The organism is Erwinia sp. QL-Z3, assembly GCF_004551645.1.
Taxonomy (GTDB): Bacteria; Pseudomonadota; Gammaproteobacteria; order Enterobacterales; family Enterobacteriaceae; genus Erwinia; species Erwinia billingiae.
Genome location: NZ_CP037950.1, coordinates 3,390,688 through 3,621,373, shown reverse-complemented (window position 1 = coordinate 3,621,373; position 230,686 = coordinate 3,390,688). Strand labels below are relative to the sequence as shown.

The 230,686-nt window shown below is 55.2% G+C and carries 208 protein-coding genes, 3 tRNA genes, 1 other RNA gene, 1 pseudogene and 1 other annotated feature (1 of these 214 cut by a window edge); of the genes and pseudogenes, 105 read left to right on the top strand and 108 right to left on the bottom strand.

Translation table 11 applies throughout. The features are described 5' to 3' along the window. Window positions 1-102: 102 nt before the first annotated feature. On the bottom strand, window positions 103-843 hold the full coding sequence (locus tag E2F51_RS17480) for an SDR family oxidoreductase (protein ID WP_134824068.1): 741 nt from the start codon (window positions 841-843) through the stop codon (window positions 103-105). Between the two features lie 100 nt (window positions 844-943). On the opposite strand from E2F51_RS17480, the gene E2F51_RS17475 reads away from it, so the two are divergent. Then, on the top strand, window positions 944-1,867 hold the full coding sequence (locus E2F51_RS17475; RefSeq protein WP_013202065.1) for an AraC family transcriptional regulator: 924 nt from the start codon (window positions 944-946) through the stop codon (window positions 1,865-1,867). A 55-nt stretch (window positions 1,868-1,922) separates the two neighbouring features. On the opposite strand, the gene E2F51_RS17470 is transcribed toward E2F51_RS17475, so the two are convergent. From E2F51_RS17470 to E2F51_RS17460, 3 genes are all read right to left on the bottom strand, one after another. Further along, window positions 1,923-2,405 (bottom strand): Rrf2 family transcriptional regulator, encoded by a 483-nt coding sequence (locus E2F51_RS17470; RefSeq protein WP_013202064.1) that lies wholly within the window; start codon window positions 2,403-2,405, stop codon window positions 1,923-1,925. Between the two features lie 212 nt (window positions 2,406-2,617). After that, complete coding sequence (locus E2F51_RS17465) at window positions 2,618-3,490, bottom strand: NAD(P)-dependent oxidoreductase (RefSeq protein ID WP_053143346.1); 873 nt, start codon at window positions 3,488-3,490, stop codon at window positions 2,618-2,620. Between the two features lie 151 nt (window positions 3,491-3,641). After that, window positions 3,642-4,499 carry a helix-turn-helix transcriptional regulator gene (locus tag E2F51_RS17460; RefSeq protein WP_134824067.1) on the bottom strand — a complete coding sequence of 286 codons (858 nt, stop codon included), beginning with the start codon at window positions 4,497-4,499 and terminating at the stop codon, window positions 3,642-3,644. A gap of 117 nt (window positions 4,500-4,616) precedes the next feature. On the opposite strand from E2F51_RS17460, the gene E2F51_RS17455 reads away from it, so the two are divergent. Together E2F51_RS17455 and E2F51_RS17450 are read left to right on the top strand one after the other, a co-directional pair. Then, window positions 4,617-6,035, top strand: a complete 1,419-nt coding sequence (locus tag E2F51_RS17455; RefSeq protein WP_134824066.1) for an MFS transporter — start codon at window positions 4,617-4,619, stop codon at window positions 6,033-6,035. Window positions 6,036-6,313: 278 nt separating this feature from the next. After that, on the top strand, window positions 6,314-7,501 hold the full coding sequence (locus tag E2F51_RS17450; protein WP_105759072.1) for a sugar transporter: 1,188 nt from the start codon (window positions 6,314-6,316) through the stop codon (window positions 7,499-7,501). 50 nt (window positions 7,502-7,551) lie between these two features. Here E2F51_RS17450 and rhaM read toward each other — a convergent pair whose 3' ends face one another. Genes rhaM through rhaB form a run of 4 tightly spaced genes read right to left on the bottom strand, consistent with a single transcriptional unit; the run spans window position 7,552 to window position 11,433 of the window. After that, window positions 7,552-7,866, bottom strand: coding sequence for an L-rhamnose mutarotase (rhaM, locus tag E2F51_RS17445; RefSeq protein WP_053143355.1), 315 nt, complete (start codon window positions 7,864-7,866; stop codon window positions 7,552-7,554). After that, window positions 7,856-8,698, bottom strand: coding sequence for a rhamnulose-1-phosphate aldolase (gene rhaD, locus E2F51_RS17440; RefSeq protein ID WP_134824065.1), 843 nt, complete (start codon window positions 8,696-8,698; stop codon window positions 7,856-7,858). Before rhaD ends, rhaM begins: the two co-directional genes overlap by 11 nt. Before the next feature lie 9 nt (window positions 8,699-8,707). Then, a complete protein-coding gene (locus E2F51_RS17435; protein WP_134824064.1) occupies window positions 8,708-9,964 on the bottom strand; it encodes an L-rhamnose isomerase in 1,257 nt (418 codons plus the stop codon). After that, a complete protein-coding gene (gene rhaB, locus E2F51_RS17430; RefSeq protein ID WP_134824063.1) occupies window positions 9,961-11,433 on the bottom strand; it encodes a rhamnulokinase in 1,473 nt (490 codons plus the stop codon). The genes E2F51_RS17435 and rhaB overlap by 4 nt, the downstream gene beginning before the upstream one ends. Window positions 11,434-11,732: 299 nt before the next feature. Between rhaB and rhaS the strand changes: the two genes are divergently transcribed. Together rhaS and rhaR are read left to right on the top strand one after the other, a co-directional pair. After that, window positions 11,733-12,560 (top strand): HTH-type transcriptional activator RhaS, encoded by an 828-nt coding sequence (gene rhaS / locus E2F51_RS17425; protein WP_134824062.1) that lies wholly within the window; start codon window positions 11,733-11,735, stop codon window positions 12,558-12,560. Between the two features lie 8 nt (window positions 12,561-12,568). Continuing rightward, on the top strand, window positions 12,569-13,438 hold the full coding sequence (rhaR, locus tag E2F51_RS17420) for an HTH-type transcriptional activator RhaR (RefSeq protein WP_134824061.1): 870 nt from the start codon (window positions 12,569-12,571) through the stop codon (window positions 13,436-13,438). 82 nt (window positions 13,439-13,520) lie between these two features. Here rhaR and rhaT read toward each other — a convergent pair whose 3' ends face one another. Then, complete coding sequence (rhaT, locus tag E2F51_RS17415) at window positions 13,521-14,555, bottom strand: L-rhamnose/proton symporter RhaT (protein ID WP_013202053.1); 1,035 nt, start codon at window positions 14,553-14,555, stop codon at window positions 13,521-13,523. A gap of 369 nt (window positions 14,556-14,924) precedes the next feature. Here rhaT and aldA point away from each other — a divergent pair, with 369 nt between their 5' ends. Together aldA and E2F51_RS17405 are read left to right on the top strand one after the other, a co-directional pair. Next, window positions 14,925-16,364, top strand: a complete 1,440-nt coding sequence (gene aldA / locus E2F51_RS17410; RefSeq protein ID WP_134824060.1) for an aldehyde dehydrogenase — start codon at window positions 14,925-14,927, stop codon at window positions 16,362-16,364. 583 nt (window positions 16,365-16,947) lie between these two features. Next, window positions 16,948-17,991 (top strand): acyltransferase, encoded by a 1,044-nt coding sequence (locus tag E2F51_RS17405; RefSeq protein ID WP_167738411.1) that lies wholly within the window; start codon window positions 16,948-16,950, stop codon window positions 17,989-17,991. A gap of 63 nt (window positions 17,992-18,054) precedes the next feature. On the opposite strand, the gene E2F51_RS17400 is transcribed toward E2F51_RS17405, so the two are convergent. Further along, window positions 18,055-19,341 (bottom strand): MFS transporter, encoded by a 1,287-nt coding sequence (locus E2F51_RS17400; RefSeq protein WP_134824058.1) that lies wholly within the window; start codon window positions 19,339-19,341, stop codon window positions 18,055-18,057. Continuing rightward, the gene (locus tag E2F51_RS17395; RefSeq protein ID WP_134824057.1) at window positions 19,338-20,765 is read right to left on the bottom strand and encodes a M20 family metallopeptidase; all 1,428 of its coding nucleotides are present in this window, start codon (window positions 20,763-20,765) and stop codon (window positions 19,338-19,340) included. The genes E2F51_RS17400 and E2F51_RS17395 overlap by 4 nt, the downstream gene beginning before the upstream one ends. A gap of 159 nt (window positions 20,766-20,924) precedes the next feature. Between E2F51_RS17395 and E2F51_RS17390 the strand changes: the two genes are divergently transcribed. Both E2F51_RS17390 and E2F51_RS17385 read left to right on the top strand, forming a co-directional pair. Then, window positions 20,925-21,848: a LysR family transcriptional regulator gene (locus E2F51_RS17390; protein ID WP_013202048.1), complete on the top strand. Its 924-nt coding sequence runs from the start codon at window positions 20,925-20,927 to the stop codon at window positions 21,846-21,848. Between the two features lie 498 nt (window positions 21,849-22,346). After that, window positions 22,347-23,180 carry a helix-turn-helix transcriptional regulator gene (locus E2F51_RS17385; RefSeq protein ID WP_013202047.1) on the top strand — a complete coding sequence of 278 codons (834 nt, stop codon included), beginning with the start codon at window positions 22,347-22,349 and terminating at the stop codon, window positions 23,178-23,180. A gap of 32 nt (window positions 23,181-23,212) precedes the next feature. Here the strand turns inward: E2F51_RS17385 and E2F51_RS17380 are convergent, their stop codons facing one another. After that, complete coding sequence (locus tag E2F51_RS17380) at window positions 23,213-24,805, bottom strand: ABC transporter substrate-binding protein (protein ID WP_013202046.1); 1,593 nt, start codon at window positions 24,803-24,805, stop codon at window positions 23,213-23,215. Window positions 24,806-25,087: 282 nt separating this feature from the next. Further along, on the bottom strand, window positions 25,088-25,516 hold the full coding sequence (locus tag E2F51_RS17375) for an OsmC family protein (RefSeq protein ID WP_013202045.1): 429 nt from the start codon (window positions 25,514-25,516) through the stop codon (window positions 25,088-25,090). Between the two features lie 195 nt (window positions 25,517-25,711). On the opposite strand from E2F51_RS17375, the gene pepT reads away from it, so the two are divergent. Then, window positions 25,712-26,944, top strand: coding sequence for a peptidase T (pepT, locus tag E2F51_RS17370; RefSeq protein WP_134824056.1), 1,233 nt, complete (start codon window positions 25,712-25,714; stop codon window positions 26,942-26,944). Between the two features lie 69 nt (window positions 26,945-27,013). Here the strand turns inward: pepT and E2F51_RS17365 are convergent, their stop codons facing one another. Together E2F51_RS17365 and E2F51_RS17360 are read right to left on the bottom strand one after the other, a co-directional pair. Then, entirely contained in the window at window positions 27,014-27,793 is a 780-nt protein-coding gene (locus E2F51_RS17365) for a transporter substrate-binding domain-containing protein (protein WP_013202043.1), read from the bottom strand. A 22-nt stretch (window positions 27,794-27,815) separates the two neighbouring features. Next, the gene (locus E2F51_RS17360) at window positions 27,816-28,985 is read right to left on the bottom strand and encodes a pyridoxal phosphate-dependent aminotransferase (protein ID WP_134824055.1); all 1,170 of its coding nucleotides are present in this window, start codon (window positions 28,983-28,985) and stop codon (window positions 27,816-27,818) included. Between the two features lie 118 nt (window positions 28,986-29,103). On the opposite strand from E2F51_RS17360, the gene E2F51_RS17355 reads away from it, so the two are divergent. Beyond that, window positions 29,104-29,952: a LysR substrate-binding domain-containing protein gene (locus E2F51_RS17355; RefSeq protein ID WP_013202041.1), complete on the top strand. Its 849-nt coding sequence runs from the start codon at window positions 29,104-29,106 to the stop codon at window positions 29,950-29,952. Window positions 29,953-29,970: 18 nt separating this feature from the next. On the opposite strand, the pseudogene E2F51_RS24235 reads toward E2F51_RS17355, so the two are convergent. Together E2F51_RS24235 and E2F51_RS17345 are read right to left on the bottom strand one after the other, a co-directional pair. Beyond that, a pseudogene (locus E2F51_RS24235) lies at window positions 29,971-31,641 on the bottom strand (methyl-accepting chemotaxis protein). A gap of 219 nt (window positions 31,642-31,860) precedes the next feature. After that, complete coding sequence (locus E2F51_RS17345) at window positions 31,861-33,393, bottom strand: carboxylesterase/lipase family protein (protein WP_134824904.1); 1,533 nt, start codon at window positions 33,391-33,393, stop codon at window positions 31,861-31,863. Window positions 33,394-33,583: 190 nt separating this feature from the next. Here E2F51_RS17345 and E2F51_RS17340 point away from each other — a divergent pair, with 190 nt between their 5' ends. Further along, window positions 33,584-34,018, top strand: a complete 435-nt coding sequence (locus E2F51_RS17340) for a DoxX family protein (protein WP_105759087.1) — start codon at window positions 33,584-33,586, stop codon at window positions 34,016-34,018. A 34-nt stretch (window positions 34,019-34,052) separates the two neighbouring features. Here the strand turns inward: E2F51_RS17340 and E2F51_RS17335 are convergent, their stop codons facing one another. Together E2F51_RS17335 and E2F51_RS17330 are read right to left on the bottom strand one after the other, a co-directional pair. Continuing rightward, the gene (locus E2F51_RS17335) at window positions 34,053-35,408 is read right to left on the bottom strand and encodes a VOC family protein (protein WP_134824054.1); all 1,356 of its coding nucleotides are present in this window, start codon (window positions 35,406-35,408) and stop codon (window positions 34,053-34,055) included. 97 nt (window positions 35,409-35,505) lie between these two features. Next, a complete protein-coding gene (locus tag E2F51_RS17330; protein ID WP_134824053.1) occupies window positions 35,506-36,825 on the bottom strand; it encodes an aromatic acid/H+ symport family MFS transporter in 1,320 nt (439 codons plus the stop codon). Between the two features lie 296 nt (window positions 36,826-37,121). On the opposite strand from E2F51_RS17330, the gene E2F51_RS17325 reads away from it, so the two are divergent. Continuing rightward, window positions 37,122-38,045: a LysR substrate-binding domain-containing protein gene (locus tag E2F51_RS17325; protein ID WP_041692291.1), complete on the top strand. Its 924-nt coding sequence runs from the start codon at window positions 37,122-37,124 to the stop codon at window positions 38,043-38,045. Window positions 38,046-38,057: 12 nt separating this feature from the next. Here E2F51_RS17325 and smrA read toward each other — a convergent pair whose 3' ends face one another. Together smrA and E2F51_RS17315 are read right to left on the bottom strand one after the other, a co-directional pair. Then, entirely contained in the window at window positions 38,058-38,630 is a 573-nt protein-coding gene (gene smrA, locus E2F51_RS17320; protein WP_134824052.1) for a DNA endonuclease SmrA, read from the bottom strand. Between the two features lie 88 nt (window positions 38,631-38,718). Next, window positions 38,719-39,672, bottom strand: a complete 954-nt coding sequence (locus E2F51_RS17315) for a sugar-binding transcriptional regulator (RefSeq protein WP_134824051.1) — start codon at window positions 39,670-39,672, stop codon at window positions 38,719-38,721. Between the two features lie 170 nt (window positions 39,673-39,842). On the opposite strand from E2F51_RS17315, the gene dalD reads away from it, so the two are divergent. The 4 genes from dalD (at window position 39,843) to E2F51_RS17295 (ending at window position 44,967) form a co-directional block, all read left to right on the top strand. Continuing rightward, window positions 39,843-41,237, top strand: a complete 1,395-nt coding sequence (dalD, locus tag E2F51_RS17310) for a D-arabinitol 4-dehydrogenase (protein ID WP_134824903.1) — start codon at window positions 39,843-39,845, stop codon at window positions 41,235-41,237. 10 nt (window positions 41,238-41,247) lie between these two features. Then, the gene (gene xylB / locus E2F51_RS17305) at window positions 41,248-42,717 is read left to right on the top strand and encodes a xylulokinase (RefSeq protein WP_134824050.1); all 1,470 of its coding nucleotides are present in this window, start codon (window positions 41,248-41,250) and stop codon (window positions 42,715-42,717) included. Window positions 42,718-42,770: 53 nt separating this feature from the next. Continuing rightward, window positions 42,771-44,063 (top strand): MFS transporter, encoded by a 1,293-nt coding sequence (locus E2F51_RS17300; protein ID WP_134824049.1) that lies wholly within the window; start codon window positions 42,771-42,773, stop codon window positions 44,061-44,063. 148 nt (window positions 44,064-44,211) lie between these two features. Further along, window positions 44,212-44,967: an FNR family transcription factor gene (locus E2F51_RS17295; RefSeq protein WP_013202029.1), complete on the top strand. Its 756-nt coding sequence runs from the start codon at window positions 44,212-44,214 to the stop codon at window positions 44,965-44,967. A 65-nt stretch (window positions 44,968-45,032) separates the two neighbouring features. On the opposite strand, the gene E2F51_RS17290 is transcribed toward E2F51_RS17295, so the two are convergent. Next, window positions 45,033-45,974 (bottom strand): glycosyltransferase, encoded by a 942-nt coding sequence (locus tag E2F51_RS17290; protein WP_167738410.1) that lies wholly within the window; start codon window positions 45,972-45,974, stop codon window positions 45,033-45,035. Window positions 45,975-46,641: 667 nt separating this feature from the next. Between E2F51_RS17290 and uspE the strand changes: the two genes are divergently transcribed. Beyond that, window positions 46,642-47,592 carry a universal stress protein UspE gene (uspE, locus tag E2F51_RS17285; protein ID WP_013202026.1) on the top strand — a complete coding sequence of 317 codons (951 nt, stop codon included), beginning with the start codon at window positions 46,642-46,644 and terminating at the stop codon, window positions 47,590-47,592. Window positions 47,593-47,670: 78 nt separating this feature from the next. On the opposite strand, the gene pntB is transcribed toward uspE, so the two are convergent. Beyond that, window positions 47,671-49,059 carry a Re/Si-specific NAD(P)(+) transhydrogenase subunit beta gene (pntB, locus tag E2F51_RS17280; RefSeq protein WP_013202025.1) on the bottom strand — a complete coding sequence of 463 codons (1,389 nt, stop codon included), beginning with the start codon at window positions 49,057-49,059 and terminating at the stop codon, window positions 47,671-47,673. Window positions 49,060-49,069: 10 nt separating this feature from the next. Further along, a complete protein-coding gene (pntA, locus tag E2F51_RS17275; RefSeq protein WP_134824048.1) occupies window positions 49,070-50,599 on the bottom strand; it encodes a Re/Si-specific NAD(P)(+) transhydrogenase subunit alpha in 1,530 nt (509 codons plus the stop codon). 518 nt (window positions 50,600-51,117) lie between these two features. On the opposite strand from pntA, the gene ydgH reads away from it, so the two are divergent. Further along, on the top strand, window positions 51,118-52,068 hold the full coding sequence (gene ydgH / locus E2F51_RS17270; protein WP_013202023.1) for a DUF1471 family protein YdgH: 951 nt from the start codon (window positions 51,118-51,120) through the stop codon (window positions 52,066-52,068). Between the two features lie 228 nt (window positions 52,069-52,296). Beyond that, window positions 52,297-53,688 (top strand): amino acid permease, encoded by a 1,392-nt coding sequence (locus E2F51_RS17265; RefSeq protein WP_013202022.1) that lies wholly within the window; start codon window positions 52,297-52,299, stop codon window positions 53,686-53,688. On the opposite strand, the gene E2F51_RS17260 is transcribed toward E2F51_RS17265, so the two are convergent. Then, entirely contained in the window at window positions 53,685-54,098 is a 414-nt protein-coding gene (locus tag E2F51_RS17260; protein ID WP_013202021.1) for a hypothetical protein, read from the bottom strand. The two genes, E2F51_RS17265 and E2F51_RS17260, sit on opposite strands and share 4 nt — an antisense overlap. Window positions 54,099-54,272: 174 nt before the next feature. On the opposite strand from E2F51_RS17260, the gene rstA reads away from it, so the two are divergent. The 5 genes from rstA (at window position 54,273) to E2F51_RS17235 (ending at window position 59,604) form a co-directional block, all read left to right on the top strand. Next, window positions 54,273-54,998 carry a two-component system response regulator RstA gene (gene rstA, locus E2F51_RS17255; RefSeq protein WP_134824047.1) on the top strand — a complete coding sequence of 242 codons (726 nt, stop codon included), beginning with the start codon at window positions 54,273-54,275 and terminating at the stop codon, window positions 54,996-54,998. Continuing rightward, on the top strand, window positions 54,995-56,296 hold the full coding sequence (rstB, locus tag E2F51_RS17250; protein WP_053143416.1) for a two-component system sensor histidine kinase RstB: 1,302 nt from the start codon (window positions 54,995-54,997) through the stop codon (window positions 56,294-56,296). Before rstA ends, rstB begins: the two co-directional genes overlap by 4 nt. Window positions 56,297-56,325: 29 nt before the next feature. Continuing rightward, window positions 56,326-57,816 (top strand): carboxypeptidase M32, encoded by a 1,491-nt coding sequence (locus E2F51_RS17245; protein WP_134824046.1) that lies wholly within the window; start codon window positions 56,326-56,328, stop codon window positions 57,814-57,816. Between the two features lie 161 nt (window positions 57,817-57,977). Then, on the top strand, window positions 57,978-58,502 hold the full coding sequence (gene asr, locus E2F51_RS17240; protein ID WP_134824045.1) for an acid resistance repetitive basic protein Asr: 525 nt from the start codon (window positions 57,978-57,980) through the stop codon (window positions 58,500-58,502). A gap of 286 nt (window positions 58,503-58,788) precedes the next feature. Beyond that, window positions 58,789-59,604, top strand: coding sequence for a serine protease (locus E2F51_RS17235; protein WP_053143422.1), 816 nt, complete (start codon window positions 58,789-58,791; stop codon window positions 59,602-59,604). Window positions 59,605-59,665: 61 nt separating this feature from the next. Here E2F51_RS17235 and E2F51_RS17230 read toward each other — a convergent pair whose 3' ends face one another. After that, window positions 59,666-59,998 carry a YnfA family protein gene (locus tag E2F51_RS17230; RefSeq protein WP_013202015.1) on the bottom strand — a complete coding sequence of 111 codons (333 nt, stop codon included), beginning with the start codon at window positions 59,996-59,998 and terminating at the stop codon, window positions 59,666-59,668. Between the two features lie 129 nt (window positions 59,999-60,127). On the opposite strand from E2F51_RS17230, the gene E2F51_RS17225 reads away from it, so the two are divergent. Together E2F51_RS17225 and E2F51_RS17220 are read left to right on the top strand one after the other, a co-directional pair. Continuing rightward, entirely contained in the window at window positions 60,128-60,478 is a 351-nt protein-coding gene (locus E2F51_RS17225) for a DUF1283 family protein (protein ID WP_013202014.1), read from the top strand. Window positions 60,479-60,528: 50 nt separating this feature from the next. Continuing rightward, window positions 60,529-60,825 (top strand): DUF1161 domain-containing protein, encoded by a 297-nt coding sequence (locus tag E2F51_RS17220; RefSeq protein ID WP_371732135.1) that lies wholly within the window; start codon window positions 60,529-60,531, stop codon window positions 60,823-60,825. Window positions 60,826-60,945: 120 nt separating this feature from the next. On the opposite strand, the gene E2F51_RS17215 is transcribed toward E2F51_RS17220, so the two are convergent. Continuing rightward, window positions 60,946-62,400, bottom strand: a complete 1,455-nt coding sequence (locus E2F51_RS17215; RefSeq protein WP_134824044.1) for an MDR family MFS transporter — start codon at window positions 62,398-62,400, stop codon at window positions 60,946-60,948. A gap of 335 nt (window positions 62,401-62,735) precedes the next feature. Here E2F51_RS17215 and osmY point away from each other — a divergent pair, with 335 nt between their 5' ends. Genes osmY through osmV form a run of 4 tightly spaced genes read left to right on the top strand, consistent with a single transcriptional unit; the run spans window position 62,736 to window position 66,196 of the window. After that, complete coding sequence (gene osmY / locus E2F51_RS17210; protein WP_013202011.1) at window positions 62,736-63,452, top strand: osmoprotectant ABC transporter permease OsmY; 717 nt, start codon at window positions 62,736-62,738, stop codon at window positions 63,450-63,452. A gap of 21 nt (window positions 63,453-63,473) precedes the next feature. Further along, window positions 63,474-64,400: a glycine betaine ABC transporter substrate-binding protein gene (locus tag E2F51_RS17205; protein ID WP_134824043.1), complete on the top strand. Its 927-nt coding sequence runs from the start codon at window positions 63,474-63,476 to the stop codon at window positions 64,398-64,400. A gap of 9 nt (window positions 64,401-64,409) precedes the next feature. Next, window positions 64,410-65,057 (top strand): osmoprotectant ABC transporter permease OsmW, encoded by a 648-nt coding sequence (osmW, locus tag E2F51_RS17200; protein WP_013202009.1) that lies wholly within the window; start codon window positions 64,410-64,412, stop codon window positions 65,055-65,057. Then, window positions 65,057-66,196 carry an osmoprotectant ABC transporter ATP-binding protein OsmV gene (osmV, locus tag E2F51_RS17195; RefSeq protein WP_013202008.1) on the top strand — a complete coding sequence of 380 codons (1,140 nt, stop codon included), beginning with the start codon at window positions 65,057-65,059 and terminating at the stop codon, window positions 66,194-66,196. The genes osmW and osmV overlap by 1 nt, the downstream gene beginning before the upstream one ends. A gap of 82 nt (window positions 66,197-66,278) precedes the next feature. Here the strand turns inward: osmV and bioD are convergent, their stop codons facing one another. The 3 genes from bioD to E2F51_RS17180 all read right to left on the bottom strand — a co-directional run bounded on the left by bioD (window position 66,279) and on the right by E2F51_RS17180 (window position 69,324). Continuing rightward, complete coding sequence (bioD, locus tag E2F51_RS17190; protein WP_134824042.1) at window positions 66,279-66,947, bottom strand: dethiobiotin synthase; 669 nt, start codon at window positions 66,945-66,947, stop codon at window positions 66,279-66,281. Window positions 66,948-67,077: 130 nt separating this feature from the next. Continuing rightward, the gene (locus E2F51_RS17185; RefSeq protein WP_134824041.1) at window positions 67,078-68,295 is read right to left on the bottom strand and encodes an ROK family transcriptional regulator; all 1,218 of its coding nucleotides are present in this window, start codon (window positions 68,293-68,295) and stop codon (window positions 67,078-67,080) included. 117 nt (window positions 68,296-68,412) lie between these two features. Continuing rightward, a complete protein-coding gene (locus E2F51_RS17180) occupies window positions 68,413-69,324 on the bottom strand; it encodes a LysR family transcriptional regulator (RefSeq protein ID WP_134824040.1) in 912 nt (303 codons plus the stop codon). A gap of 94 nt (window positions 69,325-69,418) precedes the next feature. On the opposite strand from E2F51_RS17180, the gene E2F51_RS17175 reads away from it, so the two are divergent. Continuing rightward, window positions 69,419-70,672, top strand: coding sequence for an MFS transporter (locus tag E2F51_RS17175; RefSeq protein WP_013202004.1), 1,254 nt, complete (start codon window positions 69,419-69,421; stop codon window positions 70,670-70,672). 36 nt (window positions 70,673-70,708) lie between these two features. On the opposite strand, the gene msrA is transcribed toward E2F51_RS17175, so the two are convergent. Next, a complete protein-coding gene (gene msrA, locus E2F51_RS17170; protein WP_013202003.1) occupies window positions 70,709-71,239 on the bottom strand; it encodes a peptide-methionine (S)-S-oxide reductase MsrA in 531 nt (176 codons plus the stop codon). Between the two features lie 30 nt (window positions 71,240-71,269). Continuing rightward, entirely contained in the window at window positions 71,270-71,911 is a 642-nt protein-coding gene (locus E2F51_RS17165) for a TetR/AcrR family transcriptional regulator (RefSeq protein WP_013202002.1), read from the bottom strand. 304 nt (window positions 71,912-72,215) lie between these two features. Between E2F51_RS17165 and E2F51_RS17160 the strand changes: the two genes are divergently transcribed. From E2F51_RS17160 to E2F51_RS17150, 3 genes are all read left to right on the top strand, one after another. Then, window positions 72,216-72,470, top strand: a complete 255-nt coding sequence (locus E2F51_RS17160) for a DUF1471 domain-containing protein (protein WP_134824039.1) — start codon at window positions 72,216-72,218, stop codon at window positions 72,468-72,470. A 54-nt stretch (window positions 72,471-72,524) separates the two neighbouring features. After that, on the top strand, window positions 72,525-72,782 hold the full coding sequence (locus E2F51_RS17155) for a YdgH/BhsA/McbA-like domain containing protein (RefSeq protein ID WP_013202000.1): 258 nt from the start codon (window positions 72,525-72,527) through the stop codon (window positions 72,780-72,782). A gap of 370 nt (window positions 72,783-73,152) precedes the next feature. Then, window positions 73,153-75,195, top strand: a complete 2,043-nt coding sequence (locus E2F51_RS17150) for a choline transporter (RefSeq protein ID WP_013201999.1) — start codon at window positions 73,153-73,155, stop codon at window positions 75,193-75,195. Between the two features lie 85 nt (window positions 75,196-75,280). Here the strand turns inward: E2F51_RS17150 and E2F51_RS17145 are convergent, their stop codons facing one another. Then, a complete protein-coding gene (locus E2F51_RS17145; RefSeq protein WP_134824038.1) occupies window positions 75,281-76,357 on the bottom strand; it encodes an AbrB family transcriptional regulator in 1,077 nt (358 codons plus the stop codon). A gap of 647 nt (window positions 76,358-77,004) precedes the next feature. Here E2F51_RS17145 and E2F51_RS17140 point away from each other — a divergent pair. Then, on the top strand, window positions 77,005-77,406 hold the full coding sequence (locus E2F51_RS17140; protein WP_013201997.1) for an H-NS family nucleoid-associated regulatory protein: 402 nt from the start codon (window positions 77,005-77,007) through the stop codon (window positions 77,404-77,406). 168 nt (window positions 77,407-77,574) lie between these two features. After that, the gene (tus, locus tag E2F51_RS17135; protein ID WP_134824037.1) at window positions 77,575-78,504 is read left to right on the top strand and encodes a DNA replication terminus site-binding protein; all 930 of its coding nucleotides are present in this window, start codon (window positions 77,575-77,577) and stop codon (window positions 78,502-78,504) included. 59 nt (window positions 78,505-78,563) lie between these two features. Here tus and fumC read toward each other — a convergent pair whose 3' ends face one another. Beyond that, a complete protein-coding gene (gene fumC / locus E2F51_RS17130) occupies window positions 78,564-79,961 on the bottom strand; it encodes a class II fumarate hydratase (protein ID WP_134824036.1) in 1,398 nt (465 codons plus the stop codon). Window positions 79,962-80,159: 198 nt separating this feature from the next. Between fumC and manA the strand changes: the two genes are divergently transcribed. Then, window positions 80,160-81,332 (top strand): mannose-6-phosphate isomerase, encoded by a 1,173-nt coding sequence (gene manA / locus E2F51_RS17125; protein ID WP_134824035.1) that lies wholly within the window; start codon window positions 80,160-80,162, stop codon window positions 81,330-81,332. A gap of 142 nt (window positions 81,333-81,474) precedes the next feature. Continuing rightward, window positions 81,475-82,977 (top strand): YdgA family protein, encoded by a 1,503-nt coding sequence (locus tag E2F51_RS17120; protein WP_134824034.1) that lies wholly within the window; start codon window positions 81,475-81,477, stop codon window positions 82,975-82,977. Window positions 82,978-83,020: 43 nt separating this feature from the next. Here E2F51_RS17120 and E2F51_RS17115 read toward each other — a convergent pair whose 3' ends face one another. Continuing rightward, a complete protein-coding gene (locus tag E2F51_RS17115) occupies window positions 83,021-84,052 on the bottom strand; it encodes a Mal regulon transcriptional regulator MalI (protein ID WP_134824033.1) in 1,032 nt (343 codons plus the stop codon). Window positions 84,053-84,249: 197 nt separating this feature from the next. Here E2F51_RS17115 and malX point away from each other — a divergent pair, with 197 nt between their 5' ends. From malX to add, 3 genes are all read left to right on the top strand, one after another. Then, window positions 84,250-85,836, top strand: a complete 1,587-nt coding sequence (malX, locus tag E2F51_RS17110) for a maltose/glucose-specific PTS transporter subunit IIBC (protein WP_053143444.1) — start codon at window positions 84,250-84,252, stop codon at window positions 85,834-85,836. Window positions 85,837-85,921: 85 nt separating this feature from the next. Then, window positions 85,922-87,094, top strand: a complete 1,173-nt coding sequence (locus E2F51_RS17105) for a MalY/PatB family protein (protein ID WP_134824032.1) — start codon at window positions 85,922-85,924, stop codon at window positions 87,092-87,094. Window positions 87,095-87,241: 147 nt separating this feature from the next. Beyond that, a complete protein-coding gene (gene add / locus E2F51_RS17100) occupies window positions 87,242-88,240 on the top strand; it encodes an adenosine deaminase (RefSeq protein ID WP_013201989.1) in 999 nt (332 codons plus the stop codon). A 126-nt stretch (window positions 88,241-88,366) separates the two neighbouring features. On the opposite strand, the gene E2F51_RS17095 is transcribed toward add, so the two are convergent. The 5 genes from E2F51_RS17095 to E2F51_RS17075 form a co-directional block, all read right to left on the bottom strand. Continuing rightward, window positions 88,367-89,407 (bottom strand): oxidoreductase, encoded by a 1,041-nt coding sequence (locus E2F51_RS17095; protein WP_134824031.1) that lies wholly within the window; start codon window positions 89,405-89,407, stop codon window positions 88,367-88,369. An 87-nt stretch (window positions 89,408-89,494) separates the two neighbouring features. Continuing rightward, entirely contained in the window at window positions 89,495-90,412 is a 918-nt protein-coding gene (gene araC, locus E2F51_RS17090) for an arabinose operon transcriptional regulator AraC (protein WP_013201987.1), read from the bottom strand. A gap of 12 nt (window positions 90,413-90,424) precedes the next feature. Continuing rightward, on the bottom strand, window positions 90,425-91,414 hold the full coding sequence (araH, locus tag E2F51_RS17085) for an L-arabinose ABC transporter permease AraH (RefSeq protein ID WP_013201986.1): 990 nt from the start codon (window positions 91,412-91,414) through the stop codon (window positions 90,425-90,427). Window positions 91,415-91,431: 17 nt separating this feature from the next. Then, window positions 91,432-92,955, bottom strand: coding sequence for an L-arabinose ABC transporter ATP-binding protein AraG (gene araG / locus E2F51_RS17080; RefSeq protein ID WP_134824030.1), 1,524 nt, complete (start codon window positions 92,953-92,955; stop codon window positions 91,432-91,434). Between the two features lie 69 nt (window positions 92,956-93,024). Continuing rightward, on the bottom strand, window positions 93,025-94,008 hold the full coding sequence (locus E2F51_RS17075) for an arabinose ABC transporter substrate-binding protein (protein WP_134824029.1): 984 nt from the start codon (window positions 94,006-94,008) through the stop codon (window positions 93,025-93,027). A gap of 364 nt (window positions 94,009-94,372) precedes the next feature. Between E2F51_RS17075 and E2F51_RS17070 the strand changes: the two genes are divergently transcribed. Then, window positions 94,373-96,055, top strand: coding sequence for a ribulokinase (locus E2F51_RS17070; RefSeq protein WP_134824028.1), 1,683 nt, complete (start codon window positions 94,373-94,375; stop codon window positions 96,053-96,055). A 12-nt stretch (window positions 96,056-96,067) separates the two neighbouring features. Then, window positions 96,068-97,576, top strand: a complete 1,509-nt coding sequence (gene araA, locus E2F51_RS17065; protein ID WP_134824027.1) for an L-arabinose isomerase — start codon at window positions 96,068-96,070, stop codon at window positions 97,574-97,576. A 69-nt stretch (window positions 97,577-97,645) separates the two neighbouring features. Here the strand turns inward: araA and E2F51_RS17060 are convergent, their stop codons facing one another. Both E2F51_RS17060 and E2F51_RS17055 read right to left on the bottom strand, forming a co-directional pair. Then, on the bottom strand, window positions 97,646-98,995 hold the full coding sequence (locus E2F51_RS17060; RefSeq protein WP_134824026.1) for an NCS2 family permease: 1,350 nt from the start codon (window positions 98,993-98,995) through the stop codon (window positions 97,646-97,648). Window positions 98,996-99,028: 33 nt separating this feature from the next. Continuing rightward, window positions 99,029-100,795 carry an adenine deaminase gene (locus E2F51_RS17055; protein ID WP_134824899.1) on the bottom strand — a complete coding sequence of 589 codons (1,767 nt, stop codon included), beginning with the start codon at window positions 100,793-100,795 and terminating at the stop codon, window positions 99,029-99,031. 158 nt (window positions 100,796-100,953) lie between these two features. On the opposite strand from E2F51_RS17055, the gene E2F51_RS17050 reads away from it, so the two are divergent. Beyond that, the gene (locus tag E2F51_RS17050; protein WP_209215566.1) at window positions 100,954-101,898 is read left to right on the top strand and encodes a LysR family transcriptional regulator; all 945 of its coding nucleotides are present in this window, start codon (window positions 100,954-100,956) and stop codon (window positions 101,896-101,898) included. Between the two features lie 48 nt (window positions 101,899-101,946). Here the strand turns inward: E2F51_RS17050 and yjfF are convergent, their stop codons facing one another. Genes yjfF through ytfQ form a run of 4 tightly spaced genes read right to left on the bottom strand, consistent with a single transcriptional unit; the run spans window position 101,947 to window position 106,475 of the window. Continuing rightward, window positions 101,947-102,933 carry a galactofuranose ABC transporter, permease protein YjfF gene (gene yjfF / locus E2F51_RS17045; RefSeq protein WP_134824024.1) on the bottom strand — a complete coding sequence of 329 codons (987 nt, stop codon included), beginning with the start codon at window positions 102,931-102,933 and terminating at the stop codon, window positions 101,947-101,949. Further along, window positions 102,926-103,945, bottom strand: coding sequence for a galactofuranose ABC transporter, ATP-binding protein YtfT (gene ytfT, locus E2F51_RS17040; protein ID WP_013201977.1), 1,020 nt, complete (start codon window positions 103,943-103,945; stop codon window positions 102,926-102,928). Before ytfT ends, yjfF begins: the two co-directional genes overlap by 8 nt. Beyond that, window positions 103,938-105,464, bottom strand: a complete 1,527-nt coding sequence (gene ytfR / locus E2F51_RS17035) for a galactofuranose ABC transporter, ATP-binding protein YtfR (protein WP_013201976.1) — start codon at window positions 105,462-105,464, stop codon at window positions 103,938-103,940. Before ytfR ends, ytfT begins: the two co-directional genes overlap by 8 nt. Window positions 105,465-105,518: 54 nt before the next feature. Beyond that, window positions 105,519-106,475: a galactofuranose ABC transporter, galactofuranose-binding protein YtfQ gene (ytfQ, locus tag E2F51_RS17030; RefSeq protein ID WP_013201975.1), complete on the bottom strand. Its 957-nt coding sequence runs from the start codon at window positions 106,473-106,475 to the stop codon at window positions 105,519-105,521. Window positions 106,476-106,972: 497 nt separating this feature from the next. Between ytfQ and ydgT the strand changes: the two genes are divergently transcribed. The 9 genes from ydgT (at window position 106,973) to nth (ending at window position 114,287) form a co-directional block, all read left to right on the top strand. Next, window positions 106,973-107,188, top strand: a complete 216-nt coding sequence (gene ydgT, locus E2F51_RS17025; RefSeq protein WP_013201973.1) for a transcription modulator YdgT — start codon at window positions 106,973-106,975, stop codon at window positions 107,186-107,188. A 110-nt stretch (window positions 107,189-107,298) separates the two neighbouring features. Then, on the top strand, window positions 107,299-107,739 hold the full coding sequence (locus E2F51_RS17020; RefSeq protein ID WP_013201972.1) for a DUF2569 domain-containing protein: 441 nt from the start codon (window positions 107,299-107,301) through the stop codon (window positions 107,737-107,739). A gap of 123 nt (window positions 107,740-107,862) precedes the next feature. Continuing rightward, the gene (gene rsxA, locus E2F51_RS17015) at window positions 107,863-108,444 is read left to right on the top strand and encodes an electron transport complex subunit RsxA (protein ID WP_013201971.1); all 582 of its coding nucleotides are present in this window, start codon (window positions 107,863-107,865) and stop codon (window positions 108,442-108,444) included. Beyond that, complete coding sequence (gene rsxB / locus E2F51_RS17010; protein ID WP_013201970.1) at window positions 108,444-109,019, top strand: electron transport complex subunit RsxB; 576 nt, start codon at window positions 108,444-108,446, stop codon at window positions 109,017-109,019. The genes rsxA and rsxB overlap by 1 nt, the downstream gene beginning before the upstream one ends. After that, window positions 109,012-111,270 (top strand): electron transport complex subunit RsxC, encoded by a 2,259-nt coding sequence (gene rsxC, locus E2F51_RS17005; RefSeq protein WP_134824023.1) that lies wholly within the window; start codon window positions 109,012-109,014, stop codon window positions 111,268-111,270. The genes rsxB and rsxC overlap by 8 nt, the downstream gene beginning before the upstream one ends. Then, a complete protein-coding gene (gene rsxD / locus E2F51_RS17000; protein ID WP_013201968.1) occupies window positions 111,271-112,332 on the top strand; it encodes an electron transport complex subunit RsxD in 1,062 nt (353 codons plus the stop codon). Continuing rightward, a complete protein-coding gene (gene rsxG, locus E2F51_RS16995) occupies window positions 112,332-112,961 on the top strand; it encodes an electron transport complex subunit RsxG (protein WP_105759119.1) in 630 nt (209 codons plus the stop codon). The genes rsxD and rsxG overlap by 1 nt, the downstream gene beginning before the upstream one ends. After that, window positions 112,954-113,655 carry an electron transport complex subunit E gene (locus E2F51_RS16990; protein WP_013201966.1) on the top strand — a complete coding sequence of 234 codons (702 nt, stop codon included), beginning with the start codon at window positions 112,954-112,956 and terminating at the stop codon, window positions 113,653-113,655. The genes rsxG and E2F51_RS16990 overlap by 8 nt, the downstream gene beginning before the upstream one ends. Then, complete coding sequence (gene nth / locus E2F51_RS16985) at window positions 113,652-114,287, top strand: endonuclease III (RefSeq protein ID WP_053143459.1); 636 nt, start codon at window positions 113,652-113,654, stop codon at window positions 114,285-114,287. Before E2F51_RS16990 ends, nth begins: the two co-directional genes overlap by 4 nt. 11 nt (window positions 114,288-114,298) lie before the next feature. On the opposite strand, the gene E2F51_RS16980 is transcribed toward nth, so the two are convergent. From E2F51_RS16980 to betI, 4 genes are all read right to left on the bottom strand, one after another. Next, a complete protein-coding gene (locus E2F51_RS16980; RefSeq protein WP_134824022.1) occupies window positions 114,299-115,672 on the bottom strand; it encodes an MFS transporter in 1,374 nt (457 codons plus the stop codon). Between the two features lie 143 nt (window positions 115,673-115,815). Further along, window positions 115,816-117,498 (bottom strand): choline dehydrogenase, encoded by a 1,683-nt coding sequence (gene betA, locus E2F51_RS16975; RefSeq protein ID WP_053143461.1) that lies wholly within the window; start codon window positions 117,496-117,498, stop codon window positions 115,816-115,818. Window positions 117,499-117,567: 69 nt separating this feature from the next. Continuing rightward, window positions 117,568-119,025 (bottom strand): betaine-aldehyde dehydrogenase, encoded by a 1,458-nt coding sequence (betB, locus tag E2F51_RS16970; protein WP_134824898.1) that lies wholly within the window; start codon window positions 119,023-119,025, stop codon window positions 117,568-117,570. A 27-nt stretch (window positions 119,026-119,052) separates the two neighbouring features. After that, window positions 119,053-119,649 carry a transcriptional regulator BetI gene (gene betI / locus E2F51_RS16965; RefSeq protein WP_013201961.1) on the bottom strand — a complete coding sequence of 199 codons (597 nt, stop codon included), beginning with the start codon at window positions 119,647-119,649 and terminating at the stop codon, window positions 119,053-119,055. 662 nt (window positions 119,650-120,311) lie between these two features. On the opposite strand from betI, the gene dtpA reads away from it, so the two are divergent. Then, window positions 120,312-121,808 carry a dipeptide/tripeptide permease DtpA gene (gene dtpA / locus E2F51_RS16960; protein WP_134824021.1) on the top strand — a complete coding sequence of 499 codons (1,497 nt, stop codon included), beginning with the start codon at window positions 120,312-120,314 and terminating at the stop codon, window positions 121,806-121,808. Window positions 121,809-121,862: 54 nt separating this feature from the next. Here the strand turns inward: dtpA and E2F51_RS16955 are convergent, their stop codons facing one another. After that, complete coding sequence (locus E2F51_RS16955; RefSeq protein WP_134824020.1) at window positions 121,863-122,753, bottom strand: pyridoxamine 5'-phosphate oxidase family protein; 891 nt, start codon at window positions 122,751-122,753, stop codon at window positions 121,863-121,865. Between the two features lie 2 nt (window positions 122,754-122,755). Next, window positions 122,756-123,373 (bottom strand): glutathione S-transferase, encoded by a 618-nt coding sequence (locus tag E2F51_RS16950; RefSeq protein ID WP_134824019.1) that lies wholly within the window; start codon window positions 123,371-123,373, stop codon window positions 122,756-122,758. Between the two features lie 96 nt (window positions 123,374-123,469). Between E2F51_RS16950 and E2F51_RS16945 the strand changes: the two genes are divergently transcribed. Both E2F51_RS16945 and gstA read left to right on the top strand, forming a co-directional pair. Further along, a complete protein-coding gene (locus tag E2F51_RS16945) occupies window positions 123,470-124,372 on the top strand; it encodes a LysR family transcriptional regulator (protein ID WP_134824018.1) in 903 nt (300 codons plus the stop codon). Window positions 124,373-124,486: 114 nt separating this feature from the next. Beyond that, complete coding sequence (gstA, locus tag E2F51_RS16940; RefSeq protein ID WP_013201956.1) at window positions 124,487-125,089, top strand: glutathione transferase GstA; 603 nt, start codon at window positions 124,487-124,489, stop codon at window positions 125,087-125,089. 53 nt (window positions 125,090-125,142) lie between these two features. On the opposite strand, the gene pdxY is transcribed toward gstA, so the two are convergent. From pdxY to anmK, 5 genes are all read right to left on the bottom strand, one after another. Beyond that, a complete protein-coding gene (gene pdxY / locus E2F51_RS16935; protein ID WP_134824017.1) occupies window positions 125,143-126,003 on the bottom strand; it encodes a pyridoxal kinase PdxY in 861 nt (286 codons plus the stop codon). Window positions 126,004-126,066: 63 nt separating this feature from the next. After that, a complete protein-coding gene (gene tyrS, locus E2F51_RS16930) occupies window positions 126,067-127,341 on the bottom strand; it encodes a tyrosine--tRNA ligase (protein WP_134824016.1) in 1,275 nt (424 codons plus the stop codon). A 136-nt stretch (window positions 127,342-127,477) separates the two neighbouring features. Then, window positions 127,478-128,134, bottom strand: coding sequence for a pyridoxamine 5'-phosphate oxidase (gene pdxH / locus E2F51_RS16925; RefSeq protein ID WP_013201953.1), 657 nt, complete (start codon window positions 128,132-128,134; stop codon window positions 127,478-127,480). Window positions 128,135-128,199: 65 nt separating this feature from the next. Then, the gene (locus E2F51_RS16920; protein WP_013201952.1) at window positions 128,200-128,511 is read right to left on the bottom strand and encodes an MliC family protein; all 312 of its coding nucleotides are present in this window, start codon (window positions 128,509-128,511) and stop codon (window positions 128,200-128,202) included. Window positions 128,512-128,532: 21 nt separating this feature from the next. After that, complete coding sequence (anmK, locus tag E2F51_RS16915; protein WP_134824015.1) at window positions 128,533-129,654, bottom strand: anhydro-N-acetylmuramic acid kinase; 1,122 nt, start codon at window positions 129,652-129,654, stop codon at window positions 128,533-128,535. 278 nt (window positions 129,655-129,932) lie between these two features. Here anmK and slyB point away from each other — a divergent pair, with 278 nt between their 5' ends. Then, window positions 129,933-130,400, top strand: a complete 468-nt coding sequence (gene slyB / locus E2F51_RS16910; protein WP_013201950.1) for an outer membrane lipoprotein SlyB — start codon at window positions 129,933-129,935, stop codon at window positions 130,398-130,400. 32 nt (window positions 130,401-130,432) lie between these two features. Here slyB and slyA read toward each other — a convergent pair whose 3' ends face one another. After that, window positions 130,433-130,870 (bottom strand): transcriptional regulator SlyA, encoded by a 438-nt coding sequence (gene slyA / locus E2F51_RS16905; protein WP_041692287.1) that lies wholly within the window; start codon window positions 130,868-130,870, stop codon window positions 130,433-130,435. 146 nt (window positions 130,871-131,016) lie between these two features. On the opposite strand from slyA, the gene E2F51_RS16900 reads away from it, so the two are divergent. From E2F51_RS16900 to E2F51_RS16890, 3 genes are read left to right on the top strand one after another with little or no spacing between them, the layout of a single operon-like run. Beyond that, window positions 131,017-131,253, top strand: a complete 237-nt coding sequence (locus tag E2F51_RS16900; RefSeq protein WP_013201948.1) for a DUF1656 domain-containing protein — start codon at window positions 131,017-131,019, stop codon at window positions 131,251-131,253. Between the two features lie 4 nt (window positions 131,254-131,257). Next, entirely contained in the window at window positions 131,258-132,115 is an 858-nt protein-coding gene (locus tag E2F51_RS16895) for an HlyD family secretion protein (protein WP_134824014.1), read from the top strand. Beyond that, window positions 132,112-134,130, top strand: a complete 2,019-nt coding sequence (locus tag E2F51_RS16890; RefSeq protein WP_134824013.1) for an FUSC family protein — start codon at window positions 132,112-132,114, stop codon at window positions 134,128-134,130. The genes E2F51_RS16895 and E2F51_RS16890 overlap by 4 nt, the downstream gene beginning before the upstream one ends. A 24-nt stretch (window positions 134,131-134,154) precedes the next feature. On the opposite strand, the gene E2F51_RS16885 is transcribed toward E2F51_RS16890, so the two are convergent. Next, window positions 134,155-134,394 (bottom strand): DUF1289 domain-containing protein, encoded by a 240-nt coding sequence (locus E2F51_RS16885; RefSeq protein ID WP_134824012.1) that lies wholly within the window; start codon window positions 134,392-134,394, stop codon window positions 134,155-134,157. Between the two features lie 175 nt (window positions 134,395-134,569). Between E2F51_RS16885 and E2F51_RS16880 the strand changes: the two genes are divergently transcribed. The 5 genes from E2F51_RS16880 to E2F51_RS16860 all read left to right on the top strand — a co-directional run bounded on the left by E2F51_RS16880 (window position 134,570) and on the right by E2F51_RS16860 (window position 138,537). After that, complete coding sequence (locus E2F51_RS16880) at window positions 134,570-135,163, top strand: TetR/AcrR family transcriptional regulator (protein ID WP_134824011.1); 594 nt, start codon at window positions 134,570-134,572, stop codon at window positions 135,161-135,163. A gap of 44 nt (window positions 135,164-135,207) precedes the next feature. Further along, on the top strand, window positions 135,208-136,311 hold the full coding sequence (locus E2F51_RS16875; RefSeq protein ID WP_134824010.1) for an alkene reductase: 1,104 nt from the start codon (window positions 135,208-135,210) through the stop codon (window positions 136,309-136,311). 171 nt (window positions 136,312-136,482) lie between these two features. Beyond that, entirely contained in the window at window positions 136,483-136,890 is a 408-nt protein-coding gene (gene gloA / locus E2F51_RS16870; RefSeq protein WP_013201941.1) for a lactoylglutathione lyase, read from the top strand. A gap of 105 nt (window positions 136,891-136,995) precedes the next feature. Further along, complete coding sequence (gene rnt, locus E2F51_RS16865) at window positions 136,996-137,643, top strand: ribonuclease T (protein ID WP_013201940.1); 648 nt, start codon at window positions 136,996-136,998, stop codon at window positions 137,641-137,643. 48 nt (window positions 137,644-137,691) lie between these two features. Next, window positions 137,692-138,537, top strand: a complete 846-nt coding sequence (locus E2F51_RS16860) for an NAD(P)-dependent oxidoreductase (protein WP_134824009.1) — start codon at window positions 137,692-137,694, stop codon at window positions 138,535-138,537. Between the two features lie 53 nt (window positions 138,538-138,590). Here E2F51_RS16860 and E2F51_RS16855 read toward each other — a convergent pair whose 3' ends face one another. Next, window positions 138,591-138,929, bottom strand: a complete 339-nt coding sequence (locus E2F51_RS16855; RefSeq protein WP_013201938.1) for a Grx4 family monothiol glutaredoxin — start codon at window positions 138,927-138,929, stop codon at window positions 138,591-138,593. 372 nt (window positions 138,930-139,301) lie between these two features. Here E2F51_RS16855 and E2F51_RS16850 point away from each other — a divergent pair, with 372 nt between their 5' ends. Continuing rightward, window positions 139,302-140,141, top strand: coding sequence for a C40 family peptidase (locus tag E2F51_RS16850; protein WP_134824008.1), 840 nt, complete (start codon window positions 139,302-139,304; stop codon window positions 140,139-140,141). Between the two features lie 43 nt (window positions 140,142-140,184). Here the strand turns inward: E2F51_RS16850 and E2F51_RS16845 are convergent, their stop codons facing one another. Further along, window positions 140,185-140,274: a YnhF family membrane protein gene (locus tag E2F51_RS16845; protein ID WP_041691995.1), complete on the bottom strand. Its 90-nt coding sequence runs from the start codon at window positions 140,272-140,274 to the stop codon at window positions 140,185-140,187. A 284-nt stretch (window positions 140,275-140,558) separates the two neighbouring features. Here E2F51_RS16845 and purR point away from each other — a divergent pair, with 284 nt between their 5' ends. After that, entirely contained in the window at window positions 140,559-141,584 is a 1,026-nt protein-coding gene (purR, locus tag E2F51_RS16840; RefSeq protein ID WP_134824007.1) for an HTH-type transcriptional repressor PurR, read from the top strand. Between the two features lie 48 nt (window positions 141,585-141,632). On the opposite strand, the gene punR is transcribed toward purR, so the two are convergent. Continuing rightward, complete coding sequence (gene punR / locus E2F51_RS16835) at window positions 141,633-142,544, bottom strand: DNA-binding transcriptional activator PunR (protein ID WP_134824006.1); 912 nt, start codon at window positions 142,542-142,544, stop codon at window positions 141,633-141,635. Between the two features lie 113 nt (window positions 142,545-142,657). Here punR and punC point away from each other — a divergent pair, with 113 nt between their 5' ends. Beyond that, on the top strand, window positions 142,658-143,848 hold the full coding sequence (gene punC, locus E2F51_RS16830) for a purine nucleoside transporter PunC (RefSeq protein WP_013201934.1): 1,191 nt from the start codon (window positions 142,658-142,660) through the stop codon (window positions 143,846-143,848). A gap of 301 nt (window positions 143,849-144,149) precedes the next feature. Continuing rightward, on the top strand, window positions 144,150-145,298 hold the full coding sequence (gene cfa / locus E2F51_RS16825) for a cyclopropane fatty acyl phospholipid synthase (RefSeq protein WP_134824897.1): 1,149 nt from the start codon (window positions 144,150-144,152) through the stop codon (window positions 145,296-145,298). 57 nt (window positions 145,299-145,355) lie between these two features. Here the strand turns inward: cfa and E2F51_RS16820 are convergent, their stop codons facing one another. After that, complete coding sequence (locus tag E2F51_RS16820; RefSeq protein ID WP_134824896.1) at window positions 145,356-146,006, bottom strand: riboflavin synthase subunit alpha; 651 nt, start codon at window positions 146,004-146,006, stop codon at window positions 145,356-145,358. A gap of 230 nt (window positions 146,007-146,236) precedes the next feature. On the opposite strand from E2F51_RS16820, the gene E2F51_RS16815 reads away from it, so the two are divergent. The 6 genes from E2F51_RS16815 to E2F51_RS16790 all read left to right on the top strand — a co-directional run bounded on the left by E2F51_RS16815 (window position 146,237) and on the right by E2F51_RS16790 (window position 150,337). Further along, window positions 146,237-147,610, top strand: a complete 1,374-nt coding sequence (locus E2F51_RS16815; RefSeq protein WP_134824005.1) for an MATE family efflux transporter — start codon at window positions 146,237-146,239, stop codon at window positions 147,608-147,610. Window positions 147,611-147,760: 150 nt separating this feature from the next. Continuing rightward, window positions 147,761-147,837 (top strand) — tRNA-Val (locus E2F51_RS16810). Between the two features lie 4 nt (window positions 147,838-147,841). Next, window positions 147,842-147,918 (top strand) — tRNA-Val (locus E2F51_RS16805). Between the two features lie 8 nt (window positions 147,919-147,926). Continuing rightward, window positions 147,927-148,003, top strand: a tRNA-Val gene (locus tag E2F51_RS16800). Between the two features lie 380 nt (window positions 148,004-148,383). Next, a complete protein-coding gene (gene pykF, locus E2F51_RS16795) occupies window positions 148,384-149,796 on the top strand; it encodes a pyruvate kinase PykF (RefSeq protein WP_053143479.1) in 1,413 nt (470 codons plus the stop codon). Between the two features lie 304 nt (window positions 149,797-150,100). Next, window positions 150,101-150,337 (top strand): major outer membrane lipoprotein, encoded by a 237-nt coding sequence (locus E2F51_RS16790; protein ID WP_013201929.1) that lies wholly within the window; start codon window positions 150,101-150,103, stop codon window positions 150,335-150,337. A 135-nt stretch (window positions 150,338-150,472) separates the two neighbouring features. Here E2F51_RS16790 and E2F51_RS16785 read toward each other — a convergent pair whose 3' ends face one another. The 7 genes from E2F51_RS16785 to sufA form a co-directional block, all read right to left on the bottom strand. Continuing rightward, window positions 150,473-151,507 carry a L,D-transpeptidase family protein gene (locus E2F51_RS16785; RefSeq protein WP_134824004.1) on the bottom strand — a complete coding sequence of 345 codons (1,035 nt, stop codon included), beginning with the start codon at window positions 151,505-151,507 and terminating at the stop codon, window positions 150,473-150,475. 71 nt (window positions 151,508-151,578) lie between these two features. Further along, complete coding sequence (sufE, locus tag E2F51_RS16780; RefSeq protein WP_105759138.1) at window positions 151,579-152,001, bottom strand: cysteine desulfuration protein SufE; 423 nt, start codon at window positions 151,999-152,001, stop codon at window positions 151,579-151,581. Between the two features lie 26 nt (window positions 152,002-152,027). Next, window positions 152,028-153,248 (bottom strand): cysteine desulfurase SufS, encoded by a 1,221-nt coding sequence (sufS, locus tag E2F51_RS16775; protein WP_013201926.1) that lies wholly within the window; start codon window positions 153,246-153,248, stop codon window positions 152,028-152,030. Then, on the bottom strand, window positions 153,245-154,525 hold the full coding sequence (gene sufD / locus E2F51_RS16770) for a Fe-S cluster assembly protein SufD (RefSeq protein WP_053143483.1): 1,281 nt from the start codon (window positions 154,523-154,525) through the stop codon (window positions 153,245-153,247). The genes sufS and sufD overlap by 4 nt, the downstream gene beginning before the upstream one ends. Further along, window positions 154,500-155,246 carry a Fe-S cluster assembly ATPase SufC gene (sufC, locus tag E2F51_RS16765; protein WP_013201924.1) on the bottom strand — a complete coding sequence of 249 codons (747 nt, stop codon included), beginning with the start codon at window positions 155,244-155,246 and terminating at the stop codon, window positions 154,500-154,502. The genes sufD and sufC overlap by 26 nt, the downstream gene beginning before the upstream one ends. Before the next feature lie 57 nt (window positions 155,247-155,303). Further along, window positions 155,304-156,797: a Fe-S cluster assembly protein SufB gene (gene sufB, locus E2F51_RS16760; RefSeq protein ID WP_013201923.1), complete on the bottom strand. Its 1,494-nt coding sequence runs from the start codon at window positions 156,795-156,797 to the stop codon at window positions 155,304-155,306. Between the two features lie 5 nt (window positions 156,798-156,802). Continuing rightward, window positions 156,803-157,177, bottom strand: coding sequence for a Fe-S cluster assembly scaffold SufA (gene sufA / locus E2F51_RS16755; protein WP_013201922.1), 375 nt, complete (start codon window positions 157,175-157,177; stop codon window positions 156,803-156,805). A 390-nt stretch (window positions 157,178-157,567) separates the two neighbouring features. On the opposite strand from sufA, the gene E2F51_RS16750 reads away from it, so the two are divergent. After that, on the top strand, window positions 157,568-157,972 hold the full coding sequence (locus E2F51_RS16750; protein WP_013201921.1) for a hypothetical protein: 405 nt from the start codon (window positions 157,568-157,570) through the stop codon (window positions 157,970-157,972). A gap of 36 nt (window positions 157,973-158,008) precedes the next feature. Here the strand turns inward: E2F51_RS16750 and E2F51_RS16745 are convergent, their stop codons facing one another. Together E2F51_RS16745 and E2F51_RS16740 are read right to left on the bottom strand one after the other, a co-directional pair. Continuing rightward, entirely contained in the window at window positions 158,009-158,440 is a 432-nt protein-coding gene (locus E2F51_RS16745; RefSeq protein WP_134824003.1) for a hotdog fold thioesterase, read from the bottom strand. After that, complete coding sequence (locus E2F51_RS16740) at window positions 158,440-161,493, bottom strand: FAD-binding and (Fe-S)-binding domain-containing protein (protein ID WP_134824002.1); 3,054 nt, start codon at window positions 161,491-161,493, stop codon at window positions 158,440-158,442. Before E2F51_RS16740 ends, E2F51_RS16745 begins: the two co-directional genes overlap by 1 nt. A gap of 223 nt (window positions 161,494-161,716) precedes the next feature. On the opposite strand from E2F51_RS16740, the gene ydiK reads away from it, so the two are divergent. Beyond that, window positions 161,717-162,838 (top strand): AI-2E family transporter YdiK, encoded by a 1,122-nt coding sequence (gene ydiK / locus E2F51_RS16735; RefSeq protein WP_041692286.1) that lies wholly within the window; start codon window positions 161,717-161,719, stop codon window positions 162,836-162,838. Window positions 162,839-163,095: 257 nt separating this feature from the next. Then, an RNA gene (gene rprA / locus E2F51_RS16730) (antisense sRNA RprA) lies at window positions 163,096-163,205 on the top strand. A 59-nt stretch (window positions 163,206-163,264) separates the two neighbouring features. On the opposite strand, the gene ppsA is transcribed toward rprA, so the two are convergent. Continuing rightward, window positions 163,265-165,646, bottom strand: coding sequence for a phosphoenolpyruvate synthase (gene ppsA, locus E2F51_RS16725; protein ID WP_013201917.1), 2,382 nt, complete (start codon window positions 165,644-165,646; stop codon window positions 163,265-163,267). 472 nt (window positions 165,647-166,118) lie between these two features. Here ppsA and E2F51_RS16720 point away from each other — a divergent pair, with 472 nt between their 5' ends. Both E2F51_RS16720 and E2F51_RS16715 read left to right on the top strand, forming a co-directional pair. After that, entirely contained in the window at window positions 166,119-166,952 is an 834-nt protein-coding gene (locus E2F51_RS16720) for a pyruvate, water dikinase regulatory protein (RefSeq protein ID WP_013201916.1), read from the top strand. A 131-nt stretch (window positions 166,953-167,083) separates the two neighbouring features. After that, the gene (locus E2F51_RS16715) at window positions 167,084-168,130 is read left to right on the top strand and encodes a 3-deoxy-7-phosphoheptulonate synthase (protein WP_013201915.1); all 1,047 of its coding nucleotides are present in this window, start codon (window positions 167,084-167,086) and stop codon (window positions 168,128-168,130) included. Between the two features lie 123 nt (window positions 168,131-168,253). Here E2F51_RS16715 and E2F51_RS16710 read toward each other — a convergent pair whose 3' ends face one another. From E2F51_RS16710 to E2F51_RS16635, 16 genes are all read right to left on the bottom strand, one after another. Beyond that, on the bottom strand, window positions 168,254-169,693 hold the full coding sequence (locus E2F51_RS16710) for a protein adenylyltransferase SelO (RefSeq protein WP_013201914.1): 1,440 nt from the start codon (window positions 169,691-169,693) through the stop codon (window positions 168,254-168,256). A 107-nt stretch (window positions 169,694-169,800) separates the two neighbouring features. Then, window positions 169,801-170,541 (bottom strand): EAL domain-containing protein, encoded by a 741-nt coding sequence (locus E2F51_RS16705; RefSeq protein ID WP_134824001.1) that lies wholly within the window; start codon window positions 170,539-170,541, stop codon window positions 169,801-169,803. 384 nt (window positions 170,542-170,925) lie between these two features. After that, a complete protein-coding gene (locus tag E2F51_RS16700) occupies window positions 170,926-171,384 on the bottom strand; it encodes an NlpC/P60 family protein (RefSeq protein WP_134824000.1) in 459 nt (152 codons plus the stop codon). A 72-nt stretch (window positions 171,385-171,456) separates the two neighbouring features. Then, window positions 171,457-172,188, bottom strand: coding sequence for a vitamin B12 ABC transporter ATP-binding protein BtuD (btuD, locus tag E2F51_RS16695; RefSeq protein WP_134823999.1), 732 nt, complete (start codon window positions 172,186-172,188; stop codon window positions 171,457-171,459). Further along, the gene (locus tag E2F51_RS16690) at window positions 172,189-172,734 is read right to left on the bottom strand and encodes a glutathione peroxidase (RefSeq protein WP_013201910.1); all 546 of its coding nucleotides are present in this window, start codon (window positions 172,732-172,734) and stop codon (window positions 172,189-172,191) included. It lies immediately after the preceding gene. 40 nt (window positions 172,735-172,774) lie between these two features. Further along, window positions 172,775-173,758 (bottom strand): vitamin B12 ABC transporter permease BtuC, encoded by a 984-nt coding sequence (gene btuC, locus E2F51_RS16685; protein WP_013201909.1) that lies wholly within the window; start codon window positions 173,756-173,758, stop codon window positions 172,775-172,777. A 53-nt stretch (window positions 173,759-173,811) separates the two neighbouring features. After that, on the bottom strand, window positions 173,812-174,111 hold the full coding sequence (gene ihfA, locus E2F51_RS16680; RefSeq protein WP_004157378.1) for an integration host factor subunit alpha: 300 nt from the start codon (window positions 174,109-174,111) through the stop codon (window positions 173,812-173,814). A gap of 4 nt (window positions 174,112-174,115) precedes the next feature. Further along, on the bottom strand, window positions 174,116-176,503 hold the full coding sequence (gene pheT, locus E2F51_RS16675) for a phenylalanine--tRNA ligase subunit beta (protein WP_134823998.1): 2,388 nt from the start codon (window positions 176,501-176,503) through the stop codon (window positions 174,116-174,118). Between the two features lie 15 nt (window positions 176,504-176,518). Continuing rightward, a complete protein-coding gene (pheS, locus tag E2F51_RS16670) occupies window positions 176,519-177,502 on the bottom strand; it encodes a phenylalanine--tRNA ligase subunit alpha (RefSeq protein WP_053143492.1) in 984 nt (327 codons plus the stop codon). Window positions 177,503-177,582: 80 nt separating this feature from the next. Then, window positions 177,583-177,706: a sequence feature (Phe leader region), on the bottom strand. After that, entirely contained in the window at window positions 177,657-177,701 is a 45-nt protein-coding gene (gene pheM, locus E2F51_RS23965; protein WP_001386830.1) for a pheST operon leader peptide PheM, read from the bottom strand. Its footprint overlaps the feature before it by 45 nt. A gap of 82 nt (window positions 177,707-177,788) precedes the next feature. Then, window positions 177,789-178,145 (bottom strand): 50S ribosomal protein L20, encoded by a 357-nt coding sequence (gene rplT, locus E2F51_RS16660; protein ID WP_013201905.1) that lies wholly within the window; start codon window positions 178,143-178,145, stop codon window positions 177,789-177,791. Window positions 178,146-178,185: 40 nt separating this feature from the next. Further along, window positions 178,186-178,383 carry a 50S ribosomal protein L35 gene (rpmI, locus tag E2F51_RS16655; RefSeq protein WP_004157374.1) on the bottom strand — a complete coding sequence of 66 codons (198 nt, stop codon included), beginning with the start codon at window positions 178,381-178,383 and terminating at the stop codon, window positions 178,186-178,188. A 91-nt stretch (window positions 178,384-178,474) separates the two neighbouring features. After that, window positions 178,475-179,026, bottom strand: a complete 552-nt coding sequence (infC, locus tag E2F51_RS16650; protein ID WP_071822113.1) for a translation initiation factor IF-3 — start codon at window positions 179,024-179,026, stop codon at window positions 178,475-178,477. 3 nt (window positions 179,027-179,029) lie between these two features. After that, the gene (thrS, locus tag E2F51_RS16645; RefSeq protein ID WP_013201903.1) at window positions 179,030-180,958 is read right to left on the bottom strand and encodes a threonine--tRNA ligase; all 1,929 of its coding nucleotides are present in this window, start codon (window positions 180,956-180,958) and stop codon (window positions 179,030-179,032) included. A 330-nt stretch (window positions 180,959-181,288) separates the two neighbouring features. Then, window positions 181,289-182,044: a YdiY family protein gene (locus tag E2F51_RS16640; protein ID WP_013201902.1), complete on the bottom strand. Its 756-nt coding sequence runs from the start codon at window positions 182,042-182,044 to the stop codon at window positions 181,289-181,291. Between the two features lie 376 nt (window positions 182,045-182,420). Next, window positions 182,421-183,554, bottom strand: a complete 1,134-nt coding sequence (locus E2F51_RS16635) for an ABC transporter substrate-binding protein (protein WP_371732190.1) — start codon at window positions 183,552-183,554, stop codon at window positions 182,421-182,423. Window positions 183,555-183,701: 147 nt separating this feature from the next. Between E2F51_RS16635 and ghoS the strand changes: the two genes are divergently transcribed. After that, window positions 183,702-183,995: a type V toxin-antitoxin system endoribonuclease antitoxin GhoS gene (gene ghoS / locus E2F51_RS16630; RefSeq protein WP_134823997.1), complete on the top strand. Its 294-nt coding sequence runs from the start codon at window positions 183,702-183,704 to the stop codon at window positions 183,993-183,995. A 107-nt stretch (window positions 183,996-184,102) separates the two neighbouring features. Continuing rightward, window positions 184,103-184,996, top strand: a complete 894-nt coding sequence (locus E2F51_RS16625; RefSeq protein WP_134823996.1) for a fructosamine kinase family protein — start codon at window positions 184,103-184,105, stop codon at window positions 184,994-184,996. Window positions 184,997-185,017: 21 nt separating this feature from the next. Here E2F51_RS16625 and E2F51_RS16620 read toward each other — a convergent pair whose 3' ends face one another. Then, the gene (locus E2F51_RS16620) at window positions 185,018-185,557 is read right to left on the bottom strand and encodes a YniB family protein (protein ID WP_053143495.1); all 540 of its coding nucleotides are present in this window, start codon (window positions 185,555-185,557) and stop codon (window positions 185,018-185,020) included. A 170-nt stretch (window positions 185,558-185,727) separates the two neighbouring features. Between E2F51_RS16620 and hxpB the strand changes: the two genes are divergently transcribed. The 5 genes from hxpB (at window position 185,728) to E2F51_RS16595 (ending at window position 191,759) form a co-directional block, all read left to right on the top strand. Continuing rightward, window positions 185,728-186,399, top strand: a complete 672-nt coding sequence (gene hxpB, locus E2F51_RS16615) for a hexitol phosphatase HxpB (RefSeq protein WP_134823995.1) — start codon at window positions 185,728-185,730, stop codon at window positions 186,397-186,399. Between the two features lie 194 nt (window positions 186,400-186,593). Continuing rightward, a complete protein-coding gene (locus E2F51_RS16610) occupies window positions 186,594-187,184 on the top strand; it encodes a metal-dependent hydrolase (protein WP_134823994.1) in 591 nt (196 codons plus the stop codon). 164 nt (window positions 187,185-187,348) lie between these two features. Further along, window positions 187,349-188,746: an L-cystine transporter gene (locus E2F51_RS16605; protein ID WP_053143498.1), complete on the top strand. Its 1,398-nt coding sequence runs from the start codon at window positions 187,349-187,351 to the stop codon at window positions 188,744-188,746. A gap of 160 nt (window positions 188,747-188,906) precedes the next feature. Further along, window positions 188,907-191,171 carry a catalase HPII gene (gene katE, locus E2F51_RS16600; protein WP_134823993.1) on the top strand — a complete coding sequence of 755 codons (2,265 nt, stop codon included), beginning with the start codon at window positions 188,907-188,909 and terminating at the stop codon, window positions 191,169-191,171. Between the two features lie 186 nt (window positions 191,172-191,357). Beyond that, window positions 191,358-191,759, top strand: a complete 402-nt coding sequence (locus E2F51_RS16595) for a DUF6515 family protein (RefSeq protein WP_013201893.1) — start codon at window positions 191,358-191,360, stop codon at window positions 191,757-191,759. 55 nt (window positions 191,760-191,814) lie between these two features. Here E2F51_RS16595 and osmE read toward each other — a convergent pair whose 3' ends face one another. Further along, window positions 191,815-192,150 carry an osmotically-inducible lipoprotein OsmE gene (gene osmE / locus E2F51_RS16590; protein WP_013201892.1) on the bottom strand — a complete coding sequence of 112 codons (336 nt, stop codon included), beginning with the start codon at window positions 192,148-192,150 and terminating at the stop codon, window positions 191,815-191,817. A 210-nt stretch (window positions 192,151-192,360) separates the two neighbouring features. Between osmE and E2F51_RS16585 the strand changes: the two genes are divergently transcribed. The 5 genes from E2F51_RS16585 (at window position 192,361) to cho (ending at window position 196,956) form a co-directional block, all read left to right on the top strand. Next, the gene (locus E2F51_RS16585) at window positions 192,361-192,945 is read left to right on the top strand and encodes a TetR/AcrR family transcriptional regulator (RefSeq protein ID WP_134824894.1); all 585 of its coding nucleotides are present in this window, start codon (window positions 192,361-192,363) and stop codon (window positions 192,943-192,945) included. Further along, window positions 192,942-194,135 (top strand): multidrug effflux MFS transporter, encoded by a 1,194-nt coding sequence (locus E2F51_RS16580; protein WP_013201890.1) that lies wholly within the window; start codon window positions 192,942-192,944, stop codon window positions 194,133-194,135. The genes E2F51_RS16585 and E2F51_RS16580 overlap by 4 nt, the downstream gene beginning before the upstream one ends. A gap of 121 nt (window positions 194,136-194,256) precedes the next feature. Continuing rightward, complete coding sequence (nadE, locus tag E2F51_RS16575) at window positions 194,257-195,084, top strand: ammonia-dependent NAD(+) synthetase (protein ID WP_013201889.1); 828 nt, start codon at window positions 194,257-194,259, stop codon at window positions 195,082-195,084. A 58-nt stretch (window positions 195,085-195,142) separates the two neighbouring features. Further along, complete coding sequence (gene yddG / locus E2F51_RS16570; RefSeq protein WP_013201888.1) at window positions 195,143-196,027, top strand: aromatic amino acid DMT transporter YddG; 885 nt, start codon at window positions 195,143-195,145, stop codon at window positions 196,025-196,027. 65 nt (window positions 196,028-196,092) lie between these two features. Then, window positions 196,093-196,956, top strand: a complete 864-nt coding sequence (cho, locus tag E2F51_RS16565) for an excinuclease Cho (protein WP_134823992.1) — start codon at window positions 196,093-196,095, stop codon at window positions 196,954-196,956. A 91-nt stretch (window positions 196,957-197,047) separates the two neighbouring features. Here cho and spy read toward each other — a convergent pair whose 3' ends face one another. The 6 genes from spy to E2F51_RS16535 all read right to left on the bottom strand — a co-directional run bounded on the left by spy (window position 197,048) and on the right by E2F51_RS16535 (window position 203,984). After that, window positions 197,048-197,542, bottom strand: a complete 495-nt coding sequence (gene spy, locus E2F51_RS16560) for an ATP-independent periplasmic protein-refolding chaperone Spy (RefSeq protein ID WP_053143505.1) — start codon at window positions 197,540-197,542, stop codon at window positions 197,048-197,050. A 315-nt stretch (window positions 197,543-197,857) separates the two neighbouring features. Next, a complete protein-coding gene (gene astE, locus E2F51_RS16555; RefSeq protein WP_134823991.1) occupies window positions 197,858-198,859 on the bottom strand; it encodes a succinylglutamate desuccinylase in 1,002 nt (333 codons plus the stop codon). Between the two features lie 85 nt (window positions 198,860-198,944). Then, window positions 198,945-200,273, bottom strand: coding sequence for an N-succinylarginine dihydrolase (gene astB, locus E2F51_RS16550; RefSeq protein WP_134823990.1), 1,329 nt, complete (start codon window positions 200,271-200,273; stop codon window positions 198,945-198,947). After that, on the bottom strand, window positions 200,270-201,739 hold the full coding sequence (gene astD, locus E2F51_RS16545) for a succinylglutamate-semialdehyde dehydrogenase (protein ID WP_134823989.1): 1,470 nt from the start codon (window positions 201,737-201,739) through the stop codon (window positions 200,270-200,272). The genes astB and astD overlap by 4 nt, the downstream gene beginning before the upstream one ends. Then, complete coding sequence (astA, locus tag E2F51_RS16540) at window positions 201,736-202,767, bottom strand: arginine N-succinyltransferase (RefSeq protein WP_013201882.1); 1,032 nt, start codon at window positions 202,765-202,767, stop codon at window positions 201,736-201,738. The genes astD and astA overlap by 4 nt, the downstream gene beginning before the upstream one ends. Continuing rightward, a complete protein-coding gene (locus E2F51_RS16535) occupies window positions 202,764-203,984 on the bottom strand; it encodes an aspartate aminotransferase family protein (protein WP_013201881.1) in 1,221 nt (406 codons plus the stop codon). The genes astA and E2F51_RS16535 overlap by 4 nt, the downstream gene beginning before the upstream one ends. A gap of 1,050 nt (window positions 203,985-205,034) precedes the next feature. On the opposite strand from E2F51_RS16535, the gene E2F51_RS16530 reads away from it, so the two are divergent. Continuing rightward, window positions 205,035-206,102, top strand: coding sequence for a porin OmpC (locus tag E2F51_RS16530; RefSeq protein WP_013201880.1), 1,068 nt, complete (start codon window positions 205,035-205,037; stop codon window positions 206,100-206,102). A gap of 100 nt (window positions 206,103-206,202) precedes the next feature. Here the strand turns inward: E2F51_RS16530 and E2F51_RS16525 are convergent, their stop codons facing one another. Further along, the gene (locus E2F51_RS16525) at window positions 206,203-207,108 is read right to left on the bottom strand and encodes a bestrophin family protein (protein WP_105759161.1); all 906 of its coding nucleotides are present in this window, start codon (window positions 207,106-207,108) and stop codon (window positions 206,203-206,205) included. A gap of 667 nt (window positions 207,109-207,775) precedes the next feature. On the opposite strand from E2F51_RS16525, the gene E2F51_RS16520 reads away from it, so the two are divergent. Beyond that, window positions 207,776-208,843 carry a porin gene (locus E2F51_RS16520; RefSeq protein ID WP_041691991.1) on the top strand — a complete coding sequence of 356 codons (1,068 nt, stop codon included), beginning with the start codon at window positions 207,776-207,778 and terminating at the stop codon, window positions 208,841-208,843. 70 nt (window positions 208,844-208,913) lie between these two features. Here E2F51_RS16520 and E2F51_RS16515 read toward each other — a convergent pair whose 3' ends face one another. Continuing rightward, window positions 208,914-210,344 (bottom strand): YchO/YchP family invasin, encoded by a 1,431-nt coding sequence (locus E2F51_RS16515; RefSeq protein WP_013201877.1) that lies wholly within the window; start codon window positions 210,342-210,344, stop codon window positions 208,914-208,916. Window positions 210,345-210,556: 212 nt separating this feature from the next. Here E2F51_RS16515 and E2F51_RS16510 point away from each other — a divergent pair, with 212 nt between their 5' ends. After that, window positions 210,557-211,105, top strand: a complete 549-nt coding sequence (locus tag E2F51_RS16510) for a YbhB/YbcL family Raf kinase inhibitor-like protein (RefSeq protein WP_013201876.1) — start codon at window positions 210,557-210,559, stop codon at window positions 211,103-211,105. 9 nt (window positions 211,106-211,114) lie between these two features. Here E2F51_RS16510 and E2F51_RS16505 read toward each other — a convergent pair whose 3' ends face one another. From E2F51_RS16505 to E2F51_RS16465, 9 genes are all read right to left on the bottom strand, one after another. Further along, the gene (locus tag E2F51_RS16505; protein ID WP_053143516.1) at window positions 211,115-211,912 is read right to left on the bottom strand and encodes a glucose 1-dehydrogenase; all 798 of its coding nucleotides are present in this window, start codon (window positions 211,910-211,912) and stop codon (window positions 211,115-211,117) included. Then, window positions 211,902-213,437 carry an FGGY family carbohydrate kinase gene (locus E2F51_RS16500; RefSeq protein WP_134823988.1) on the bottom strand — a complete coding sequence of 512 codons (1,536 nt, stop codon included), beginning with the start codon at window positions 213,435-213,437 and terminating at the stop codon, window positions 211,902-211,904. The genes E2F51_RS16505 and E2F51_RS16500 overlap by 11 nt, the downstream gene beginning before the upstream one ends. Beyond that, complete coding sequence (locus E2F51_RS16495) at window positions 213,430-214,497, bottom strand: ABC transporter permease (protein WP_013201873.1); 1,068 nt, start codon at window positions 214,495-214,497, stop codon at window positions 213,430-213,432. The genes E2F51_RS16500 and E2F51_RS16495 overlap by 8 nt, the downstream gene beginning before the upstream one ends. Before the next feature lie 30 nt (window positions 214,498-214,527). Further along, on the bottom strand, window positions 214,528-216,078 hold the full coding sequence (locus E2F51_RS16490) for a sugar ABC transporter ATP-binding protein (RefSeq protein ID WP_134823987.1): 1,551 nt from the start codon (window positions 216,076-216,078) through the stop codon (window positions 214,528-214,530). A gap of 3 nt (window positions 216,079-216,081) precedes the next feature. Further along, window positions 216,082-216,699, bottom strand: a complete 618-nt coding sequence (locus tag E2F51_RS16485) for a DUF2291 family protein (protein WP_013201871.1) — start codon at window positions 216,697-216,699, stop codon at window positions 216,082-216,084. A gap of 55 nt (window positions 216,700-216,754) precedes the next feature. Then, window positions 216,755-217,690, bottom strand: coding sequence for a D-ribose ABC transporter substrate-binding protein (locus E2F51_RS16480; protein ID WP_041691990.1), 936 nt, complete (start codon window positions 217,688-217,690; stop codon window positions 216,755-216,757). 78 nt (window positions 217,691-217,768) lie between these two features. After that, window positions 217,769-218,566: a GolD/DthD family dehydrogenase gene (locus E2F51_RS16475; RefSeq protein WP_013201869.1), complete on the bottom strand. Its 798-nt coding sequence runs from the start codon at window positions 218,564-218,566 to the stop codon at window positions 217,769-217,771. 10 nt (window positions 218,567-218,576) lie between these two features. Continuing rightward, on the bottom strand, window positions 218,577-219,494 hold the full coding sequence (locus tag E2F51_RS16470) for a transketolase family protein (protein WP_134823986.1): 918 nt from the start codon (window positions 219,492-219,494) through the stop codon (window positions 218,577-218,579). After that, window positions 219,494-220,300, bottom strand: a complete 807-nt coding sequence (locus E2F51_RS16465; RefSeq protein ID WP_134824892.1) for a transketolase — start codon at window positions 220,298-220,300, stop codon at window positions 219,494-219,496. The genes E2F51_RS16470 and E2F51_RS16465 overlap by 1 nt, the downstream gene beginning before the upstream one ends. 373 nt (window positions 220,301-220,673) lie before the next feature. Between E2F51_RS16465 and E2F51_RS16460 the strand changes: the two genes are divergently transcribed. The 9 genes from E2F51_RS16460 to E2F51_RS16420 all read left to right on the top strand — a co-directional run. Continuing rightward, entirely contained in the window at window positions 220,674-221,468 is a 795-nt protein-coding gene (locus E2F51_RS16460; RefSeq protein ID WP_041691989.1) for a DeoR/GlpR family DNA-binding transcription regulator, read from the top strand. A 762-nt stretch (window positions 221,469-222,230) separates the two neighbouring features. Next, window positions 222,231-222,743 carry an SH3 domain-containing protein gene (locus E2F51_RS16455; protein ID WP_013201865.1) on the top strand — a complete coding sequence of 171 codons (513 nt, stop codon included), beginning with the start codon at window positions 222,231-222,233 and terminating at the stop codon, window positions 222,741-222,743. 99 nt (window positions 222,744-222,842) lie between these two features. After that, entirely contained in the window at window positions 222,843-224,069 is a 1,227-nt protein-coding gene (gene icmH, locus E2F51_RS16450; protein WP_134823985.1) for a type IVB secretion system protein IcmH/DotU, read from the top strand. Then, on the top strand, window positions 224,069-226,192 hold the full coding sequence (gene tssM, locus E2F51_RS16445; protein WP_134823984.1) for a type VI secretion system membrane subunit TssM: 2,124 nt from the start codon (window positions 224,069-224,071) through the stop codon (window positions 226,190-226,192). The genes icmH and tssM overlap by 1 nt, the downstream gene beginning before the upstream one ends. Before the next feature lie 14 nt (window positions 226,193-226,206). After that, a complete protein-coding gene (gene tagF, locus E2F51_RS16440; protein WP_013201862.1) occupies window positions 226,207-226,905 on the top strand; it encodes a type VI secretion system-associated protein TagF in 699 nt (232 codons plus the stop codon). Window positions 226,906-226,943: 38 nt separating this feature from the next. After that, complete coding sequence (gene tagH, locus E2F51_RS16435) at window positions 226,944-228,110, top strand: type VI secretion system-associated FHA domain protein TagH (protein WP_013201861.1); 1,167 nt, start codon at window positions 226,944-226,946, stop codon at window positions 228,108-228,110. After that, entirely contained in the window at window positions 228,107-228,883 is a 777-nt protein-coding gene (locus E2F51_RS16430) for a PP2C family serine/threonine-protein phosphatase (RefSeq protein ID WP_134823983.1), read from the top strand. Before tagH ends, E2F51_RS16430 begins: the two co-directional genes overlap by 4 nt. A 14-nt stretch (window positions 228,884-228,897) precedes the next feature. After that, window positions 228,898-229,848 carry a hypothetical protein gene (locus E2F51_RS16425; protein ID WP_134823982.1) on the top strand — a complete coding sequence of 317 codons (951 nt, stop codon included), beginning with the start codon at window positions 228,898-228,900 and terminating at the stop codon, window positions 229,846-229,848. Window positions 229,849-229,863: 15 nt separating this feature from the next. Beyond that, window positions 229,864-230,686, top strand: partial view of a serine/threonine-protein kinase gene (locus E2F51_RS16420; protein ID WP_134823981.1) — the 5' portion only. 623 nt of this gene lie beyond the right edge of the window; only the first 823 of its 1,446 coding nucleotides appear in the window; it begins with the start codon at window positions 229,864-229,866; its stop codon lies off the right edge, out of view.

The following is a 230,686-nucleotide window of genomic DNA, read 5'->3' as shown; positions in this document are numbered from 1 at the left end:
GTCCGGGGTGGACGTTTGCCCCGGTTGATCCGAGACGCCAAGCGCCTCAACGCAAAAAGCCGGACAACATTACGCTGTCCGGCTTTTTTTATGCGCCTGGCATTACGCCTTTAACAGCGGAACCGCATCCTTTCCCGCCGCAATCCGCATCGGGCTGGATGGATCGTTCACCGCACGCCACACCGCTTCGGCCACATCCTGCGAGGTGGTGACGTCGTCGGATGGTGCGGTCAGCTGTTCAAAAACCTGTTGTGCAAAGCCTGCGTAGGCCGGCGGGAATTCACCCAGCCGCGAACGGGCGTTTTCTCCGAAGCGCGTTTCCGGCGACTTGCCTGGCAGCACCAGACTCAGACGAATATTGAAGGGAGCCAGTTCCAGCGCCAGTGATTCCGTAAAGGCATTCACCGCCGCCTTGCTGGCGGTGTAGACAGGCAGCATCGGCAGCGCTTTCAGCGTCACGCTGGAGGTCACATTCACGATCACCCCCGCCTGCTTTTCTCTGAACTGCGGCAGCACCGCCTGGATCATCGCCATGGTGCCAAAGGTGTTGGTTTCAAAAATCTCCCGCGCGGTATCCAGCGACAGGTTTTCAAAAATGCCAAACAGCCCGATGCCGGCATTATTCACCAGCACATCAATCGGTCCGGCGGCCGCAATGGCTTGCTGGATACTGTCCGTGTCGGTCACGTCCAGCGGCAGCACGGTAAGATTGTCGGAAGCGGGGAAAATTCCCTCTTTCGGCGTGCGTAAGGTGGCGATGACCTTCCAGTCCCGTTGCAAGAAATAGCGTGCGATATCAAGACCAAAGCCGGATGAACAGCCGGTAATCAGAATCGTTTTCATCAGAGTTTCCGTGGTGTTGTGAACAGAGCAGAAACAATAGGCGCATCGTTCCGGACTTGCTACACTCAAACGTCCAGATTTCATTAGCAGGAGTCCAGCCATGATCGATCCGCTTGCCGAAGTCGTTACCCTTTTACAACCGGGTACGCCGTTCTCAAAAGTGGTCAGTGCGGCGGGAACGTGGGGGATACGGCGTTCCGTCTCGGGTGACCCCTTCTACTGCGTGATTCTTAAGGGCGCGTGCTGGCTGACAATGGATGGCAAAGCGCCGCTGCTATTACAGCAGGACGACTTTGTGCTGATCCCCGCCGCTGAAGGCTTCATCATGACCAGCCAGCAACGCATCGCAGCTGACGATTTTTGCCTGCCGGTGGCGTTGCAGCCCGGTCACTTCCGCTTAGGCGCGCAGAATGGTCCGCCCGAGGTGCAGACGCTGGTCGGCCATTGCGTTTTTGGTTCGCCCGATGCCAGCCTGTTGGTTTCCCTGCTTCCCGAATTGGTGCATATCCGTGGCGAAAAAAGGCTGGCGACGCTGCTGCAACTGGTCGGCGATGAATGCCGCGCCCAGCGTCCGGCAAGGGAGGTGGTTCTGGCGCGGCTGCTGGAAGTGATGCTGATCGAAGCGTTGCGATCCACTTCCGAAGCCGCTGCCTCGCCGGGCCTGTTGCGGGGAATGGCCGATGAACGCCTGGCCAGCGCCATTACCAAAATGCATGAGCAGCCGACCTTTCCCTGGACGGTTGCGCAGCTGGCAAAGGAAGCCGCCCTGTCCCGTTCGACGTTTTTTGAACGTTTCCGTCAGGCGGTAGGCGTGGCGCCGATGGCTTATTTACTGGGATGGCGGATGGCGATGGCCAAAAATCTGCTGTTGCGTAAACAGGGAGGGATTGCCGACGTGGCGGAACGCGTGGGCTATAACTCGGCCAGCGCGTTTAGCGTCGCCTTCACCCGCCATGTCGGGATCCCACCGACGCGCTATTCCGGCGAAGAACCCACGCCGCCTGAGGAAGCGTCGGCCTGGTAACGGACATAAAAAAACCGGGCATCATCACGATGTCCGGTTTCTTTTTACGGGAGGGCTAGCTTTCAGCTTCTTCGCGGGCGCGTGTTGCCTCGCAGCTGCCTTCCGGATCACGCCTGTCGCGCTCAAAAATTTCTCTTAACGCATCTGCGACCGTGCGCTTAGCCAGCACGTCCAGCGAAGCCTGTTCAGCTTCTCGCGCCAGTTCCTTGAAGAACCAACAGGTGTTGGCACTGACCAGACAGCGGGCAGGCACTTCAGGGCGCCCTGCCAGTAACGGCTTGTCTTCCAGCACAGACGTATAGATATCACATAAGGTGATCTCGTCTGCCGGTCGGCCAAGACGAATGGTCCCGGCCCGGCCTAGTGTGGAAACAATAATGCCATCGCGAGTCAGCGGCACCATCATCTTGCGGACAAAACTGGGATTGGCCTCAAGGCCCATCGCCAGAATTTTGCTGGTGCTGCGTTTACCTTCCCGCTCCGCCTGGGCCACACAGAGCACCATTTGTAAGGCTGTAGGAAAACGAATATCAAGCATGTTCAGATCCTTGCTTTTAGCTGTGCATCACCGTTTTTGCGGCGGTCTTAAAAAGCATTAAAAATCAGTCAACTAGTAAAAACAATACCTGTTTAATATAACAAATACTGTTGCACTTTAGAAGGTTCTGCCTAAGCGATTACTGCTATTCCCCTTATCATTATGATATTTAGGGGATTATGACTGAGCCGATCGTCGACCGGCTCGCTTTTTTAGCCGGACTTCTCACTAAGATAGCGATAAACCACCGACAAATCTTTCTCTCCATAGCCCGCGTCCACTGCATCCTGCCAGACATCCGAGATCAGGTTGAGGCCAGGCAGCTCACTGTTTTTGGCCGCCGCTAACGCCAGGTTAACGTCTTTTAATGCCCATGTAAGATGCATTTGTGGGTCATAAGTTCCCTCTTTCATCATCTCCAGCTTACCTTTTACATAAGGTACCGCCAGCGGACCACCGTCCAGCACCGACCACAGGTCATCCGGCGTGAAGCCAAACTCTTTCGCCATCTGGGTACTTTCTGACAGGCCCTGCACCATCGAGATCAGCCAGGCATTCACCACCAGCTTCATTTTTGAAGCGGCACCCGCTTCGCCCAGCCATTTGGTGCCTTTTGAAATGGCGGCAAAAACCGGCTCAACCGCGGCAGCACGTTGACGATCGCCGCTGGCAAGCACCACAATTTGGGCATTTTCGGCCGGGGTTTTGGTGCCGGAAACCGGCGCGTCGAGGAACACCACATCAGGGCGCTGCTGCTGGAAGGTGGCAATCAGTTTTTCGGTTGAATCAACGCCAATGGTGCCCATTTGCACCACAATCGCGCCGTTTTTCAGCGAGCCTTGCGCCTGAGCCAGCACCGATTCCGTGGTTTGCGCATCGGCCAGCATGGCGATCACCACATCGGCCTGTTCTACCGCCTGTTCTGGGCTGTCCGCCAGCTTCAGTCCTGCGCCCTGCAGATCTTCGCCGCGGGCTTTGGTACGGTTCCAGCCAGAGGTGGTAAAGCCATTTTTCACTAAATTAGCGGCGAAGGCGTGGCCCATCGCGCCTAATCCCAATACTGCAACAGTGGGACGTTGAGTCATTACTGAATTCCTTATGCTGAGAAACGGGAGCGACATTGCTGCCGCCTTCACTGACCAGGGTAGCGCAATGCGCGGGGGATTGCTTAACCTGAGAGGGGAAAATTGCGCCCTGAATTGGTAAGAGGGTGTGAATTAGCGCGGCAATTATCCGCTAGCTTTCAGCGGTGATCTGGCTTAACGCCGCCGCGCTGTTTTCATCTTCCGGGATATAAACCAGCAGACGCTCACCGTTTCGTGGTGCGGAGAACCAGTTATTTTGCCGCAGAGTTAAGGCACCCACTTTAGGATGGAAGAAGCGTTTAACCTGATTTTCAATCGCGCGGATTTCATATCGTTCCCAGATATTGCGGAACTCGTCCGAACAGGCCAGCAGACGATCGACCATCGATTTCCAGTGCGGATCTTCAAGGTTATCGCCCATTTGCGCGCGGAATCTTGCCACCATATTCGGCATCACCGTTTCCCAGTCCAGCATGGAGTCCCGCCAGGCCTGACTGGTAAATGCCAGCAAAATGCAGTTTCGGTCTTCCGGAGGAATGGCCTGTAAATCCAGATTGACCAACTTCTGCCACGCCTGGTTGTAGCCAATAATATCAAAGCGCGCCGACTGAATAACGGCGGGTAACGGATGCAGCGCATCGAGGATGATTTGCCCATGCGCCGACACTTTCGCGCAGACCCGTGCCGCGGCCTGCACCGGATACTGATGACCGGCCAGCGAAAACAGATGTTGGGTTTCCGCTTCGTTACACTGTAACGCCGAAGCGATCGCCGTCAGCGTTTTATTGGAGGCTTTGATCTCCCTTCCCTGTTCCAGCCAGGTATACCAGGTAACCCCGACGTCGGCCATCTGCGCGACTTCTTCCCGCCGCAGGCCCGGCGTGCGGCGGTTTCGCATGCGCGGAAGCCCCAATCGGTTAGGATCCAGGCTTTCCCGACGGCGGCGCAAAAAGGCCCCCAATAACTGACGGTTATTATCCGCAGCAGGAATAACGGTAATCTCAGGCATGTCGGGCTCTCCAGGGCATACGGGTAGCATTTATACCATGATAATCAAAAACTGGTACCCGGTTCACAGATCGCTGATTCTATGCCTCATTCTGATTGCTGACAAGGTTTTTACCTGATGAACAACGCCTCCGATTCTCCAACGCTGGGCCGCAGCGGCCTGCTGGTCTTACTGGCGGGGCAACTGCTGCCGATGATCGATTTCTCCATCGTTAACGTGGCGCTGGATGCCATGTCCACCACCCTGCACGCTTCGCCGATCCAGCTGGAGCTGATCGTTGCGGTGTACGGCATTGCCTTTGCCGTTAGCCTGGCAATGGGCGGCCGAATGGGTGACAACTATGGCCGCCGCCGGGTGTTTACGCTGGGCGTGGTGGTGTTCGGCATCGCTTCGCTGCTGTGTGGCCTGGCGGATTCCGTCTGGCTGTTGCTGGTTGCCCGCGCGTTACAGGGCATTGGCGCGGCGATGGTGGTGCCGCAGATCCTCGCTACGCTGCACGTCTGTCTGCACGGACGCGCCCATGCCCGCGCAATTGGCCTGTACGGCGGCATCGGCGGGCTGGCCTTTATTATCGGGCAGGTACTGGGAGGATTCCTGATTGCCGCCAACCTTGGGGGCTATGGCTGGCGCAGCGTGTTCCTGATCAACATCCCGCTCTGTGTCCTGATCGTGCTGTTTGCCGCGAAAAGCATCCCTGAAACCAAAAAATCGCAGAAGGTTTCCATCGATTTGGCCGGCACGGTTCTCCTCGCCAGCGCCATTGGCTGCCTGCTGTTAGCGTTGGCGCTGGGGCCGTTGCTGCACTGGTCCTGGCCTTGCATCCTGCTGCTGGCCGCTTTCCCGGTCTTGCTGCACCGTTTATGGCGGGTGGAAGTGACGCTGGAACAGCAACAGGGGCATCCGCTGTTGCCACCCAGCCTGATGCGTCTGAACGGTGTGCGCTTCGGCCTGTCCATTGCGGTGCTGTTCTTCTCCTGCTGGAGCGGTTTTATGTTTGCCGTGGCGCTTACCCTGCAGTCCGGCCTGGGTATGACGCCTTTCCAGTCGGGGAACGCCTTTATTGCGTTGGGCGTGGCCTATTTTATTGGGTCGCTGTGCACCACCCGCATTGCTGAGAAGTTAAGCCGCATCGCCATGCTGCTGACCGGCTGTGGGATTCAAATGGCGGGATTGCTGGCATTGATGGCCACCTTTAAAACCGGCTGGCCTGACGTTGGCATTTATGCGCTGATCCCGGCAACCGCCTTAATTGGTTTTGGCCAGTCGTTTATCGTCAGCTGCTTCTATCGTATTGGCCTGTCTGATGTGCCGAAAGATCATGCCGGTGCGGGAAGTGCGATGCTGTCTACCGTGCAGCAGGCCGCGTTTGGCCTGGGACCGATGCTGTTAGGCACCGTTTACAGTCAGGTATTACAACAGCATGGCAGTTATCAGCAGGCGGTATTGCTGACGCTGGCCGCTGAATGGATTGTGATGCTGGTATTGGTGATCCGAGCGGTAGCGACACGCCGGAGTTTACTGGTCCAGCCTGGTTAAGGGCGGTAAGACGCTAAGCAGGTCCCCGGCTGAATCGGTCGGACAGGGTGTTTCCCGCCGACAGCCAGCCGTTTTTTTACCTCGGCTAAGGCATTATTAAGACACTTGAAGGCCGTTGCGGCCTTTTTATTGGCGAAGAGTCCGACAATTATACTGTTTTACAAAAAAGGGCACTTTTTCGGTGTCATCTGGCGGATAAATAAAACACAATACGCGCTTAATTTCTTAGATTCCGCCCGATGTGGAATTAACTTTCTATCAACAAGTCGTTAACTCCAATGCAATCTACTAATCCTGTTTCACGCAAAACAGCGTGGCTACGTGTCTTCATGTTAGCCATTGCCGCATTTATCTTTAATACCACCGAGTTTGCACCGGTCGGTCTGCTGTCTGACATTGCGGCCAGCTACAATATGAACACGGCACAGGTTGGGTTGATGCTGACCATTTATGCCTGGGTCGTTGCCCTGCTGTCACTGCCGATGATGTTGCTGACAAGAAATGTTGAGCGTCGCTTCCTGCTGATTGCCATTTTTACGCTGTTTATCGCCAGCCACGTGCTCTCGACCTTTGCCTGGAGTTTCAATATCCTGGTACTGTCGCGTATCGGCATTGCCCTGTCTCATGCCATTTTCTGGTCGATTACCGCGTCTCTGGCGATCCGCGTTGCGCCGGCGGGCAAAAAGACTCAGGCATTAAGTATGCTGGCAACCGGCACCGCGCTGGCGATGGTATTGGGCCTGCCGATTGGTCGCATGATTGGACAGTACCTCGGCTGGCGTATTACTTTCGGGGTGATTGGATTTGTCGCGCTGGTGACCATGCTGTGCCTGGCGAAATTATTGCCGAAGCTGCCAAGTGAGCACACTGGCTCACTGAAAAGCGTGCCGATGTTATTTAAGCGCCCTGCTCTGGTTTCGCTTTATTTACTGATTGCCGTCGTCGTGACCGCGCATTATACCGCCTACAGCTATATCGAGCCGTTTATTCAAAGTGTGGCGGCGATGGGTGCCAACTTTACTACCTTCCTGCTGTTGATATTTGGTGCAGCCGGAATTGTCGGTAGCATTCTGTTCAGTACCCTCGGCAATAAATTTCCGGCGGCATTTTTACTGGGTGCCATAGCGCTAATTACCCTTTGCATGCTGACGCTGTATGTTTCGGCCACCCATACGTTGGCGATTTCCACGCTGTGTATTTTCTGGGGCATGGGAATAATGATTATCGGGCTGGCGGTGCAGGTTCGCGTGCTGGCGCTGGCACCGGATGCAACTGACGTCGCCATGTCGTTACTCTCGGGGATTTATAATATCGGGATTGGCGGCGGCGCGTTGCTGGGTAATCAGGTTAGCCTGCATCTGGATATGCAGAATATTGGTTACGCTGGCGGTACGATTGGCCTGCTAGCGCTGGCCTGGTGTGCGTGGAGCATGCGGCGTTATCCGCAGTTACGCATTAATGGCTAAGCGGATTTAAGCTTAAAAAAAACCACCTTTTCAGGTGGTTTTATGTTTTCTCAGTCCAGATAAAACACCGACTTGAGCTCAGTACTTACCGGGCTGTTATCCGCGTTAGACGGCATCAGTTCACACATCGATTGCCACCAGCGCTGACATACGTCGGTTTCTGCCACCGCATTCCAGCGCGCTTCTGATTCTATCTCCACCACGCCAAACAGCAGGTTGCGCTGCGCATCAAGAAAGATGCTGTAATGATGCGCGCCATGCTCCTTGAGGGTTTGCGCCAGTTCAGGCCAGATCGGGTTGTGCCGCTGCTGATACTCCTGATGCTTATCCGGATGAACCTGCATCACGAACGCTTTACGCAACATGAGGATGACGCGCCTCCAGTGCAGCCGGCCACGGCTTAACGTTAAAGCGTTCGCCCAGCGCAATCAGCTCTGCGGTGGTGATACTCTGCTTCATACCGCCCATCGACAGCACTTTCACCACCACTTCTGACGATTTCTCCGCGGTATCAATCAGACCAAAGGTCTCGTCAAGCGTCGGTCCTGCGCCAAAGATGCCGTGGAATGGCCACATCACCAGGCTGTGGGAGGCCATCTGTTCAGCGGTTTTTTCGCCGATGCCGTCAGTGCCAGGCACCATCCACGGCACGATGCCCACGCCATCGGGGAAGACCACCAGACACTCGGTACTGCCTTCCCATAACAGGCGGGTGAAACGGGCAGAATCCAGCTCAACCACATAACTTAACGACATAAAGTGGGTGGCGTGACAGTGCATGATCACGCGGTCGGCACCGTTGGTAGCCTTGATGCGCACGCTGTGCGACTGGAAATGTGATGCCAGTTCAGACGTCGGAAGCCCGCCGTTGGTCAGCCCCCAATAAATGCTGTAGGCGCGGCCATCTTCGCTGACCCGAAGCAGCACCAGGCTGTCGGCAGGATCCAGCTGCACATTGCGGAAGAACTTGCCCGATCCGGTCACCAGGAACCAGCAGTTTGCCAGTCCCGGAGCCGGTTGCGTCAGCTCAACGGTACGTGGCTCGCGATCGAAGTCCTGCGCAAAAGGCCTGACTTCTTCGTCCAGTAAACGCAGGCTGACGTTACCGCCGTTGCGCTCATCCCATCCTTTCAGCCACATATCGCTGGTAGCTTTAACCATGTCCCGCACAAACCAGGCATTGAGAATATTTTGCATGTTAGATCCTTAACGTTTGCTGAGAACTTGTTGTTCATAGTGGCGAACATCGCCTAACCAACCGGCACCGGCCGGCACATCGTGACGCAGGCAGTAGGCTTCCCAAACGGCCTGCCACGGCAGAGATTTTTGCTCTTCATACAGCGCCATACGCGTGGTGTAGTCCCCTTCCAGTTCAAGCATTTTCAGGGTATCTACCGGCTCAAGCAGCGCACGCAGCAGCGCCTTTTTCGCGTTGCGGGTACCGATGACCCAGGCCGCAATACGGTTGATGGAGGCATCAAAGAAGTCCAGGCCGATATGCACTTTGTCGAATAGCTTCTGGCGGACGATTTCATTGGCTATGGCCTGAGTTTCATCATCCAGCGCCACCACATGGTCGCTATCCCAACGTACCGGGCGGCTCACATGCAGCAACAGACGCGGAACGTACAGCATGGCGGTGGAGATTTTGTCAGAGACCTGCTCGGTTGGATGGAAGTGACCGGCATCCAGGGTCAGCGCCGTCTGGCGGCTGCTGGCATAGCCAAGGCAGAATTCATTGGAGCCCACGGTGTAGCTTTCCGCACCGATGCCGAACAGCTTGCTTTCCACCGCATCGTAATGATGTGCAGGGTCGAGCTTCTCGCTGATAATCTCATCCAGCGAGTTCATCAGTCGTTCGCGCGGGCCAAAACGATCGATGGTTTGATCCTTCATGCCGTCCGGAACCCAGATATTCATAATTGACGGCGTTCCCAGCTGTTCGCCAAAGGAGGCGGAAATTTTCCGGCTGGCCTTGCAGTGTTCAATCCAGAACTGGCGGATTTCCGGATTAGGGTGCGCCAGAGTAAAACCATCCTCACTGAGCGGATGCGAGAAACAGGTGGGGTTAAAGTCCAGACCGAGCTTATTTTTCTTCGCCCATTCAACCCACTGGCTGAAATGCGCGGGCTTGATGTCGATACGATCGACCGGGCTTTCGGCATCCAGATAAATAGCGTGCAGATTCAGACGCTTCGGTCCTGGGATCAACGCCATCGCCTGATCGAGGTCGGCACGCAGTTCGTTAGCCGTGGTGGCTTTGCCCGGATAATTTCCGGTGGCCTGGATACCGCCCGTTAGCGCGCCCTGCGGATTTTCAAAACCTTTGACATCGTCGCCCTGCCAGCAGTGCATGGAAACGGGTAGCTTATCCAGCTGGGCCATCGCAGCGTTGACGTCAATGCCAATTTCAGCGAAACGCTGTTTCGCCAGCTCAAACGCCTGTTCGATTGCTCGGGTCATATACATAGCTCCTTTGCCTTGTGTGTCAGTGACTGGAAACGCGGCCAACTGCGGCGATAGACGTCACTGGCGTGAGGGGTAAACGTTTTAAGAGAGAAGTTTTGTTTGATCAGCTGGCGCAGATGCGTGACGTCCTGAATATCACCACTGGCAATCAGCTGGCTGCCGATGTTGCCGAGCGTGGAGGCTTCAACTGGCCCGGCGATCACCGGGATACCGCAGGCATCCGCGCAAAGTTGGTTGAGTAACGGGTTCTGACAGCCTCCGCCGACAATATGCAGCCAGCTAAAAGCATGGCCCCGCAACGCCTCAAGTTCATGAAGGACCTGGCGATAAAACAGCGCCAGGCTGTCGAAAATACAGCGGGCAAGTGCCGGTGCGTCCGTTGGCGCAGGCATACCCTGTTCAACGCAGGCATCCTGAATCTCCCGCACCATATTCGTTGGGTTGATAAAGCGATCGTCGTTGGGGTTGATCAGCGACCGGCAGGCTGGCTGGCGTTCTGCTTCATCGATCAACGCACATAAATCCTCGATAGCCAGTTCGCTGCAAACACGCTGAAGCAACCACAGGCCCATAATATTTTTCAGCACCCGATAGCGGCCTTCCGCGCCGCCTTCGTTGGTGATATTCAGTGCCAGCGCGGCGTCACCGGTAAAGGGTTCGAGGCTTTCAAAGCCCATCAGCGACCAGGTGCCGGAGCTCATCCACGCGGCATTGGTTCCGGCGACGGGCGCTGCCAGTACGGCGCTGGCGGTATCGTGGGTGGCGACGGCAATCACCGGCACCTGCTGGCCATCGGCGCTGGTCCAGTTACCCAGTGGCGTCCCCGGCTGCGAAGGCGTGCCAAACCAGCTGGCCTTTGCACCGGTCCACGCCAATAACGTCTCGTCCCACTCTCCGCTATCAATGTTCAACAGCTGGGTGGTGGTGGCGTTGGTGTATTCCCAGTTCAGCTGGCCAGTTAAACGATAATGAAGGTAGTCCGGGATCATCAGCGCATGCTTAACCCGATCCAGCCATTCAGGCTTGGAGGCGGTCAGCGCACGTAGCTGATACAGAGTGTTAAAAGGCAGGAACTGGATGCCGGTATGTTGATAGATCGCCTCGCGGGATAACGCCTGACAGGCTTGCTGCATCACGCCCTGCGTACGGCCATCGCGGTAGGCCACCGGCAAACCGACCCTTTCGCCATCCTGGTCCAGCAGAACGTAGTCCACGCCCCAGGTATCGATCCCGATGCTGTCCGGCACGATGCCCTGTTCGACCAACGTGTTCAGGGCGCGGGTGATAAAGGTTTCCAGCGCATCCACATCCCAGCACTGCTGCTCATCCACGGTGACCAGACGGTTAACACAACGGGCCACTTCTTCCAGCTGAAGCTCACCCGTTTGGGCATCAAAACGGGCCAGCATCACGCGTCCGCTGGAGGCACCCAGGTCGATGGCAACACAATTTCGCAAGGTCATAGCATTGGCTTCCTTTCTGTTCGATAGCCACAGTCTAAAAGCCTGACGATCTGACACCTTCCCGTAACTGCCAGCCGCTGTCGGCCGCTGGCAATCTGGCAAAGGTGAACGTGAATCAGCTCACAGTTTTGTTTTTCAACTGCTTAGGGTGTCGATGTGACACGCCGCGCAAATCTGTTATTCCCTTGCACCATTCTTAGAAATACAGCTCGTTTGCGGCTAATTGCTGTCGAAAATTCAAGGTCAGCGCCTCGCGTCGGGCAGTAGACTTGCCCGATGACTGCTAAAGAGGAAAGATCATGACCGTATTACACAGCGTGGATTTTTTCCCGAGCGGCGGACTGCCGATAGCCATAGAACCGCGTGCCCCTCAGGGTGCGTTTCCCGAGCACCATCACGATGATTTCCATGAGATTGTGATTGTCGAGCAAGGTGCGGGCATCCATATCTTTAATGGCGAGCCGCGTCCTTTATGCGGTGGCTGCGTCTGCTTTGTGCGCAATCACGATCGCCATCTGTACGAAAATACCGACAAGCTGATCCTCACCAATGTGCTCTACCGCGGGCCGGAAGCCTTCCGCTTTGTCACCGGCTTTCAGCATCTTCTGCCGCAGGAATGCGAAGGCAACTACCCGTCCCACTGGCGCATTGGTAATAAGGTGCTGGCACAGGCAAAAGCGCTGATTGATGATTTGGGCAAGTCGCCCGATGGCGCCGACTGGGAAAATCAGGCGGAACAGGAGATGCGCTTTATGCAGCTGCTGGTGCTGTTGCGCCGTGGGTGCAGCGAATTGCCAGGAGACGATCAGGATGGCCGGATGCGGGGATTGCTTAACTGGCTGGCCGAGCATTTCAGTGAAGAAATTGACTGGGAAGCGCTGGCAACCCGCTTCTCACTGTCGCTACGCACCCTGCATCGCCAGTTAAAACAACAAACTGGCAGCACACCGCAACGTTATCTGAATCAACTACGTCTGTTGCAGGCGCGTCATTTGCTACGGCACAGTGAAATGCGCATTACCGATATTGCTTATCAGTGTGGATTTGGTGACAGCAATCACTTTTCCACACTGTTTAAGCGCGAGTTTGGCACCTCTCCGCGTACCATCAGACAAAATGATCTGTGAGGTGAACCTTGACGCCAACCCTTCGCCTGGCGAAAGCCGACTATTTCCCTTCTGAGCTGATGCCTGTGGCGGTTGCTGACCGCGCGCCACAGCCCAGCTTCCCGCCTCATATCCATGAATTCAGCGAGTTAGTGATCGTCTGGCGGGGCAACGGCCTGCATGTGATGAATGACAAACCCTGGCTAATCACCTGCGGGGATTTGTTCTACCTGCGGCCCGATGACTGTCACAGCTTCCAGTCAGTTAACGATTTGGTGCTGGACAACATTATCTACTGCCCGGAACGCTTCACGCTGGGACTGGATTGGAAAAACTTCCTGCCGGAAAATGACGGTTCCGCCTGGCGGCTGACCACCCGGGGGATGGCGCTGGCCCGTGGAGTCATTCATCAGCTGATGCAGGAGAGCCGGAAAAGCGACCAGCTCTCCAGGCAGCTAACCGAAACCTTATTCCTGCAGCTGGTGTTGACGTTACAACGTCACCGATATGCCGCGGACAGCGCCTGGCAATTACCGGAAGGTGAGCAGTTAGACCTGTTGATGTCCGCCATTCAGGGACAGATTGCCACTAACTTTGACCTCAGCGCATTTTGCCAACAGCATCAGCTGTCAGAACGTGCATTGAAGCACTTATTCCGCCAGCAAACCGGGATGACGCCTTGCCATTACATTCGCCAGCTGCAGCTGTGCCGGGCGAAGGTGTTACTGCGCAGCAGCGACTGCCTGATCGGTGAAGTGGCCGCCCGATGCGGCTTTGATGACAGTAACTATTTTTCGGTAGTGTTTACCCGCGAAACGGGCTTAACGCCGAGCGCCTTCAGGCAACAGTTTGAACATGGCAATCAGCGTAAAACGCATTTTTCCCGACACGAAGGATAAAGGAAGGAAGGAAAGAACGGCCGGCACCACGTCCCTGTGGTGACGGTAACAACCTCGGGCATCCTGCCCACTCAGGCTTGCCTTAGGACATCATACCCATTCCGACGATATTCGCTGCGAGGATAATCACCGCGCAGCCACCGCAAAGTACGCTGACCGGACGACGCCCTACATTTTTCCACTCCTTTAATACCAGCCCGACCAGACCACCACACAGAACGTAGAAGCTCATATGCAGCATCCAGCTGATAAAGTCATATTCCGCAGGAATGCGGGCATGGCCCCAGGCATAGAAGAAGAACTGCAGATACCACATGGTGCCGCCCAGCACGGAGAGCAGCACGTTGCTGATCAGCATGGATTTGGCCACCGAGAAATCTTTTCTGACCGAAAGATCGGATTTTGTTGCCAGACGAATAAAGCAGAAGCCAAGATTGACCAGCGCACCGCCGCCCATAATCACCACATAGCTCGGCAATGCGGTATACAGCGGGTCGATACCCAGGGCCGCCGCCGCATCATGCATCGGCTTGGCGGCGTTCATCGCGAAGGACATGCCGGCGGAGAAGATGCCGCAGATCACCGCCAGCACCAGCCCCTTTTTCAGGTTGAACTCTTCGGCGGTGATGCCCATCGCCCGCTCTTTTAATAAGCCCGCGCGTGAAACGATGGCCACACCAATCAGCGCAACCAGGACGCCCAGCAGCGTTAGCCTGCCCCCTGCTGAGCTGAACAGTTCGACGAAGCGGCCCTGCAGTAACGGCGTCATCAGCGTGCCGACCACCAGAGTGATACCGATGGCAATACCAATCCCCATCGACATGCCCAGATAGCGCATGGTCAAACCGTAGTTGATATTCCCTACGCCCCACATGGCGCCAAAGAGAAAGACAGGCAACAGCTGAGAGAGAGAAAAGCTGCTGTAGTACCCCCAGAAGTTTGGCAGCAATACGGCACTGACCGCCCAGGGTAAAACGATCCACGATGCGATACCGCCAACTGACCACATGGTTTCCCATGACCAATGACGGACTTTTTTGAACGGAGCATAGAAGCAGGCGGCGCTGGCCGCGCCCACCAGATGCCACAGGATGCCTGAAAGGATTGCTTGATTCATTATTATTTCCTTCGTAGGAGGGTGAGGTGCCCGGTATCCGCAGTCTACGAAGGATCGAACCGCGGGCACCTTAGGCTGACTGCCCGCTGTGGCAGAAACCTGGCAAAATTCAGCGCCTCCTGCTGACCGCGATCACAAATCCTGTTTCTGATGCCCTTCCATGAAAATCCCCTTCCCACCTGATAATTCCCTCATTTTTAAGCGTAAATTGCTTTTTCACCGTCAGGCCCTGCGGTTCTTTTAGATTCTGCCACTCCTTACGACTGAATGGCAGTCAGGGAAAGGTCATCGCGCTTTTCCTGCGGCAGTATTTTATAACGCAACATTTCATTAACCTCACCATAAAATAGTGTTTACGGAGAATCTGCCATGACCGCACGCCAACATCGCCTTTATATCAATGGCCAGTTTGTAGAAAACCGCAGCGGACGCTGGATTGATGTGATTAACCCCGCGACGGAAGCATTGCTCTCTCAGGTGCCGGAAGGCAACCGTGAAGATGCCGACCGGGCGATAGATGCCGCAGAAGCGGCACAGCCCGCCTGGGAAGCCCTTCCTGCCGTGGAACGGGGCAACTGGCTGCGCAAAATTTCTGCCGGTATCCGTAGCCGGGAAGCAGAAATCACCGCCACCATTGTTGCCGAGGGCGGTAAAACCCAGCAACTGGCGCAAACGGAAGTGCTGTTTACAGCAGATTACCTCGACTATATGGCTGAGTGGGCCCGCCGTTATGAAGGCGAGATCGTACAAAGCGATCGGGTGAATGAAACCATCATGGTATTTAAAAAAGCGATTGGCGTTACCACCGGCATTTTGCCGTGGAACTTCCCCTTCTTCCTGATCGCGCGTAAAGCGGCCCCGGCCTTAATCACCGGTAACACCATCGTGATTAAGCCCAGCGAACTGACGCCGAATAACGCCATGCTGTTTGCCGACATTGTCGACCAGGTGGGTCTGCCTGCGGGCGTCTTTAACCTGGTAACCGGTTATGGTCCGGAAGTCGGCCAGGCGCTGGCCGCCAATCCCAAGGTCGGTATGGTCAGCCTGACGGGTAGCGTCAACGCTGGTATTGCCACTTTGCAGGCAGCGGCGCCGAATATCACTAAAGTTTCTCTTGAGTTGGGCGGAAAAGCGCCTGCAATAGTGATGAATGATGCAGACCTGGATTTGGCGGTAAAAGCCATTGTCAGCTCCAGAATGATCAATACCGGGCAGGTTTGTAACTGTGCTGAGCGGCTCTATGTGCAAAGGGAGGTTTATGACGAGGTTGTCGGGCGTCTGGCGACCGCTTTCGGCCAGGTGACCAGCGGCAATCCGGCAGAACGCAGCGACATCGATATGGGCCCGTTGATCTCCGCCGATGCCCTGACGCGGGTTGAACAAAAGGTCGCGCTGGCGGTTGAACAAGGCGCGACAATTGTCACCGGCGGGAAACGCAGTGGCCAGCGCGGCTATTTCTTCGAGCCGACGCTTTTGACCAACGTGTCTCAAAAAATGGAGATTATTCAGGAAGAAACTTTCGGCCCGGTGCTGCCGGTTATTCCCTTTAACACCCTTGAAGAGGCGATTGAAATGGCCAATGACAGCGAGTATGGCCTGACCTCCTCGATTTTCACCCGTGATTTGAACACCACAATGCAGGCACTCAAACAGCTGAAGTTTGGCGAGACCTATGTGAACCGCGAGAATTTTGAGGCGATGCAGGGGTTCCATGCCGGCTGGCGAAAATCAGGTATCGGCGGCGCCGACGGCCGCCACGGTCTGGAGGAGTACTTACAAACTCACGTGGCCTATCTGCAGTATCATTAATTCACATTGTGTTTCCAGTAATGAAGCAGCCGGCGGAGTTTTACCGGCTGCTTCCGGTCATATCAGGCCATGCCGCATTCATTCAGCCCCCTTATACCGGGCTCCAGGATTAGTCCCATAGTTAAGGGTCCTTAACTATTCATGATGACCGGTTGTGTTCCCCGGCATTTTGGCAGAAGTTGCTAATCATTTGTCGCCGTTAAATTCCCAGTATTAGCACTGTGTTGCCTGAATTCAGCACCTTGCTGACGGTTAAACAAAAAACAATTATTAGCGCCATTTATTACTTGCACACTTTATCCAAAATTAATTAAAGCAACAGGTACAGGAAATTCCTAAACTAATTAAAGTTGTATTTTACATATGGAAATAAATGATTAAATCAGGTTAATGTATCACCTCACACAGAGCGCGTTTGAGCTTATGTGTTGAAAGAAAGACACACACAGCAATCTCATTACAAAGAGGCCAATAAAGGCCCAATGATAAAATCCATCAATCTACAATTCTAAAAATGGATATGCTCCCTGCCCCTCACCGTTCTGCGGTGAGGGGTTTCCTACACAGCACCGGGGTCATTTACATGAAAAATAATTTACTCTCTATTACCTGGCTGCACGCCGCAGCCTGTTTATTGATCGTACTCTGCAATGCAGAAAGTTTTGCCGGTAAATTAAGTGACGTGAAATTTTCAGGTTTGGCAGGTTATGGTTCTTCAATCGGTCAGTTAGGCGTTTTCCTTTTTTTTATGAGCAGTGGCTATCTTATTTCAAGCCTGCACTGGAATGACTTTGGCGAAGGAAAGGTTATTCCGTTTATTAAAGGAAGACTGGTAAAAATATTGCCGGTTTATTATTTATTCACGCTGGTCACTATTGTATTTTGGGTGATACAACCCTCGTGGTTTCCATCTACAACCGTAGAACCTGTGGATAATATCCTGTCGCTGCTTTTTATTCCTTCGGTCTACATTAAAGAGCTCGGTTCGTTGACGCCGGTGCTCTCCTCAGGCTGGATATTCTGCTACGAGATGTTGTTTTATCTGATTTTTTCTACTGGCTTATTGCTGGCACGCCGTTCTGGACTGACCTTGATTTTCCTCAGCGTGATTGTGTTGGCCGCCGCCAGTTTACTGGTTCCGAGCGATAACCCCTGGTTCCAGTTCTATACCAATCCAGTAATGCTTTATTTTCTCAGCGGTGTTTTTTGTTTTGCCATACAGCCGAGATTAACGATACCCTGGTTTCACAGCGGATATTCGCTGCTGATGGTGGCCTTCCTGGTTATCGTTGGGACAACGCTTTCCCAGGGTTTCCTGCAACTGGTGGTTCTAACCCTGAGCTTCTTTATTCTGACATTTTTCAGTTTCCGCATCAGTAAATCGTCTTCTGCGGGTCGCGTATTAACGGCCGTCGGTCTGGCTTCCTATTCAATCTATGTCTGCCATCGCCTTTTAATGGGGGCGCTGGTGGAAATCCTTCAGTTGATTATTCCAGCGGGCAGCGGCCAGACTATTCTGTACCTCGCGATGGCGCTGTTATTGGTTGGCTCAGTCGGCTTCGGTTACCTGGTTTACTGGATGATTGAACGCCGTGCCTCAGTGATCCTGCAGGTAAAAGCGGGGTAACTATCCCTAAAAGTGCACCTCCAATTGTCCGTTGCCTGCGGACAATAGAGGTGCATTTCTTCGTTATGCCGTTATGCGTTTTAGCGACTGGGTTTTATACAACGCCCATCCGCTGAGCAATGCCAGTGCCATCAGATAATAGCTTGGCGCTAAACTTGTCCCGGTAGCGGTAATCAACAGGGTACAGATTAAGGGCGCAAAGCCACCAAACACCGTCACGGCGATGTTGTAGCTGATCGCCATCCCGCTGGCCCTGGTGGTCATCGGGAACAGATCGGCCATCATTGACGGCACCGTCGAGAAATAAACCGATTTCAGCAACGCCATCCATCCCACCAGCATCAGCAGCATTCCCGCCGTAGGACGGTTCACCACCAGCAGGAAGGCCGGGTAAATCGTCAGGATCAGCAAGATAAGCGATCCCCACATCAGCGGTGTGCGCCCTATTTTCTCCGCCCAAAGCCCCATCAATGGCGTGACCACCGTCAGAATAACCCCGGCTAACAGGGTGGCGCTGAACGCCGCCGTCCCTGAGAGGTGCAGGCTTTTGGTGGCATAGGTGGGGACATAATTCAGCATGTAGTTAATGCCGGTCGAGATCACCATCAGTCCGATGGCCAATAGCATCAGATTCTTCTGCTGCCCGGCCAGCAATTTCAGCGGAGAATGGGTTTTCTCCTGCGCGACAAAGCTGGCGGGTTCATGCACATGCCGACGAATATAGAGGCCGACCGGGCCAATCAACAATCCGAAAGCAAAAGGAATGCGCCATCCCCAGTCCTGGATTTGCGCTTCGCTTAGCCACTGGGTTAATCCCAGTCCGAACGCCGACGCCAGTAAGGTACTCGCGCCCTGGGTTGCGAACTGCCAGCTGGCGATAAATGCGCGGCGATGGGGAAAGTGTTCAACCAGGAAGGCGGTGGAACTGCCAAACTCGCCTCCTGCAGAGAACCCCTGAATCAGTCGCGCCAGCAGGATCATGATTGGCGCGATCAGGCCGATGGTGCCGTACGCCGGCATCAGCACAATGATCAGCCCACCGACCATCATCAGGGTGATCGACATCATCAGTGCCTTTTTGCGTCCGACGCGGTCAGCATAAGCGCCCAGTACGATCGCACCCAATGGCCGGATCAGGAAGGACACGCCAAAGCTGCCAAAGGTCAGCAATAAAGAAACGGCGGGATCCTGAGTGGGGAAAAACGCATGGGCGATATAGCTGGCGAAAAAGCCGTATACCGCGATATCAAACCATTCGAGAGCATTGCCCACGCAGGTGGCAAACAGGGTTTTATACAGGTTCGGCGTGGTGCTTAACGTGTCAGACTGCGGGTGAACGACGCTGCTCATACCGTCTTCTCCTGCTGCTGATACTGTTGATGGCTGGCCAGCAGATCCGCGCCCTTCTCGCCCAGCTCCCACAACAGCTGGGTCATCATTTGCAGCCCTTCGCGGGCAATGGATTTCAGCATATGTTCATCAACGGCATGCTGACCGCAGGAGGGATAGGAATGCGGCACCCATAACGTCGGCAAGCCGAGGATTTTAGCGAAGACATCATTTGGCAGCGAGCCGCCGAGGTTGGGTAACAGCGCCGGTTTTTTCCCGCTAATTGAGGACATCGCCTGAAGCGCCCAGTCCACCAGCGGATCGCGTGGGTCAAGCCGGGTTGCAGGCGATCCTCGCAGTACCTCCACCTCAACCTGGCTGAAGCCATGACTGTCGAGATGCTGACGCAGATGCTGAGCGATATTTTCCCAGTCGGTGCCGACCACAAAACGCAGCTGGCACACCGCCGTAGCTTTGCCGGGAATGGCATTCATTGGCCTTTCTGGATTACCGGTCAGGAGTGAGAGCACTTCGAAGGTATTCCAGCCGTATAAGCGTTCGGTTGGCGTCAACCCGGCTTCGCCCCAGTTAACCTCAATCTGCGGGCCATCGGTATTGTCCAGAACATCGATATCACTGAGGATTTCCCGCACGGCAGCGGAGATTGCCGGCGGTTTGAGCGCTGCAACCTGAAGCTGACCATGTTGATTGACCACGCAGGCCAGCGCGTTAGCCAGTTGAGTTCCCGGATTGGTCAGTAAACCGCCCCAGTTACCCGAATGATAATCGCGGTCGCGCGCATCGATACTGAGTCGGACGTTTACCGCGCCACGCGATCCGAGGAACAGCGTTGGGCGCTGCGCATTCAGCCGTGGACCATCAGAAGCAATAAAGATATCGGCCTTCAGCAGCTCTGGGTTTTCGGCACAGATTTGCGCCAGGCCAGGTGAGCTGATCTCTTCACCCATTTCAAACAGGAACGTGCAGTTAAAGCCCAGCTTGCCGCCGCGCGCGCGGAAGATTTGCTCAAGCGCCGCGATGTTTACCGTGTGCTGTCCTTTATTATCGGCACTGCCACGGCCGTACCAGCGGTCGCCCTCTTCGGTCAGCTGCCAGGGATCCAGCCCATCGCGCCAGTTTTCATCATCGCCAAATACCACATCGCCATGTCCGTAACACAGCAGCGTAGGTAAGGCTGCATCTTCGATTCTGCTGGCCACTAAAAAAGGGCGTGCGTGTGCGCTGGGATTTTCAAGCTGGGTCAGCGTAAACCCAAGCGCCTGCATCGCCGGGGCAATCTCTTCATCAAGGTAGCGCTGCAGTTCTTCATCACGATCGTTGCGCTGACTTTCAGTACGCAAGGCAACGCGCCTTGCCAGTACCTGTTTAAATTCGCCGCTATCAAAATACGCTGTGGCCTGCGCCACTGCCTGTTCACCCGTCATAGGTCCGCCCGTTGTGTTTGCTTGTTTGTTGTTATGTTCTGCATCCATCTAAGCTAAAATCGGGGTTTGCCACAATCATCAAAATATCAAACACGCGTTGCTTTTAAAGCAAGGCAAGATTGCACAGTTAAGCAGCATGCACCAGCAGAAGGCAAAGCCATGCACAGTTCTGAAATTCGCTATTTTCTGGCCGTCGCCAACTGCGGCTCATTGAGTGCCGCCAGCCAACAATTGTTTGTCGCGGTTTCGGCCATCAGTCGCCAGATCCAGAAGCTTGAAGCGGAAATCGGCGCCCCGCTGTTCGACAGACATGCGCGCGGCATGGTGCTGAACGATGCCGGGAAGATTTTTGAAAATCATGTGCGCCGGAGTCTGATGGATATGGAACATGCGATGGCGGAAATCAAAGGGCTGAAAGCGGTGAGAAGAACCGCGCTGCGTATTGCCTGCACTGACGGCATGGCGTTCAGCCTGCTGCCCGCGCTCTGTTCGCAGTTTCGTCATCTGAATCCGTCGGTCAGTTTTAATCTGACCGTGGGCAGCGCGCTGGAAGTGGCGGAGATCCTGCGCCGGGGAGAGTGCGATGTTGCTTTCCAGTTCAGCCTGCAGCCGGAAAGAGGTGTCGATGTCGTGGCCTCTTTCCCTGCGCCGGTATTGATCGTGATGCAACAGTCCCATCCGCTGGCGAAAAAGGCGTTTACCCTAAAGGATTTGCAGGCCTTCCCCGTGGCGTTACCCGATCAGGGCACCACCGTCCGCCAGCTGTTTGAGCTCTCCTGCCAGATGAGCGGTACTTTTATCGAGCCGGCGATCACCTGCAATAATTTCAGTACGCTCTATTTTTTCCTGCAGCAAAACCCGCAGGCAATCACCATTTGCAGCCAGTTTACCGTGCTTTATCAGGCCAAAGAGCACGGTCTGGCATTACGGTCTATCGGCATCGATCAGCTCACCCAGCGCACGCTTCAGGTCCAAACGGTCAACGGCCGCCAGCGATCCGCAGCGCTGAATCTGTTTCTCACCTTTGTCAGTGAGCAGTTGCAGCAGCAGAATGAATTTTTCCGTAGCGAGTATGGGTTCTGAGTGGGTATGCGGTTTTAAGTTTAAAGGCATTAAGGTCGAAGGATTTAGGTCAACACCGGCTCGGGGGTTTGGCGTCAGCATAGAGCCCGGTATCCCATAACATTAGTGTCGCTGGGTGGCCTGGTGGATACACAGGTCAAATACATTAGGGGAGCGGGTTTTGATTTGTGTGACCCCATTGAAACAGGCAACAATGAAGCCTTGGGGAAGGGAGAGAAGGTTGATAAGCAAAGCATCGGCGACAGGGATGTCGCCGCTGAGCCCCCAGGGATGGGTGCACGGCGACTTTACGTTCAACCTTCTCTCCCTGAACTTGCCACCAGAGCATCCATACGACTTGCTTTGTAACAGCGGCAAACTCAGCCAGCACTGAGGGAAAGGTTAACAACGACTTTGCGCCCTGACGAGGTCACCGAAGCATCCAGACGACTTGCTACAGCAATAAACAGAGCAACCAAACAACTTACCCCTGTAAGTCATTCTTGAGGAAGCCATAACGTGGACAGCAAATTACTGGGCAGTTACCTGAAAGATCGGCGGGCGAAGCTGAATCCGGCAGATTTCGGTATTTCTCCTATCCGCCGCCGCACGCCGGGATTGCGGCGGGAGGAAGTGGCCAACCGCGCCAACGTCAGCGCCACCTGGTATACCTGGCTGGAACAAGGCCGCGGCGGCTCGCCTTCGGCTGAAGTGCTCAACCGTATTGCTGAAGCGCTAGGACTGACGCCGGTGGAACGCGAACACCTGTTTTTCCTGGCGCAACAGCGCGCGCCGCAGGTGCATTATCAGGCCTGGGAGCCGATATCGCCGCAGCTTCAGCGGGTGCTGGATTCGCTGGAATACAGCCCGGCGATGGTGAAAACCCCGACCTGGGACATCATTGCCTGGAACGAAGCCGCGCGTGCGGTGCTGAAGGACTACAGCAAAATGGCGCCCGAACAGCGGAATATTCTGCGGATCCTGTTTGGCGATCCTCGCGTGAAAGAGCATATGGTGAATTGGCTGCAGGATGCCACGTTTGCCGTCGCGGCTTTCCGATCGGAAGTGATGCGCGCCGGTGCCATGGATTCCGTGCAGCCATTGATTGATGAGCTTTGCCAGAGCAGCAGCGAATTCAACACCATCTGGCAAAATTATGATGTTCAGCAGTACGGCGAGGGCATCAAACATACGCGCCTACCGTTAGTGGGCGAGTGCAATTTCGAATACTCTTCGTTTGCCGTTGATGGCCGCGCCGATCTGGGCCTGGTGATTTATACCCCTTCCCGGCCGATCGATCGGGAAAAAACTGCCACGCTGATCGCTCACTGGCGTCAACAGCAAAGGGGATAAACGACGGCCCCCGTCAACGAGGGCCACCGGCATTACTTCATATCAACCTGATAGAAGATATGTTTGCCAAACGGATCGATCTCATAGCCGGTCACCTCTTTGCGTACCGGTTCAAAGATGGTCGAATGGGCAATCATCACCGCAGGGGCCTGATCGTGCATGATTTGCTGCGCCTGGCGGTAAAGCTGGATGCGTTTATTATGATCCTGCTCGCTACGGGCTTCGGTGATCAGCGTGTCGAACGGCTTGTAACACCATTTCGAGGAGTTCGAGCCGCCGTTGGCCGAGGTGCAGCTGAACAACGGACCGAAGAAGTTATCCGGATCGCCGGTTGCGGTGGTCCAGCCCATCAGCGCGGCCTGATGATCGCCATCCTTCACCCGCTTCAGGTATTCACCCCATTCAAAGCTGACGATTTTGGCATTGACGCCCACTTTCGCCCAGTCGGCCTGGATCATCTCCGCCATGCGGCGCGCGTTCGGGTTATACGGACGCTGAACCGGCATTGCCCACAGCTCGATAGTGGTGCCCGGCTTGATGCCGGCTTCTTTTAACAGGGTTTTGGCTTTCTCAGGATCGTAGTCGTAATCCTTCAGATCCTGATCGGCACTCCACACGCCCGGCGGCAACAGATTCTTCGCTGCGGTGCCGGTTCCCTGGAAGACCGCCTGAATGATCGCCGGCTTATTGATGGCCATGGTCAGCGCCTGACGGACCTTAACGTTATCCATCGGCGGCTTTTGCGTGTTGAATGCAAGGAAACCGGTGTTCAGGCCGGGCTTCTGCATCAGCACCAAATCCTTATTCTCTTTCATGCGCGGTAAATCGGCGGGATTCGGGAACGGCATCACCTGACACTCGTTCTTCTCCAGCTTGGCTAAACGCACCGACGCATCCGGCGTGATGGCGAATACCAGCCGATCCAGCTTGGCTTTACCCTGCCAGTATTCCGGGAAGGACTTGAACAGGATGCGGGAATCTTTCTGATACTGCACCAGCTCAAAAGGTCCGGTCCCAATCGGCACCTGATCGACCTTCTCTGGCGTGCCCGCTTTTAACATCGCGTCAGCGTATTCAGCCGAGAGAATCGAGGCAAAGTACCAGCCGAGATCGGCGAGGAACGGCGCTTCTGCATGGGCCAGCGTAAAGCGCACGGTGTTGTCGTCAACTTTTTCAATATTCTGGATCAGCGAGCCAAACTCCAGGCTTTCAAAGTTGGCGTAGGTGCCGTTAGAGACATTGTGGTACGGGTTTTTGGGATCTTTCTGCCGCATAAACGAGAAAATCACGTCATCGGCGTTGAAGTCGCGGGTCGGTTTGAAGGCTTTATTGCTCTGGAACTTCACGCCTTTTCGCAGATGGAAGGTGTAGGTTTTGCCATCGGGGCTGATATCCCAGCTCTCTGCCAGACTTGGGATCAGTTCTGTGGTGCCCACTTTAAAATCCACCAGCCGGTTGTATACCGGCACGGCGCTGGCATCAACGCTGGTCCCTGAGGTGTATAACTGCGGGTTAAAGTTTTCCGGCGATCCTTCCGAACAGAACACCAGCGTTTTCGCCGCGGCCCCAGAAGCCACAACCAACGCCAACGCGGCGACTGCCGTCCTTAATACTGATTTTCTCATCTCCATCCTCACTTTAAAGTGCTTTTATTGTCTGTCCTGAACAGTTAACAATCTAATCGCTATCGCCAGAGGGAGCCAGTAAAAAGACGCATTTTTGACCATAAGATTGGGTTATATTTCAAATGATTGAAAATTATTTACGCGCGGGATCGGTAAAATATCCGCCTGAAAAGCGAGTGGCGTCTGACGAGATGTCACAGAGAAGTGAGGGTAGGACGGGGGGTAAAATGACTGTTCCCCACCGGATGGCAGGGAACACAGAGCGTCAAGAAGACTGAAGGATCAGTTCAGCTTGTACTCGAGGGTAATCTCAGCGTTTAACACCTGAGAGACCGGACAACCGGCTTTCGCCTGGTTGATAATTTCATCGAATTTGCTGCTATCAATGCCCGGCAGTTTGACCTGGCTTTGCAGGGCAATTTTGGTGATTTTAAAACCATCACCCGACTTATCCAGTGACACATCGGCTACGGTATCGATGCTTTCCGGGGTGAAGCCTGCATTGCCTAACATCAGCGACAGCGCCATTGAGAAACAAGCCGAATGGGCCGCGCCAATCAGTTCTTCCGGGTTGGTGCCTGGTTTGCCTTCAAAACGGGTATTAAAGCCATATGGCTGCTCTTTCAGCGCGCCGCTTTCGGTGCTGATCGTGCCTTTACCCTGCTTAATATCGCCTTCCCAGTGCGCCTGCCCTTTCTTATGAATGGTCATGACTGTCCTCCTGTTTGTTTATCATGAACATTCAGTATAGTGGCTTCTCAGCGCTTCGCCGGAAGAAGCCTTTCAACTGGCTATTTACTGACCAGCCCACCCCGTCATTTCTCCGCACCGGGCTTTGACCTTAGCCTGACTCTCTGATAGTTATAACAAATCCGCTTTACCCCCACACAGACACAGGAAGACAGGATGAATCAGCAACTGGCCAGCCAGCTCAGCACCCGTTTTTACCGTTACCTTGCCGTCACCAGCCAGAGTGATGCCTCGGCTAAGGTTCTGCCCAGCACGCCTGAACAACACAATATGGCGAAAATGCTGGCCGAAGAACTGCGTGAGCTGGGATTACAGGATGTGGTGATTGATGAATTCGCCACCGTCACCGCCGTTAAACCGGGTAACCGCCCTGCTGCACCCCGCATCGGCTTTATCACCCATATTGATACCGTCGACGTTGGCCTGTCTCCGCATATCCATCCGCAGACGTTGCGCTTTGAAGGCAAAGACCTGTGCCTGAATCAGCAAGAAGATATCTGGTTACGCACTGCGGAACACCCGGAAATCAATGCCTATCATGGCCAGGACGTGATCTTCAGTGACGGCACCAGCGTGCTGGGTGCGGATAATAAAGCGGCGGTCACCGTGGTGATGACACTGATGGAAAATCTGACTCACGACACGCCGCACGGCGATATCGTGGTGGCGTTTGTGCCTGATGAAGAAATCGGCCTGCGTGGGGCGAAAGCCCTCGATCTGAAATCGCGCTTCGATGTCGATTTTGCCTACACCATCGACTGCTGTGAGCTGGGTGAAGTGGTGTATGAAAACTTTAACGCGGCGGCGGCTGAAATCCGGCTGACCGGCGTGACCGCGCACCCAATGTCCGGCAAGGGCGTGCTGGTCAATCCGCTGCTGATGGCAATGGATTTTGTCGGTGAGTTCGACCGTTTCGAAACCCCTGAACATACCGAAGGCCGCGAAGGCTATGTCTGGTTTAATGATATGACCGCCAACGCCAACGAAGCGCGGCTGAAGGCCTCAATTCGTGACTTTGACCTGGCCTCATTTGAGCAGCGCAAACAGAAAGTTGCCGATGTGGCCGAGAAAATCCGCCAGCAGTACCCGACCGGTAGCGTGGAATTTACCATTACCGATACCTACAGCAATATCAGCAATGCGATCGGCGAAGATCGTCGCGCCATTGATTTGATCTTTGCCGCCCTGGAAGCACTGGATATCACCCCGAAAGTGACGCCTATGCGCGGCGGCACAGACGGCGCGGCGCTTTCCGCCAAAGGGCTGCTGACGCCAAACTTCTTTACCGGTGCGCATAACTTCCATTCGAAGTTTGAGTTCCTGCCGGTGCCCTCGTTTGTGAAGTCCTACCTGGTGGCAGAGCAGCTCTGCCTGCTGGCGGCGAAATAAAAACAAAAAAGGGGCGAATTTCTTCGCCCCTTTTCACTCTGCCTCTTAGCGTGACTTCACGCCCGCACGTTATTCTTTAACCGCAACATCAATGCCTGGGAAGAATTTCGCCGCCAGCTTGGTCACGGTGCCATCAGCCTGAACTTTGGTGATAGCCGCATCCAGTTCCTGCTTGCGTTTGGCATCGTCTTTACGCAGGCCAAAACCGATACCCACGCCGAGGATCTGCGTGTCTTCTACCGCGCCACCCGCAAAGGCAAAGCCTTTACCCTGCGGCTTTTCCAGGAAGCCAGACTGACCCGCTGCGGACATCACCAGCGTGCCATCAAGACGGCCAGCAACCATGTCGTTGTAAACCTGGTTCTGATCCTGATAAGAGGTGACCGTCACGCCCTGCGGTTCCCAATGCTTCTTGGCGAAGGTTTCCTGCACTGAGCCCTGCAACACGCCGATGTTTTTCCCTTTTAGAGAGTCAACGGTCGGTTGCAGGCCTGAGCCGCTTTTGCCAATCAGCTGGCTTGGAATACGGTAAATCGGTTTGGTGAAGCCAATGCTTTTCATGCGCGCTTCGGTGATGTTCATCGCCGAGTTAATGGCGTCGAATTTCTTCGCCGCCAGTGCCGGGATCAGAGCATCAAAGCTGCTTTCTACCCAGCTACATTTAAAATTGCCCGCCTGGCAAATCGCTTTGCCCAGCTCGATATCGAACCCTTCCAGCTCACCGGAGGCGTTGCGGCTTTCGAATGGCGGATACTGCGATTCCAGACCGTAACGCAGCGTTTCCTGCGCCAGTGCAGACATGGAAGACAGCAGGCCTACAGCCACAAACAGTGCATTCAGTTTCTTCATCAACTTCCCCTCAGGAGATTTATTAGCGAGGCTTCACCTGGCACAGCGCCTGAGCGCCCGCCTTCAGTGTGGCTTCGTCTTTTGCGAAAGAGAGACGGATCAATTTATTGTCAGTACCATCCGTGTAGAACGCCGAAAGTGGGATAGTTGCTACACCGTGATCAACAATCAAACGTTTTACCATTTCGCTGTCAGATTCGTCACTGAAATCTGCATAGCTGGCCAACATAAAGAACGAACCGGCCGACGGCAGCAGCGTAAATGGCGACGCTTTCATCAGTTCCGCCAGCATGTCGCGCTTACGCTGATAAAACTCCCCCAGTCCGAGATAGTTAGCCGGTTCGCGCAGGTAATCCGCAAACGCAACCTGCATCGGGGTGTCGGCGGAATACATCATAAACTGGTGAACCTTGACCATCTCTTCCATCAGCTCCGCCGGGGCCAGGCAATAGCCAACACGCCAGCCGGTGACGTGGAAGGTTTTGCCAAACGATGAAACGATCACGCTGCGTTGAGCCAGCTCCGGGTGCGTTGCCATGCCCTGATGTTGACGACCATCAAACAGGATATGTTCATAGACTTCATCGGACAGCACCACGATATTGGTGTTGCGGGTAATGGCCGCCAGCTGATCAAGATCGGTCCGCGACAGCACCTGAGCACTCGGATTGTGCGGGGTGTTGATGATAATCATCCGCGTGCGCGGCGTAATTGAGGCGCGCACTTCATCCCAGTCGATGGCGAAATCCGGCACCTGCAGCTTGAGTCCGACCGGCACGCCGCCCTGCAAGCGAACCACCGGCGCATAGCTGTCAAATGCCGGCTCGAAGAAGATCACTTCGTCGCCGCTGTGCACCAGACCACTGATTGCCGCATAAATCCCCTGGCTGGCGCTGCCGGTGATCAGCACTTCGCTGGCCGCGTCATACTGCTGGCCATACAGCGTCTGCACCTTGCTGGCTAACACCTCTTTCAGCGCTGCCAGCCCGGTCATCGGCGCATACTGGTTATGCCCCTGCTCCATGGCTTTGGTGACGCCGTTGATCAAGGCCTCGTCGCACGGGAAGTTGGGTGCGCCCTGGGACAGGTTAATGGCGTTGTGCTGGGCAGAAAGTTGACCGATCACGGCGAAAATGGTGGTGCCAACATCCGGTAATTTTGAACGCTGCTGTACAGAGGATTTGATGGTCATGCTGTCTCCGTTGGAGGTGGAATGCGCAATGTCTCTATTCAACGTGAGCACACTTGAGCCGACAAGCGAATTGTTGTCATAATAGCTATGACTTTTAAACATAGCTCAGAGGCAAACAATGTCACGGCGCACGCTCCCGCTCAATGCAATTCATGCCTTCATTGTCACTGCCAGGCACCTGAATCTGACCCGCGCTGCCGGGGAACTGTGCATCACCCAGGGCGCCGTTAGCCGCAAAATCGCTTCGCTTGAGAACTGGCTGGGGTTTGCGCTGTTTGATCGCCACGCCCGTGGCCTGACCCTCACCGCTCAGGGCGCCAGCCTGCTTCCCGCAATGAAAACCCCCTTCGAACAGATGATGCAGGCGGCCGAACAGGCCAGCAAAACCCATGGCGTGATCCGGCTGAAGGCACCGACCTGTGCCATGCGCTGGCTGGTGCCTAAACTGGTGGCGCTGGAGCAGGCGCAACCCGATCTCCACGTCTCGCTAACCAGCACCGTCGACCACAGCACCCAGCTGGATAATCATGACGTGGCGATCCTCTACGGCAGCCAGCCGGCCGGCAGTTGCCGGTTGTTTGATGAGGAGCTGACGCCGGTTATCGCCGCCAGCCTGCAGCCTGAAAAACCGATGGCAGTCAGCGATCTCTCAGGCTTCACCTTTTTGCATCCCACCGCCGACGGGCGTGACTGGCAGCTGTGGTTAAGCCAGCAGCCGTCAGCGGTGTTGCTGAAGCGCAACCAGCATTTCGATACCATGGATTTGGCGATCAGCGCGGCGATTCAGGGATTTGGCGTGACGGTGGCCGATGTGACCCTGATCGCAGCGGATCTGGCGATGAAGAGGCTGATCGCCCCGTTCAGTGAGACGGTGAAAACGGGCGCAGTCTACAGTCTGATCCAGCGCCCGCCGGAAGAAGCGCCACCGCAGCTGGCTGCATTGGTGGCGTGGTTATGCCAGCGGTGATCTCCGCGGGCACAACCCTTAGAACGATACCCACTCATCTGCCGAAGCCGCCGCCGGTTTAGCCGTCAGCGCGCGCGTCATACCGCCGGCGGGCTTAACATAGGCAGCCGGTGCGGGCGCTGCTGCGGCAGACACGGGCGACAGGCGGAATTTCGAGACCGACAGGGTCAGCTCTTCCGTCTGGCGTTCCAGCTGACTGGCCGCTGCCGACACCTGCTCCACCAGCGAGGCGTTCTGCTGGGTCACGCTGTCCATTTCGGTGATCGCCGTACCGACCTGCGAAATCCCTTTGCTCTGTTCTTCAGAAGCCGAGGCGATCTGCTTCATGATTTCAGTCACTTCGACCACGCCGCTGAGGATCGCGTCCATGGTGCTGCCGGCCTCACCGACCAACAGCGATCCTTTTTCCACGCGGGAAACCGAGTCAGCAATCAGCATTTCAATCTCTTTCGCTGCACCGGCGCTGCGCTGCGCCAGGTTACGCACTTCGCTGGCGACCACCGCAAAGCCACGGCCCTGCTCACCGGCCCGCGCGGCTTCAACTGCCGCGTTCAGCGCAAGAATATTGGTCTGGAAGGCGATGCTGTTGATCACGCTGGTGATCTCGGCAATCTTCTTCGAACTGCCCGCGATGCCCTGCATGGTGGTGACCACATCATTCACCAGCTTGCCGCCTTTGCTGGCGGTGACCGAGGCATTCTGCGCCAGGTCGCTGGCCTGACGGGCGTTGTCGGCGTTAAATTTCACCGTGGCCGTCAGCTGTTCCATACTCGCCGCCGTTTGTTCCAGCGCCGCAGCCTGCTCTTCAGTGCGTGAAGAGAGATCGTTGTTGCCGGAAGAGATTTCAGCCGCGCCGCGATAGATATTGTCCGTACCGCTGCGGATGGCGCTCACCGCTTCACGCAGGCTGTCCTGCATGGCGCGCAGCAGAGGCACCAGTTTTCCGACGCAGTTACGACCGATATCTTCCAGCGGATGGCTCAGATCGCCATCGGCAATCAGGCGGAAATGCTCACGCATGCCGTCGAGCGGACGCACCAGCATTTTGACCAGGTAGCGGTCAGTAAACAGCAAGATAAACAGGCCGACGATCACCGACAGCACAATGACAATTTTGGTGACATCGGTCAGATGGTCTACGGTAACGCGGGTGGTATCCAGCTTCTGACCCGCCGCCAGATTAAATTTGTCGACGGTGGCTCCGAACTCGCGGCTCAGGGCTGGCGTGACGCCGGTCGCCTGGCGACGAAACGCATCCATATTGCCCTGCTGCGCCAGCTGCATTTGTGGCAGCACGCCGTTATCCAGCAGCTTTTGCCAGCTGCCGATCACCGCAGCGGAATAGCCCGCATCCATCGGCCCCGGTGACTAGGCTTTAAAATCGGCCAGCAACGAAGACATGTTATCGAGCGCCTTTTGCACCGACGCCATATCCGCCGCAGCAGAGGCGCTGCCAGACTGGCGGGACTCCACGGCACGCGTCAGGCGGGTGATAAAGCGGAAATACTGATCGTTGCCTTTGCTCAGGGTGGTCATCTGATTGACCAGTTCACGATCGACCTCATTTCCGTGGCCCAGCGCATTGAGGGAATAGACGCTGTACATGCCGACGGCAGACCACATCAGGCAGAACAGCCCGAGGATCCAGAGCATCACGCTGCGGATGGTAAAGTTTTTTAACAGGTTCATAACTACTCCGTAACGGTATTAATGCGGATTACATCGCCTGAAAGATCGGGCGCTTATCCGCTATTATCGGCACGGAGTGAGAAAAACTGAGGGGATATCCGCTGGCGATTCAAAAACTTAGACTGACCTCCAATTCAGTTAAGTCCTTGCTGCCAAAGTCATTTAAGGCAAAAATCGCCAGAATATTCGATTTAGCGGGGAAATAATTATGTTACGCAACTAGTCGTTTAACCGCACCATCCCTTTCATCAACAGACGGAACAACTGGGTCCGTCGGCGCATAAAGCGCTTTTCCAGCTTCAGCACCGCCTGCCCCTTGACGCCAAAACGCATCACCTTGTCTTCCCACGGACGCCAGGCCGGCCAGTTGATCTCGCCCTCGATTTGATGCGAGAAGGCGCTGGCATCCCGGGCAAAACTCAGCCAGTAGTCGCTGACCTTTTTGGCGAATGCCCGATCGTTGTCGGTAAACGGTCTATCGCTTATCTCGTCACCGAAGGCGTCCAGCGTATCCAGCGTGTAGGGGATTTCGTTACCGTGCCAGGTGCCGTTCACATACAGATCGCGCGCGTTCTCAGAGACATAATCGAAATAGTACCGCCACGCCGGCATGCCGTTGCGGTGCTGCGCCAGTGCGGCGATATAGCCCATGGTGGTGAAGGTCATATCGCGGGCCACCTGTCGGCCCAGCTCACTGTCGTCATACACGCCGTCGTACATCATGCGGATCATTTTCAGCCGCAGCCCGATTCGCTGCGTCTGGCGTACTCCGGCAATCACTTTTGCCGGGTCAACGCCAAAGTAGCTGAGTACGCTGGCTTCATCGCTGTTACTGCCGATCATCAGCGGCAGTTTTAGCTGTTTCGCGGCGGTGAAGACGCTGAGCATCGGTTCCGGTAACACGCAGTCGCCGGCGATGGCCACCGGTCCGTTAGCCAGCGAGCTGTCCAGCTGCCAGAAGGCGTCAGCAGGTAATTCCCTCAGCTGCTCGGCCGTTGCCTGTTCCAGCCCGAAATGGCTGGCTAGCCTGACGCCGGTGTTGAGGGCTTTTTGGCGGGGAACATCCGGCAGCGTATAGGCGCTCTGGGCAATGCCTTTGTGGAAAAGCCCGGCGGCCAACGGCGAAGCAAACAGGGACAGGACGCTTCGCGCCCCGGAGGATTCGCCAAACAGGGTGACGTTGCTGCTGTCGCCACCAAAGCTGGCGATATTGCGCTGTACCCATTGCAGCGCGGCAATCTGATCGAGCAAGGCAAAGTTATTCACCACCTCACCCGCCGGATACTCTTTGTCTAACGCCGGGTGGGCAAAAAAGCCCATATGGCCCAGTCGATAGTTGATGGTGACGATCACCACCCCGCGCGAAGCCAGCGGCAATCCGTTATAAGGTGCCAGACCGCCCGCTCCCATGGCATAACCGCCGCCATGGATCCACACCATCACCGGCAGTGGACGAGCCGGTTCCAGATCGGGAGTCCAGACGTTGAGATACAAACAGTCTTCGCTAAAGTTACCCGGATCGCCTCCGCCTACCGCCAGACAATATTCCCGGTTCTGCCAGCTGGCATTTCCCCAGACGGTGGCATCGCGCTCACCTTGCCACGGTTTGACGGGTTTAGGCGGCTGCCAGCGTAACGCACCCACGGGTGGTGACGCATAGGGAACGCCCCTGAAGACAAAAACACCGTCTTCTAGACTTCCGCGAAGCCGTCCTTCCGCGGTACTGGTCCTTAACAAACGATCGTGTCTCATCATCTCATCCTGAAATAGCCTGCTAATCATTATTTGCAGCCGTGAGACGAAAGTCCAATCTTTGCGGCCATTTGCAGATTATGCTGAGCGGACAGCAAATCGATTGAAAGAGAGATTCAGAGGATTTGAGTTTCATCGCTGTTCATTTTTGATTATGTTTTCCTCTCCCCTTATCTGAAAGGATTTGACCATGTTTTCGGCCCTGAATAATGGATTTTCCCGCCTGACCGATCGTCCTGATTTCGGCAAGCTGGTGCTGCGCCTGACCTTTGGCATTTTGCTGCTGTTTCATGGCGAATTTAAGGTAATCCATGGCGTCGGTTGGATTGCCAATATGTTGAAACCGCATGGCATACCCGGCTTCGTGGCGTACGGCGCGTATATTGGGGAAATTGTTGCCCCGATTATGATTATTATCGGTCTGATGACCCGTCCGGCCGCATTTGTGATTGCGGTGAATCTGGTGGTGGCCACGCTGCTGGTCAAAACCGGCGCGATTTGGGACCGTACCAACGTAGGGGCCTGGGCGCTGGAAGGCGAGGCGCTTTACCTGTTTGGTGCGCTGGCGATTATGTTCCTCGGCGCGGGTAAATATGCGCTAATAAAAAATCCACGTTTACAGTAAAAAAACCGGGGCATGCGCTCATGCCCCGGTTTTTTTAGCGCATCTGCGTCACACCACATCTCGCCAGACTGGCTTTTTGCCGCCGGGCATAGAGTGCAATTTCATCCTGCACCGCCGCGCCTAACGCTTTTTCAAACTCCGCTTTGCTGCTGTGGCCCTGACTCCGTGCTTTGGTTTCGCTGCCTAAATTGGACTGGAAGATCCCGGCGGCACTGACCGGCAGGAAATCCTCATAGATCATTGGCGTGGCGCTGATTAGCCCCGCATCCAGTAAAGTCTCGATATTTTGCTGCGCGGCAATCTGCTCAGGATGCGCGCGGCCCTTTTCGCTCAGGCGGAAGGTAAACCAGGCCAGCTGTTGCACGCGTAAGGTTTTGGCATCATCCGGGAAGGCCTGGAAAATGTCGCCCAGCTTCTGCTGGTGAACGCGGTTGTCAGTGCCCGTTTCACTCTCCTGCAGCAGGCGATCGTACAGCTCGCGGCCTTTGGCAGTGAGCGCGATGCCCCGCTGTTCAATCTCGCCAAACCTGGCGGTGTGCGTGCCCTGATGCGCGTCGCGAAAACGCACCGCCTCATCCAGCGCTTTAAAGCTGGTCTGCCGCAGCAGGATCGGCACCTCGCGACGCGGCGGCCCTTCGATGATCGCTTTCGGCGTGATGCCCGCGTCTGGCATCAGCGCCTGCACGCGATCGATATCCAGCGTGCGCGGCGTCAGGTGGTTGATATGGCAGCCGGGGAAACAGACCACATCGGCGATCAGACGGTGCTGGTCGAGTAAGGCCTGATAGGTGCCCTGGTCAACGGTGGTTTGCTGATGCCAGCGGAAAGTTTCCAGCACTTGCGGAATAAACTCTTCCGCCTGCTGTGCGGTCAATCCACCCTGCTGCTGATGCAGGCTGACCAGTTCACGGCAGCGCGGCGTGAAGATATCGCGCGCGGCCAGAATTTCTGCCGCCTGCTGCTGCAGGGAAGGATCGTCGATCAGCTCTAAACGAAGTAACGAGGTAAACAGACGGAAAGGATTGGCATTCAGCGCGTCATCGTCCAGCGGACGAAACGCCGTGGAGTGAACCGGCACCCCGGCCTGAGAAAGGTCATAATAGCCGACCGGATACATGCCCATAATGGCAAACACCTGCCGCAACATAGCCAGTTCAGCCGCGGTGCCCACCCGAATTGCGCCGTGGCGTTCAACGCTTAACCGCGACAGCTCATTGTCCCGCTCAAGCTGCTGTTTCAGGGCCGGATTCTGCGCCAGCACCTCGGCATTAACCTGTGAGACCAGTTTCAGCAGCGTGCCATATTGCGGCACCTCCTGCTGATACATCGCCGACATCGCACTGGCAAACCCGGCGCGAAGGCTATCGGCAGACACCCATCTACTTTCCATTTTCTGACCCTTATTGCAGTGATGCAGTCAGATTACTGGAAAGCGCAGGAGCCGGAAAAAATTATTGGTAATTTGTGATCGGCTCCGGGATTGCGGGTTAGCGACGGTAGCCGTAACGGTATTTCGCCAGCAGCAGTAATGAGGTCAGCACCGCCGGGATCGCCAGGCTGCTAAACACTTCGGTGATGTTCCAGCCCATCGACAGCATTTGCGCGCCGGCAAACGCGCTGAGGATCGCGCCAATCCGCCCGACGCCATGCATCCAGCTGGAGCCGGTGGCGCGGGCGTGAGTGGGATAATAGCTGGCAGACAGCGCGTTCATTCCGGTATTCGCGCCATTCAGGCAAAAACCACTGCAGAAGGCCACCAGGCTGAGCACCAGCGTGTGGGCTGGCGCAAAGCCAATCGCCACCGTGGCGATGGCACCGGTAAAATAGATCGCTGCCAGCGCCAGGTTGGCATTGAAGCGGTCCATCATCCAGCCCGCAAACAGCGAACCCACGGTGCCGCCCGCCTGATACATCGCGGTGACCAGCGCCGCTTGCGTGACCGTCATGCCCATGTCTTTCACCAGCGAAGGCAACCAGCTGCCGATCAGATACACCAGGAACAGCCCCATAAAATAGGCGCCCCACAGCAGCGTGCTGCCCAGCAGGTAAGGACGGCTCAACACCAGCCGCGCCGCGCCGTGGCACTGCGGTTTTTCCGCCATGGCGAACTGACGCCCGTTCAGTGCCTGGTCCGGTGCCATTTTTGCGACGATCTGGCGGATGCGTTCAGCGGGCGCCTGTCTGGCGATCAGAAATCGCACCGATTCCGGCAATCCCTTCAGCAGGATCGGCACCATCAGTAACGGTAAAATTCCGCCCACCACCAGTACCGCATGCCAACCGAAGGTGGGGATCAACCACGACGCCGCAAATCCGCCGCCCGCCGCACCAAAGGTGAAGCCGCAGAACACCACGGTGATAATGAAGGCGCGTTTACGTTCAGGAGAGTATTCCGCCACCAGCGTGCCGACATTGGGCATTGCCGCGCCCATACCCAGCCCGGTGAGGAAGCGGAACAGCATCATTTGATCGACGTTGTGCGACAGCGCGGTCATCAGCGTCCATAAGCCGAAGAAGAACACGCTGCTGATGATCACCACCCGACGGCCAAACCGGTCGGCCAGCGGACCGGCCAGCATTGCCCCCAGCGCCAGGCCAATCAGTGCGGCACTGATCACCGCGCCAAGCTGATGAGTGCTGACGCCCCAGTCACTTTTCAGCGCCGGTGCAATAAATCCCATCAGGGCAATGTCCATGCCATCCATTGCCACCACGGCGAAGCACAGGGCAATAATCCTTTGCTGGTAACGGCTGATGCTGCCTTGATTAATTAAGGCACGCACATCAATCGCAGCGGTACTCTCCACGTTAGCGCTCCATGGGCCAGCAGCAGTCAGGGGCTGGCAATGTTTCCTGAAAAAAAGTGTCGGCTATGATAACGGATTGTCTGCGTGTTGACCTGTCTTATTAAGGAACAGCTGTTATGCCAGCGGTGAATAAAGGCCAGTTTGATAATGCACTTTGATAGTTGGCCAGTGAGAGGCGTTTAAAAGTGATGGAAAACTGTGCAAAAGCCGCAAATGTTAACTAAATTTTGCAATAAGGTTAACAAATCTCTCATATGCGCCTTGCCAGTTGGCTGGCCTGCTACTTACGCTGGGTTATGGACAAAAATTACCTGTTTAATCAGCGCATTCGCTTGCGCCATCTGCACACTTTTGTCGCCGTTGCTCAGCAAGGGACGCTCGGTCGCGCCGCCGAAACGCTGTCGCTGAGCCAGCCTGCGCTGTCCAAAACCCTTAACGAACTTGAGGAACTGGCTGGTGCACGGTTGTTCGATCGCGGCCGGCTGGGCGCGCAGTTAACCACCATGGGCGAGCAGTTCCTGACCCATGCGGTGAGGATCCTCGATGCGCTCAATCACGCCGGACAATCCTTCAGCCCGGCAGAGATTGATCAGCCGGCGGTGCTGCGCGTGGGCGTGTTGACCACCGTGGCGCTGGGGATGCTGCCGTCGATACTGGATCGCTTCCACCAGCTGCAACCTCAGGCGATTGTTCAGGTGGCTACCTTGCACAATAACGTGCTGATTGCCGGTTTGAGAGCCGGAGAATTTGATGTCGGCATCGGTCGCATGGCCGATCCGGAAATGATGACCGGGCTGACCTATGAACTGCTGTTTATGGAAAATTTACGGCTGGTGGTGCGGCCCGATCACCCGCTGCTGAGTGACAACGTCACGCTGTCCAAAGCCTTGTCCTGGCCGGTGGTGATTTCGCCGGAAGGCACGGCACCCCGGCGTCTGGCGGATGAGATGATCAAAGAACAGGGCTGCCGCTTACCATCCACGCTGGTGGAAACGTCGGCGACGTCCCTCGCCCGGCAGCTTGCCTTGCGTTACAACTACGTCTGGTTTGTGCCGTCGGGCGCGATCAAAGAGGATTTGCTGCATCAGTCGCTGGCCGCGTTGCCGATTGCGTCGCACGGGCCTGGTGAATCGGTGGGCATCATTACCTGTACCGGCGCGCCGTTAAGCCTTAGCGCAGAAGTGCTGCTGGCTACCGTGCGTAAATCCCACTCAGGGTAGCCAGCATAAGGCTTAACGACTGCGTTTGGCGTGGCGTTCGCGGTTTTCCAGCCGGGCCTGCTCGGTTTTCTTCAATCCCACATAACAGGCCCCGCTGCCGCCATGTTGCGGCAACGCGCAGCAGTAAGCCTGTACCAGATCGAACTGCTGCAACCAGCGATCCAGATAGCTGCGCACGATGTTGGCATGTGAACCATTTTCCCGCCCTTTACCGTGCACAATCAGCAGATTGCGGTAGTTCTCCTGCTCGGCCAGCAGCATAAAGCTGTAAAGCGTCTGTCGGCAAGTTTCCACCGGCTGCCGCAGCAGATTCAGCGTGGCGTTGGCGGGATATTTTCCGTGGCGCAGCTTATCCAGAACGCCCTGCTGAATACCTTCGGCCTTGAATTCTAACGGCGTTTCGCGCGGAATAATGGTGAGAAAACCGCTGGTCAGGGGATTATCCAGCTGCAGGTCTTCCAGGGTGTTGCGGGGTGATTTGGTTGAGGGGGATTTCAACCAGTGAACATTGGCGCAATCCTTTAGCGGCTTAACGTCTTCCAGTGCCATCGCATCTTTAAACAGATCCTGCTCGTCAAGATTCATCTTGCGGTCCCCCGGAGGTCAAAAAAACGGAGGTGGAGAATGGCTCCACCCAGCAAGTTTAGCAAAAGTCTCGCCTGAAGCTATCCCCTTAATCGCCCCGCGAAAGCGCGTAACGGGCGCTGGCCTCATCGGTGATCAGCCCGGTCACCCAGCGTCCCCGTAATGCGGCAGCGATCGCTTTATGCTTGTCCTCACCGCCCGCAAAGGCGATCACTTTACGTTGCGTCTGCGCGGTGAGTTCCACGCTCGTCAGCCGCCGATCTAACTCGCTTGGCACCCGCTGGCCATCCTCGCCGATAAAGTGCCCGAGCATTTCTGCCGCCACCTTCAGCGATTCCAGCGTGCTCACCTGACTGTCGGTGATAAAGCCGTCGGCATTCAGCGGGCAGCCTGCGGCAACCTGCCCGATGCCAACGAACATGATATCGGCACTGGCCGCTTTTTCGGTGACGGTGCGATAGATGCGGTGGTTACACCACAGATCGCGGTCTTCTACGCTGTCGGCATACAGCGGCGCAGGCAGAATAAAATAGCGGCCCTGGGTTTTCTCCGCCATCCACAACGGTACGTCATAGCGGGTACAGGAACCATCGCTGGCGATTGCGCCAATCAGCGACACGCAGCTGTGCTGCGGCCGGTCAAACTCGGGCAGTTCATCAATGGTTGCCCGCAAGGTGCGGCCCGAGCCGACGGCAATGGTCTGCGCGTCTTCCAGCTTCAGCGTTTGTGCCATCACTTCCGCGCCGGCAACCGCGATCATCTGCTGCAAGCCTTCGCCATCCACTCCCGCCGACGGTACCACCTGACAGACCTGCAGATCGAACCGGGTTTTCAACTGTTCGGACAGCGTCATGCAGTCAGCCACCGGATGGGTAATGCTGACGCTCACCAGGCCCTCCTCTACCGCCAGCGCCACCAGACGCTGGGCCACCTGCCGTGATACGCCGAGCTTATCGGCAATGTCGTGCTGGGTTTCGCCAGCGACGTAATACATCCAGGCGGCTCTGGCGGCCTGATCCAGTTTCTTATTGTGCTTACTCATTCCGTTGCTCCGCGATTTTTTTCCAGCTTACTCTGAATAATTGCCCGACAATCGGGCAAAAGCAAATTATGTGATCTATCCCGCAGACAGCCGAGTGCAGAATCCGCACGCTATAACGCATCAGGCAAAAGCCCCCTTTGAGAGCAAAAGCCCAAAATCAGGAGAGAATGATGACCACTGCCACCCCGTCGATTTGGCTGCACATTGGTGCAGGATCCTTTCACCGTGCCCATCAGGCCTGGTATCTGCATCGCCTGATGGCTCAGGGTGACTGCCGCTGGGAGATTGCGCTCAGCAATATTCGCGATGATGCGGTACCGCTGTTTAACACGCTGGCCGCGCAAAATGGCGAGTACACGTTGGAAACCGTCACCCCGGAAGGGGAACGTCAGTATGAGAAAATCACCTCAATTAAAACCCTTGTGCCCTGGGACGCAGAGCTAAAAGGGCTGATTAAGCAAGGTGCCGATCCGCGTACCAAACTGATTGCCTTTACCGTGACCGAGAGCGGTTATTTTCTGGATAACGATCACCAGTTAGACCCTGAGCATGCGGATATCAAAGCCGATCTGCGGGGAGAGGCACGGACGATTTATGGTGCCCTGACCCGCGTGCTGCTGGCCCGCATGGCCGCGCACGGTAATCCGCTGACGTTGCTTAACTGCGACAACCTGCGGCATAACGGCGAACGTTTCCGCCAGGGTTTCCTCACCTTTCTGAAACTGCGCAACGAGCCGGCTTTACTGGCCTGGGTTACGGAAAATACCACCTCGCCCAATACCATGGTCGACCGTATTACGCCGCGTCCGACCGCCGATATCGCGCCGCGCGTGCTGGACGCCACCGGTTTTGCCGATAACGCGCCGGTAATGGCGGAAGCCTTTATCCAGTGGGTGATTGAGGATAATTTTGCCGCCGGACGACCCGCGCTGGAAAACGTCGATGTGGAAATGGTCGACTCCGTGCTGCCATGGGAAGAAGCCAAAATCCGCATCCTGAACGCCAGCCACAGCTGCATTGCCTGGGCTGGGACGCTGGTCGGGCAGGACTTTATTCACCAGAGTACTCAGACCCAGGAAATTAAAGAGATGGCCTGGGAGTATGTCACTCAGGACGTGATCCCGTCGTTGTTGCCAAGCCCGTTAGATCTTGAGAACTACCGCGACGTGGTGCTGGCCCGCTTTGCGAATCCGTATATTCGCGACACTAACCAGCGCGTGGCCGCTGATGGTCTCTCGAAGATCCCCGGTTTTATTACCCCCACCCTGATGGAAACCTACCAACGGGGCGAAACGCCGCGCGCGACCTCGCTGCTCCCGGCGCTGTTCTTCCTGTTCCTGCAACGCTGGCATCAACAGGATCTGCCTTATGACTATCAGGACGGTGCTCTTGATGCCGCGGCACGCCATGAGATGTTCAGCCATAAGGATGCGCTGGCGCGCTATGCCGCCGATGCCACCCTGTTTGGGCCATTGTCACAGCGCGCAGAGTTTGCCGCGTTACTGGAGCGTTCGGTCGCCAGCCTGCAAAGCTGGGCCAGACATCCGCAGCCGGTAAGCGAATAAGGAGCCGGTTATGTACCTCGGAATTGATGCGGGAACGTCGGAAATCAAGGCGCTGGTGATCGATCGTCAAGGCGAGATTATCGCTACTTCAGGCGCGAAACTCACGGTGCAGCGCCCTCATCCACACTGGTCTGAACAGGATCCGGCTGAATGGTGGCAGGCGCTGCAACAGGCGGTCAGCAGCCTGCGTTCAAAAGTCGGCGAACGTTGGGCCAGCGTCCGTGCGATAGGACTCTCCGGCCAGATGCATGGCGCCGTGCTGCTTGACGGTGATAATCGGGTGCTGCGTCCGTGCATTTTATGGAACGACACCCGCAGTGCCGCAGAATGTCAGGCGCTGATGGCCGTAGCCACCGATTTGTCGGCGATTTCCGGCAATCTGGCGATGCCCGGTTTTACCGCGCCCAAGCTGTTATGGGTGGCGCGCCATGAACCGGCAATTTTCGCCCAGACGGCCAGCGTCCTGCTGCCAAAAGACTATCTGCGCTGGAAAATGAGCGGTGAGAAACTGAGTGATATGTCGGATGCGGCGGGCACCCTCTGGCTGGATGTGGCGAAAAGAGACTGGTCCGACAGCCTGCTGGCTGCCTGTGGCCTGACCCGCGATCATATGCCGCGTCTGGTTGAAGGCTCTGAACCTGCGGGAAAACTCAAACCGGAACTGGCCCGCCAGTGGGGATTGCGTGATGAGGTGATCATCGCCGGCGGCGGCGGTGACAATGCGGCCAGCGCGGTGGGCATTGGCGCCGTCAATGCGGGCGATGCGTTTATCTCTCTGGGCACATCCGGCGTGCTGTTCGCGGTTAACGATCGCTTCCGTCCTAATCCGGCGTCTGCGGTCCATGCATTTTGCCATGCGTTACCAGAGCGCTGGCACCAGATGAGCGTGATGCTGACGGCTGCCAGTGCGCTGCGCTGGCTGTGCGATCTGCTGGGAGCGTCAGAAACCACGCTGTTAGCGGAAGTGGCCACCTTAAGTGCCGCTGAACAGCGCAGCGCGCCGGTGTTTCTACCTTATTTATCGGGCGAACGCACGCCGCACAACGACCCGCAGGCGACAGGATCGTTTCATGGGCTGACGCACGCCACCCAGCGATCCTCACTGGCCTATGCCGTGCTGGAAGGCGTGACCTTTGGCATGGCTGACGGCCTGCAGGTGCTGGAGGAGGCGGGCACCCGCATCAACAGCTGTTCACTGATCGGCGGCGGCGCCCGCAGTCCGTGGTGGGCGCAACTGCTGGCTGACGCGCTGAATATCCCGATTGTTACCCATCAGGGCGGTGAAGCTGGCGGTGCGCTCGGCGCCGCGCGATTAGGCTGGCTGGCTGATGGCGGTGACGAAGCCGTGGTCTGCCGCAAGCCTGCCGAATTAACCCGCTATCTGCCTGAGGCTGGCCGCCATCAACGGCTGCAAAAGCGGCTGGCTTATTTCCGCTTGCTCTATCAACAACAGCGCGAGGCTCGCGCACTCGGTTTCTAAATCATCCCGGACGCCATGTCCGTCCGGGCCCTGCACGTCTTAGAGGAATCATCATGCAATCAGCAAAAAACTGGTTCGGCCTCCCCTTGTCTTTGATTTGGGGTTATATCGCCATTGCGGTGTTTATGAGTGGCGACGGCTTCGAAATGGCCTTCCTGTCAAAACACATCACCGACCTCGGGTTCAGCCCGGCAGAGTCCGCTCTGGTATTCACGATTTACGGTGCGGCGGCGGCGCTGGCGGCCTGGAGCTCGGGTGTGGTGGCAGAAATTATCACCCCGCAGCGCGCAATGCGCATTGGCTTCATCCTTTGGGTGGTGATGCATATCCTGTTTATGACCCTCGGACTGGGCATGCGTAACTATCCGCTGATGTTGCTGTTCTATGGCATCCGTGGGCTGGCGTATCCGCTGTTTATCTACTCGTTTGTGATGCTGGTGGTGCAAAACGTTCCTAAACATCAGCTTTCATCGGCGATGGGCTGGTTCTGGGCGATGTACTCGGTGGGCATTGGCTGTATTGGCAGCTATCTGCCGAGCTTCACTATTCCGTGGGTGGGCGAAACCGGCACGCTGTGGTTCGCAATTGCCTGGGTGGTGGTCGGCGGCGTCATGGCGATGGTGCTGCTGCGCAAAGTGGGTGGCGAAAGTGAAAAGGCCAATCTGACCACCCGGGAGAAGTTCACCGAGCTCTCCCGCGCGGTGACGATTCTGTTCACCAACCGCAATATCTTCCTCGCATGCCTGATCCGCATTATCAATACCCTGTCGCTGTTCGGTTTTGCGGTGATTATGCCGATGCTGTTTGTCGGCCGGTTGGGCTTTAGCATGTCGGAGTGGCTGCAGATTTGGGCGGTGTTCTTCTTTGTCACCATCTTCACCAATATTATGTGGGGCGTGCTGGGAGAATATATCGGCTGGATCCGCCAGGTTCGCTGGTTCGGTTGCCTGGGTTGCGCCCTGTCCAGCCTGGCGTTTTACTATCTGCCGGTCACCTTCGGCCACAATTACTGGGTGGCGATGATCCCGGCGGTAATGTTAGGGATTACGGTTGCCGCGTTTGTACCGATGACCGCGGTATTCCCGGTGCTGGAACCGAAACATAAAGGGGCGGCCATTTCGATTTATAACCTGTCTGCCGGGTTGAGTAACTTTTTGGCTCCGGCGATTGCCTCGCTGGTTTTACCCTTCTTTGATATCGTCGGGGTTGTCTGGACCTATACCGGTTTGTACCTGTTTGCGGGGATCTTGACGCTAATCATAAAAGTAGAACAACCTGCTCGCGTGAACGAAAAGAGTAAAACAAAGCACTATTCTGGCAGCATTACCGCAGTTGATAAGCCTTAGGTTTGATTAAAATCAACATATTCAACGGGATGCAAATTTAAACAGCATCCCTTCTTTTTATATGGCTAAAACTGCTCGGATCAGTTCCCTTCTGTGACTAAAAAATGTTAAAATTGACCCCAGTCAATAATCAATCGAGCGTATCTCTATGATCCCGGAAAAGCGTGTTATCAACAGACGTATTCAGTCTGGCGGTTGTGCTATTCACTGTCAGGATTGCAGCATCAGCCAGCTCTGTATTCCCTTCACGTTGAACGAGCATGAGCTCGATCAGCTGGATAATATTATCGAACGCAAAAAGCCGATTCAGAAAGGCCAGACGCTGTTCAAAGCTGGGGACGAGCTGAAATCGCTGTACGCTATTCGTTCCGGAACCATTAAGAGCTATACCATCACCGAACAGGGTGACGAACAGATTACCGGATTCCACCTTGCGGGTGACCTGGTGGGCTTCGATGCCATCAATGGTGGCCAGCATCCGAGTTTCTCCCAGGCGCTGGAAACGGCCATGGTGTGTGAAATTCCGTTTGAAACGCTGGATGACCTGTCAGGCAAAATGCCAAGCCTGCGTCAGCAGATGATGCGCCTGATGAGCGGTGAGATTAAAGGCGATCAGGAAATGATCCTGCTGCTCTCCAAGAAAAATGCCGAAGAGCGACTGGCGGCCTTTATCTACGGCCTGTCTCGCCGCTTTGCCGAACGCGGCTTCTCTCCACGCGAGTTTCGCCTGACCATGACCCGTGGCGACATTGGTAATTATCTCGGCTTAACCGTTGAAACCATCAGCCGTTTGCTGGGTCGCTTCCAGAAAAGCGGAATGCTGGCGGTAAAAGGCAAATACATCACCATTGAAGATCATGATGTGCTGTCGCAACTGGCCGGACAAAGCCGCGCCATCGCCTGATTTAACTACGCCGGGTTGGCCTGCTAACCCGGCGTTTTCTCCCCTTCCCGCCTTTTCAGTGCTGTTTATCTTAGCTTTAGCACCAGCTTTATATAAAAGAAGAAATCACTCGGACTGTTAATTCCCTTACCCAGTCTGGAAAGCGAAATATTCCCCTTAAAGTTGCGCTTAATTTTATCCTTATCCCGTACCCGGTTGCGGTACAGTCCAAGAAAATGTCGCGTCTCAACCAGGGCATGCCGCAATAAACAAAGCCTGACCGACTCATATCCTGGCTTACTGGAATAGTTGATTAATTTTTTAATCACATCGATATAGCTGGTTGCTCTGAGATCAAAATAATCCCCGCGATTGGTAATCGACTGAGCATTGTGCAGATAGGTATAGTCTTTCTCATCCGAAATATAAAAGTTGCCGTTATTGATGGCTAATTCTACCGTCCACAGAATGTCCTTGTGGCTTTTACCTTCATGGAAGGTCATTCGATGCCTTTTGACGTAGTCCGACCTGACCAGCTGTAGCCAAAGGTAATGGGGCCACTCATCGTTATCAACGCAGCTTTGCATCCAGCTGAATCCGCTAATCACTTTATTGCAGGATTGCTTCTGGTGGATCGCCACCTTATGTTCATGGCCGAAGCCATCGCGCCAGGCATTCATCACCAGTACATCAACGTGGTTCTCTTCCGCCAGCATTAAGCGGTTATAGATAAACCCTTCCCCGACACGATCATCCGCATCCAGGAACATCAACCATTTACCGCGGTGAGCGGCTAATCCGGCATTTCTTGCCGCGTAAACGCCCTTGTTCACCTGGTCTATCAATACCACCCGTGGATCAGCGTTGGCGGCGATAATGTCATGGGTGTTGTCGCTGGAACCGTCATTAATGACGATCAGTTCAAAATTAACCCGTGTTTCACGGCAAATTTCGTCTATCAAATCACCAATGCTATCCGCTGCATTAAACACCGGAATAATGATGCTCACATCAATATTATCCGTCATGGGTAAACCACTCTTATTTAACATTGTTGTCAGCCCCAGCATTCTGTTGGCATTGCCGGCTTCTCAGTTCAATCACTTCAGTATGTAAACACTCTTCACACAGCGCTTTATCCGTAGAGGTGACTCTGTCGAATAAATTCCTGTCCTTATCACATCGTTCACACTCTTTTTTCGCTAACACCACATTCAACCCCAAAACATCAATTTTAATCAGATTATTCATTCATGACTTATAATGACTGCCGTTACTAACCAGGCCGCATATTATTGTTCCGGTCATTCATTGGTTCACGCTTCGGTTATAAAGTTCAGGGTTAGAGATTCCTAAAGTGCGAAATGATGAAGTTAAAAGATTAATTTCAACGGCTTGATGGCAGGATGTTTTTAACACCAACGGCTTTGAATCACCCCTTTTTCTGATTTCTGAAAAATGACCGCGTCTTGCTTTGCACACGCCAGCTACCGCTGATAGCGTTGGGTTACCGGCGCCGGGTTGGCAACGCGGTTTTGCTAAGCCTTTTTTCTGCTGTTGTTAGCCGGCTGGCGAGGGGTGAATAGCCTGCTTATTATTTGTTATAATATTGATCCGCCTATAACTTTTTCCTTCTGCACGGGCCGCTATTGGGCTATCTTTAACCTATCACGATCAGTGTCTGGAGAACCCGTTATGACCAAGTATCAAAACATTCTCGTGGCGGTCGATCCGCAGCAGGACGATCAGCCTGCGCTACGCCGTGCCGTGTACCTGAACCAGCGCCTCGGTGGCCGGATCACGGCTTTCCTGCCGATTTATGATTTCTCATACGAAATGACCACCCTGTTGTCGCCTGATGAACGCACCACCATGCGGAAAGGCGTGGTCAGTCAGCGCACCGAATGGATCCGCGAACAGGCCCAGTCTTATCTGGATGCGGGCGTCCACATTGAGATCAAGGTGATCTGGCATAACCGCCCTTACGAGGCGATCATTCAGGAAGTGTTGAATGGACGTTATGACCTGGTGCTGAAGATGGCTCACCAGCACGATCGCCTGCAGGCCGTGGTCTTTACCCCTACCGACTGGCATCTGCTGCGTAAATGCCCGTGTCCGGTTTGGATGGTGAAGGATCAGCCGTGGCCTGAAGGTGGCCGCGCCGTGGTGGCCGTTAACCTTGCCAGTGAAGAACCGCATCATGACCCACTCAATACCAAGCTGGTGAAAGAGACGCTGGAACTGGCTGATTTAGTCAACCATACCGAAGTCCATCTGGTGGGTGCTTACCCGATTACCCCCATAAATATCGCCATTGAACTGCCGGACTTTGACCCGAGCGTTTATAACGATGCGATCCGCGGTCAGCATCTGCTGGCGATGAAAGCGCTGCGGCAAAAATTCAGCATTGATGAGAAGTTTACCCACGTCGATAAAGGCCTGCCGGAAGAGGTTATCCCGAATTTAGCGGAACATCTGGATGCGGGTGTGGTGGTATTAGGCACGATTGGCCGAACCGGGATATCTGCGGCGTTCCTCGGCAATACCGCGGAACAGGTTATTGATCATCTGCGCTGCGATTTGCTGGCGATTAAGCCCGACGGTTTTACCTCGCCGATTGAACTTGATGATGATGAAGACGATTAATATCAGTCTCTGAACAACAAAAAGGCCGGGAAATCCCGGCCTTTTTTTACACCTGAAGCCCCCGCTGACGGGGCATTTTTACAGGGCTTTCAGAATGGCATCGACGGTGGCTTTCGCATCACCGAACAGCATCTGCGTGTTTTCCTTAAAGAACAGTGGGTTCTGCACCCCCGCATAGCCGGTATTCATTGAACGCTTAAATACCACCACGTTTTGCGCTTTCCACACCTCTAACACCGGCATACCCGCGATTGGACTGCGTGGATCTTCCTGCGCAGCCGGGTTTACCGTGTCGTTGGCACCAATCACCAGCACGGTATCGGTGCTGCTGAAATCGTCGTTGATTTCATCCATTTCCAGCACGATGTCGTACGGAACACGCGCTTCAGCCAGCAGCACGTTCATGTGCCCAGGCAGACGACCCGCGACCGGATGGATACCAAAACGAACCTTGATGCCCCGGGCGCGCAGCTTTTCAGTAATTTCCGCAACCGGATATTGCGCCTGCGCGACCGCCATGCCGTAGCCTGGGGTAATGATCACCGAGGTGGAGTTTTTCAGCATGTCTGCCGTGCCTTGCGCATCAATCTCACGGTGTTCACCCACTTCATCGGTTTCACCGGTTGAGCTGCTGTCGGTGCCAAACCCACCAGCAATCACGCTGACAAACGAGCGGTTCATCGCCTTACACATAATGTACGAGAGGATCGCCCCGCTGGAGCCCACCAGCGCACCGGTGACGATCAGCAGATCGTTGCTGAGCATAAAGCCCGCTGCCGCCGCTGCCCAACCTGAATAGGAGTTGAGCATTGACACCACCACCGGCATATCCGCGCCGCCGATTGAGGCCACCAGATGCCAGCCGAAAGCCAGCGCAATCACCGTCATAATCAGCAGAGCAAACACCTGTACTCCGGTGCTGTCGGTGCGGACAAAGGCAATCAGCAGGCAGAGTGAAACCACCAGCGCCAGCAGATTCAGCTTATGACGATGCGGCAGCATCAACGGACGGGATGAAATTTTGCCGCGCAGTTTGCCAAAGGCCACCAGAGAACCGGTGAAGGTCACCGCACCAATAAAGATGCCGATAAACACTTCGGTCAGATGGATATTTTCCAGCACCAAATCAAGGCCCGGGCCATGATCGAGGTAGCTGTTAAAGCCCACTAACACTGCGGCCATACCGACAAAGCTGTGCAGCACGGCAACCAGCTCTGGCATTTCAGTCATTTCGACCTTCTTCGCCAGACGGATACCGATGGTGCCACCGATGACCATCGCTAACAGGACCCAGCCAACGTTGCCGCTGTCCGGGCCAAGCAAGGTCGCCAGCAGCGCAATCGCCATACCGCTGATACCGAACAGGTTGCCCTGTTTAGCCGTCTCATGTTTCGCCAGCCCAGCCAGGCTGCAGATAAAAAGAATTGCGGCAACAATGTATGCTGCAGTCACTAATCCTTCAGACATTGATTACCCCTTAGTTCTTACGAAACATTTTCAGCATGCGCTGAGTGACGGTGAAACCACCGAAAATATTAATACTGGCAATCAGCACCGCAACAAAGGACAGGAAGCTGACCCAACCGCCATGACCGATTTGCAGGACGGCACCGACCACGATGATGCCTGAAATGGCATTGGTCACCGACATCAGCGGCGTGTGCAGGGCATGGCTGACGTTCCAGACCACGTAATAGCCGACCACACAAGAGAGTGCAAAAACGGTAAAGTGCGACAGGAACGCCGCAGGTGCGACATTGGCGAACCAGCCAAACAGCACGATCGCCAGCGCGAACAGCACATATTTACGCAACGGAGAAACCGGCGCCTTCTCAACTTTCTCGACAGCTTTCGCCGCTGGAGCCGCTTTCGGGGCAGCAGACACCTGAATCGGCGGTGCTGGCCAGGTCACTTCACCTTCACGGATAACCGTGACGCCGCGGATCACCACATCCTCGAAATCTACGCTGATTTCGCCGTTTTTCTCTTTGCACAGCAGCTTCAGCAGGTTAACCAGATTAGTGCCGTACAGCTGTGAGGACTGCGTCGGTAAACGGCTTGGCAGATCGGTATAACCGATGATTTTCACGCCGTTTGCGGTGGTGGTCACTTGATCGGCGACGGTCAGTTCGCAGTTACCGCCGGTTTGCGCCGCTAAATCGACAATCACGCTGCCCGGCTTCATCGAAGCCACCATCTCAGCGGTGATCAGCTTCGGTGCCGGGCGCCCTGGGATCAGCGCGGTAGTGACAATAATGTCGACCTCTTCGGCTTGTGCCGCAAATAACGCCATCTCCGCCTTAATAAAGGCTTCTGACATCACTTTTGCGTAGCCGTCGCCACTGCCCGCTTCCTCTTCAAAGTCCAGCTCAAGGAACTCGGCGCCCATGCTCTGCACCTGCTCTTTCACTTCCGGGCGGGTATCAAAAGCACGGACAATCGCGCCAAGGCTGCCAGCGGCACCAATCGCTGCCAGACCCGCCACACCCGCACCGATCACCATCACTTTTGCCGGCGGTACTTTGCCTGCGGCGGTGATTTGACCGGTGAAGAAGCGGCCAAACTCATGGGCGGCCTCAACAATCGCGCGGTAGCCGGCGATGTTGGCCATCGAACTCAATGCATCCAGCGACTGAGCGCGTGAAATGCGCGGCACGGCGTCCATCGACATCACGGTCACGTTGCGCGCTGCCAGTTTCTCCAACAGTTCAGGATTCTGGGCTGGCCAGATAAAGCTCACCAGCGTGCTGCCCTCGCGGGTCAAGGCAATCTCGGCATCATCCGGTGCATTGACCTTAAGAATAATGTCTGACTGCCAGACGGTAGCGGTGTCGACCAGGGTGGCGCCGGCGGCCGCATAGGCAGCATCATCAAAACTGGCCAGCTTCCCGGCATCGTGCTCAATCGCCACGGTGAAGCCGAGTGCTAAAAGCTGCTCTACCGTTTTCGGTGTTGCAGCGACTCGCGCTTCGTTGGGCAACCGCTCTTTGGTTATTCCAATTAGCATAATAATCCCTTTCATCAGAGGTGAAATGATGGTTGGTCCTGCTGCAACGGCCCAAACGACCGGTGCAGGATCTGTTTCAAACTGTTTATAACCTACTGAAAATATGTGCTGCGATCCAGCCACGGCACGACACTTCGCGACTTTTCATATAAAAATTCAGAGGAAAGCGGCAAAGGCATCACTTTGATACTGTATTTACTCGACAAACACGCATAATCTGCTAGCAAAAAACATCCTGACGGGCCTGCCAGCGTGGGAAAAACATATTATTTAACAATGAATTAACGATATAAGTGATATCAATAACCAGCTTAGGTGGTAAGCGGACGGCTAAGCGCGCAATTTAACAATTATTTAATATCCTCACCGTGGGTGTGCTCAGCGCAGACAACCAATCGCTCAAAATGGCTGAGACAGCAGGCATTATTACATGCAATAATCGGCTGCTAATCTGTTACACATCAAGAGTCCAGCACGTTTTCGTACTCATTTTTTGCGTAAGGCGAAGGATTATTTTTATGAAGCTGAAGAACACCATTCTGGCGTCAGCCCTGTTGTCACTCACATCATTATCCGCTTTTGCGGCACAGGAACTGTCACCAGAAAAAGCGGCCGCGCTGAAACCCTTTGATCGTATTGCGATTTCTGGCCGTTTCAATGCGATTAACGACGCCAGCGCTGCCGTGTCAAAACGTGCCGATGAGTTGGGCGCCGCTTCTTACTACATTCAAAGTATTAATGATACCAACGGCAATGGCGGGAACTGGCGTGTTGTGGCAGACGTGTATCACAATGATGCGCCTGCAGCGGCACCTTCTAACGACCGCGTGATCAACGGCGTTCGTGAACTGAATAAAGCTGAAGCCTATAAATTAGAACCTTACGATACGGTTTCGATCAGTGGTTTCTACCGCAGTCAGCCTGACGTCAATGATGCCATCACTAAAGCGGCAAAAGAGAAAGGCGCTGCGTCCTTCTTTATTGTTCGTCAGATTGATGCCAACAGCGGCGGCAACCAGTACATCACCGCCTATGTCTATAAAGCCAATGCGCCAGAGCGTAAAGTTCAGTCTCCAGACCTGATCCCTGCTGATTCTCAAGCCGGTAAAGCGGCGCTGGCGGCGGGTGGTGCGGAAGCGGCGAAGGTACAAATCCCAGGCGTTGCGTCCTCGCAAACGCCAAGCGCGGATGTGGGACGTTTCTTCGAGACGCAATCCTCTACCGGTCAGCGCTACACGGTCAAAACACCGGACGGCAAGAGCGTGCAGGAAGTGAGCGCCATCACTGCGGCACAGATGCAGCCGTTCGACAGCGTGACCTTTACCGGCCACTTCGGTACCCCAACCGAAATTTCTGATGCTGTTGGTCAGGCGGCGATTAAGAAAGGCGCGAAGTACTATCACATCACGCGTCAATGGTCTAACCAGAGCGGCGGTAACCTGACGGTCTCTGCTGACCTGTTCAAGTAATCTCTTCAGAAGACGGCTCCCGGGCCGTCTTCTCTCTTTTGCATACTTCCTACCCTGATTGTGCATAACCAGTCACAAACCAGCCTGTTCGCATTGCATCTCCTGCCCTCACTCCGTAGAATCCCCGCCTTCTTCAGTTGATCCCTTCACGGCTCATGCTGTTTACACGCATGAAACGCGACGGATTATCACTGAACTGGTTTTTTATTCTGCTATCGGGATGCTTTTTTGGACAAAAAATTAGGTCTTACCGCGCTGACCGCGTTGGTTCTCAGCTCGATGCTTGGCGCGGGCGTATTCAGCCTGCCGCAAAATATGGCGGCAGTTGCCAGCCCGGCAGCGCTGTTGATCGGCTGGGCCATCACCGGCGCGGGCATTATTTTGCTGTCACTGGCGTTGCTGTTACTGACGCGCCTGAAGCCCGAACTGGATGGCGGCATTTTTACCTATGCCCGTGCCGGTTTTGGTGAGCTGGTCGGGTTTTGTTCCGCCTGGGGCTACTGGCTTTGTGCGGTGATTGCCAACGTTTCCTACCTGGTGATTGTCTTTTCCGCCCTCAGCTTCTTTACCGACTCGCCGGGACACGTGGTGTTCGGTGATGGTAACACCTGGCAGGCGGTACTCGGCGCTTCCGTGCTGCTGTGGATGGTGCACTGGCTGGTGCTCCGTGGCGTGCAAACCGCCGCCAGCATCAATCTGGTGGCCACGTTGGGTAAGCTGGTGCCGTTAGGGCTGTTTGTGGTGCTTGCCGCCGTGGCATTTAACTATGACCGCTTCCATTTTGACTTTACCGGCCTGGCGCTGCACACGCCGGTCTGGCAGCAGGTGAAAGACACCATGCTGATAACCCTGTGGGTGTTTATCGGCGTGGAAGGCGCGGTGGTGGTGTCTGCCCGCGCGCGTAATAAGAAGGATGTGGGCCGCGCGACCTTACTGGCGGTAATGGCGGCACTGATTGTTTATCTGCTGGTCACCCTGCTCTCTTTAGGCCTGGTGCCAAGAGCGGAACTGGCTGGCATGCGCAATCCATCGATGGCCGGATTAATGACCCGTCTGGTCGGATCCTGGGGAGATGTGATCATCGCCGTGGGCTTAATTGTGTCGGTGTGCGGTGCGTATCTCAGCTGGACGATTATGGCCGCCGAAGTGCCGCTGATGGCCGCAGAGCATGGCGCCTTCCCGCGATCGCTGGCAAAGCAGAACCGTCGCGGCGCGCCTTCCGCGTCGCTGTGGCTAACCAATATCAGTGTGCAGGTGTGCCTGGTGTTGATCTGGCTGACGGGGTCGGATTACAACACGCTGCTGACCATTGCCTCAGAAATGATCCTGGTGCCGTATTTCCTGGTGGGTGCGTATCTGTTTAAGGTGGCGCGTCAGCTAAACCGACCGGGCATCATGGCTATCGCCAGCGGCGCCAGTGCGTATGGCCTCTGGCTGCTGTATGCCTCAGGCCCACTGCATCTGCTGCTTTCGGTAGTGCTGTATGCGCCAGGCGTGCTGCTGTTCCTGTTTGCCCGCCGGGGTGGACGCGGCACAGCGCAGCTTAACGTGCTGGAAAAAGGGGCGATGGCATTGCTGGTGGTGGCGTCGGCACCTGCGATGTGGATGCTGGTTCGCTAGTGCGAAAAGGCCGGAAGGTTGACCGTTAAGCGGTCATCTTTCTGCTGCAGGGTCAGCGGCTTGACGTACTCCTGATGGACGAGGTCAAGCTGACGATCCGAAAGCGGATAAGGCAGAAGAATATCAAACTGCTCAATGTGTTGTTGTTCAGCGAGGGTAATCAATCGGGCGATGTTTATCTCATCGCTGACCTGGGTCGAAATGATTTGTAACGCCAGCGCTTTGAGTCTTTCAGAAGGGATTTCAGGCAGGTCGCGGGAGTTTCGGGTCACCACACCGAAAATCGGGATAACCCCATAGATCGCATCCATAAAGCTCCAACGCTTTTTGCAGGATGCGGCGAGAAAATCGATATAATTGAGGCAGATATAATCACTGCACCCGGCAGATGCCAGCTTATTATCAGACACTCTCGTTCTCCTTTCTCTCAAGATTATTCCCCTGAGCCGCCACGGCAACCCGGCGGATATAATGGCATAGTATAGGGTGCTTATACTATACATCTGACGTTATTTAGCAGCGGGTAATAGTAGTTAAGTTTAACAAAGGGTAATCTTGCCTTTCCATTTCAGAAAAACAGCCCTATGAACAAAATCGTGTTTGTCGAAGATGACCAGGATGTTGGCGAACTGATCGCCGCGTACCTGAGTCGCCATGATATTGAAGTGATTGTTGAAAGCCGTGGCGATCGGGCCGAAGCGACCATCGCGGCAGCCATGCCAGACCTGGTGATGCTGGATATTATGCTGCCTGGCAAAGACGGCATGACCTTGTGTCGGGACCTGCGTGCTGGCCAGGACTGGTCGGGGCCGATCGTGCTGCTGACGTCTCTCGACAGCGACATGAATCACATTCTCTCTCTCGAGATGGGGGCCAATGATTACATTCTGAAAACCACCCCACCCGCGGTATTGCTTGCGCGGTTACGCCTGCATTTGCGTCAGGCTGGCAGCAGCCAGAGTGATGATATCGCGCCCAAAGTTGCCGGTCAGAATGCATTGCGCTTCGGCACGCTGGCTATCGATCCGGTCAACCGCCAGGTTTCGCTGAATAATGACGTGGTCGCCCTTTCAACTGCGGACTTTGATCTGCTGTGGGAGCTGGCGACGCATGCCGGGTCGATCCTTAACCGCGATGCCCTGCTGAAAACGCTGCGTGGCGTCAGCTATGATGGCATGGATCGCAGCATTGACGTGGCGATCTCCCGCCTGCGTAAAAAGTTGCTGGACAGCGCCACCGAACCCTATCGCATCAAGACCATTCGTAATAAGGGCTACCTTTTTGCGCCACACGCTTGGGACGCTAAATGAAGAAGCTGTTTATTCAGTTTTACCTGCTGCTGTTCGTCTGCTTTCTGGTCATGGCGATGCTGGTCGGCCTGGTGTATAAATTCACCGCCGAGCGGGCCGGTCGTCAGTCGATGGACGACCTGATGAAAAGCTCGCTCTATCTGATGCGCAGCGAACTGCGTGAAATTCCGCCACGCGACTGGAATAAAACCATCGATAATCTGGAGCTGAATTTATCTTTCAAGCTGCATATAGAACCGATGAGCAGCTATCAGCTGGATCCTCCTACCCTGCGCCGCTTGCGCGCGGGTGAGATTGTGGCGCTGGACGATCAGTACACCTTCCTGCAGCATATTCCCCGCAGTCACTATGTGCTGGCGGTTGGGCCTATTCCCTATCTGTTCTTCCTGCATGAGATGCGCATTCTGGATATCGCGCTATTAGCCTTTATTGGCATCTCGCTGGCGCTGCCGGTGTTTATCTGGATGCGACCGCACTGGAAAGACATGCTCAGGCTGGAAACGGCCGCCCAGCGCTTTGGCCAGGGCCATCTGAACGAGCGCATCCATTTCGACAGCGCCTCCAGCCTGCTGCGCCTCGGGGTGGCGTTTAATCAGATGGCCGACAACATCAATACGCTGGTGGCCAGTAAAAAACAGCTGATTGACGGCATTGCCCATGAATTACGCACCCCGCTGGTTCGCCTGCGTTACCGGCTGGAAATGAGCGATAACCTCACCGATGCCGAAGCGGCGGCGCTGAACCGGGACATTGGTCAGCTTGAAGCGCTGATTGAAGAACTGCTGACCTACGCCCGGCTGGATCGCCCTAAGGTTGATCTGAATTTGCAGTCACTGGATTTAGCCGAATGGCTGCGGGAACGGCTGGATGATATCCGCTCGGTTCAGCCTGACTTCACTATCGAACTGGATATGCCGCAGCGTCAAAACCTGGGCGTGGCGGATACTCGCCTGATGGAGCGGGTGCTGGACAACCTGGTCAACAACGCGCTGCGTTATGCTGACCAGCGGCTGCGGGTCGGCCTGTGGTTTGACGGTGATACTGCCTGCCTGCAGGTCGAAGACGATGGTCCGGGCATTCCGCTGGAAGAGCGCGAGCGCGTGTTCGAGCCCTTCGTGCGTCTCGATCCCAGCCGTGACCGCGCGACTGGCGGCTGTGGCCTGGGCCTGGCGATTGTCCACTCCATTGCCCAGGCATTTGACGGCTATGTGCTGATCGATGCCAGCCCGCTCGGCGGCGCCAGCGTTCGCTTTTGCTGGCCAGTTAATTTACCCTTATCGTCACCTCGCGCTGCCTGACAGCGCCATAAATCATTCAAGGGAGCGCCATGTCATCTGCCTACGCTAATTTAACCCGGACCTTCACGCGCCTGTCGCGATTCGGCCACCTCTCCGCCATTGCTGGCTGGGATATGATGACCATGATGCCGCCAGGTGGCAGCAGCGCGCGCGGTGCTGCCCTGGCGGAACTGAGCGTGCTGCAGCACGAAATCCTGACCGCAAAAGAGGTTGGCCACTGGCTGGATGAAGCTGAACAGGCTTCACTGAATGATGTTGAGCGCGCCAACCTGTTCGAGATGCGCCGCGCATGGCAGCAGGCTGCCCTGCTTCCCGCCTCGCTGGTGGAAGCCAAATCGATTGCCGGTTCCCGTTGTGAGCACGCCTGGCGTCAGCAGCGTCCGGCTAACGACTGGCAAAGGTTTGCAGAGAACCTGAAGGAAGTGGTGAAGCTGAGCCGCGAGGAAGCCGAAATCCGCGCCCAGGCTAACGGTTGTTCGCGCTACGATGCGCTGCTGGATATTTACGAGCCGGGCATGACCAGTGCCAAACTGGATAAGACCTTTGGCGAGATCAAAGAGTGGCTGCCATCGTTACTGCAGCGCATTGTTGATAAGCAGGCTCAGGAAGTGGTGGATGTGCCGGTTGGCCCGTTTGCGGTCGAATCGCAGAAACAGCTGGGTCTGGCGGTGATGAAGCAGCTGGGCTTTGATTTCAATGCGGGCCGACTGGATGTCAGCGCGCATCCGTTCTGCGGCGGCGTTCCTGATGACGTGCGCATCACCACCCGCTATAACGAGAACGAATTTATCAGCGCGATGATGGGCGTGATCCACGAAACCGGTCATGCGCGCTACGAGCAGAACCTGCCAAAGCAGTGGGCAGGCCAGCCGGTTGCTCATGCCCGCTCCACCGCGATCCACGAATCGCAAAGCCTGTTCTTTGAAAAACAGCTCGGACGCAGCGCGGATTTCCTCAGCCTGCTGCTGCCCCAGGTTAAGCTGCTGATTGGCGATCGTCCGGAGCTGGAAGAAGGCAATTTTATCGCGCTGAATCAGCGGGTGAAGCCAGGCCTGATCCGCGTTGATGCCGATGAAGTCAGCTACCCGGCACACATCATTCTGCGTTATGAGATTGAACGTGCGTTAATCGAAGGCGAGATTGATGTCGACGATATCCCGGATCTCTGGCAGGAAAAAATGCAGTCACTGCTGGGTCTGGATACCACCGGCAACTACCGTGACGGCTGTATGCAGGATATTCACTGGACCGATGGTGCCTTTGGTTATTTCCCAACCTATACCCTGGGTGCCATGTACGCCGCTCAGCTGTTCCAGGGCGTGAAGAAAGCGCTGCCTGACGTTAATGAACTGCTGCGCGAAGGCAACCTGCAGCCGGTATTTGACTGGTTACAGCAAAATATCTGGCAGCACGGCAGCCGTTTCAGTACCAAACAGCTGATTGAGAACGCCACCGGGGAAGATCTTAACCCGCAATACTTCCGTCAACATCTGGAAAATCGTTATTTAAACGGCTTCTGATCCCCCTGCAAGGCAGGCTACACGCCTGCCTTCCTCACTTCGTACAATCCGTTACACGCCGATACCAATCACTCACTGAAAGCCTTTCCCCCTTCTCATATAGTTACTTCACCGGCCCCGCAGTGGGCTGACACATGAACTAAACTTTTGAGGGTTTTTCAATGAAAAAATTATTTGCTCTGGTTGTAGCCGCTGCAATGGGTATGTCTTCAGTTGCTTTCGCTGCTGAAACCACCGCCGCTCCAGCAACCACTTCTGCTGCAACGACTGCTGCTCCGGCTAAAGCGACTACCGCTAAGCATCACAAAAAACACAAAGCAACTGTGCAGAAAGCGCAGGCTGCCAAGAAAGTGCACCACAAGAAAACCGCTAAGAAGCCAGTAGCTCAGAAAGCGCAGGCTGCTAAGAAAGTGCACCACAAGAAAGCCGCTAAGCCAGTAGCTCAGAAAGCGCAGGCAGCGAAAAAAGTACATCACAAGAAAGCCACTAAGCCAGTTGCTCAGAAAGCGCAGGCTGCTAAAAAAGTGCACCACAAGAAAGCCGCTAAGCCAGTCGCTCAGAAAGCGCAGGCTGCTAAAAAAGTGCACCACAAGAAAGCCGCTAAGCCAGTAGCTCAGAAAGCTCAGGCAGCCAAAAAAGTACACCACAAGAAAGTTGCTAAGAAAGCCGCTGCTCCTAAAGCGTAATTCATGAAGCGGGAGCCAGACTCCCCCCTCAACAGCCTTTCAATCAAACACCCGGATTATTCCGGGTGTTTCTTTCCTGGAGTATCGGATGATGGTGCGTCGCTATTTATTCGAAATTATCCTGGGCTTTATGATCCTTTGTGGTGTTATCGCCGCCAGTTTTTACCTGTAACTTTCGTAGCGTGCTGATATTCCAAATTAAACTCCCTTTTTTTTGACTATACGACTATAGTTATTATCACGCCGTGGTTAACTCCCCCCACTAATTCTCCACTCAGAGAGAGACATGCGACTGACAGCTGTTTTTTTAATCGGATGTTTAGCCTTTTCGTTTTATGCCCACGCAGATGATGACGATGAAAGCCCAAGTGCCGCTGACGTCAAAACCCTGTTCTTTGGGAAAGACGATCGCAAACCTGTCGCTGATACCGCCAGCCAACCTTGGGAAGCCATCGGCCAACTGGAAACGGCAAGCGGCAATCTCTGTAGCGCTACCCTGATCTCTGCGCACCTGGTTCTGACCGCCGGCCATTGCCTGCTGGCCCCGCCGGGTAAAGTCGATAAAGCCATTGCTCTGCGCTTTATTTCCAATACCAAAGGTCGCTGGCGTTATGATATTCACGATATCGAAACCCGTGTCGATCCCGAACTCGGCCATAAATTAAAAGCAGACGGTGACGGCTGGATTGTCCCTTCTTCTGCGGCCCCTTATGATTACGGTCTGATTATTTTGCGCAATCCGCCTTCCGGTATTACGCCAATCCCGTTATTTGACGGCAGCCGCAGCGATTTAACCGATGCGTTAAAAACCCAGGATCGCAAAGTGACCCAGGCAGGCTATCCGCTGGATCATCTGGAAACGTTGTATTCTCATAGCGATTGTCTGGTGACCGGCTGGGCGCAAAAAGGCGTGCTTTCACACCAGTGTGATACCTTGCCTGGCGACAGCGGTTCCCCGCTATTACTGAAGGTGAATGATGCGTGGCAATTGATTGCGGTGCAAAGCTCAGCACCCGCGGCGAAAGACCGTTATCAGGCCGATAACCGGGCGATTGCCGTGACCGCTTTCCGCGATAACCTGGAAGCATTAGCTCAGGAATAAGTCAGACGGGCAAGTGAGGTTCTGATTCGCTCCTGAATCTACCCCGCTTGCCCTTACCCCGTTAACTCCTTCCCCATCCTGCAACAATGATCAGCATGCCGCTAAAGGCGATGATGGCACCCAGCCAGTCGTACTGGCTCAGCTTTACACCATCGACAAAACGCAACCACAGTAACGCGGTCACCACATAGACGCCGCCGTAAGCGGCATAAACGCGTCCGCTCGCCGCAGGATGCAGAGTTAACAGCCAGACAAAGGCGGCAAGACTGGCCGCTGCCGGCAGCAGCAGCAACACAGAACCGCCCTTTTTAAGCCACAGGTACGGCAGGAAACAGCCTATAATTTCTGCCAGCGCGGTGAGAAAAAACAGCAAGGTTGTCTTAAAAAACAGCATTCATTCACTCTCTGAAACCTAAACGAAGACGCGGCTGACTGGTGAGCCTTTTCAGCCTGATGATATACTATCTTAAGCATACGCTTGCCGACAGGCGTTGGGATCAACAGCAAAACCAAGGAAATGACGATGAAACAATGGCAAAAACATCTGAGCAAGGCTGCTCTGCCGCTGGTGCTTTTTGGCACTTTGTTCAGCATCCAGCACAGCGCACAGGCGCAAACTGACAGGTTGATTATTCAGGATGGCAATAATGCCCTGAGCAATGAGCAGGCTCGTCAGGAAAAAGAGCAATGGGATGAAACTCATCGTTTACGTAACAAAGTAAACTCGCGCGTTGAGAAGAATTTCGACAAGTACGATCGGGCTGCTGATACCCGTGATGCCTGCGATCAAAGTCTGAACGTGAATGCCTACTGGGAGCCGAATACTCAGCGCTGCCTGGATCGCCGCTCTGGTCGTCAGATCATTGCGCCCTGAGCTGCTATAGTTAGCACAGTATTGATAGCACACGCAAAAATAGGGATGACATGATGAAACACACTAAGTGGATGTTAGCCGCACTGATGGTTGTTGCACCTCTGGCCGCACAGGCTTCCTGTGAAACGGTAAAAGCGGATATTAATCAGAAGATTATCAATAATGGCGTAGCGGCGGGCGATTTCTCGCTGGATATCGTGCCAAACGATCAGGCAGACCAGGCCGGCGGCCAGGTTGTCGGTCACTGTGAAAACGATACGCAGAAAATTGTCTATAAGCGCAACGGCGCCGATATTGACGCGGTGCCAGCCAGCACCGGCACTTCACAGGATGCACCCGCTTCCTGACGCGTTGGGGGCGAAACGCTTCGCCCCCTTTAACTCTTTAACTCTTTAACTCTTTAACTCTTCAACTCTTCAACTCTTCAACTCTTCAACTCTTCAACAATTCTGCCATGCCCGTGCCACCTAATGCGGTTTTGTCGCCGGGATAAATCGCGCGATCACCAGACTCGCCATCGCAATGCCCACCGACACCGCAAAAACCCAATGCAACGACAAGGCAATCTCACTCACCATCTGGTGCAGCGTGCCATGATGCAACGCTTCACGCTGTGAATGCGACATGATTTGTTGTACCGGATCGTTGTAATCCGGCAGGCGGATCAGCAGGTTATAGTTAAGTACCGCGCCCAATACCGCCGTGCCCAGCGCTGAACCCAACATGCGGCTAAACATAATCGATGCGGTGCAGATGCCGCGAATATGAAACTCCGCAGTGTTTTGTACCGCAATCAGGAAGGTGGTGCTGGTCATCCCCATGCCGGTGCCGATCACAAAAGCTGATATCCCGGCGTGAAAGACCGAACTGTTGCTGTGTAGCGTCAGTAGCATCGCCGTGCCTACGATTAACAACACCGAACCCAACTGCGCGGTAAACCGGTATGAGGTTCGCTGCATCAATCTGCCACTGAGGGTGCTGGCGAGCGGCCAGCCGATCGACATCATCGCTAACGCACTGCCAGCCTGCAGCGGCGTGCCGCCGTTTACCCCCTGAATCCAGGTGGGCAGAAAGGCACTGATCCCCATCATCGCCGCGCCAATCACCAGATTTCCGGCATTGCCGGCGACCAGCGTGCGGCTGCGCCAGATAGCCATCGGGAACAACGGCTCATCAGCGCCCCGCTCATGCCTGACTAACGCATAGCCCGACAACAGAGCGATGACCAACAGCGCCACCGACCAGTAACCGAGGCTCTCGGCCTGTAACAACGCCGTTAACAGCGCTGTCACGGTGAGCATTAACCAGCCGCTGCCGGCCAGATTGAGCTTTTGCGTCTGTTCTTTGCTGGATTCAGGAAACCATTTGGCCAGCATCAGCATCGAGATAATGCCAATCGGCACGTTTACCCAAAATATCAGCGCCCAGTTAAAGTGCTGAACGATCCCCGCGCCGGTCAGCGGTCCGGTAATGGCCGCAATTCCCCATACGCTGGAAAGCCACCCTTGAATGCTGGCCCGCTCTTTAGGCGGGTAAACATCGGCGATGATGGTTGAGGTCAGCGGCATAATCGCCCCTGCGCCCAGCCCCTGAAATGCGCGGAACAGGATCAGCCACGCCATATTGCTGGCAAATCCACAGAGTATTGAGCCGATCAAAAACAGTGAAGTGCCAATAAAGAACACCCGTTTCCGGCCCCAGAGGTCCGCCAGACGTCCGTAGATTGGCACGCTCACTGCCTGAGTCAGCAGGTAGATAGAAAAAACCCAACCAAACAGCGAAAAGCCGCCGAGTTCGGCAATGATCGTTGGCATGGCGGTAGCAACAATAGTCACTTCAATGGCCGCCATAAACATCGCCAGCATGGCGGCGACCAGTATCCAGTGGCGATGCGTGACCTGGTGTTGTGCTGATTCAGACATAGGGTTCCCTTGATAAACTCCTTCTATTCTGGCCTGGTTTTAAGGACAGAGTTTCCGAAACGTGCTTTCTTATAAACGGCTATTTGTTACGGTGTCACCAATTTGACGATAAAATATTTTCATTGAACTCAAGCCAGTGCTGGTAAGGCTTCTGCATCAGTATGGTCGAAAACTATCCTACTGATTTTCGGCCTAAAACTTGGCACAGCCGTGACTAGCCTGCTATAGGTTTTAAGGCGCTTTCAAACCCTTTATCCAATAAAAGCGTTTAACGTCACATTTATAACCGTTTCCGGGGCACGCTTCATTCCGGAATATCAGGGAGAAAGGAATTCATGCAAAACCAAACGCTTCTCCGGCGTGCTGCACTGGCCGTTCTGTTTCTTGCCGTAGTCATTGGCTTGCTGGTATACGGCCTGGGCGTTGAAAGCATCAAAGCCCGCCAGGTAGACCTGGTGTACCTTGGCCAGCAGCATATGATGCTGGTGTTCTGGTCAATGCTGTTCGCCTTGCTGGTCGGCATCCCCAGTGGGATTATCCTCAGCCGCCCCGCCGCCCGAAAGTGGGCCGAGTATGTCATGCAGATCTTCAATGTGGGTAACACTTTACCGCCCCTCGCCGTTCTGGCGCTGGCGATGGTGGTGATTGGCATTGGCGATCGTCCGGCGATTATCGCCCTGTTCCTCGCGTCTTTGCTGCCCATTGTGCGAAATACCTATTCGGGCCTGTGTTCGGTGCCGGCCTCGCTGATTGAAGCGGCCAACGGCATTGGCATGACCAAAGGTCAGCGCCTGCGTAAGGTAGAATTGCCCAATGCCTGGCCGGTGATGCTGTCCGGCATCCGTGTGGCTACCGCAATTAACGTCGGAACCGCGCCGCTGGCGTTTCTGATTGGTGCCAGTAGCTATGGCGAGCTGATCTTCCCCGGCATCTACCTTAACGACTTCCCGACGCTGATCCTGGGTGCCGCTGCGACCGCGCTGTTTGCGCTGATCCTCGATATGTTGCTGGCAGGCCTTGGCCGTCTGGTCAGCCCGCATACGGCCGTTTAGAAGAATAATAAGGAGCAATACATGGCTAAGGCCTCTTCGTTAACCCGCTGGGTTCGTCATACCGCACTGGCGCTGAGCGCCACGCTGGCCATGAGTGCCACCGTGGCCGCCGCTGAACCGATTGTGATGGCGACGAAAAGCTTCACCGAGCAGCATATCCTTTCCGCGTTGACCACCCAGTATCTGCGCAAGAAAGGTTTCCAGATTGAAGCGAAAACCAATATCGCCACCACCATCGGCCGCAATGCGATGATCAATAAGCAGGTTGATATGACCTGGGAATATACCGGCACCTCGCTGATTATTTTCAACCATATCAACAAGGCGATGTCCTCGAAAGAGGCTTACGAGACGGTGAAAAATCTTGATGCCAAACTTGGCCTGGTATGGCTCAATCCGGCGCCAATGAACAACACCTACGCGTTTGCTATGCAGCGCAAACGTGCCGATGAAGAGCATATCGACACCATGTCACAGCTGGTGGCGAAGATTGAAGAGGTGCGCAAAAACGATCCCGACCATAACTGGATGTTAGGGCTGGATCTGGAATTTGCCGGCCGCTCTGATGGCATGAAACCTCTGCAGAAAGCCTACAACATGCCGCTGGATCGCCCGCAAATCCGCCAGATGGACCCAGGCCTGGTGTACAACGCCATTCGTGATGGTTTTGTCGATGCCGGACTGATCTATACCACCGATGGCCGCGTAAAAGGGTTCGAGCTGAAAGTGCTGAAGGATGATAAGAACTTCTTCCCAAGCTACGCGGTAACGCCGGTGGTCACCAAAGAGACGCTGGATTCCCATCCGGGACTGGCCGATGCGCTAAATACCCTGTCACCGTTTATCACCGATGAAGCCATCACCGAGATGAACAAGCGCGTTGATATCGATCATCAGTCGCCGCAGACGGTCGCGAGTGATTTCCTTAAATCGAAAGGCTTAATCTAAGGAGGCAGTATGGATACCATTCATTATATTATTGATAACTGGAGCTATTTAGCCTCACTGACCTTTCAGCATCTGTGGCTGGTCGGGCTGGCCGTCGGTATGGCGATCGTCATCGGCGTACCGCTCGGCATCGTCATTGTTCGCTATAAGTGGCTGGCAACGCCGGTGCTGGGCCTGGCGACTATCGTGCTGACCATCCCGTCTATCGCGCTGTTTGGCCTGATGATCCCGCTGTTTTCCATGATCGGTCAGGGAATTGGCGTGCTGCCTGCGGTCACCGCGGTATTCCTCTATTCCCTGCTGCCGATTGTGCGCAACACCCATACCGCGCTGGAAAACATCCCGCCGGGTTTGCGTGAAGCGGGACGCGGGATCGGCATGACCTTTTCGCAGCGTCTGCGTTGGGTGGAGATCCCAATGGCGCTGCCGGTCATTTTCGGCGGTATTCGTACCGCGGTGGTGATGAATGTAGGTGTCATGGCGATTGCCGCCGTGATTGGTGCGGGTGGTCTCGGCCTGCTGTTGCTTGATGGCATCAGCGGCAGTGACGTCCGTATGTTGATTGCAGGCGCGCTGATGATTTGTTTGCTGGCAATTATTCTCGACTGGCTGCTGCACCGCTTGCAGCTGGCGCTGACTCCGAAGGGGATTCGATAATGATAAAACTGGAAAATCTCACTAAAACGTTTAGCCAGAAAAATGGGTCCACCTTTAATGCCGTGGATAACGTCAGCCTGAACGTGCCGGAAGGCGAAATGTGTGTGCTGCTCGGCCCTTCTGGCTGCGGGAAGTCCACCACGCTGAAAATGATTAACCGTCTGATCCCGTCAACCAGCGGCAAAATCCTGATTAATGGCGAAGACACCAGCGGGCTGGATACGGTGACGCTGCGCCGCAACATCGGCTATGTGATCCAGCAGATTGGTCTGTTCCCTAACATGACCATCGAAGAGAACATTACCGTCGTGCCAAAAATGCTTGGCTGGGATAAAAAGCGCTGTCGTGAGCGCGCGACTGAGCTGATGAGCATGGTGGCGCTGGATCCGAAAACCTTCCTGCACCGCTATCCGCGTGAGATGTCCGGCGGACAGCAGCAGCGTATCGGCGTGATCCGTGCGCTGGCCGCAGATCCACCGGTACTGCTGATGGATGAGCCCTTCGGCGCGGTCGACCCGATCAACCGTGAAGTGATCCAGAATGAGTTTCTGGATATGCAGCGCCAGCTAAAGAAAACGGTGATGCTGGTCAGCCACGATATTGATGAGGCGTTGAAACTGGGTGACCGCATCGCGGTATTCGGTCAGGGGAAAATCGTGCAGTGCGCCAGCCCGGATGAGCTGCTGGCGAAGCCGGCTAACGACTTTGTTGGCTCTTTCGTTGGCCAGGACCGTACGCTGAAACGCCTGCTGCTGGTTCAGGCCGGCGACGTTACCGATCAGCAGCCCACCATCACCGTGAAGAAGAATACGCCGCTGTCTGAAGCGTTCGGCATGATGGATGACAACGACATGCGCTCCATTACCGTAGTGGATGATGACGGCAAGCCGCTGGGCTTTGTAAAACGTCGTGAGGCGCGCGGTGCCACCGGACAGTGCATTGAAATGCTGAACAAGTTTACCGTCACCGGTCGTGCGGAAGAGAACCTGCGTATCGTGCTGTCGAAACTGTATGAGCACAATCTGGTGTGGATGCCGATTGTCGATGAAGAAGGCCGATACAGCGGGGAGATTTCGCAGGATTATATTGCGGGCTATCTGAGTTCCGGTCGTACACGTCGCGCCTTGAACCTGTCCTGATCCGAGGTTAACTGACTTTCAGCAATAGGGACGCCGCTGAAAGTCAGTTAAGGGCCTTTTCCTGTCAGGCCGATGCAAACCGTCAAAACCTGACTGCGCTTAAATCGATGTATTTCGCCAAATCGCGCGTTTCAGCCCGTGGCAGATACGGCAGTTCCCCTAACAACGGTGCTTGAATGCTATTGCTCAACACCTTAATAATTTCAGCGTAATGCGCCAGCCCCGGATTGATGCGGTTCGCGACCCAGCCCAGCAGCGGCAAACCATCATTAATAATCGCTTCCGCCGTTAACAGCGCATGACTCAGGCAACCCAGCTTGATGCCGACCACCAACACCACCGGAATTTTCTCTTCCACCACCCATTCAGAAAGCGGCCGTAAATCAGTCATCAGGCTGCGCCAGCCGCCGGTACCTTCCACCACCACATAATCCGCCTGCTCAGTTAACGCACTGAGTCCGGTGCTTAATGTGGCGTAATCAACAAAGATGTCCTGACTGGTGCTCACCTCATCATCGAGCACGGTGAACGGATTGATCGCGGCATAAGGCAATTGCAGCGTGGAGGAAGATTGCAGGATCAGCGCATCTTTGTTCCTGAGCCCCTGCTCTGTTTGCTGGCTGCTTTTGGCGACAGGCTTATAGCCCACCGTGCTTTTATTGCCTTCAGCCAGCTTCTGCAGGAGCGCGCGGCTGATTACGGTCTTCCCAACTTCAGTATCCGTGCCCGTCACAAATATCCGCTTCAACATTGCTGCCCTCCATTAGTCATTACCGATCAAATTGATTAAAAAGAATTAACAATTAACAACCGGCATAGTAGGACAGTCTGCGGAAAGTCAGCTTGCGTTAGCGCAATATTTTATCGATAAGCGAGGAGAATCAGCCCTGCAGCAGTTTAACCAGCAGGGTGCCGTCATAAAGGGCATCTTTTACCAGCGCGGCACCTGGCATCGTTCCGACGTTAAGAAATTGTGTCGGCTCGAGGGCGATCTGCTGGCTGTAAGTCGGGAGAGACTGGCGATGGATGCAATCAGCTATCGCCGGGAAGAGAATGTCTCTGGCCTGATTGAGCGGAGAACCAATCAGTATTTTTTGTGGATTAAACAGGTTGACCATGATCGCCACAATGCGTCCCACGCTGTGACCGACACCGACGATCAGCTCGGTAGCCAATGGGTCGCCTTGTAAGGCTGCATCGCACAACGCTTCCAGCGTCAACGGTTGGTCATGCAGCGTGCTGTCAGCGGAGGTTTCGAGCCGCAGCGCCGCTTGTTCCAGCAGGTTCTCGCTGCTGGCAACGGTTTCCAGACAGCCGTGATTGCCGCAGTAGCACTGCTTGCCGTGAGGATCGACCTGGGTATGACCAATTTCAACCAGCGTGCTGCTGCCGTTATGTAACAGTCTGCCGCCGGTGATCACGCCGGCACCCACCTGATGGTCAATCACCACCTGGATGACGTTCTTCGCTTCCTGAGCGGCACCAAATAACGATTCCGCCAGCGTCCAGGCACAAACATCATGCTGAATATAGACCGGCAGACCGGTCCGCTTTTCCAGCTCGGGACCCAGCGGCATATCGGTGATGTGATAGAAAGGCATGCGATGAACTATGCCGCTGCGGGCATTGAGAATGCCGGGCAAGGTGATGGCGATCGCCGTCAGACGCTCGAGTTTCTGCTGATGACGGATAAAGAAGGCGTCCACTTCAGCTATAATGCGCCCGACTAACGGCTCGCTGTTTTCCACCGGCAACGGGCAGAGATCCTCGGTCACCAGCTGGCTGCTTAGATCGCGTAACGAGAGGGTAATATCACCGTTGCCAATACGAACTGAAAGGTAATGCCAGGCCTGAGTATCCAGAATTAATCCCACCGCGGGACGGCCGCGGCTGCCGGCTTCCTGAAACTCGGTTTCCTGAACCAGATGGGCTTCCAGCATCTCACGCACAATCTTGGTGATGCTGGCAGGCGCAAGCTGCGCCTTGCGGGCTAATTCTATACGCGAAATGGGACCAAACCGATCAATCAGCCGATAAACTGCCCCTGCATTTGTCTGTTTGATCTGGTCAATGTGGCCAGGCTGACCGTCCGCTATCACACCCCTGCTCCCACTTATTTTCGCGCTTCAAAATAAAGCTTTCGGTCATGGTGAAACACTTCGCGGATGGCGTCAAATATTTGATTCGGAATGTGATTTGCAGCACATAAAAGCCGTTCAGCCGGCTGATAATCCATCAGTTGGCGAGGGTAACAGCAGTTCTTTCATGTGTTTCATCAGCGCGGTGGTCTCCCGCCGCTTTGCCCAGACCAGCCACACTTCTGACCAGGCATCTGCTTCTTTTAGCGCCACCCAACTGACATCCTCAAGACGAATGCGGCTGAAGGAGGCCGGCAAAATTGAAATGCCTAATCCCGCTGAAACCAGTCCGAGAATGGTCATCGCCTCGCCCACTTCCTGGGCAATATTGGGCTGGATCTCGTAGCGTTGTAACAACGCCAGCGTTTCCGTGTACAGCGCCGTACCGACTTTGGGATCGAAGAAAACAAAAGGTTCCTGCGCCAACGCTTTGACAGAGATCGCCGGGCGCGAAGCTAAGCGGTGGGATTTAGGTAATACCGCAAATAACGGCTCGCGCAGCATCAGCTGATGGTCCAGGGTTTCAGGTAACGGCGTATTGCGCATCACCCCCAGATCCAGCCGTCCTTCGTTGATCGGCTCCAACTGCTGGCGGGTGTTGATTTCCTGCATCTGAATATGCACGCCGGGATAGCGCTGGCGAAAGGTAAACAGCGCATCAGAGACGGCGGTAATAAAAGGTGCGGACGAGGTAAAACCTATGCGCAGTTCCCCCTCATCTCCCCGGTGCAGCCTGGCGGCCTTATCCGCAGCCTGATCGACCTGCAGCAGGATTTGCCGGGCATCGAGCAAATACTGGCTGCCTGCGGCGGTAAGCTGCACGCTGCGGTTGGTGCGGGCAAACAGCCTGGCACCAATTTGCTGCTCAAGGATTTGGATCTGCTGGCTGAGCGGTGGCTGTGAGATATTCAGCCGCTGCGCCGCCCGGCCAAAATGCAACTCCTCTGCAACCGCAATAAAGTAGCGCAGGTGACGAAGCTCAATAGTCATATTTTAAACATCTCATTCGAGATTATTAATAGATTAGACATCATATTAATCCCTTATTACAGTAAACAGAATAATTTCATTTCAAGGATTTGCAGTGAATCGCTCATCACCTTCCGCGACGCTTCCTGACAGCCTGCAGCGGCCTTCTGAACCCCTCCCGCTCAGCAATGAGTACATCAATCGCGGCACACCGCAGTTTATGCGGGTCACGCTGGCGCTGTTTTCCGCCGGACTGGCGACCTTTGCCCTGCTTTATTGCGTGCAGCCCATAATGCCGGTGCTCTCGCAGGAATTCGGCGTCTCTCCGGCGGCCAGCAGCCTGTCACTTTCCGTTGCGACCGGCTTGCTGGCACTCGGGCTGTTGGTAACGGGGCCGCTGTCGGATGCGATTGGCCGTAAATCGGTGATGGTGACCGCGCTGTTGATGGCAGCAGTCTGCACCTTGCTTTCTGCCACCATGACCAGCTGGCACGGCATTTTGATTATGCGCGCGCTAATCGGGCTGTCATTAAGCGGCGTGGCGGCCGTTGGCATGACCTATCTCAGTGAAGAGGTGCATCCTGGGGTGATTGCCTTCTCAATGGGCCTTTATATCAGCGGCAATTCGATTGGCGGCATGAGCGGCAGGCTGCTGAGCGGCGTGATCACTGATTTCACTTCCTGGCGGGTGGCGGTGGCGGTAATTGGCTGCTTTGCGCTGGCTTCGGCGCTGATGTTCTGGAAAATTCTGCCACCCTCGCGCCATTTCCGGCCCGCCTCGCTCAAGCCGCGCAGTTTGCTGATTAACTTCCGGTTGCACTGGCGCGACAGCGGTCTGCCGTTGCTGTTTGCGGAAGGCTTCCTGCTCATGGGCGCGTTTGTGACGATGTTTAACTACATTGGCTATCGCCTGCTGGCGCCGCCTTATGGGCTCAGTCAGGCCATTGTGGGCCTGCTGTCCGTGGTGTATCTGACCGGATCCTGGAGTTCCCCTAAAGCGGGCGCGATGACCGCCAAATATGGCCGCCCGGCAGTACTGTTGTTTTCCATCGGGATGATGGTGGTGGGCATTCTGCTGACACTGTTCAGTTCGGTATGGCTGATTTTACCGGGAATGATGCTCTTTACCGCGGGGTTCTTTGCCGGCCATTCGGTTGCCAGCGGCTGGATTGGCCCACGCGCCAGACGTGCCAAAGGACAGGCAAGTTCGCTGTATCTGTTTAGCTACTATCTGGGTTCGAGCCTGGCGGGAACATTGGGAGGCGTTTTCTGGCATCAGTTTGGCTGGGTTGGCATTACCGCCTTTATCTGTACCTTACTGGTGCTGGCGTTGCTGGTGGGCGTTCGTCTTCGCAGCAAAGCGTTATAAAAGAACGGGCCTTGCGCCCGTTCTTTTGTTTGTCCGCTACTTGGTACGGTCAGCGTAACGTTTGTGCAGCTTCTGCAGTTTGGCTGGGATCACGGCCAGGCAATAACGGTTCTGTTGCCCTTCACCTTCCCAATAGTTCTGATGATACTCTTCCGCCGGATACCACTCGGCCGGACCTTCAATGGTGGTCACGATCGGGCTGGTCTGATCTTCCTGCGCACGCACAATTGCCGCTTTGGCTTCTTCTGCCTGCGCTTCATCAGCCGGGAAAATCGCTGAACGGTACTGCGTGCCGATATCATTGCCCTGGCGGTTCAGCTGGGTAGGATCATGGGTGGCAAAGCTGATATCCAGCAGGTCGCCATAGCTGACTTTCTCCGGATCGAAGCCAAGACGAATGGCTTCTGCATGGCCGGTGTTGCCATCGCAAACCTGACGGTAGGTTGGATTGCTGGTGTGGCCACCAATATAGCCACTCTCTACCGACACGACGCCAGTAATCTGTTTGAAGACCGCTTCTGTGCACCAGAAGCAGCCCCCGGCGATGGTTGCATATTCAATTGTCATGGTGACTCCTCTTTTACGATCGTGCCGGACTCAGTGACAGCCTGTCCGGCTTAATATCGGCCATTGCAGCATAAGCGTATCAATAATGCTATCCAGTTCTGCGCGGCTGGCGCCTTCGCGGGCGCGGACGGACATGCCCTGCAGTAAGCATCCCAGATAGGCAGAAAGCGCCGTGATGTCGGTCTTCGCGTCCAGCTCACCTGCGGCCTGACGCGCCAGCAGAAACTCATTCAGGTGATTCTCCTGACTGTTGTGGCGCGCGCGCAGCATATCAGCGACCTCGGATGAATCCGCTGAGAGTGCGGTAGAGGTACAGATAAAGAAGCAGCCGGCCGGTTTTTTGCCATCGGTAAAGCAGGCGGCGGTGGAACGAAAATACCCTTCCACGCCTTTCTCTACGCAGCTTTCAGGGCAAGCCAGAGCAGCCTGCCGCTGTTCGGCAAACTTCTCAATATAGCGATCCACTGCGGCGCGGAACATCCCTTCTTTATTGGTAAATTCGGCGTACAGCGTTGGCGCTTTCGCTCCGGTCGCTTCAACCAGATCGGAGAGTGAAGTGGCTTCATAGCCATGACGCCAGAACAGCTCAAGCGCAATGTCTAACGCCGCTTCCCGGTCGAAGGTTTTTGGCCGTCCCCGGCCCTTACGGGTGCAGATTTCCTGATCGGTCATAGATCCTCTCTTTGGCAACGCAATGAGGAATAAATTACCGATCATTATAAAAACAATCAAGCGGCCATGTCGAGCCTGTTCGTCACTTTCCTTGTTTACCAGGATGTTGTGGGGGAAATCCGCGTCGGGAAAAATTTTTTTGAAACTTTAAATCATTTTTTATCAAGCGCTTGCCAATTAAATTAACGGTCGTTAATAAAATGCAGTTGACGGATCGCCGTGGCAGGAATACCATTTAGTTATCGATCGTTAACTAATAACGACGCAGACATCAACTAAACCGAATTGAGAGAGAATAAAGACTATGAAAAACCTGAAAATGACCCTGGCTGCTATCGCACTGACTTCCGTTTCTTTCGCTGGTTTCGCTGCTGACATCGTCGGTCAGGAACCGGTTAATCAACAGCAGGTCGGCGTGGTTACCGCCACCGGCACTAACCTGTCTTCCCTGGAATCTCAGCTGTCGGCTAAAGCCGATGCAGCCGGTGCAAAATCGTTCCGTATTACCTCAACCACCGGTAATAACCGCATGCATGCTACTGCAGAGATTTATCAGTAATTGCACCGAATGAGCTTTTTGCACCATAACAAATTTTAAATTAAGGGTATCGTCATGAAAAACATCAAATTAGCTGTAGCTGCTGTGATTTTAGGTTCATTGTCTTTCGGTAGCATGGCTGCCGACCTGGTCAGCAGTGCCCCGGATAACCAGCAGAAAATCGGCGTGATCAGCGCAACGGGTAGCACCAACCTCGCCTCACTGGAGTCACAACTCTCGGAGAAGGCCCAACTGGCGGGCGCGAAATCTTTCCTCATCACTTCGACCTCTGGTCAGAACAACCTGCATGGCACAGCCATCATTTATAACTAATTGCTTTTCGCCCGCTCTGCCGCCAGCTCATCCCTGGCGGCATTCTTATTTCTACCGCTCCGAATATTCCTGTCAAAATCCCCGTTAAATAAAGCCACACTTTATGTGGAAATAAAGCCAACAGTTTCCATACTGAAATTATTTTTAATTGAATGCTCAATCAATAAAACCTATGATAGTGGCCTCTTTTGACAAATCTTCAACAAAAAAGGTGAGAAATTGACGAATTAATACAACCAAATCAGAAGGATAAATTCACAACCTGACTATTGCCCAGTGTAGTTAGCGGATATGCGGCGGAATTTCCCAGTATGCGCTAAGGCACGCTTTGCAAAGATCGGGGTCAATCTTGATTATTTTCGGAGATGGTATGCCGACGACTGAAATATCCAGGAAAGAACAAAAAGACCGCATCAATCCAGTGGTTTTCTTCACTTCAGCAGGACTGATTCTGCTTTTCTCCCTCACCACTATTTTCTTCACGGATTTATCGGATCGGTGGATTAACAGTGCCCTTGAATGGGTCTCCAATACCTTCGGCTGGTATTACCTGCTGGCAGCTACGGTCTATATCGTCTTTGTGGTGCTGATTGCCGCCTCGCGCTTTGGCTCAATCAAACTGGGGCCGGAGCAATCTAAGCCGGAGTTTAGCCTGACCAGTTGGGCAGCGATGCTGTTTGCGGCGGGTATCGGTATCGATCTAATGTTCTTCTCCGTGGCCGAGCCGGTGACGCAGTATATGATGCCGCCAGAAGGCCAGGGACAAACCATGGAAGCTGCGCGTCAGGCCATGGTCTGGACGCTGTTCCACTACGGACTGACCGGTTGGGCGATGTATGCACTGATGGGCATCGCGCTGGGCTACTTTAGCTACCGCTATGGTCTGCCGTTGACCATTCGTTCCGCCTTATACCCTATTTTCGGCAAGCGTATTAATGGCCCGATTGGCCACTCCGTGGATATCGCGGCGGTGATTGGTACCATCTTTGGTATTGCCACCACGCTGGGTATTGGTGTGGTGCAGCTGAACTACGGTCTGCACGTGCTGTTCCATGTGCCGGAAGGATTGACCGCGCAGGCGGCGCTGATTGCCTTATCGGTAATAATGGCGACGATTTCCGTTACCTCGGGCGTGAATAAAGGTATCCGCATTCTGTCGGAGCTGAACGTGCTGCTGGCGCTGTTCCTGATCATCTTTGTGCTGTTTGTCGGCGATACCAGCTTCTTACTAAATGCGCTGGTGCTGAACGTGGGTGATTACATCAGCCGCTTTATGGGCATGACGCTGAACAGCTTCGCCTTTGACCGCCCGACTGAATGGATGAATAACTGGACGCTGTTCTTCTGGGCGTGGTGGGTTGCCTGGTCGCCATTTGTGGGCCTGTTCCTGGCGCGCATCTCCCGTGGACGTACCATCCGTCAGTTTGTGGTCGGCACCCTGACTATTCCATTTATCTTCACGCTGTTATGGCTGTCGATCTTTGGTAACAGCGCCCTGCACGAAATCATCGGCGGCAACATGGCCTTTGCCCAGGAAACGCTGGCGCACCCGGAACGCGGATTCTACAGCCTGCTGGCGCAGTATCCTGCCTTCACCTTCAGTGCTTCGGTCGCCACCATTACCGGCCTGCTGTTCTATGTGACCTCTGCCGATTCGGGTTCACTGGTACTGGGTAACTTCACCTCAAAACTGAGTGATATCAACAATGATGCGCCGAACTGGCTGCGTATCTTCTGGTCACTGGCGATAGGCCTGCTGACCGTGGGTATGCTGATGGTGAATGGCGTGACCGCGTTGCAGAAAACCACCGTGATCATGGGTCTGCCGTTCAGCTTCGTGATTTTCTTTGTGATGGCCGGGTTGTATAAATCCCTGCGGGTGGAAGATCACCGTCGCGCGAGCAGCGTGGTGAATACCCAGCCTATGCCGGTATCGCGTGAAGATCGCCTGAACTGGAAACAGCGTATCTCCCGCGTGATGCATTATCCGGGCAGTACGCATACCCGCAAGATGCTCGACACCGTGTGTCTGCCAGCGATGCAGGAAGTTGCGCTTGAACTGGAACGTCGCGGTGCTCAGGTGCAGGTCAATGAACTGCCGCCGCTGGAAGATGAACGTCTGAACCATCTTGAAATGTCGGTAGCGCTGGGTGAAGAGCAGAGCTTCCTGTATCAGATCTGGCCACAGCAATACTCGGTTCCGGCCTTCACCTACCGTGCGCGTAGCGGTAAAACCGATTACTACCGACTGGAAACCTTCCTGCTGGAAGGCAGCCAGGGCAATGATTTGATGGATTACACCAAAGAGCAGATCATTAATGACATTCTCGATCAGTACGAACGTCATTTAACCTTCCTGCATATTCACCGTGAAGCACCAGGAAACGCCATGCCGTTCCCTGAAACGCAGTAAAGCACGGCGCAATAAAGCCGGGTTACCGCCCGTTAATGTCGAAATGCCTCTGACATGACTGCGCGGTATCCCGGCTTTTTGTTTTTCAGAGATGCCGATCCTGCTTACGCTGTCGGGAAGCCATCGAATTGGCGACCCACCTCGCCAGCGCCGGGCCGGTTAATAACACCACAATAAAGCGGCCGGTTTGCATCGACATCACGAAAGGCATATCCACGTGACTGGATGAGGCAATAATCGCGACTGAATCCGCCCCACCCGGACTGGTTGCCAGATAGGCGGTCAGCGGATCGATTCCCGCGAAATGCACCAGACAAAATGCGAACAAACCACAAATCGCCACCAGGCTTAATATAGACAGCAACAGTCGGGGAAGTGCTTTGGCGGCATACAGCAGAATGGCGCGATTAAATCGCAGACCAATGCTCCAGCCAATAATCGCATACGCCACCATCAATAACGCCGGCGGCAATTCAATGGTCAGCAGATTAAAATCCTGCAGAATCACCCCACCTGCTAAGGTCATTAACAACGGTCCCGCCGGAATGCGGAAAACTTTGCCGGCCAACACGCCGCCGAGGATCACCAAAACAGTGATGGCAAAATGTCCCCAGGCGACAGGCTGAATAATATCAAAGCTGGAAGGCGCGGCACCGGCAGGCACCTCCGGCGCCCAAATCCGCGCCACGATGGTTGCCGCAACCGCCACAATCACCACGCGAAGATATTGCATAAACGCCACTAGCCGTACGTCCGCACCATAACTTTCTGCCATCAGCGTCATGGCGGTAGCCGCACCAGGCGATGAACCCCAAATGGCCGTCGAACCGGGCAACACCTGAAAACGCGTCAGTAACCAGCCGAGCAACGAACTGGCGATAATGACCGAGAAAATACTGGCGATAAATAAGGGCCAGTTTTTGGCGATTTCGACAAATATTGAAGCGGGAATGGCGCGGGCAATCATGCTGCCCACAACGCCCTGTGCCAGATAAAACAGATTGCGATGGATGATTAACGGTTTGTCTCGCGCGGCAAAAACGATCGCCATTGCCATTGGCCCCAACAGCAGCGCCGCCGGCAGATTCAAACTTTCCAGGCCAACGACAGCCAGAGTGGAAAACAGAATCAACCAGAACCAACGCAGGGGAGGTATTTTCATCAACGACTCCATAAAGTGCCTGACAGATACGCATTCCATTTTATCAGCTCATTCTGCCCTGCCAGACTTTTTAACCGCGATATCGGTGATAAGTCTGACCCAGAGCTCAAAGCCACGCTATTATTCTCAAAAGGATTTAGTATGTTGTAACTAAAGTGAGCAGTTAACCTTGGTGGTTCTTTGACTGCGTGCCGGGTGGACGCGAATTTACGACGTATTGCCTGAGCGTTCGCCTTATCAACCGGACGATCGTCCCTGAATACTCACTGGCAGAGTGGTTATAACGGCTGTCCCCGAGGCCAGGTTAACTAAGCCAACCTGTGGAGGCCCACTCATATTAATGCTGGCGCTGTAAAGTATTTATTTGAATATAAGAAATCGACAAAAATAGCGCAATTATTGCTATCCGCCAGAATGGGAGTTGTTCAATTGCCCAACGTAATGCCCTGGCAGATGTTAAGATTTGTCTCAATATTGTAAATATAAGCTTGTCAGAATTGAGACCCCGGTAGTTAAACAGCGTAAAAATAGCGAAAATAAATAAACATTTTCATGATTAGGTGTTTTTTACCGTCAATTTTCTCTGTACACTGGTCCTCGATACATACACTGATTAATTTTAAACCACTCAACGCTACGGATTCCTTATGAGCGAAACTCTGAAAGTATTAAATAACATTCGAACCCTTCGTGCTCAGGCTCGTGAAGTTTCTTTAACTGAACTTGAAGAGATGCTGGAAAAACTCGAAGCGGTTGTTAATGAACGTCGTGATGCAGAAGCGGCTATCGCTTCTGAAGTTAAGGAAAAAGAAGAGAAGCTGGCTAAATACCGTCAGATGCTGTTGGACGACGGCATTGATTTAAGCGAACTGACTTCTGCAGAGACTTCTACCGGTAAATCTCGTGCCAAGCGTGCTCCACGTCCGGCCAAATACCAGTACACCGATGAAAACGGTGAAACTAAATCCTGGACTGGCCAGGGCCGTACTCCTGCGGTAATTAAGCAGGCGCTGGACCAGGGTAAAAAACTGGAAGATTTCCTGATTTAATCTTCCTGCCACGTCAGTTTTCGCTGGCGTGGCTACCTTCCCTTCCCTTTTTATCTCACGACTCTTTTCTTTGTCGCTTTATAATTCTCTCCCGTAACAGCCTGACCGATTGTTGATCCCTGAAGCGCGCGACAATAATGAGTATGTTGTAACTAAGAGTGACTTCTGATGAGCCGATATGATGCCGTAGATAACCTGCACCGCTGTGTGGAAGCGCTGCAGACCGCGTTGGCAGCCTTAACCCAGCAGCTTCCTCAACTGCGTCTGCTGATGGCACGGGTTTTTGAATTGCCGCCGGTGCATAAAGGCCAGGAGCATCAACCGCTGCTGGAAATTAACGTTACCCAGCACCTGGCACAATCAGCATTAAATCTGGCACTAAGTCATTATTCCCGCCTGTTTATCCAACATCAGTCTGAGTCATTAAGCACTAAAGCTGCGGTACGCTTGCCTGGCGCAATTTGCTTTGAAGCCAACCCGGAGCAATCGGCGCTTATCCGTCAGCAGGTTGAGGCGATTAATAGCCTGAAATACCGCCTTGAACAGATTATTACCGTTGAGTCTGGGGTAGAGGCTGAGGAACGCTTTGAATTTGTCCATACCCATCTCAGAGGATTAATAACGCTGAATGCCTACCGCGCTATTACCCTGCTGGAATCGCCCGATTCGCTGCGATTTGGCTGGGCAAATAAGCACATTATAAAAAATGTCAGCCGGGAAGAGATGCTGGAAAAGCTGAAAAAAAGCGTGGCGTCGGGACGGGCAATGGCACCCTGGACCCGTGAACAGTGGGCGGAAAAACTGGAGGAGGAGATGGCGATAATTAATTCTCTGCCAAAGGAAGCAAAGTTAAAGATTAAGCGCCCGGTAAAGGTGCAGCCGATTGCCCGCGTATGGAATAAACAACAGCAAAAGCAAACGCAGCTGGCCTGCCCTTCTCCTTTACTGGTGCTCTGCGAAGATGCGCACCAGCTGCCGAAGCTTGGCGAATTACGCAATTATGATGCGGCGAACGTGGCCCATAAATTTAAACCTCAGGCCACGCCGCTGTTTGCGGTGATCCCGAGGTTGCATTTATATAGTGATACAAACCTGTAACAGGTTACTGGCGGCAAAAAAAAGAGCGGAATAAATTCCGCTCCTTCATCAATCTGTCATTAAGACTTCATGCTGCCAACCATATCTTCCGGTCGAACCCAGGCATCAAACTCGTCTTCGGTAAGATAACCCAGTTTCAGCGCCGATCCTTTCAGGGTTAAGCCTTCTTTATGCGCTTTCTTGGCAATTTCTGCCGCTTTATCGTAGCCAATATGCGTATTTAATGCCGTCACCAGCATCAGTGACTCATTTAATAGCTGGCTGATACGATCGAGATTCGGCTCAATACCGACGGCGCAATGGTGATTGAAGCTGTCCATCCCGTCAGCCAGCATCCGCACCGATTGCAGGAAGTTATGGATGATCATCGGACGATAAACATTCAGTTCGAAGTTGCCGGATGCACCGCCCATATTGACCGCCACATCGTTACCCATCACCTGGCAACAGAGCATGGTCATCGCTTCACACTGGGTCGGATTGACTTTACCTGGCATGATTGAGCTGCCTGGCTCGTTTTCAGGAATGGCAATTTCGCCGATACCACAACGCGGACCCGACGATAACCAGCGCACGTCGTTAGCGATCTTCATCAATGATGCGGCCAGCCCTTTCAGTGAACCGTGGGCATGGACCAGCGCATCACAGGTTGCCAGAGCTTCGAATTTATTTGGCGAGGTGACAAAAGGCTGTTTGGTCAGTTCAGCCAGCTCTTTCGCCACGCGTACCGCATATTCCGGGTGCGTATTCAGCCCCGTCCCCACCGCCGTACCGCCTAACGCCAGTTCCGCGACATGCGGGATGCTCTGCTCAATATGCCTGAGGTTATGGTCCAGCATCGCCACCCAGCCGGAGATCTCCTGGCCGAGGGTTAATGGCGTGGCATCCTGCAGATGGGTTCGGCCAATTTTGACGATATCCTTAAAGGCGTCGGCTTTATCGTTCAGAGTTTTTTGCAGGATTTTAAGCTGAGGAAGCAAATGCTCCTGAATGGCCAGTACCGCCGCGACATGCATCGCGGTCGGGAAGACATCGTTGGAGCTCTGACTTTTATTCACATCGTCGTTTGGATGCACCAGGCGTTCCATGCCACGCACGCCACCAAGGATTTCACTGGCGCGATTGGCGAGCACTTCATTCATATTCATGTTGGTCTGGGTACCGGAACCGGTCTGCCAGATTGCCAGCGGGAATTCTGTACTGTGATGGTCCGCCAGCACTTCATCCGCGGCGGAGATAATGGCCGTGGCCCGCTCGTTGGGCAACAGGCTTAAATCACTGTTCACCTTTGCCGCAGCGCGCTTGGTCAGCGCCAGAGCGTGCACCAGTTCAACAGGCATTTTTTCGGTGGAGATACGAAAGTGTTCCAGTGAGCGTTGCGTTTGCGCGCCCCACAGTTTATCAGCAGGAACTTCGATGGGACCCATTGAATCTTTCTCAATGCGGTTGGCAGCCATGACTCTCTCCTTTTTGCACAATAATATGATTTTGAACCGTTACTTTGCCCTGAAGGGCCAAAAGCGCGGGCGATATTCTGGCATACAAGAATTTAACATTATGCGACTCATTCGACCTTCTTGCACTCCGCATTGTCTTTTTGACGTGGTTTTCTGCTTTAATACACGCAGTTATTATCCGATTATGTGTGAGTTAACATGCAAAAATTAATCAATTCGCTGCAAAATTATGCCTGGGGTAGCCCCACTGCCCTGACCGAACTGTATGGCATTCCTAACCCGGATAACCTGCCGATGGCGGAACTCTGGATGGGTGCGCATCCCAAAAGCCCTTCCTTTATAGACGTTGAGGGTCACAAGCAGTCATTACGTGCGGTAATTGATGCCGATAAAGAGGCGATCCTCAGCAAGGCCGTCGCTGCGCGCTTCGGTGAACTGCCGTTCTTATTTAAGGTGCTTTGCGCCGATCAGCCGTTGTCGATTCAGGTTCACCCAAGCAAAGCGGCAGCCGAAGTCGGCTTTGCCAAAGAGAATGCGGCTGGCATTCCTTTAGATGCGCCAAACCGTAACTACAAAGACGCCAACCATAAGCCCGAGCTGGTGTTTGCACTGACGCCGTTTAAGGCCATCAACGGTTTTCGTGAGCTTCACGAAATCATCTCCCTGCTGCAGCCGGTCGCGGGTGCACATCCGGCGATTGCCCATTTCCTGCAGAACCCGCAGATGAGTGGCCTTGAGGCGCTGTTTACCGCGCTGCTGTCGATGGAAGGTGAAGAGAAGAGCCTGGCGCTGGACGTGCTGAAGAGCGAAATCCCGCGTCAACAGGGCGAACCCTGGGCCACCATCTCGCTGATTGAAACCTTTTACCCTGATGACAGTGGGCTGTTCTCCCCGCTGCTGCTGAATGTGATTGAGCTGCAACCTGGCGAAGCGATGTTCCTGTTTGCCGAGACGCCACACGCCTATCTGCAAGGGGTGGCGCTGGAAGTGATGGCCAATTCGGATAACGTGTTGCGCGCGGGATTAACGCCGAAATATATCGATATTCCCGAACTGATGGCGAACCTGAAATTTGATGCCAAGCCGTATGCCAACCTGCTGACTCAGCCGGTGCAGCAAGGCGATACGCTTAATTTCCCGGTTCCGGTGGACGATTTTGCTTTCTCCCTCCACCAGCTCAGCGCCCAGCCAACCGTCGTTCAGCAGCAAAGCGCCGCGATACTGTTCTGCGTGGATGGCCAGGCGGTCATCAGCCATAACGACCAGCAGCTGACGCTCAAACCCGGCGAGTCCTGTTTTGTTCCGGCCACGCACGCCCCGGTGACGCTGGCAGGCAATGGTCGGGTGGCGCGCGTCTGTAACCTGCTGTAGGATTTACGGCTGACGTTAAGCGCCACAATTGCTATTATTAATCAAATTATTAAGCAAAACGCCTCAGGGCGTTTTTTCTTCGCCAGGCATTTGCCCACAGGATCGATTTGCCGGCGCCAGTGACTAAAAGGACGACTGACAGATGAAGAAGACAAAGATAGCGATTGGCGTAGTAGTCGCACTCGGCGTGATTTGGACCGGAGCCGCGTGGTTTACCGGCAAACAACTGGAATCGCACATGGATGAGCTGGTGCAAAATGCGAATGCCCAGATGAACAACATGGCGCCGGAAAACCGCCTCAAGCTGAGCTATCAGGATTTCCAGCGCGGTGTGTTCACCAGTACCGCCCGCTTTGTCCTGCAGTCTAACTCACAGACTGAAGACAACTCGCTGATCAAGCCAGGCCAGAGCATCGTGTTTAATGAAAAAATCGATCACGGTCCTTTCCCGTTCGCCCAGCTGAAAAAATTCAACCTGATCCCAAGCATGGCGTCGGTGCATACCCAGCTTGAGAACACCGATGCCGTGAAGAAGCTGTTTGAAATGACCAAAGGTCAGTCGATCGTTCAGGCTGATACCCGCGTCGGATACAGCGGCGCAACCGCGTCTGCCATCAACCTGCTGCCGGTGGATTATAACAATGCGCAAACCGGCGAGCGCTTTGCCTCTAACGGCGGTACGGTCAATATCGACGCCGATAACAAAGGCGATAAGGTCAATTTCAGTGGCGATCTGGACAGCCTGGTGCTGACCACCAAAAACCAGCTGGATATGCCGGTGATGTTTACCGCTAACGGCCTGAAACTGGATGCCAGCACCCATCTCAGCCCGGAAGGGATGCGCATTGGCGATCAGAGCATCAACCTGAAGAAACTGACCGCCGTGGTGGACGGCAAAGAAGCCTTTACCGCGGAAGGCCTGAACGGCAAATCGTCGTTTAACTCAGAGAAAAGCCTGATTTCCGGCAACATCGATTACGCACTGGATTCCCTGAAGCTGCAGAACCAGAACTTTGGCCAGGGTAAACTCGCCATCAAGCTGTCCCAGTTTGACGCTAACGGCATGAAAGCCTTCTCTGACAACTACAACAGTCAGGTCCAGGCGCTGATGAACGAACCGGGTATCAGCGATAATCCTGCGCTATACCAGCAGCGGATGAGCCAGATCTTCTCGGCAAACCTGCCGCTGCTGCTGAAAGGCGATCCGATTGTCAACATCGCGCCATTCAGCTGGAAGAACGATAAAGGTGAGAGCAGCTTTAACCTTGCCGTCCACTTCAAAGATCCGGCCGCCAACACCACCCCACCGCAGAACATCGGTCAGGCTGTTGACAGCGTGCTGAAAACCCTGGACGGTAAGCTGTCGATCAATATGCCTATGGCCACCGAAATGATGACCCACGTGGCGATGGCGGAAGGCTATAAGCAAGAAGATGCCGCCAAACTGGCCGATCAGCAGGTTAAAGGCGTGGCGGCAATGGGCCAGATGTTTAAGCTCACCACCCAGCAGGACAATAACATTGTCACCAGCCTGCAGTACGCGACCGGACAGGTCACCATGAACGGCGACAAAATGGCGCTGGATCAGTTCCTGGCTCGCTATATGTTGGGTGGCGGTGCGGCCCCGCAAGGGATGCCGCAGTAACCTGATTAGCAGTAATAAAGGGCGCGATTATCGCGCCCTTTTTTTATGCCGATCCGCGTTCAATCAGCACCGGCGGCAGGATCACGTTCTGCACCGCGCCTTCCGGGTCGGCCATACGCTGTAACAGCCGCTGTGCGGCGCTTCGCCCTATTTCACGTGCTGAACTGGTTATAAAGGTCAGCGGCGGATCGGTCAGCTCGGCCTCCGGCGAATCGCCAAATCCCACTAACGCCATCTGCTGTCCGTAATAGCTGTCCATGCCTCCTTTGCCAATGGTTCGGCCGGTGCGCTGCAGGCCGAAATAGCAGCCCAGCGCCACCGAGGCGTTATGGCAGAGAATGGCGGTGATGGTTGGATGATGATGGATCAAATTCTCGGTCACCTCGGCCACGTCCCGCTGATGGCGACCGCTTTCAATAATCCAGTCGCTGCGAAACGGCAGACCGTATTGCATCAGCGTGGAACAGTAGCCACCGATCCGTTCGGCCCGCGTCAGCGATGAACCGGATCCGCCCAGCCAGGCGATGCAGTGATGCCCGCGCTTGATCAGGTATTCCGTGGCAATTTTTGCCGCATGCATATTGTCGGGGCGGATAGAGTCGGTGTTCTCCAGGCTGCTGGCTCGCGAAGCACAGATAATGGCGATGCCCTGCTCCCGCGCTTTTTCCACCAGATGGGAGGCATTATCTGCGCCGCCACCCAATACGATGCCCTCCACGCCCTGCGCCACCAGCGTGTCGAAGCAGCGATCGAGTTTTTGCCCTTTCGGCCCGCTTTGGGTCAGAAACAGCACCTTGCCGTTTTTCTCCAGCCCTTCGCTCAACCCTGCGGTCATCTCGGCATAAAACGGCTGGCACAGGTCCCGCACGATCAAGCCGATGACGCCGCTGCCTCCGCCTCTGAGCATGGTGGCAGAACGATTGGGAACGAAGCCCAGCGCCTGAATGGCCAGATTAACCCGTTCAGAGGTGGCAGGCGAAATGCGTCCTTTGCCGGAAAGCACTAGCGAGACCGTGGTCACAGAGACGCCCGCTTCGGCGGCAACATCATTAATGGTGATTTTTTTCAGCGACATATTTTGTCCAGTCAGCCCTGGCTGACCTGTTCGTACAACATGATCGAAACAGCAGGGTAAAACGTTACACCTGCAGGCCGATAAATAAAACCTTCTTGGCCGGGAAGAGTGTGACATGTCGCGCATTAATGGGTGGTAAAACGTTTTATCATTTTTTACCTCAGCAGCGGCTGAGCATTTTTATGCCAGGAGAGACCATGTCGGCCACCAAACAAAAAATTACGCTTTGGGAGTTTTTCCAGAGCTTAGGCAAAACCTTTATGCTCCCCGTCGCGCTGCTCTCTTTCTGCGGCATTATGATGGGTATCGGCAGCTCGTTAAGCAGTCATGATGTCATTACCCTGATCCCGTTCCTCGGTAATTCGGTGCTGCAGCTGATCTTTATGTGGATGAGCAAAGTCGGCTCCTTCGCTTTTAGCTATCTGCCGGTGATGTTTGCCATCGCTATTCCGTTGGGAATGGCGCGCGAGAACAAGGGCGTTGCCGCCTTCTCCGGCTTTGTCGGCTTCGCGGTGATGAACCTGGCGGTAAATTTCTGGCTGAACGCTAAAGGCATCCTGCCATCCACCGATGCTGCGGTGCTGAAAGCCAATAACATTCAGAATATTATCGGCATTCAGTCCATCGATACCGGCATCCTCGGCGCGGTGATCGTCGGTATTATCGTGTTTTATCTGCATGAGCGCTTCAACACCATTCGCCTGCCGGATGCGCTGGCGTTCTTCGGCGGTACGCGCTTTGTGCCGATTATCACCACGCTGGTGATGGGCCTGGTCGGTCTGGTGATCCCGCTGATCTGGCCGTGGTTTGCCGCGGCAATTACCGGCCTGGGCTGGGTGATTAACGGTGCTGGCGAGTTCGGTCCGATGATCTTCGGCACCGGCGAGCGTCTGCTGCTGCCTTTCGGCCTGCAGCATATCCTGGTGGCGATTATCCGCTTCACCGATGCCGGTGGCACCATGGATGTCTGTGGTCACAGCGTCAGCGGGGCGTTAACCATCTTCCAGGCCCAGCTCTCCTGCCCAACCTCTGCTGGTTTCTCTGAAAGCGCCACGCGCTTCCTGTCACAGGGCAAAATGCCGGCCTTCCTCGGCGGCTTACCGGGTGCGGCACTGGCGATGTATCACTGTGCCCGTCCGGAAAATCGTCACAAGATTAAGGGCCTGCTGATTTCGGGTGTGGTGGCCTGCGTGGTGGGCGGCACCACCGAACCGATTGAGTTCCTGTTCCTGTTTGTGGCGCCGGTGCTGTACGTGATCCATGCGCTGTTAACCGGCCTGGGCTTCACGGTGATGGCCGTGCTGGGCGTGACCATCGGCAATACTGACGGCAACGTGATCGACTTTGTGGTGTTTGGGATCCTGCACGGTCTGTCGACCAAATGGTATTTCGTGCCGGTGGTTGCCGCCATCTGGTTTGTCGGTTACTACGTGATTTTCCGCTTCGCGATCGCCCGCTTTAATATCAAAACGCCGGGACGCGATCTGGACACCACCACCGTTGAGAAAAATATCTCGGCCACCGTCGGCAAATCGGGTTACAACACGCCAGCGATCCTTGCAGCGCTTGGCGGCATGGACAATATCGCCTCGCTGGATAACTGTCTGACTCGCCTGCGTCTGACCATCAACGATATGAGTCTGGTGGATGATGCGGCGCTGAAAGCTAACCGGGTGATTGGCGTGGTCCACCTTAACGAACACAGTTTGCAGGTGGTGATTGGGCCACAGGTGCAGTCGGTGAAAGATGAGATGGCCAGCATGATGGCGACGGTTCCGGGCTAATCGCACGCTGAACCTGAGCAACGCGGGGCTGAAGCCGATTTCAGCCCCGCTTTATTTTGCCGTCATTAACAGAGTTGAGGCTTTTATGTTTGATTTTGACCGGGTAATCGATCGCCACGGCAGCTGGTGTACCCAGTGGGATTTTGTGGCCGACCGCTTTGGCCGCGATGATTTACTGCCCTTCACCATTTCGGATATGGATTTCGCCACCGCGCCCTGCATTCTGTCGGCGCTGCAGCACCGTGTGGCGCATGGCGTGCTGGGTTACAGCCGCTGGCAGCATGAGGATTTCCTCTCCGCCATCGACCACTGGTATCAGCAGCGGTTTGCGCTGCGCGTCGATCGGCAACAAATTGTCTACGGGCCGTCGGTGATCTATATGGTGGCGCAGCTGATCCGCCACTGGTCCTCCGCGGGCGATGCGGTGCTGATCCACACGCCGGCCTACGATGCCTTTTATAAAGCGATTGAAGGCAACGATCGTCAGGTACTGCCGTTGCCGCTGGTTCGCAACGGTGCAGAGTGGCAGTGCGACATGGCGGCGCTTGAGAGCCTGCTGAGCCGCGACGAGTGCAAAATCATGCTGCTGTGCAGCCCGCATAATCCGACCGGCAAAGTGTGGCGTCGCGATGAGCTTCAGCAAATGGCCGATCTGTGCCAGCGCCATGGCGTGCAGGTGATCAGCGACGAAATCCATATGGATATGGTGATGGGCGATCAGCCGCATGTGCCGTGGATCGCCGTTGCGCGGGGACGCTGGGCGCTGTTCACCTCCGCCTCCAAAAGCTTTAACGTGCCGGCGCTGACCGGTGCCTATGGCTTTATCAGCGACGAGGCCGATCGCGAGGCCTGGTTCCACGCGCTAAAAAGTGCCAATGGCCTCTCTTCCCCGGCGGTGATGGCCGTTGCCGCACACATCGCCGCCTACCGCGAAGGGGCGGAATGGCTGGATGCCTTACGGGACTATCTGCGGGCTAATCTGCAGCAGGTTGCCCGCCGGCTGAATCAGGCGTTTCCACAGCTGAACTGGCAGCCGCCGCAGGCCACCTATCTGGCGTGGATTGACCTTAATCCACTGGGACTGGACGATAAGGCACTGCAAAAGGCGCTGATCGAACAGCAGAAAGTGGCGATCATGCCGGGCTACACCTACGGTCCGCACGGCAACGGTTATCTGCGGCTGAACGTCGGCTGCCCACGCAGCAAACTGGATGACGGCCTCGATCGGCTGATAGCAGCCATTGAGAGCCTGCTTTAGCCTGCCATCCCTGAATCTGCGGCCGACAGGCCAGCCTGAGCACAAATTATCGGCACTTGACGCGTCGTTTGCGCAATTCACTGGCGGTGTTGCGCAAAATGTTTTTATACTGCTATGCACTTATTAAAACTACATGAGTGCGCCGACATGATTGATACCCAGCTTCCCCTCACCGATATTCATCGCCACCTTGACGGCAATATTCGTGCACAAACCATTCTGGATTTAGGCCGCGAGTTTAACCTTACCCTGCCCGCCACTACCCTGGAACTGCTGCGTCCGCACGTTCAGGTCACCCAAACCGAGCCGGATCTGGTCAGCTTTTTAAACAAGCTGGACTGGGGCGTCAAGGTACTGGGTTCACTGGAGGCCTGCCGCCGTATTGCGCAGGAAAACGTGGAAGATGCCGCCCGTGCCGGGATCCATTATGCCGAGCTGCGTTTCTCGCCGGGCTATATGGCAATGACCCACAACCTGCCGGTGGCGGGCGTGGTGGAAGCGGTGATCGACGGCGTGCGCGCCGGTTGTCAGCAGCACAATATTGACGTGCGCCTGATTGGCATAATGAGCCGTACCTTCGGTGAAGAAGCCTGCCTGCGCGAGCTGGAAGGCCTGCTGGCTCACCGTGATGGCATTACCGCGCTGGATCTGGCCGGTGATGAGTTGGGCTTCCCGGGCAGCCAGTTCCTCAGCCACTTTAACCGCGCGCGCGATGCCGGTTTCCGCATCACCGTTCACGCCGGTGAAGCCGCTGGCCCGGAGAGCATCTGGCAGGCCATTCGTGAGCTGGGCGCCGAGCGTATTGGCCACGGCGTGAAGGCCGTTGACGATCCGGCGCTGATGGATTTCCTTGCGGCGCATAAGATTGGCGTGGAATCCTGCCTGACCTCGAATATTCAGACCAGCACCGTGGCTTCGCTGGCACAGCATCCGCTGGCGAAATTCCTCGATCACGGCATTCTGGCGACCATTAACACCGACGATCCGGCGGTTCAGGGCATCGAGTTGCCGTATGAGTATGAAGTCGCGGCGCCACAGGCGGGTCTGAGCCTGGCGCAAATCCGCACGGCGCAGGAAAACGGTCTGAAGATTGCGTTCCTGACCGACGCGGAGAAAGACGCGGTGCGCGCCCGCGTGGCGGCATAGAGACGAAGTAATATCAGGTCGACCTGACGGCGACCGCAACAAAAAGCCCCACGGATATCCCGCGGGGCTTTTTTATGGCCTGGACTATTCAGGCCGTTACTGCAGCGACTTTTTAGCGTAAAGCGTTTACTTCAAAGAGAGGGTCTGACGCTTCTCGGCCGACTGCAGGCCCAGTTCAATCAGTTCCATCACCTGAATCGCTTCTTCAGCGGTTACCGGGTTGCTGCCGTCACCGGTGATTGCATCGCGGATGCCCGCATAGTACGCCGGGTAGTTGCCTGGTATGGTCAGCAGCGTCTCTTCCGCCATCATCTCACCATTCACCAGCGTCAATACCCCATCACGCATATCGTAACCCCAGTCTTCCTGCGGTGGACGTGCGCCCGCTTTCAGACGGTCTTCCTGCGGATCCAGGCCGTATTTCACATAGCTGCCTTTGGTGCCATGAACCTGGTAACGCGGAGATTCCGCCGCCACCAGCATGCTGCCATGCAACACCACACGCCGCTGAGGATAGGTCAGCACGGCGTGGAAATAATCGGTGGTTTGCGCGCCCGGACGCAGCTCGGCGGTATCGACATTGATGGCGACCGGAGAGCCGAACAGCTGCAACGCCTGGTCCAGCAGATGCGGCCCCAGATCGTACCAGATGCCGCTGCCTGCGCCCTTCTGCTCGCGCCAGCGGTTACGCACTTCCAGACGGAAGCGGTCGAAATGCGATTCAAAGTAACGCACTTCACCCAGCGTGCCTTCGGCCAGCAGCGTTTTCAGCGTCAGGAAATCACTGTCCCAGCGGCGGTTGTGGAACACCGACAGCATCAGCCCTTTGGCTTTCGCCAGCGCGTCCAGCTCACGGGCCTGCGACAGCGTCACGGTGAAAGGTTTGTCCACCACCACATGTTTACCGGCGTTCAGCGCGGCTTTGGCCAGCGGGAAGTGGGTATCATTGGGGGTTGGGATGACGATCAGTTGCAGCCCAGGATCGTCAAATAACGTTTGTGGATCGGAGACTACCTGAGTGGATGGCCAGTCAGCGTGCACTTTGCTGGCATCACTGCTGGAGACGGCGGACAGTTCCATGCCCGACGTACCGGCGATCAGTGGCGCATGGAAGGTCTTGCTGGCAAAGCCGTAACCGACCAGCCCTACACGAATTTTGTCGCTCATTTGCATTCCTCTTGTCACTTACCCTGATGATTTAAGACTATCAGCAGGGTAAGGACAAGCGGGAATTACCTGAATTATCCGTTTCGCTTAACTATTGGCACTTCTGGGCAAATCCCAGCTTTCCTGCGCCACCAGCGCATCGTGTGCGTCCAGCGAACGGCGGCGGAAATCGCTCGGACTGACGCCAACGCGTTTGCGGAACACGCGTGAGAAATAGAGCTGATCGTCGTAGCCGACAATCCTGCCGATGGTAGCGATCGGCTCCTGGGTGGTTTGCAGCAGCAGCTTGGCGCGGATCACCCGCTGATCCTCGCGCCAGCGCAGCAGGTTGACCCCCATTTGCTCGCGGAACAGGTGCGCCAGCCGCGAGGGCGACAGGCAGACGTGGTTGGCCACTTCGTCAATTTTCAGCTCGCCGGCCAGGTTGCTGGTGACGAACTGGCAGGCCTCAATCACCCGCGGATCGCGAATTTGCTGATGGCTACGCGGATCCTCTTCCACCGCCCGCAGCAGCAGCCGCTCCAGCAGGTTCATCGCCAGCTCTTCGGCAAAGCGTCGCCCGGAGGTGTGCGTTTGTTCGATGTTGGCAAACAGGCGTTCAAACTCGCCGCGCAGACGTTCCGGCAGCCGCAGCCGGCCAACGCCCTTCTTCTCATCCTGCCACACCAGCCAGTCGCTCCAGTAGGCGCGTGGACGGAAGTAAATCCAGCGGTGGTGCCAGCAGTCGCTTTCTGGCGATCGGCCATAGTAATGCTGGGTTTTTGGCTGGAACAGCAGCAGATCGCCAGGTTCACAGTCAAAGGCATCCTCACCGTTAAACACCTGGCCCCGCCCTTTGGTGGTCAGGTTAATGATAAAGCCTTTCATGCCCAGCGGACGGTCGATAAAGAAGTCCAGACCATCCCCGGCGTTAATCGGCGTCAGTCCCGCCACCAGCCAGGCATTGAATTGATAGCCAGGTAACAGCGGGTTAGATTGCGCCACGGGCGCTAAGCGATGGTACATAACGCCTCCTGATCAGGCTGCTTTAGCTTTCTGTTTGTAACGGTCGAAAATCACCGCCGCTAACAGTATCAAACCGCGCACCACATACTGTGAGAAAGGCGAGATATTCAATAAATTCATCGCATTCTCCACCGTTCCGAGGATCAATACCCCGGCAACCACATAGGAAATTTTGCCAATTCCGCCTTTCAACGACACGCCACCCAACACGCAGGCGGAGATCACAATCAGCTCATAGCCCAGTGAGGTCATCGGCTGGCCGCTGGTCATACGCGAGGCCAGAATAATGCCCGCCGCAGCGGAGACCAAGCCGGACAGAATAAAGATGATAATGCGGGTGCGTACCACCGGAACCCCGGCCAGACGCGCCGCTTCTTCATTACCGCCAATCGCCAGCGTGTTGCGGCCAAAGGTGGTTTTATTCAGCAGGAAACCAAAGATAATCATGGTGCCGATGGTCAGCCAGACCGGTGCAGGCACGCCGAACCAGTTGGTGTAACCCAGCGCAAAGAAGCGCTCGTCTTCGATACCTACCGCCTGACCATTTGAGAAGATATAGGCCAGCCCGCGCACAATCTGCATCGTCGCCAGGGTGGTGATCAGCGCATTGATTTTCAGCTTAGCGATAACGAAACCGTTCACAAAGCCGCAAACCACGCCCAACAGCAGACCGGCGAAGATGCCAATCCACAGGCTTTCGGTCATATTGATCACCACCGCGGTGGTGACGCCGGCACAGGCGATAACCGACGCCACCGACAGGTCAAAATCGCCGGAGGCGAGGCAGAACAACATGCCGCAGGCCACCATGCCGGACATCGACATCGCCAGCCCCAGGCCTTTCATATTGATCAGTGATCCGAAGTTCGGCACGAAAATAGTGCAGCCGATAAACAGCACGGCAAACACCACCAGCATACCGAAGTGATCCCAGATGCGGCCCAGATTAATACGCTGGGTTTGTTTCGGTGGCGTCGCGGGTGACGTGGTGTGAGATGACATTTAAATACTCCTTCTTATCAGGCCACAGCTGCGGCGCGTTGAGTCGTTTTCGGCATGGCAAGACCAAGGGTCAGCGCTTCGGTGGCCTCGGTATGGCTCAGTTCACCGGCGATTTGACCCTCTCTCATCACCAGGATGCGATCGGCCAGCCCCATCACTTCAGGCAGGTCGCTGGAGGCAAACAGCACCGCAATGCCCTTTTCTGCCAGCGCATAGATCAGGTTATAAATTTCATTTTTCGCCCCAACGTCGATGCCGCGCGTCGGCTCATCCAGCAGGATCACTTTCATCTCTTCAGAGAGCCAGCGGCCAAGAATGGCTTTCTGCTGGTTACCGCCGGAGAGGTTCATGATCAGCTGGTCGGCTGACGGCGTTTTGATGTTGAGCGATTTAATGTGCGAGGCGGCATTTTTGCTTTCCCACTGGTTGTCGATCAGACAGCCGGCGGTCAGGTTGTTGCGCCTTGCGCTGATATTGATGTTGTCGCGCACCGAGTGAACCGGAATGATGCCGTCCGCCTTACGATCTTCCGGACAAAGCAGGATCCCGGCACGAATGGCGTGGGCCGGCTCCTTGATCACAATCACTTCGCCATCCAGACGCAGTTCGCCGCCGGTCAGTTTGGTGGCTCCAAACAGCCCTTTCATCAGCTCACTGCGACCGGCACCGACCAGGCCGAACAGACCGACGATTTCACCGGCATGCACTTTTAATGAGATCGGCTGACGTACGCCTTTGGCCTGCACGTTATCCAGCTGCAAGCGCACCGCGCCGGTTTCGCGGGGCGAATAGCCATAAATGTCGCCGATTTCGCGGCCGACCATCGCCTGCACCAGCTCGTCATGAGAGGTGTTGGGCACGTCGTCAAAGGTGCGCACATAGCGCCCGTCTTTAAACACGGTGATGGCATCGCTGAGGGCAAAGATCTCTTCCATACGGTGCGAGACGTAAAGCACTACGCGGCCCTGCTGGCGCAGCTGGCGGATTACCCGGAACAGGTGTTCAATTTCGCGGGCGGAAAGCGAGCTGGTTGGCTCATCAAAGGCGATCACCTTGGCGTTACGCGCCAGCGCCTTGGCGATTTCCACCATCTGCCACTGGCCGAGCGACAGAGATTTCAACGGGGTATCCGGGTCGATATCCATCCCCAGGTTTTTCAGCTGCTCTCCGGCCTCATAGCGCAGCAGTTTGCGGTTAACAAAGCCCGCCCGCTGCGGCAACTGACCAAGGTAGATGTTCTCTGCTACCGACATTTCCGGCACCAGATGCAGCTCCTGATAAATAATGGCTACCCCCGCATCCAGCGCGTCGGTGGTGTGGGTAAAGTTGACGGGCTGCCCCTTCAGACGGATTTCGCCGCTGGTTGGCTGGTAGCTGCCGCTAAGAATTTTCAACAGCGTGGACTTGCCCGCGCCGTTTTCGCCCATCAGGGCGTGGATCTGGCCCGCGCCACATTCAAAACTGATGTCCTGCAACGCCTTCACGCCTGGAAAGGTTTTTCCAATGCCGTGAAAGCTCAGATATGCGGGTTGCGTACTCATGTTATCTCCTGACCGGTTACCGACCTTCGCAGGGCAACGGCGCCATCCGCGCCGTTGCCTACGGTGTTGTTACATCAGGCCTTTTTTCGCCAGTTCTGTTTTGAAGTTGTCACGGGTGATCAGCACCACGTCGGTCACTTCCGTGAACTTCGGTGGTTCAGCGCCTTTGTTCACCCAGTTGTACAGCATCTCGATGCTCTTATAGCCATGCACGTCCGGGCTTGGCAGCAGCGAGCCGTAGAAGCCGGTCGCCTGGCCTTTTGACAGTTCGTTCACCGCATCGACACCGTTGATGCCGATACCAATCACGTCCGGTGCCTTGAAGCCCTGACCTTCCGTCGCACGCACGCCACCCAATACGGTGTTGTCGTTCATGCCCAGCACCAGCCAGTGTTTCACGCCGGGATGCTGTACCAGCAGGGAGTTACCGGCATCGAACGCGCCAGGGATATCGTTAGATTTGGTCGGTACTTTGTAGATCTGGTTAGCCGGGAAGCCTGCGGCCTTCAGGGCATCCATCGAGCCGCCGGTACGACGACGCGCGGTATCCAGCTCATCCGCGGTGATCGCCATCACGCCGGTATCCTTCGCATCCCAGCCGCGTTTTTTCATCTCTTTATACAGTTCCTGCCCCTGACGCTCGCCAATTTTGGTGGCGGCCATCATCACCAGCGGCACGGTGTCCATCGGTTTGCCTTTGGCGGTCACAAACTGGTCATCCACGGCAATGACTTTCAGATCGTAACTGCGGGCCTTGGCAACAATGGCAGAACCGAGTTTCGGATCGGGCGTGCAGATAACGAAGCCTTTGGCGCCGCTCGCCGCCAGGCTGTCGATGGCATTCAGGGTTTTTTCACCATCTGGCACGGCAATTTTAATCACTTCAAAGCCCATCTCTTTCCCGGCTTTGTCAGCAAATTTCCACTCGGTCTGGAACCAGGGTTCTTCAGGCTGTTTGACCAGGAAACCGAGTTTCATGGTCTCAGCCATAGCTGATTGTGACATAACGGCTGCAAGGCCAATGGCAGCAAGCGCGTAGGGTATTTTGTGCATGAGGCTCTCCGGCTCAGTTCCCGCTTTTCGGCGGTGTGATGTAAACGGTATCATTCGGAATGCTGCCCACTTAAGGGCTTAAAACAGCAAGTTTTTCGGTCAGGACAGCAGGACCTGTGCCGATGAGCGCTAGTTTTAACGGGAACTTACGTGATAAAGGGAGAGCGGTATCACACCTTGAGATTACAGTTATTCTGTCCATACATTTAGCTAAATTAACCTTCATGTAACCTTTGAGCTACATCACAGAATCCCGCACCATGACAGAAAAGTGCATATTTGCAGCGTCCTTAACCTAACGGCAAAGCGCGCCACTTCTTAGGGTAGTCAGACAGGTTTATACATACCGTCTGGAGAGAAGAACATGCAGTTGGGAGCCATAACAATAGGTCTGGATTTTGGCAGTGATTCGGTTCGTGCTCTGGCGGTGGATTGTGCCAGCGGACAGGAATTGCATTCACAGGTAGTGGCTTACTCTCGCTGGCAAGCCGGGCTTTATTGTCAAAGCCGCATCAACCAGTTCCGCCATCATCCTCAGGACTATATCGACGCCTTTGAACAGGCCATTCGTGACGTTGTCACTAAACTAACCCCCGGGCAGCGACAGACTGTGGTGGCCATCGGCGTGGATTCCACCGGTTCAACCCCTGCCCCCATCGATCGCCACGGTAACGTGCTGGCATTGCTGCCTGAGTTTGCCGAGAACCCCAACGCGATGTTCGTGTTGTGGAAAGATCACACCGCGATAAAAGAAGCCGAAGAGATTAATGCCCTGTGTCATGGCGGAAAGTTCGAGGACTATTCGCGCTTTATCGGCGGTATTTACTCTTCCGAATGGTTCTGGGCGAAGATCCTGCACGTCAGCCGTGAAGATCGCGCGGTGCGCGAAGCGGCGGTCTCCTGGATTGAACTGTGTGACTGGGTGCCGGCCTTACTGAGCGGCACCACGGCACCGCAGGATATCCGTCGCGGGCGCTGTGCGGCGGGACATAAATCCTTATGGCACCCGGAATGGCAGGGCCTGCCGACCCGCGAGTTCCTTGACGCGTTGGACCCGATGCTCACTGAACAGCTGGATACCCCGCTGTTTAACGAAACCTGGACCGCCGATCTGCCGGTTGGCCAGATCACCGCTGAATGGGCGGAACGCCTGGGCCTGCCCGACACCGTGACCCTGTCTGGCGGCGCTTTTGACTGCCATATGGGCGCCGTCGGCGCGGGCGCACGTCCCTATACGCTGGTGAAAGTGATTGGCACCTCTACCTGCGACATTCTGATTGCCGACCCGCAGCGCGTGGGCGATCGCGCCATTAAAGGTATTTGTGGTCAGGTGGACGGCAGCGTGGTGCCGGAGATGATCGGTCTGGAAGCCGGCCAGTCTGCCTTTGGCGATATGTATGCCTGGTTCAGCCGTCTGCTGAGCTGGCCGCTGGATCAGGCGGCACAAAACAGCCCTGAGCTGGCTCCCAGCCTGGCCGCCATCCGTAAGAACCTGCTCAACGATTTGACCAAAGCCTGGGCTGACGATCCGCAGCTGGAGCATCTGCCGGTGGTGCTGGACTGGTTTAACGGTCGCCGTACGCCGTTTGCGAATCAGCGTCTGCAGGGGGTGATCACCGACCTGAATCTGGGCACCGACGCCCCTGCGCTGTTTGGTGGATTTATTGCCGCCACCGCTTTTGGCGCGCGCGCCATTATGGAGTGTTTCGAGCAGCAGGATATCCCGGTCGAAAGCATTCTGACCCTCGGCGGCATTGCCCGTAAATCGCCGGCAATTATGCAGGTGTGTTGCGATGTGATGAACCGCCCGCTGGATATCGTCGCCTCTGACGAGTGCTGCGCGCTGGGCGCGGCGATTTTTGCCGCCGTCGCCGCCGGTGTCTACCCGGACGTCCCGTCCGCGCAACAAAAAATGGCCAGTCCGATTGCCACCACCTTGCAGCCCGACGCCAGCCGCGTCGATCGCTATCAACAGCTTTATCAACGTTACCTTCAGTGGTGTGAAGTGGCCGAACCGCAGTTTGCCGCTCAACCGTCCAAAATTTAAGGAGAATGAAAAATGACTCAGCCTAATGCGCTTAACGTCTGGTTTGTGATTGGTACTCAGCATCTTTACGGCGCGGAAACCTTGCGTCAGGTGGAACAGCATGGTCAGCAGGTCGTGGACGGGCTTAATCGTGACGGTCGTCTGCCGTTTAACCTGGTACTGAAGCCGCTGGTAAAAAGCCCGGACGAAGCGCTGGCGCTGTGCCGTCAGGCCAATCATGCGGAAGACTGTCTGGGCATCGTGACCTGGCTGCATACCTTCTCGCCGGCCAAAATGTGGATTGGCGGCTTGAGCATTCTCAACAAGCCGCTGCTGCAATTCCATACCCAGTTCAATGCCGAGATCCCGTGGGACAGCATGGATATGGACTTTATGAACCTGAACCAGACCGCGCACGGCGGCCGAGAGTTCGGCTTTATCGGCGCACGTATGCGTCTGCAGCACAGCGTGATCACCGGCCACTGGCAGGATAGGGTCGCGCAGGAGCGCCTGGGCCAGTGGATGCGTGCGGCGGCGGCGAAGCAGGCCAGCCAGAATCTGAAAGTGGCGCGTTTCGGCGACAACATGCGTGAAGTGGCGGTAACCGAAGGCGACAAAGTGGCGGCGCAGATCCAGTTCGGCTATTCGGTCAACGGCTGGGGCGTCGGCGATCTGGTTGAAGTGATTAACGGCGTCAGCGACGGCGACGTCAACGCGCTGGTTGATGAGTACGAAAGCCTGTACGACTTCACCGCTGCGGCCGCCATCAACGGTGAGAAGCGCCAGAACGTGCTGGACGCGGCGAAAATCGAGCTGGGCATTAAGGGCTTCCTGCAACATGAAGGCTGCATGGCGTTCACCACCAACTTCCAGACGCTGCATGGCATGACCCAGTTGCCGGGCCTGGCGGTGCAACGTCTGATGCAGCAAGGCTATGGTTTCGCTGGTGAAGGCGACTGGAAAACCGCCGCGCTGCTGCACGTGTTTAAGGTGATGGCCACCGGCTTGCCGGGCGGCACCTCGTTTATGGAGGATTACACCTATCACTTCTCACCCGGCAATGAGCTGGTGTTGGGTTCCCATATGCTGGAAGTCTGTCCGTCGATCGCCAAAGAGAGCCGCCCGTTAATTGACGTGCAGTATCTGGGCATCGGCGGTAAGGCCGATCCGGCGCGGATGATCTTCTCCACCCCTGCGGGCCGCGCGGTGAACGCCAGCGTGATCGATATGGGCGATCGTTTCCGCCTGCTGGTCAACGTGGTGGATGCCATTGAACAGCCTAAACCGCTGCCTAAGCTGCCGGTCGCGCGGGCGTTGTGGCATGCACAGCCGTCACTGGCCACCGCGTCCGAAGCCTGGATCCTTGGCGGCGGCGCGCACCATACGGTGTTCAGCCAGGCGCTGACGGTTGACGATATGCGACAGTATGGCGAGATGCATGGCATTGAAGTGCTGGTGATTGACGATGAAACCACCCTGCACGGCTTTAAGGATGCGCTGCGCTGGAACGAGGCCTATTACCGCCTGAATCAGCGCTACTAAGTCAGTAACGGCCTGAATTCCTAAGGCCTTAAACGAAAAGCCCTTCTGGTTGCAGAAGGGCTTTTTTTATTAATGGTGAACCAGGGTGGTGAAGTAATAAACCAGCGGGATGGCGAGGATCACCAGCCCCAGCGGCACCTCGCGGATCTTACCGGCCACCAGTTTAATCAGGATATAAAACAGCAGCCCACCGGCGATGCCGGTACCGAAACTGTTGGAAATCAGCGTAATCATCACCATCATCAACACCGGCAAGGCTTCGGTGAAATCCGCTAAATCCACCTTGCGCAGGTTGCTGAACATGTTCAGGCCAATCAGCATCAGTGCAGGCGCGGTCGCCTCTTTCGGGATCATCAGCGCCACGGGCGTAAAGAACAGCATCAGCAAAAACATCACCGCGGCAGCCAGCGCGGTCAGCCCGGTTTTGCCGCCCGCGTCAGCCGCGGCCGAGGACTCAATCAGCGCGGTGGCCGCAGGAATGCCCACAATCGGCCCCAGTGCCGCCGCAATCGAGTCGACGATAAACGGCCGGTTGATCTGCGGCATATTGCCGTGCTCATCCAGCAGCCCCGCTTCGCCGCCGACCGCCAGCGTGGTGCCCATGGTGGAGAAGAACTCCGAGGCGAAAAAGATAAACAGGAAAGGCAGGAAGGCGATATTCAGCGCGCCCCACAGATCGACCTGGCCAAACAGCGGCGCAAGCGAATGCGGCAGCGACATGCCGTGTTCCGGCAGATGGGTAACGCCCAGCGGGATACCGGCGGCAGTGGCCAGCAAAATCGCCCACAGTATCGCGCCCGGCACTTTGCGTGCCTGCAATCCCACCGCCACCAGCAGGCCCAGCAGCGCAATTAACGCGCCGGGCGCGGTAAAATCGCCCAGCGCCAGCGCATGCGTCTTAGAATTGGCCAGCACCAGTCCGGCGTTACGAAAGCCCAGCAGCGCCACAAAAATCCCGATTGAGGCGGTCAGCCCCAGCTTGATCGACTGCGGCACCGAGCGGGTCACCACCTCACGCAGCCCGAACACCGTCATCACAAAAAACACAATCCCTGACCAGCAGGCAATCCCCAGCGCGATGGGCCAGCTGATGCCATCGCCTGCCAGGGTAATGCCAACCAGCACCGATCCGCCGATGCCCGGCCCGACCATAAACGGCAGATTGGCGTAAAACGCCATCAGCAGCGAGCCCAGCACAAACACCAGGATCACCCCGGTGGTGGCCGCGCCCTTATCCATGCCGCCCGCCGCCAGCAGGCTGGGGATCACCACCAGCAGATAGGCTGCGGCAAGAAAACCGGTGATACCCGCCAGGCACTCGGTTTTGCTTTTGGTCTGGCGCTGACGCAGCTGGAAACGGCGCTGTAGCCAGTTGTCTCCGGCGACGGCGACGCTATTTTTTACCTCACTTTCGGCCATGCTTCACTTCCCCTGAATGTTGTTATTGTTGTGTTAAAGCGCGTCCGGCCAGATGGCCAGCACCGGATCGACAATTTCGCGCGTTGCGCCGTCGGTCAGGCCGAGATCCGTTAAGTGCGGCCCGGCGTTACAGGCCAGACAGGTGCCTTCTATCGCCTTAAACACGCGATACGGCGGCTCCCAGTCGGCAACCTGTCCGCTCAGCTCGCGCAGATTTTTAAACTGCTCCGCCAGCGTTTCTGCCGGCAGCTCAGACAGCATGCCGGCAATCGGCATCGCCACCTTTGCCAGCAGCTTGCCGTGCTGGCTGAGCGCCATCCCGCCACCGCAGGCGATCAGCTGATTGGCGGCCAGCGCCATATCCCGCGGATCCCGGCCTATCACCACCAGATTGTGCGAGTCATGTGAATACGAGGTGGCAATCGCCCCGCGCAATTCGCCCCAACCTTCCAGCAGGGCCATCTGTGGCGTGGCCGCATGGCGTCCGTGACGGTGCTTGACCCAAATCAGGCTGAAGCCGTCCGGCAGTTTCACCGCGCCATCACGCACCGCCACCGTCACTTCACTCCACTGGGTGAACCGCGCGCCCTTGATGTTCCGCAGGCGGGCCGTGCCCTGTTGCAGACCTGGCACCCGCAACTGGAAGTCCGCTTCTGTCAGCGCATCGATGCGCAGCGTATCGCGCGGCGGGCTGACATCGCTTGCCGCAGCCGGCGTAAACAGCAGTTTTCCCTCGCGGGCAACGCAGTCACCACCGACGTAGACGCAGGCCGGATTAAGGTTTTCCAGTGAATCAAAGGCAATAATATCGGCGGTGCGACCGGCAGCGATCAGCCCCAAATCCGCCCGTTGCAGCCGGTTTGCCGCGTTCAGCGTCGCCATTCTCAGCACGTCTTCCGTACGCATGCCCGCGGCCACCAGCAGTTTCACCAGTGCTATCATCCCGCCTTTCTCCAGCAGATGGTCCGGCGGCACGTCGTCGGTGCAAAGGGTAATTTGTGAAGAGAGATGCGGTAAGGCCAGCAGCGCCTGGGCAATGTCGGGCAGCAGATAAGGATGGGAGCCGCGAATTTGCAGGGTTAATCCGGCGCGCAGCTTTTCCAGCGCGTCTTCTGCCGAGGTCAGTTCATGGTCGGAGGTGACGCCCGCGGCAAGGTAGGCCTGCAACTGCTCATCCTTCAGACCGCGCGCATGGCCCTCGATCAGCTTGCCGCTTTTCAGGCCCGCATCAAGGATCGCCATCATCTTTTCGCTGCCGTTCAGCACGCCAGCCATATCCATCACTTCCGCCACGCCCGCCACTTCGGGCCAGCTGAGCATGGTTTGCATCTCCTCACCGCCAACGTCTGCGGCGGACATTTCCAGTCCCGGCGTCGACGGCACGCTGGACGGCGCGGCGCAAATCACCCGCAGCGGCAGATTGCGGCTGGACCGCACGGCATACTGCACGCCGGCCACGCCCAGCACGTTTGCCAGCTCATGCGGATCCCAGAACACCGTGGTGGTGCCCTGCGCTACCACGATCTCCGCGTATTTTTCCGCAGGAAGATGCGAGCTTTCGATATGCACATGGGTGTCAATCAGGCCGGGAGAGAGAAAATGGCCGGACAGGTCATCGGTGTGGGTAGCCTGGGTAAATTTGCCGCGAGGATGCACGCTGGCAATCATGCCGCCGATCAGGCCGACATCGGCGTCACGGATCTCGCCGGTGACCATATCGACGATCGCCGCGTTAATCAGCAGGCGGTCGAAGGGCATTTTTCCCAAAGCGGCCTGGATGGCCCGCTGACGCAGGGGCATGGGCGCGGTTGTCTCGTTCAAGTCGGTGTCCACAGTGGCGGAAGGTTGAGGCTAATGTAGGCAGCGGACGAGGCTTTGCCCAGATGAATTATTTTATCCGTTTATAAGATGCGGTTATGCTGAGCAATCGTTTTCCCTGTTTCGTAAATTGGCAGCCCATTATGTCTGAACCCTGGCGTCGGCTTCCGGCGTTATCCCTGAAGCAAATTCAGTACTTTGTCGCGCTGGCGCAGCTGCGCAGCTTTACTGAAACCGCCAGCCGCCTGGCCATCAGTCAGCCGGCGTTAAGCAGCGCATTACGCCAGATTGAGTCGGTGCTCGGCGGCAAGTTATTGAAGCGCACCGCGCAGGGCGTGAGCCTGACCGAACAGGGAGAGGCGGTGCTGCCCTATGCCGAGCGGCTGTTGAATACCGCGCACAGCGCGTTTGATGATATGCAGCAAATTATGCAACAGGGCGGCGATGGCACCTTACGCATTGGCCTGGTGCCGTCGGTCAGCACGCTGCTTTTTCCGGTGGTCCCGCAACTCTTGTCGGCGCACTTTCCGGCGATGCGGGTGGAGTTCCACGATCTGACCAACGACGCTTTACTGCTGGCGGTAGAAAACGGCTCGGTCGACTTTGGCATTGGCGCCACGGACAGCACGGTGCCTGACACCATCGCCGTGTATCCGCTGCTTGAGGATCCTTTTGTCGCGGTGATCCGCCGTGACGATCCGCTGGCTGAAGGCCATAACATTCCGTGGCGACAGCTGGCCAAACGGGAACTCGCGCTGTTTTCTAAAGGGAACGTCAGCAGACTGGTCACCTCAATGATTGAGAGTCACCGGTTGCAGTTGCGGGTGGGGTATCGGGTCGATTTTCAGGAAACGCTGTATGGACTGGTGCGGTCACGTCTGGCGCTGGCCATCCTGCCCGAGCTGTACACCGCGACCTTAAACGATAACGAACTGAGGGTGATCCATTTACAGCAGCCGACGCTGAGCCGCACCGTTGCCATGATGCGCAAGCCTGCCCCGCTGCGATCGCCCAAAATTGAGCACTGTTTCCAGTTTTTGCTGCACTCCTTCCATCGGCAGATCGCCGGGCAAGCGCCAATCTGAATTTACCGGCCATGGGTGACCTGCTGAGGCCACCCAGTTCCGGGGGGCTTATCCTGCCAGACGCTTCACCGGCGCATTCTGCTGGCGGTCCCACATCACGGTCAGCAGCCGCTGCAGCGCGATAAAGGCGAACAGCAGGATGCCGATGGCAATCTTGGTCCACCAGGAACTTAATGTGCCGTCAAAGTTAATCCAGGTCTGGATCAGCCCCTGGATCAGCACGCCAAACAGCGTGCCCAACACCGTGCCAACCCCGCCTGACAGCAGCGTACCGCCGATCACCACCGACGCGATGGCATCCAGCTCGACGCCCATCCCCGCCAGCGCATAGCCGGATGAGGTGTAGATCGAGAACACGATGCCGGCCAGGGTTGCCAGCGCAGATGACAGCATATAGATACGGATGGTGGTGCTGCGGGTGGAAATCCCCATCAGCTGGGCGGAAGTGACGTTGCCGCCGATGGCATACACCTGATTGCCAAAGCGGCTGCGGTGCGCCAGCACAATACCGAACACCACCACCACCAGCATGATCACCGCCAGCAGGCTGAGCCGCCCGCCGCCTGGAATTTTCCAGGCCAGGCTGGACAGCGTGCTATACAGCGGATGATCGATCGGCAGTGAGCTTTCGGAGACCAGGAAGCTGCTGCCGCGCAGGAAGAACATCCCGGCGAGGGTAATGATAAACGCCGGGATTTTCAGCGCGTCGATCAGCCAGCCCATAAAGGCGCCAAACGCCGAACCCATCACCATCACCAGCGCAAACGCCAGCCAGGGATCAAGATGGAAATCACCGATGGCGCGGGCAAGGAACACGCCGGTAAAGGCGATCACCGCGCCGACGGACAGATCGATGCCGCCGGAGAGGATCACAAAGGTCATGCCGACCGCAATAATGCCGAGGAAGGCGTTATCGGTCAGAATATTGGCGATCACCCGCGTGGAGGCAAAGCCGGGAAACTGACTGAGGCAGAACAGATACCCGGCAACAAATACCAGCAGGGTAATCATCAGGGGGAGATGACGTTTAAGCACCTTTGCGTCCTCGCTTGAACAGTTGAATAAACCGTGGCGACTGAATCAACAGCACCGCCATCACCACCACCGCTTTCACGACCTGATTCAGTTCAGGCGGGAAGCCTGACAACAGGATCCCGGTGTTCATTGCCTGGATAATCAGCGCGCCAATCAGTGACAGCAGCAGGTTGTATCGCCCGCCCATCAACGACGCGCCGCCGATGACCACCGCGAGGATGGCATCCAGCTCCAGCCACAGCCCGGCGTTATTGGCGTCGGCGCCGCGAATATCGGCGGCCACAATCAGCCCGGCCACCGCCGCGCATAAGCCGCTGATCACATAGGTGGTCATTACGATCAGCCAGCCATTCACCCCGGCATTGCGTGCGGCGCGCAGGTTGATGCCCACCGCTTCGATAAACATCCCCAGCGCCGTTTTACGGGTCAGCAGCCAGACGAGCAGCGCCATCACCAGGGTGATCCACACCGGCACCGGCAGGGTAAACAGCGTGCCGCTGCCCAGCCGCGCCAGCGAATCACTGTCGAAGGTGACGATTTGCCCCTGGGTGATCAGCTGCGCAATGCCGCGCCCCGCCACCATCAGGATCAGCGTGGCGACAAACGGCTGGATCTTCAGCAGGGCCACCAGCACCCCATTCCATAAACCGCAGAGAATGCCGGTGCCCAGCGTGGCCAGTACGATCACCGGCAGGCTGTGTCCGGAGACGGTCAGCGTCGCCGCAGTGGCACCGGCAATCGCCATCACCGCGCCCACCGACAGGTCGATGCCGCCGGTGGCGATCACCAGCGTCATGCCGATCGCCAGAATGGCCACCGGCGCCGCACGGTTAAGGATATCGATCGGGCTGCCAAACAGACGGCCGTCCTGAATATGAATGGCAAAGAAATTATTGGCCACCAGGCTGTCGATAATCAGCACCAGCACCAGCGCCGCGATTTGCGGCATCCCTGCGGGCAGTTTGCGTTTGAACATGCGCGTTTTCCCCGGCACCAGATGTGACTCAAGCATGTTGGGTTCCCCCAGCGGCGATAGCATTAACAATGGCGGCGACGGAGAGTTGCTCAAGCGGAATTTCCGCCACCTGCTGACGATCGCGGAGGATCACCACCCGATCCGCATAGCCCACCAGTTCTTCAAGTTCAGAGGAGATCACCAGCAGCGCCAGCCCATCCGCACACAAGGATTCAATCAGGCGAATAATTTCGGCATGCGCGCCGACGTCGATCCCGCGCGTAGGCTCATCGAGGATCAGGAACTGCGGTTTTGTCACCAGCCAGCGGGAGAGCAGGACTTTTTGCTGATTTCCCCCCGACAGCAGCTCGACCGGCTGATCGGCATTCGGCGTGCGGATGCCCATCGCTTTAATAAAGCGGTCGGCGATCTGCTGCTGCTCACGGCGCTTAATGGGACGCAGCCAGCCGCGCTGGGCCTGCAACGCGAGGATGATGTTTTCCCGCACCGATGCCGCGCCGACGATGCCGTCGGTTTTACGATCTTCCGGGCAGAAGCCCATGCCGAGGTGCGAGGCCTGCGCCGGCGTGCGGATAGTGCGCTTTTTGCCTTTAATCCAGGCCGTGCCGCTGTCGGCGCGGCGGATGCCAAAGAGCAGTTCAGCGGTTTCTGTCCTGCCGGACCCCAGTAATCCGGCCAGACCCACCGCTTCGCCCGGACGGACGCTCAGGCTGAAGGGTTCAATGGTCCCTTTCTTGCCGTAATCCTTAAATTCCACCACCGGCTGATTGCTTTTCAGGGTGCTGCCGGCGCGTTGCAGTGCGGTTTCCAGCAGTTCACGTCCCAGCATCAGCTTAATCAGTTCAATTTGCGGCAACGCCCGGGTATCACGTGTAGCAACGAACTGGCCGTTACGCAGCACCGTGATGCGGTCGCTGACTTTGTAAACCTGGTCGAGAAAGTGGGTGACGAAAATCAGCCCCATGCCTTTAGCTTTCAGCTGATTCATCAGCGTGAACAGCATCTCCACTTCACTGGCATCGAGACTGGCGGTCGGTTCATCGAGGATCAGCACTTTGGCCGACAGATCCACCGCGCGGCAGATGGCAATAATCTGCTGCATCGCCACCGAGTACTGCCCCAATGGCCGGGTGACATCCAGTTCGAAACCGTAGCTGTGCAGTAACGCCTCGGCCTTACGCACCAGCGTTTTGCGGTCGATCAGACCAAAGCGGCGCGGTTCACGGCCGATATACAGATTGTCCGCCACCGACATATTCGGCAGCAGGTTAACTTCCTGATACACGGTACCAATGCCGATGCTCTGCGCTTCAGCGGTGTTTTGCGGATTGATTGCCTGACCGTCCAGCGTCACGCTGCCACTGTCGCGTTTATAGACGCCGGTCAGCACTTTGATAATGGTGGATTTACCGGCACCGTTTTCCCCCAGCAGCGCCATAATTTCGCCCGGGCGGACATCAAAAGAGACATTATCCAGCGCTTTAACGCCAGGAAAGGCTTTGCTGACGCCACTGATGGTGAGCAGTGGCGTCATTGAGGTGTTCTGGGAGTTCATACGACTTCGCCTCAACCATGAAAAAAGCCGCCTGAGGAGCAGGCGGCGCGGTGGTTAGTAACCCATGCCTTTTTTCTTGTCTAACTGAGACTGCGCATCGGCAGGCAGATAAAGCTTCGATTCGGTTTTGATGATTTTTGGCGGCATGGTGCCGTCTTTCTTGAATTTCTCCAGCGCATCGAACGCCGGACCAGCCATATTTGGCGTCAGCTCGACGTTGGCATTCGCTTCGCCAGCCTGCATGGCTTTATAGATGTCCGGCACGCCGTCGATTGAACCGGTCAGGATATCTTTGCCTGGCTTGAGACCGGCTTCTTTGATGGCCTGAATGGCACCGATAGCCATGTCATCATTGTGGGCATACACCATGCAGATATTTTTGCCGTTGTTCTCAGCTTTAATAAAGCTTTCCATGACTTCCTTACCTTTGCTGCGGGTAAAGTCACCGGACTGAGAACGAATAATCTTGATGCCAGGCGCGCTGGAGATCGCTTCAGCAAAGCCTTTTTTACGGTCGATGGCGACGCTGGCGCCAACGGTGCCTTGCAGCTCAACCACGTTACACGGCTTACCATTCTGCTGTTTGACCAGCCAGTCGCCAATCAGCTTACCTTCGTAAACGTTATCCGCGGTGACCACCGCCATATACAGCGACTTGTCTTTTACCACGATGGCGCGATCTAACAGGAACACCGGGATCTTAGCGTCTTTCGCTTCTTCAAGCACCGGCTCCCAACCTGTCTGCACCACCGGCGCGATAAAGATCGCATCCACGCCCTGCGCGATAAACGAACGCACGGCCTTGATTTGGTTCTCCTGCTTCTGCTGACCATCAGCAATTTTCAGGGTGATCCCGCGCTTCTGGGCCTCGCTTTTCGCCACGCTGGTTTCCGCTGCACGCCAGCCTGATTCGGAGCCAACCTGCGAGAAACCGACCGTCATGGATTCAGCCAGTGCGGCGCCGGAGAGGCTTGCACTGATGAGGGTGGTTAAAAGTAAACGCTTCCACATGATCATTTTTCCTCTGATGGGATTTGGTTGTGTAGGGTCAAACGCCACTAAATCCTGGACTATCCTGAAGCAAACATTTACGACAACGCTCACAAAACACAACAATTAAAAGAGGTTACGCGATTTGACCGCTGGCAACGGCAGGCGGCCGATATGGATAAAACGCGCGGAGGGTTTTCATGACATGTTAAATAACTGTAATAAACATAAGCGCTTAACAATTGCCTCAATGGAAGCGATTACAACACCGCGTCAGGTTCTGTCACGCGCTGCGGCGGATTTAGCGGCGAAGGTAATTAACAGTTTTGTGACTCACACCACATCTGCATAAGACCAGCAGCAGAAAAGCTGATGGCAGAATGACCGAATGGGATTAAAAATGCGCAAAATTCCTGGGCTATAGTCTGAATTTACAGTCAGTTACTCGTTTGTCCTCTGGACAGAAACCCTGCCAGCCATATACTTGGGCCTCCTGATCCCTATCCCTAACGGCCATCATGACAGTCGAAGATTATCTGTTGAAGTTTCGTAAAGTGAGCTCGCTTGAAACGCTGGAAAAGCTGTTCGATCATCTGAATTATTCTCTTACCGATGATAATGAGATTTCGAATATGTATCGCGCTGCCGATCACCGCCGCGCAGAGCTGACCTCTGGCGGTCGTCTGTTTGATTTGGGTTGCGTGCCAAAATCGGTCTGGCGCTATGTGGTCTAAATTTTCCGTTCAATAATGAACTGGCCTTCCGTATACTCTTTGGTCCTCAAGGTGCGTGACTGGTTTGGATCACAAACGGTCGTTATTACCCGATTTAAAAGGATTAAAGAGTGGCTACAGCTTCACCCCCACGCATTGCCGGACTGCTTCTGGTGCCGCTCGCCTGGTTAATTATGACCATGCTGACCAGTGCCGTTGTGGTGGCCATGTATTTGAGCGCGTTATTAACGCCAGAACTGCGCAGCGCCCTGTTTAATAACACCCATGCTTTTACGCTGCAGTGGAGTATTTCACTGTTGACCTCTCTGGTGGTCTGGGCGTACAGCATTTGGGTGACATGGATTTTTTGCAAACGCTCACGTCGGCTGCCCCGTCATTACATTATCTGGCTGCTGATCACCGTGCTGCTGGCGATCAAGACCTTCGCGTTTTCGCCGGTCAGCGATGCAGCGGCGATCAGAACCTTACTGATTGCGCTGCTGGCCGCAGCGGTACTGGTGCCGTACTTCAAACGCTCCCAGCGGGTGAAAACCACCTTTATTGAGCCGTGAAGCTGAAAAAACCAGCAAAAATTTAATCCTCCGTGCGTTTAGGGAATATCCTTACTGCTGGTATGTTGTCGTAAAGCCGCCAATGTTCGATAATAGGCGGCTTTCTTTTTATCAGGCCAAAACATGACCGAATACCTGCTTCTTTTTGTTGGCACAGTGCTGGTGAACAACTTCGTTCTGGTGAAGTTTCTCGGCCTCTGTCCCTTTATGGGCGTTTCCAAAAAACTGGAGACGGCGATTGGCATGGGACTCGCCACCACATTCGTTATCACCCTGGCCTCGATCTGCGCCTGGCTGGTAAACCACTTTATTCTGCTGCCGCTGGATCTCGTTTACCTGCGCACGATGGCCTATATCCTGGTGATCGCGGTGGTGGTGCAGTTCACCGAGATGGTGGTGCGCAAAACCAGCCCGGATCTCTATCGTCTGCTGGGGATTTTCCTGCCGCTGATCACCACCAACTGTGCGGTGCTGGGCGTGCCGTTGCTGAGCGTTAACCTCAATCACACCTTCCTGCAGGCCGCACTGTTTGGCTTTAGCGGCGCGCTGGGCTTCTCGCTGGTGATGGTGCTGTTTGCCGGCATCCGCGAACGTCTGGTGCTGGCTGAAGTCCCTGCCCCATTCAAAGGCTCCTCGATAGCGCTGGTGACGGCGGGTCTGATGGCGTTGGCCTTTATGGGCTTCACCGGGCTGGTAAAATTCTGATGACTGCGGTGTGGATTGCTATTGCTGTGTTGAGCGTGTTGGGCCTCGTGTTTGGTGGCCTGTTGGGCTACGCCTCACGCCGTTTTGAAGTGGAAGAAGATCCGATTGTTGAGCAGATCGATGCGATTTTGCCGCAGAGCCAGTGCGGCCAGTGCGGCTATCCTGGCTGCCGTCCATACGCCGATGCGGTGGGCAACAACGGTGAGATGATCAACAAGTGTGCGCCAGGCGGCGAGCAGACCATGCTGAAGCTGGCGGCGCTGTTAAACGTTGAGCCGCAACCGCTCGGTGACGAAGCGGTGCTGGAGCCAGAGCGCAAGGTCGCCTGGATCGACGAAGAGAACTGCATCGGCTGTACCAAATGCATTCAGGCTTGCCCGGTTGACGCCATCGTTGGCGCGACCCGCGCGATGCACACCGTGCTGAGCGACGTCTGCACCGGCTGCGACCTCTGCGTGGCCCCTTGCCCAACTGACTGTATTGAGATGCGTCCGGTTGCGCCAACCACCGCCAGCTGGAAGTGGGATTTAAACACTATCCCGATCAAAGTTATTCCTGTGGAACGTCATGCGTAATCTTTTCAAATTCTTAAAGAAAGAGCCAATCTGGGATTTCGAAGGGGGCATTCATCCTCCTGAAATGAAAACCCAGTCTAACGGCACGCCGTTACGCCAGCTTCCTTTGCCCGCGCGCTTTATCATTCCGATCAAGCAGCATATCGGCCATGAAGGTGAACTGCTGGTGAGCCCAGGCGATAACGTGCTGCGCGGACAGCCGCTGACCTTTGGTCGTGGCCGGATGTTGCCGGTGCATGCGCCCAGCTCCGGCACCATCGAAGCGATTGGGCCGCATATCACCGCGCATCCCTCCGCGCTGGCTGAAATGTGCATTTATCTGACGCCTGACGGTGAAGACCGCTGGTGCGAACTTCAGCCGGTGGCGGATTACCGTCAGGCCGATCGCAGTGAGATTGTGAACCTGATCCACCAGGCGGGCGTGGCCGGTCTCGGCGGTGCAGGCTTCCCTACTGCCACCAAGCTTAAAGGCGGTTTGCGCGGGGTCAGCACGCTGATCATTAACGCGGCCGAGTGCGAACCCTACATTACCGCTGACGATCGTCTGATGCAGGACTGCGCGGACGAAGTGATCGAAGGCAGCCGCATTCTCGCCTGGGTGCTGCAATCTGACCGGGTGTTGATTGGTATCGAAGATAACAAGCCTGAGGCCATCGCCGCGCTGAAAAAAGCGCTGGGTGAAGCCAAAGATATCCAGATCCGCGTGGTGCCGACCAAATACCCGTCGGGCGGCGCCAAGCAGCTGACCAAGATTCTGACCGGGCTGGAAGTGCCGCACGGCGGCCGCTCAACCGATATTGGCGTGCTGATGCAAAACGTCGGTACCGCCTTTGCGGTTAAACGGGCGATCGTCAACGGCGAACCGCTGACCGAGCGCGTGGTGACGCTGACCGGCGAATCGGTCGGCAAACCGGGCAACGTCTGGGGTCGTCTTGGCACCCCGATCAGCCATCTGCTGCACAATGCCGACTTTAGTCCCGCGTCCGGCCAGATGGTGGTGATGGGTGGCCCGTTGATGGGCTTTACGCTGCCCACGCTCGATGTGCCGGTGGTGAAGATCACCAACTGCATTCTGGCGCCGGCGGCCAACGAAATGGGCGACAACGAAGAAGAGCAATCCTGTATTCGTTGCAGCGCCTGTGCCGATGCCTGCCCGGCCGCCCTGCTCCCTCAGCAGCTGTACTGGTACAGCCGCGGTAAGGATCACGATAAAGCGCGCGAGCACAATATCGCCGACTGTATTGAATGCGGCGCCTGTGCCTACGTCTGCCCAAGCAATATTCCGCTGGTGCAGTATTACCGTCAGGAAAAAGCCGAGATCCGCGCCATCGACCTTGAAGCCGAGCGGAATGCGCAGGCCAAGGCCCGGTTTGAAGCGCGTCAGGAACGCCTTGAGCGTGAAAAGCTGGCCCGTGAAGCGCGCCATCAGCAGGCTAAACGCCCGGTCACCCGCAGCGATGCCGACAACGTTGAAGCAGCGTTAGCCCGCGTGAAGGCGAAAAAAGAGGCTGAGGCGCAGCAGCTGGCAGACGCTGACAATCCGGTTCAGACCGCCCAACGCAATGCACGCCATGCTCAGGCACTGGCGCATGGCGCAGAACGCCAGTCAGAAACCGAACCGGCGACCCGTCAGGTGGGCGATCCGCGTAAAGCGGCGGTTGAAGCCGCCATTGCGCGCGCGAAAGCCAAAAAAGCCGCGCAGGTTGACCCGGCGTCAGCCGATGCCGAACCGGCGGTCGATCCGCGTAAAGCCGCAGTAGAAGCCGCCGTGGCGCGGGCGAAAGCCCGAAAAGCCGCGCTGGCCGCTGATAAAGAAGCCGATGCTGAGCCGGTGGCGCAAGCCGCTGCGCCGGAGCCGACTGAAGAACCGCTCGACCCGCGTAAAGCGGCGGTTGCGGCCGCTATTGCCCGTGCTAAAGCCCGAAAAGCCGCGCTGGCCGCTGATAAAGAAGCCGATGCTGAGCCGGTGGCGCAAGCTGCTGCGCCAGAACAGACTGAAGCACCGGTCGACCCGCGTAAAGCGGCGGTTGCGGCCGCTATTGCCCGTGCTAAAGCCAAAAAAGCCGCGCAGGCGGCTGAAGCTGAGCCAGTAAAACAGGCTGATGTTGCGCCAGAACAGACTGCCGCTCATGACGACACGCATTCCGCAGGGCCGTCTGAACCTTCAGACGATCCCCGCAAAGCGGCAGTGGCGGCGGCCATCGCACGTGTAAAAGCGCGCAAGGCGCAGCAATCGACGCAAGAGGATTAAATGGCTTTTCGTATCGCAAGTTCGCCCTACACCCACAACCGCCGCAGCACCAGCACCATCATGCTGCTGGTGTTGCTGGCTGCCTTACCGGGCATTGCCGCCCAGCTGTATTTTTTTGGCTGGGGTAACCTGATTCAGGTGCTGATTGCCGCCGTCGCCGGGGTCGCTGCGGAAGCGGCGATCCTGAAAATGCGTAAACTGCCGCTGTCTAAAACCCTCGGCGATAATTCCGCCCTGCTGACCGCGCTGCTGTTGGGGATCAGTATTCCCCCACTTGCACCCTGGTGGCTGATCGTAATTGGGACGGTGTTTGCGGTGGTGATCGCCAAACAGCTGTATGGCGGATTGGGCCAGAACCCGTTCAACCCGGCGATGGTCGGTTATGTGGTGTTGCTGATTTCCTTCCCGGTGCAGATGACCAGCTGGTTGCCGCCGGATACTTTGCAGTCGATCACGCCGGGCTTTATGGACACCCTGAGCATGATCTTCCAGGGTCATACGCTGGCTGGCCATACCATGCAGCAGTTGCAGATTGGCGTGGATGGCATCAGTCAGGCCACGCCGCTGGATACTTTTAAAACCGGTCTGCGTGCCGGGCACAGCGCTGAACAGTTACGGGCACAGCCGATTTACAGCGGCGTGATTGCCGGTCTGGGCTGGCAGTGGGTCAACGTCGGCTATCTGGTCGGCGGCCTGTTCCTGCTGTTTACCAACAGCATTCGCTGGCACATCCCGGTCAGCATCCTGCTCTCGCTGGCGCTGTTTTCCTTCGTGGGCTGGTTCTTCTCGCCGGACAGCCTGGTGTCGCCAATGGTGCATCTGTTCTCCGGTGCCACCATGCTGGGCGCGTTCTTTATTGCCACCGATCCGGTCACCGCATCAACCACCAATAAAGGCCGCCTGGTGTATGGCGTGTTGATTGGCTTACTGGTGTGGCTGATCCGCAGCTTTGGCGGCTATCCGGATGGCGTGGCCTTTGCGGTGTTGCTGGCAAATATTACCGTGCCGTTAATTGATTACTACACGCAGCCGCGCGTTTACGGCCACCGGAAGGAAAAATAATGCTGGATGCGATTCGTAAAAACGGCGTCACGCTGGCGGTTTTCGCTGCCGTGACCACCGGCGTGACGGCGATAATTAATAATGTCACCAAGCCAACCATCGATCATCAGACCGAACTCCAGCAAAAAATCCTGCTGGATCAGGTGGTTCCGACCGATCTGTACAATAACCACATTCAGCAGGAATGTTACATTGTCACCGATCCGGCGCTGGGCGCGGGCCCTCAGCACGTCTACCTGGCGCGTAAAGATGACAAGCCGGTGGCCGCTGCGGTTGAGACTACGGCACCGGACGGCTATTCTGGAGCCATTAAGATGATTGTTGGCGCCGACTTTAACGGTAAAGTACTGGGCGTGCGCGTGGTTGAACACCATGAAACGCCGGGCCTTGGCGATAAAATTGAGCTGCGCATTTCGAACTGGATCAACAGTTTTAACGGCGTGCAGCTGAAAGGCAAAGACGACGCCCAGTTTGCGGTGAAGAAAGATGGCGGCACCTTCGACCAGTTCACCGGGGCGACCATTACCCCACGCGCGGTGGTCAACGCCTCTAAACGCACCACGCTATATATTGAAACATTGCCAGGTAAGCTCGCTTCCCTGTCACCTTGTGGAGAGTCCAATGAGTGAAGCAAAAACGCTGATTGTCGGCGGCCTGTGGAAGAATAACTCCGCGCTGGTTCAGCTGCTGGGGCTGTGTCCCCTGCTGGCAGTCACCTCGACCGCCACCAACGCCCTTGGCCTCGGCCTGGCAACGACCCTGGTGCTGACCTGCACCAACTCGGCGATCTCGGCTTCACGTCGTTGGGTGCCTGCTGATATCCGCATTCCCATCTACGTGATGATCATTGCGGCGGTGGTGAGCTGCGTACAGATGCTGATCAATGCCTATGCCTACGGCCTGTATCAGTCGTTAGGGATCTTTATTCCGCTGATCGTCACCAACTGCATCGTGGTGGGACGCGCCGAGGCGGTTGCTTCGAAAAGCAGCGTTGCGCTTTCGGCGCTCGACGGCTGTTTCATCGGACTTGGCGCCACCAGCGTGATGGTGGTGTTGGGTTCACTGCGCGAGATCATCGGTAACGGCACCATTTTCAATGGCGCAGACCAGCTGTTAGGCCCGTGGGCGAAAGTGCTGCGCATTCAGGTATTCCATTTTGATTCGCCAATGCTGCTGGCAATGCTGCCACCGGGCGCGTTTATTGGTCTCGGTATGCTGCTGGCAGCCAAATACGTTATCGACAACAAGCTGAAGGCGCGTGCCGCGCTGAAAGCCGCTCAGGAAGCCCAAAGCCTGCCTGAAGGGAAAGCGAGCGCGCTGTGAATAAGGACAAACGTCAGCAAATTTTGAGCCGGTTGCGGGACAACGACCCGCATCCCACCACGGAACTGGTATTTACCTCTCCTTTTGAGCTGTTGATTGCGGTACTGCTTTCGGCGCAGGCGACCGATGTCAGCGTAAATAAAGCCACCGCCAAACTCTATCCGGTGGCCAATACGCCGGAAGCGATGCTGGCGTTAGGGGTGGAGGGCGTGAAGGCGTACATCAAGACTATCGGGCTGTTTAACACTAAAGCCGAGAACGTGATCAAAACCTGCCGCATCCTGCACGAGCAGCATCAGGGCGTGGTGCCGGAAGATCGTGCCGCGCTGGAAGCGCTGCCCGGAGTGGGTCGCAAAACCGCCAACGTGGTGCTGAATACCGCTTTTGGCTGGCCGACCATCGCTGTCGATACCCATATTTTCCGCGTCTGCAATCGCACCAACTTTGCCCCCGGCAAGAACGTTGAGCTGGTGGAAGATAAGCTGCTGAAAGTGGTGCCGAAAGAGTTCAAGGTCGACTGCCATCACTGGTTTATTCTGCATGGCCGCTACACCTGCGTGGCGCGTAAGCCGCGCTGCGGCTCCTGTCTGATTGAAGATCTCTGCGAGTTTGGCGAGAAAACCGAGGTCTGACCGGCCCCGGTTTATCGTGCCAGCACCTTCTCTCCCGCATTCTTTTCCAGCCGCCAGACATCCACCAGCGACATCACCACCAGTACGGCAATCGCCGCAAAGGCGATATGGATATCCTGCTGGCTGGGTGAGGTTTGCCCGGCAAGCTGCATGGAAAATCGCAGGATCATCGCCGAAATGGCAATGCCAAAGCTCATGCTGAACTGGAACAGGATGCTGAAGATCACCGAGGCTTCACTGAGTTTTTCACGCGGCACATCGGCAAATCCCATGCTGTTATAACAGCTGAACTGCAACGACCGCGACAGTCCGCCAATAAACAGGATGGCGGCAATCAACAAATATCCCTGCGCCGGCGTGATAAACAGGCAGCTCAGAATCGAGAAGACGCTGAGCATCCCGTTAAGAAACAGGATCCGTTTAAAACCAAATCTGAACATCAGCCAGGTGGTCGCGGGTTTCATCGCCAGATTCCCGGCAAATACCCACAGCACCATTGACCCTGCCTGCGCAGCACTCCAGCCAAAACTCAGCTGGAACAGCAGCGGTAACAGGAAAGGAATGGCATTAATCGACGCACGGAAGAAGGATCCTCCCACCACCGCACTTCTGAAGGTCGGAATTCGTAGCATCGACAGTGAGAGCAACGGCGTTGCATGTTGCAGGCTGTGACGCCACGCCAGCAGGCTGCACACCACGCCCAGCGCCAGCAGCAGAATGCCCAGCGACATCGACAGGCCGCCCATGCATTCAATGGCAATGATAATCAGGGTGCAGGTCGAGGAGATCAGCAGGAACCCCTTAACATCAAACGGCTTTTTCTCTTCAGCTTTAAACTGCGGCATCAGGTACAGGGTGACAATAATTGCCACTATTCCCAACGGAATATTCAGCCAAAAAATCCACGGCCAGTGGCCGTAGCTGACGATCATTCCGCCGAGCAACGGCCCAATAACGGGCGCAATCAGACCCGGCCAGGTGATAAAGGCGATGGTTTTGACCATGTCCTTCTTTTCCGTCACCCGCAGCACCACCATTCGTCCGACCGGCACCATCAGCGCACCCCCGATACCCTGCAGGATCCTGCTAAGGGTAAACAGCATCAGGTCCTGACTCAGGCCGCAGAGAATCGAGGCAAAGGTAAAAATCAGGATAGCGGCGGTAAAGATGGTTCGTGCACCAAAACGGTCCCCCAGCCAGCCGCTGATGGGAATAAAGATCGCCACCGCCAGCAGATAGGCGCTGATGCCGATGTTCAGTGACACCGGACTGACGCTGAACTCTTTCGCCATTTGCGGGATGGCGGTGGTGATCACCGTGGCGTCGAGGTTTTCCATAAAAAAGGTCACTGCAACAAGCAGCGCTAAGGCGGTGGCTTTGGTCATGTTAAGCGTCGGTCCATGGACTAAAAGTTTACTATAGGAAAAATTGATCGCGGGCGGGTTAAAAAAAGGGCGGAATTTTCATTCCGCCCTCTTCGCTATCGGCTTCACGTAACAGGAGTTGTCCCTGCTCCGACAGTCAGTGATTATTTAATGCCTTCTTCAGCCGCCACTTCGGCCTGTTCACGCTGCAGCTTGTAATACTCCGCGGTGGACAGCGCCAGCGGCGTTTTGCCACGGATCAGATCCGCCATTTTCTCGGCAATCATTACCGTTGGCGCATTGAGGTTACCGGTGGTGATTTGCGGCATGATCGACGCATCGACCACTCGCAGGTTTTGCATACCGTGTACGCGGCCCTGGGCATCGACCACGGCCATCTCATCGTTACCCATCGCGCAGCTGCCGCAGGGGTGATAGGCGGTCTCAGCATGCTCGCGGATAAAGGTATCGATATCTTCATCGCTCTGCACATGTGCACCCGGCTGGATCTCTTCGCCACAATATTCGGCAAGCGCCTGCTGTTGCATGATTTCACGCGTCAAACGCACCGCATTGCGGAATTCTTCCCAGTCACGATCTTCAGACATATAGTTGAAGAAGATCGACGGCGCGGCATACGGATGCTTCGAGGTCAGCTTGACGCGGCCACGGCTCATCGAACGCATTGGGCCCACGTGTGCCTGGAAACCGTGCTCTTTTACCGGGCTGCTGCCGTTATAGTTGATGGCAACGGGCAGGAAGTGGTATTGCAGATCCGGCCAGTCTGGCTTGTCATCACTGCGAATAAAGCCGCCGGCTTCAAACTGATTGCTGGCGCCAATGCCGGTGCCGTTAAACAGCCATTCGGCACCGATAGCCGGCTGGTTCCACCACTGTAACGACGGATACAGGCTGACCGGTTTTTTGCAGCGGAACTGCATATACACTTCCAGGTGATCCTGTAAGTTGCGACCGACGCCCGGCAACGCATGCACCACGTCAATGTCCAGCTCGCGCAGCCACTCTTCAGGGCCGACACCGGAACGCTGCAGGATCTGTGGCGAGGCAATCGCACCGGCACACAGCAGCACTTCACGCGTGGCGTGCGCCTGCTCTTCTTTGCCGTTGCGTAACCAGCTGACGCCCGTGGCGGTTTTGCCGCTGAACAGAATGCGGTCCGTCTGCGCATGGGTGACGATGGTCAGGTTTGAACGCTGCTTGGCCACGTCCAGATAGCCTCTGGCGGTGCTGGAACGGCGGCCCTGAGCGGTCACGGTGCGATCCATCGGGCCGAAGCCATCCTGGCGGTAACCGTTAAGGTCATCCGTTTCGTGGTGACCGGCCTGAGTGGCCGCATCAATAAAGGCGCGGAACAACGGATTATTGCCGGCTTTTGGCGTGGTGACGCTCAGGTAACCTTCGCCACCGTGATAGTCGTTCTCGCCGATGTCGCGTTTCTCTGCCTTGCGGAAATACGGCAGGCAGTTCAGATACGACCAGTTTTCCAGCCCTTTCTTGCTGGCCCAGTTGTCGTAATCCATCGCGTTGCCGCGGATGTAGCACATGCCGTTGATCAGGGAAGAGCCACCCAGACCTTTACCACGGCCACACTCCATGCGGCGGTTGTTCATCTTCGGCTCAGGATCGGTTTCAAACGCCCAGTTATAACGTTTACCCTGCAGCGGGTAAGCCAAAGCGGCTGGCATTTGGGTACGGAAGTCCCAGCGGTGATCTTTCCCGCCCGCTTCCAGTAAAAGTACCGATACGTCAGCATCCTCAGTCAGTCGCGTGGCCAGTACGTTACCTGCTGAACCAGCGCCAATAATAATATAATCAAATTTCTGCATTAAGCCTCCAGATAGCCGCGACAGTACTGCCGCGGCAAAAAAATCAGACTGCGAAAAAAAGCGCGCGCATCAGAACGCGGAAGGATACTCGCCCATCTCAATCAGGATGGATTTGGTGCGGGTATAGTGGTGCAGCGTTTCCAGTCCGTTTTCACGGCCGACGCCAGACTGCTTATAGCCACCGACAGGCATAGGTGCCGGTGATTCGCCCCAGGTATTCACCCAGCAAATCCCCGCTTCCATCTGATGGATCACGCGATGTGCGCGGTTCAGCGAGGTGGTGAAAATACCCGCTGCCAGACCGTATTCGGTGTTGTTAGCGCGGTCGATCACTTCCTGCTCGTCATCAAATACCAGCACGCTCATCACCGGACCAAAGATCTCTTCCTGCACGATGCGCATATCATCGGTGCAGTCGGTGAAGACCGTGGCTTCCACGTAGCACCCTTTGGCGAACGCGCCGTCAGTCATACGTGAACCGCCTGCCAATACGCGCGCGCCCTCTTTTTTACCGATATCGAGGTAAGAGACGACCTTCTGGCAGTGCCCTTCGCTGACCAGCGGTCCAAAGTTGACCTCGGGATCCAGCGGGTCACCGGCTTTGATGCCGGCCATTTTTTCCTGCAGGCGTTTTTCAAAGGCCGGCAGCAGCGAACGGTGAACAAAGACGCGGGTGCCGTTGGTGCACACCTGACCGCTGCTGTAGAAGTTGGCCATCATCGCGCCGTCGACGGCACGCTCAAGCTCGGCATCTTCAAACACGATCAGGGGTGATTTGCCACCGAGTTCCATGGTGACGGATTTCAGGTTCGCCAGTGCCGCATCCGCCATGACGCGTTTACCGGTTTTCACTTCCCCGGTGAAGGAGACTTTGGCAATTTTTTGATGCTGGCTGAGACCCTGGCCGACCGGGCCTGCGCCCTGAACCACGTTAAACACGCCATCCGGCAGACCGGCTTCGGTGAAGATTTTGGCCAGTTCCAGCACGCTTAACGGCGTGACTTCGCTGGGCTTGAAGATCATCGCGTTGCCGGTGGCCAGCGCCGGGGCACTTTTCCAGAGGGCAATCTGAATCGGGTAGTTCCACGCGCCAATACCGGCACAGACGCCCAGCGGCTCGCGGCGGGTATAAACCAGCGCGCTGTCGCGCAGAGGAATGGATTCGCCCTCTACTGCAACCGCCAGACCGGCGTAGTATTCCAGCACGTCAGCACCGGTGACGATATCGACCGCCGCCGTTTCGCTGATGGGCTTACCGGTATCGGCAGTTTCCAGCTCGGCCAGCTGTTGATTGCGTTCACGCAGCAGCGCAACCGCTTTCAGCAGCACACGGCTACGCTCAACCGGTGTGTAGCCACGCCAGATACGCTGGCCGGCTTCTGCCGAGGCCACGGCACGGTCAATATCCTGCTGGCTGGCAGAGGTGATCTCAGCCAGCACTTCGCCATTGGCGGGATTGATGGTGGTGAATGTTTCGCCATGACCGGGTTCTTCACGGCCATTAATATAAAGTCCACGGCGTTGCATATCTGCCATGCATCCTCCTTTGGGGGGTTAGTGTGCTGCGGCGTTTAGCCACAACGCGAGATTTTGATAACAGAGCTCACGGGCATTTTCTACGCCGTTTGCCATCGGCTGTGGCGCTAAGGTCATACGCAACCACAAGCCGTCAATCAGTGCCGCCAGGCTGGCACCCGCATCGCGGGCCTGCTGCGCCGGGAGAACCCGGGCAAACTGCGCGGTCAGGTTCGAATAAAGGCGACGATCGTTAATCCGCTGCAACCGCTGCAAATCCGGCTGATGCAGGCTGTTGGTCCAGAAGGCCAGCCAGGTTTTCAGCACCGGCCCGGCAATCTGCGAGACGTCAAAGTTGCCATCAATAATGGCGCGGATCTGCGACGCCGGCTGGTCATCCGCCTGTTTCCGATGATGATCGACCGCCAGGTATAAGTCGGAAAGGATCTGACGCATACAGGCATCCAGCAAACCATTCTTGTCGCCAAAATAGTGGCTGACAATCCCGGTCGAGACGCCGGCCTCTTTGGCAATCAAGGCCAGACTGGCATCGGCCAGTCCCACCCTGTCGATTACCGTCAGCGTTGCGCGGATCAGTTGCGCCTGACGTATGGCTTTCATTCCCACTTTTGGCATCGTGCTTCATCGGTTTTAGCTATTGAATGACAGGGATTATAGACTTTTTATATTGAACGTTCAATCAATAAAAAATCACAGGGCTTAAAACGCGCGTGGGTAAAATGTTATAAAAATCACATTGCGGTGAAAAATCACTGCGAGAGCAAAAAAAATGTGTGATTTCAGCTGTAAAGCCGCTCGGGAAGGTTCAGGCTTATTTTTCAAGAATTAATATGTGATTTTAAAGTGATCTAAATCACATTCAGGCGTTCCGCCTGCGCTAAAATTGCGCTTTTCGATGCTTTCGGGTCTGTAAGACTGATTAAAACCGCCCGAATGGTCATTAATATTGCCGGGATAATCTCTGGCGACAGATTGCTCTATCTTTATGCGCTAAGTTGGTTACTCCACCAGTTGGATAAACTTAGGTCTTATTTAAGCCACTTATATCGCCGTTGGATAATTTATCAGTGTAATCATCCGCCACGCTGCTTTTAACTTATCTTTAACACTTCCGGGCGGTGCGCGGGCGACATATGAAAAAACACTTGCCTGATGTGGCCCGATGAGCGAAATTAATCGCCGCTTTTCCACTCTTATAATCATGCGGCGAATGCCCACCTTGAATGACGACGACTTATTTTCTATGTCGAATCAGGATACGAACTCCAGAGGTACCAGTGTCAACTGCAAACAAACATCCCGAGGCAAGCAGCCTCAATGCGTTCAAGCAACCTAAATCGTTCTACCTGATCTTCTCAGTCGAACTGTGGGAACGCTTCGGTTATTACGGCCTGCAAGGCATCATGGCCGTCTACCTGGTGAAACAGCTGGGCATGTCAGAAGCCGACTCGATCACCCTGTTCTCCTCGTTCAGTGCGCTGGTTTACGGTCTGGTTGCCGTCGGCGGCTGGCTGGGCGATAAGGTCCTGGGCACCAAACGCGTTATCGTTTTGGGTACGCTGGTTCTGGCTCTGGGTTACGCGCTGGTCGCCTGGTCAGGTCATGACGTCGGCCTGGTGTATATCGGCATGGCCACCATTGCCGTCGGTAACGGCCTGTTTAAAGCAAACCCGTCCGCCCTGCTTTCAACCTGCTATGACAAAGACGATCCCCGTCTGGATGGCGCCTTCACCATGTATTACATGGCGATCAACATCGGCTCCTTCTTCTCTATGCTCGCCACCCCGTGGCTGGCGGCGAAATTTGGCTGGAGCGTGGCGTTCTCACTGTCGTTTGTTGGCATGCTGCTGACGCTGGTCAACTTTATGATGTTCCGCAAGTGGGTGAAGAATTACGGCTCCAAGCCGGACTTCCAGCCACTGCACATCGGTAAACTGCTGGCAACACTGGTCGGTGTCGCGGCTTTGGTGGTGCTGGCAACCTGGCTGCTGCATAACCAGGGCATCGCGCGCCTGGTGCTGGCCGTCATTGCTGCCGGTATCGTGTTGATTTTTGCCAAAGAAGCCTTCGCCATGAAAGGGCCGGCCCGTCGTAAGATGATCGTCGCTTTCATCCTGATGGTTCAGGCGGTGGTGTTCTTCGTTCTGTATATGCAGATGCCAACCTCGCTGAACTTCTTTGCCATCCGCAACGTTGAGCACAGCATTCTCGGTATCGCGTTTGAGCCTGAGCAGTTCCAGGCCCTGAACCCGTTCTGGATCATGATTTTCAGCCCGATTCTGGCCGCCATCTATAACAAGATGGGCGATCGGATGCCGATGCCGCACAAGTTTGCGCTGGGGATGATCCTCTGCTCCGCCGCCTTCCTGGTGCTGCCATTGGGCGCGAAATTCGCTAACCAGATGGGCATCGTTTCCGTGAACTGGCTGATCCTCAGCTACGCGCTGCAAAGCGTCGGCGAGCTGATGATTTCCGGCCTGGGCCTGGCGATGGTGGCGCAACTGGTGCCGCAGCGTCTGATGGGCTTTATTATGGGTTCATGGTTCCTGACCACTGCCGGTGCTGCGATGATTGCCGGTAAGGTGGCGAATCTGATGGCGGTGCCGGAAAACATCACCGATCCGCTGCAGTCGCTGCACGTTTACGGCGATGTGTTCTTGCAGATTGGGGTGGCAACCGGTGTGATTGCCATTCTGATGATGCTGACCGCGCCTAAGCTAAACCGCATGACCCAGGACGACCAACAGTCCGAGCTGAAAGAAGCCAAAATCTAATCCAACGTGGTTAAGCGAATAAGGGCGACGTGATGTCGCCCTTTTTTATGCCCGTTATCCGGCGGCCAGCGAAGAGTCAGCAAACTCCACCTGCAGTCCGGCAGCAGGAAACAGCTGACGCAGTCGGGTGACGTTTTCAATCTCAACCTGCCAGTAACGTTCGGTCAGCCCCTGCGCAGGCGACTGCCACTCAATCTCGGCCCGTCCCTGAATATGCAGCGCAGCGCCCTGATGAAAGTCCAGCAGCAACAGTGCGCATCGCGGTTCAACCAGCAAATTGCCCAGCGTGTTCATATAGCGGTTACCACTGTAGTCCGGGATGCGTAATTTACCCTGCTGCACGGTGATAAAGCCTGGCAGGCCTCCCCGGTGCGAAATGTCCACACCGCCCACGCCATTCTCGCGCTGGGCATAGCTGGCAACAAAAAAGGTGTCGGTGGCGGCAATCAGATAGCGGGCATCGGCATCCAACGCCTGCAAAGGTTCAACCTCCACGCGCGGTATGCGCCCTTCGCTGCCGCTCGTGATCTCCCGCCGCTGGATGTACTTCGGACAGTTACCGAAACTCTCCAGTACGCGAATAGTGACCTGCCGATCGTCAACCGTCTCCACCACGCCATTCACCCGGTTGCGCCTTCTGTTTGAGAAGTCGATCCCCAGCCCGCCAACGGGCATTCCAGGCTTCAGCAGCGGTAACAGTGGCGCGTCGCTAATCGCTTCCCGGGCTATCTCCAGCCGCGACGCATCATTGCTATCAACAAAACCGGTCGAACCCTGCAATCGCATCGCGACGGGAAAGCCCGTTTCATCCAGCGCCGACAAATAAAAGGCATTCAGACCGGCGTAAAATTGCCGGTGCTGATTGGGCATGCTCGGATAGACGGCTGCCCGCACAGCACCATACCCCGCCTTCTGCTGCGCCAGTCTTTCACCCGGGTGGAACATGATTAACCTGCCTCAGGGATCGGCAGCGGAGGCAGCCCTACAAATCCAGGGATTGCCTCGACCTGCTGTATCCAGCGTTGAATGGCCGGGAACGGCGTCAGGGCGATGCCCCCTTCCGGCGCACAGGCAACGTAGGCGTAACAGGCCACATCGGCCAGCGTCGCCTGCTCACCCACCAGCCAACGCCTGTCGCTGAGGTGTTGCGCCATCTGTGGCAGGAATTTCGCCGCGACGCTCTTTGCCGAGTCATAGTTTTCCGGCGTGGAAAACTGTTTGATCAGCCTGGCCGACGCCACGCCATAGCGGATCTCGCCCGCGGCCTTCGCCAGCCACTGGTGGACCTCCACTTCCTGTTTGAGATCCTTTGGCAACCACTGGCTGTCTGGCGCATAGCGCTTCACCAGCCAAATCAAAATGGCGTTGCTGTCGACAATCGCCGTGCCGTCATCGATCAGCACCGGTACCTGCCCGAGGGGATTTACCGCCAGGAATTCGGCCGTTTTACGTTGCTCTGCGCCGGCCTCACGTTCTTCAAACGGCAAGTTCAGTAGCGTGAGCAGTAACTTAACGCGGTGGCCGTGGCCGGAAAGCGGTGTGGTGTACAACGTTAAAGCGGTCATGAGCGTCTCCTTTAGGGTTTAGATAAGCTTACTCTTGCGATAAACGAGGGAAAACCTGCAATATGGCAATTCATAATTTCATTTAGCGGAATAATCATGGACAAACTGGATGAGCTTGAGGTGTTTGTTGCCGTGGTTCAGCAGAGCAGCCTTGCGGGCGCGGCGCGAAAGCTGCGTCGTTCTCCGCCGGCCATTACCCGCGCGCTGGCTTCACTGGAGAGCCGCTTTGACGCCAGCCTGATTGAGCGAACCACCCGACACCTTTCGCCGACGCCCGCGGGCCTGGTGCTGTTTGAGCGCGCCAAAACCCTGCTTAACGACTATACGCTGGCGATCCAGGATGCCGCGCGCACCCAGCTAACCGGGCTGTTACGCGTGACGGCACCCGTACAGTTTGGCAGAAAGCACATTGCGCCGCTGGTGATGCAGTTTCTCGACAGCTATCCCGATATTCAGATTGAGCTTCTGCTGAACGACAGCTATCAGGACCTGATTGAACAGGGGCTGGATATGGCAGTCCGCATTGGGCAACTGCGCGACTCCTCGCTGGTGGCCGTTGAGGTGGGTAGCGTGCAGCGCATTGTGTTAGCCAGCCCGGCCTATCTGGCAACAGCAGGCACGCCGACATCGCCCGGCGATTTGGTTAATCACCTGCTGATTGCGGGCACCTCGATCAGTTCCAGCCGAGAGTGGCGGTTTGGCCCACCGGAAAATCAGGAGCGGGTACGCATCCAGCCGGCAATGATGGTGAATGAAGTGGAAACGCAGCTGATTGCAGCGCGTGCAGGCAAAGGGATCACCCGTCTGCTCTCCTATCAGGCGTTCGAAGAACTGCAACAGGGGCTGCTTTGTGAGGTGTTAGCCGATTACCGGCCGCCTGGCCTGCCGGTTCAGCTGGTTACGCAGAATTTGAAGTATATGCCTGCCCGCGTGCGGGCGTTCTGGGATATGGCGCGTGAAACGCTTCCCGCGTTGCCCTGTTTTCATCCGTCAGTCTGAGGTCGGCGTAATATCAGCCAGATAGTTTGCAGAAGTGCGCCGCCGGGCGCTGACTTTTTCACCAGTCAGCATTAAGCTTGGAAGATCTTTCGCCACTGAGCTAAAGGAGCACCGATGAAACTGTATTATAAGGCTGGCGCCTGTTCGCTTTCTCCGCATATCGTCCTGCAGGAAACAGGCCTCGATTTTACGCTGGTCGCCGTCGATTTGCAGAGCAAGAAAACCGAGCAGCAGGAAGACTATCTGCTGACCAATCCGAAGGGCCAGGTCCCGGCGCTGTTGCTGGATGACGGCACCGTGCTGACCGAAGGCGTTGCCATCGTTCAGTACCTCGCCGACCTGAAACCCGACCGCCATCTTCTGGCCCCCACCGGTCACCTGACGCGTTATCAGACCGTCGAATGGCTGAACTTTATTGCCACCGAGCTGCATAAAACCATTAGCCCGCTGTTTGGATCGGCGACTCCCGAAGCATACAAAACCCAGCTGCGCGAGAAACTGCACGGCAAGTTTAGCTGGGTGAATCAGCAACTGGAAGGTAAACAGTGGTTGATGGGGCTGAAGTTCAGCGTGGCGGATGCCTATCTGTTTACCATGGTACGTTGGGCAAAAGCCCTCAAGCTGGATCTGGCGGGTTTTGAGGAGCTGGAAAGCTGGTTTACGCGGGTAGCAGAACGTCCGGCGGTAGAAGCGGCGCTGAAGGCCGAAGGGATGTGATCGGACATTCAGCAGACATTCCCCTCAGCGATGGCGGCTGAGGGGGAAAACCATCAGAGCTTCATCGCACCAAAATGCTGTTGAGGATTGGCAATGGCATCCTGGGCTGCAACCAGCTGCAGCTCATACTCGCCCATCTCATGGGTTTTCAGCATCACTTCATATACCGCTGCGGTGATATGCTCCAGCGCCTCGCGCAGCGATTTGCCCTGCAGGATATCCACCAGCAGCAGGCCGCTGGTCAAATCACCCACGCCAACCGGCTGACGCACGCCAAAATCGACCAGCGGACGGCTGATATGCCAGGCTTCATCCGCAGTAACCAGCAGCATCTCAAAGCGATCGCTGCGCTGTCCGGCCCTGGCCAGATGCTTAATCAGCACCAGTTTCGGTCCCTGAGCAATCAGTTCGCGCGCCGTGGCGATCGCTTCCTCAACGTTGTTTACCGCGTGGCCACTGAGGATTTCGAGCTCGATCAGGTTCGGTGCGATGATATCGCTGGCGGGCATCGCCACTTTGGTATGAAACTCGGCCACGCCAGGTGCCACGATGCAGCCTTTTTCCGGGTGTCCCATCACCGGATCGCAGAAATACAACGCATCCGGATTTGCCGCTTTCACCAGACGGACGATCTCCATAATCTGCTCGCCCTGCTCTTCGGAACCCAGATAGCCGCTCAACACCGCATCGCAGGTCTTCAGCCGATCGATCTCGGCAATCCCTTTCACAATCTCCGTCAGATGCGTGGCCGGCATGACCATGCCGGCCCATTTGCCGTATTGCGTGTGGTTAGAGAACTGCACGGTGTTCAGCGGCCAAACGTTTGCGCCCATACGACGCATAGGGAATTCGGAAGCACTGTTTCCGGCATGACCAAAAACGGTATGGGATTGGATAGAAAGTATGTTTTTCATAGCGAAACCTGAACCCTGCCAAAAATAAAGGCCGGACAAGCCGGCCTGATAGAGGTTGTTTTATTACTTCCAGACGATCAGACAGTAGTTTTTCTTGCCGCGACGCAGCAGCGTAAAGCGGTCAAACAGGCGGTCGGTCTCGGCAAAGGTATATTCAGCGCTCAACTGCGGCTCGCCGTTGATGCTGACCGCTTTGGATTCGATCAGCTTACGCGCCTGACCGCGTGACGGGGCCAAATCGCCATCGACCATCGCCTGCTGGAGATCCTGACCGCGATCCAGCGCCACAAACGGTATGCCGTCCTGCGCCAGCTGTTCAAAGTCGGCTTCGGTCATTTCGCTCAGCGAGCCAGAGAACAGGCTTTTGGTAATACGTTCTGCCGCGGCCAGACCTTCCTCGCCGTGAACCAGACGGGTGACCCGCTCCGCCAGCACATACTGCGCGCGTGGGGCTTTACCGCTGTTTTTGTCTTCTTCTTCCAGCGCGTTGATCTCTTCTAGGCTCATGAAGGTGAAGAACTTCAGGAAGCGATAGACGTCGGCGTCAGCGGTGTTGATCCAGAATTGGTAGAACTTGTACGGGCTGGTTTTGCTGGCATCCAGCCACACCGCGCCGCCTTCGGTTTTACCGAATTTGGTGCCGTCCGACTTTGTGATCAGCGGAACCGTCAGGCCAAAGACCTGATTCTGATGCAGGCGACGGGTCAAATCGATACCGGAGGTGATATTGCCCCACTGGTCCGAGCCGCCAATCTGCAGCGCGACGCCGTGACGCTCGTTCAGGCAGGCAAAGTCATACCCCTGCAACAGGTTGTAAGAGAATTCGGTGAACGAGATGCCCTGATCGTCACGGTTCAGACGCTGCTTAACCGCTTCTTTATTGATCATCTGGTTAACGGAGAAGTGCTTGCCGATATCACGCAGGAAGGTCAGCACGTTCATGTTGCCGAACCAGTCGTAGTTATTGGCCGCAATCGCGCTGTTATCGCCACAGTCAAAGTCGAGGAACGGTGCAACCTGGTGACGAATTTTCTCGACCCACTCGCCGACCGTTTCGCTGGTGTTGAGCTTACGCTCATCCGCCTTGAAGCTCGGATCACCGATCAGGCCGGTTGCGCCGCCCACCAGCGCCACCGGACGGTGACCGGCATCCTGGAAGCGTTTCAGGCAGAGTAACGGCACCAAATGGCCCAAATGCAAGCTGTCGGCAGTAGGATCGAAGCCGCAATACAGCGCGATTGGCCCTTGCGCCAGTCGTTCTGCTAACGCGTCTTCATCCGTTACCTGGGCTATCAGCCCGCGCTCTTGCAATTGTTTGATCAGGTTACTGCTGGCCATCTGTGACTCCATGTAGAAAAGTCTGCACCTTAGCTGGTACACAGCTTTCCGCTGACTCGCGGAAGAAAAAATAAGGCATATAGAATAAAGCGCTGACGCACTCTGTGCCAGCGCTTAACGGGATTATTTCGCGGAATTACGGGGCGAGTCGGTCGATTTTCCAGCCGTCAGCATCACGCTGGTAGAAAAAACGGTCATGGAGGCGATGTTCACCGCCCTGCCAGAACTCCATCGAGTCAATTTTGATGCGGTATCCGCCCCAAAAGCTCGGCAAGGGGACTTCGCCCTGCTGGAACTTTTGCTTCAGCTCGAGGAATTTGCCTTCCAGCACGCCACGGGCAGAAATGCGGCTGGACTGTTTTGACACCCAGGCACCAATCTGGCTTTCACGCGGACGGCTGTGGAAGTATTTCAACACCTCAATCATCGACAGCTTTTCCACCGTGCCGAGCACCATCACCTGCCGCTCCAGCATGTGCCAGGGAAACAGCAGGCTGATGCGCGGATTGGCTTCCAGATGATGCGCTTTCCGGCTGCCGAGGTTGGTGTAGAACACCATGCCGCGCGGGTCGAAATGCTTTAAAAGCACGATGCGCTGATAAGGCTGGCCGTGCTCGTCAACGGTAGCCACGCTCATCGCCGTCGGATCCGGCAGCTGGGCGTCCACCGCCTGGCCCAGCCAGTGTTCAAACAGCGCCAGCGGATCGGCAGGCAGATCGTTACGGCGCAGGCCGCCACGGGTATATTCACGGCGCAGATGGGCAATCTGCTGCAGGTTATCACTCTCGTTCATCGCTCAGGCTTCTGCTGACAGGGGGATGGCACATTGTGCGCCCGATCCCAATGGGTTTCAACGGCTTAACTGGCGTCCAGGCGACAGTCATTGATGATGATTTTATCGTTACGCTCGATAAATGCGCCGTCACCTTTCGACCAGAAAACATATTTCCCGTCACTGTAGCGCGTGCCGGAAGCGGCCTCCTGCTGTTTTAAGGTCAGCGGATTGCCGTCAAGGATAAGGTTAACCTCCTGGCGGGCATTATCAAGGCTAACCGTTAACGGTAAGGTGCCGCAGGTGTAATGCAGGGTTTTCAGTTGTTCCGGCTCAGCGTGGAAATAGCTGCAGCCTGACAACAACGCCGCGGTGGTGACTAACAAAATGCGTTTCATTTTCTCTCCGGTGGACAGTGTTTAGCGGTAATGGCTTGGATTAGCCGGATAGATCGCCCCAAGCACCGAGGCTTCTCTGGCACCCGTAACGGACGGTAAATTGCCGGGCAGACCTGAAAGCGTGCGATAGGCCAGCCAGGCAAACGCCAGTGCTTCCATATCATCGCCGCTGATCCCGGCTTCATCGGTGGTGCCCACTTCGGTTCCCGGCAGCAAAGATCCCAGTCGGGACATCAGCAACAGGTTGCGGCTGCCGCCGCCGCAGACCAACAATCGTTCACAGCCGCCACTCAGCATCACCTGTTCGGCAATGGTGGTGGCCGTCAGTTCCACCAGCGTGGCCTGAACATCCTGCGGTTGCAGACCCGGGAACAGTGAGAGCTGTTGTTCTACCCAGCTCATATTGAAATACTCACGGCCGGTGGATTTCGGGGCCGGCAACGCAAACCACGGATCGGCCAGCATCTGTTGCAACAGCGGCATCACCACGCTGCCCTGACCACCCCATTCACCGTCTTTATCGTAGCTTTTTTGCTGATGGCGCCAGATCCACGCATCAAGCAGCATATTGCCCGGGCCGGTATCGTAGCCGCCGATGGGCTTGCCGGGGATCAGCAGAGACAGATTGGCGATACCGCCAATGTTCAGCACCATCCGACGCTCTTCGGGATGCATCAGGATCGCCTGGTGGAAGGCGGGAACCAGCGGTGCGCCCTGTCCGCCTAAGGCCATATCGCGACGGCGGAAGTCGCCCACCACGGTGATCCCGGTGGCGGCAACAATCTGGTTATTATCGCCAATTTGCAGCGTGTTTGGCGCCTCGCCCTGCGGTTCGTGCCAGACGGTCTGTCCATGGCAACCAATGGCGGTGATGTCCTCACGCTCTAACCCTTCACGCTGGATGAGGGTTTGAACCGCTTCGGCAAATACCCTGCCCAACTGCGTATCGATCTGGCCAAGCTGTGACAGGGTTAACGACTGCCCCTGGCAGATGGATAAAATTGCCTGGCGCAAGGCGGCAGGCAGCGGATGACAATAGCTGGCCTGCTGCGCCACCATCCGCTCATCTATCGCCGCCAGCACCACGTCAATGCCATCCAGGCTGGTTCCGGACATAACGCCGATATAACGTCCTGATCTCATGGTTTCGCCTTACCTGCTTTAGGTGTAAAAAGGATCCTGCTTATAGCCTCGCAAAATTAACCAGGCAATTCTATGATTAACTAGCCATTTTTGGAGCCTGTAGCGTTTTCTGGCGTGGTTGAGTCAATTTTGCAGCTGATTGAGTCAGGGTTTATTCGTGCTGCGGTACACTTACCTCAGCAGTTTTTTTCCCCGAATCTTCGGCTCGTAACATATAATTACCCTATTGATCGCTGCACAGCTGACGGCAGCTAATGGATAACTAAGGAGTTTTAACGATGATAAAGCGCTTATTAATCGTGGCACTGACCGGCGTGACTTTGGCAGGATGCACCAATACTGACACGCTTTCTGGCGATGTTTACAGCGCCTCAGAAGCCAAGCAGGTGCAGAACGTTACATACGGTACGCTGGTTTCCGTACGTCCGGTACAAATCCAGGGCGGTGATGACAGTAATGTGATCGGCGCAATCGGCGGTGCCGTGCTCGGTGGCTTCCTCGGTAATACGCTGGGTGGCGGTACGGGTCGCAGTCTGGCGACTGCCGCAGGTGCTGTTGCCGGTGGCGTTGCGGGTCAGGGCGTGCAGGGCGCGGTCAATAAATCGCAGGGTGTGGAGCTGGAAATCCGTAAGGATGATGGCAACACCATCATGGTGGTTCAGAAACAAGCGGCCAGCCGTTATGCTGTTGGTCAGCGTGTGACCATGGCGTCAAATGGTAGCCAGGTCACCGTTTCACCACGCTAAGTGAAAAAAAAAACCGGCAATTGCCGGTTTTTTTATTCATCCCGATTTTGCAGTTCGAGAATGTTCTTTTCCAGACGGGCAATCAACGTCACCATCTTGTCTATCTCGCTTTGTGAGATGCCAGACAAAATATCATCACGGGTCGCATCAATCACATGCTCAACCTGAGTGATAACCGGCGCTGCTTCCACCGTCAGTTTGATACGCTTCGCACGACGGTCGCTTGCGCAGGTTGTGCGGGTAATCAGCCCCTTCTCTTCCAGCTGATCCAGCGTGCGGACCAGCGAAGGTTGCTCGATGCCAATCGCTTTGGCCAGTTGGATCTGAGACTGATCCGGTGGCAACTGGTGTATGTTGTGCAGCGTTACCCAGTGTGTCTGTGTCAGTTCCAGTGGTTTAAGGCGTTGGTCAATCAATGACCGCCAGATACGCACCAATCGCGAGAGGTCTGATCCTAAAGGGGTATCCAATTTCATCTCCTTATAATTAGCTTGCTAGCTATTAAGCCTCATTTTAGACTATTCTGCGAGTTTACAGGACAAAATACAAATTCATCCGTCATGAAACGTATTGATTACCCGGCGCCGTTAACGGCCAGGCAAGAAGGATTTCTTCCGTGGATAACGCACATTTTTCATCTCCATCACCGCTAACCGATTTAGTGTTCGGTGCTTCGGTCTATTTTCCACCGCTGTTTAAGGCCGTGCTGCTGGGCTTTTTCATCTGGCTGCTGCTCCATCCGCTGCTGCGAGGCTGGATCTATTCAGGCGAAATCTGGCATCCCACGCTGTTAGACCTCTCCCTTTTTATTCTCTGCGTCAGCGCTTCGCTGTGGCTGCTTATCTCCTGGTGATCGCATGAAATTCAGCACCTTAAAATATTTTTCCACGGTTATTTTCTTTGCTGCTGCCCTGCTCGCCGGCTGGTGGCTGTGGAACTACTATATGCAGTCGCCCTGGACACGAGACGGTAAAGTCCGCGCCGAACTGGTGAACATTACGCCGCAGGTGTCTGGCCGCATTGAGCAACTGCTGGTGAAAGATAACCAGTTCGTTACCAAAGGCACCAAACTCTTAGTGCTGGATGATGAACCCTTTCGCATTGCCGTGTTAAATGCTCAATCTCAATTAGCAAAGGCGCAATCTGACTTAGTCAAAGCGCAGCATGAGGCCCGTCGTCGCCAGAGTCTGCCGCGCAATGTCATTTCCGCCGAAGACCTGGATGCCGCCAACCTCACGGCTAAAGGAATGGATGCCGCAGCCAAAGCCGCTCAGGCAGAGCTGGATCAGGCCAACTGGAACCTGTCACAGACCCAGATTACCGCGCCGACAGATGGCTGGATCAGCAATCTGGTGATCCGCCCGGGCAATTATGCCACCAGCGGTACGCCGGTCTTCGCGCTGGTCGACAGCCACTCGTTCTATGTCATGGGCTACTTCGAAGAAACCAAGCTGCGTCATATTCGTCCGGGCTACAAAGCCTCTATCCGGCTGTATAGCGACGATCGCGAACTGCAGGGCGAAGTCGAAAGTATTGGTCGCGCAATCTATGACCAGAGCGTGGAGACAGACAGCGGCCTGGTGCCCGATATCAAACCTAACGTTCCCTGGGTGCGCCTCGCGCAGCGCGTGCCGGTGCGTATCCTCCTGACTGACGTTCCGAAAGATCTGCCGCTGGTCGCTGGCACCACCTGCACCGTTTCTGTTCAGCCATGAACCTGAGCTGGCTGGAATGGCAGAATCTGCCGTGGATAAAAGCCACCGGCGGTCAGTGGCGCTACGCCTTACGTAACGCCATCGCCATGTGTCTGGCGCTGAGCATAGCTTATGGTCTGCAGCTCGATGAACCCTACTGGGCAATGACCTCCGCCGCGGTGGTCAGCTTTCCTACCGTCGGTGGCGTGATCAGTAAAAGCCTTGGGCGTATTGCCGGCAGCCTGCTGGGTGCCAGCGCCGCGTTACTGATTGCCGGTCACACCTTGAATGAGCCCTGGCTGTTTGCGCTGGCGATGTCCGCCTGGCTGGCGCTTTGTACCTGGATTGCCAACCATTATCAAAATAACGTCGCCTATGCCTTCTCGCTGGCGGGCTACACCGCCGCCATCATTGCCTTCACTACGGTGAATATCACCGACATCAACGATCTGTGGGATATCACCCAGGCCAGGGTGTGCGAGGTGATCTCCGGCATTTTGTGCGGCGGGCTGATGATGATGGTGCTGCCCAGCACCTCAGACGGCGATGCGCTGATTAAGTCATTGAACGAAATGCACACCAGGCTGCTGGAACATGCCGGATTACTGCTGCAAAAGGAAACCACGGACAATGTGCGCAGTGCCCACGAAAGTGTGATCAGCCAAATCCTGACCATGAATTTGCTGCGCATTCAGGCGTTCTGGAGCCATTACCGCTTCCGGCGACAGAACAACGTGCTTAATTACGTGCTGCACCAGCAGCTGCGCATGACCAGCGTGATCTCCAGCCTGCGGCGCATGCTGTTGAACTGGCCCGATCCGCCAGACGTGCTGTTTACCGCAATGCATGAATTACTTAACGAGCTGGCAAAAAGTGACTGCAGTAAATACCGCCTCGCGCAGATCCTTAGCGCGGCGGCGCCAGGCGATAAAGGCGATTACCGCCATCAGGCTTTCTGGCACCGCTTGCGCTACTTCTGCTGGATGTACCTGAATATCAGCCGCTGGCTGCGATTATTTGAACGGGCAGATGCCGACACCAGCCTGTCGCCGCCTGCTGTCCCTGCCCTTGCCCGCAATACCGACAGCGCTGAAGCCAGCTGGAGTGCACTGAGAACCTTCGTGGTCATCATGATCGGGTGCGCGTTTACCCTCACAACGCAGTGGGATTCCGGGGATGCCGCCATCACCTTAGCGGCGATCAGCTGTGTGCTTTACTCGTCGGTGCCTTCGCCGACCAACAGCGTTTCCTTACTGTTAAAAACGTTGATGCTGTTGTCCGTGTTCAGCTTTATCATCAAATTTGGTCTGATGGTGCAGGTCAGCGTGCTGTGGCAGTTTTTGATATTCCTGTTCCCGTTGCTGATCACGCTGCAGCTGTTTAAGTTGCAGCAAAAGAAACGGGCCAGCCTGTGGGCACAGCTGATTGTATTTGGCGGCTCTTTCCTCGCCGTCACTAATCCGCCTACCTACGACTATCAGTCTTTCCTGAATGACAATATCGCCAAGGTGTGCGGCGTGATGCTGGCCTGGCTGGCGTTCCAGATCCTGCGTCCCAGTTCTGATAAGCGCCGCAGCCGCCGGCATATCCGCGCACTGCGTCGGGAATTTCTTGACCAGCTTAGCCGCCGTCCCCACCTCAGTCAGAGCAGTTTCGAATCGTTGATTTATCACCGCATCAATCAGCTGAACAGCAGCCGGGACGATCAGGCCAGGCTATGGCTGTTACGCTGGGGTGTGGTGTTGCTCAACTGTTCGCATATCGTCTGGCAACTGCGGGAATGGGATTCCGATTCCCCGACATTGCTGACCATGCGCGATGCCACCCTGCGCGATCTCCATCAAATTATCAGCGAGCGTGGCGTTCATCACGGTTCATTGACTGAAACGCTGGATGAATTGCAGGCGATGGTGACGTCGTTAGCGGCGGAAGGCGGAGCGCGGGAAACGGAGCTGGCGGGGATTATCTGGCGGTTGTTCTGTTCGCTATCGCAACTTCAGCAGGCGCTGCCAGAAGGCGCGCGCGCGCCTGCGTAAGACATCGGCTTGGTGAGTCCCGACCTAAAACAGCGTCGGCTGCTCGGGTTCTTCCGGCAGTTCCACTTTCCCGGCCCGTTGCAGGCGCAGGAAACGCTGGCGGCAGAGGCGAATAACCTCCCGCTTTTGCGCATCGGTAAACTTCATCCAGTTGAATCGCTCGTCACGACTGCGCAGGCAACCGCGACAATATCCGCGCTGGTCTGACTGGCAAATCCCCCGACATGGACTTGGCACCGGGAAAAACTCAAGTTGTTCTGCCACTGCCCCTCCTGATGGATGCAATGCCTCTATTGAAGATCGGTTATCGGTTGTCTGCAAGTCTGAGCGCCGTTTTTTTATCCACTACCCACACACCCTGGTGCTGAGATGAGCAGTTTGTGCCGGGCGGAACCCGGCCGATTTGTAACAGACCGATCGGTCTGTTACTCTGTGCGCCATGAAAACGATTCGATCCGACACCCGAGAACATATCCTGCTTACCGGAGAACAGTTGTGCGTTCAGCGCGGCTTCAATGGCATGGGATTGATCGAGCTGTTGAAAGTGGCGGAAGTGCCAAAAGGATCGTTTTATCACTACTTCCCCTCAAAAGAGGCGTTTGGAGTAGCGATGCTTGAACGTTATTTTGCCGTTTATCATCAACGTCTTCAGGCGTTTCTGGATGATCATCAGGGCAATCAACGCCAACGCATCCTCGACTATTATCAGCAATCGTTGAATACTTTCTGTCAGGAAAGTGCCTTCGCAGGTTGCTTATCAGTAAAGCTGTCAGCCGAAGTGTGCGATCTGTCAGAATCCATGCGCATCGCGCTGAATGCTGGTTCAAAGGCGCTGATTGCCACGCTAACGCAGGCAGTTGAACGTGCAGTGCAACAAGGTACACTGCTGCCAGTGAACGCCTCTGAAGCCTGCGCACAGAATCTTTATATGCTGTGGCTGGGTGCCAGTCTGCAAAGTAAAATCTCCCGTGACAGTTCGCCGCTGGTGAATGCGTGGCAGGAGATGACGCGGATGCTGCCAGAACCACATTAAAAAAAAACACCATGACTAGTCGACCGGTCTACCAGGAGTAAGTAATGGAATTGAAGAAGCTGTTTACCCCGTTAAAATTGGGTGCGATCACCGTTCCGAACCGCGTATTTATGGCGCCACTGACTCGCCTGCGTAGCATTGAACCGGGTGATGTCCCAACGCCGTTAATGGGCGAATACTATCGCCAACGCGCCAGTTCCGGACTGATCATCTCTGAAGCAACCCAAATTTCTGCCCAGGCCAAAGGCTATGCCGGTGCGCCTGGTCTGCACTCTTCCGAACAGATTGCTGCCTGGAAAGCGATTAACGCCGGGATCCACCAGGATGGCGGTCACAGCGCAGTACAGCTGTGGCACACCGGCCGTATTTCGCATACCAGCGTGCAGCCAGAAGGCAAAGCGCCGATCTCCTCTTCGGCTATCAATGCAGAAACCCGTACCTCGTTGCGTGATGAGCAAGGTCAGGCTATCCGTGAAGCGACGTCCACACCGCGTGCACTTGAGCTGGATGAGATTGCGGGCGTCGTCGCTGATTTCCGCAAGGCGGTGGAGAATGCCCGTGAAGCGGATTTCGATCTGGTTGAACTGCACTCTGCACACGGTTACTTAATCCACCAGTTCCTGTCCCCGGCCTCCAACCAGCGTAACGATATCTATGGCGGCAGCGTTGAGAACCGCACCCGCTTTGCGCTGGAAGTGGTTGATGCCGCGATCGCAGGCTGGAGCGCGGATCGTATTGGTATCCGTATTTCTCCGCTGGGCCCATTCAACGGCCTGGATAACGGTGAAGATCAGGAAGCTGCAGCGCTGTATTACATCGCTGAACTGGCTAAACGTAACCTGGCCTATCTGCATATCTCCGAGCCCGACTGGGCCGGTGGCAAGCCGTACAGCGAAGCCTTCCGTAAAGCGATTCGCGCGGTGTATCCCGGCGTCATTGTTGGTGCAGGTGCCTACACGGCGGATAAAGCCGAAGACCTGATCGAAAAAGGGCTGATTGATGCCGCTGCCTTTGGCCGCGTGTACATCGCTAACCCGGATCTGGTTGAGCGTCTGCGTGAAAATGCCCCGCTGAACGATCCTCGCCCTGAGCTGTTCTACGGCGGTGGCGCGGAAGGTTATACCGACTACCCAACCCTCGCGGGCTGATACCCGATTACGTGATAAACAGGCTGCGCTGAGCGCGGCCTTTTCTTTTATCACCGCAAGTTGATGAATTTCCCGGCAGACAGAGCCTTCTGATTACCCTGCGGGCAAATCGTCGCTATACTTATTTTTTCCCCGTTATCGGATGATGACGTTTTACACCAAGAGGATGTTATGCGCTTACTTCACACCATGCTTCGCGTTGGCGATCTGCAGCGTTCCGTTGATTTTTATACCAAAGTGCTGGGTATGCGCCTACTGCGTACCAGTGAAAACACCGAATATAAATACACTCTGGCGTTTGTGGGTTACACCGATGAGAGCGAAGGCGCTGTTATCGAACTGACTTACAACTGGGGCGTAGACAGCTACAACCTGGGCGACGCTTACGGCCACGTCGCGCTGGGCGTTGATGATGTTGCAGCGACCTGCGATCGCATTCGCAATGATGGCGGTAACGTAACCCGTGAAGCTGGCCCGGTTAAAGGCGGCACCACCATCATCGCCTTTGTAGAAGATCCGGACGGCTACAAAATTGAACTGATTGAGAACAAGCACGCTGGCCACGGCCTGGGTGATTAATGTTCCGGGGTGCCATAATGGCACCCTTCTTCCCCCTTCCCCTGCTGCATCTCGTGGTGAAATTTGCCATAATGCGCGCTGCATTTTTTCGCCAATGAGATCCTGATGTCTGAATCGAACGAACTGAACGCCCTCAGCAGCCGTTTTCGCGGTTTTTATCCGGTAGTAATTGATGTGGAAACCGCCGGTTTTGATGCGAAGACCAACGCATTACTGGAAATAGCCGCCGTCACCCTGAAAATGGATGAGAATGGCTGGCTGGAGAAGGACGAAACGCTCCATTTCCACGTTGAGCCGTTTGAAGGTTCCATTCTGCAACCTGAAGCATTGGCTTTTAACGGTATCGATCCGTCGAATCCGCTGCGCGGTGCGGTGAGTGAATATGATGCCCTGCATGCCATTTTTAAACTGGTGCGCAAAGGGATTAAGGATCACGGCTGCAATCGCGCCATTATGGTGGCCCACAATGCCACCTTCGACCTTAATTTCACCAATGCCGCTGCTGACCGTGCAGGGTTAAAGCGCAACCCGTTCCACCCCTTCGTGACCTTCGATACGGCGGCACTGAGCGGACTGGTGCTGGGTCAAACCGTGTTGGCCAAAGCCTGCGCCGCTGCGGGAATGGCCTTTGACAGCAGCCAGGCACACTCCGCGCTGTACGATACCGTGCAGACTGCCGACCTGTTCTGTGAACTGGTAAACCGCTGGAAACGCCTCGGTGGCTGGCCGCTGCCGATCGCAGAAGAAAGCTAGCCTGCTAACTTTCAGCCATACTCTGCTGACCTAATGTGGAGATGCTGAATGAAAACAATTGCTGTCGTTGCGCCCGGTGCCATGGGATCTGCCATTGCCGGGCTGCTCACCCACCATCATCTTGAAGTGCTGACCTTAATCGAAGGTCGTTCCCAGGCAACAGCTGAACGCGCTAAACAGGCTGGGATGACGCCGGTCAGTGCGGAAGAATTGATGCGCGCCGATGTCATCCTCTCTATCGTCCCTCCCGCCTCAGCGGTGACGCTGGCGGAGTTTCTGGCTCCTCTGCTGAGTGCTGCCCAGACCAAACCCCTTTATGTCGACTGCAATGCCATCGGTGAAGATACCCTGAAACGGGTTGCCGCAACGATTGCGCCTACCGGCGCGGGGTTTGTCGATGGCGCGATTATCGGTCTGCCGCCGGCGTCCCCTGAAGATGAAAGTCCGCAATTTTGGTTTGCGGGCGATCGGGCTGACTCTCTGGCGGAACTGGAGAGGTTCGGATTGCGGGTCAAAATCATGCAGGCGCAGACTGGCGCGGCGTCGGCGTTAAAAATGTCCTACGCCGGGATCAATAAAGGCATCACCTTGCTGTCTGCGCTGATGCTGATTAACGCCAGTCGGGTGGGCGCTGCCGGAGCACTGCTTGAGGAAATGGAGGCGAGCCAGCCGGCACTGCTGGCGCGTTTGCGCAAGGCTATTCCGGATATGTACAGCAAGGCCTGGCGCTGGGCGCCAGAAATGGAAGAGATTGCGACGTTAAATGGCCGCGAATTGCCCGGCGAGCCGCTTTTTCACGCCCTTGCCACCTTCTGCCGTCAGATGGCTGAGGATCAGCAACAAGGCGGAGATTTCACCGATCTGCTTAACGCTTTTCTGCAGCAGCAAAAATAAGCATAAAAAAAGGCAGGCGCTGATCACGCCTGCCTTTTCTGCTTCTGACGGGCTTATTCAGCGGCGTCAGAAGGGTATTTTTGCGCGGTATCTTTAATCAGCTGCTGCAGTTCACCCTGCTGGTACATCTGAATAATGATGTCGCAACCGCCGACCAGTTCACCGTCAATCCACAGTTGTGGGAAGGTTGGCCAGTTGGCGTATTTAGGCAGCTCAGCACGAATTTCTGGGTTCAGCAGAATATCGACGTAGGCAAAACGCTCGCCACAGGCTGAAAGTGCCTGAACGGCCTGGGCAGAGAAGCCACAGCTTGGCAGTTTTGGTGAGCCTTTCATGTACAGCAGAATCGGGTTTTCTGCTATCTGGCGCTCAATTTTTTCAATAGTACTCATAAATGGCTTCCTTAATCGGATACTTCGTGTCTATTTATTGTAGCGACTCTGCGGGCCCGATGAAAACGACATTTTTTAACAGTTGGGCACGCCCTCAGAGCCGCCAGCGTGCAGGCGATAGCGTTAAAATAACATTTTCCTATTGCTTTCGCTGGATTAATGCATGAGAAAAGCACAGGTTTTGCGCAGATAAACAGCTGATTTGGCTAATTTTTACAGTTTTTACTTGCTCTGTATCATTGAAACAAAAAAGACCTTACCTTTTGTTAATGAGTTAGATTAGAATTGCAAAATGACGCTGCTGAAAGGCAGAACTCCCTGTTTCTGGCAAGCTGTGGCCTCTGGTCGTAGCACAAACTGTTAATGGTAACGATGCGTTTACTTATCACGCTCTTCATGCTGGCCTTTGCCCAGCTGTTTTTCAATATGGCGCACGCATCGCCACATGCCCCTATTAATGCAAATCATCATAAGGCAGATAGCGGCACGCCTGCCCGAGAGGATGAGCGACGTAAACGCCGACCGGTTAAAGCCAACAGCACCAAAAAAGTTAAAGAATCCACCAGCAAAAAATCTCGCTTAACCTCAGTACAGAAGTTGAAGCTTAAAAAGAAACCTTCGCTGCAAACCGCCTCTGTTCAGACTGCCCCGTCGCACTCCAGCAAATACAAAAAGAAAACCACCTTAAACGCCGGAAAAAAACGCTATGGCCGCCATCGTGGCAAGGTTGTCGATACTGCTGAAGAGCTGACGTCAGACTCTGTTTCTGCGCCATTAAAGTTAAGCAAAGCTCACCGCGCCCGCTATCAAAAAGCCCGTGAAACCGCGATGACAAAACTGATGGGCCAGCTGGGTAAACCTTACCAATGGGGCGGAACGTCGCCTAAAACCGGCTTCGATTGCAGCGGCCTGGTGTGGTATGCCTACAAAGATTTAGTGAAGTTTAAAATCCCGCGCACGGCGAATGAGATGTATCACCTGCATGATGCGGCTTCGATAAAACGTGATGAGCTGGAGAAAGGCGATTTAGTCTTCTTCCGCATTAACGGGCGCGAGACGGCAGATCATGTTGGCGTGTATTTAGGTGGTGGGAAGTTTATTCAGTCGCCACGTACTGGCAAGGATATTCAGGTCAGCGCTCTGGCAGATGATTACTGGCAGCGCCACTATATTGGTGCCCGCCGGATGATGACGCCAAAAACCATTCGATAGCGGAAATACTCAGAGCCGATCGTCAGACCGGCCCTGTTTGCACTTAATGCATGATCGCGGTGAAGCTAAACGCCATAATCATCAACAGTGCGCAAACCGTGGTCAGTAACGAGAACTTCAGATCGGTATCCATTTTTAATCCTAAATAGCCCTACAGTTTATGATGCCATCAATTTTCCCATACTTGACGGTAAAAATCTCGTTTTCTCTGCCAAGCCTTGTTAGAATTCTTTTTTTGTTGCGCAACGGCCCGCACCTTAAGGTGTTTAGCGGTCTTTAATCAGCGCTTTTTCCTTCCTGACGACTCCGGACAGCAACTAAAAAACGACTTCAGACGTCAGGTTTTCGATCTCACCAGGCAAACGATTAACAACAGGCTTATCAAACAGTTAAGATAGGCGCAGGAGTAGTTATTTCATGGCAACAATCAAAGATGTGGCAAAGCAGGCCGGGGTGTCCACCACCACCGTCTCCCACGTCATCAACAAGACCCGTTTCGTTGCAGAAGAAACGCGGGAAGCCGTGTGGGCCGCCATTAAGGCGCTCCACTATTCACCCAGCGCGGTTGCCCGTAGTCTGAAGGTGAATCACACCAAAACCATCGGGCTGCTGGCTACTTCGAGCGAGGCGCCCTATTTCGCCGAAATTATTGAAGCCATTGAAAACCGCTGTTTTGCCAAAGGCTACACGCTGATCCTCGGTAACGCCCACAATGATCTTGCCAAGCAGCAGGCCTATCTGTCGATGATGGCGCAGAAACGCGTGGATGGCCTGCTGGTGATGTGTTCCGAATACCCGGACGAGCTGATCACCATGCTGGAAGATAACCGCAATATTCCGATGGTGGTGATGGACTGGGGCAAATCGCGCGGTGACTTTACCGATACGGTAGAAGACAACGCCTTTGAAGGCGGTTATCTGGCTGGCCGTTATCTGATCGACCGTGGGCATCGAGATATTGGTGTCATCCCGGGTCAGATGGAGCGCAACACCGGCGGTGGCCGTCTTTCCGGATTTATGAAAGCATTGTCTGAAGCGGGGATTACCTTGCGTGACGAGTGGCTGGTTCAGGGCAATTTCGAACCTGAATCAGGTCACCAGGCGATGCAGCAAATCCTCTCGCAGAAGCAGCGTCCAACGGCGGTGTTCTGCGGTGGCGATGTGATGGCGATGGGCGCAATTTGTGCGGCTGATGAGATGGGTCTGCGCGTTCCGCAGGATATATCGGTGATCGGGTACGATAACGTGCGCAACGCCCGCTACTTCACTCCGGCGCTGACCACGGTTCACCAGCCAAAAGAACAGCTGGGCGAAACCGCCTTCGATATGCTGTTAGATCGTATCACTAGCAAGCGTGAAGAACCGCAGACGATTGAAGTACATCCTACGTTGATCGAACGCCGTTCGGTTGCCGATGGTCCCTTCCTGGATTACCGCCGCTAGTCCCGCTCAGTGCTGAGGGCGAATTCTCCCTCAGCACACCCAATTGGCTCAGGGCTCTTCCTTCAGCCATTCACTGTTCAGCGTGTCACTGTCACCCAGATAATCCAGCAACCAGCTCAGCGCCGGTGAAGCCTGCTGCTCAGACCAGCTCACGCAGCACGGACTGTCCGGAAATCCGCCTTCCAGCGTCAATTCATGCAAAGCGCCTTTTTGCAGCAGCGGTTGCGCCAGATGGCCCGGTACCATCCCCACGCATAAGCCCGCCAGCAGGCAGTCAAATGCGCTTTCCCAGTCTGGCACCACCAGCCGCCGCTGATTATCCAGCGTCCATGTGGTGCGTTTCGGCAAGGCTCTTGAGGTATCTTCCAGCACCAGTGAAGGCCATTCGCCAATGGCCTCTTCACTGGTTTCTGCGTGCTGACGTGCCAGCGGATGATCCGCGGCAACCACACAGCGCCAGTTGAGCGCGCCCATATTGCGGAAGGCGAAGCGGCCACCTACCGGGATAGCCTGTGTCGCGCCGATGGCCACATCCACCCGCCCGTCGGCCAACGCATCCCAGACGCCGTTAAAAACTTCTGCTGACAGATGCAGTTCCATATCCTGAAAGTGCCGATAAAAGTCGACCACCAGCTGTCGGGTGCGCTGAGATTTAACGATGCGATCGACGGCGATATTAATTTGCCCTCGCCAGCCGTTAGCGACCTGCTGGCACTGCCGTCGGGTGGCGAGCATTTTTTTGATGACACTGCGGCCCTCCTGGATAAATACTCGTCCCGCATCGGTCAGCACCACATCACGGTGGCGACGCTCAAACAACGGCACGGCAAGCCATTCTTCCAGCTGCCGCACGGTATAACTGATGGCTGAGGGTACGCGATGGAGCTCTGCGGCGGCAGCGGTAAAACTGCCGCTGCGGGCAACTGCATCAACCACTTCAAGGGAATGTTCTGACCACATAATCTGCCTGCAATATTTTTGAACGCAACCTGCAAATATTACCGTTTCACAAGCTGTATGGCACGCGATTACACTCTGCGGCGTTTCGTTCATCACAAATAAAGAGCAAAAGAATGCCTTCGAAAGGATTTATTGTTTACCTGGCGCTGTTAAGCGTGGCAGGTTTCCTCGCTACCGATATGTACCTGCCTGCCTTTGGTGCCATGCAACAAGACCTGCAAACCGATGCCGGGATCATCAGCGCCAGCCTCAGCCTGTTCCTGGCGGGTTTTGCCATCGCCCAGCTGTTTTGGGGTCCGTTGTCGGATCGTATTGGCCGTAAGCCTGTGCTGTTGATGGGTCTGAGTCTGTTCGCCGTCAGTTGTGGCGCGATGTGGTGGGTAGATTCTGCTGCGGCCCTGCTGGCGTTGCGCTTTGTGCAAGCGGTGGGGATTTGTGCTGCTGCAGTCAGCTGGCAGGCACTGGTCGTCGACCGCTATTCCGCCAGCCAGGCAAATCGCGTATTCGCCTCCATCATGCCGTTAGTGGCACTCTCGCCTGCGCTCGCGCCGTTACTGGGCGCCTGGTTACTCAACCATTTCAGCTGGCGCGCCATTTTTGTCGCGCTGTTGCTGGTCGCAGTGGTGCTGCTGATTTCCACCTTGTTCCTCGCCCCAACGGTGAAGAAGCCGGTGGTGGATGGCGTGAAGAAAATGGGCTTTTTCAGCCTGTTAAAATCGCCGGTTTACAGTGGTAACGTGCTGATTTATGCCGCCTGTTCAGCCAGCTTCTTCGCCTGGCTGACCGGTTCGCCCTTCATTCTCGGCGATCTTGGCATGTCTCCCGGTGACATTGGGCTGAGCTACGTGCCTCAGACGCTGGCCTTTTTGATTGGCGGATTCGGCTGCCGAACGTTGCTGAAACACACTGAAGGCCGCTCCCTGCTGCCCTGGTTACTGGCAATCTATTCACTCAGCATTGTGGCTTTTTTTATCGCCGCGCAGATTGAAGATCCGTCTATGGTGGCGTTATTGCTGCCGTTCTGCGGTATGGCGTTAGCAAACGGTGCGATTTATCCGATTGTCGTGTCGAATGCCCTCTTACCTTTCCCGCAATCGAGTGGTAAAGCCGCTGCCCTGCAGAACACGCTGCAACTGGGTTTGTGCTGCATCGCCAGTCTGATTGTTTCCACATTTATCAGCACTTCGCTGTTCACCACCTCGCTGGTGATGATCTCGACTGTTGTTCTGGCAGGAATCGGCTATATTTTACAACGGGCGAAGGCGGAAAAGCTCGCTCTGGCGGACGCGCACAGCGGTCGCTAACAGCTTGATTGTAATTGGTTAGCACCCTAACAATAAACAATTGAATATTGCCTGGCGTGAGCATATACTCATTTCAGGCAACACAAAATAACAAGTTCGTCGCAATTTTTTGAGTCCTGACAGGGTGGTCAAGGTGTTATCCCGCGCGGCATTCGTTGCGCAACTCTGCAGGCACTATTCTTAACAATCCTCTGTAACGCCGGATATCAGGCGTACGGTTTATCCGTGCGTGTTCTCAAATCCTGTAGAAATTGTCTATTCTATTTCTCAGGTTTCAATCACACAGGGTGATGGAGAAGCTATGAGTTCATCGTGTATAGAAGAAGTGAGCCTGGTCGAGGATCATTGGTATCGAATCGTCCAGGAAATGCTACGCAATGCGGATATTGAGGTCAACGGCACACGCCCCTGGGATATCCAGATTAAAAATCCGGAGTTCTTCAAGCGCGTGATGCAAGAGGGCTCACTGGGATTGGGCGAAAGTTATATGGATGGCTGGTGGGAATGCGAAAATCTGGATATGTTTTTCCATCGCGTTCTGGTCGCCAAACTCGATCAACAACTCCCCCACCACTTTAAAGATACGCTCAGAATAGCTGCCGCCAGATTAACCAATCTGCAATCACGAAAACGCGCCTGGATTGTCGGTAAAGAGCATTACGATCTGGGTAACGATCTGTTCTCACTGATGCTTGATGATCATATGCAATATTCCTGTGGCTACTGGAAAGAAGCGCAAACGCTGGAAGAAGCACAGAATGCTAAATTAAAAATGATCTGCGATAAACTGCAATTAGCACCAGGCATGTCACTGCTGGATATTGGCTGTGGTTGGGGCGGACTGGCTGAATATGCCGCCAGAAATTACAGTGTCAGCGTATTTGGCGTCACTATCTCTGCTGAACAGCAGAAAATGGCTCAAGAGCGATGTGAAGGGCTGGATGTCACTATTCTGTTGCAAGATTACCGCGATTTAAACCAGCAGTTTGACCGCATATCTTCCGTAGGCATGTTTGAACATGTTGGACCTAAAAACTACGCCACCTATTTTGACGTGGTAAACCGCAATCTGAAACCTGACGGTATTTTCCTGCTTCACACCATCGGTGCCAATAAGACCAATGAACATGTTGATCCCTGGATCAATAAGTACATTTTCCCTAATGGCTGTCTGCCTTCAGTACGCCACATCTCTGAAGCGCACGAGCCGCATTTCGTCATGGAAGACTGGCACAACTTTGGTCAGGACTATGACACCACTCTGATGGCATGGCACGAGCGGTTCCTCGCAGCCTGGCCCCAGCTGGCAGAAAAATACGGTGAGCGTTTTAAACGGATGTTCGTCTATTACCTGAATGCCTGTGCCGGCGCTTTCCGCGCCCGCGATATTCAACTGTGGCAGGTGGTCTTTACCCATGGGGTTGAGGGCGGTTTACGCGTCCCGCATTAAGATCGCGCAAAAAAAAGGCTGACAGGATGAATTGTCAGCCTTTTTTTATTTTAAAGGTTACTCATTAAGCTCTGAGGCTGCCGCAGCAAGCAGAGCCGCTTCGCGTTGAGCCAGTACCCGTTCAACGGTTTCGACAATCGCCTGGGTATGAGGATCGATTTCAATATTCACCCGATCGCCCAGACGTTTCTCGCCCAGCGTGGTTCTCGCCAGCGTTTCAGGAATAAGGTGGACGCAGAATTTAGTTTTGCTCACTTCACCCACCGTCAAACTGATCCCATCAATGCCAATAAAGCCTTTATGGAGGATATATTTCATCTGCTGAGCGTCCTGCGGCTTGAACCAGATTTCGCGATTATTCTCAGAGGTAATTATTTTGCTGATTTCTGCGGTGGTCATAATGTGCCCGGACATCAAATGACCGCCAATTTCATCGCTGAATTTTGCCGCACGTTCAACGTTAATCGTATCGCCGACGTTAAGGTCGCCAAGATTAGTAATACGCAGTGTCTCTTTAACCAAATCAAAACTGACGCGATCGCCCTGCACTTCAGTTACCGTCAGGCAGCAGCCATTGTGAGAAACAGATGCGCCCAATTCCAGACCCGGCAACAATTCAGCCGGTAAGCGGACGATATGCGTACGGAAATTAGGTTTCTCTTCAATTGCCAGCACCTCTGCGGTGCCCTGCACAATACCGGTAAACATAGTCATGGCCTCAATAATTGAATTCTTGTACTAGTTTGCCCTGGCTAAGTGAGAAAACCAAATGCAACCGGATGATTTAGCGTGACATGAAGAGCTATTCTTAACGCGAATCATTGGCTATTTCCTCTGCGATCATTACACTGTGCGGCCTGCCCTGCTGATAATTCGCTAAAATAACGTTTTTTGCCTTCGCAGAGCCCCTTCCTCCCGCTAATTCAATAGGTGTATAAGTGCAGAAGTACCTGACAGAGGCGCGTCAATTATTAGCGCTGGCAATCCCGGTGATCCTTGCGCAAGTTGCGCAAACCGCTATGGGTTTTGTTGATACCATTATGGCCGGCGCAGTGAGCGCCACGGATATGGCCGCCGTCGCCGTGGGCACGTCTATCTGGTTGCCTACCATTCTCTTCGGCCATGGTCTGTTACTGTCACTTACGCCTGTTGTTGCTCAATTCAACGGCTCTGGCCGACGCGATCGCGTGGCTTATCAGGTTCGTCAGGCTTACTGGCTGGCCGGCGTGGTGTCTATTGTGATCATGGTGGTGCTGTATAACGCCGGATTTGTTATCCGTTCGATGAAGAATATCGACCCGAAAATGGCCGAGATTGCTGTCGGCTATCTGCATGCGCTGCTCTGGGGTGCGCCGGGCTATCTGTTCTTCCAGGTCATGCGCAATCAGTGCGAAGGGTTGTCTAAAACCAAACCTGGCATGGTGATGGGCTTTATTGGTCTGCTGGTGAATATCCCGGTTAACTATATTTTCATTTATGGTCATTTCGGCATGCCGGCGCTCGGCGGCGTGGGCTGTGGCGTGGCAACGGCTTCGGTCTACTGGGTGATGTTTATCGCCATGAAGTACTGGGTCAGCCGCGCACGATCGATGCGTGATATCCGCCTGACCGATCGCTTCACCCGTCCCGATCATGCGGTTCTCTGGCGCCTGTTCAAGCTCGGCCTGCCGGTGGCACTGGCGCTGTTCTTTGAAGTGACGCTGTTTGCCGTGGTTGCCCTGCTGGTTTCCCCCATGGGCATCGTCAAAGTGGCGGGCCATCAGATCGCACTGAACTTCAGTTCGTTGATGTTCGTGCTGCCGCTTTCGCTGGGTGTGGCGACCACCATCCGGGTTGGATTCCGCCTGGGTCAGGGCTCAACTGAAGCGGCCCGGGTTTCTGCCTGGACTGCGCAGGCGGTTGGCGTGTCGCTGGCCTTGATAACCGCGCTGTTCACCGTCACCTTCCGTGAACATATCGCCCTTCTTTATACCGATAACCCGGAAGTGATCACCCTTGCCGCTCATCTGATGCTGCTGGCGGCGATTTATCAGTTCTCTGATTCTATCCAGGTGATCGGTAGCGGTATTTTGCGCGGCTATAAGGACACCCGGTCGATCTTCTTCATCACCTTCATGGCCTACTGGATACTCGGCTTACCGTGCGGATATGTTCTGGCGATGACCGACTGGGTAGTGCCAGGCATGGGGCCAGCCGGTTTCTGGATCGGTTTTATTATCGGCCTGACCTCTGCGGCAGTGATGATGGTGTGGCGGATGAGGCGTCTGCAACAACAACCGGCAGCGGTGATTCTGGCGCGCGCAGCACATTAATTTTTCGGCGATTTTCTGCCGATGATGTTCAAAATTGCTGCGCTTCGCACAGTTGCGCAGCAGTCGCGAAGAAAAAAGCAGATTTCCGCTTGCCAGCCGTTGAGGCTGTCGTTAATATTCGTCCCCGCTGTTACCAAGACAGCAATCAGTGCGTTCTTAGCTCAGTTGGTTAGAGCACCACCTTGACATGGTGGGGGTCGGAGGTTCGAGTCCTCTAGAACGCACCACAGTGCGTCCGTAGCTCAGTTGGTTAGAGCACTACCTTGACATGGTAGGGGTCGGTGGTTCGAGTCCACTCGGACGCACCATTCGTTTCGCGTTCTTAGCTCAGTTGGTTAGAGCACTACCTTGACATGGTAGGGGTCGGAGGTTCGAGTCCTCTAGAACGCACCATCTCGCCTTACTCTGCGTTAAATCCTAAAAACCCCCGTCTCTTTTTTTGCGCAACAAGCTGATCTATCGCAACCTTTGCCACACTCCCTGCTGCTTTTTAATTGGTTTTCGCCAACTTAACTACTATAATGTGCAACGTTGTTTCACTTGAATGGTTTCAGCGTATGGTTGACCCTATAGCAAAAACGATAGCATGTTGCGCAACGCACTCTTGCGCGCGCGCTGAAACCGCGTCTCAACTTCCCCTGCACGCTTTACCACAGTCACCTATTCTTATTTTGTATCGCAGTTCGCCTTTCAGGCACGAATTCTTAGCCGGCGCTTTCCAGCTCCCGGGATCTCGCTTTTCTCATCCATCACAACTTAATAGATAACTCGTCATGAAAAAGACTAAGATCGTTTGTACTATCGGTCCAAAAACCGAATCCGAAGAAATGTTGACCAACCTGCTTGATGCAGGCATGAACGTAATGCGCCTTAACTTCTCCCACGGCGATTACGAAGAACACGGTAAACGTATCTCAAATCTGCGTGCCGTGATGAGTAAGACCGGACATCAGGCGGCTATCCTTTTGGATACCAAAGGCCCTGAAATCCGCACCATGAAACTGGAAGGCGGCAACGATGCCTCGTTGAAAGCCGGCCAGACCTTTACCTTCACCACTGACCAGTCAGTGATTGGTAATGATTCTCGCGTCGCAGTGACTTATGCAGGCTTCACCGCCGATCTGAAAATCGGTAACACCGTGCTGGTGGATGACGGTCTGATCGGAATGGAAGTGACTGAAGTCACCGAAAACACCGTGGTCTGTAAAGTGCTGAACAACGGCGACCTGGGCGAAAACAAAGGCGTTAACCTGCCGGGCGTTTCTATCCAGCTGCCTGCACTGGCTGAAAAAGACAAACGCGACCTGATCTTTGGTTGCGAGCAAGGCGTGGACTTCGTGGCCGCGTCCTTTATCCGTAAGCGTTCAGACGTGCTGGAAATTCGTGAGCACCTGAAGGCGCACGGCGGCGAGCACATTCAGATCATCTCTAAAATCGAAAACCAGGAAGGCCTGAATAACTTCGACGAGATCCTCGAAGCGTCTGACGGCATCATGGTTGCTCGTGGTGATTTGGGCGTTGAAATCCCGGTTGAAGAAGTGATCTTCGCGCAGAAGATGATGATCAAGAAATGTAACCGCGCTCGCAAAGTGGTGATCACCGCGACGCAGATGCTGGATTCAATGATCAAAAACCCACGCCCTACCCGTGCGGAAGCTGGCGACGTGGCGAACGCCATCCTGGATGGGACTGACGCCGTCATGCTGTCTGGTGAAAGTGCCAAGGGTAAGTACCCGCTGGAATCAGTGACCATTATGGCCACTATCTGCGAGCGTACTGACCGCGTGATGAAGAGCCGTATCGACTCTCAGCATGACAACCGCAAAATGCGCATTACCGAAGCGGTATGCCGTGGCGCCGTTGAAACTGCCCAGAACCTGGAAGCGCCAATCATCGTGGTTGCGACCGAAGGCGGTAAATCAGCCAAGTCAGTGCGTAAGTACTTCCCGAACGCCACTATCCTTGCGTTGACCACTAACGAGCAGACGGCTCGTCAGTTGCTGTTGAGCAAAGGTATCATCACTTCTGTGGTGAAAGAGATCGCCTCTACTGACGATTTCTACCGTTTAGGTAAAGAAGCCGCGCTCGCTAGCGGCTACGGTGTGAAGGGTGATGTGGTAGTCATGGTTTCTGGTGCGTTAGTACCAAGCGGAACTACCAATACTGCCTCTGTGCACGTGCTGTAATAGAAGATTACGCCTTGTAGATAAAAAGCGCCCCGAGAGGCGCTTTTTTTACAACTTGTGTTAAGGCCTTTCATAAAACTTCCATTTGAAATTAACCGTTCGAATAGAAAAATCTTAAGATGTGTCCGATTAAAGTAGCCTGTTTTAGCTAATTTTTTTGCATAAAACTGGAAAGACGGTGCATCTTTGAGCGAACGATCAAATTTAAGCACGTTCTCATCAAAAATTTATTCTCATTAGAAAATACTTTGTGTAATACTTGTAACGCTACATGGAGATTAACTCAATCTAGAGGGTATAAATAATGAATCGTACTAAACTGGTACTGGGCGCGGTAATCCTGGGTTCAACTTTGCTGGCTGGCTGTTCAAGCAACGCTAAAATCGATCAGCTGTCTACCGACGTGCAGACTCTGAACGCTAAAGTTGACCAGCTGAGCAACGACGTGAACGCAATGCGTTCTGACGTTCAGGCTGCTAAAGACGACGCAGCTCGCGCTAACCAGCGTCTGGACAACCAGGCTCACTCTTACCGTAAGTAAGAGTTCTGGTTTGAAAATGGCGCACATTGTGCGCCATTTTTTTTGGCTTTTTTTCAGCTTCCCTGCTGACCTCTTCTTCACTTCCCTTCCTGATATCCTGCTATAACCGACAAGGGTATGCTAAACGCGCCACAATCAATTCTGCGGGGTTTCGCCCTCAGCCTGACTCACGGTTGCCGGTTCCGCTTTCGCGCGCTCAGAATCGCTCTGCTGCATAATGGCAGGCATCGGCGTATCTGAGGTCACCGCTTCACCCTGACTCACCAGCACCGGCATGCCTGAACGGCGCGCTAAAACCTCTTTAATCACCTCAGCGTCGCTGTGCTCGCTTTTAACGAACTTCTTGCCCGTGGCATTAAGTGGCAGCGGCATGGTCTGCGGATCGTCCTTATCGCTGTGTGAGAGCGGCTGATGGACCTCCAGATAGCGTTTGCCATCCGGTTCAACGGCATACTTCACCGGTTGGTTGATAATCTGCACCCTGGTGCCTTTCGGCACGCTGTTGAATAGCGCCTCGATATCATCCGGTCTGAGACGAATACAACCTGAACTGACGCGCATGCCGATACCAAAATCCGCGTTGGTACCATGGATCAGGTAGTGCCCCTGTCCGTAAGCCAGGCGCATCGCATACAGCCCCATTGGGTTGTCCGGACCCGCAGGCACCGTCACCGGCAAGGTTTTGCCTTCAGCGGCGTAGCGTTTACGGATATTGGGAGTGGGCGTCCAGGTAGGATTTGGGATTTTCTGGCTAACACTGGTGACCATCGGTGGCGTGTTCGCGCCCAGCTGGCCGATGCCGATTGGATAAACCACCACTTTGTTTTCCCCTTTCGGGTAGTAATAAAGCCGCAGTTCCGCCACGTTCACCACGATCCCTTCCCGCTTAGTATCCGGAAGCAGCATTTGCGTAGGAATGGTCAACTGACTGCCCGCTTTGGGTAACCAGGGATCGGTGCCGGGATTCGCTTCTAACATCCCCAACAAGCCAATTTTGTATTTGGCGGCAACGACTTCCAACGGGCGACCGTCATTGGGTACGGTATAGGTGGAATTTTCGCCGATTAAGCGGCTGTTATCTGCGGGCAAAGGATAGTCGGTGGCGCGGGCATACTGCGTTGAGGTAAGGAGTGTCAGGAGCAATGCGGCAAGAGGAGACAAAGGTTTCATGCGAATTTCTCGGTTAGGATGAAGAAACTTCCCGCGTGCGAAGCGGGAAGTCTGTCGAGAAGTGTAGCAAGTTAGCCCTGGCTGAGAACCTGAGCTTTTTGGCGAATAGCGCGGATCATCGCTTCCAGCCCCTGAGAACGGGAAGGCGTAAGGTGCTGAGCTAACGCCAGCTGTTCGAAAAAGGGACGCACATCAAAGGCCAGAATTTCTGCGGGTGTCATCTGCTGATACAGAATAAAGACCACCGCAATCAACCCCTTAACGATCGCTGCATCGCTGTCACCATGTAACTGAACACGGCCGCTGTCATCGGTGCTCATCAGGATCCACACCTGACTCTGACAGCCAGAAATGGTGTTTTCCGGCTGATGCAATGATTCAGATAATTCTGGCAACATCGCGCCTAATTCAATGACGTACAGATACTTCTCTTCCCAGTTCGCACAGCGGGTAAAGTTGCGAACCAATTTTTCTTTCTCTGGCAAGGTTGCCATTCGTTCCTCCGAAAGCCGCCGGGCAATCAGCCCAACAGACGGTGTATACGTGTCAGTCCTGCCGCCAGGCGGTCGGCTTCTTCTTCGCTGTTATACAGCACGAAAGAAGCACGACACATCGCCGGCACGCCGTAATGGGTCATCAGCGGCATGGCGCAGTGGTGGCCAGTGCGGATAGCAATACCGTACTGATCGAGGAAGCTACCGACATCGTAGGCATGATGCTGTCCCAGATTGAAGGCGATGACGCCTGCACGCTGCTGCGGACCGTAAATCACCAAATCGGGAACCGAAGCCAGCTTGTCGAGGGCATAACGCATCAGCGACTGCTCACGCTCCTGGATAACGTCCAGACCCAGATCGGTTACCCATTTTAACGCAGCGCCCAGGCCGATAATGCCACCGGTGTTCGGTGAACCGGCTTCAAAACGCCATGGTGCCGCGTTATAGGTGGTCCCTTCAGTCAGGCTGACGTTGGCAATCATCGATCCGCCGCCTTCCCAGGGTGGCATCTGATCCAGCATGGCTTTACGCCCATACAGGATGCCGATGCCGGACGGTCCATAAATTTTATGCCCGGAGAAGGCATAAAAATCACAGCCGAGATCCTGCACATCGATGGTCTCATGCATTATCGCCTGAGCACCATCGACCAGCGTCGCCACGCCTGCGGCTTTCGCCTGCGCGATAATCTCTTTCACCGGGTTTACCGTGCCAAGCACGTTAGACACCTGAGTCAGAGCCAGCATGCGCGTGCGGCTGTCGATCAGACCTGGCAGCGCCGAGAGATCCAGCTCACCGGTGTCGGTCAGCGGGATAAAACGGATTTCAGCACCGGTACGCTGGGCCACCATCTGCCACGGAACGATATTGGCATGGTGTTCCATCGCGGTGATGATGATGTTGTCACCCGCCTGTAACTGACTTCCGCCCCAGCTGCTGGCAACCAGATTGATTGCCTCAGTGGTGCCTTTAACAAAGACAATCTCTTCTGGCGAAGCAGCATTAAGGAAACGTGCCGCCTGAATGCGGACGTTTTCCATTTCGGTGGTCGCTTCTGCACTCAGGGTATGAATACCCCGGTGCACAGCGGCATAGCCATGTTGATAAAAATGGCTTTCAGCATCGATCACTGCTTGCGGCTTCTGGGCGCTTGCGGCGCTGTCGAGATAGGCCAGAGGCTGGCCATTCACTTCTCGCGACAGAACCGGAAATTCAGCCCGGACGCGTGCCAGGTCAAAACTCATTGAAGGCCTCCAGGGAAACGCTGAGCAATACGTTGCATCACCGCTTCTTTCAGCACCTCATCCGTAATGGCTTCAGTCAGTTCGGCGGCAAAGGCGTAGATAATCATGCGCTGGGCAGACTCTTCGTTAATCCCGCGGGCACGAAGGTAGAACATCTGCTCATCGTCAATACGACCAATGGTTGCACCATGGCTACACTTCACGTCATCCGCGTAGATTTCCAGCTGAGGCTTGGTATCCACTTCGGCCAGGCGGCCCAGCAACAGGTTGTTGTTGGTCATCTGTCCGTCGGTTTTCAGCGCATGCTTCGCCACTTTAATCATGCCGTTAAACACCGCACGGGCTTTATCACGCACGATGGTTTTGTGCAGCTGACGGCTCTGGCAATGACCTTTGTTATGCTCAAGGTAAGTGCGGCTGTCGCAAACTTCTTTGTCTACTGGCAACATCAGGCTGTTGATACCCAAATCGGTACCCTCACCGTTCAGCTGAACGCTGGTGTTGTGGCGAGTCAGGCCCGCGCCCAGCAGGAAGCTGTGGCTTTTCACATTCGCGTCACGCTCAATCACCAGATCGTTGTGCGAGAAGTGATAGCTGCTGTTATGTTCAAACGCCAGTTTGTAATGCTTCAGCTGGGCGTTGTTCGCAACGTTAGCGGTGAAGCGTGCGCCGGTGAAATGACTGGCTTCGTTCAGGCTGACGTAGTGCTCAATAATGGTCGCTTCCGCGCCTTCATCTAACTGCAGATGATGACGGTAATGCGAGGTGCTCATTTCTGCCTGCGCGCTGCTGCTGATGTGCAGCATATACAGCGCACGTGCGGCCGATTTGCCACGGGCAAGGTGAATTGACGTCACCTCTTCCGCCAGGCTTTCGGTCAAATGCAGGAACACTTCCGCTTGCACAGGTGCGCTTAATTCGCGACGTTGCGCTGAATCCGTCACCTGAACGTTAAACAGATCGAATTCGCTGTCGCTTAAGGCGGCATTGAAGCGGCCATCAACGAAGACCATTTTGATCGCGTCAATATCCAGCGCCAGGGCTTTAACCTGCTCTGCCGTCACGTCAGCCGCTGTTGGTGCCGCAAACTGATGGTCGAACAAGCCTTCCAGCGGGGTGTATTTCCAGTTTTCCTGCTTGCGCGTAGGCAGGCCTAAACGCAGCACCTGCTGCCAGTGCTGCTGCGCCTGCAGGGAACGGTTAGCGCTCTGCGTTTCAAACATGTGATGCCACTGCTGGAGGGCATTGTCACTATTCCTGGTCGGTAAGCCAGCCATAGCCTTGCTCCTCGAGTTGTTTCACCAGCGAGAAGTCACCAGACTTCACAATCTTGCCCTGATACAGCACGTGGACGAAGTCAGGCTTGATGTAATCCAGGATACGCTGATAGTGAGTGACGATGATGAAGGCACGCTTGCCATCACGCAGCGTGTTCACGCCGTTGGCAACGGTTTTCAGGGCATCGATATCCAGACCGGAGTCGGTTTCATCCAGAATGCACAGCTCAGGTTCCAGAGCCGCCATCTGCAGAATGTCGTTACGTTTTTTCTCACCGCCGGAGAAGCCGACGTTTACTGAACGGGTCAGCAAATCTTCAGGCATTTTCAGCAGCTGAATTTTGTCTTCGATGAAGTCCTGGAAATCAAAACGGTCCAGCGCATCCTGATCGCGGTATTTGCGCACTGAGTTGACGGCCGTCTGCAGGAAGAACTGGTTGCTGACGCCTGGGATCTCAACCGGGTACTGGAAAGCCATAAAGATGCCTTCGCCAGCGCGATCTTCAGGGGAGAGTTCCAGCAGGTCTTTGCCTTTAAAGCTGACCGAACCACCGGTGATTTCGTACTCTTCGCGGCCCGCCAGCGTGGCAGACAGCGTACTTTTACCTGAACCGTTTGGGCCCATGATCGCGTGAACTTCACCCGCTTTCACCTCGAGGTCCAGCCCGCGCAGGATCTCTTTATCTTCAATGCTAACCTGTAAATCTTTAATACTTAACATAGTGTTTCCCTGGCAGTGCTGTCCGGCACTGCGCTGAATGACCGTTAGCGCGGGGGCTTAGCCCACGCTGTGTTCAAGGCTGATCGCCAGCAGTTTCTGCGCTTCCACCGCGAATTCCAGCGGCAGTTCGGAGAAGACGTCTTTACAGAAGCCGTTCACAATCATCGAAATTGCGTCATCTTCACTGATGCCACGCTGCAGGCAGTAGAACATCTGATCTTCACCAATTCTTGACGTCGTCGCCTCATGCTCCAGCTGTGCCGTGTTGTTACGCACTTCCACATACGGGAAGGTATGCGCGCCACAGTCAGCACCAATCAGCATCGAGTCACACTGGGTGAAGTTACGGGCATTGGTTGCCGTCGGCATGATTTTCACCAGACCACGGTAGGTGTTCTGACTTTTGCCCGCTGAGATACCTTTAGAGATGATGGTCGACTTGGTGTTCTTGCCGATGTGGATCATCTTGGTGCCGGTATCCGCCTGCTGATGACCGCTGGTCAGCGCCACAGAGAAGAATTCACCGACCGAGTTGTCACCACGCAGGATCACACTTGGGTATTTCCAGGTGATCGCCGAGCCGGTTTCAGACTGCGTCCAGGACATCTTGCTGTTCTCACCTTCACACAGTGCGCGCTTGGTAACGAAGTTCAGGATACCGCCTTCAGACTCGCCGCCGGAGAACCAGTTCTGCACGGTGGAGTACTTCACTTCAGCATCTTTATGAATGATGACTTCAACAACGGCCGCGTGCAGCTGATAGGTGTCGCGAACCGGCGCGGAACAGCCTTCGATGTAGCTGACGTAGCTGCCTTCATCGGCGATCAGGATGGTGCGCTCGAACTGACCGGTTTTCGCCGCGTTGATGCGGAAATAGGTCGACAGCTCCATCGGGCAACGGACGCCTTTCGGGATGTACACAAAAGTACCGTCAGAAGCCACCGCAGAGTTCAGCGCAGCAAAGAAGTTGTCGTTAGCAGGAACCACGGTGCCCAGATACTGTTTAACCAATTCCGGGTGATCGTGGATCGCTTCGCCGAAGGAACAGAAGATAATCCCCTGCTCTGCCAGCTTGCCACGATAGGTTGTGGAAACCGATACCGAGTCAAAAATCGCATCAACAGCCACTTCCTGACCTTCACGAACCGGGACGCCAAGCTGCTTAAAGGCGTTCTCCACTTCTTCAGTCAGGTAGTTAGCAGGCGTCGCACCGGAAGTCTGCTGGGCACCAGGCTCGGAAGCACAGCTGTCATCACAGTTGCCGCACGATGGCGCGGAGTAGTAGCTGTAATCCTGGTAATCCAGCGATTTGTAGTTCGCCTTCAGCCAGTGCGGCTCTTCCATTTCCAACCAGGCAGCAAACGCCTTCAGGCGGAATTCAAGCATCCACTCTGGCTCGTTACGCTTGGCAGAAATCGCGCGCACAACGTCTTCGTTGATGCCGTTTTCAAATTCTTCGGTTTGCAGCTGAGTGAAGAAACCTTCTTTGTACTTCTGATGGTTTCCTTCCCAGACCTGCACATCATCCGATGTATCAGTGTTTCGGGACATAAGTTTTACTCAACGCCAAAGCTCTCACCACAGCCACAGGCGTGTTGAGCTTTAGGATTATTAAATTTGAAAATCTGGTTCAGACCTTCACGAACGAAATCTACTTCGGTACCGTCGATGAAAGGCATAGCCTGCAGAGGCACATACAGATGCGCGCCCTGATGGGTAAAGACCAAATCGTCGTCGGCAGGCTCTTTCACCATATCCATGGTGTAGCCAAAACCGGCGCAGCCAGACGTTTTCACGCCGAGCTTTAAGCCCTTCACTTGCGCATCATCGGCTGCCAGCACAATGATCTGTTTTGCGGCGCTGTCAGTGATGGTCAGTCCCTTCCAGACGTAGTCGTCGGGAGAAAAAGAAGCCGTAGTTGCTGATGGCATAACATTACCTCGTGAGTCGATAGCCGTTAAGGCTAATGCCCCTATGTTAGTGATAATGAATATCGCTTCAACCTCTTGTTTTGCAGGGATTAAGGCCAAATGGGGTTTTTTAGCCCTCTTTATTCAGTTTAGACCCTGTAAGGAGGATTGCGATCTGCGTCACGCGTCGATTTAACGTAATGGTAACACATTGAAAACAAGTCAGTAAATCCAGGCGCGTTTACGCTAAACGGGAATAATACTCATTTTAACTCTTTCAGCGTCGCCAATTATCGTTATGACCAATTTATCTGAGAGGCCGCATTTATCGATAAAAATTTCTTACGGTGACGTTGAATTATACACCAGTTACTCTATGATAATGATTATCATTAACGAGTGAGCCCTAAAATGAATCTGTCGATAAGTGCCTGGCTGCAACACAAGATTGACGAATACAAATATTCCGTTCGTGATATCACCGTCGATTACTACATGGCACAAGCCAAAGTAGACCGTCCGGAATGCACCCTCGAACAACTGCGCAAATTCAATGATACCTGCCTGGATATGGCCGAACTTTGCCAGCTTAACGGCGACGACCACAGCTACCTGCATGCCATGGGAAAACTTCACCATCGCCTGGTTCAGGAGTTGGGAAACGCCGAACGTGACAGGTTGTTCCGTATGCAAGCCTGGCAGCTAGCCCGACACTCGCTTACCCGCTTGTGCCATCAACTGGCAATGAGCGGCGAATGGGATAAAGCCACCAAACTGCAAAGCGAATTCGTTAAGCACGCATCCTGGATACTGTGAGGCGTCCGGGCGCGATTTTAAAGGCCCAGAAGTATATCACTCTTTTGCGCTGGCTGATATCACCGTGGTAGTGAGCCTGGAGCTGCAGCACAGGCGCTGCTGCGGGTCATAAACCTCAATCTGCCAGACCTGGTGACGACTGCCCAGGTGCAGTGCGCGGCAGACTCCCCTCACCTCTCCTTCGCGCACTGAGCGCAGATGATTGGCGTTAATTTCCAGTCCAACGATACGATCATCGCCTTCGGTACAGAGATAGCCCGCCATCGAACCCAGAGTCTCTGCCAACACGGCGGACGCGCCGCCGTGTAACAGGCCAAAAGGCTGACGCGTGCGGGCATCCACCGGCATTGTTGCCGTCAACGTCTGCTCATCCACCACGGTGAAGACGATGCCCAGATGCGCCACCAGCGTGCCCTGGCTGCGCTGGTTAAGCTGCTCCAGCGTGAATTCACGCTTCCAGATTGTCATCAGATTAACTCCAGTAACGCCTGTAAGGGATGACGCATGCCGTTGCCTTCCACACGCTTCACCTGACTGCGGCAGGAGTAGCCGGTGGCCAGACAGCGTTGGCGAGGCAGTTTTTGCAGCGCCTGATGCCACGAGAGCTCGTAAATGCCCAGCGAGTTTTCCAGGTTTTTGCTTTCGTGACCGTAGGTTCCCGCCATGCCACAGCAGCCGACGCTGATGTTTTCCAGCTTCGCGCCGAAACGGGCAAAAATCCCTTCCCATTGTTTGGTCGATGCAGGCAATGCCGTCACTTCGGTACAGTGGCCAAAAAGATACCAGGCCTCCTGATTGCCAGGCTTGACGTCCTGAGGCGGAAGCGCCTGTTGCAGCCACTCATGCACCAGCTGCACGTGGAAGTCACCACGCCGATCTTTCAGGATCTCTTTGTACTCATCGCGATAGCACAACACCAGCGCCGGATCGACACCGACCAGCGGCAGCTCCAGTTTTGCCACGCGATTGAGGAAATCGGCGGTTTTCCTGGCGGTTCGCGCAAAGCTCTGCAGGAAACCTTTCACATGCTGCGCTTTTCCGTTCGGTGAGAAAGGCAGCACCACCGGTTTGTAACCCAGCTTGCTGATAAGCTTGACGAAGTCTGTTACCAGCTGCGCTTCGTAATAGCTGGTAAACGGATCTTGTACCACCAGCACATGGCGCTCGCGATCCGCCGGACTCATCGCTTCCAGCGATTCCAACGTGGTGCTGATGGCGGGCTGACCCGCGAGCTGCTTTTTCAGGTTCGGCGAGGAGAGCAAAGGCAGATCGACCATGCCCACATGCCGTTTACTCATCTCCCGCACCAGCGGCTGGCGCAGGAAGAAGTTAAAGAATTTCGGCGCCTTGGCCATCAGCGGCGCGTAGCTCTCCACGGTGCCAACCAGATAATCACTGGCCGGACGCAGATAGCGTGTGTGATAGAGCTGCAGGAAGCGTGAGCGGAAGCCCGGCACATCAATTTTGATGGGGCACTGCGTGGAACAGGCCTTACAGGCCAGGCAGCCGGACATGGCTTCTTTAACCTCATGGGAGAAGTCATATTCGCCACGGCGCGCGTACCAACTGTTGCGGGTGCGCTCAATCATTCCCCGCAGGGTAACTTTGGCTTCCGGCAGACGCTTTTCCAGCTCCAGCGGATCAACGCCCTGCTCCGCCAGCAGCCGCAGCCATTCACGGGTTAAGGTTGCGCGACCTTTGGGAGAATGAATGCGGTTGCCGGTGATTTTCATCGATGGGCACATAGGGCTGCGCACATCAAAGTTAAAGCAAAGTCCGTTGCCGTTACACTCCATGGCACCGCGCCAGTCGCTACGGACAGCGATCGGGATTTGACGATCGTAAGTGCCGCGCTTGGTGGCATCCACTCTCATCATTGGCTCGTCGACGCCTATTGGCGCACAGATTTTACCCGGATTGAGCCGGTTAGCCGGATCGAACACCGCCTTGATGTGGCGAAGATCGTTAAACAGCTCTTCGCCAAAGAATTCCGGGCTGTACTGTGCGCGAAAGCCCTTGCCGTGTTCTCCCCACAGCAGCCCGCCATAGCGAGCCGTCAGCTCGACCACTTCATCAGAGATTTGCTTCATCAGCATCTCTTGTTGAGGGTCACACATGTCCAGCGCTGGACGCACATGCAGCACACCCGCATCCACGTGGCCAAACATGCCGTAACTCAGGTTATGGCCGTCCAGCAGCGCACGGAACTCCACGATGTAGTCAGCCAGATGCTGCGGCGGAACACAGGTATCTTCCACAAACGGGATCGGCTTGGCGCGGCCTTTGGCATTGCCCAGCAGGCCGACCGCTTTTTTACGCATCGCGTAGATGCGCTCAATGCCGTCGAGATCGTCGCACAGCTGATAGCCAATCACGCCCGCCTGGCGATTGCTGATCAAGCCATCCAGTCGCTGACAAAGTGGCTCAAGCTGGCTGTCGATCAATGCCTTATCGTCACCGGCAAACTCGACAATATTCAGGCCGAGCATCTCCTGGTCGGGCACATCGGTAATCAACTCGCTAACCGAATGCCAGACGATATCTTCACGCGCCAGATTCAACACTTTTGAATCGACGGTTTCGACCGACAACGCTTTGGCTTCAACCATAAAAGGTGCACTGCGCAGTGCCGAGTCAAACGAGTCGTACTTGATATTCACCAGACGGCGAACTTTCGGGATCGGCGTGATATCCAGCCGCGCTTCGGTAATAAAGGCCAGCGTGCCTTCGGCGCCACACAGGATCCGCGTCAGGTCGACATGCTGAAGATCGTCGCTGACCACATGACGTAAATCGTAGCCGGTCAGAAAACGGTTCAGTTTCGGGAATTTATCAATGATGTTCTGGTGACGATCGCGGCAGCGTTCGAGAATGGTGCGGTAAATGCGGCCTTCATTACTCTGTTCTTTCGCCAACGTTTCAGCAAGCGCAACGGGAATACTGCGGGTGTCGAGAATATCGCCGCCCAGTAACACCGCTCTCAGGCCAGTCACGTGATCTGAGGTTTTGCCGTACACCAGCGATCCCTGCCCCGACGCATCGGTGTTGATCATCCCACCTAAGGTGGCGCGGTTGCTGGTTGAGAGTTCAGGTGAGAAAAAATAGCCAAAAGGTTTCAGGTAAGCATTGAGCTGATCTTTAATGACGCCAGCTTCAACCTTTACCCAGCCCTGTTCAACATTGATTTCAAGGATGCGGTTCATATGGCGGGACATGTCTACCACGATCCCCTGATTCAGGGATTGCCCGTTAGTGCCGGTTCCGCCGCCCCTGGGAGTAAACACCAGGCTGTGGAAGCGTTCTTCACCCGCCAGACGGGCGATAAGCGCCACATCGGCCGTGGAACGGGGGAAGAGAACCGCATCAGGAAGGAGCTGATAGATGCTGTTGTCGGTGGACATGGTAAGACGGTCGGCATAGCTGGTGGCGGTATCGCCGTTAAAACCCTGCTGCTCTAACGCCTGCAAAAAATTCAGCACCAGTTGAACGAGGCCTGGCGCCTGGGAAATCTGTGGGATCATTATCGGGTGACCAGAATGTTGGGTAAACGATTGCTATTGCTGACTCTGTTTTTATCACATTTTTTTATGACCTGTCGCGATCTCAACAATATAGCTGAAAAGAATCGCGTGCCGTTTCTGTCGAAAATGCGTTTAATGCATCATGCTAAGGGATGTTCGGGGAGACAAGGGGTCTTCCGGGAGTATCCCGTCTGTTTTTCTCGCTGAGGTTACCGTGTCAACCATAAAGAACGTGCAAAAAAAAGGCTGGGATTTGCCGCAAATCGTCTTCTCGCTGATGTTTATCATTTTGATGATTGTGGCCTGTTTTTGGGTGGTTCAGCCCTTCGTGCTGGGCTTTGCCTGGGCCAGTATGGTGGTGATTGCCACCTGGCCATTGATGATCAAACTGCAGGGCCTGCTGTGGGGCCGACGCTCGCTGGCGGTGATTGCCATGACGCTGCTGCTGATCCTGCTGTTTGTGCTGCCGGTATCGGTGCTGGTCAACAGCCTGATTGACAGCAGCGGGCCGGTGATCGCCTGGGCCTCTGCCGGGCACATTCAACTCCCCGACATGCACTGGATGAACAGCATTCCGCTGGTGGGCAGAAAGCTGTTTTCCGCGTATCACAACCTGGTGCAGGGCGGCGGCAGCGCGATGATGACCAAAGTGCAGCCTTATATCGGCCGCACCAGTGGCTTCCTGTTTGCGCAGGCCGGGCATTTCGGCCGCTTTATGATGCACCTCGGTCTGATGCTGCTGTTCAGCGTGTTGCTTTATGCCCGGGGTGAACAGGTGGGTCATGGCATCCGTCATTTCGCCTTCCGCCTGGCCTCGCGCCGTGGCGATGCGGCGGTATTGCTGGCCGGTCAGGCGATCCGCGCCGTGGCGCTGGGCGTAGTGGTCACCGCGCTGGTCCAGGGCTTGCTGGGCGGTATTGGTCTGGCGATATCAGGCATTCCTTATGCTACCGTGCTGACGGTAGTGATGATCCTCTCCTGCCTGGTTCAGCTGGGTCCGCTGGTGGTGTTAATCCCGGCGATTGTCTGGCTGTACTGGACAGGTGATACCACCTGGGGAACGGTGCTGCTGATCTGGAGTTGTGTGGTTGGCACGCTGGATAACGTGCTGCGACCAATGCTCATCCGCATGGGCGCGGATTTACCGATGATCCTGATCCTTTCAGGCGTGATTGGCGGACTGATTGCCTTTGGCATGATTGGCCTGTTTATCGGTCCGGTGGTGTTGGCCGTTTCTTATCGTCTGGTGTCGGTCTGGGTGCATGAAGCGCCGGCGCCGGAAGATGACCCGCTTGAAGTGGTTGAAGAACTGGCAGAGATCGAACACGAACACAGCGCAAAATAATCCTTCCTCTGCGGCCAGCTTGCCTGGCCGCTTTCGTAATTAAAAAAATGTGCGTCACGTCTTAATTCACTTTGATTAGGGTTTTTTACCAGAAAAGCGCATTTTTCACCCTTTTAGCTGATAACACCTGGTAATTGATTACCAGATATACAGTTTCCCAAACGATGTCACCCGGGATCTGTCACAAAAGGTTATGGGTTTTAAACTAATAAGAGGATTCTTAATGACTCCCCCTGCCCGGCTGAATAGTATGAATGACATGTTTATGATCAAACCGCTGATTTCTAAACAACCTTTTTCCCCTGAGTAAACTAAAGAATTGCTGTGTGTAGTCTTTGCCCATCCCATGTGATGGGCTTTTTTTTGCCTGTAGAAAAGCAAAAAGGCCAGATAAACTGGCCTTCGGGGTTATTACAGCGAAATCTGCTACTTTTTCGGTATTTCCGCCAGGCTTAACCAGGTCTGAACCACCGTATCTGGGTTAAGAGATAAACTGTCGATTCCCTCATCCATTAGCCACGCTGCAAAGTCTTCATGATCGGATGGACCTTGTCCGCAGATACCCACGTATTTCCCTTCTTTTTTCGCCGCGCGGATGGCCATTGAAAGCAAGGCTTTAACCGCTTCATCACGCTCGTCAAACAGTGCGGACACCACGCCGGAGTCTCTGTCCAGTCCCAGCGTCAGCTGAGTCATATCATTCGAGCCAATAGAGAAGCCGTCGAAGTATTGCAGGAACTGTTCAGCCAGCAGCGCATTGGACGGGATCTCGCACATCATGATTAGCTTGAGTCCATTCTCGCCGCGTTTCAGGCCCTGACGCTCTAACTCCTCAACAACGGCTTTAGCCTGCGCGACGGTACGAACGAACGGCACCATGATTTCAACGTTGGTCAGTCCCATATCGTTACGCACGCGTTTTACGGCTGCGCACTCCAGCGCGAAGCAGTCACGGAAGCTGTCTGCAACGTAGCGACCTGCACCACGGAAGCCGAGCATCGGGTTTTCCTCTTCCGGCTCGTAGCGCTCGCCGCCCACCAGGTTTGCGTATTCGTTGGTTTTAAAATCGGACAACCGTACGATGACGCGCTTCGGTGAGAAGGCGGCGCCCAGGGTGGAGATCCCTTCGGTCAGACGCGCAATATAGAACTCAACCGGATCGTCGAAGCCTTTCATCATCGAGCGGATTTGCTTCTGCAGTTCCGGCGTTTGCTGGTCAAACTCCAGCAGCGCTTTAGGGTGCACACCAATCATGCGGTTGATGATGAATTCCAGACGAGCGAGGCCCACGCCTTCATTTGGCAGGCAGGCAAAGTCGAAGGCACGATCGGGATTGCCGACGTTCATCATGATTTTCAGCGGCAGCTTCGGCAGTTCATCAACCTGTGAACTCTTCACTTCAAAGTCCAGCAGATCGTTATAGACGTAGCCGGTATCCCCTTCAGAACAGGAAACCGTGACCTTGTGGCCATCCTTAAGAATATCCGTCGCGTTGCCGCAACCGACCACCGCAGGAATACCCAGCTCACGGGCGATGATCGCCGCGTGGCAGGTACGTCCGCCACGGTTAGTGACAATCGCCGAGGCTTTTTTCATGATCGGTTCCCAATCCGGGTCGGTCATGTCGGTAACCAGCACGTCACCTTTCTCAATGCGGTTCATTTCGCTGATGTCGTGAATGACTTTGACTTCACCGGCACCGATGCGATGGCCGATTGCACGTCCTTCCACCACCACCGTACCTTTGCCCTGCAGCGTATAGCGCTCCATCACCTGGCCGTTGGAACGGACGGTTTCCGGACGTGCCTGCACGATAAACAGTTTGCCGGTGTGGCCATCCTTCGCCCACTCAATGTCCATCGGACGCTGATAGTGCTTCTCGATCAGCATTGCCTGGGTGGCTAAGGCTTCAATCTCTTCGCTGGTCAGGCTGAAGCGATCGCGCTCTTCTTCAGGCACATCTTCAATCCGCACCTGCTCACCGTGCTCTTGAGAGTCGGCATAAACCATGCGGATTTTTTTGGACCCCATGTTACGACGGACAATCGCCGGCCGACCGGCAGCCAGCGTCGGTTTGTGCACATAGAATTCGTCGGGGTTAACCGCGCCCTGCACCACCATTTCACCGAGGCCATAAGCCGCAGTGATAAATACCACCTGGTCGAAACCGGATTCGGTATCAATGGTGAACATCACGCCTGCAGAACCCAGATCTGAACGCACCATACGCTGAACACCGGCAGACAGCGCCACGCCACGATGGTCGTAGCCCTGATGCACGCGGTAAGAGATGGCGCGGTCGTTAAACAGGGAAGCATAAACATGCTTAATGGCAATCAGCACGGCATCGAAGCCCTGCACGTTAAGGAAGGTTTCCTGTTGGCCGGCGAAGGAGGCGTCCGGCATATCTTCTGCCGTGGCGGAAGAACGTACCGCGAACGAGGCTTCCGCATCATCGGAGGAGAGCTGCTCGTAGGCTTCACGCACGGCCTGTTCCAGCGCGGGCTGGAAAGGTGTTTCGACAATCCACTGGCGGATTTGCTTACCCGCTTTTCCCAGTTCATCAATATCATCAATATCGGTCTTATCCAGCAGATCGTAGATACGCTGATTGACGCCGCTTTGATCGAGGAACTGATTGAATGCATCTGAGGTCGTCGCAAAGCCGTTCGGTACTGAAACGCCGAGCGAGGACAAATTAGTAATCATTTCACCCAGGGAAGCATTTTTGCCACCCACCCGATCAACATCGTTCATGCCAAGCTGGTTATACCAGAGCACAAGCGGCAGTTCGCCTTTATTGGACATTGAAACAATCCTTTTAAGATTAATGAATAATATGAGGACAGAGTAGTGCGTTTTGAGCCTGGCACATTCCGGTGTTGGAAAGAAACTGTTGAATCGATCAAGCGGATTAAAAATGTCATTTTAAGAAAACTCCGCGCTGTTTTGCGGCGTTGCGCAACGGAGGGAATAAGATAAGTCTTTATCTTTCAGGCGCCTGCTCACAGTTTTCTCTTTATCAGAGTAAACGGGTTGCGCAACAAAACTTGATGAAGAATTAGAATGCTTTTTTAACTAAGGGCTATTTTTATGAATAATAAAAGGGAACGTCATTTCATAAATTGGCTTTTTTTCGCCTTAATCTCAGTTTATAAAAATAAAAAGTTCATATCATTAACTTATGGAGCGTTTATTTTATTTTGCAGGCAACATCACTATTTGCTTTCACAGGCTGGATTAATTTAGTCTGAAATGATGCACAGCGAACGGAGATAAAATGGACGTGAACAGCGAGAGAAGTGTTTTTTATATTTCAGATGGCACAGCGATTACGGCTGAAGTGCTTGGACATGCGGTGCTGTCCCAGTTTCCGGTTGGGATCAACAGCGTAACCCTGCCGTTTGTGGAGAATGTGCAGCGCGCGCAGGCGGTCAAGGCACAGATCAATGCCTTATACCTGAAAAGCGGCGTACGTCCTCTGGTGTTTATTTCTATCGTGACGCCGGAGGTCCGGGAAATCATTCTGCAGAGCGACGGTTTCTGTCAGGACATCGTCCAGTCACTGGTGGCGCCTTTGCAGCAGGAGTTGGGCATTGCGCCCGCGCCGGTCGCCAACCGTACCCACGGCCTGACGGCCAATAACCTGGGCAAATACGATGCCCGTATTGCCGCGATAGATTATACCCTGGCGCATGATGACGGGATTTCCCTGCGTGGGCTGGAAGATGCTCAGGTAATTTTACTGGGCGTTTCGCGCTGCGGTAAGACCCCAACCAGCCTTTACCTGGCGATGCAGTTTGGTATCCGCGCCGCCAACTATCCTTTTATCGCCGATGATATGGATAACCTGAAGTTGCCCCCTGCGTTGAAGCCTTTTCAGAATAAGTGTTTTGGGCTGACCATCGATCCGGAGCGTCTGGCCGCCATCCGTCAGGAACGGGCGGAAAACACCCATTACGCCTCGATGCGTCAGTGTCGCCTTGAAGTCGGCGAAGTTGAAGCGCTGTTCCGCACCACCCAAATTCGTTACCTCAACAGCACCAATTACTCGGTCGAAGAGATCGCCACCAAGATCCTCGACATCATGGGACTGACCCGCCGGATGTATTAATTAGTGATATTTATCGCGTTACGCCCGATTAGCGGGCGTTTGCGGTTGAAATCATCGCTGGTTGGTTTATTGTGATCGCCATCACTTCCCGGTACTCCTGCCGCTGCGAAGAAAAAAATTTAGAGATGGTTATGAACAAAACAGATGAACTGCGGACCGCGCGCATCGAGAGCCTGATTACGCCTGATGAACTGGCAAAACGGCACCCGATCACCCCGGCCATCGCAGCCAACGTCACCGACTCCCGTAAGCGTATTGCCCGTATTCTCTCCGGCGAAGATCCTCGTCTGCTGGTGGTGATTGGTCCGTGTTCCCTGCACGATCCCGAAGCGGCGGTCGATTACGCCCGCAGGCTGTGTGTACTGCGTGAGAAGCACCAGTCGCGCCTTGAAATCGTTATGCGCACCTATTTTGAGAAACCGCGTACCGTTGTCGGCTGGAAAGGATTGATTTCTGACCCGGATCTGGATGGCAGTTTCCGCGTGAATCACGGTCTGGAGATTGCCCGCAAACTGCTGCTGGACATCAATGCGTTAGGCATGCCGACCGCCACCGAGTTCCTCGATATGGTGGTTGGGCAGTTTATCGCTGACCTGATCAGCTGGGGTGCCATTGGGGCCCGCACCACTGAGAGCCAGATCCACCGCGAAATGGCGTCAGCTCTCTCCTGCCCGGTCGGGTTTAAAAATGGTACCGATGGCAATATTCAGATTGCCGTAGATGCGATCCGCGCCGCAAGAGCCAGCCATATGTTCCTGTCGCCGGACAAGCATGGTCAGATGACCATCTACCAGACCAGCGGCAATCCTTCCGGCCATGTCATTATGCGTGGCGGTAAACAGCCGAACTATCATGCGGAAGATATTGCAGCGGCCGCAGCCAGCCTGCGTGAGTTCAAACTGCCGGAGCAGCTGGTGATCGACTTTAGCCATGGCAACTGCCTGAAGCAGCATCGCCTGCAAAAAGAGGTGTCAACGTCGGTCGCACAGCAGATCCGTGAGGGCTCGCGGGCCATTGCCGGCGTGATGATTGAAAGCTTCCTGCAGGAGGGTACGCAGAAGGTTGAGTCCGGCAAACCGCTGGTGTACGGCCAGTCGATTACCGACCCGTGCCTGAACTGGGAAGACAGCGAAGCCGTGCTGGCGCATCTGGCTGCGGCGGTGGATGCTCGCTTCTGAGGGTAAAGCGTTAACTTCAGTGATGGGATGCAGCAACCCCGCTGCATCCCCTTTGCTCACCTGCGATCCCCACCTGCCAGTCGACATCGAAGATCACGGTAGGCCACGCAATCGCCACTAAAATCAGCTCGAACAGCTTACTTCAAGCTTTTTGCCCCAGTCTGGCGGGCGCTGCATCAAATCGGCAAATTCTGGCGCATCGGCATAAGGCTGGCTCAGCGCCTGGTGCAATCTGCTCAGCACGCTGATGTCATCCTTTTCGGCCTGCTCGATCGCCTGCTGTGCCAGGTAATTACGTAACACGATGGCGGGATTGGCCTGCTTCATCTGCTGCTGGCGATCTTCATCGCTACGCTCTTCTTCCAGCACACGCTGTCGCCAGATGTTGTACCAGCTGTCAAACGCCTCACGATCGATAAACTCGTCACGCAGCGGTGAAGTGGAACCCTGCTGTACCGAATCAGACAGCTGACGGAAGGTCCAGGTGTAGTCGCTACCCTCTTTGGTCATCAACGCCAGTAACCCGGTCAGGATATCGTTGTCATGCTTGCCCTGCGTGGTGAATCCAAGTTTGGCGCGCATCTGCTGGCCCCAGCAACGCATCAGCTCGGGCTCGTATTCTGCCAGCGCCTGCTTCAGCTGCTCGGTGGTCATCAGGCCCGACAGCGCATGAGCCAGGCGATTCAGGTTCCACAAGCCCACCACCGGCTGATTTTCAAAGCTATAACGCCCCTGGTAATCTGAATGATTACAGATAAAGTCAGGCTTGTAGTCATCAAGGAATCCGTAAGGACCGTAATCCAGCGTCAGGCCGAGAATCGACATATTGTCGGTATTCATCACGCCGTGAGCGAAGCCCACGCTTTGCCAGTGAGCAATCAGGCGCGCGGTTCTGCGGACGACGTCAGTAAACCACAACCGATAGCGATCCTCTTCGTCCTGCCACTGTGGCCAGTGATGGCGGATGGCATAATCGGCGAGTTCGCGGACTTTTTCCGGCTGCTGATTATAAAAGAAGTGTTCGAAGTGACCAAAACGCAAATGGCTTTCCGCCACGCGCAGCAACATCGCCCCGCGCTCCGTGGTTTCACGGTAAACGGGCTCATCGCTGGTCACCACAGTTAACGCGCGGGAAGTGGGGACGCCAAGATGATACATCGCTTCAGAAGCCAGGAACTCGCGCAGAGAGGAACGCAAAACGGCCCGGCCATCTCCCATACGGGAATAAGGCGTTAAGCCCGCCCCTTTCAGGTGCCAGTCCATTTTACGGCCATCCTCCAGCCGTTGCTCACCCAGCAAAATCCCTCTTCCGTCGCCTAACTGACCGGCCCAGACGCCAAACTGATGGCCACTGTATACCTGCGCCAAAGGCTGCATGCCCGGCAGCAGAGACTCGCCGCTCCAGATACCAATTTTATCCGCAGCAAACCAGCTGTCATCAAGCCCCAGCTCAGCGGCAAGCCCGGCACTGTGATAAAGCAGACGTGGATTTTTTAACGGCGTGGGCGTGAGCGCGGTGTAAAACCCCTCAAGCTCCTGATGCCAGGTGTTAGTAAACTGCATGAGATCCCCTTGCGATATGCCCGTGCGGTCGCGACCGGACCGCAGGCAAACTATCGGTTAGTGTAAACCGCCTCGCAGCAGCTTAACACGGATACAGAAAGGGGTTATTAATGCGGCAGGCCCTGCAACTCTTTAGGAGGATGAATCAATGACGAGAGGGCGTCTTCGCCAACGGGCGAAAATAGTGCGCTTTGTATTCCGTCAAACTGGAAATGGCTGATCTTTTCCAGACCGGATAAATCATCAATTCCCTGAACGATTATCTGATGGCAGTGCGGTTTGATATGATCCAACACTGTACTTATAAATGGTTTAAAAGAGAGCTTGTTGATATTGTGTTTAATAAAGCCTTTGTCGAGTTTGATGCGGTAGAACAGATCGTCATACACCGCTTTCGACGGCGCTTTACCGGATCCGTAATTTTCCAGACTTAAGTCAAATCGCTCACTTAAAGCCATTAATTCCGGATGGTCTTTACCCAGTTTTAAATTCGGGAAGCTTTCATTAATTTCAAGCTCAAGCCATTCCAGCGCATCCAACTTTTTCGCCAGAAAATCACTATCAAGGATCGCCTGTGAGGTGATGTCATCAATTTTCAGCGTCACCTTCACACCCTGCTGGCGAAAGAAGTCGTGATGTTTTTCAATGCTGGCTATCTGGCTTTGCAACAGAAGAATACGTTGTTCGCTGTCCATTTGCGGCAGCAACATTTCTTGCGGCATGACGACATTGGCTGTGGTATGGGAAAAATGCGTCAGCAATTCGACAGCGATTAAAAGGCCGTCAAAGCTGTAAACTGGGTAGAATGCTGTGTAACTTTTATAATCCGCTTCCAGATGGATTTTCATTTTATTCAGCCATGATGAAGTGCCAATTCGTGCACCCTGCTTCACCGCTAATGGCAATTAACAGTGCCAATATTAAGTGAGATTGTCGCATAAAAAGCAAAATAGACAGGGTGAGGCCCGTTGCGAAACAGTAAACTATCACACAATTGATAAGAAAGATGCTGAGCAGTTTATCGGTTCACTGGTGTTTAAGCACCAACTTGTCATTAACTTCAACATCTCTTTACTAAAATTTGACGTAATGCTGACATAAAAAGAGACTTAAGGGAAATTGAATTATTTTATCCCGGGTGGGCAATGCGTTATTTAATATCATCCCATAAATCAAATGACGAATAAATGAGCTTTATCTGTAATTGCTTAGCACGCTAAATATAAGGCGGATCAAATTCGTCTTGCCTGCCAGAACACTTTTTTCCAGTAAACGTTATTTAAAGAAGAACGAATCACACCCTGGCTGGTTGAAGCATGAATAAATTGATCGTCGGTATCGTAGATCCCTACATGCAGACCATTTTCGCCACTGCCCGTTTTAAAAAAGACCAGATCGCCTGGCAGCAATTCATCTTTGCTAATGCGGGTGCCGATATCGGTTTGTGCCACCGTCGTGCGGGGAAGTTGCAGATCGAAACGATCGCGGAAGGTCAGATAGACAAAGCCCGAGCAGTCAACGCCACCCCTTCCCATGCCGCCATAGCGATAGGGCGTGCCGTGCCACTGGCTAAGCTGCTCATTCAGTTGGGCAATCACCGTAATTGAATCGGACAAACGCCCATTGGGTGGCGGTGCATGGCGACTACAGCCCGCAAGAATAACGACGATCAGCAACAGCCAGTAGCGCATAACGGAGATCCTTCTGAGATGACGACTTACTCTACCTGCAAACGGGGTTTTCAGACAACAATGTCCGGCTAATCAGAGGAATGTGGTGAGGATTTGGTGATTTTCCACACTCAGTCGCCGGAACGGCACGTCAAAGACCTTGCTCAGCCCTTCGGGTTGCAGAACCTCATCAACGGTGCCCTGCTGAACCAGCGCCCCCTGTTTCATCAACCAGACGCGGTGAGCGTGGTGCAAACTGTGGTTGATATCGTGCCCGCTCATGATAACCGTCAGCCCCTGCGCCACGCAGCTGGCCAGATAACCATCAAACGCGGCCTGCTGAGCCAGGTCCAGCCCGGTCAGCGGCTCATCAAGCAGCAGGAGTTTGCCGTCGGGCTGAGACATCTGAAATAACACCGCGGCCAGGCGAACGCGCTGCCATTCCCCTCCCGACAGTTGGCTCAGCGGTCTGGCCAGTTTATCCACCAGCTGGAAGGTCTGGCAGAGCGCCATCAGTGCCGCCTCATCGGTTACCGCATTGTGCAGCGTGAGGTAGTGCCAGACCGGCATTCTGCCAGCGGGCACCTGCTGTTGTGCCAGATACGCCCGCGTTCGTGCCAGCGCACTGTGACGCCAGGCTTGCAAAGGCTGCCCCGATAGCAAAATGGTCCCTTCTCCGGGCAGCATACCGGCCAGACAGGCCAACAGAGAGCTTTTACCGGCGCCATTCGGCCCCAGCAGATGGATAAGCTCTCCGGCGTTCACCTCAGCGTTAAATGGCGCAAGGCGCTGCTTAATGGCAACACCCTCACACTGCAACAGCATTTATTTTGCCAAAGCCTGTTTAATCGCACTCTCAATCAGCGGATCGGCGGGTTCCATATCCGGCGAGAAGCGCTGGATCACCGTGCCGTCGCGACCGATCAGGAACTTCTCGAAATTCCACAGGATGTCGCCAGGCTCTTTCGGCGCACGGCCTTTGCTGGACATGCGCTCGAGGAAACCACTGTTATCGGGTGCGCTGGCCGTAGGCTGCGCCGCCACCAGCTGTTGATACAGTGGATGACGATCCGGGCCATTGACCTCGATTTTGCTAAACATCGGGAAGGTCACGCCATAGGTGGTGCTACAGAAGGTTTTGATCTCTTCTGCGCTGCCAGGTTCCTGACCGAGGAATGCATTGCACGGGAAGCCCAGCACCGAAAAGCCTTTCTCCTGCCAGTTTTTCTGTAAGGCTTCTAACTGCTCGTACTGAGGGGTCAGCCCGCATTTGGATGCCACGTTCACCACTAACAGTACGTCGCCCTGCCAGTTCGCCAGAGAAGTCTGTTCGCCATCCAGCGTTTCCAGTTTTGTGTCGAAAATAGTCATCGAGTGTTCCTGTTCAGTAGAGAGTGAAAAAAGGAGGCCGCTATGGCCGGTTGCGTAACAGTAACCAGATAAAGACCGGAGCGCCGAGCGTTGCCGTCACCACCCCAATCGGTAATTCTGCCGAAGACATGGCGACTCTGGCCAGCACATCAGCGGCCAGTAATATCGCCCCACCAGCCAGCGCACAGGCAGGCAACAGCATACGATGATCGTTGATGCCATTGAGGCGCAGGATGTGCGGGATAACCAGCCCAATGAAGCCAATCGCGCCCGCCAGCGCCACGCTGACACCGGTGAGCCAGCCGATGCTCAACACCAGCAGATTGCGCCACATCAGTAAAGGCAGGCCTAACTGCCTGGCAGAAATTTCGCCCAGCGCAATCAGGTTCATCACCCGCCACAATGAGCAGAGCCAGATCAGCACCGGCAGCAACGCCAGCATTAACCAGCGATAACGCCAGTCTACGCCACTGAAACCGCCCATCATCCAGTACATCAACTGCCGTAAATCGAGATCGGTACTGAAATAGACTGCCCAGGTCATCACCGCACTGCAGATGATCCCCAGCGCCACGCCCGCCAGTAGCAGGCGGCTATTAGAAAGATGCTGACGAGAAAACCTGAGTAAGATAAGCGTGACCACCAGTGCGCCGAAGATGGCACACAGGCTGATTTGCCAGAGCCCGGCAGCACCGGCAAAAATACACAGCACCAGCCCAACCCCTGCCCCGTTAGAAACGCCTAACAGACCGGGTTCGGCCAGCGGATTTTCAAACAGCGCCTGCATCACCGCGCCCGCAACGGCGAGCGAGGCGCCCACCAGCAATACCGCCACCGTTCTTGGCAGACGCAGTTGCCAGACATACAGCGAATTATCCGGCATAAACCAGTCGACAGGCATCAACCAGCGATCGCCGGCTGACAAACTCAGCATTATCATCAGCAGGCTAAAGACCAACAAACCTGCCAGCCAGCGCCGCTGGTGCTGCCGGGCGCTTTTCATGTGTTCAGAAAGCAGCGTCATGGTTCACTTCATATGAAAAAGGCCGCATAAGCGGCCTTTTTGACTAGCAGAAATCAGTCTTCTTTCGGTGTTGCGTTCTCGACCCGGCTTTTCAGCTTCTGACCAGGACGGAAGGTAACCACACGACGCGCCGTGATTGGAATATCTTCACCAGTCTTGGGGTTTCGTCCCGGACGTTGGTTTTTGTCGCGAAGGTCGAAGTTGCCAAATCCTGACAGTTTCACCTGTTCACCGTTTTCCAAAGCACGACGTACTTCTTCAAAAAACAGTTCAACCAGCTCTTTGGCATCCCGTTTGCTAAGCCCCAGCTTCTCAAACAGGTATTCAGACATCTCAGCTTTTGTAAGCGCCATAGGTTCAATCCCTCAAGGATGCTTGGAATCGCTCTTTCAGTGCCTCTACGCATTTTGCAACGGTAGCGGCAATCTCATCTTCTTCGAGTGTCCGGGCGGTATCTTGCAAAATCAGGCTGATAGCGAGGCTCTTAAAACCTTCATTTACGCCCTTACCGCGGTACACGTCAAACAAGTTTACGCCAACTACCTGATTTACGCCAACTTTCTTACACTCTGTGATGATATCTGCTGCAGGGACGTTTTCAGCCACTACAACGGCGATGTCGCGACGGTTTGCCGGGAAACGGGAAATGCCGCTCGCATCAGGCAGGACGCGGTCTGACACCTTGTCCCACTCCAGTTCAAACACCACAGTACGGCCGTTAAGATCCAGTTTCCGTTCAAGTTCTGGATGCACCACACCGATAAATCCGATGCGATCGCCGCGTAAATAAATTGCTGCGCTCTGTCCCGGGTGCAAAGCAGGATTTGCTTCAGCGCGGAACTGAATCTCAGACAATTTACCGGTAAGTTCGAGGACGGACTCCAAATCACCTTTCAAATCATAGAAGTCAACTGCCTGACGCGCCAGATCCCAATGCTCTTCATTACGCGTACCGCTGATCACACCGGCCAGCATAACATCCTGACGAATGCCAAGGTTTGCCTGAGTATCAGGCACAAAGCGTAGGCCGCTTTCAAACAGACGCACACGGCTTTGCTGACGATTCTGGTTATACACCACCGCAGATAGCAGGCCCGTCCACAGCGAAAGACGCATCGCCGACATTTCAACCGAGATTGGGCTTGGCAGCACCAGATTCTCTTCGCCCGGGTGCAGCAACGCCTGGATCTTAGGATCGACGAAGCTGTAAGTGATCGCTTCCTGATACCCTTTATCGACCAGCATCGATTTCACGCGCTTGAGCGACAGATTCGCTTCGCGGTGCTTAGTCATAATCAGGCCGGCCTGCACCGGCACGTCTGGAATGTTGTTATAGCCATACACGCGAGCCACTTCTTCGACCAGGTCTTCTTCGATTTCCATATCGAAACGCCAGCCCGGCGCGACCGCCTGCCAGAAACCCTCACCTTCGGTCACTTCACAGCCCAGACGACGCAGAATGTCGCTGACTTGATCATCAGATACAACGTGGCCAATCAGACGGTCCAGCTTTTCACGGCGCAGCGTGATGGTGGCACGCTTTGGCAACGTCTCTTCATTGGTGACATCGATAACCGGGCCAGCTTCGCCGCCGCAGATGTCCAGCAACAGACGCGTTGCGCGCTCCATCGCCTTGAACTGCAGTTGCGGATCAACGCCACGCTCATAACGGTGTGAGGCGTCAGTATGCAAACCGTAGCTACGCGCACGTCCGGTGATGGAGAGCGGGTTGAAGAACGCGCACTCGAACAGCACATTGCGGGTCTCTTCGTTCACACCTGAGTGTTCACCACCGAAGATGCCACCCATGGCCAACGCTTTCTGATGATCGGCAATCACCAGCGTGTCCGCTTTGAGTTTGGTCTCGGTACCGTCCAGCAGAGTCAGCAGTTCACTCTCTTCTGCCAACCGCACCACGATACCGCCTTCGAGACGATCGAGGTCGAAAGCATGCATCGGCTGGCCCAGTTCAAGCAGCACAAAGTTAGTGATGTCGACAACCGGATCGATAGAGCGGATGCCACAACGACGCAGCTTCTCTTTCATCCCCAGCGGCGTTGCCGCCTTAACGTTAATGCCTTTCACCACCCGGCCCAGGTAACGCGGGCAGGCTTCTTTCGCGTCAACACGGATTGGGAAGGTATCCTGGACTGTTGCTACCACCGGTGAGATGTCTGGCTCAGTCAGGGTCATTTTGTTCAGTACGGCCACATCACGTGCCACACCAATAATGCCCAGGCAGTCCGCACGGTTCGGCGTGACGCTGATTTCAATGGTGCTGTCATCAAGCTTCAGGAACTCACGGATGTCCGTTCCAACCGCCGCATCCAGCGGCAGCTCAATAATCCCGTCATGATCGTCGGAAATACCCAGCTCAGAGAAGGAGCACAGCATCCCTTCTGAAGGTTCGCCGCGCAGCTTGGCTGCTTTAATTTTAAAATCACCTGGCAGCACGGCACCGACCGTCGCTACGGCGACTTTCAGTCCCTGACGGCAGTTAGGCGCGCCACAGACGATATCCAGCAGGCGATCGCCGCCCACATTAATTTTAGTGACGCGCAGTTTATCTGCGTTTGGGTGCTGGCCACATTCCACCACTTCACCCACCACCACGCCATGAAACGCCCCGGCGACAGCTTCAACGCCATCCACTTCCAGGCCTGCCATGGTGATCTGTTCTGACAGTGCTGCACTATCAATAGCCGGGTTAACCCACTCACGTAACCAGAGTTCGCTGAATTTCATTGGTTTGACCCGCCCTTATTTAAACTGTTTGAGGAAACGTAAATCATTTTCGAAGAAGGCGCGTAAATCGGTCACGCCATAGCGCAACATGGTAAGACGCTCCATACCCATCCCGAACGCAAAGCCAGAGTAAACTTCTGGATCGATGCCGACGTTTCGCAGAACGTTAGGGTGAACCATGCCGCAGCCCAGCACTTCCAGCCACTTGCCGTTTTTACCCATCACATCCACTTCGGCAGACGGTTCGGTAAACGGGAAGTAAGAAGGACGGAAGCGAACCTGCAAATCTTCTTCGAAGAAGTTGTTCAGGAAATCGTGCAGCGTGCCTTTCAGGTTGGTAAAGCTGATGTTTTTATCAACGATCAGCCCTTCCATCTGATGGAACATTGGCGTGTGGGTCTGGTCGTAATCGTTACGGTAGACACGGCCCGGGGCGATGATACGGATTGGCGGCTGCTGGTTCTTCATGGTGCGGATCTGCACGCCAGATGTCTGGGTACGCAGCAGGCGAGTCGCATCAAACCAGAAGGTATCGTGATCGGCACGTGCCGGGTGATGGCCAGGAATATTCAGCGCATCAAAGTTATGGTAGTCATCTTCGATTTCCGGGCCCGTTTCCACGGCAAAGCCCAGTTCACCAAAGAAGGTTTCGATACGATCGATGGTACGGGTTACCGGGTGCAGGCCACCGTTCTCGATACGACGGCCAGGCAGTGAGACATCAATGGTCTCTTCTGCCAGACGCGCATTTAGCGCAGCCGACTCCAGCGAGTCTTTACGCATGTTCAGCGCTTCCTGAACCTGCTGCTTGGCTTCGTTGATAACCGCGCCGGCTGCCGGGCGATCTTCCGCAGGCAGTTCACGCAATGTTGTCATCTGCAGCGTCAGATGTCCTTTTTTCCCCAGATATTCAACGCGTACCGTATCTAACGCGGCAACATCGTGAGCATCAGCGATGGCCGCTTTCGCGTTAACCACCAGTTCTGCGAGATGTGACATGCTTTCCTCTTCTTCCAGCCGCCGTGGCCGGTCTGTTTTTTTATGTGGACGAGCATTCGTCCGTTATCAGCTACGCCAGAAACAAAAAAGCCTCCACGGGGGAGGCTTTAAGCGCGATTTTTCGTTTCTTTTCTTTGCGCACAAGCCCCGATATTCAGGTGCTAAAGTAAAAAAAGAAACGGAAAATAGCAGCATTCATGCTTGCGATACCTTGTACAGAAAGAACGGGTGGTGCTTCAGTGAACAAAAAATAAAAGAGGGAGACAAGCTCCCTCTTCCACCTGACTTACGCCAGAGCTGTTTTCGCTTTCTCAACCAGTGCCGTGAAGGTCACTTTGTCGAAGACTGCGATGTCAGCCAGAATCTTACGGTCGATTTCAATAGAAGCCTTTTTCAGACCATTAATGAAACGGCTGTAAGACATTCCGTTAGTGCGTGCCGCTGCGTTGATACGCGCGATCCACAGCTGACGGAACTGACGCTTCCGCTGACGACGGTCACGGTAAGCATACTGACCAGCTTTGATAACAGCCTGGAAGGCAACGCGGTAAACACGTGAACGTGCACCGTAATAGCCTTTAGCTTGTTTTAAGATTTTTTTGTGACGTGCGCGAGCAACTACACCACGTTTTACACGAGCCATTTAGCTCTCCTGTTTAATATTCTGTTAAAAAAAAATAGACTTATGCGTACGGCAGGCAGGCAATAACCAGACCCAGATCGCCTTTAGAAACCATGCCTTTCGGGCGCAGGTGACGTTTACGCTTAGTAGATTTTTTAGTCAGAATATGACGCAGGTTAGCGTGTTTACGCTTGAAGCCACCAGAGGCGGTCTTCTTGAAGCGCTTGGCCGCGCCACGTACAGTTTTAATCTTTGGCATTTAAAAACATCCACTTCGCATTGTTAATAAAATGAATCAGACAGGCGAATAAAAGTCCGGGCCGAAGCCCGGACTTCGATTACTTTATGGCCTACTGCTTCTTCTTCGGAGCCAGCACCATGATCATCTGACGACCCTCGATCTTCGAAGGGAAGGATTCGACGATAGCCAAATCGATGTCTTCACACAGATCTTTACGGACGCGGTTAAGCACTTCCATGCCGATCTGCTGGTGCGCCATCTCACGTCCACGGAATCGCAGCGTGATTTTGGCTTTGTCGCCCTCTTCGAGAAAGCGAATCAGGTTGCGTAGTTTTACCTGATAGTCGCCATCATCGGTACCAGGACGGAATTTGATTTCCTTAACCTGGATAACTTTTTGCTTCTTCTTCTGTTCTTTAGAAGATTTGCTTTTTTCGTAAAGGAATTTGCCGTAATCCATGATACGGCAAACGGGCGGCTCGGCGTTAGGGCTGATTTCAACTAAATCAACACCTGCTTCCTCAGCTTTTTCCAAAGCCTCATTCAGACTGACAATACCAATCTGCTCGCCATCGACGCCAGTCAGTCGTACTTCTGTGGCGCGGATTTCTCTGTTAATGCGATTAGGACGCGCCGGTTGAACTCGTTTTCCGCCTTTAATACTTTATTCCTCCAATTGATGAAGATTGCGACTGCGAATTTCGTCTTGCAGCTTCGCGATCACTTCGTTTACGTCCATGCTACCCAGGTCTTTACCACGGCGGGTGCGAACGGCAACTTTGCCAGATTCCACCTCTTTATCACCACAGACCAACATATACGGGACACGTCGTAAAGTATGCTCACGGATTTTAAAGCCAATCTTCTCGTTTCTCAAGTCCGCTTTTGCACGAATGCCCGCATTCTGCAGTTTTCGGGTCAATTCTGCAACATATTCGGACTGGCCATCGGTGATATTCATCACCACAACTTGTACTGGAGCCAACCAGGTCGGGAAGAACCCGGCATACTCTTCGGTCAAAATACCGATAAAGCGCTCCACTGAACCCAGAATTGCACGGTGGATCATCACCGGCACCTGACGCTCATTATTTTCCCCAATATATGAGGCACTCAGACGGCTCGGCAATGAGAAGTCGAGCTGAACGGTACCACACTGCCATGCGCGATCCAGGCAGTCATGCAGGGTAAATTCAATCTTAGGACCGTAGAAAGCGCCCTCTCCCGGCTGATATTCGAACGGAATGTCGTTCTCTTTCAGCGCGGCAGCCAGATCGGCCTCGGCGCGATCCCACTGTTCTTCAGTACCGATGCGTTTTACCGGACGGGTAGACAGCTTCACCACGATTTTTTCAAATCCGAAGGTGCTGTACATGTCATACACCATGCGGATGCAGCTATTTACTTCAGTACGCACCTGCTCTTCTGTACAGAAGATATGGGCATCATCCTGAGTAAAGCCACGCACACGCATCAGACCGTGCAACGCGCCTGATGGCTCGTTACGGTGACAGCTACCGAACTCCGCCATACGTAACGGCAGGTCGCGGTATGATTTTAGACCCTGATTGAAAATCTGCACGTGGCCTGGGCAGTTCATTGGCTTGATGCAATATTCACGGTTCTCTGAAGAGGTGGTGAACATCGCTTCTTTGTAGTTTTCCCAATGCCCTGTTTTTTCCCACAGCACGCGGTCCATCATCAATGGGCCTTTCACTTCCTGATAGTCATACTCAGTCAGCTTGCTGCGCACAAAGACTTCCAGCTCGCGGAAGATGGTCCAGCCGTCATTGTGCCAGAACACCATGCCCGGCGCTTCTTCCTGCATGTGATACAGGTCAAGCTGCTTACCGATTTTACGGTGATCGCGCTTGGCCGCTTCTTCCAGACGCAGTAAATAGGCAGCCAGCTGCTTTTTATCTGCCCAGGCAGTGCCGTAAATGCGCTGCAACATTTTATTGTTGCTGTCGCCACGCCAGTAAGCACCAGAAATTTTCTGCAGCTTAAAGTGGTGGCAGAAACGCATATTCGGCACGTGCGGACCACGGCACATATCGACATATTCTTCATGATGATACAGACCAGGCTGGTCATCATGGCTGATGTTTTCATCAAGAATGGTGATTTTGTACGTTTCGCCACGTGCAGCAAACGCATCACGCGCTTCCTGCCAGCTCACTTTCTTCTTGATGACATCGTAATTGGTTTCAGCCAGCTGGTGCATACGCTTTTCCAGCTGCTCAATGTCTTCCTGGGTCAGGGTACGGTCGATATCAACATCGTAATAGAAGCCGTTGTCGATTACTGGACCAATAGCCATCTTGGTGTCAGGCCACAGCTGTTTGATAGCGTGTCCCAGCAGGTGAGCACAAGAGTGACGAATGATCTCAAGACCGGCTTCATCTTTTGCGGTAATGATAGCGACATTGGCATCCTCGGTGATCGGATCAACCGCATCCACCAGTTCACCATTCACGCGGCCAGCAATACAGGCTTTCGCGAGGCCAGGACCGATGTCCTGAGCAATGTCCATCACGCTGACGGCGTGATCAAAAGAACGCTGACTTCCATCAGGAAGAGTAATAACGGGCATTTTACATCCTTAATTGCAGTGGTAACCCATACGCAAGGCTACATACAAAAGTAGTATTTAATTTGTACATCAAGGACTTTGCACTTGAAACCCACTCACATTTGTCGGTTTGGTACAGAGTCTGGTACACATATTCAAAAGTGTCTGTTTAACAAAAACTTCTGAGGGACGAACATCTTACACGCTATGCATCCTACGTCAAAGTATGAACACCGTGAGTTCTTGTCGGATAAGTAAAAGATGGGGACGAAAAGAAGAATGACAACAGGTAAGCGGAGGAAGAGCTTGAAGGTTTAAAGATTCGGGCCGATGAACTCGGCCCGGAACGCATTACATCGCGTAGGACAACATGATGGTGGTCTTGGTGTCGGTTTTGTCTGGAGCAGAATCAGGTGGGTTCTGGTTCCAGGTCACGTTGTAGGCCAGCTTCAACGAGAAGGACTGGTTGATAGCAACCTGCAGACCGGTTTCGGAGTTGACTGTCGTATCGTCACTACCCAACACGGAAACACCCTGAATGAACTTGGTGGTATCGGTCAGCTGCCACTGGTAGCTCAACGCACCGTATGCCAGCGCGGTGGTATCGTGGCCACCGTCATGATAATCGTCATAACGCACGCCCGGACCGGCTTCCACACGCAGCGAGTGCACCGGGCCGTTCAACAGCTGACGACCATAACCTGCCGCCAGGAATGAACGACCGTCGTAACCGTTGAAACGGTCGCTGAGCCAGCTAGCCTGACCGAACAGGTAGTCATAGCTGTTCATGTTGTAACGTGTACGGCCACCAACCTGGTACGTTTCTGAAGAACGCTCGTCGTTAGACGATGTATTGCTGGCGTTGCCCCACAGGCTGTAAGCGGTATTTGGCTGATACCAGGTCATGTTGGTATTGGCGGTCAGCGAGGAGCTGGTGGTGTTACCGGTTTGTGCCAGGTAACCCGCCGACGCACTCCCATCAAAATCCTTCTTTGCCGTGGAAGGGTCATCCATGACCGTAAAGACGTTGTTGTCTGCCAGAGCTTGATGGCAAATAGCTCCCCCGGAGAGCAAAAGAACTACAGACAGCTTGTTAAGCGCTTTCATTAAGTGTGACCCATACGACAGTTTAAAAAAGAGTGAGTCTGAAGGGTTTTGCAGGACGATCAATGCCTTTTACTGTAAGAAACGTAACATTTTATGAAATCGCTCTTTTTACCTGGCGCATTGGCAAATTCAGACTCTGAATGAGAGGATTCTCATTAACGCGGCGAAGTATAATGGTTATTTAGGCATTATCCAGCATTGAGTAAATGAGATTTTTCTTTGAAGGGGGCTTGAAAGATGTCATTTGGTGTCAAAACATCTCTCAATGTTAATAATGGCGTAGGGGTTTGTCCGCGCTAAAAGTAAATCAATAAAAAAGGACGACCGTTACGGATCGCCCTTTTCTCATCAGACCTACCTCAGGTATTCCTGAAAATCAGGTTGCCGGTGCCTGAGCACCCAACACGCCCTTCCCTAACGGCACTTTGGTGAAGCGAGTGACAATTTCTTTCCAGGTGTTAGCCGGGTCAAGTTCCGTAAACTGCTGCGGATAGATGAACTTCGCCAGGTACTCAAGTCCGACAATATTGTACGGATGGTTGTAGAAGTTGTGATACAGCCCGTAGAAGCGATGGTTGCTGATGGCGGATACCTCAGAGAAGCCGGGACGCTGCTTCATCTTATCGAAAGCCTGATCGACCTGCGCCTGCGTCACGTTGTAGCCGAATGGCACGGCCGCATTGTTTTTACTGGCCCACTGCGATCCAGAGACGATATAGACATCGGGTTTCATGGCGATTACTTTTTCCAGCGAAATATCGCCAGTGGCGCCCGGCAGCAGCCCGGAACCGATATTTTTGGCACCAACCGCCTCCACCATCGCACCCCAGCCCACATGGGCATGAGTAAAGCAGCAGGACTCAAGGCCACCCAAACCGGCTTTGGCTTCGATGAACACCTGCGGTTGCGGCTTAACGTCGCGGGTCTTATTAATGATGGCCTGATAATGCTGCTGATAAAAATCGGTATAGGCCTTCGCTTCGGACTCACGGTTCAGCGCCACGCCCAGTGACGTGATGCTTTTCGGGGTGTCGACAACCGGCTGCTCAAAGGTGTCAATAAACAGCACCGGGATGCCGAGCTGTTTCATTTTATCCAGCACGCCGCCCTGGCTCAGCGAAGGTTTAGAGCGCAGCTGGGCAATCATCAGGTCAGGATGTTCGGCGACCACACTTTCCAGATTCACCTCACCTTTGTCGCTGAAGCCCATATCGATGATCTTTTTGGCTTCCGGCCAATTCTTCTCCATCAACTCCCACGTCGGTGCATCACTTTTCTTCAGCAGGTTGTTCCAGGCAACCAGACGCTGGAAAGGATCGTCACGGTCCAGCAGCGCCAGCGTCAGAATATCGCGGCCATCCTGTAGCACGACCCGTTTCGGCTCCTGCTTCAGCGTAACCTGTTGGCCATCGCTGTCGGTAAGGGTCACCGGATAGGTGGTGGCAACGGCAGAGAAAGTGGCGGTGGAAAGCGCCAGCAATGAGGCAAGCAGGGAGAATTGAGGCTTCAGTAGCACGTCGGGCTCCGGAATGAACGTCAAAAGAAAGGGCCACAATAGTAATGATTATTACTTGCATTGGCAACATTCCCCCGGCCGGGATCCCCTTTCCTGCCGATGGGCTATGCTGAAAATCACGGATTAACAATGAGGTAAATTATGAGTGCTTCTGATATTGCGCAATACGTCGTGACCTTACGTTATCAGGAAGAAGGCCTTTCAGACGTTCTGGAACTTAATAGCGTGCTGACCAACGGCGGTTTCAGTACTTCGCTGACCGATGCGGATGGCACTTCCCATCAGCTGGGTACCAACAGCTTCGGCATTACCAGCCCGCAGGATAAAGAGAAGATCCGCGAACAAGCAGAAAAACTGGCTGAAGTGGCGTTAGGTCAGAAACCTGAGGTCGAGGTTCAGACCTTTGAAGCCTTTTTGCAGAACAATAAAAGCTAAGGTTGTGTAAAAAATGCGCCATGCTTTGCGCAGGCGCTGGTTTTGATTATTCTTTAAGCGCTATTATCCGTTAGTCCTGCAAGACACAGCGAAAAGAGGAAACCGCCATGTGGTCAGCCATTAGTCGTCTGTTGAGTGAGCAGTTAGGCGATGCTGAAATCAGCCAGCGTACGGAGTTACCGGGTGGCGACGTTCACCCGGCATGGCATATTCGTTATGGCGAGTATGATGTCTTTGTGAAGTGCAACAGCCGCGACATGCTGAATCTTTTTGCCTGGGAGGCCGATCAGCTGCAACTGCTGGCGCGCACCAAAACCGTTCGCGTACCGGCCGTCTATGGCGTCGGCAGCGATCGCGAAGTGAGTTTTTTGCTGCTGGAATACATTCCGCTACAACCGCTCGATCGGCACAGCGCCCACCAGCTGGGTCAGCAGCTGGCCCATCTGCATCAGTGGAGCGAGCAGGCGCAGTTCGGTCTCGACTATGACAACAACCTCACCACTTCCCCTCAGCCCAACAGCTGGCTTAAACGCTGGTCCATCTTCTTTGCTGAACAGCGTATTGGCTGGCAACTTCAGTTAGCCGCCGAAAAAGGCATTCAGTACGGCGATATCGAGCTGATTATCCGTTGCGCGCAAACCGCATTAGGGAGCCATCATCCTCAACCTTCTCTGCTTCATGGCGATCTCTGGCCTGCCAACTGTGGTGGCAGCAGCACTGGACCGTGGATCTTCGATCCTGCCTGCTATTGGGGCGACCGCGAGTGTGATTTAGCGATGCTGTCGTGGTATGCGGATTTGCCGTCGGAAATCTATCAAGGCTATGAATCCGTCTGGCCGCTGCCGGCAGATTACCTTCAGCGTCAGCCGGTGTATCAGCTCTATTATTTGCTTAACCGGGCGAATGTCTTTGGTGGGCACTGGTTTGGCGAGGCCCAGCAGGCGGTAGGTGCGCTGCTGGATGCCGATGAACAGGGCAAGAAAAATGCCCGCCCGGCCTGAAGTGTGCTTCAGGCCGGTCTGTCAGAAGATAAAGCCGAGCAGCTTAAGGACGAAGTAACCCGCCACCGCAATCACGATGGGTAAGATATACAGGGGGAAAAACTGCAGGAAAATCGTGTGACGTGGCACGATAATTTTCTCTTCCAACTGCTGGCGGCTGCGCCCTTCTGGCCCTTTCGCATTCTCCAGGATCACCTGATCCTCAATCCCTTCACGCAGATGGCGCGACTGTCGCCACATTCTGGCGCCGGAAGCCTGTAAGGCCAGCCCGACGAAGATCAGCCAGTAGACAATCCAGAAGGTGACGTTGCTGCCGTGATTAAAATCGGGCTGCGGTGAATTATTCCAGAACGCATTAAGAAACCCGGTGTTGAAGCGGATCATATCGATCATCACATGGGAGAAATCCTGCATCACCGCATTAATCCCTTCGCGCTTTTCCCGGCTCTTCTCGAGGAAGGTCATCAGTGAAATCAGCGTTGAAATGAGCGCCGGAATAAAAATAATCCAGCCAGCGACTCGCTTGAGGATCGCGACCCGGCCAGCTTGTTGATAAGTCATGCTTTCTCCTGACTAAGGTTTGAGGTGATAAGTTTACCTTCAGGTAGCGAAATGTGCCTGAAAAAAGTCGCCATGTCGCGTTAAAAGGGGAAGAACCGCCGCAAGCGGGACAATGTTGTCGGTGAAAGCTTCATGCTATGGTGAGGTAAATTTTCAAAAGGAGCCGCAAAATGTCATATTCCCGCCCCGTCCTTGCCGCCATCTTTGATATGGATGGCCTGCTTATTGATTCTGAACCGCTATGGGATCAGGCTGAGCTGGACGTGTTTTCCACGCTGAATATCGATTTGACCCGTCGGAATGAGTTGCCCGATACGCTGGGTTTGCGCATCGATCAGACCGTCAGAATGTGGCATGAAGCGCTGCCGTGGAGCGGCCCTTCACAGGAAGAAGTTACCCAGCGGATTATTGCCCGCGCGCTGCAGTTAGTCGAAGACAGCCGGCCTCTGCTGCCGGGCGTGGAGCAGGCATTAAAGCTGTGCAAAGCCGAGGGCTTGAAGATCGGCCTGGCGTCCGCTTCACCGCTGCATATGCTGAATCGCGTGCTGGAGATGTTCAATCTGCGCGACTACTTTGACGTGATTGCCTCTGCTGAAGCCCTGCCTTACAGCAAGCCGCACCCACAGGTTTACCTCGATGCCGCCGCCGGATTAGGAGTAGACCCGCTGAATTGCGTCACCTTAGAAGATTCGATTAACGGTATGGTGGCAACCAAAGCCGCCCGCATGCGTTCAATCGTTATCCCGGCGCAAGAACATGCTGATGATGCCCGCTGGTCGCTGGCGAACGTTAAGCTGGCTTCGCTTAGCGAACTCACCTCCGCGCACCTGCACGGCAGGTAATCCACACCCGGGGCCGGGTTTCTGCCCGCTCCGGTCTGATTTTTGGCCCGAAATCGCCCGCGCCACATCCTTCCTGCTGTTAACCCCTTCAATAACGTAAAAATAGTCATCTTTAGTTACAGGGTAACGTATAGTTTCTACTGTATATATCCCCTATACTGTATACATCGACAGTTCAGCAGCCAGGTGTTCCCATGACGGCCGAAGGCCATCTCATTTTTGCTATTGCCAGTGCCATCTTTGCCAAACGCGCCGACCTGACGCCGGAACTGGCTAACGGCGACTGGTGGCATATCGTGCCTGCGACACTGCTGACCTGCCTGCTGCCGGATATCGATCACCCCAAATCTACCCTGGGGCAACGCTTCAGATGGATTTCGCAACCTGTCGCGCGCGTGTTTGGACACCGCGGTTTTACCCATAGCCTGCTTGCGGTTCTGGGTGGCGTGGCGCTATTCCATTTGAAGGTCCCAACAGACTGGGTGATCCCCGCCGATGTCTTTCAGGGATTAGTACTGGGATATCTAAGCCATATCGCCGCCGATATGCTGACCCCTGCCGGCGTCCCTTTATTGTGGCCCTGCCGCTGGCGGTTTCGCCTGCCGCTGTTAAGGAGCCAGAAAGGCAATCAGTTAGAGCGCGCGTTATGCCTCGCACTGGTGGGTTACGCCATGTGGTTTCCGCAGGGAATGCCCCCCTTTGGTGCGTCCGGCTGGCCCGCGCAAATGGTTAATTCGGTGCAAAGCGGCATGAACCGGCTGATAAACTCGCAAAACGCCCATTAAACACCCAATTAAACGCAAATCGTTATAAGCCATATTTTTTGGATATATGGCAGCACCAGTTTGAGCTGATACCATTCACGCACGTGTCGTACTTGGTACGCGATAAAAATTATCTGAAGCTTACCGGCGTAGGGAATTACGCCATATTGACTGGAGAACTGGGGATGAACCTTCCATTACTCGCTAACCTGGCCGCGTTTGTTGCCCTGTTAGTGATCCTCGCCAAAACCGGCGGCGCCAACTGGAGCCTGTCGAAAAAAGTCCTGGTGGGACTGGTGCTCGGCGTGCTGTTTGGCCTGGGCCTGCACACTATTTATGGTTCTGACAGCCCGGTGCTGAAAGAGTCGATCAGCTGGATTAACATTGTCGGCAACGGCTATGTGCAACTGCTGCAAATGATTGTGATGCCGCTGGTCTTCGCCTCGATCCTGAGCGCGGTTGCCCGTCTGCATAATGCCTCGTCGTTGGGCAAAATCAGCGTACTGACCATTGGCGTGCTGCTGTTTACCACCGCCATCTCCGCGTTGGTAGGGGTGTTTGTGACCTGGCTGTTTGGTCTGAATGCCACCGGCCTGGTGCAAGGTGTGCAGGAAACCGCGCGTCTGGCTGCGTTGCAAAATAACTATGTAGGCAAGGTGGCTGACCTCTCCACGCCTCAACTGCTGCTCTCCTTTGTGCCGAAAAACCCGTTTGCTGATTTGACCGGCGCAAGCCCGACCTCAATTATCAGCGTGGTGATCTTTGCCGCCTTCCTCGGTGTTGCTGCTCTGCATCTGCTGCGCGACGACAAACCGAAAGGTGAACGCGTGCTGGCTGCCATTGACGTGCTGCAGGCATGGGTGATGAAGCTGGTGCGTTTGATCATGAAGCTCACCCCATTTGGTGTGCTGGCGCTGATGACCAAAGTGGTTGCCAGCTCCAACGTGAACGACATTATCAAGCTGGGCGGCTTCGTGGTGGCGTCTTACCTCGGTCTGGCGATCATGTTTGCGGTACACGCGCTGCTGCTGTCGGTGAATGGCGTGAATCCACGCCGCTTCTTCCGCAAAGTCTGGCCGGTGATCACCTTCGCCTTCACCAGCCGTTCCAGCGCCGCCACCATTCCGCTGAGCGTTGAAGCACAGACGCGTCGTCTTGGCATCCCGGAATCCATTGCCAGCTTCTCCGCCTCGTTCGGTGCCACCATTGGCCAGAATGGCTGTGCGGGACTCTACCCAACCATGCTGGCGGTAATGGTTGCACCAACCGTTGGCATCAATCCGTTTGATCCAATGTGGATTGCCACGCTGGTCGGCATCGTTACGCTGAGTTCAGCGGGTGTGGCCGGTGTTGGCGGCGGAGCGACCTTCGCGGCGCTGATTGTCCTGCCAACCATGGGCTTACCGGTGACGCTGGTCGCATTACTGATCTCCATTGAACCGCTGATTGATATGGGCCGCACGGCACTGAACGTCAACGGCTCGATGACCGCCGGTACGCTGACCAGCCAGTGGCTGAAGCAGACCGATAAAACGTTGTTAAATGCCGATGCAGATAACGACGTGGAACTGGCGCACCGTTAATCTCCACACGGGCTGGCACACTGCTGGCCCGTTCTGTTTTATCCCACCAAACATCCTGTCATGATTCCCCCGCCGCATATCCCTGCACTTTCCGGGCGTACCCGCGTCCCTGTTCTATAGTTACTGGAGTCTGAAACGACAATTGCAGGAGTAAGTGAGCATGTCGAAAGAAACCGATAACAAGGAACTGAGTCATAATGCGCCCTCTACCGGCCCCGATTCTGCGCGGCCAGGTATGGATTCACTGGCCCCTGAAGATGGTTCACACAAGCCGCTGGCTGAACCCACCGCGCCAGGCAAACAGCCTACGGCACCCGGCAGCCTGAAAGCACCTGATACCCATAACGCCAAGCTTGATTCGCTGGAGACCTTCCGTAAAGGAGGTGAAAACTTCCCGCTGACTACTAATCAGGGCACCCGCATCGCCGACGATCAAAACTCCCTGCGTGCCGGAACCCGTGGCCCAACGCTGTTGGAAGATTTTATCCTGCGCGAGAAAATCACCCATTTTGACCACGAACGGATCCCCGAGCGCATCGTCCACGCCCGTGGCTCGGCGGCTCACGGCTATTTTCAGCCCTACCGGGATATGAGCGAGATCACCAAAGCGGACTTCCTGCGCGACCCGGAGCGGATCACGCCGGTCTTTGTGCGTTTTTCTACCGTGCAGGGCGGTGCGGGATCGGCTGATACGGTAAGAGATATTCGTGGCTGGGCGACAAAGTTCTATACCGATGAAGGCGTGTTTGATTTAGTCGGTAACAACACACCGGTCTTCTTTATTCAGGATGCGCATAAATTCCCTGATTTTGTCCATGCGGTTAAACCTGAGCCCCACAATGAAATTCCGCAGGGACAAAGTGCCCACGACACCTTCTGGGATTATGTGTCGCTGCAACCTGAAACGCTGCATAACGTGATGTGGGCGATGTCCGATCGCGGCATTCCCCGCAGCTATCGCACCATGGAAGGGTTTGGTATCCACACCTTCCGCTTTATCAATGCCGAAGGGAAATCCACCTTCGTGCGTTTCCACTGGAAGCCCGTTGCCGGGAAGGCATCGCTACTGTGGGACGAGGCGCAAAAGCTGACCGGGCGCGATCCGGACTTCCACCGCCGCGACCTGTGGGAAGCGATTGAAGCCGGCGACTACCCGGAATATGAACTTGGCGTGCAGCTGATCGCCGAGGAGGATGAATTCAAATTTGACTTCGATATCCTTGATGCCACCAAGCTGATCCCGGAGGAGCTGGTGCCGGTGGAGCTGATTGGCAAGATGGTGCTCAACCGCAATCCTGATAACTTCTTTGCCGAAACCGAACAGGTGGCCTTCCATCCTGGCCACATTGTTCCCGGCATGGACTTCTCCAACGATCCGCTGCTGCAGGGCCGGCTGTTCTCCTATACCGATACGCAAATCAGTCGCCTTGGCGGGCCAAACTTCCATGAGATACCGATAAACCGCCCGGTTTGTCCTTATCACAACTTCCAGCGTCAGGGCATGCACCGGATGGACATTGATACCAACCCGGCGAACTACGAGCCGAATTCAATCAATGATAACTGGCCGCGCGAAACGCCCCCTTCACCGCACCGCGGCGGCTTCGAGAGCTATCAGGAGCGGATTGAAGGCCACAAAATCCGCGAGCGCAGCCCCTCATTTGGTGAGTATTACTCGCAGCCTCGCCTGTTCTGGAATAGCCAGACGCCGGTAGAGCAACAGCATATTGTGGATGCCTTCTCGTTTGAGCTCAGCAAGGTCGCGCGTGAATATATTCGCGAGCGGGTAGTGGATCATCTGGTGCATATCGATATTTCCCTGGCAAATGGTGTGGCCGAGCACCTGGGGATCTCCCTTTCCGAAGAGAAGATGCACACCGCGCCGCCGAAGGATGTAAACGGGCTGAAAAAGGACGCCAGCCTGAGTCTGTATGCCGTTCCCAATGGCACCATTAAAGGTCGTCAGGTTGCACTGCTAATGAGTGATGGTGTGATTGCGGCGGATACGCTGGCAATCCTGATGGAGCTTAAGCAACACGGGGTTCACGCCAAGCTGATTGCGCCCCATATGGGCCAGGTTCGGGCCGATGATGGCTCAGATTTGCCGATCGATGCCACCTTCAGCGGACTGCCGTCACTGACCTTTGATGCGGTGATCGTGCCGGATGGCAATATTGATGCGCTGCTGCTGAGTGGCGATGCGCGTTACTTCCTGCTGGAAGCCTATAAGCACCTGAAAGTGATCGGCCTGAGTGGCGATGCCCGGCGCTTCAAATCCCAGTTTGGTCTGGCTGACGATCAGCAGGAAGAAGGCATCATTGAAGACAGTAAAGCCGAAGGCGTGTTCATGAGCGAGTTCCTCGCAGCGATGGGTGCGCACCGCATCTGGTCACGCAGTCAAAAAGCGTTGAGCGTACCGGCTTAACGATCGGGAAGTTGCGGTATTAGCTGAGGTTTTAGTCAACACAACGTCGTGATATGACAGGCTTGATGGAGGAAGCGTTAAGGAAGTGTTAAGCACTGTTAACAAGCCACAATAGCGGCCCACTTGCTCTTGCGTTTTGACTGGCGCGGCGTAATGTTAGCGTCAGTCAGAACCAGGAGGATCCTTATGAAAAAGGTGATGAGTGCACTGTTAGTTGTAACGTTGTTGTCGCCTGCGCTGGCCTTTGCCCACCCAGGTGGCTGGGGACCGGGCCCAGGTCCTGACTGGCATGGCGATCCAGGACATGGATGGCACGGTGGCCACGGGCCGGACCACCTCTCTTTCCTGCCAGAAGCGGCAGCTGCGGTGTTGATCGGCGGCCTGACCTATTACGCGTTGAACGGTAACTACTATCAGCGGCAGAACGACAACACCTATGTGGTGGTGCAGCCTCCGATTGAGCGCGTCAGCGGCGATATGCGCTCACTGGATTACAACGGCGAACGTTTTTATGTGCAGGATGGCCACTACTACCGTCGCGACATCGACGGTCGTTATCTCGAAGTGCCTCGCCCGCCGGGCCTGTAACTTGCAAAAAAAAACGGTCACCCGAAGGTGACCGTTTTTCATTAAGCGGGTGCGATTACTGAGCCGCTTGCGGATCGGTATCGTACTCTTTACAGCTCTGGAAGCCATAGTTCATCACACGGCCAGTATCACTGTAGCTGACGAAGTAAGTCTGGATTTTGCCATCACGCTCGCCGAGCACATAGCTCTGGCAAGTACCACGGGCATGGACCATGGTGATTTCGGTAGAAGGAGGACCGGCAATATCACGAACCTGCTGGCGGGTCATTCCTTTCTTCACGTCCTGAACAACCGGTTTGGTCACGTAGCTTTCTGCACGGTCATAGGCCGAACAACCAGACAACACGGCCAGAGCCACCGCAGCACCAATAAATCCCGTTACTTTATTCATGTTTTTATTCCTCGTTTATTTTCCATGTGAGGATAAGCCTGGTACATAAACGCTGATTTATCAACTTTATGGCAGCAAATTGCCCAAAACACTTCGCCACCGAACCTCCGCAAGCCTATAATGCCGGCGTTGAGAATGAACGTTCGCTCTCACCCCGCTATCCCGCAGGTTTTCGCTCACCCGCGAACCGCTTACCGGCTTGAGGTCATGATGAGTACCCCAAATGAAGCCCGCGATGCCCGCCATCGTCAACGCCAGGATGAAATTATCGCCGCCGGACGGCGTTGTTTTCGTCGCTCTGGATTTCATGCTGCCAGTATGGCGCAGCTGGCGGCTGAAGCTCGCCTGAGCGTTGGGCAGATTTATCGTTATTTCACCAATAAAGACGCGATTATTGCTGAGATGGTGAAGAGGATCATCGATAGTCGGCTGGTCCATATCGAAGAGACCACCACCTCGCTCAACCTGCCGCAGCTGCTGGCATGGCGGCATGCGCTGGATGAGGATGATGAAGCCTTGATGCTGGAAGTCGCCGCCGAAGCGACCCGCAACCCGGCGGTAGCCAGAATGATGGTGGAAGCCGATGAGCGGATGTTCACTCATGCCTGCCAGAATGTGAAAAAAAGCCATCCCGACCTCGACGATGAGCATATCCGCGCCTGCGTGGAAGTGTTTGCCGTGCTGGCCGAAGGTACGTCGTATCGCCGACTGACGCCTCAGAAAGCGTCAGCGGAAAGACTCTTCGCCTTATACCAACAATTTATGGACCACCTTTTTAAGACAGAGGAAAAATGACAACTGCACACCGTAACCGTATTGGCTATGCCATTACGCTTGGACTTCTGGCGGCTCTCGGGCCGCTTTGTATCGATCTTTATCTTCCTGCCCTGCCGTCTCTGGCAAAGGATTTGCAGACGCCAACCGCCACCGCGCAGTTAAGCCTGACCGCCGGCCTGATCGGCCTGGGATTAGGTCAGCTGATCTTTGGCCCGATGAGCGACAAGTTTGGCCGCATCAAGCCGCTGCTAATCTCGCTGGTGCTGCTGCTGATTGCGTCAGTAGGCTGCGCGCTGGCACAGAATATCAACCAGCTGTTGCTGGCGCGTCTGTGTGAAGGGCTGTTCGGTGCCGGTGGCGCAGTGCTGTCGCGCGCCATTGCCCGTGATATGTACAGCGGTCATGAGCTGACGCGCTTCTTTGCCCTGCTGATGCTGGTGAACGGCCTGGCCCCGATTGCCGCCCCGGTGATGGGCGGCGCGTTGATGGCCGTACTGGACTGGCGCGGGCTGTTTATGGTGATTGCCGCCATTGCCGCGCTGCTGTTTGTGCTGGCAAAAGTGAAGCTGACCGAAACCTTGATCCCCGAAAGGCGCAGCCAGGGCAGCATTTTTTCTGCCTGGGCCGCGCTGGGCTCGGTGATTAAACACCGTCCCTTTATGGGCTTCTGCCTGACGCAGGGCTTTATGATGTCCGGCATGTTTGCCTATATCGGCGCCTCGCCTTTTGTCCTGCAGCAGCTGTACGGACTGTCGCCTCAGGCCTTCAGTTTCTGCTTTGCGGCCAACGGCGTTGGTCTGATCCTTGCTTCACAAATCAGTGCCCGCCTGAGTCCGCTGTTTGGCGAATATCGCGTGGTTAAAGGTGCCTTAACGCTGGCTTTCGTCTCCTCCGGCACCCTGCTGATTACCGGGCTGACCGGCGCGGCGTTACCGATGGTGCTGGTGGCCCTGTTCTTCAGCGTGGCCAGTAATGGCGCGGTGGGTGTGGCGGCAGCATCACTGGCGATGCAAAGTCAGGGACATCGCGCCGGCAGTGCTTCAGCGGTGATGGGCGTCACCATGTTTACGCTTGGCGGCATCGCTGTGCCGGTCACCGGCATCGGCGGCACCTCGGTGCTGACCATGACGGCGACCATTTTTGGCTGCTATATGCTGGCAATCACACTGTTTTTACTGCTGACCCAAAAACCGAAAACGTCTGATTAATCAGTAGAAGGTGGCGAAACAACAGCATTGATTCTTGTTGTTTCGCCCCGGTCGCGTTAGTTTTACCGCAGACGTTTTTTAACTGCCGCGGATCGCGCGGAACGAATCTGAGGAGAGGTAAATGGCTCTGCAACAGGAAATTATCGAAGCGCTGGGCGTTAAGCCCACCATTGAGGTTAAGCAGGAAATTCGCACCAGCGTCGACTTTCTCAAGTCGTATCTGAAAACCTATCCCTTTATCAAGTCTCTGGTACTGGGCATCAGCGGCGGTCAGGACTCCACCCTGACTGGCAAACTGAGCCAAACGGCAATCGCCGAACTGCGTGAAGAAACCGGCGACAGCGCTTACCAGTTTATTGCCGTGCGTTTGCCTTATGGCGTGCAGGCGGACGAGCAGGATTGCCAGGATGCCATCGACTTTATCAAGCCGGACCGCGTGCTGACGGTCAATATCAAAGAAGCGATTCTGGCCAGCGAGAAAGCCCTGCGCGATGCCGGCGTGACGCTGTCGGACTTTATTCGCGGTAACGAAAAGGCCCGCGAGCGCATGAAGGCGCAGTACAGCATTGCCGGGATGAACGCCGGTGTGGTGGTCGGAACGGACCATGCCGCAGAAGCGGTGACCGGCTTCTTCACCAAATACGGTGATGGCGGCACCGATATCAACCCCATCTTCCGTCTGAACAAAGGCCAGGGCAAACAGCTATTAAAAGAACTGGGCTGCCCGGAACATCTCTACCTGAAACAGCCGACCGCCGATCTGGAAGATGACCGTCCAGGCTTGCAGGATGAAGTCGCGCTGGGTGTCACCTATGAGATGATCGACCAGTATCTGGAAGGCAAAACCATTGACGATGCCGCCGCCAAAATCATTGAAGGCTGGTATCTGAAGACCGAGCACAAGCGTCGCCCACCGATTACCGTGTTCGACGACTTCTGGAAGAAATAACCCTCACCTCGTCACTCCGGGCGGTCCTCACCGCCCTTTTTCATCATAACGGACTCTGATGGCACTGACACCGCAACGGGCAACCCTGACTGGCCTGTGCGCCATAGTTTTATGGAGCACCACCGTAGGGCTGATCCGCAGCATCTCTGAATCGCTTGGCGCCACCGGCGGCGCAGCATTGATCTACAGCGCCAGCGCGCTGTTCCTGTGTCTCGCTCGCGGCCTGCCCCGCTGGCGCAATCTGCCTCCGCGCTATTTATGGTGGGGCGGCGCGCTGTTTGTCAGCTACGAAATCTGTCTGGCGGTGTCGATCGGTCTGGCCCACAACCGCCCGCAGGCGCTGGAGCTGGGGATGATCAATTACCTGTGGCCCAGCCTGACCATTGTCTTTGCTATCCCGTTTAATCAGCAACGCTTTCGTTGGTGGCTGTGGCCAGGCCTGGCGCTGGCGCTGGGCGGCATCGTCTGGGTACTGAAAGGCCACAGCGTCTGGACGCCACAGCTGTTGTGGCACAACGTGATGGACAACCCGCTGGCCTATGGCCTGGCGTTTTTCGCCGCGATTGCCTGGGCGCTGTATAACAACGTTACCCGTCGTTATGCCGAAGGTCAGAGCGGCGTCACCCTGTTCTTCCTGATCACCGCGATAGCGCTGTGGCTGAAATTCGCCATTGGTGGCCAGCCGGAGCCGATGCATTTCTCCCCCGGCGTGGTGGCTGAAGTGCTGTTTATGGCCGCCTCCACCGCCATCGCTTACTCCGCGTGGAATGCCGGCATTCAGCATGGCAACATGACGCTGCTGGCCACCGCATCGTACTTTACGCCGGTGTTCTCTGCGTTGCTCGCCACGCTGTGGTTACAGCTCACGCCCGCCTTCAGCTTCTGGCAAGGCGTGGTCATGGTAACGTTGGGTTCGCTGATTTGCTGGCGCGCCACGCGATAACTGGCGCTTTTTTATCCGCAGACGTCCTGCTACACTGTACAAGTAAACAGTAACTGGAGCGCAGTGTGCCAAGACGTGCAGCAAGCCATCGCCTGGAATTTGAACCCGCGGCGATCTACCAATATCCCGACCATCTCCGACCGTATCTTGAAGGCTTACCTTCTCTGCCCGGCGTGTATGTTTTTCACGGCGAGAGTGAAACTATGCCGCTGTATATTGGCAAGAGCGTCAATTTGCGCAGTCGGGTGATGTCCCATTTCCGCACCGCCGATGAAGCAAAAATGCTGCGTCAGGCAAAGCGTGTCACCTTTATCCCAACGGCCGGAGAGCTGGGCGCCCTGCTGCTGGAAGCACAGATGATCAAGGTGCAGCAGCCGTTGTTTAATAAGCGGTTGCGTAAAAACCGTCAGCTTTGTTCACTGCATATGGCCGGAGAAAAACCGACCGTGGTGTATGCCAAAGATCTCGACTTTTCCCATACCCCGGATCTGTTTGGCCTGTATGCCAGCCGCCATGCCGCATTGGAAAAATTGCAGAAAATTGCCGATGAACAGCGCTTGTGTCTGGGGGTTTTAGGACTGGAAAAGCTGAGCAAAGGACGCGCCTGTTTCCGCGCAAGCCTGGGTCGCTGTGCCGGTGCCTGCTGTGGGAAAGAGAGTCTGGACGATCATCAGCAGCGGCTGATTGCGGCGCTGGAGAGAGTACGGGTGCAGTGCTGGCCGTGGCAAGGCGCGGTCGGCGTTGTTGAGCAGGGAATCAACCACCAGCAGATCCACATCATCAATAACTGGTTCTATCTCGGCTCGGTAGAAGATCTGGCGCAGGCCAGCGAACTCACCACCACGCCGCAAGGCTTCGACAGTGACGGCTACAAAATCCTCTGTAAGCCGATTCTCAGCGGAAAGTTCCCGATCCTTCCCCTGCCTTAAGCCGCACAAACGAAACCGCCGACGCTGTTCACGGCACCTGGCCCTCATGAACAACGTCGGCGGTCTCAATTCAGTTGAGGATTAGCAGGGCTTAGCCTTCTGCGTCCGGTGGAAGCATTTTACCTTCATGCTTCGGCTTTTCTGTCAGACGTTTCTCAAAGTTCTGGTTGAACTGCTTCTTCTGCTCTGGCGTCAGCACGTTATACAGCTTGTTCTGCGTTTCCATCATCTTCAGGGCACGATCCTTACCCTCTTCAGACATTTTAGTAGCTTGCGCTTCGGCTTTCGCCTGGTCGAAGCTGTCGGAGGCAATAATGCTGTGCATGGTGCGACGCTCATCCAGAGAAGGACGCTTCATGTCTTTATGGGCATCTTTCATGATGCTGCGCATTTGTGTTTTCTGCGCGTCGGTCAGGTTAAGACCTTTAAACATTTCGTGGTGCATGCCGCCATGACGTGGTGGCTGATGCATGGTTTTATCGGCTCCGGCTGGAGGAGGCGTCATGTTATCAGCCGCAGCGTGAACGATATTCGCAGCACCCAGGGCCAGTGTCATTGCAACAACAAGAGAAGTTAATTTACGCATCGTTTTTATCCTTACTTTTCAGTTCTGTTACGACAACAATGTCGCGATGTCGGAACTCAGTTTAGGGCGCTGAACGTCAAGTACTCAGAGCCTGGGTAAAGCCCTGAAAGCATAAAAGACAAAATGACGGCAATCATGGAGAGAATGCGAAGATTATCGTGAGGAATTGCTAACAGATATGAATTTTAAGGGATTAATGCAGGAATTATGGAGAAGTGTAATACGTTCGACAGGATCCGGAAAGGGAAAAGTAAGGGCGAAAATCCCTGGGCGACCAGATTAACGATCGCCCTGAATCAGGCCAGCGGCCAACGACTACTCGGTCGAACCTAAGGCTTCATTGTGGGCGTTATCTTCCACCAGCATCAACCCGGCCCGCTGCCCCAGCGCCACATTGGGATTGGGGAAAATCACGTACTCGCGCGCCTGCTGCACATAGAAACGTTCTTCGCCATCTTCAGCCAGTAAACTTCCCTGCGGAAAGGCGGTGAAGTTCAGCGTGTCATCGCTCATATGTAGCTTAAAGGCTTCGGTGTGACGGGTAATCTGCTGCGACACGCGATAACGCTGTGGCTGGGCAGTCACTTCAGGCAAGGCGTCACCGAACAGCACCGCGGCCAGCGCCTGTTTAGCGGCACTGAACTGGGTTAAGTCATTGCTGCCGAAAGGCAACGCTTTGCCCAGCTCCAGCGTACAGCTGGCGGCGCTAAAGTGTTTACCGCTGTAATGGGTAAAGGTGCCGCCGGCGGAACGGTGAAACACCAGCGCTTCCAGACCTGCCGCACCCAGCCAGTGAAGGAAATCTTCCGGCCACGGAGTGGTCCGCAGCGGCATCACGCCGAATCGCGTGTGGTAAGAACCACGGATCGCCGTGTGCAGATCCAGGTGCCAGCGAACTTCATCACTGCTGCCAGCCTGCCAGAAGGTTTCCATCGCCTGCTCAAGCCGCCATGCACGGCGCGCTTCGGGGCAGTCTTCATACTGCTGCCAGCGGCCACCAAACATCCGGTTGATGTCGCAGCGCTGATAACGTTTATTGTTGCGTAACGCCGCCGGGTTGCCGTAAATCACCAGCAAACGAGGCAGCAAAGGCTTCTCGCCGCGCAGCAGCTGGCTAATCAGTTCATTGAGAATTTCAACCGGGGCGGTTTCATTACCATGAATACCCGCTGAGACCACAAACGCCTGCGACGTTGGGTTAATCGGGGTCAGCTCAAGGATCCCTTCATCAAGCCACTGCCAGCTCAACTGGTCATTGCGACCGGCGATCTGTTCGGGTAGCTCTCCGCTCAGGGTTTGTTTCAGGAAGTCCTGCATACGTTCTCCTTGTTGTGAGTTTCTGCTCCTTCAATAAGGCAAGGCGCATCACAGAGTACCATGATGCGCTTCGCGTCATCCGTGATTACTGCTGAAAGTTATAGACATTCCCTAAGTTTAGCAGCTTCGTCAGTTCGTCCAGTGCTTGCCGCCCTTCAATCAGCAATTGTGGGTCTGCCAGGTCATGTTGAGACAGCCTGTCGCGATAATGCCGCTCGACCCAACCATTCAGCGTGGCAAACAGCGAATCGTTCATCATCACCGACGGATTGACCGCCGCCAGCTGGCTGTCGTTGAGCACCACCCGCAGGCGCAAACAGGCCGGACCGCCGCCGTTGCACATACTTTCACGCAGGTCGAATACCTTCAGCTCGTCAATGGCGCCGCCGCTTTCCACCAGATCGCACAGATAACGCCAGACGCCCGGATGCTGACGCGCCTCTTCTGGCAGCACCAGCAGCATTTTGCCGTTTGGCTTGCTCAGTAACTGGCTGTTGAACAGGTAGGTGGCGACCGCATCTGCCACGCTGACCTGATTATCCGGCACCACAATTGGCGTAAAACCGGGCATTTTTTCCGCCAGCGAAGCCAGTAACGCCGGCTGGTCCTGAAACGCCAGCTGATGGCAAAACAGCACCTGCTGATTGCTGACCGCGATGACGTCATTATGGAAAACGCCCTGGTCGATCACCGCCGGGTTCTGCTGAGCGAACACCGTGCGTTCGGCATCCAGCTGATGCAGTCGGGCGACGGCCTGGCTGGCTTCAAGCGTCTGACGGGCAGGATAACGCGCGGGCGCGATGCCGCTTTTGCCCTCTTCCCGACCATAAACAAACAGCTGCACCCCGGGATCATTATGGGAAGCGCTAAAGCGGTTGTGGTTAGCCGCGCCCTCATCGCCAAACATGCCGACCTGCGGCAGCGCATCGTGCACGCTGAAATGCTGCGGATCGCGGAAAATCGCGCGCAACAACGCCCCGGTTGTCGGCGCCTCCATCGCGCGGTGGAATTTATTGTTCAGGTTGGCCACCGTCAGATGCACCCGTCCGTCGGCACTGTCCGCCGAAGGCGACACGGTGGCCGCATTGGCCACCCACATGGCGGAGGCCGAGCTGGCGGCAGACAGCAACTGCGGCGCCTGCTTGGCCGCTTTGGCCACCACTTCCGCATCGGTGCCACTGAAACCAATCTGGCGCAGTGCGGCGACGTTCGGCCGTTCATGCGGCGGGATCACCCCTTGCACAAAGCCCATATCGGCCAGCGCTTTCATCTTCATTAAGCCCTGCAACGCGGCCAGCTTCGGGTTAGACACCTGATGCTGATGGCGGGTCGAGGCCTCATTACCAAACGACAGGCCGGCGTAATGGTGCGTCAGGCCCGGCAGGCCATCAAAGTTTGCTTCACGTGCACTCATTGCGTGCCTCCCGCCGGACCGAAGTCCAGACCAGGTGACAACGTCACGGGCAGCGACAGGTCAGCAGACTCCAGCGAGGCCATTGGCCATGCGCAGTAGTCGGCAGCATAGAAGGCGCTGGCGCGATGATTACCGGACGCGCCGATGCCACCGAACGGCGCGCTACTGGCGGCACCGGTCAGCGGTTTATTCCAGTTGACGATACCGGCGCGGCACTCAATCAGCAGGCGGTCGAAAAGCTCACGCTTCGGCGAAATCAGCCCGCAGGAGAGGCCATAACGGGTGTTATTGGCCAGGCGGATGGCCTGATCGAAATCGTCGTAGCGGATCACCGTCAGCAGCGGCCCAAACACCTCTTCATCCGGCACGTTGTTAAGCGTGGTGATATCAATAATCCCCGGCGTCAGGATCGCGCTGTCGCGGGCGAGCCAGGTCATTGGCAGCAGCACCTTGCCACCGGCTTCCACGCGGGCCTGCCACTCGCTGAAGATACGCTCCGCCGCCTGCAGGGAAATCACGCTGCCCATAAAGGGTTGCGGCTGCTCATCCCAACCGCCGGGCTTGATCCGCGCGGCCACTTCCGTCAGGCGAGCCAGGAAAGCATCCCCTGCCGCGCCACGTTTCACCAGCATCCGCCGCGCGCAGGTGCAGCGCTGACCGGCGGTGATAAAGGCCGACTGGATCGCCAGGTTTACCGCGGCATCGATATCATCCGGGTCTTCAACGATCAGCGCATTGTTGCCGCCCATCTCCAGCGCCAGCATTTTGTCCGGACGTCCGGCAAACTGGCTGTGCAGCTGATAACCGGTCGCCGCGCTGCCGGTAAACAGAACGCCATCCACCTGAGGTTCTTTCGACAGGCTTTGGCCGGTTTCGCGTCCGCCCTGCACCATATTCAGCACGCCATCCGGCAGGCCCGCGCTCTGCCACAGCCTGACGACTTTCTCGGCAATCATCGGCGTCAGTTCGCTGGGCTTAAAGACCACGGTGTTCCCGGCCAGCAGCGCCGGAACGATATGCCCATTCGGCAGATGACCGGGGAAATTATACGGCCCGAACACCGCCATCACGCCATGCGGGCGGTGACGCAGTGAACTTTCTGCCTCTACCGTCGTGCCGGTGCGGGTGTGATAGGCCTTTACGGAAATCGCGATTTTGTTGATCATCGCCTGAATCTCGGTGGCGGACTCCCAGCGCGGTTTGCCGGTTTCACGGGCGATGGTAACGGTCAGCTCGTCTTTATTTTTTTCCAGCAGCGCGGCAAATTTTTCGACAATCGCCTGACGCTCAGCAAAGGGCCGACGCGCCCAGGCCGGGAACGCCGTGCGGGCTGCACCAACTGCCGCCGACACCTGGCCGACGCTGGCCGCTTTGCCCTGCCACAGCAGCTCACCGCTGACCGGATCCAACTTGCTAAAATTCTCGCCCGCGCCCGTCAACCATTGACCTTCAATACAGTGCGTCATGCTTTACTCTCCGCATTCAGTGTTACCACGCGCAGGCTGTCGCCCGGCCCGCAGCGTAAAATTTCAGCCTGTTCAGCGCTAAGCGCCATGCTGTCGCCATGGGGATCGACGTTCAGCAGGATCGCGCGGAAATCGGCGTAACTGTCGTTAGCCACCAGGCATAACGGCAGGCTGCTATCCGCCTGCTCACCCAGGCTGACCTTCAGCAGTCGGCTTTTACGGATTGCCCGCACGCGATCGATATCGCATTCCAGCGTTGGACCGCCGTCAAAAATGTCGATGTAGTTCATATAGCGGAATCCCTCCGCTTCCAGCACCGCACGGGCCGGTGCGGTTTGCGGATGGGTCTGACCAATCACGCCCTTGGCTTCTTCCGACAGGTAATCGAGATACAGCGGATGTTTCGGCATCAGCTCGGCGATAAACGATTTTTGTCCGGTGCCGCACAGGTAGTCCGCTTCGCTGAAGGACATCGAGAAGAAACGGCTGCCGACACTTTCCCAGAACGGCGAGTGGCCGGCTTCGTCGATCACCCCACGCATTTCCGCCACCACCTTCTGCATAAAGCGATCGCGGAAGGCGGCCATAAACAGGAAGCGGGATTTTGACAGCAGATAACCATTCTTGCCGTTGCGGTAATCCGGATCGAGGAACAGCGTGCACAGCTCGCTGCTGCCGGTATGGTCATTGCTGAGTGACAGCGTCGGCATCATGTTGTAAACATTGAGTTCTTTCGAGGCATGGACCTGGCTTCCCACGCGGAAGTTATACCAGGGATCCTGCAGTCCTACTGCCACCTCAATCGCACATATCCCGACCGCTTTGCCCGATTCACTGTCCTCCAGCACAAACACATAGCCCTGCTCAGCCTTCGGCAATTCGTTCTGCCAGGTCTGAATAGAACGATCGATACGCGCCGACAGCGTGACGCTGTCAGCAGGCAATGAGGTCAATCCCCCACCCGTTTTGCTGGCAAGGGCCATCAGCTGAGCGAGATCGTCACGTTCAACAGGACGGATGACCATCATTTTGCGGCTCCTTCGATCACGGCGCGACAGGCAATTTCAAAACGGGCCAGCCCTTCTTTCACTTCGGCTTGCGAAATGATCAGCGACGGTGCAAAGCGAATGACGTTAGCGCCGGCAATCAGCACCATTAAGCCTTCAACCGCCGCCGCCTGGTTAAACTGCTTAGCCTGGCCGTTGTAATCCTGGTTCAGCACGCAACCAATCAGCAGACCCAGACCGCGGATCTCGCTGAACAGATGCAGACGTTGGTTAATCTCATTCAGGCCGTCAACGAACCACTGGTGACGCAGTGCGACGCCAGACATCACTTCCGGCGTATTGATCAACTCCATCACTTTGCCGCCCACCGCGCCCGCCAGCGGGTTACCGCCGTAGGTGGTGCCGTGGGTGCCGACGCCCATTGCCGACGCCAACGTTTCGGTGGTCAGCATCGCGCCCATCGGGAAACCGCCACCTAACGCTTTGGCGGTGGTCAGCACGTCAGGCGTGACGCCGTAGTGCATGTAGGCGTAAAGGGAACCGGTACGCCCCACGCCACTTTGCACCTCATCAAAAATCAGCACTGCCTGATGTTGGTCGCACAGCTCACGCAGGCCACGCAGGAAAGCGGGTTCAGCAGGCACAACGCCGCCTTCGCCCTGGATGGGCTCGACGATAACCGCACAGGTCTGGTCGGTAATCAGCGCGGCGGCCGAGGCCAGATCGTTATAAACGGCATGGTCGATACCGCCCGGAAGCGGCGCGAAGTCTTTGGAGTAGGCAGGCTGGCCACCGGCAGTCACGGTGAATAAGGTGCGGCCATGGAAGGCATTCTTGAACGCCACGATGCCGCTTTTCTGCTCACCCACCTTGTCGTGGGCCACTTTACGCGCAAGCTTCAGGGCGGCTTCATTCGCTTCGGCCCCGGAGTTACAGAAAAACACCCGGTCGGCAAAGGTGGCATCAATCAACTGTTTCGCCAGGCGCAAAATCGGCTCGTTAGTGTAGCCATTGCCGGTATGCCAGAGTTTTGCCGCCTGCTGTTGCAGTGCCTTTTGCAGATCCGGATGGGCATGGCCCAGCGCATTCACCGCGATGCCGCCGGCAAAGTCGATATACGACTTGCCCTGCTGATCCCAAAGTGTGGATCCCTCGGCACGCACCGGGACAAAGCTGGCGGGTGCATAGGTTGGCACAATCCACTGATCAAAATTCTCGCGAGATACTGACGGGTTCATAACGGCCTCTGTTTACTGCGCACTGGCAGGTAACTTAAAAGTTTAAATAATGTTAATGAAATGATTCATTGCGGCTCTACTGTAGATTGCACGCAGCGTGCCAGCCAGCGATAAAAATGCATAAACCGATCGTATCCACCAAATATCAAGGAGTTACGAAAATCACTTATGCACAGTTAATGCATATAAAGTGAATAACATTCTGATTGGGGTGGGTTTGCCGAATAAAAAAGAGAAGAATTATGCAACGAGAAAATAAAATATCGCTTTTGTGATCGAAGCCGGGATTAGGGTTTAAAAAGAGGCATTTAGCGCACCATAATCGCGCCTTACGCACCCCTTTGAGGCAATGCCGGGCGCAACTGTTGCAACAGATTTCATATTAATGTGAGGCAACAACGGTAAAATTCCTGTCTGCCCCCTCTTCTTACGGCGGCAGCCCTCCGCGCGCGCTTGTCGGTTTAACGCGATAAAATTCGTCTGCTTAACCCTACGGCTCGCAGTTCTGCCATTAAATGCGTTAACAGCCAGTTGAGCCTGCTGGGCAATTAATTATCACGCTAATTAAAAAAGCGAAAAGTTAACTACTCTCCGCGACAATAATAACTTTGGTAATTATCAAAGCCCAGCTTGAAAGGATTAAAAAAACAACAGAAACATCCCGCAACACCAAATTAACTAAAATCGCAAATACGCTTTTATTCCAAGCCCATTTTTATTTTTGTTATTGAACAAAATAAGAACAGAAAACACACGGCAGCACTGGTTATTAAATTAGATAAATAATGTTATAGAAAGGTAAAATTAGGACGCTTTATACGCTAAAACAACAATATACACCGCAATCCAACGACAAAAGCAACCTCTATCCATGATAAGAAAGTGGCATTAAAAAGTAGAAAAAAAGCTAATTACCATTGGAAATTCTGATAACCCACCTTTATTTACACAATGTTACATATATTTAGTTTTTATGTCACGCCGTCCTGTGTCATTTTCTTTTCCGACGCATTCGACGTCATTACAATAATTAATTCACAGGGTTACTTAATGATGAAGCGCAACTTTCTGGCATGGGTCATTCCTGCCATCCTCGGGATTGGCAGCGTTAACGCCGCCGAAATCTACAATAAAGACGGTAACAAAGTTGATCTGACCGGCAAAATTAACGTCAGCCACCTGTTCTCTTCTGATGATGCTAACAACAGCGATAACAGCTATGCCCGTATGGGCTTTAAGGGCCTGACGCAGATCACCGACCAGCTCAGTGGCTACGGCCGTTGGGAATATCAGTACCAGTTGAATAACTCAGAAGGTGATGACGCGCAGACCGGCAATAAAACCCGACTGGGTTATGCCGGCTTGAAGTTCGGTGACGCCGGCTCGTTCGATTACGGCCGCAACTACGGTGTGATTTACGATGCGCTGGCTTACACCGATATGCTGCCAAAATTTGGCGGTGATTCCGCCTATACCGATGCCTTCCTGGCCGGCCGTTCCACCGGCGTCGCCACTTGGCGTAACAGCAACTTCTTTGGTCTGGTTGATGGCCTGAGCGTGGCCGCCCAGTATCAGGGCAAGAATGAGCGTAGCGGCGCTAATGCGGTCCGCCGGGCAAATGGGGATGGCTATGCGGCGTCCATTGCCTATGATTTTGACTTTGGCTTAAGCATGGTTGGCGCCTACGGCAGCATTGACCGCACTAACGCCCAGAATCTGGCTACCCGCGGTGAAGGCGACCGCGCTGAAATCTGGTCAACGGCCGTCAAGTATGATGCCAACCAGATCTACCTTGCTGCAATGTATGGCGAAACGCATAACGCCACGCCAATCAGCGGCGGCTTTGCCAACAAAGCGCAGAACTTTGAAGCGGTTGCGCAGTATCAATTCCTCAACGGTTTCCGCCCTTCCCTGGCGTATGTCTCTTCACGGGGTAAAGACATCGAAACCATTGGCAGCGCAGACATCTATAAATATGTCAGCGTGGGTGCCAACTACTACTTCAACAAAAACATGCTGGCGTATGCCGAGTACCGTATCAACCTGCTGGACAGCGATAATGGGCTGGGCCTGGCGGATGATGACATTACCGCCGTCGGTCTGACTTACCAGTTCTGACCGATCCTGACCTCATCACCCTCTGCCTGTGTCTGAAGAAGGTGACGTGTTAAAGGGCCTTTACGGCCCTTTTTTTATGCTCAGCAATCCCGCGTGTGCATCAGGTCAGGCGGTAGTACCTGTCCGGTTTTGGTGTGTCAGGCAGATCGCGCTGGTTATTCATCTCGAGAAGATTGATCTCAATATTGGTGCACATGGCATCCATCGGCAGGTGGTTGTTGGCATAGCCAAACGGCATCTCCAGCTCTTCGGCCAGCGTATCCAGCGACAGGAAACTGTAGGCGATAAACACCGAGACCAGCGGCGTCATGTAATGCAGATCCGGCACCAGCGCAAACGGCAGTAAGGTACAGAACAGATACACCGTGCGGTGCAACAGCAGACCATAGGCAAAAGGCAGCGGCATGCTGGCTAAACGCTCACATCCTCCCAATACCTGCGACAGCTGATGAATGCTGCTGTCCAGCTGCGCATACACGATATCGGATACCTCGCCAGTACGGCGCTGCTCCGCCAGCCACTGAGAAATCTTCATTTCGATGGCATTGGTCTGCGCCCGGCGGCGCAAAATTTCCTCGGCCTCGTCACCTAAATAACGATGAAGATCCTCTTTGGGATCGGTCTGACGTAACTGATGCTTCAGGCTGTAACAGAAGGCCATCAACAGGGCACTGATGCGCGGCGCATCGGTCGGCGAAATCGCCAGTACCTGACGCATAATGGTTCGACTGGCGATCAGCAGATTGCCCCACAGCTGGCGGGCTTCGGTGAAGCGTGCATAGCAGACGCTGTTACGGAAGCCGAGGAAGATGGCGATCGACACGCCGAGCAAACTGAACGGCGCGAGCGTCAGCTTGACGCCCAGCGTCTCGTACCAATCGAGGCAATAAATCGCCACGATAGACATCAGCAAATTCAACCCAAGCCGAAACATGATGCCGGACAGCACAGAACCGTGCCAGGAGAATAAACGAACAAACCAGTGGCGATGTGGACGAATTATCATAATTGAGGATCTGCAGGATTTTTCTGGATTCTGGCAAATTCCGACGGCGCTGCACAGCGGTTTTTTGTGATATTGATCTCATTTAATCGTGACAGGAGCGCGTACTGACGACCCCCTGAGCGCCTTCCCTTTCCTGCTTACCACAGCAAAACTTACCCGCTGACACCTTAAATTGACGTAATAGAGGGCGTTGTAATCGATCGGCGGGTGGAATTGCCCCGACCCACGGTCGGAATATTTTTCAGGATACTTTCGACAAAAATACACGCTTATCAGACCTGATTAAATAAACACCCTGCATTACAGCGCTAATTAAATGGAACCGATAAGCGATTCACGTAACGGTTAACATTAATAATAAAAATATTAAGAGGTAAACATCCCATCAACGCATTGAACTTATTCCCTGTGGATGCCATTAAAGATCGCTCGCGAGCGGAGTCAAATAAAACTCAATAAAATCAACTCATTGATAAATTAGTAAACATAATAATAACGTTATCGTTAAATAAAAAGCGCATAACACCTCAATTACCCACCCGCGAATTAAGTGATCTAAATTAAATATTTACATTTTGTTACTTATATTATGTTCATTTATTCAGCCCCTTCATGGCATTTTCTAACGCGACGCAAGTGGGCGTCTTAAAATGAACAGGGTGTTCGCATAATGAAAGTCAAATTATTAGCATTGGTTATTTCTACCTTCATGGGAATCGGCTGTATTCATGCAGCTGAGATCTTCAACAAAGACGGCAATAAAATTGACCTCAACGGAAAGGTCGATGTCTCGCGCATTTTTTCCTCTAACGACAGCAAACACGGTGATGACAGCTACGCCCGCTTAGGCTTCAAGGGCGAAACGCAAATCAGCGACAGCCTGACCGGCTACGGCATGTTTGAATACCAGTTCCGGCTTGATAACCCCGAAGGCGAAGGCGTGCAAAACGGCAACCGCGCCCGCCTGGGCTTTGCGGGTCTGAAGTTCGGTGACTACGGTAGCCTCGACTATGGCCGCAACTACGGCCTGATTTATGACGCGCTGTCATACACCGATGTGCTGCCTAAGTTTGGCGGTGACGCCGCCTACAGTGACGTGTTCCTTACCAGCCGCTCGGGCGGTGTCGCAACCTGGCGCACGTCAAACCTGTTCGGTATGGTTGAGGGTCTGCAGTGGGCTGCCCAGTATCAGGGCAAAAATGAACGTGAGGGCAGCCGCAGCGTTGTCCGCTCTAACGGTGACGGTTACGCCACGTCGGTGGGCTATAACAGTGATGCCGGTATCAGCATGGTTGCCGCCTGGGCCAGCATCGATCGAACCGATGCGCAGAACCTGGCACTACGCGGCGAAGGCAAGCGTGCCGAACTCTGGTCAACCGCCATTAAATATGACATGAACCAGTTCTATCTGGCGGCCATGTATGGCCAGACGCGCAATGCGACGCCAATCGACGGCGGCTTTGCCAACAAGGCGCAAAACTTTGAAGCCGTAGCTCAGTATCTGTTCCTCAATGGCTTACAGCCGTCGCTGGCGTATGTCGCCTCGCGCGCGAAGGATATTGAAGGGGTGGGCGATGCGGATATTTATAAGTACGCCAATATCGGCGCGAAGTACTTTATGAATGTGAATATGGTGGCGTACATCGAGCACCGCATCAACCTGTTGAAAGAGGACAACCCGCTGGGTCTGCCAACGGATGATATCACCGGCATCGGCCTGATTTACCAGTTCTAACCCTCGCTGTATTATCCCCGGGCCTTTCACCTGTGTCTGACAAGGAAAGGCCCTTTTTTACGCCTGCGGCTCAGGGTGCCATCAAATCATACGGGTTTTGCTGATCCCCCTGCAGAGTGACCGGTGCCACCAGCTTCAGGGTGATCCAGTTAGAGGTAACGCGCTGCTGCTTGCTGTCCTCCAGCGTGACCGAAAGACGATACTCATTGCTCGCCCCTTCTGAACTGTCCCAGGCCGGAATAATGATGCTCCAGCCCTGCGGATCGGTATTGCTGGCGGGCGGCGTCAGGCTCAGCGCCTGGGTATCACCCTGCCAGCTGATGGCCTTGATCGCATTGGCATGACGAATTTGCAGCTTCAGCGGCAACGTTTCGCCCGGCTGAACCTGCCACGGCGGCGTAGCGAGGAACACCGACAGCGTCTTACTTTGACGGAACTCCATCACCGGTGAGTTATTCCGGTTCACCGTGTCATAGCGGCTGCCGCTCAGCGAACGGGCTGCCGCCACGTTATCCGCCGACAGCTGCTTGCTGAGCGCGACGCCAATCTGATAATTCATCTTCAGACCGAACTGATCCTGGGTTTCGCCGGTATCGGCGGTTTTATGGCTGGCGGTGACGGTAAACAGCGGCACCGGCGTATAGCTGACGCCCAGCTCAATCGCCGACGGATTGCTGCCCTGGGTGCCGCTGTTAAACAAATCCACGTTGTCACCAAGATATTGCTCATAGCTTAACGATACGCCCAGCTGGCGGTAAAACGGCAGATAGCCCTGCGACGTGATGTCATAACCGCGCGCCATACGCATCTCGGTCAGGCTGTTTTGATCGCGCCAGCCGGAAAGCGGCTGATAATAGTTGGCCGAGAAGCGCAGATAGTCACCCCAGGCTTCCGCGCCCAGCGATCCGCGCTGCTGATTGGATTCAAACATCTGATCGACAAAGGCGTTGTATCCGACCCGCCAGTGACCGGCCACCCAACGCTGCCCCACGCCGGCATTGCCCACCAGACCGTAATCGGTCTGTTCGACGCCGAGCTGGCTGAAGGTGAGATAGCGATAGTTGTCCGCCCAGGGCGTCACTAATTGCGCAGAAGTGCCGGAAAAGTCGCCCTTCATATCCACCATCAGCGACATACTGGCGCGACCGTAAGGTGAGAGCAGCTGCTGCCCTTCGGTCTCGGCCCGTTTGGCGGCCTCGTCCCGGAAGTGATTGAATGCCCACTGGCCCGCCTCGCTGCCCAGTGACTGATCGTCATCACTGCTCATACTGGCTTCGCCAATGGTTTTCATCGCCTGGGCGACGCGTTTCTCTAACGCGCTGTCATCAGATGCGGTGCTGCCTAAGTCCGGCAGCGACTGGCTAAAACGGGCGGGATCGTCAAACGGCGCATCGGCGACACGGGTATCCGTGGTCAGCGCCTGCGCATCATGGTCAGCACCGCCGGCCAGAACCAGCACCAGCACAGCGCAAAGTGAGCGGATCGGGTGAAATTTTGTCATAACCTCAATGATTGCCTGCGGCAATGCAGTTTTTAAACGTGAAAAACGTAAGACAGATCACAAATCTAATCAAAGGGTAACGTAATACGCGGAGGAGCGCGAGTCAGATGGCTCCTGGTTGATCGGATTCTATCCAAATCATCCAGTTAACTGGCGAACATAAGGAGGATCGTCCAGGCTTTGACCAGGCATTTACCAACAGGATGTGACTGATGAAAAGAATTTTGCTCTGTTTCTCTTTGCTGGCTTGTGCGACTGCGGCCAGCGCCGCGCCCGTTTTCACCCTCCATTCGCCCGACTTTAATGACAATGATGTGATGGCCAAAACCTTTGCCGGCAATGCCAAAGGGAATGCCAGCTGCACCGGCGAAGGCATCTCGCCGGCCCTGAGCTGGAACAATCCGCCGCCGGGCACCAAAAGCTTTGCCCTGACGCTGGTGGATCCGGTCGGCGCAAAAGGACTGGGCGTCAATCATATGGTGGCCTACAACATTCCCTTCCAGCGCACCAGCTTTGCCAGAGGAGAGTTGACTGACGGCAAAGGCTATACCGGCGGCAAAAACAGCCCAGGCACCCTGCGCTATTACGGCCCCTGCCCGCCGGCAGGCAGCGGACAGCACCACTATAACTTCACGCTGATCGCCACGGATTTACCGGCCAACGCGCTGGGACAGGGCTTAACCCGCGAGGAATTACTCAGCAAACTAAAAGGCCACACCTTAGGTGCGGCCGGATTGATTGGGCGGTTTGGCAACGAGTAACCGATGTCCTCAGGACATGATTAATCCGCCGTCGACGTTGATGGTCTGTCCGGTGATGTATCGCGCATCATCGGACGCTAAAAAGGCCACCAGCCCGGCGACATCCTGCGGCTGCCCTGCCCGCTTCAACGGAATATTTTGCACCCACTCCGCCATCAGTTCGCCCTTGCCGTAGGTTTTCTGTTCGGTGCTGAGAATTTCGCCCCACACCCGATCGTTATAATCCCACATCTCGCTTTCGATAATGCCCGGACAGAAGGCGTTAACGGTGATGTTCCACGGTGCCAGCTCCTGCGACAGGCTCTGGGTAATGCCAATCACGCCCATTTTACTGGCGGCATAGTGCGGCGTGTAGATAAACCCCTGACGTCCCTGGCCTGACGAGGTGTTGATCAGGCTGCCCGACTGCTGTTTGACCATATATTTTGCCGCTTCACGGCAGCACAGCCAGACGCCGGTGGTGTTCACCGCCAGAATCTTATCAAAGTCAGACTTCGGCATTTTGTCGAAGGTATCGATGGTGATCACCCCCGCGTTCTGAATCGAGACGTCGATGGTACCAAAGCGGGATGCCGCTTCCTGATACAGATGCTGCACCTGCTGTTCATCGGTGACGTCCACCTGCAACGCGAGGATCTCACTGCCGTGCGCCGCCTTAATCTTTTCGGCGGTTTCGAACACCCGCTCCGCGTTTGAAACCATCACCAGACGGGCGCCGTCGCTGGCGAAACGCTCGGCGATGCCCGCCCCAATTCCCCGACAGGCGCCGGTGATCACCACGGTTTTGCCCGCAAAATTACGCTTCATGCTGTTCTCCTTGATGGGTTTGGCCAGCAGGCTGCCAGAGCGTGCGCTGTACCGCCTCACGCCAGCCTTGCCAACTGGTGTTAAGTTGCTGATGGCGGGCGGCGTCAGGCAGCCAGCAATCGTGTTCAGGTAACAGCGCGATCAGCTGGCTGTCGTTAAGCTGTTCCAGCGCGCGCCTTGCCAGTAATCCCGCGCCCAGCGCCGACAGTTCTGGCGTACTGCTGCGCGCCACCGGGCAACCCAGCAGATCGGCCTGAAACTGCATCAGCCACGGGTTTTGCGTCGGGCCGCCGTCAACCATCAGCGTCTCAAGATGGAAGCCGGGATGCTGACGCATGGCGGTGATCACGTCGGCAATCTGGTACGCAATGGCCTCCAGCGAAGCGCGGATCAGATGGGCTGGCGTCACGCCACGACTGAGGCCGCAAATCACCCCGCGCGCCTGATCGTCCCACCAGGGCGCGCCGGTGCCGGTCAGCGCCGGCACGAAATAAACGCCCAGCGTTGAGTCGATGCTGGCAGGCAGTTCATGCAGCGCCCGGCTGAGGACCTGTCCTTTGCCGTCGGTCAGCCCGGTAGCCTGTGCCATCCAGGCCACGCCGTCGCCGGTGTGCGGAATATTGCCTTCCAGCCCGTACACCAGACGTTCGCCATCATGCCAGGCGACGGTGGTCGCCAGCTGAGTAATACTGGTATCCGGCGTCAGCAGCGGCGCCATCACCGAAGAACCGGTGCCGTAGGTCGCTTTTACGCCGCCCGCCTGCCCCAGCCCGTGCCCATAGAGCGCGGCATGGGAATCGCCGACCATCGCCATAATCGGCAGACCATCGGGAATACCGCTCAGGCCACGGGTGGTGCCAAACAGTCCGCTGGACGGATGAATTTCTGGTAAGGCCACGCGCGGCAGGCCAAACAGCGCCAGCATCGCCTCATCCCACTCGCCGGTTTGCAGATTCAGCAGCTGGGTGCGTGCCGCGTTGGAGGTATCGCAGCGGAACTGCTTGCCACCGGTAAAATGCCACAGCAGCCAGGCATCGATGGTGCCGAGGCAGAGCTCACCGTTAGCCGCCCTTTCCGCGCCATCTGCGGTGTTATCCAGCAGCCAGCGCATTTTTGAGGCGGAAAACAGCGGCGCAATCGGCAGGCCGGTCACCGAACGGATCAACGCATCCTGATGATCGCCTCTGAGCTGCTCGCAAAATGGTGAAGAGCGGGAACACTGCCAGGTTATTGCCGGCGCGATCGGTTTCCCGGTTGCCCGCTCCCAGCCCATCGCCGTTTCACGTTGGTTACTGATTGCCAGCGCCGCGACGTGGTTTTCGCCAACGCTGTGGATAACCTCGCTGACCACGGTCAGCGAGGCGTTCAGCAGCATCATGCCGTCCTGCTCCACCCAGCCTGAGCGTGGCGTGTCCACCGTCAGCGGGCGCGAGGCTTTGGCCACTACCTGTCCACGGGCATCAATGGCGACCGCTTTAACATTGCTGGTGCCTTCATCCAGCGCAATGATCAGCTCTCTAGCCATGACTGACCTCAGAGAGCGGCGCGGCCGCCTGCTTTTTTTCGTGACGACGCATCAGCACCACTTTGCTTTGCAGGCGTTGCTGGAACTGGTCGATAACCACCGCGGTGACAATCACCAGGCCTTTAATCACCATCTGCCAGAAGTCGCTGACGCCCATCATCACCATGCCATCGGCGAGGAAGACGATCACGAACGCGCCGATAATTGAGCCCGACACACGACCGCGACCGCCCGCCAGCGCGGTTCCACCCAGTACCGTGGCCCCGATAGCGTCCATTTCAAACATGTTGCCGGTCATCGGGTGCGCCGTTTGCAGCTGCGAGGCGACAATCAATCCCACCAGCGCCGCACACATCCCCGAGAAGGCGTAAACAAACACTTTCACTTTGATGATTGGCACACCGGCCAACCGGGCCGCCGACTCGTTACCGCCGCTGGCGTAGATATAGCGCCCCAACGGCGTTTTACGGGTGATATACAGGCCGACCAGCAGCAGGCCAACCATCATCCAGATCGGGATATAGACGCCCAAAATGCTGCCCGAGCCAAGAATGGCAAAACCGGTATTGCCCAGCTGCGGCAAGCCCACCAGGTTGGCGTAGGTGCTGCCATCGTTCCATAACAGCGCGGCACCGCGCGCGACATACATCATGCCCAGCGTACAGATAAACGGTGCCACACCGAGCCGGGTGATCACCGCGCCATTGATCAGCCCAACCACGATGCCGAACAGGGTGACTACCAGGATCACTTCCGGCACGTTGAGGAACAGCGTTTGTCCGCCCCACAGCGGCAGGCCGTTGGTCAGCAGCGCACCGGCCACCATGCCGCAAATCCCGGCCACCGCGCCGACGGACAGGTCGATACCGCCGGTGAGGATCACCAGCGTCATGCCGATTGCCAGCAGACCGGTGATCGCCACGTGCTGGGTCATGATCAGCAGGTTAGACGGAGTCAAAAAGTTCGGCACCATCACGCTGAAAAAGCCAATGACGATCAGCAACGCGATAAACGTACGGGCCTTCAGCAGATACATATAGAGCAAATATTTCTGGTTCATGGTCTTGTTCCTCAACGCCCGGGGGGCACGCTAATCATGTGGAGTGGACGCCGTGATAAGCCGCTCGCGGGTGGCTTCAGCCCGGGGTAAATCGGCGGTGATTTTTCCATCGGCCATCACCAGGATCCGGTCGGTCAACGCCATGACCTCATCCAGCTCTGAGGAGGAAAACATCACTGCCAGTCCCTGCCGGGCCATTGACCCAATCAGGTGATAAACGTCAGTTTTGGCGCCGACATCAATGCCACGCGTCGGCTCATCCAGCAGCACCACTTCCGGGCCGGTCATCAACGCTTTGCCGAGCACCACCTTTTGCTGATTGCCGCCGCTAAGCGAGGTGATCGGCAGTTCAACATCGCTGACCTTGATCGCCAGCCGTTCGATCATCTCGTTGACCCGCTGCGCTTCTTTCTGCGGATGCAGCAGGTTCAGCGCGCGGCGGAAGCCTTTCAGGCTCAGATCGCTCAGGGTCATATTGGTTTTGATCGACATCAGCTCGATCACCCCTTCGCCTTTACGATCTTCCGGCACCAGCGCAATGCCCTTCTTCAGGCGGTACTGGAAATTGCGCTTGTCGAGGCATTCGCCGTTCAGCGTGACGCTGCCGCTCTGGCAGGACATTAGGCCAATCAGACCTTTGAACAGCTCGGTACGTCCGGCCCCCAACAGGCCATAAATGCCGACCACTTCGCCTTTGCGCAGCGAGAAGCTGACGTCGTTAAGCTTGTAGCCGCCGTTCTGCGCCAGCGCGGTTAAGCCATTGACGTTGAGTACCGCGTCGCCCTGCTCGGCGGCCTGATAATCAAAGTGCTTTTTCTTGTCGCCGACCATCTGCTCGATGATCCACGGCACGCTGGCATCGCGGACTTCACGCTCGCTGATAAAACGGCCGTCGCGGAAAATGGTGATGTGATCGCCAATTTCCATCAGCTCTTCCAGCCGGTGAGAGATATAGATGATGGTGACGCCACGGCGCTTCAGCGCCTCAATGACGTTAAACAGCACCTTCACTTCCGACTGGCTGAGGGCGGAGGTCGGCTCGTCCATGATCAGCACGCGGGTGTCTTTCGACAGCGCCCGGGCGATCTCGACCAGCTGCTGATGGCCAATGCCCAGTTCGTTCAACGGCGCATAGGGATCGACATCCAGCTCCAGCCTTTCCAGCAGTGCCTTCGCCAGCTGGTACTGGTATTTCTCGTTGATCACCCCACGCTGGAAGAATTCGTTGCCGATAAAAATGTTGTCCATCACGTTCATATTCGGGAACAGGTTCAGCTCCTGAAAAATGATGCTGATACCGTGTTTCTCGGCCTGCTGCGTGGTGTGTAAGGTCACCGGCTCGCCATCCAGCAGGATCTGCCCGGAGGACGGCACTTCCACGCCCGCCAGCATTTTCATCATGGTGGATTTGCCCGCGCCGTTTTCGCCGATCAGCACGTTGACCTTGTTGCGATAGACGCGATAGTCCACCGAATCCAGCGCGGTGACGCCCGGATAAATGCGGGAAACATTGCGGGTTTCGATAATCACGTCCGACTGCTGGCTGGCCGGCGTCAGGACATCCGCTTCAGTGTGCGCCATGATTTACTCCTGTTGACGGACAACGCGGGCCGGAGTGATATCCGGTGCGGATTGCGGCACGTCCCAGCTGCTGAACACGCCATCGACTTCCACCCGATCGCCCACTTTCGGCTGAAGTTTTTTCACTTCATTCGAGGCCAGGGTGTTGATCGCCCGGCCGTAATCCCCAAACAGCACCTGATCGTTGAAGTCCTGATAGCTGGAACCTTTGTAGACATCGCGCAGGGCGGTGCCACGAATTATCGGGCCAATCTGCACCACCACGTCCTGGCCGCTGACGTCTTTTACCGTCATCTTGCCGCTGCGTGAGGTGGTATTCACCGCCGACACCGTGCCGTTAATCTTCACGGTGAAGACGCACGGATTCTCTTCCTGGCTACGGTAGCCAAACTGCTTACAGGCGCTGTCGATGTCCTTCGCCGCGGCCAGATCTTTCATTACCTCGCCCAGCGGTTTGGCATCGTTTAGCACCTGCGGCACGATCTTCTGCTGATAGGTATTGGTGACGTTCGCCATGGCCGGATTGGGTGGGTTTTTCAGGTCGGCTAATTCCTGTTGCGACACAATGCGGCAACCGCCAAGGGTTAACGCCGCGACTGCCAGCCAGACTCGCCTGGACATAAATTCTCTCCTTTGCGCCCCGTAAGGGGCGCAGCAGTATCACCACAACCACGACTCAGGATTTGTAATTGAAGTCCTGAACCTTCGAGGCATTGTCCGGGTTGATCAGAATGCCGCGGAACATCACACGCTGTTTCTCAGGCTTGGTGCCTTTCTGGATAAAGTTATCGAGATCGGTCACACCCTGCGCGGCGATGGCCTGAGCCTGCAGCATCACGGTGGCTTTCAGCGTGCCGGCTTTCACCGCGTCACGTTCATCATTGCTGCCATCAATACCGACCACGATCACATCGTTACGGCCTGCGGCTTTCAGCGCGGCAATCGCCCCCAACGCCACCGGGCCATTACCACAGATCACCCCTTTCACGTCCGGATGCGCCTGCAGAATGCTGTCCATGATGCGCTTGCCGTCGATCAGGGTGCCTTTCGCATCCTGGCGGGCGACGCTTTTCATGTCGGTGTACTGGTCGAGAACCTGGTGGAAGGATTTGGAGCGGGTCACGCAGTTATTGTCGGCGAGGTTACAGGTCAGTTCGGCATAGCTGCCCTTCTCACCCATCTTCTCGACGAAAACGTTGGCGACGTCAGAGCCGGCCTGGAAGTTGTTGTGGGTAATCTGCTCCAGCGCGACGTTATCGACCGGGATTTCGCGGTTAATCAGCACCACCGGAATGCCGGCATCCTTGGCTTTCTGAATGGCGGCGACGCTGGCGGTGGAGTCGGCGTTATCGAGGATAATGCCCTGCACTTTTTTACCGATCGCGGCATCGATCAGCTCGCTTTGTTTCTTCACATCTTCGCCGTGAGACAGGACCGACGTTTTATAGCCTAATTCCTGCGCCTTCATATTGGCCCCTTTCGCTTCTGAGGCGTAATAAGGGTTATCCAGCGAGTTCACCATTATCATAATGGTGCCTTTATCGGCTGCCAGCGCCGCATGGGAAAAAGTGCAGGCGGTGGCAACGGCTAATACAGTTAAACGCATGTTCATAGTGATGTTCTCTCATTATTGTAGGGTCAGCGTGTAGGGTATTGCGTTCGGACTCGCTTCTCTGGTCTGGGCGAAGTACTACCAAATGGTAAAGCCGCCATCGATCATCAGATCGGCGCCGGTAATCATGTCGCTACCGTTGCTGGCAAAGAACAGCACGGCGGCGGCAATCTCGTCGGTGTAGGCGAAGCGTCCCATTGGGATTAATTGCTTCATTGCCTCACCTTTTTCTCCCCGCCAGGCTTTTTCGCCCATCGGTGTCAGCACCACGGTCGGAGAGAGGGTATTCACGTTAATTTTGTGTGGCGCAAACTCCTTGGCCATCACCTTGGTCATGCCCAGTAATCCGGCCTTGGCCGAGGTGTAAGCCACATGGTTATCGATGGCGATGGAGGCGGCCTGCGAGGCGATATTAATAATTTTTCCGCCCCTGCCGGCTTTCACCATGCGTTTTGCCACCGCCTGCGAGCAGAGGAACGGCCCGGTCAGGTTAACGGCGACCTGCTTTTGCCACTCGTCAAACGCGGTTTCCAGCACCGGCTGCAACATCACATAACCGGCACAGTTGACCAGAATGTCGATATGGCCGTAATGCGCATCCACGTCTGAAATGGCCTGTTCCACTGAGGCCGGATCAGTCACATCGCACTGCACAAACTGCACGCGGCTGGCGTCAAACTGGCTGGCCACGTCGCTCACTTTGCTCTGTTCAAATGCCGGGTAAAGCAGCGCCAGGCTGGCGCCTTTTTCCAGCAGCATTTTATTGCTGGCCATGGCGATGCCGCCCAGCCCGCCGGTGACCACCGCGACCTTGCCGGTCAGATCCATGTTGGTATCCACGCCATAGCGCAGATTGACATCATATTCATTGCTCATCAGTGGGTCCTCAGGCGGCGGCGACAACGTGTTGTAAGGTGGTGCGCAGACCTTCCGCATCGATGCGAAACTGGCTGCGCAGTGCAGCGCGACTGCTGCTGTGGGTAAATTCGTAAGCCGGGATCCCCAACGGGGTAAACCGCTGGCGCAGCGCGTGCTTATGCAGAATTTCACCGATAATGCTGCCCAGTCCGCCGCTCAGCGAATGCTCTTCCATGGTGATCACCTGCTGGTGCGCGCTAATCAGTTTCACCACCGCGGCTTCATCCAGCGGCCACAGCGACGGCAGGGAAACGATGGTGATGCTGTCGTCTTTTGCCGCCAGCGCTTCATGGGCCAGCGTGCCCATACAGAACACCACCGTCTGTTTGCCTTCCTGCAGCACTTCCGGCTTGCCGGGAACGAACTGGTAATCGTCGCCATGCAGCACCGGCACTTTGTCACTGTCCATACGGATATAGACCGGACCGGTGTGCTGAATGGCGTAACGTGCAATGGCGCTGGCCTGCACGGCATCGGCCGGGGCAAACACCTGCAGGTTGCCGAAGGTGCGGGCAATGGCAATGTCATTGGTACAGTGGTGAGTGGCACCCAGCGGCCCGTAGGCAAAGCCGGCGTTCAGGCCAAGCATTTTGACGTTGGTTTCGGTGTAGCAAATATCGTTTTTGACCTGCTCATTAGAGCGGGCAAACAGGAACGGTGCGGCGTTGGCGGTAAACACCGTGCGGCCGCTCAGTGCCATGCCCGCCGCCATGCCGACCATGTTCTGCTCGGCGATGCCAACGTTAATCACCCGATCGGGGAAGGCCTTTTCAAATGGCGCAATTTTGGAGGTTGAGGTGGAGTCAGCAACCATCACGCTGAGGTTCGCCCCGTTCTGTTGTTCATCGACCAGCGTGGCGATGATCGCGTCGCGTAAGTCTTGCATTAGTCTTCCTCCAGCTCTGCCAGCCCAAGGGCCAGCTGCTCATCATTAGGGACCGAGTGGTGCCAGGCCGGGACGTTCGCCATAAAGGAGATGCCGTGGCCTTTCTCGGTATTGGCGAGGATCACCCGGGGTTTGCCGGTCGACGGCTGATTCACCGCATTGGCAATGGCTTCAGGATCGTGACCGTCGCACTCCAGCACCTCGAAACCGAACGCCAGCCATTTATCTGCCAGCGGTTCCAGCGGCATGATGTCTTCGGTTTTGCCCGCCAGCTGCAGGCGGTTACGGTCCACAATGGCCACCAGGTTATCGAGCTTGAATTTGCTGGCGGACATCGCCGCTTCCCAGTTCGAGCCTTCCGCCAGTTCACCGTCGCCAAGCAGCACAAACGCCCGACGATGGCCCATGCCGGACAGCTTGTTGCCCATCGCCAGGCCGACGCCGATCGGCAAGCCGTGCCCGAGGCCGCCGGAGTTAATCTCGACCAGATCCGGCAGCTTTTGCCTGACCGGATGGCCTGCCAGCAGCGTGTCGTCGCCCATAAACTGGTCGAGGATCGCCGGGTCAATCAGCCCCATCGCCGCCGCGCTGCAATACAGCCCGCCTGCGCCGTGGCCTTTCGATAAAATAAAACGATCCTGATCGGGACGCTCAGCACCGCGATCCATCACCCCCATAAACAGCGTACAGATGATGTCTACCTCTGAGAGGTCGGCGCCGGTATGCCCTTTTCCCGCCCGATGATTCATTTGCAGGACATAACGTCGGGCCTGACGCGCTGTCTGTTTGATTGCCTGAAAGTCCATCATTACCTCTTCGTCTGTAACGCCGCTGACCGGATAGCGAAGTGCCAGTCCTGCGGCTCATTCGTTTTCGAATAAAAATATACGCTATCGTTTATAAGCATATTGTGGGGTAGATCAAATTTCAAACAAAAGCCGTTCGAAAGATTAAGTCCTTGATCTACCAGTTTAATCCCCATTATTCAGAATAAGAGTAAGGACAAAAATGCTAAAAATATGTTTAAAATCAAGGCTGTTGCCGTGCATAGACTTTCGAACGAAAACGAAAAGGAAAAAATACCAGACTCGCATTCAATCGAATGCAGAGGTAATATTTGCGCTAATGGCCGTTTGGCGCGGGTTTTCGCCCGTTCAGCAGGTGAAGGGAGAGTTTCGGTTGAAAAGCAAAAGCGAACAATTAGCCGACATGCAGCAACGGCGGGAAAAAATCCTTGAGATGATCCGGGAAGACGGCACGGTGACGGTGAAGATGCTGACGGAGGCCTTTGGCCTGACGGAAGCCACCATCCGTACCGATCTCCGCGTGTTGCAGAAAGAGGGACATGTCCAGCGTTATCATGGCGGTGCCACGCTGATGACCGGTAAGCAGAATACCGGCGCGCTGATGCTGGAGAGGCAAACCCATCTTGATGAGAAGGATGCTATCGGCCGGCTGGCGGCGGAGCATATCGAAAATGGCGATACGGTGATTTTCGACTCCGGTACCACCACCACCGCTATCGCCCATCATCTTGGGCACATCAACAAGCTGTCGGTGGTCACCACCGCAGTCAATATCGCGCTGATGCTGGGCGGTGAGCCCGGCGTCAATATTCTGCTGACCGGCGGTACCTTTAAGTTCCCGACTCTTTCCACCTCCGGCGAGAAAGCGGCCAGCTTCTTTGAGAACGTACTGGCCGAGAAGCTGTTTCTGGCGACCGCCTGCATTTCACCCAAGCTGGGGCTGAGCTTCCCGAGCGAAACCGATATCAAAGTCAAAAGCGCGATGATCCGCTCGGCCAGCACGGTGTATGTGGTGGCCGACTCCAGCAAGATCGACAAGGTGTCGATGTTTGCCCTGCCCTGTGACTGGAGCAATATTCAGTACCTGATCACCGACAGCGGCATCAGCGCCGAGTCGACAGAGGCGTTTGAAGCGCTGGGCGTCAGGGTATTGATTGCCCGGGGATAGCCTCACTGGCGTAAAACCGGCAGGATAAAAAAAGGCGTCCTGCCTGTGCCGTGAGCACGAAGTTGGACGCCTTTATCAAAAGCACTCGCGCAACCGTCAACGGTCAAACAAATGCATTGTTGTGTATCCCTGTTTTTGCAAAGCCTGTGCCAGATCGTCAACCCTCTGATTCCCTGATAAAGGCCAGAAAGCGTCAGATCCACTGGCGCCAGTTGCCGAATCACGCCGGCGGTTTTGCCCTGCCATGATGCACAAATCGCACTCCCGGTGTGCATTTCCTGACCAGCCCGATTGCGCGGCTTTTTTTAGCACTGTCCGCTTGCCGCCAACCGGCTTCTGATTGGATTAAGCACCTTCAGAGCCGCCTGCTGAAACTCGCTGGCTTTTAACTGAAAAAAGCGTGTTGGCATAAAAAAATCAGCCTGGGCAAAACATTAGCCACATTGATACGTTAAGCCCTGAAGCCGTTAACAGATGATGCCCGCTCTGAGCGCCGCTATTCATGCGGTCTGGCGACAGTTTATCGATCCTAATCAAATTGACTTCTTGTCACCTTTCAGGCAAAGATTGTCACCTCTCAGACCGCTGATAACATGTAAAGTGGCGGCCTGCAATTGTTCCCATTCTCAAAAGCGTCAGGTAAACTGACAACGAATTTATCTTTCTGTAAACCTGACTCTTTTTTTCTTGTTACCGACAGTTTACCTGAGCGGACGATGACAATGATTGTGGGGTTTTGCCTGTGGACTATAAGACTCACTGATGAAATGCATGAGGACCAATGTGAAAATAAGCATCGCGTTTACCCTGTTGGCAGTGCTGTCCCTGTCCGGATGCAAGGCTCCTCCTCCGCCGATAACGGATGACACCATCGTAACCAGCGAAGTGGATGGCGTGAAGTTCACCCACCGTCACGCGGTGCAGGCACCGACGTCGTTTACCCCCGTCAATGAGACCTACCGCGCGCTGTATAATGCGTCGGTGATGACCAGCCCGGATTTCAGCGGCAAGAACGTCCGCTATCTTGAAAATGGCAAACCTTTCACCGTACTGGGTGAAGTGGAAAATCACTGGCTGGCTATCGCCGATCCCGATCAGGAACAGCTGATTGGTTACGTGCCGTTCAAAGCCGGCGTGAAAACCGACCTGTATGACGCCACGATCAAAAGCGATCGTCCCCGCCCACGTAAAAACGCCAAAAAAGTGTGCGTCGATGTGGGTGGCCAAAGTAAAGCCTGCCGCAACAACGCGACGGCCACCTGGATCCTGGAATAATCGCGTTCTGCGCCACGGACGGCCAGAAATCACTCTTCGATCCGACGACCCAAAGCGCCCGCCTTGCTGGCGCCACACAGCCGAGACAGTAAAAGCCTGATGACCCCGGAATACCCCGCTGACGCGCTTCCTTACGTCAGCCCAGAAAACCCGTTGCTGGCCGCAGCGGCACCGTTGCTGAATGCAATTGTGCAGATCCGCCTGGCAGCCACGCATGACGACCCTGCCGGCCTGCGTCAGCAACTGGTCGATGAGATCCGCCTGTTTGAAACCCGATGTAAACAAGCCGGCCTGCCTTTTGACATGATCATTGGTGCCCGCTATTGCCTGTGCAGCGTGCTGGACGAAGCTGCGGCGCAAACCCCGTGGGGCACGCGCGGCGTCTGGTCGGGCAACGGTCTGCTGGTCACCTTCCATAATGAAAGTTGGGGTGGCGAAAAAGTCTTCCAGCTGCTTTCCCGCGTCTCGCAAAATCCCAAATTGCATCTGCCGCTGCTTGAGGTGATCCACTACTGTCTGCTGTTGGGCTATGAAGGCCGTTACCGTGGCATCGACCAGGGTAAGCTGCAGCGTGATGCGTTGCGCACCCGCCTGGCCCAGTTGATTAGCGATACCCGCGTGCAGCAGCAACCGCTGGTCGAACCCCAACCGTTATCGCCCGCCTGCCAGAACACCTTCTGGCGACCGCCGGTGCCGTTGTGGGCATGCGTTATGCTGACCGCCTTTGTGGCCTGCCTGATTTATTCCGGCCTTAACTGGCGTCTGGGGAATTCGGCGGAGCCGCTGCTGCGTGCCATCTGGCAAACGCCGCTGCCCAAGGCCGAACCGGTCAGACGCTCAAACTCGACGCAGGCGATGCTGGATTTGCGCACGCGGCTGGACGATCTGATTGTTGACCGCACGCTGGATGTTGCCGACGGCGCCAATGGCAGCAAGGTGATTATTGCGGCCGACAAGCTGTTTAACCGCGGCGGCAGTGATTTAACCCCTGCGGGTCGGGCGATCATGGTGCGCGTCGCCGCCGCCATGGACAACATCAAAGGCACGCTGCAGGTCAGCGTCTATACCGATAACCAACCGCAGCGTACCGCCCGCTTCCCGTCTAATTATGAATATTCGCTGGCCCAGGCCCATACGCTGACCTCGCTATTGCAGCAGCTGATGATCCAACCTGGCCATATGATCCGCGGTGAAGGCCGCGGTGACAGCAACCCACTGCTGCCGAACGACAGCCAGGAAAACCGGGCGCAAAACCGCCGGGTGGAAATCCTGCTTTTCCCGGCGCCTGAAGTTCAGAGCAGCAGCAAACCCGCGGGGAAATCCTGATGTCTTCTCGCCTTTATTCCCTGATTTTTAGCCGCCTGCTGTGGGGCTTTTTCGGCATCAGCGCGCTGTCGGCGGTGATCTGGATGCTTGGCCCTCAGCTGTTAATCGGCGGCAGCCACTGGCTGGAGCCGGTCATTAACCGCCAGCTGGCCATTTGCCTGTGCTTCTTCCTGTGGATTATCTTCCAGCTGATCCCCCAGCTGTATCGCGCCTGGTTTAACTCGCGCTTGCTGAATAACCTGCAGCGCAATGACAACGTCGATTATGCCGACCGGGCGATGACCGAAGAGTTGCTCAGCACCCGCTTCAGTGAAGCGGCCATGCGGCTGAAGAAAACCCAGTTTAGCGGGCGGGATCGCAAGAAAAAGCCGCGCGGCTGGCTGCAACGCGTTAATTCCCAGTATTTGTACCAGCTGCCCTGGTACATGATTGTCGGCGCGCCTGGCGCGGGTAAAACCACGGCGCTGGTGAATTCGGGTCTTGAATTCCCGCTCAGCGACAGCTTTGGCAAAACCGCGCTGCGCGGCGTTGGTGGCACCCGTCATTGCGACTGGTGGTTTACCGAAGACGCGGTGCTGCTGGATACCGCCGGGCGTTATACCCTGCAGGAAAGCCAGCGCGCGAAGGATGCCAGCGAGTGGCAGACCTTTATCACCCTACTGAAACGCTACCGCACGCGCCAGCCGATCAACGGGGTGATCATGACCGTCAGCGTCGCCGATCTGCTTAGCGACTCGGCGGAAGCGCGCTTTAATCAGGCAACGGCGCTGCGTCAGCGTATGTCCGAACTGCACCAGCAAACCGGTATCCACTTCCCGGTGTATGTGATGGTGACTAAAACGGACCTGCTGAAAGGCTTTATGAGCTATTTCGCGTCGCTGGATAAAGCGCAGCGCGATCGCATCTGGGGCTTCAGCTTCCCGTGGGAAAATAACCGCCAGAGCGAATCGGCCATCAACCAGCTGTTCGACCGCCAGTTCCGCCTGCTGACCCAACAACTGCAGGACGATCTGGCCGGCAATATGGCGCGGGAAAGTGACCTGACGCTGCGGGCCGAGTGCTTCCTGTTCCCGCAGGAGTTTGCTTCTTTACGGCCACTGCTGGCGGAATACCTCGATATTGTCTTCTCACCGGAAAATGGCGAGATGCCGTGGTCCGTGCGCGGGGTGTTCTTTACCAGCGGCACCCAGGAAGGGCTGCCGTTTGACCGTATTATGGGTGAGTTGAACAGAAAGCTGCAGCTGCCGCAGGCGTCAGGCCACTCCATTGCCAGCTGGGATTCGGTTAACCGCCATGCGCCAATCCCCGCGAACAAAGGCCAGAGCTATTTTATCCGCTCGCTGATGGATGACATGATTTTTGCCGAAAGCGGGCTGGCAGGCAGCGATCGCTCCTGGGAGCACCGCAACCGGCTGCTGCACTGGGCCGGTTATGCCTCGCTGGCACTGGCGCTGATGATTGCCACCATGCTCTGGACCACCAGCTATTATAAAAATCAGCAGTATCTGCACCAGGTGGAAAGCCGGATGATCGCGGTCGACCAGCAGGCGAAACGGCTGGCAGCCAATAACTCCGGGGATATCCTGGATCTGCTACCCTTCTTAAACAGCCTGGTGGCGTTGCCGCAAAGTGAGAGTTTCTCGGTTGAAGCGCCCCCGCTCAGCATGCGCGGCGGATTATATCGCGGTGGCCAGGTGAGCGATGCGGCCTGGGGCTTCTATCAGAACGCGTTGAAATCCCTGCTGCTGCCGCGCGTGGCGCAGAACATCACCCAGACCCTGCGGCAGGATAAAGGCGATGACAGTGAATTCAGCCGGAATGCGTTGCGCGCGTATCAGATGCTGTATCAGCCACGCAGCTATGACGGCGAATTCTTACGCGGCTGGGTGATGCAGAATCTTCAGCGCACCCTGCCGGCGAACGTCACGACCCGCCAGCTTCAGCAGCTGGACTGGCATCTGAGCCAGCTGCTGGACAGGCAGATCCAGAGTTCTCCCTTTATCCGGGACAATACGCTGATGATGAGAAAGTTAGCGCTGGATTTGGAAAATGCAGGACGACAGCCCGAAACAGGCACGGTAATTATTCCTGCGGCTGAACGTGTGGCAGCGAACGTTCACTGAATAAGGTCAGCACTATGGCAGAAAATACAGAGTTGGGATGGTACGGCAAGCTGCCTTCCACCGGTGATTTTCTTCAGCGCAGGTTGCCTGAGGCGATGGTCAACAGCTGGTCAAACTGGTTCCAGCTCGGTTTATCGCACTGGCATCACCACAGTGAGCGCAACGCTGAGCTGTTCAGCCGGGCGCCGGTATGGAATTTCGCCCTGCCCGCTACGCTGGGCGTGCAGCGGGTGCAGATTGGCTGCCTGCTGGCCTCACGCGACAGAGTGGGTCGCGCGTGGCCGCTGCTGGCGGTACAAAGCGTGCCGGTCAGCCTCTGGCATCCGGCGCAGCTGGCGGTGTCGGGCGACTGGTTTAGCCACCTCGGCCAGACTTTGCACCGTGCGGTGTCGACCAACGTCACCCCTGACGCACTCAGCCAGGCGTTACTTTCCCTGCCGCCCCTGTCGCTTCCTGACACCGGCAGATCGGACATTATGGACGTGATTGGCTACCAGGATCTTCCCTGCACGCTGGCCTGGCATGAAGTGTCACAACGCTTCAATCCCGGCCAGTACACCAGCTACTGGTGGACCAATCAGAGCGACGGCTATCCTCTGGTCAGCCATAAACACAGCGGCAACCTCACCGCACAGCTTTTTTCACAATTATTCGATCCGGCCGCCGTGGCGCAACCGGGTCGACATGGACTCTATCCTCCGATGTTTGAATAGAGTTATTTGGCCTCTGGCCCTGGCTTCAGGAAAAGCGCATGCGATTTACCATTGTTGAGAGCAGAACCGAGGCGCCCGTCACCGCCTGTGACTTTGTCGCCCCCGGCGGCACCATTGGCCGCAGCGTGGATAACGATCTGGTCCTTCCCGATGACGAACGTGCTATTTCTCGCCTGCAGGCGGTGGTGCACGTGGCCAGCAGCGGCGACTGCCGGCTGACCAGTCACGGCAGTGTGATTGCGGTGTTGCATAACCAGGCGCCGCTGGCACGCGGCAGCCAGATTGCGCTGCAACATGGCGATTTGCTGAGCATTGGCGACTATCAGATTCAGGTCAGCGATCCGGCACGGGCCAGTGAAACGCCGTTCAGCGATGTCGACCCGCTGGCCCTGTTTGGCGAGGATCACTCGCTGCCGGCCGATCCGTTGGGGATCCTGCATGAAGAAGAGCCGATTATTATCCACTCCAGCGATGCGCAGACGCCGGAACAGCTCGCGGCGCGCACCGCCCGCCAGAATGATGCCAGGCTGGGAATCGAACCGATTGGTCATGACGCGCCTTACAGCGAACGCCCGGCCAGCGACAGCAACGCCGAACGACTGCTGGCGGCGCTGATGGAAGGCATGGGTCTGGAGCACGGGGCGGGTAAACCGGCGCTGACCGAAGATCAGCTGCGGATGACCGGCAGAATGCTGAGCCTGTTTTCGCAGGGAACGGTTGCCCTGCTCTCTTCGCGCTCGATCCTCAAGCGCGGCGTGAAGGCCGAAATGACCATGATCCTCAATGAAGCCAATAACCCGTTCAAGATCCTGCCGTCGGGTAAAACCGTGCTGATGCAGATTTATCAGAGCCAGATGCCGGGCTTTATGCCGCCAGAGCAGGCGGTGCGCGATGCGCTGGTCGATTTGCAGGCGCATCAGCTGGGGATGATTGCCGGTATCCGCGCGATTATCGCCGCCATGCTGCAGTCGTTTAATCCTCAGCGGCTGGAGGATAATGCGAAACGTGATGGCGTCTTGCCAAAATTTGGTCTGCCGGGCAGCAAAAAAGCCGCGATGTGGCAAGCCTATCAACGTCATTATCAGAACACCTCAGGCGAAATTGAGGACGATTTCCATACCCTGTTTGGCGATGCATTCCTGCAGGCCTATGACATGGAAGTGAATCAGTACAAAGACTCACAAATCAGACCGGAAGATGAATGAAGATTAACACTGCCTCGACCTCAGAAATTGGCGCAAGAGAGAGCAATCAGGATGAAACGGGTGAGTACACCGGCGCGCATTCTGCCTGTTTTTTAGTCTGCGATGGTGTGGCGGGCACCGAGGGTGGTGAGATCGCCGCCCGGCTGGCCCGTGATTCGTTACTGACCGAATTTGCCGATGACCGGCCGATAAATCCGGCTGATACCGAAAAATGGGTCACCAAAGCCGACCAGGCGATCCGCCAGGCGCAGAGGAATAATCTGAATTTTAAGCGCATGAGCACCACCCTTGCCGCGCTGTTTATTGACCGCGTGCAACAACGCGCATGGTGGGCCCACGCTGGTGACAGCCGTGTTTATCACTTCCGTCGTGGCTTCATCAATACGGTGACCCGTGACCACAGTCTGGCCCAGCAAATGAAAGAGGCCGGTGTTGATAATTCCGGTATTAACAGTAATTTACTTTATAATGCGCTCGGCGCGGATGGCACGCTTCCGGTCAGCTACAGCGATGTGATCCAGCTGGAAGATGGCGATGCCTTTCTGGTCTGTACCGACGGCTTCTGGTGCAGCCTGTCGCCGCAGGAAATGGAGCAGGCGCTGCGGATGGTCAACTCGCCGGAAGAGTGGCTGGCACTGATGCAAAAAGCCATTAATCGCAGTGAAAAAAAAGACAATTTGAGTGCTGTGGCCGTTTGGGTAGGCTCGCCACAGGAAACCACCCTATTACAATCGATGGCGGATTCGGCTCGTTTTTTACCGCCGCGTGATTAACACCAAGGATCGCTATGAAATTCTGGTTGCCAGCTACTGCCACACTGTTGATAGCAACTGCCGCACAGGCTGATGATTACCGCGTGGTTTACTCTCCCAGCCTGGCGCTGGAGGTGTTTATTGATAACGTGGAGAGTAACGCGCCGCAGGACTGGTGCCAGGATAACATTCATTTGCGTATCGTCTCCGGCAAAAGCAAAGAGTCCAGCGTGCTGACCACCTTCCTGCCGCGCGTGGGCAACCTGTTGCAAAATCAGTGTGGCAAGCTGGTCGAGCTGCCGTGGCAGATGACCAACGATGCCGGATCGGTTCTGGCCACCGGAACCGCCTCGAAAGAGCAGAGCTGGCGCCCGATCGTCATCGCCGATGCCACCGCCGCCGCGACCGCCAGCAATGCCTCACCGCTGGATCTGTCACAGCCGGCCAACAGCGCACCGTTGCAGCATTTCGATCTGCCTGCCGGCTGTCATTTCCGCACCTGGTGGGACGACAAAGGCCAGTCGCTGTTTATCCCCGACAGCAAGCGGCTGACCTGTTCAACCGAAGGCTGGCTGGAAGGCCCAAGCGAACTGACCCTTTCCAGCAACGGGAAATCCGAGCCGGTGCCGGTGCAGTTCTACGAAGGCTACCCGCTGAAAAATATTCACCCTGCCTCCGGGGCGCTGGATATTGTCGCAGCCAACAATCAGCGCCTGGTGGCCGCCAAAGCCGACGCGCCTGACAGTTGGTTGCTGCTGCCGTTTAACGCCACGCAGCACGTCTGGTCGTTTGATGGCGTGATGCTGGTTAAAATGGACAAAACCCAGGCGACCGATCCCGAACAGCTGAAAACCCAGGTTGATGCACTGCGCAAGGCCTGGGCGAAAGTGATGGATCCGCAAGCGAAGATTACCGTGCTGCTGGTTGATGACCTGCATGCAGACCTGGCCGATCCGGCTATTGGCGCCTGGCGCACCGTTAACTAACTCCGGATGGATACTATGTCGGCGAACGAGAAAACCAAAACAGTCCCCAATGCGCTTCCGGCCGGGCACCGTTTTAATGAGTTTGAGATCAAGGAAGTGATTGGCGGTGGCGGCTTCGGGATCGTTTATCGTGCCTGGGATCATCTGCTTGAGCGCACCATTGCGATCAAAGAGTATCTGCCGATTTCGCTGGCCTCGCGCGGGGACGATCTGACCATCGTGCTGCGCGGTGAACGCTATCAGAAGTTATTTAACGCCGGCCTGAACAGCTTTATTCAGGAAGCCCGCCTGCTCGCCCGCTTTAATCATCCTGGCTTGCTGCACGTGCTGCGCTTCTGGGAAGAGAACGGCACCGCCTATATGGGCACGCTCTACTACAGCGGAATGACGCTGAAAGAGTGGCAGCAAGGCAGCCCGGAAAGCGTGACCGATGGCTGGATCCGCCAGCTGCTGCCGCCGTTATTCGGCGCCATTGATACTATTCATCGCGGTGGCTATTTGCACCGGGATATCTCCCTCGACAATATCCAGATTCAGGATAACCAGCTGCCGGTGCTGCTCGACTTCGGCTCGGCGCGTAAAGAAATCGGCAATCTCTCCGATGAAACCGAGATCATGCTCAAGCCTGGCTATGCGCCGATCGAGCAGTACAGCGAAGAGAGCGACAGCGAACAGGGCCCGTGGACCGATATTTACGCGCTGGGTGCGGTGCTGCATACGCTGGTGACCGGCAATCCTCCGCCGGTCAGCGTGGTGCGCTGTATTGAAGATCGCTATCAGCCGTTGACGCAGCTGCGACCGGAAGGCTTCTCGTTATCCCTGTTGAATGCCATCGACC

Excerpts from the sequence above, each read along its gene's own strand:
- E2F51_RS17480 (WP_134824068.1), bottom strand. The coding sequence starts at position 843 with ATGAAAACGATTCTGATTACCGGCTGTTCATCCGGCTTTGGTCTTGAT.
- E2F51_RS17475 (WP_013202065.1), top strand. The coding sequence starts at position 944 with ATGATCGATCCGCTTGCCGAAGTCGTTACCCTTTTACAACCGGGTACG.
- E2F51_RS17470 (WP_013202064.1), bottom strand. The coding sequence starts at position 2,405 with ATGCTTGATATTCGTTTTCCTACAGCCTTACAAATGGTGCTCTGTGTG.
- E2F51_RS17465 (WP_053143346.1), bottom strand. The coding sequence starts at position 3,490 with ATGACTCAACGTCCCACTGTTGCAGTATTGGGATTAGGCGCGATGGGC.
- E2F51_RS17460 (WP_134824067.1), bottom strand. The coding sequence starts at position 4,499 with ATGCCTGAGATTACCGTTATTCCTGCTGCGGATAATAACCGTCAGTTA.
- E2F51_RS17455 (WP_134824066.1), top strand. The coding sequence starts at position 4,617 with ATGAACAACGCCTCCGATTCTCCAACGCTGGGCCGCAGCGGCCTGCTG.
- E2F51_RS17450 (WP_105759072.1), top strand. The coding sequence starts at position 6,314 with ATGCAATCTACTAATCCTGTTTCACGCAAAACAGCGTGGCTACGTGTC.
- rhaM (WP_053143355.1), bottom strand. The coding sequence starts at position 7,866 with ATGTTGCGTAAAGCGTTCGTGATGCAGGTTCATCCGGATAAGCATCAG.
- rhaD (WP_134824065.1), bottom strand. The coding sequence starts at position 8,698 with ATGCAAAATATTCTCAATGCCTGGTTTGTGCGGGACATGGTTAAAGCT.
- E2F51_RS17435 (WP_134824064.1), bottom strand. The coding sequence starts at position 9,964 with ATGACCCGAGCAATCGAACAGGCGTTTGAGCTGGCGAAACAGCGTTTC.
- rhaB (WP_134824063.1), bottom strand. The coding sequence starts at position 11,433 with ATGACCTTGCGAAATTGTGTTGCCATCGACCTGGGTGCCTCCAGCGGA.
- rhaS (WP_134824062.1), top strand. The coding sequence starts at position 11,733 with ATGACCGTATTACACAGCGTGGATTTTTTCCCGAGCGGCGGACTGCCG.
- rhaT (WP_013202053.1), bottom strand. The coding sequence starts at position 14,555 with ATGAATCAAGCAATCCTTTCAGGCATCCTGTGGCATCTGGTGGGCGCG.
- aldA (WP_134824060.1), top strand. The coding sequence starts at position 14,925 with ATGACCGCACGCCAACATCGCCTTTATATCAATGGCCAGTTTGTAGAA.
- E2F51_RS17405 (WP_167738411.1), top strand. The coding sequence starts at position 16,948 with ATGAAAAATAATTTACTCTCTATTACCTGGCTGCACGCCGCAGCCTGT.
- E2F51_RS17400 (WP_134824058.1), bottom strand. The coding sequence starts at position 19,341 with ATGAGCAGCGTCGTTCACCCGCAGTCTGACACGTTAAGCACCACGCCG.
- E2F51_RS17395 (WP_134824057.1), bottom strand. The coding sequence starts at position 20,765 with ATGACGGGTGAACAGGCAGTGGCGCAGGCCACAGCGTATTTTGATAGC.
- E2F51_RS17390 (WP_013202048.1), top strand. The coding sequence starts at position 20,925 with ATGCACAGTTCTGAAATTCGCTATTTTCTGGCCGTCGCCAACTGCGGC.
- E2F51_RS17380 (WP_013202046.1), bottom strand. The coding sequence starts at position 24,805 with ATGAGAAAATCAGTATTAAGGACGGCAGTCGCCGCGTTGGCGTTGGTT.
- E2F51_RS17375 (WP_013202045.1), bottom strand. The coding sequence starts at position 25,516 with ATGACCATTCATAAGAAAGGGCAGGCGCACTGGGAAGGCGATATTAAG.
- pepT (WP_134824056.1), top strand. The coding sequence starts at position 25,712 with ATGAATCAGCAACTGGCCAGCCAGCTCAGCACCCGTTTTTACCGTTAC.
- E2F51_RS17365 (WP_013202043.1), bottom strand. The coding sequence starts at position 27,793 with ATGAAGAAACTGAATGCACTGTTTGTGGCTGTAGGCCTGCTGTCTTCC.
- E2F51_RS17360 (WP_134824055.1), bottom strand. The coding sequence starts at position 28,985 with ATGACCATCAAATCCTCTGTACAGCAGCGTTCAAAATTACCGGATGTT.
- E2F51_RS17355 (WP_013202041.1), top strand. The coding sequence starts at position 29,104 with ATGTCACGGCGCACGCTCCCGCTCAATGCAATTCATGCCTTCATTGTC.
- E2F51_RS17345 (WP_134824904.1), bottom strand. The coding sequence starts at position 33,393 with ATGAGACACGATCGTTTGTTAAGGACCAGTACCGCGGAAGGACGGCTT.
- E2F51_RS17340 (WP_105759087.1), top strand. The coding sequence starts at position 33,584 with ATGTTTTCGGCCCTGAATAATGGATTTTCCCGCCTGACCGATCGTCCT.
- E2F51_RS17335 (WP_134824054.1), bottom strand. The coding sequence starts at position 35,408 with ATGGAAAGTAGATGGGTGTCTGCCGATAGCCTTCGCGCCGGGTTTGCC.
- E2F51_RS17325 (WP_041692291.1), top strand. The coding sequence starts at position 37,122 with ATGGACAAAAATTACCTGTTTAATCAGCGCATTCGCTTGCGCCATCTG.
- smrA (WP_134824052.1), bottom strand. The coding sequence starts at position 38,630 with ATGAATCTTGACGAGCAGGATCTGTTTAAAGATGCGATGGCACTGGAA.
- E2F51_RS17315 (WP_134824051.1), bottom strand. The coding sequence starts at position 39,672 with ATGAGTAAGCACAATAAGAAACTGGATCAGGCCGCCAGAGCCGCCTGG.
- dalD (WP_134824903.1), top strand. The coding sequence starts at position 39,843 with ATGACCACTGCCACCCCGTCGATTTGGCTGCACATTGGTGCAGGATCC.
- xylB (WP_134824050.1), top strand. The coding sequence starts at position 41,248 with ATGTACCTCGGAATTGATGCGGGAACGTCGGAAATCAAGGCGCTGGTG.
- E2F51_RS17300 (WP_134824049.1), top strand. The coding sequence starts at position 42,771 with ATGCAATCAGCAAAAAACTGGTTCGGCCTCCCCTTGTCTTTGATTTGG.
- E2F51_RS17295 (WP_013202029.1), top strand. The coding sequence starts at position 44,212 with ATGATCCCGGAAAAGCGTGTTATCAACAGACGTATTCAGTCTGGCGGT.
- E2F51_RS17290 (WP_167738410.1), bottom strand. The coding sequence starts at position 45,974 with ATGACGGATAATATTGATGTGAGCATCATTATTCCGGTGTTTAATGCA.
- uspE (WP_013202026.1), top strand. The coding sequence starts at position 46,642 with ATGACCAAGTATCAAAACATTCTCGTGGCGGTCGATCCGCAGCAGGAC.
- pntB (WP_013202025.1), bottom strand. The coding sequence starts at position 49,059 with ATGTCTGAAGGATTAGTGACTGCAGCATACATTGTTGCCGCAATTCTT.
- pntA (WP_134824048.1), bottom strand. The coding sequence starts at position 50,599 with ATGCTAATTGGAATAACCAAAGAGCGGTTGCCCAACGAAGCGCGAGTC.
- ydgH (WP_013202023.1), top strand. The coding sequence starts at position 51,118 with ATGAAGCTGAAGAACACCATTCTGGCGTCAGCCCTGTTGTCACTCACA.
- rstA (WP_134824047.1), top strand. The coding sequence starts at position 54,273 with ATGAACAAAATCGTGTTTGTCGAAGATGACCAGGATGTTGGCGAACTG.
- rstB (WP_053143416.1), top strand. The coding sequence starts at position 54,995 with ATGAAGAAGCTGTTTATTCAGTTTTACCTGCTGCTGTTCGTCTGCTTT.
- E2F51_RS17245 (WP_134824046.1), top strand. The coding sequence starts at position 56,326 with ATGTCATCTGCCTACGCTAATTTAACCCGGACCTTCACGCGCCTGTCG.
- asr (WP_134824045.1), top strand. The coding sequence starts at position 57,978 with ATGAAAAAATTATTTGCTCTGGTTGTAGCCGCTGCAATGGGTATGTCT.
- E2F51_RS17235 (WP_053143422.1), top strand. The coding sequence starts at position 58,789 with ATGCGACTGACAGCTGTTTTTTTAATCGGATGTTTAGCCTTTTCGTTT.
- E2F51_RS17230 (WP_013202015.1), bottom strand. The coding sequence starts at position 59,998 with ATGCTGTTTTTTAAGACAACCTTGCTGTTTTTTCTCACCGCGCTGGCA.
- E2F51_RS17225 (WP_013202014.1), top strand. The coding sequence starts at position 60,128 with ATGAAACAATGGCAAAAACATCTGAGCAAGGCTGCTCTGCCGCTGGTG.
- E2F51_RS17220 (WP_371732135.1), top strand. The coding sequence starts at position 60,529 with ATGATGAAACACACTAAGTGGATGTTAGCCGCACTGATGGTTGTTGCA.
- E2F51_RS17215 (WP_134824044.1), bottom strand. The coding sequence starts at position 62,400 with ATGTCTGAATCAGCACAACACCAGGTCACGCATCGCCACTGGATACTG.
- osmY (WP_013202011.1), top strand. The coding sequence starts at position 62,736 with ATGCAAAACCAAACGCTTCTCCGGCGTGCTGCACTGGCCGTTCTGTTT.
- E2F51_RS17205 (WP_134824043.1), top strand. The coding sequence starts at position 63,474 with ATGGCTAAGGCCTCTTCGTTAACCCGCTGGGTTCGTCATACCGCACTG.
- osmW (WP_013202009.1), top strand. The coding sequence starts at position 64,410 with ATGGATACCATTCATTATATTATTGATAACTGGAGCTATTTAGCCTCA.
- osmV (WP_013202008.1), top strand. The coding sequence starts at position 65,057 with ATGATAAAACTGGAAAATCTCACTAAAACGTTTAGCCAGAAAAATGGG.
- bioD (WP_134824042.1), bottom strand. The coding sequence starts at position 66,947 with ATGTTGAAGCGGATATTTGTGACGGGCACGGATACTGAAGTTGGGAAG.
- E2F51_RS17180 (WP_134824040.1), bottom strand. The coding sequence starts at position 69,324 with ATGACTATTGAGCTTCGTCACCTGCGCTACTTTATTGCGGTTGCAGAG.
- msrA (WP_013202003.1), bottom strand. The coding sequence starts at position 71,239 with ATGACAATTGAATATGCAACCATCGCCGGGGGCTGCTTCTGGTGCACA.
- E2F51_RS17165 (WP_013202002.1), bottom strand. The coding sequence starts at position 71,911 with ATGACCGATCAGGAAATCTGCACCCGTAAGGGCCGGGGACGGCCAAAA.
- E2F51_RS17160 (WP_134824039.1), top strand. The coding sequence starts at position 72,216 with ATGAAAAACCTGAAAATGACCCTGGCTGCTATCGCACTGACTTCCGTT.
- E2F51_RS17155 (WP_013202000.1), top strand. The coding sequence starts at position 72,525 with ATGAAAAACATCAAATTAGCTGTAGCTGCTGTGATTTTAGGTTCATTG.
- E2F51_RS17150 (WP_013201999.1), top strand. The coding sequence starts at position 73,153 with ATGCCGACGACTGAAATATCCAGGAAAGAACAAAAAGACCGCATCAAT.
- E2F51_RS17145 (WP_134824038.1), bottom strand. The coding sequence starts at position 76,357 with ATGAAAATACCTCCCCTGCGTTGGTTCTGGTTGATTCTGTTTTCCACT.
- E2F51_RS17140 (WP_013201997.1), top strand. The coding sequence starts at position 77,005 with ATGAGCGAAACTCTGAAAGTATTAAATAACATTCGAACCCTTCGTGCT.
- tus (WP_134824037.1), top strand. The coding sequence starts at position 77,575 with ATGAGCCGATATGATGCCGTAGATAACCTGCACCGCTGTGTGGAAGCG.
- fumC (WP_134824036.1), bottom strand. The coding sequence starts at position 79,961 with ATGGCTGCCAACCGCATTGAGAAAGATTCAATGGGTCCCATCGAAGTT.
- manA (WP_134824035.1), top strand. The coding sequence starts at position 80,160 with ATGCAAAAATTAATCAATTCGCTGCAAAATTATGCCTGGGGTAGCCCC.
- E2F51_RS17120 (WP_134824034.1), top strand. The coding sequence starts at position 81,475 with ATGAAGAAGACAAAGATAGCGATTGGCGTAGTAGTCGCACTCGGCGTG.
- E2F51_RS17115 (WP_134824033.1), bottom strand. The coding sequence starts at position 84,052 with ATGTCGCTGAAAAAAATCACCATTAATGATGTTGCCGCCGAAGCGGGC.
- malX (WP_053143444.1), top strand. The coding sequence starts at position 84,250 with ATGTCGGCCACCAAACAAAAAATTACGCTTTGGGAGTTTTTCCAGAGC.
- E2F51_RS17105 (WP_134824032.1), top strand. The coding sequence starts at position 85,922 with ATGTTTGATTTTGACCGGGTAATCGATCGCCACGGCAGCTGGTGTACC.
- add (WP_013201989.1), top strand. The coding sequence starts at position 87,242 with ATGATTGATACCCAGCTTCCCCTCACCGATATTCATCGCCACCTTGAC.
- E2F51_RS17095 (WP_134824031.1), bottom strand. The coding sequence starts at position 89,407 with ATGAGCGACAAAATTCGTGTAGGGCTGGTCGGTTACGGCTTTGCCAGC.
- araC (WP_013201987.1), bottom strand. The coding sequence starts at position 90,412 with ATGTACCATCGCTTAGCGCCCGTGGCGCAATCTAACCCGCTGTTACCT.
- araH (WP_013201986.1), bottom strand. The coding sequence starts at position 91,414 with ATGTCATCTCACACCACGTCACCCGCGACGCCACCGAAACAAACCCAG.
- araG (WP_134824030.1), bottom strand. The coding sequence starts at position 92,955 with ATGAGTACGCAACCCGCATATCTGAGCTTTCACGGCATTGGAAAAACC.
- E2F51_RS17075 (WP_134824029.1), bottom strand. The coding sequence starts at position 94,008 with ATGCACAAAATACCCTACGCGCTTGCTGCCATTGGCCTTGCAGCCGTT.
- E2F51_RS17070 (WP_134824028.1), top strand. The coding sequence starts at position 94,373 with ATGCAGTTGGGAGCCATAACAATAGGTCTGGATTTTGGCAGTGATTCG.
- araA (WP_134824027.1), top strand. The coding sequence starts at position 96,068 with ATGACTCAGCCTAATGCGCTTAACGTCTGGTTTGTGATTGGTACTCAG.
- E2F51_RS17060 (WP_134824026.1), bottom strand. The coding sequence starts at position 98,995 with ATGGCCGAAAGTGAGGTAAAAAATAGCGTCGCCGTCGCCGGAGACAAC.
- E2F51_RS17055 (WP_134824899.1), bottom strand. The coding sequence starts at position 100,795 with ATGCCCCTGCGTCAGCGGGCCATCCAGGCCGCTTTGGGAAAAATGCCC.
- ytfT (WP_013201977.1), bottom strand. The coding sequence starts at position 103,945 with ATGCTTGAGTCACATCTGGTGCCGGGGAAAACGCGCATGTTCAAACGC.
- ytfR (WP_013201976.1), bottom strand. The coding sequence starts at position 105,464 with ATGAACTCCCAGAACACCTCAATGACGCCACTGCTCACCATCAGTGGC.
- ytfQ (WP_013201975.1), bottom strand. The coding sequence starts at position 106,475 with ATGTGGAAGCGTTTACTTTTAACCACCCTCATCAGTGCAAGCCTCTCC.
- ydgT (WP_013201973.1), top strand. The coding sequence starts at position 106,973 with ATGACAGTCGAAGATTATCTGTTGAAGTTTCGTAAAGTGAGCTCGCTT.
- rsxA (WP_013201971.1), top strand. The coding sequence starts at position 107,863 with ATGACCGAATACCTGCTTCTTTTTGTTGGCACAGTGCTGGTGAACAAC.
- rsxB (WP_013201970.1), top strand. The coding sequence starts at position 108,444 with ATGACTGCGGTGTGGATTGCTATTGCTGTGTTGAGCGTGTTGGGCCTC.
- rsxC (WP_134824023.1), top strand. The coding sequence starts at position 109,012 with ATGCGTAATCTTTTCAAATTCTTAAAGAAAGAGCCAATCTGGGATTTC.
- rsxD (WP_013201968.1), top strand. The coding sequence starts at position 111,271 with ATGGCTTTTCGTATCGCAAGTTCGCCCTACACCCACAACCGCCGCAGC.
- rsxG (WP_105759119.1), top strand. The coding sequence starts at position 112,332 with ATGCTGGATGCGATTCGTAAAAACGGCGTCACGCTGGCGGTTTTCGCT.
- E2F51_RS16990 (WP_013201966.1), top strand. The coding sequence starts at position 112,954 with ATGAGTGAAGCAAAAACGCTGATTGTCGGCGGCCTGTGGAAGAATAAC.
- E2F51_RS16980 (WP_134824022.1), bottom strand. The coding sequence starts at position 115,672 with ATGACCAAAGCCACCGCCTTAGCGCTGCTTGTTGCAGTGACCTTTTTT.
- betA (WP_053143461.1), bottom strand. The coding sequence starts at position 117,498 with ATGCAGAAATTTGATTATATTATTATTGGCGCTGGTTCAGCAGGTAAC.
- betB (WP_134824898.1), bottom strand. The coding sequence starts at position 119,025 with ATGCAACGCCGTGGACTTTATATTAATGGCCGTGAAGAACCCGGTCAT.
- betI (WP_013201961.1), bottom strand. The coding sequence starts at position 119,649 with ATGCCAAAAGTGGGAATGAAAGCCATACGTCAGGCGCAACTGATCCGC.
- E2F51_RS16955 (WP_134824020.1), bottom strand. The coding sequence starts at position 122,753 with ATGTTCCACCCGGGTGAAAGACTGGCGCAGCAGAAGGCGGGGTATGGT.
- E2F51_RS16950 (WP_134824019.1), bottom strand. The coding sequence starts at position 123,373 with ATGACCGCTTTAACGTTGTACACCACACCGCTTTCCGGCCACGGCCAC.
- E2F51_RS16945 (WP_134824018.1), top strand. The coding sequence starts at position 123,470 with ATGGACAAACTGGATGAGCTTGAGGTGTTTGTTGCCGTGGTTCAGCAG.
- gstA (WP_013201956.1), top strand. The coding sequence starts at position 124,487 with ATGAAACTGTATTATAAGGCTGGCGCCTGTTCGCTTTCTCCGCATATC.
- pdxY (WP_134824017.1), bottom strand. The coding sequence starts at position 126,003 with ATGAAAAACATACTTTCTATCCAATCCCATACCGTTTTTGGTCATGCC.
- tyrS (WP_134824016.1), bottom strand. The coding sequence starts at position 127,341 with ATGGCCAGCAGTAACCTGATCAAACAATTGCAAGAGCGCGGGCTGATA.
- pdxH (WP_013201953.1), bottom strand. The coding sequence starts at position 128,134 with ATGAACGAGAGTGATAACCTGCAGCAGATTGCCCATCTGCGCCGTGAA.
- E2F51_RS16920 (WP_013201952.1), bottom strand. The coding sequence starts at position 128,511 with ATGAAACGCATTTTGTTAGTCACCACCGCGGCGTTGTTGTCAGGCTGC.
- anmK (WP_134824015.1), bottom strand. The coding sequence starts at position 129,654 with ATGAGATCAGGACGTTATATCGGCGTTATGTCCGGAACCAGCCTGGAT.
- slyB (WP_013201950.1), top strand. The coding sequence starts at position 129,933 with ATGATAAAGCGCTTATTAATCGTGGCACTGACCGGCGTGACTTTGGCA.
- E2F51_RS16895 (WP_134824014.1), top strand. The coding sequence starts at position 131,258 with ATGAAATTCAGCACCTTAAAATATTTTTCCACGGTTATTTTCTTTGCT.
- E2F51_RS16890 (WP_134824013.1), top strand. The coding sequence starts at position 132,112 with ATGAACCTGAGCTGGCTGGAATGGCAGAATCTGCCGTGGATAAAAGCC.
- E2F51_RS16880 (WP_134824011.1), top strand. The coding sequence starts at position 134,570 with ATGAAAACGATTCGATCCGACACCCGAGAACATATCCTGCTTACCGGA.
- E2F51_RS16875 (WP_134824010.1), top strand. The coding sequence starts at position 135,208 with ATGGAATTGAAGAAGCTGTTTACCCCGTTAAAATTGGGTGCGATCACC.
- gloA (WP_013201941.1), top strand. The coding sequence starts at position 136,483 with ATGCGCTTACTTCACACCATGCTTCGCGTTGGCGATCTGCAGCGTTCC.
- rnt (WP_013201940.1), top strand. The coding sequence starts at position 136,996 with ATGTCTGAATCGAACGAACTGAACGCCCTCAGCAGCCGTTTTCGCGGT.
- E2F51_RS16860 (WP_134824009.1), top strand. The coding sequence starts at position 137,692 with ATGAAAACAATTGCTGTCGTTGCGCCCGGTGCCATGGGATCTGCCATT.
- E2F51_RS16855 (WP_013201938.1), bottom strand. The coding sequence starts at position 138,929 with ATGAGTACTATTGAAAAAATTGAGCGCCAGATAGCAGAAAACCCGATT.
- E2F51_RS16850 (WP_134824008.1), top strand. The coding sequence starts at position 139,302 with ATGCGTTTACTTATCACGCTCTTCATGCTGGCCTTTGCCCAGCTGTTT.
- E2F51_RS16845 (WP_041691995.1), bottom strand. The coding sequence starts at position 140,274 with ATGGATACCGATCTGAAGTTCTCGTTACTGACCACGGTTTGCGCACTG.
- purR (WP_134824007.1), top strand. The coding sequence starts at position 140,559 with ATGGCAACAATCAAAGATGTGGCAAAGCAGGCCGGGGTGTCCACCACC.
- punR (WP_134824006.1), bottom strand. The coding sequence starts at position 142,544 with ATGTGGTCAGAACATTCCCTTGAAGTGGTTGATGCAGTTGCCCGCAGC.
- punC (WP_013201934.1), top strand. The coding sequence starts at position 142,658 with ATGCCTTCGAAAGGATTTATTGTTTACCTGGCGCTGTTAAGCGTGGCA.
- cfa (WP_134824897.1), top strand. The coding sequence starts at position 144,150 with ATGAGTTCATCGTGTATAGAAGAAGTGAGCCTGGTCGAGGATCATTGG.
- E2F51_RS16820 (WP_134824896.1), bottom strand. The coding sequence starts at position 146,006 with ATGTTTACCGGTATTGTGCAGGGCACCGCAGAGGTGCTGGCAATTGAA.
- pykF (WP_053143479.1), top strand. The coding sequence starts at position 148,384 with ATGAAAAAGACTAAGATCGTTTGTACTATCGGTCCAAAAACCGAATCC.
- E2F51_RS16790 (WP_013201929.1), top strand. The coding sequence starts at position 150,101 with ATGAATCGTACTAAACTGGTACTGGGCGCGGTAATCCTGGGTTCAACT.
- E2F51_RS16785 (WP_134824004.1), bottom strand. The coding sequence starts at position 151,507 with ATGAAACCTTTGTCTCCTCTTGCCGCATTGCTCCTGACACTCCTTACC.
- sufE (WP_105759138.1), bottom strand. The coding sequence starts at position 152,001 with ATGGCAACCTTGCCAGAGAAAGAAAAATTGGTTCGCAACTTTACCCGC.
- sufS (WP_013201926.1), bottom strand. The coding sequence starts at position 153,248 with ATGAGTTTTGACCTGGCACGCGTCCGGGCTGAATTTCCGGTTCTGTCG.
- sufD (WP_053143483.1), bottom strand. The coding sequence starts at position 154,525 with ATGGCTGGCTTACCGACCAGGAATAGTGACAATGCCCTCCAGCAGTGG.
- sufC (WP_013201924.1), bottom strand. The coding sequence starts at position 155,246 with ATGTTAAGTATTAAAGATTTACAGGTTAGCATTGAAGATAAAGAGATC.
- sufB (WP_013201923.1), bottom strand. The coding sequence starts at position 156,797 with ATGTCCCGAAACACTGATACATCGGATGATGTGCAGGTCTGGGAAGGA.
- sufA (WP_013201922.1), bottom strand. The coding sequence starts at position 157,177 with ATGCCATCAGCAACTACGGCTTCTTTTTCTCCCGACGACTACGTCTGG.
- E2F51_RS16750 (WP_013201921.1), top strand. The coding sequence starts at position 157,568 with ATGAATCTGTCGATAAGTGCCTGGCTGCAACACAAGATTGACGAATAC.
- E2F51_RS16745 (WP_134824003.1), bottom strand. The coding sequence starts at position 158,440 with ATGACAATCTGGAAGCGTGAATTCACGCTGGAGCAGCTTAACCAGCGC.
- E2F51_RS16740 (WP_134824002.1), bottom strand. The coding sequence starts at position 161,493 with ATGATCCCACAGATTTCCCAGGCGCCAGGCCTCGTTCAACTGGTGCTG.
- ppsA (WP_013201917.1), bottom strand. The coding sequence starts at position 165,646 with ATGTCCAATAAAGGCGAACTGCCGCTTGTGCTCTGGTATAACCAGCTT.
- E2F51_RS16720 (WP_013201916.1), top strand. The coding sequence starts at position 166,119 with ATGGACGTGAACAGCGAGAGAAGTGTTTTTTATATTTCAGATGGCACA.
- E2F51_RS16715 (WP_013201915.1), top strand. The coding sequence starts at position 167,084 with ATGAACAAAACAGATGAACTGCGGACCGCGCGCATCGAGAGCCTGATT.
- E2F51_RS16710 (WP_013201914.1), bottom strand. The coding sequence starts at position 169,693 with ATGCAGTTTACTAACACCTGGCATCAGGAGCTTGAGGGGTTTTACACC.
- E2F51_RS16705 (WP_134824001.1), bottom strand. The coding sequence starts at position 170,541 with ATGAAAATCCATCTGGAAGCGGATTATAAAAGTTACACAGCATTCTAC.
- E2F51_RS16700 (WP_134824000.1), bottom strand. The coding sequence starts at position 171,384 with ATGCGCTACTGGCTGTTGCTGATCGTCGTTATTCTTGCGGGCTGTAGT.
- btuD (WP_134823999.1), bottom strand. The coding sequence starts at position 172,188 with ATGCTGTTGCAGTGTGAGGGTGTTGCCATTAAGCAGCGCCTTGCGCCA.
- E2F51_RS16690 (WP_013201910.1), bottom strand. The coding sequence starts at position 172,734 with ATGACTATTTTCGACACAAAACTGGAAACGCTGGATGGCGAACAGACT.
- btuC (WP_013201909.1), bottom strand. The coding sequence starts at position 173,758 with ATGACGCTGCTTTCTGAACACATGAAAAGCGCCCGGCAGCACCAGCGG.
- ihfA (WP_004157378.1), bottom strand. The coding sequence starts at position 174,111 with ATGGCGCTTACAAAAGCTGAGATGTCTGAATACCTGTTTGAGAAGCTG.
- pheT (WP_134823998.1), bottom strand. The coding sequence starts at position 176,503 with ATGAAATTCAGCGAACTCTGGTTACGTGAGTGGGTTAACCCGGCTATT.
- pheS (WP_053143492.1), bottom strand. The coding sequence starts at position 177,502 with ATGTCACATCTCGCAGAACTGGTGGTTAACGCGAAAGCGGCCATCGCT.
- rplT (WP_013201905.1), bottom strand. The coding sequence starts at position 178,145 with ATGGCTCGTGTAAAACGTGGTGTAGTTGCTCGCGCACGTCACAAAAAA.
- rpmI (WP_004157374.1), bottom strand. The coding sequence starts at position 178,383 with ATGCCAAAGATTAAAACTGTACGTGGCGCGGCCAAGCGCTTCAAGAAG.
- thrS (WP_013201903.1), bottom strand. The coding sequence starts at position 180,958 with ATGCCCGTTATTACTCTTCCTGATGGAAGTCAGCGTTCTTTTGATCAC.
- E2F51_RS16640 (WP_013201902.1), bottom strand. The coding sequence starts at position 182,044 with ATGAAAGCGCTTAACAAGCTGTCTGTAGTTCTTTTGCTCTCCGGGGGA.
- ghoS (WP_134823997.1), top strand. The coding sequence starts at position 183,702 with ATGAGTGCTTCTGATATTGCGCAATACGTCGTGACCTTACGTTATCAG.
- E2F51_RS16625 (WP_134823996.1), top strand. The coding sequence starts at position 184,103 with ATGTGGTCAGCCATTAGTCGTCTGTTGAGTGAGCAGTTAGGCGATGCT.
- E2F51_RS16620 (WP_053143495.1), bottom strand. The coding sequence starts at position 185,557 with ATGACTTATCAACAAGCTGGCCGGGTCGCGATCCTCAAGCGAGTCGCT.
- hxpB (WP_134823995.1), top strand. The coding sequence starts at position 185,728 with ATGTCATATTCCCGCCCCGTCCTTGCCGCCATCTTTGATATGGATGGC.
- E2F51_RS16610 (WP_134823994.1), top strand. The coding sequence starts at position 186,594 with ATGACGGCCGAAGGCCATCTCATTTTTGCTATTGCCAGTGCCATCTTT.
- E2F51_RS16605 (WP_053143498.1), top strand. The coding sequence starts at position 187,349 with ATGAACCTTCCATTACTCGCTAACCTGGCCGCGTTTGTTGCCCTGTTA.
- katE (WP_134823993.1), top strand. The coding sequence starts at position 188,907 with ATGTCGAAAGAAACCGATAACAAGGAACTGAGTCATAATGCGCCCTCT.
- E2F51_RS16595 (WP_013201893.1), top strand. The coding sequence starts at position 191,358 with ATGAAAAAGGTGATGAGTGCACTGTTAGTTGTAACGTTGTTGTCGCCT.
- osmE (WP_013201892.1), bottom strand. The coding sequence starts at position 192,150 with ATGAATAAAGTAACGGGATTTATTGGTGCTGCGGTGGCTCTGGCCGTG.
- E2F51_RS16585 (WP_134824894.1), top strand. The coding sequence starts at position 192,361 with ATGAGTACCCCAAATGAAGCCCGCGATGCCCGCCATCGTCAACGCCAG.
- E2F51_RS16580 (WP_013201890.1), top strand. The coding sequence starts at position 192,942 with ATGACAACTGCACACCGTAACCGTATTGGCTATGCCATTACGCTTGGA.
- nadE (WP_013201889.1), top strand. The coding sequence starts at position 194,257 with ATGGCTCTGCAACAGGAAATTATCGAAGCGCTGGGCGTTAAGCCCACC.
- yddG (WP_013201888.1), top strand. The coding sequence starts at position 195,143 with ATGGCACTGACACCGCAACGGGCAACCCTGACTGGCCTGTGCGCCATA.
- spy (WP_053143505.1), bottom strand. The coding sequence starts at position 197,542 with ATGCGTAAATTAACTTCTCTTGTTGTTGCAATGACACTGGCCCTGGGT.
- astE (WP_134823991.1), bottom strand. The coding sequence starts at position 198,859 with ATGCAGGACTTCCTGAAACAAACCCTGAGCGGAGAGCTACCCGAACAG.
- astB (WP_134823990.1), bottom strand. The coding sequence starts at position 200,273 with ATGAGTGCACGTGAAGCAAACTTTGATGGCCTGCCGGGCCTGACGCAC.
- astD (WP_134823989.1), bottom strand. The coding sequence starts at position 201,739 with ATGACGCACTGTATTGAAGGTCAATGGTTGACGGGCGCGGGCGAGAAT.
- astA (WP_013201882.1), bottom strand. The coding sequence starts at position 202,767 with ATGATGGTCATCCGTCCTGTTGAACGTGACGATCTCGCTCAGCTGATG.
- E2F51_RS16535 (WP_013201881.1), bottom strand. The coding sequence starts at position 203,984 with ATGAACCCGTCAGTATCTCGCGAGAATTTTGATCAGTGGATTGTGCCA.
- E2F51_RS16530 (WP_013201880.1), top strand. The coding sequence starts at position 205,035 with ATGATGAAGCGCAACTTTCTGGCATGGGTCATTCCTGCCATCCTCGGG.
- E2F51_RS16525 (WP_105759161.1), bottom strand. The coding sequence starts at position 207,108 with ATGATAATTCGTCCACATCGCCACTGGTTTGTTCGTTTATTCTCCTGG.
- E2F51_RS16515 (WP_013201877.1), bottom strand. The coding sequence starts at position 210,344 with ATGACAAAATTTCACCCGATCCGCTCACTTTGCGCTGTGCTGGTGCTG.
- E2F51_RS16510 (WP_013201876.1), top strand. The coding sequence starts at position 210,557 with ATGAAAAGAATTTTGCTCTGTTTCTCTTTGCTGGCTTGTGCGACTGCG.
- E2F51_RS16505 (WP_053143516.1), bottom strand. The coding sequence starts at position 211,912 with ATGAAGCGTAATTTTGCGGGCAAAACCGTGGTGATCACCGGCGCCTGT.
- E2F51_RS16500 (WP_134823988.1), bottom strand. The coding sequence starts at position 213,437 with ATGGCTAGAGAGCTGATCATTGCGCTGGATGAAGGCACCAGCAATGTT.
- E2F51_RS16495 (WP_013201873.1), bottom strand. The coding sequence starts at position 214,497 with ATGAACCAGAAATATTTGCTCTATATGTATCTGCTGAAGGCCCGTACG.
- E2F51_RS16490 (WP_134823987.1), bottom strand. The coding sequence starts at position 216,078 with ATGGCGCACACTGAAGCGGATGTCCTGACGCCGGCCAGCCAGCAGTCG.
- E2F51_RS16485 (WP_013201871.1), bottom strand. The coding sequence starts at position 216,699 with ATGTCCAGGCGAGTCTGGCTGGCAGTCGCGGCGTTAACCCTTGGCGGT.
- E2F51_RS16480 (WP_041691990.1), bottom strand. The coding sequence starts at position 217,690 with ATGAACATGCGTTTAACTGTATTAGCCGTTGCCACCGCCTGCACTTTT.
- E2F51_RS16475 (WP_013201869.1), bottom strand. The coding sequence starts at position 218,566 with ATGAGCAATGAATATGATGTCAATCTGCGCTATGGCGTGGATACCAAC.
- E2F51_RS16470 (WP_134823986.1), bottom strand. The coding sequence starts at position 219,494 with ATGCAAGACTTACGCGACGCGATCATCGCCACGCTGGTCGATGAACAA.
- E2F51_RS16465 (WP_134824892.1), bottom strand. The coding sequence starts at position 220,300 with ATGGACTTTCAGGCAATCAAACAGACAGCGCGTCAGGCCCGACGTTAT.
- E2F51_RS16455 (WP_013201865.1), top strand. The coding sequence starts at position 222,231 with ATGAAATGCATGAGGACCAATGTGAAAATAAGCATCGCGTTTACCCTG.
- icmH (WP_134823985.1), top strand. The coding sequence starts at position 222,843 with ATGACCCCGGAATACCCCGCTGACGCGCTTCCTTACGTCAGCCCAGAA.
- tssM (WP_134823984.1), top strand. The coding sequence starts at position 224,069 with ATGTCTTCTCGCCTTTATTCCCTGATTTTTAGCCGCCTGCTGTGGGGC.
- tagF (WP_013201862.1), top strand. The coding sequence starts at position 226,207 with ATGGCAGAAAATACAGAGTTGGGATGGTACGGCAAGCTGCCTTCCACC.
- tagH (WP_013201861.1), top strand. The coding sequence starts at position 226,944 with ATGCGATTTACCATTGTTGAGAGCAGAACCGAGGCGCCCGTCACCGCC.
- E2F51_RS16430 (WP_134823983.1), top strand. The coding sequence starts at position 228,107 with ATGAAGATTAACACTGCCTCGACCTCAGAAATTGGCGCAAGAGAGAGC.
- E2F51_RS16425 (WP_134823982.1), top strand. The coding sequence starts at position 228,898 with ATGAAATTCTGGTTGCCAGCTACTGCCACACTGTTGATAGCAACTGCC.